The sequence below is a fragment of the Sutcliffiella horikoshii genome (assembly GCF_019931755.1).
GTDB lineage: Bacteria > Bacillota > Bacilli > Bacillales > Bacillaceae_I > Sutcliffiella_A > Sutcliffiella_A horikoshii_E.
The window spans coordinates 1-167,860 of the sequence record NZ_CP082921.1 but is presented as its reverse complement, the minus strand read 5'-3'; the positions used below and the strand labels follow the sequence as shown (position 1 = coordinate 167,860).

Sequence of the window (167,860 nt, the reverse complement as noted above, 5' to 3'; positions counted from 1 at the left end):
TCATATCACATAAGAGGATGAAGTTCTTATGAAGTCAACTGGAATTACTCGAAAAGTAGATGCCTTAGGTAGAGTTGTAATACCTATGGAACTTAGGAGGGTACAGGAAATTGCAATAGGTGATCCATTAGAAATATTTGTAGATAACGATAAAATCATACTTAAAAAGTACCAAGCATATAATGAATGTTTAGTGTCAGGAAAAGTTGAAAAAACAAATTTGTCATTAGCCGGCGGGAAGATTGTCTTAAGTGAAGAGAGTGCAAGACAAATTATAAAAGAACTACAAGCTATGTTAAAAGATCCCGTGAAGGTATAGGAAAGATTAGAATATTACTCTTATATATAAGTACTTTAGAATCGATAGATAAAATACTAGAGTATAACCCTATATTAGTACCTTTACAAAAAAGAGAAGTCCAAACCTACAGACTCTACAACATCTATAGGGATTTCAAAAGAAGCGTTCTGTAATGTCTGTGAAAGTACAACTAACTGAGAAAGACCTGAGGATCGATTTTTTTATTTTAGTGGGGGCTACACATCTGAAAATAGTGTTACCTTGTAATTAAGTTTGTTCAGTAATTTCCCTTGTTAGCTTAATTCTATTTAATGCAGCTAGTAGATTCGTTGCCATGTTTTTGGTCCACTGCTGACATCAAGGGCGGCAACCTTCCTTTCCACTTCTGGATTTAAAAAATGACAAAAGTGGGACAACCTATTGGCTTTATTTAAAAGTTGAAGAGGATGATACACCCAACAAATTTGATGTAATTCTTTGAAATTACGTTTAAATTGTTGACGAATTAATTTATGAGTGATACGATTTAATTGTAATTTCAGAGAATTACATAAAAGAGGGCGGGATATGAAACTTGAAGATGTGGTAACCGTTAAAATTGGTAGAAACTTATCTAGGGGAAACGAGAAAGGCGATTTAACTTTAGTGGCTTATTCGTACGAAGATTTAATCCATGATTTAGAAGGATTATTTCTAAACAATAAAACTCGTACTAGTAATGATGAAAATCAATATGATGGTTACATAAGTCGTGCTGGAGATGTTGTTTTTAGTTTTGTAAGTTCCAAAGCCGGAATAGTGAGTGACGTAAACCAAGGGAAGATTATCAACCAAAACTTCGCGAAACTCATTATTAAGCACGATGGGTTGGATAGCAGCTATTTATGTTATGCGTTGAACGAGTCACACTCAATGAAAAAGCAGATGGCTATTAGCATGCAAGGAAGTACTGTACCTAAATTGACCCCATCCATACTAAAAGAGTTGGAAATCAAGCTACCAACTCTTGAGAAACAACGGACAATTGGAAAAGCTTACTTTTATTTAAGAAAGCAGCAAGCCCTAGCTAAGAAACAAGCAGACCTTGAGGAACAGCTATATTTAGAGATTTTGAGAAAACTAGATTACTAGTCAAACAAAAAAGAAGTGGGGAACGAAACATGGCAGGATTAAACCAAAAATTATTTAGTGCCGCAGACAACTTGCGAAGCAAAATGGATGCATCCGAGTATAAAAACTACTTATTAGGATTGATTTTTTACAAGTACTTGTCTGATAAGTTATTAGAAAAAGTAGTGGTCATCGCTGACGAGTCACTAGAAGAATACAACACACAAACTAAACAAACTCAATTGTACAGAAATTTGTTAGCGGACGAAGAAGTCAAGGATGATTTGATTGAAACCTTAGTAGATACACTAGGCTATGATATTGCTCCAGAACACTTATTCACCGTGTTAACTGATCAAGCGAAGCAAAATACGTTTCAGTTGAATGACTTGAATAAAGCCTTTATAGATTTAGCAACGAAATATGATCAATTTAATGGGTTGTTTGATGACGTAGATCTGAAATCAAAAAAACTCGGTTCAGATGATCAACAACGAAACATTACCATTACAGAAGTTCTAAAAAAACTTAACGATGTCGATTTGATGGGACATGATGGAGACGTCATTGGAGATGCCTATGAATTCTTGATCGGTCAATTTGCCTCAGAAGCTGGGAAAAAAGCTGGAGAATTCTACACGCCTCATGAAGTTTCTGACATGATGGCTCGCATTGCCGCGATGGGTCAAGAAGAAAAAAGATTGTTTAGCGTATATGATCCAACCATGGGATCGGGTTCGTTAATGTTGAACATTCGAAACTATATCAATTACCCAGATAGCGTGAAGTATCATGGACAAGAGCTAAATACAACAACTTACAACTTAGCAAAAATGAACTTGATACTACATGGTGTAGATAAAGAAGATATGCGTGTACGTAATGGGGATACACTGAATAAAGACTGGCCAACAGATGAGCCCTATACCTTTGATTCCGTTCTTATGAACCCACCTTACTCTGCAAAATGGTCTGCAGATGATACGTTTTTAGATGATTCTCGTTTCAATCGTTACGGAAAGTTAGCACCAAAATCAAAAGCAGACTTTGCCTTCCTTTTACATGGGTTCTATCATTTAAAAGATTCAGGAACGATGGCCATCGTCTTACCACATGGGGTTCTGTTCCGAGGAGCTGCAGAAGGGGTGATTCGAAAGAAACTTTTGGAAGATGGCAGTGTTGATGCGGTTATTGGAGTGCCAGGAAATTTATTCTTTGGAACATCAATCCCCACTACAGTCATTATCCTGAAGAAGAATCGTGAAACGCGCGATGTCCTATTTATAGATGCTAGTAAAGATTTTATAAAAGGGAAGAATCAAAACAAACTTTCCAAAGAAAATCTAGATAAGATTGTTGAAACATATAGAAAACGAGAAAATGTTGAAAAATATAGTCACGTAGCTTCATTTGATGAAATCAAAGAGAATGATTTTAATTTAAATATTCCTCGTTACGTAGACACATTTGAGGAAGAAATAGCTGTGGATATGGCTACAATTGGATCAGCCATTAAAGATATTCGTAAAGAAAAAGCAGAACTAGAGTCTAGTCTTTTTGGTATGATTTCTTCGCTGCAATTTGATGAAGAAAACGCAGAATGGATTAAAGGTGCATTAGAGGTGTTTAGTCGTGAAAAGTAAGCTAAAACCAGAAATTCGATTTTCAGGATTCACTGGAGAGTGGGAACAACGTAAGTTTGGAGATAATGTAGAATTTTATTCCGGTTTAACGTATTCTCCAGATAATATTACCAAAAAAGGTACATTAGTATTAAGATCCTCAAATGTAAAAAACGGAGAAATAGTAGATGCAGATAATGTATATGTTGACCCAAAAGTTGTGAATTCTCGGAACGTTGTAATTGGAGATATTATTGTTGTAGTTCGGAACGGATCTCGAAACTTAATCGGTAAACATGCTTCAGTTAAGAAAAAAATGGATAATACAGTTATCGGTGCTTTTATGACTGGTATTCAATCTAAGATACCTTCATTTACTAATGCATTATTAGATTCAAATCAGTTTGCTATTGAAATTAATAAGAATCTGGGAGCTACTATTAACCAAATTACTACTGGGGAATTTAAGAAGATGCAGTTTTCTTTTCCGTCAAATAACGAACAAATCAAAATCGGTAACTTTTTTAAACAACAAGACGAGATGATCGCTCTTCATCAGCAAGAACTAACCACCCTCAAACAAACAAAACAAGGGTTCTTACAAAAAATGTTTCCAAAAGAAGGGGAGTCCGTGCCAGAAGTACGCTTTCCTGGATTTAATGAAAAGTGGGAAAAGTGTAAGTTGGGTGAGATTGTAAATATTACTATGGGACAATCGCCCAATGGAGAAAATTATACGGTAAATCCCAATGACCATATTTTAGTTCAGGGTAATGCAGATATAAAGAATGGTTGGGTTACACCACGTGTTTGGACTACTCAAGTTACTAAAACTGCAATTAAAGGAGATATCATCCTAAGTGTTCGTGCTCCAGTTGGAGACGTTGGGAAAACTCAATATGACGTTGTCCTGGGACGGGGAGTTGCAGGAATTAAGGGGAATGAATTTATTTTCCAAACACTAGTTAAAATGAAATCTAATGGATTTTGGACGAGATATAGTACAGGGTCTACATTTGAATCAATTAATTCAATTGATTTAAAAGAAGCAATTATCAGCGTGCCTGAAGGAGCAGAACAAACTAAAATCGGAAACTTCTTTAAACAACTAGACAACACTATTAGTCTTCATCAACGAGAATTGGATGCCTTAAAAGAAACGAAAAAAGCATTTCTGCAAAGGATGTTTGTTTAAAGAGATAGAAAAGAGGGAGTAATGTGACAAAAATTGCACATAATGATGAACTTGCAGTGGAACGTCGATTGATTGAAGTGCTGGGGGAAGGGCATAATCAGTGGAATTATCGTCCGGATTTAAAGTCTGAAGAAGATCTTTGGAGGAACTTGCGTCAAAAAATCACACAAAATAATTTATCAGAAATTGGGGAACAACCCATTTCTGATAAAGAGTTTGATTCGATTAAGACAGAATTGCTCTCAAAAACACTGACTCCCTTTGATGCTGCGAGGTGGCTGAAGGGTGAGAACGGAATTGCTCGGATTACGATAGAACGAGATGATGTATCTTTAGGCTCAATGTCGCTGATTTTGTATTCCAACCAAGATATTGGGGGTGGAATCTCTACATACGAAGTGGTGCACCAGATTGCCAAACAAAAGGTAGATGCTGACGGCCGGGATCGCCGATTTGACGTGACACTCTTGATCAATGGGCTGCCAATCGTTCAAATTGAATTAAAACAGGTAAACGCCAAAGACGGAGTATTCCAAGCCTACAATCAAATCAAGAAATACGCAGAGGAAGGGATGTTTCGAAACAATATCTTTTCTACGCTTCAGTTATTTGTCATTTCGAACGAACAAACGACACGGTATTTTGCTAATGCGATGCCAAAAGACATGCATAAGAAATTTGTCTTTAGCTGGAGGACCACCGATAACCGAAAAGTGGAAAACCTCTATGAATTTGTGAAACAAGTTCTTAACATTCCAGATGCACACCGTTTGATTGCTAATTATACAATCGTCAGTGAAGATCAGGACAATAAAGCCTTGATGGTTTTACATCCGTATCAAATTCATGCGATTGAGGCTTTGTTTACATCTGCCATGAAACGCGAATCTGGATTTGTTTGGCATGCGACCGGTTCAGGAAAAACGTTAACAAGTTTTGTTTCTACGAAGCTATTAGCTCGTAAACCCGGTGTTGATCGTACAATTATGATTATTGACCGAAAAGACTTAGACAATCAAACAACAACGGAATTCACTAAGTTTGCTTCAGAGTTTAATACGGGTATTTCTTCGGGCAAAGCTAAGTCTAATAGCTTAATAGTTGGGACAAAGAGTGCTAAGAAGCTAAGTGAGACTCTGTTATCTGATGCCAATTCCAATACAGTCATTATTACCACACGCCAAAAATTAGAATCTGCTTTGCGAATTGCTCAAAAACAAGAAGAAAAAAGTGGCACCCAGCGCTTTAAGAAATTGATTGGGCAGCATATTGTTTTTGTCGTGGATGAATGTCACCGAGCGTTAAGTGCAGAAGGAATGGAAGCCATTAAGGGATTCTTTCCAAACTCTACATGGTTCGGTTTTACAGGTACGCCAATTTTTAATGAAAATAAAAAACAAGCGAAAGGTCAATTGGCACGGACCACGCGTGATCAGTATGGGGAAATTCTTCATACCTATACCATTAAGAATGCGTTAGAGGATGGATCAGTTTTAGGGTTTCAAGTAGAACACGAAGATACGATTGAATCCACTTCATTATATAATTCTATTTTTAATCAACTGCGTCAGAATGAAAAATTTGCCGATTGTAGTGATGACGAATTGAACGAAATGATTGATAAGATGGATGGGATAGAGAAGGAAACATATATTCCGAACTCTTCATATGAAAGTGATGAACATATTCAAAAAGTTATTCATAAGATTTTTCGACCAGATAACACCTACACGAAATTCGACTTTAAAAATGGCCGTCCACAAAAGTCTGCCATTTTAACAACTAGTTCGATTGATATGGCGAAACGATACTATCATGCAATTAAGGAAATGACAAAAAATTCGGAATGGTTAACAACCGAATTTGCAGGTCAACCAATTCGGACAGGTCGTACGATAGATGATCCCGATTTCCCAAGAATTGCAATTACCTATTCGATACAAGAAAACGAAGAAAACTCTACGCAATTTCATGATGAAATGAAGGGAATTATAAAAGAGTATAACCATTATTATCAAACAGCTTGGTCGATCGAAGATATCGAACGATACAACGGTGATATTAACAACCGTTTAGCTCGTAAAAGAGCAGAATTTAAAGAATTCGGGAAACAAATTGATATAGTCATTGTTGTAGATCGCTTGCTAACTGGATTTGATGCACCAACTATTCAAACGTTATTTGTGGACCGTAATTTAAGTTATGCCAACTTAATCCAAGCCTTTTCTCGCACCAATCGAACGTATCCTGGAAAGACGAAGGGATTGATTGTAACATTCCGTAAACCTTCATCGATGGAGCAGAATGTAAAGGATGCAACGAAATTATACTCCAATGAAAACGATGATTCCCAACTTGTTTATCCGACGTATGACGAATCAAAAAAACGTTTCAAAAAAGCTCACAAGTCACTGCATACTTTAGTTCCCAATCCTACAGACATTAACGAACATTCTTCTCTTGAAGACCGAATCGAGTTCGTAAAAGCTTTCCAAGAGTTAAATAATGCCTTTGAAGCTCTAGTTACGTATGATGAATACAATGATGACATGGAGAAATCAAAAGTCCTTCAAGAACAGGTGAGGACTTTAGAGGAATATATCGGTGTGTACAATACCGTAAAGGGATCGTTGATAGATGAAGAAGAAGGTGAGGGTCCGAGCCCAGATTTCTCAGGCATTGAATTCTATGGAGAAAATGCGATTAAACTCTATGACATTGATTCAACCTATATTGACCAGTTATTGGGTACGTATTCTGCAAACAACCAGAATATCCGATCTGAGATTGAAAAGGCACTTCAAAAGTTAAAAAAATCAGAAGTTGTTAAAGAGGTCTACCGATCCATTTTAAACGCTATTGATGACAAAGAAATAGATGGAGAGGAAGATATTTTTGTCGTTAAACGTCGTTACTTTACCCAGTATTACAATAAAGGGATTGAGGATTTCGCGAATACTTGGTTTGTGGAAGAGCGAGAGCTGCATGCCTCTGCAGTTCAATATCAGATAGGAACAGAGCCAATACCGAATATCGGGGGAATCATCGACAGCAAAGACTTCAATAAATATAAAGCCGTACATCCAGAGGCAGTGCCGTTCAAATACGGGCCAGAAATGAAGCGTCAATGGAGAAAGACATTAGATGAAATTATTGTCCCTTTAGATGATGAGTTGAGATAAATATAGTGTGTGTTTAGTAAGTCCAACTGCGAAGGTATGTAGTTGGACTTTACTTATCAAAAAAGAATAAGCCGGATTGCTACTCCTAAGAATATATATCTTTCTATTACATCAATTCAACTAGTTTTTCTTACGGAGTTAGTCGTGTCCTTTCTAGCTCTTAAAGGTATCTATTTTTTATTGCCCTAGATTTAGCTCTATAAGCACTTCGTAAAAGCTTATGTAGATCATCATCTGACTTAGGTTTGGAGTCTACAACAAACACCACATAGTCTCGATCTATTTCCATTTCTCCATTTATTCTAAGTCCATTCTCATTAGCTCTTCTTGCTACTTCTACCAGACTATTAGTAATTGCATATTCTTTAATAATCCATTGTTCCAGTGTAGTGCTTGGATACTCATCGACCAGTGAAATATACCGGTTCAGTCTTTCAAGTTCTCTCTTTGCTCGATAATAAGTCATTAGTTTACTTGCCACTGTCCTTCACTCCATTTTTTTATTTGTGTTCAAAGATAAAAATACAGTTGTGTTTCTCTTTTAACAAACAAGCAAATCGAACATTTCCCTTCTATAAATCCTCTAAAACATTGAATTTCCCTTAGAGAAAATGATGAATTTGGACGAAGGGAACTAGATAAAAAACAAATTTTCCTATCTATTAACTTTTATTCTACTCGTAGTTAAATATAGGCGCCTTGCTTCAGATGCAGTAGTATGTTTCATATACAATAAAAATAACACACTATATAAAGTGTTTTATTTTTATTAAACATACTATATATTGATATTTTGTTGACCGAATAAAAAAGGTTAGGATATAATGATTAAAGGTAGAACAAACATTCGTTTTAGAGGGGGACATATATGTTTGATAACTTTAATAATCAGTTAGACGATTTATTGCAACGTGTCGGACAAAAGCTTCAAATAAGCAAATCGCAGCGAGAACTAGCAGAAAATAGATACCTATCAGTAGGTACTTGGTTATCAAAAGATGAAACATACTTCAAGGGGAAAGACGTACTTATTTATCCTCAAGGATCCCTAAGCATTAACACCACTGTCAAACCACGTAAACAACAAGAATACGATCTTGACCTTGTTTGTGAAATTAATGAAAGCTGGCAAGGAAAAGACCCCATCAAACTTCTAGATTCAATTGAAAGACGCCTCAGAGAACACGAAACATACAAGAAAATGGTGGAAAGAAAAAATCGTTGCATTCGACTAAATTACGCAAATGAGTTTCATATGGATATTCTGCCTGCTCATCCCACTGATAAAGGAAATAACACCAATGTAAAAGTGCCGGACAGAAAAGCAGAAGACTGGAAGGATAGCAATCCAAAAGGTTATGCCCAGTGGTTTAATGATCAATTAGAACAATATTGGCATGTACTTATGGAAAAGAAGGCAGCTTCTATTCAGCCACTACCTATTGACGAAGATCTAAACCGTAAGCCCCCGTTAAAACGTGCAGTCCAGCTAATTAAACGTTACAGGGACATCTATTTCGAAGATGACTTAGAATTTGCTCCAATAAGCATTGTTCTAACTACATTTGCCGGGATGTATTATAACGGAGAGGTTTCCGTTAACGAAGCCATTGATGGTATCTTGGAAAAAGTTATACTTAATATTCCTCAAGATGGGCGTTTGAAGGTGTTCAATCCAACCAACAAAGAGGAAGAATTAAGTGAGCGTTGGGAAGGTCGGCCTGATTTATATGAAAAATTTTTAGATTTTATTCGTGACTTTAAACAGCATTGGAATAAATTAAATAAATTGGAAGGGATAAAAGATGTTGCGACAGAGCTAAAGCTTATGTTTGGAGAGACCATCATTGAGGAAAGCCTCAAAGAGCAGGCGGAATTGGTCGAGAAAAATAGAACAGCCAATACGCTATTCATCGCATCTTCCGGGGTACTGGTAGCAGCTTCTAAAGAAAATACGGTTCAGGTAAGGACGAATACATTCTATGGCCAATAAGAGTAAGTATTTCAAGAAAGACTACCTAGCTTTAGGAAACCAAGTAATTGCGATGGAAAAATTGTTCCCTTCATTTGAAGTTAGTTGGAAGAAGAATACGGCAATATGGACTGGTAACCTTACACCTACTGAAATTAGTGCTACTTATACGGTTCAAGTTTCGTACTCGCTTGCCATGACGCAACCATGCGTCAAAGTTCAATCTCCTCAGCTAACGAAAAGAGGAGAGGAGAATATCCCTCATGTATATCCGGGACTAAAACTTTGTTTGTTCCGACCAAGAAAAAAAGAATGGTCAAAAAATATGTATATCGCTGAAACTATTATCCCCTGGACAAGCCTTTGGCTATACTACTATGAATTGTGGCACGCAACAGGAGAATGGTTAGGAGGCGGTGAACACTTTGAACCGATTAAAAAGAGGGGGAAAATAAATGAAGAAAGTGTTAACCATTGATGGTGGTGGAATAAAGGGAGTCTTTCCATCTTCCTTTTTAGCTTCTATTGAGGATGAAATAGAGGGCAACATAGGAGATTATTTTGATCTTATTGTTGGTACCTCTACTGGCGGTATTATTGCGCTAGGATTAGCATGTGGAATGAGTGCAAAGGAAATACTTACCTTCTATGAAAGTGAAGGCCCATCAATCTTTAAAGGGAATTCATTATTGAAAACACTAAGACAAATTGGATGGGCAAAATATAGTCAAAATCCGTTAGAAGCTGCCTTAATAAATTGTTTTGGCTCAAAAAAAATAGGTGAGTGTAAAACCCGGGTGATGATTCCATCGTTAAATTTAGAGACCGGGGAAGTATATTTGTATAAAACCGCACATCACGACCGTTTCAAGAGGGACTTTAAGAGATCTATTGTTGAAGCAGCTCTAGCAACATCTGCGGCACCAACCTTTTTTCCAACTAAGCGTACCGAGTCTGGCACCCCTCTAGTAGATGGGGGAATGTGGGCAAATAACCCTGTTGGAATCGCAGTTGTAGAGGCAATTGGAGTGCTAAATTGGAAACCAGGAACATTTCAGGTGCTAAGTATAGGATGCTTATCTGAACCATTTTCAATTGAGCGTGCCAGAAAATTAGCATTGGGAAGAGGTTATTGGGGAATTAAAGCTATAGAAGCATTTATGAGCGGTCAATCATCACAATCTCTTGGGACAGCAAAACTTCTCGCAGGCTCCGATCATGTTCATCGGTATGATATTTCAGTTGAAAAAAATCGCTATAAACTTGATGGAGTGAATGAAATAGAATCCTTAAAAGGATTGGGGGATTCAGAAGCACGAAAAGCGTTAAACGAACTTGAGGCTATTTTCTTTCAGAAAAAAGCTGAACAATTTATTCCATATTACCAAAACGAAAAGGCTATTTTTAGTTTAGAAGGATAGTTATTTATTAGCATTGTTTAAAAACTTAGTAAAATTTCTAATATTTATTGACACAAAAGTCCTTACTCAAAAGTAGTTGGTATTACTAAGTTTTATAGTAGCCACTAAGGACTTTTGTGTCATTTTTTTTGACACAAAACTACTAACAACATTGTAAGAGCTGTTATATACTCTATATTCCATTAAAGGGCCATTATCTTGAATAAGTAATTGAGGCGGAAGGAAAGAGCCACTTAATGCAGAACAGGGAGCCAGTACATACATAATTTAACATAGCCATCGAATCTTAGGTGATTCGATGGCTGTTTGAGTTATTTAAAACTCTTGCCTTCTAAACTTGCTTCCATAATTAAAACAGATTGCCTGACAAGGTCATCACGTTTAAATCCTCCTCTTCATCAGCTTTCAGACAGATGGGCAGAAGGAGTTCTACGATTTGCTACATTACCTCTTCAGGAAGAAAATGATGAAAGAAATACGCGGCAATAAGGTTCTCAACTTCTATAGAATTCCTGAAGATCCCACCAATCCATGGCGTTCCCGCATTGAAATATAAGAATTTGATAGTTTTATCTATATTCACATATTTTAGCAATATTTACTAAGTAACAACTGTTATGCAGCCTCATATACCTTTAGGTGGATTAGAGTTTGCCTGTTCAATGATGTCTGTTAGGAGGAATATATCAAAAAGTGGCAGGGGAGATACTATCCTCAGTTTATTCGTAAAGTAAATTGAAAATAGAACCAGGCAAAAGGAACATAAATAACACGAGCACCTTCTCTTATTTCTATCTGGATCTGAAACAGGTTTGTTACTAAATAACGATAACAAAAAGAACTATCCTCCCCGTTTAGGCTAGATGAATTTCCTTCTGAAAGTGATTATTCTATCAAATTCCTCCTTTAACGTAGTGTGGAATCGTAGTTCAGGTTTTCTAAAAATTATTAACGATAAAGAGCAACTCCCTTTTGTACAATCAAAGGAATTGCTCTTTATGTATTTATTTTCCAACTTAGAAATAGTTCCCAAAACGTAGAAAATGGAGACATGTTAAGGGTCCTGACTTCTGTTCTTTAATATTAATGTTATATTTTTCGTACCTTCATTATATATTACATGTTAAATAACTAAAGTTAATTTTAGGGCACTACTTACTTGATATTGACGATATTTTGGGCATACTTAAATGTTTAATACGTTCTATATATGGATTGATACCCTTACTTTATTTTTTCCAATTGAAAATTCTTTCATTGTATCTGTTTTACCAAAAATAAGGTCGTTCACAAGAACGTTTTCACGTATCACATTCTCATTTTGTTGAATTGCTTTCTTTACATCTTCGTCTCCATCAAGGGTAATGTCAACACGAAGATCGATTGGTAAACTTTGTTTTTTACGGTCATCTTGTATAACTCGAATCACTTCTCGAGCCAACCCTTCTAGTCGAAGCTCTTCAGTGATTGTCGTATCTAGGACAACGTGAAAGTTTTGATTAGATTCCATTGAAAGGCCGGAATCAGCTACACGTTCGATATTTAGTAAATCTAGCGATACCTCAATCTCTCCATCAGCATTGGGTATGATTACCTTATCACCTTTAACAACCTTTGCTACTTCTTCATCAGACATCGTTTCTAAATAAGCTTTTACAACACTTATTTTATTTCCGAGTACAGGTCCTGCTAATCGGTAGTTCAGCTTTATATCATACCTTAAAAGATGATCAGAAGATTCCTTAACTACAACTTCTTTTACGTTGATCTCATCTTGAATAATACTAATGTAGTCTTTTATTTTTTTTCCTTTATCTGGGTTAGAAGGGATTATTGTAAGTTGAGATAGTGGTTGTTTTGTCTTAATAGTTTCTGTATTTCGAATCCCACGTACTAATTCCACCACTTGTAATACTTCTTCCATATCCCTTTCTAATTGTATATCTACTTTTTTATTATCAATTTTTGGATAATTAGCAAGATGCACACTTTCGCCAGTCAAATTTATATGGATGTCATCTGCGAGAAACGGTATAAAGGGAGCAAAAAGCTTACTCGTCTGAACAAGCACTTGATGAAGTGTATGATAAGCAGCTTTTTTGGATTCTGTTAACCCTTCTTTCCAAAAACGATCTCTGGAACGACGAATGTACCAGTTACTTATATCATCTACGTATTTTTCTAGTGCTTTCGCGGCTTTTGTAAAGTCGTATTCATCCAATGCATCATTTACAACAGCGGAAACACTATTTAAACGAGATATAACCCAATGGTCAAGTAGTGTCTTCTCACCAACTTCACTCTCATTGAAATGGTACCCGTCGATATTAGCATAAAGCGTGTAAAAGCCATGAGTGTTTACAAGAGTATCAATTAATTTCGATTTAGCTTCCATCACGACCCTCTCGGAAAATCTCTTATTATTCCATGGTGCACTATCAGCTAAAAGTGCCCAACGCAAGGCGTCCGCACCAAACTTATTAACTAGTTCCATTGGGTTAAGTGCATTTCCTTTGCTTTTTGACATTTTACGCCCTTCTTCATCCAAAATATGCCCTGTTGAAAGAACTCGTTTGTAAGGGAGTTTACCCGTAAACAACGTAGAAACAGCTAACAAACTGTAAAACCACCCGCGGGTTTGATCAATTCCCTCGCAGATTACATCTGCAGGAAACTGTTTTTCAAATTGTTCTTTGTTTTCAAACGGATAATGATGCTGTGCAAATGGCATAGAACCACTGTCAAACCAGACGTCGATCACTTCTGAAACACGATTCATTGTACCTTTACATTTTTTACATTTTAGTTGAACTCGATCTACATAAGGCTTATGTAAATCCAAGTCCCTAATTTCACCTATAGCATTTTCTTGAAGATTTTCCATACTATCTGGGGCATATTGGTGATCACAATCATCACAAATCCATACAGGAAGTGGAGTCCCCCAGTAACGATTTCTACCTATATTCCAGTCAACCATGTTTTCTAGAAAGTTTCCAAAACGTCCATCTTTTATGTGTTTTGGATACCAGTCAACTTCCTGGTTGTTTTCTAAGAATTTATCTTTTAACTCTGTAGTTTTAATGAACCAACTTTCAATAGCATAATAAAGTAATGGAGAGTCACACCGCCAACAATGTGGATAACTATGATTATATTTTTCTTTATGGAAAAGAAGTCCTGAATTTGCTAAGTATTTTACGATATCAACGTCACAGTCTTTCACAAAACGACCAGCAAAAATAGGGATATCCTTTAAATATTTCCCTTGATCATCAACAATATTGAAAAAAGAGAGATTATTTTTTTTAACTAAATTATAATCATCTTCACCATAGGCGGGTGCGATGTGGACAATACCAGTACCACTTTTATTGTTAACAAAATCTGCCTCGACAATAAAGTGACCACGCTCAGGTTTCATAAATGGAAATGGTGCTGTATATCTGATATTTATCAATTCGCTTCCTTTATGTTTAGATATTACTTCAAAGTCTTTACCAAGGTTTTTCTCTGCTAAAGCTTCTGAAACAATGTATATCTCATCATCCTTCTTAGCTTTTATGTATATTAGCTCAGTGTTTACAGCTAGCGCTACATTTGCCGGCAAGGTCCAGGGAGTTGTTGTCCAACCTAAGAAGAATTCGTTTTCTTTACCTAAAACCTTAAATTTTGCTGTAGCAGAAAGGTCTTTGACATCTTTATAGCCTTGGGCTACTTCATGAGAGCTTAATGTAGTCTGACAACTAGGACAATATGGCGTCACTCGGTGACCCTTGTACAAAAGTCCACGATTATGAAGATTACTTAGGATATACCAAACACTTTCAATGTATTTGTTTTCAAGCGTAACATAGGGATTATCCATATCGAGCCAGTAACCAATAGACTCTGTAAATTCACGCCACTGTTTTTCATAGTTAAAAACACTCTTCTTACATTCTTCAATGAACTTCTCAACACCGTACTTTTCAATTTGTTGCTTTCCTGAGATTCCTAGTTGCTTCTCCACTTCAAGTTCAACTGGTAAACCATGTGTGTCCCAGCCGCCCTTGCGAAATACCTGATAGCCCTGCATGGTTTTATATCGTGCAACGAAATCCTTAATTACACGTCCTAGGACATGACCAGCGTGCGGTAGCCCATTGGCTGTTGGAGGACCTTCATAGAATACAAAAGATTTTTCACCGTTTCTATTTTCAATTGAACGGAAAAATACATTTTCTGCATTCCAGTAATTTTTAATCCGTTTCTCACGATCTAAAGCTAATTCTTTCGTATTTACATTAAGCATTTTATCCACCTCATAACCATATTATTTAAACAAACTTTTTTTATATAGCCCTGAAAATGTAAAAAACGTCCCTGAAAAAAACCAGGGACGGAGTGAATCCGCGGTACCACCCATATTCCGTGTATATTTAGACACGGCTCTTAATTAATAGTACGGATAACGGCCGTATGCCGGTTCTTCTTACTATAAGCTATGTTCGGAAGAACTTCTCAGAGATGATTTTCAGCCAAAATTTGTCGTCGCCTTTCAGCAATCAGCGACTCTCTGGGGACAGGGATAATGGCCTACTTTTTCTCGTCAATGAAATAAACTGATAATTCCTAATAATAATAATAATACATTAAAACCTAAATAATGTCAAAGTACAACATTTATTTTCTGAAAATTATAACAAAAAGTTGATAATGCTATTTATTTGTGCAATAATGGGAAAAAAGTTAAAAAAGAGGGGAAAATGAAACCTAAAATTAGAGATAATTTCAATTATATTGAAGTTGAGGATGGATTATTAATTTCAACAAGGGAGAAAAACTATAAGATAAAAGGTAAGGGAATTAGAGCTTGGTTAGAATTATTAAAACCAATTCTAAATGGAGAGTTTACCATTGAAGAAATTATTCGCAACGTAGAAAATCAGAAGCATAAAGAAATTGTAAAAAATATAATTCAAAAACTTTATGATATTGATTTAATAAGAGATATTTCGACTGATGAAACAATTGATAATGATATTTATACTAGATTCAAATCACAAATTTCATTTGTAGAAGAGTTACAAACTAACCCAATTAAAGTATTTAATAACTTTAGAAATCATAACTTTCTTATAATCGGTGAGGGTATTATGCCAATTTACGTTGGAGATTTTTTATTAGAAAATGGGGCAAACTCAGTGACCATTTACCAAAACTCACCGTTATATAATTTTACTAAAATGAAATTTATAACAGGGATTGATTTGGAGATACTTAACAATTTCCAAACAATAATCTATTTAAATATTAATGGAAGTGTACAGAATATTTTGAAATATATACATATGATTAAAAATAAAAATATAAAAGTAATATTAAATATAAACAACATTTTCACTTCTGGCTTAAAAGTTGATCAGCTACCTTGTTTAAATTGTATTAATAAGTATGTTAATGAAGTTAAACTAGGAAAAATTGAGGAGAAAATGATTTCTAGTATTATTGCATTTAAAGCGTTCTTATCTGTGGTATCCCCTAGCGGTGATGATGAATATCCTTTTTATAAATTAAATTTAAGTGATTTAACATATCGAAAGATTAACTTACCATCAGGAAATTATATAAAGCGTAGGAAGTCGAATTCCTCTACCAATTCTAATTCTTCGGAATGGGTAAAGAACGTAAAAGATTTTTTAAAATTAAATAACTTACTAGATGAAGAATATTTAGAAATAGTACAAATGCCTCTAAAAAGAAGTTTAATAAGTGATAGGGCAACTGGAAATAGGTATGAGGGATATGGTGTAAAGTATTTAGATGCTCTATATTCTGCCTTATGCGAGAGAATTGAGGACAAAGAAGGAGGTAATGTTTATGGAACAGGTATTACTTATGAAGAGGCTGCATATAAAGCATTATTAAATTCTCAATTATTAGAAGGTTTATATGAGAAAGTTGAAGTTGAATGTCAAAACTACTCTCAGGAAGCTTCTTTTTTATACCTAAGCCTTCAAGAAAAACACAAAAATACAAAAATAATACATTTTGAATTGGTTGAAAATGCCTTATATGAAACTAGTATATATCTTTATAATGGGACCAAAATTAGTTCTGTTGGAGTGGATCTAAATGATTCTAGTGTTAAAGCTATAATTAAGACATTAGAATCTGAAAAAGCGAAGTCTAATCTTTTCAATATCGAAAATAAGTATAAAGAAGCTTACAAAATTTTGAAGAGTAGTTTAAGAGAAAAAGGAATAACAGCAATCATTAAACCTGAGCATTGCTGTATAGGGCATTGTTTAGGAATTAATTTAGTTTCCATAAATTTGAAAGGAGGTGAATAATTCAATGAACTTGAAAATGAAATTAGAGAGCTTAGAATTACCTGAGATTGAGGATGTTGATTTATTAGATGGCGATTTACCAGAAGTAGGGTTCTGTAGTGCATGTAACGGTACATCATGCTCCCCTGATATGGGCCCTTTAGAAAAAAGCTTATAGAAAATTGACAGTGAAAAATATATTTAGCATTATACCAAGCGTTTGTGATATTGGTATTGTTTTGTTGGAATATTATAAGTTCCTAAAAAATGAAAGGAGGTGATATAAGATGAACTTGAAAATGAAATTAGAAAATTTAGAACTACCAGAGATTGAAGATATTGATTTACTAGATGGCGATTTGCCAGAAGTAGGGTTCTGTAGTGCATGTAACGGTACATCATGTTCCCCTGATATGGGTCCTTTAGAAAAGAGTGCATAATGAGAAATATTATATAAATTAATAAATTAGGGATACAATTATTTTTTAATTGTATCCCTTTTTAAGAAATGGAGAATGAAATGGTAGAATGGAAAAGTTTACATATTTATTACCAGGAATTCGAAAAACATGATTACTTAATTAAGAATTTACTAAATCCAATAATTTCAAACTTATTAGATACCGATAAATTGTGTAAGTTTTTTTTTATTCGATATTGGGAGAAAGGTAATCACTTAAGGGTTAGATTTAGCTTTAATAAAAAGAATTCTAATTCAAATGAACTTCAATATATTACTAGTGTGGTTGGGGATTTTTTAAACAAAAATCCATCAAGCAAAAGATTAATCGATGATAAAGATTATAATTACTGGGTCAATAAGGAAAACGTAGGTTCTAAAAAGATTCAATTGAATAATAGGGCAATCTGGGAACAATACAACCCAGAAATTGAAAGGTATGGAGGTTCTCAAGGAATTAGGATTTCTGAGGAGTTTTTTTATAAGTCAAGTTTGCTAATTATGAAAATATTATCTATAAGATCACTTTCATATTATGAAAAGTTAATAATAGCATATAATTTTATGAATTTATATATTACTAAGTTTTGCGAGTACTACAAAATTGATCCTGCCAAATATGCTTATTCTTATGCAAATAGTTGGTTGGAATTTTTCAATGATGGGAAATTTAAGAGCAAAATCCTCTCAACTTCAAAAGAAACACATCAGAAGTTTAGATTTGAAGCTGCCAATGGTTATACAAAAATATGGGAAGAATTAGTTTGTGAACATCTTGAAAGTTTAACAACTCTTGTTAACAAGAAATATATTACAAAGGAAAAAGCGGCAGAGATGAGTAGTAGTTATATACATATGAACAATAATCGAATTGGAATAAAGCCAAAGGATGAAGTTCTTGTTAGTTTAATATTATATAGGAACTTAAATACAAGGTGGTAATAAAATGGAAAATATCTTATTAGTAGGTCCGAGAAAATTTTTTGTAAAAATTAATAAGATGTTAGAAGGACAATTCACACTATTTCATCAGGAATGTTGGTCATCAAAAAAAATTGAATCTAGTAACATAGGACTAATAATTAGTTTATTAGATGAATCTAAAATTGATACTGAATACGATATTACAAATTATTGCATTAATAGAATGAAAAGCTATTACAGAATAAGATTCGAACTTCAAGAAATCTTAATTGGACCATATTTTAATGGTTTTAATAAAGGATGTGTAAAGTGTGCCGATTATAGAAGGTATAATAATTCACATGTTAAAGAAGTTATACCAACAAAACAAACTGTCCTGAATTCACATAGAACAGATTTTATTAATATTGACTATGTATGTGGCATAATTTCTAAGAAAATTATTCAATATAAAAGTGGAGAAGCTTTAGAAAATGACCTTGAAATTTATCATTTATATAGTAACACTTCAAAACTCACCAGACATAAATTTATTATAAATGAATATTGTTCAATCTGTAAAATGTGTTTCTTAAACCTTCCGAAAATAAACTACTCACTTAATACTAATTCTTTATTAAGGACATATAATATTAGTCCTAAACAACAGGATCTTGAGGAATTATTCGTTGATGACAATTACGGAATAATTGATGACGTTAATGACTATTATTGTGAAGGTAGCGCTGCGACTATAGCCAGGTTGCCTTTAGAATTTTCAAATGAGCAAGATATAGGCTGTGGAAGAGAATCGGCTTTTAAGTTAAGTAGATTAGTTTCAATACTTGAAGGTATAGAGAGATTTGCAGGAAGAAAAAATAGAGGAAAAGAAGTAGTGGTATCAAATAGAAATGATTTAAATGGTGAGTCGATTGATCCCTCTGAGTTCGTTCTATTTAATGACAATCAAGTAATAGAATCTTCTTATGTGAAATTTAGTAACGAATTAACAATAAGGTGGATTAAGGGTATGGATTTGACTTTACAAAAAGAGGTGTATATTCCTGAGCAGTTTGCTTATTATTCGAGTATTAATGAAGAAAAATTTATATACAACTCATCAAATGGTTGTGCAGTAGGAGGTAGTCTTGAAGAAGCCATTACTTATGCTATTTTTGAGTTAATTGAAAGAGATGCGTTTTTGTTAGCTTGGTATACAAAAAAAGTAAAAGGAATAATTGACATTAAATCTATTAGAGATTTAGAAGCAAGGAACAGAATAAATGATATTGCTTCTTACGGATATAATATAAATGTGTTAGATATTACATCAGAATTTGGCATAACTGCAATTTGGGTATTAGCTGATAGTAAAAGTAATAAATCCTTACCTAAATCGTTTTCAGCTGCTGCAGCACATTTTGACCCAATAAAAGCTCTAAATAGTGCATTAAAAGAATTGGCCGGATTCGTACATCATGGGGTGAATAATTGGGATGTTGATAGAAAAAGAGCAAAAGAGTTATATGAAAATCCTGAAAAAGTAAGTGATATTAAAGATCATGCACTTCTGTATACTAACATTGAAATGTTTTCTTCTTTTAATTTTATTTTCGAGAATAACCTCCCAGTGTATGATATAAGAAATGTGCCATCTAAAAATTATACTTCAATTAATGAAGCCCTTGAATCGATTCTTAATCTATTTGAGCATTTTAAACTTAATGTGTACTTTATTGATATTACTTGTAAAGAGCTGGAACTAGCAAACTTATTTTGTGTAAAAACATTGATACCGGAACTCTTACCAATGACATTTGGCTCGAAAAATTTCAGAATACCTGAAAAATTTAACAAAAGAACACATCTTAATAATTTTGTTTTCTATAATAATGTACACCCATTCTCATAAAAGAATATTATAAAAAGGTGATAGAGTGTCTAAAACTGACAGACAAGTAGAGTGCATACTTACATATGCAGATTTAGTTAATGATGTTAATAAAAGATTTGATAGTTCAATCACAGTTAATAACCCTCCAAAAAACAAAAAATATAATCCTGAATACATTATAAGTAGTGAAAATATTGAAGGTGATTTTCCAGGAATAGATACGGTTATTAAAAATAGTTACGGTATCTTAGGGAGTGTTAATTATTCAGAAGACTCTTATAACAAATTATTTAGAGCTGTTCCTTCGGGAGGGGGAATATATCCTAATGAAATATATATATTCTTAAAAAAGGAAGATAATGACTTTATTTTACACTATAATCCAATTACTGATAAGTACGTATTAGTTAAAAAGGGGAGGTTATTCTCCCAACTATTGGAATGTATAAAGTCGGATGGAAGAAACACAAATGAGTCATTTATTTTCATCACCACAAACTATATAAAGAACTGGAATAAATACAAGTATTTAAGCTATAAACTACAATTACTTGATACCGGTGCTCTAATAGGGCAATTAGCATTAGAATCATCCTTAAACAATTTAAAGATGGAATTATTCCCTTTGTTTAATACAGAAAAAACAACAGAATTGTTTGGAATAAATAGTTTTTGTGAGATTGGAAATATACTAATAGGTTTACATCCAATTTCTAAAGATACAGATAATAGAAATAATAGAATAGGAATTCAGGATTACTTCTCAGGAAAAGATGTTGAGAATATTTTTTCAAATTATGATGGTTTATTTGAAAGAAAAGTAAGTGATTTTATAAATAAAATACACAATTCTTCTTTTACTTCCACCGATTTACAAAGAAATATTTCTGTTTACTTACCAGAAATAAATCATGTGAATATTAGGAGGTCTTCTGAAATTACTGAGTTCAATACTAATCCTACATATGACCAGTTAAAGGGGTTTTTCCAGGAATTACTAAAATTTATAACAGTAATAAATAGTATTATAAATCTTAAACTAAAAATTGTACCATTTCAAATTGAAGATATGCCACATATTAATAGCAATTTATTTGAATTTATAGATGTTTTAAAATGTGATAAAAATAATTTTTTGAAACAATATCAACAAAATATTAAGTTGAATAATTCATTTATAGATTTATTTATTATTTGTGATTTAGAAGAGTTAATTATTCGACATGGATCCATTGCTTATAGACAAGTGCATTATTTTTCAGGAGTACTAATTCAAATTTTATATAGGCTGGTGTTAAAACACAATCTAATAGGTTGTGCATTTTTAAATTACAACCCAGATGAAATTCAAAGAGTGATAAAGACGAAGAAGGATAATATTATTGTTAATTATAAGATTGGTAAAAGCTCCAAGGAACAACCAATGTTTATTACAAGATTTTGATAAATGGGGAGTGAATTTTAAATGTCTAAAATGAAAAGTAAATTAAAGGACTACGCAATGCTCAGGTTAGCTCCAGTCTCTTTTAATAGTCTAAAGAGTGTCATGGACATTCAACATAGAAGAACCTTAGAGTTGTATTTTGAGTTAAATGAAAATATAGAGAGGATAAAGAGTGTAATTTGTGATGATTTGTACGCTTTAATTAGCGAAGTCCAAAACAATAGTGCAGTATTACTTTCTTTAAAAAGAGATATCTTCAATGAAAAAAATCTAGATAAATATGAATTAGATGTACTAGAAGTAGAACTGAAAAATAAAATTCAAAAATATTTAGAGTACATAAATAAAAAACACATTCTTCTAAAAGATATGGAGAGATACTTTGATGAAAAAAATAAGACGTATAATAATATTAAAGAAATATTAACAAATCCATTAATAGTAAATGGAATGGTATCATCTTCTACAAATTTAACAGAAAACCTTAGAAAATATATACTACATCCTAACCCTCACGATAATAAAAAACTTAGAAAATCCGAAATTTCATTTTATAAATTTATATCAAGAGCTATTACAAAAACAAGCCCATTTTCTACATTAACATTAGTTACACTTTTAGAGATTAATAATAAAAAAACCTCACTAATAATAAATAAACCTAAAGCTGTAAATAACATGAATATTAACTACTCTGTAATATTATTTTTTATTGAAAAGTTAAAGTCAACTAAGTTGAATAGGTATTTTTTATTAGAAGTCAATCCTTCATTTATCAGCAATGGACAAAAAGCAATATATATAAAAAACACTCTAGAGAAATTAATAGAGGGTGTAATATTACAATATAGGGATTCAATAATAACAATTAAAAACAACAATACATTGGATACTATAGTTAAGTTTATAAGAGAAAAACAAATAACAGTAAATGATTTAAGTGATTTTCTTACTAGTAATGGTTATCCACCAGAAATCGCCAATGAATTTATAATTAAATTGTATAAGCAAAATATTATTAACATTTATTTACCAATAGCAGAACAAGAAACAGATATTTTAGGAAAGTTAATAGCTTACTTTAGTAAGTTTAGCGAATCAGAGGTTGTAAATATAGTTAATACATTTAGAAGTATTAAAAACAAAATATCCCTTTTGAATAATTTGGAAATAGAAAGTTTTACTAAAAAATCAGAAATTCATAATTGCGTTAAAAACAGCTTGAAAAAGTTATTCTTACAATATGAAATAAATTTTGATTATAAGAATATTTTATATGAAGACGCTGCATTAATTACTGATGGTTCGAATCTTAACATTAATAATGGAGAAATTAAATCTTTACAGGAATCTCTAAATATTATACATAAAATATCATGGGCATTTGATCAAAGGTTACTAACCAGATTTTCTATGAGGGAATTTTATATATCTAAACTAGGAAAAAATACTGAAATTAATGTATTAGATTTCTTTCAAATGTATTTGAACGATATGACGAAGTTTAATGCCTTAAAGGTTAATGCTTCATATTTGGAAAATTTAAGTAATAATCCGTTTAACTTACCAGAAATCAAAAAAGCAGAAGAGATAAGAAACTATTTTGATAATTATATTAATAGTATATATGATGATTCTGCAACAGAAGTTGAATTAGATTTTGAAAAAATGTTTAATTTATCATTAGAATCTGAGAAATTGTTAAACGTAGAAAAAGATTCTAGAGGATTTTTCTTGCAAATTTTCAAGTCTAAGAAGCCTGAACAACAATTAATGGGGGTACTTAATGGTATTGTTGATGGATGTGGGCACTATTATTCAAGATTTTTAAACCTAGAAGAATCCTCGATTGAAATGTTATACCAAAAAGTTAAAAATGATTTAAAAAAGGATAATTATACCGAACTAGTATCTGTATTTGGATTTAATGCCAATCTACACCCAGATTTGTGCAAATATGAAATAGAATATGGAAATGTAAAAGGTAGAAAAGAAGATACTAATAAGTTAAAGATTAAAGATTTGTTTATAAAATATGACAGTATTCAGAAACGATTGGTTTTATTTGATAATGTTAAAAATGTCGAGGTGAAATTATTAAATTTTGGTTTTTTAGTAGATAATCTAAAACCGCTATTTTATAATTTTTTACTTACGTTCAATCAATCCTCGCCATTAGGTCTTCCTATTTTTTCAGAGAGCGAAGATTTTAATAAGATAAAAGATTTAAAGTATTACCCACGAGTGAAATTAGGCGAATTAATATTAAAAAGACGAACTTGGAAAATTAATAAGAATTATATTCCCCGTAAAAGAAATGGGCTCTCATTCTTTGAATATCAAATGGAATTAATGGATTTTTTTGAAGTAAATAATTTACCTCAAACCTTTTTTATTAGAATTATCTGTGAATACAAAGATGTGGATGATTACTTGAAAAGAAAAGATTTAAAGAAACCGCAATATGTTGATATTACTAATTCTATTTCAATTAAACTTTTTTCAAAAATATTAGAAAATTGTGAGTTAGGGTTAGAGATTACAGAAATGCTACCGTCTGAAGATGATTTAATTATATTTGATGGTAATGAAAATAGTTACGTATCGGAAATTTTAATAGAGCATGATATTACCTTCAGTCAATAATAAAACCTTTCTTTAAGGAGATATTGATGAAACAATTAATTTTTAGCCTTTCAAAAAATATTAAACAATTAAAATTAGTCTCAACTGCTGATTACTTACTAATTGAGAATAATAAAACTAGTTTGAAAAACAATGAAGGTTGGAAAATATACTTAACTAGTAAGAGAGAGGCTGCTGAGGAATTAATTAAAGAGGTGTGGAATGATTTAATTGATCTGGGTAATGATTTTTTAGTAAATACTAATCCAGAAAAAATATACAGTGAATCTATAACCAATAAAAACTTTGGAGTAATTATCACACTTAAAATTAATAGAGTTGATAATTTTATGGAATCTTGTGAATTACTCAAAGAAAAAACTAAAGATCTTAGTGGTGTCTTAATAAGAAATGCATATTCATTTAAGGAAAGCTCTAGTATATATTTTCGATATGGTTCTATTAATAATATCTATATTCAAGGATTGTTAGGATCACCCCAACCGGCAATAGTAAATTCAAATAATAATTTGATATTAGATGACTATAATATTAATGGTATTATTCCCGATTGGATTCCTAGTCCATATGAAGGAACCTACAAAAAAACAGATTTATTATTAACTGGTGCAACGATTGTATACCAGCAACCAGATAAAAAAGTGTTTATTAACAAGCACCCAAATGGTGAAAGGAGTTTTATACATGAGCAAATACTTTATAAAAAACTACATTTAACAAAACATTTATTGGAAAAATATAAATTAATAGAAAGTGAATTGTTTCCTTCGGTAGATAGAAAATGTACCAATCTAGCTTTTTATACCATTCGAAGTGGAGGAGATGAATTTCCATTAGTTAATTTAGAAAGAGTAAGAAAAAAAAATGGAAAGAACTTTTCAAGTATTGAAGTAATCTCTTTAATACAACAATTTATTGGTATATTAAAAGTAATTAATGAAAATGGGTTTTATATTGAAAAATTAAAAGACAATAGCATTTGGATAAATAAACATTATCAAATTACTTATTTTGATATTTCATTTTACGATTTGAAATATGATGCTCATAAGGCATTTTTATTGCAAAATAAAGCTGTAAAAAGTTTTGCATTTAAATTGATCACTTCGATAGATCTTGACTTAATTATTAGAGAAAATGTCGATAAAATTATTAGTTCTTACTTAAAAAACAATATCGAACTTCAGAAATTAAATGTTTTACTTGAATCTAATGGGTTAAATTTTAATAATGATAAACATTTACAGCTTATAGGTGGTTTAAATAATAGTGAATTGTTTTACGAAATAGATGAATTGATAGATGGATATGTCTTAAAACTACACGAGAAGTTGGATGTTAATAGAAGCTTATGGTGTTGGCCTGAATTGGCTAATGTTGAAATTCCACAACTAACTTTTGCTGAAGGCGTAGCGGGAGTAATATATTTATTGATAGATGCTTATAAATATAAAAAAAATGATATACATAAGGAGAATATATTAAAAGTATGTACTTGGTTATATCAAGAATATAGCCATTGGGGAGATCTTTTTCAACCAGGCTTATACTATGGTACCAGTGGTATAGCATCGGTATTCTTAAAAGTATCTGAAATTGAGGAAAATCCGACCTATATTGAGAATGCAAAAGAAATAATGAATAGTATTAACTTAGAGGGAATTTACAATTGTGATTATACAGACGGCTTGGCGGGAATTGGGAGTGTTAATAATTCTCTATATCGCAAGACGGGTGAAATTATTTATATGGAGAAAAGTATCTACATTGCACATTTAATAATAGAAAAAGCTAATCTAAGTGACCAAAGTATATCGTGGGAATGTATTGATAAAAATCAATATTTAGGTTTTGCTCATGGAATAGCAGGAATAGGAAGTTTTTTAATAGATATTTATTTAATATCGAAAGATAAATCTATAATAGAGACTATTGAAATAATCTATATGACTCTAATGAATACGAGAATTGAAAATGATACTCACATATATTGGCCAAAGACTATTGATGGTAAGGAGAAGGTTTATTATTGGTGTCATGGTACATGTGGTATCTCTTTATTTTTAATTAACTTTTATAAAATATGTCCTTCTCAAGAGCTGAAAAATATTTTATTGAAAATTTCATATACATTGTCACAAGAAATAAACTCGCCTTTAATACACTGTCATGGTGTTAGTTCTGCATTAGAAGTGATATTAAAAATTGAAGAGATTCTTGAAAAAAATTTAACAAAAGAAAAGCAACTTTTATTACAAAATATACTTCTTAGGAAAACCAAAAACCCAAATGGATATTTTTCATTTTTTAATGAGGCTAATGAATCTATCCTTAGCTATTCAACGGGGGAGGTTGGGGTCTATACTGCTTTGGTAGCATATTTACTTTCCAGGAGTGGAGGGAGTTGAAGATTTGTACAACTTAAACTTTTTTATGTTTGCAATAACTCGATTTATATCAATAATAGGTTCTTCGATTTCATATATAGGAATTTATTGGGTGATATCTTTGTCATATTCAGAGTTTGTTGTTTCTCTCTTAACTTTCACATTTTTTTTAACCAGATTTATTAGTTTTACTTTTTTAGGTCCGTTTGCTGATAGGTATCGTTCAGATAAAATAATTATTAATACAATGGTATTCAGGTTCATTTTATTACTTTTTGTAGGGTTGCTATTTAGCTTTTTTGAATTACCTACCATATTTGTTTTTTTAGTAATAGTACTACAAATTCTACCCGAAAGTTTATCTAATGTATCTTCAACAAAAATTATCCCTCAAATTGTAGAGGATAAAAACCTAACTCAAGCGAATTCGTTATTAAACTTTATGAATAACTTTAGTATGTTTTTGGGTATGGTTATAGGGGGATTTCTAATTAGTTTTATAAGTTTAAAAGGTTTATTCTTTCTGCAAGCGATTTGTTATTTAATTGGAGTGTTGTTATTTAAGGCCGTTAAGTTAAAGGGAAATCAACAGACCGAAAACAGGGTGGTTAAAAAATATATTGTAGAATGGAAAGAGGGTTTAGTATATATAAAAGAAAATAAATGGCTTTTGGGTCTAATTGCAATGGCAATATCAGCTAATATTTCTATTGCACCTATAACATTTATATTAGCTCCTTATGCTATTAATATACTTAATGGTGATTCATTAACATTTACAATGTTAGAAAATGCCCTGCTAATTGGAGGACTACTATCAAGTTTATTTTTAGCAAAATTTAATATTAATCGATTAAGCCTTATTTATATACTATCATGTCTTTTTCAAGGAATTGTAATGCTTGTCTTTGGATTAAGTAGTGGTCTAGTCGTCTCATTAATTTGCTTATTATTCATAGGTATAGCAGTAACAGTTTTTAATATACCTTTTACAACCTTAATTCAGCGTAATGTTGAAATTAATAATATGGGTAGAATCAGATCTGTAACCATGGCCATTACTTCAGTTATTTCTTTAATTAGTTTTGTTTTAGGTGGAATAATAACAACCTATATAGGGATCCAGAATACCCTAATATTATTTTCAATATTAGGAACGATTTCAACAATTGTTGTTTTATTACATAAACCTTTTTCAAGTTTAGAAATAACAAACAAAAAAGTTATAAATTCAAATTTTTAAAATGGGTGATACAGTAATGATAACGATAAACCATTTAAAAGATACATCGACATTATCATGCTTTTTAGGTCAGGAATACTTAAAGCACTATACTGGAAATAAAAAATTCTATATACAATTATTAGATAACAAATTAATAGGCTTTTTTTCCACTGTAGTTAGAGATAGAACGGAACTATGGATTGAAGATATAAATATAATTTCACGTGAACACAATGAACTAGCAATAGATAGCATCTACAAATATGCAGTAAATAATAGTACGGATTTTTCGGCAATATACTTATTGAGCGTAGAGAATGTGGAGTTGTTAAAAAAATACAAAAAAGTAAAGTATTTTTATAATAGTTTTTATTTATGTAAAGCGTTAAATTGTAAAAAGATAAGAAAAAGCGAAGAGTTTTTAAAACTAAATAATTCTTTAAAGGAAAAGCTGTCAATCCTGATGAAAGATTCCTATGACCTAGAAAAAAATAAAAGCTTTGATATGAAAAAAGTAACAAAGCAAATTGACAGTATTTTTTCTAATAAGCAAGGTCACTTATTACAAGATTCATCATTTGTTATACTTGATCAAAAAAAAGATAAAATTATTGCAGCTTCAATAATAACATTAAGAGATGGTAGGCCGTTTTTATTACACTTAATGGTACATCCAGAATATCAAAGGATAGGGTTAGGGAGAAAAGTACTAGAACACAGTTCTAATTCTTTACATGAAAATAGATACAAAACACTAGAATTGTATGTTTATGAAAAGAATACTAAAGCATTAGATTTATATTATAAAAATGAATTTAAAAATTATATAGCGGGAAGTATCGGAACTTTTAGGTTAACAAATTAAGTATTTAAATAAGTGGTATTATCTATATTACACAGAATAATAATACGTAAATTACAGTAGGGGTAGTATCAACACAAGATAGCCGAAATAAGCATAACTATTAAGTACGGTGGCATATTTAGCTATTGATCCTCGTAATGTTTTAGGAGCTGTATGTAATTTTGAACATTATGAATCTGCCCATGAAAGCTACCGAGCTTTTTACTTTGGTTTCGTAAAGAGAGTGCAAGTAGGTGAAATTCATTCTGGTGTAATTCTCCCATACTCTATAACTCTATTTCTTGAACTCTTTAATTTCCTAGCAAGCGCAACTTTAGAAAATCCATTGTTGCGAAGCCTTATCGTTAAGATTTTTATAGCTATCTAAAGTATTTAGAAAGTGTGTAATTTAAGGTGAACTGTTGATTTTTAAGATTACATCAGAGATTGCAATACATTAGTTTTCCTCAATATTTTCAGTTATCTTTTTGAACATTTTATTAGTATCTCTATAATCCAGATTATAGTTAAATCCTCTTTTATTACTGTCATAACCTTCTGAAAGTAAATGCTAAATGACACTAAATATTAACGGGGAATATAATTAGTAAAGACAGTCGTTCAAGGCTTTTTTCTTCGTTAATAAGTTCGATATTGCTGGTGCTGTTGAAGCAGCACCAAAAGCTTCTATAATGGAAAAACAATTGTCCAATTAATTCCCATAACCATTAGGCACTCCTTTCGACTATCCATTATACGGCTAATATAAGTTATTGTTTATTCAAGAAACGGGCGCTTTAATTGAATAAACTAGTGACACAAAACTCCTAAATAATAAGGACTTTTGTGTCGCTCGTCAGTCATACACTCGTCAAAGTGAGAGGGTTGTATCTATTCTTCGTTAAACTTCGTGTATAATATAAATTTTACGAATAGTAATAGACTATAAGGTTAATGGTCTGCTATAATTGTGGTTATTACAATATTTTCTAAATATACTCTTATTTTCTTATAGGCGGTGTTTAAGATTAGACATTTCAGTATAAAGGTTGTAGAACGGATTAATCGTAGTTATTTTGATTTACTTGATGGATATTTTTCTGGAATTTACAAAACCGGCATTGATAAATATTCACATACAGAATTGATATTAACCTTAACAAGGGCTTCGAAATTAATTTATGTTTCACTTTCTGATTTGACAACAGATATTGAGGAATTTTGGAATAAAAATGGAGCAGATTTAAACAATGCCATAAGAAATCTTAATAGCTTCAGTGCCAATTTTTGTGGTAATCTAAGCCCTCTAGAAGGTACAAATTTTATTAAAAGGAATGCATTGTACACTGATTCTATACTAATTGAAGACCCCTTATATTTCTTAATAAAAACTAAGGATATACAAAAAGAAGAACAGTTTTTACATAATACAATAAAACATATATTTAACATGTACGATATGAAGGCCCTTTTTTTTGGAGATGGAAACATTCCGATGTTGATAGTTATACCTCCTCTATTGAGTGAAGATGTCAATCTTAAAGTTCAACACCATATAGATACCGAAGGCCTTAACTATATAAATGAATTGTTTGCAACGAACCACCGAGATACTGAGGAAGCATTATTTTATCTTAGAAAGATCACCACCGTAGACGATCTATTAAGTAAGGTTGATAGAATGAACCTCCTCTTTCTTAGAGATCCCAAAAAATACTTTACTGATGTTCATAGTTCTCTAACAAATTCAAAATTAGGCGATGTGTCTATAGGAAATGCTTTCTTCTTTAATACATTAGGTCAGTTCTCACTCATAGCTAAAGAATTAGCCCAAGCCGGATTCTATGATTCGCAATTAGTTTTTGATAAGCAAGAACTATGGGATTTATACAACTGGACCCACCGCCCTAAAATAGATGGCACTATAATCAATACACTGCATTTTGAAGAGTTAAAATGGATTGGTGAAATTGATTTGAATTTATTGAAAGCTGCAAGAAATGAAACACAAATAAATCAAATCAGAAGTATATTAAGATCTTCCATTTATGAAACCGTTTCTGGTACTGATTCAGTAGAAACTTCTAGTCAGGTTATAAAAAATATTGAGACAGCAGTAAGAGAACATGAAAATAGAATTAGTGGCTTGGAATCAGCTTTAAAGAAAAAATATGCAATTGATACATCTTTTGTTTTGGGTGGCCTTGGTGTTAGTTTAGTAACATTTGGGGTAAATCCTGCGGGTATAATTGGACTAACTAGTTCAGTATTTGGGGCTGTTGATTACTTTAAAACCACTAGAAATATGAAAAAAGAGATTGTGAATGAAAAGGTAAGTATTATGGGTCTTTTAATTAATGCTAAAGGAGTGAGGTAATTTGAACGAAAATAACAAAAAAGTCTTAGCCTGGACAGAGTTTAAATATAGTTTACAAGCCTATCTTAATTATTCACTTAGGAAAATTAAAAGGAATTCTTCATACCAACCACACCCTTTAGTAAAAGCTCTTACAAACGCTATGCATGCCGGATTAGATCTTGGTAAAGGAAAGCCAGGAAATTACTCAGGTTTGTCAGGAGATGCAGATAAACATGAAGATAAAAAACCTAGAGAATTGTACGCTGTAATAATAAATATAGATAAGAAAGGCTTAATCACTATATTAGAGATTAATGATTTAATAATAGGAAAATCAATACCTATTGAAGTTATTATTTATTTATTAATATTGTCTATGGAATTTGAAAAGTCCCCTTCTGAAAATATTAATATGAGAGAAGGAATTCAAATAGTCAATGAAACTATTCCCGAGATTAATATGGTTCTCTTTAATAACTCAGAATGGAAAGAGGCTAGGGATCACCTTAAAAAGCTTATTGAAAGTGGTAACTTTTCAATACCTCAAGGCGAATTAGGTGATAAATTTGTAAGTGACATTATGAAAGTGAAGATGGATACTCACTGGAGTGATTTCCCTCCGAATATAAGGAGCATAATTGCAATGACTTGGCTTCAAACCAAAGAATTTGAGGAAGGTAAACAAAATGTATATGTTTCTTCACTAGAGGAATACTCACCTAAATCTCTATTCATAAAAAACGTAAAAGAGTTCTTATTCGGAAAACCTTCAGAGTATTTTGCAAAATACTTGCCTTTTAGCAATATCAATTTGAACAAAGATGACTTTATTATAGAAAAAAACATAAAAAGAAACGACAAATGTCCTTGTGGTTCAGGAAAAAAGTATAAATCATGTTGTATGAGTACAGCTTAAGCTAGTTTCTGAAACTACAAATCTACAATTCTACGTAAAAATTGAATTATACACGAAATTCGACAAAAATCTACAAAGGAGTGATAATTTGGCTTCTTCAAGACAACATTTATCTCATGAGAAAAAATACAACCTTTTATTAAAAGAGTTGCCGAATTATATCGTTGATTACGTTTATCATATGGAGAATTATGAGCGTTCTCCTTCCACCCTTCTCGTCTACCTAAATGATTATAAGCATTTTCTAGAATGGTTAGTTGATAATGGGTTTACCACCGCTCCAGTTAGTCAGTTTCCTGAATCAGTACTGGAAAGCCTCCCTGTTGAAGCTGTTAATAGGTATTTCAGAGAACTTTCTAATGAAAATTTAGAGATTGCTAAAGATGAAAAAAAGAAACGTGAAAAAACAAGTATCAACCGAAAAAAATCGGCCTTAAGATCGCTGTTCAAGTACCTAACGATAGAATATGAAAATGAAAAAGGTGAACCGTTATTTTACCGAAATGTTATGCAGAAAGTACCTGTAATAAAGCCAAAAGAGTCTTTAAGCGCTAGAAGTACAAAGCTTGCAGATGTAATTTTTCATGAGGATACCGATATTGATTTCTTGTATTTTATAAAAAAAGAATATCAATATACTCTCTCTTCTCGTCAACTTAGCTACTTTATGCGCGATATAGAGAGAGACTTTGCAATCCTTTCAATTTTTTTAGGAACTGGAATTAGAGTAAATGAACTAGCAGAGATAAGAATACGCGACTTGAATTTTGAGAAAAGTACTATCTCAGTTTTAAGGAAAGGCAATAAAAAAGATATTGTTAAGGCCTCCCTTTCTGTTATGGAAGACATAGTTAGTTACTTATCAGTTAGAAATGAAAGATACGGAGGAAGTGCTGCAGATCATGAATATCTTTTTCTCTCTCGGTATAATAGGGAGCCTTCCCCTCTCTCTGTTAGGGCTATACAAGACCTTGTAACAAAATACACCAAAGCCTTTAATAAGGGAAGTAAACGGATGTCTCCTCATAAGCTCCGGCACACATATGCAACAAAGTTAATGGATGAAACTAAGGATATATCCTATGTAATGGAACAGCTCGGACATACTTCAGAAAGCACCGCCCTTCTTTACGTTCATTCTAGTCAAGAAAAGGCAGAACTCGCATCTGAAGCTATGGATAGAAGACGAAAAAGGCTTAAGTATTAGAGAGTGCTAATTTCTAGTTTCAAAATTAAAAACATCGCTGAAGTTTTGGAAGATGGAAAAAAATATCTAGGAGGATTAAAATTTTGACAATTGAAACGCTAAAAATTCTTGTGCTAATCGTTGGAGGTATTTCATTAACCCTAAATGGATTGTTTTACATGATTATCCCAAAACTAAGTCCTGGAAGATTCTTATTTAATACAGTCTTCTTAGTATCAGTGACTTATATTTCATTTAACGCGGAGAAAACAGCTGCATGGATTGAGAAACATGTTACTCTACCTAATTTTGACCTATTATATTTTTACGTCTTCGTCTTAATTTCAGTTCTCACGGTGAACCTTCTTAGCTTTAAGTCTAGTGGAAAACGCATATAAAATACAATAAAGGTGGTATGGGAAATGAGTAATTTACCAGTAGATTACGTAAGAGATGCTACATTACACAATTTAAAGAACAACAATGTTTTCTCTATAGAATACAAGTTAGAAACAAACCAGGGGTCTTCACTTGTATCAGTCTTCATTAATCTTACTGAAATATCACCACAACAAGGATATAAATGGCTTATAAGCATCCCAATGTATAATACTTGCTTCTTCCTCCCTGTTACATTTAGCACGGTGAGTATAGAAGAACATCTTCATCATGCTAAAAATGATCAGAAAAATTGGAATAAAGAGCTGGCCAATAATATATCTCTAAAAATAAAACAGATCCTCAATGAAGCTTAATCTGATAAAAAAGAAATATTCTAAAAATAAAGTGGTCGTTACTAATGAAAATATATTATAATTGAGTCATAGCGGTTTTCCTTTTTCTTTATTTTTGCAATCATTTATGATTAGCAGCTGAACCCTAAACCATAAGCGTTCTTTGGAACGATCTCTAATCAAAGAGTTTTCTCTTTGTCTAAGAATCGTCTCTAAAGAGCGCTTTTTTGTGTTCAAAAACAAAAAACCTTTAGGAGAGTGTGTATTATGAAAAATCATTTTACTGTAGCAAAAGAAGAAATGGCCTTTTACGGAGAAGATTGTACAAGTTTGCAGAATATGTTAGCTATACTAATTGGACCAAAGGCTGATCCTTCTGTAACAGGACAATTAGCAAGCTTAGGAGTTAACGGATTGGGTTTATTATCAAAAGCCGATTTACTGGAGTATCAATCTATTGGAGAAATAGGAGCTAGTAGAATTTTAGCAGCATTTGGCCTTGCTAACTATATTAGAAAATACCAAAAAGAAGAACGATTCACAGTTCGTTCTCCAGAAGATGCAGCACAATATTTTTCAGATATGGAGTATCGTAATCAAGAATTTTTTGATATTATCTATCTAAATTCAAAGAATCAAGTTATTTCTAGAAAGAATATCTTTAAGGGTACATTAAACGCCAGTATAGTCCACCCAAGGGATGTCCTACGTGAAGGAGTAAGAGTTAATGCAGCTAGTTTTATCGCGGCTCATAACCATCCTAGCAACGACCCTAGCCCTTCAAGAGAAGACGTTGACGTAACAAAGAGGCTTGTTGAAGCGGGGAAGTTAGTTGGTATAGAAATCTTAGATCACCTGGTTATTGGTGGGTCCGGTAGATTTGTAAGCCTTAAAGAAAAAGGTTATATCTAAAGATTAGAGACTGATTAAAAAATTATCTAAAAAGGAGTGTTTCTCTTGAGAAACACTCCTTTTCTTACTATGTTTTTAAAAAGAAATTAGACTTCTACTATGTTACCTTATGAAATAAGTTTACAGTTATATGGATTGTGATATAATTTACATTAGAAGCATATAATAAAAAAGGAGCCAAAGTGCTACCAACACTTTGACTCGTGACAGAATAATTCTGCAGTGGCTCAGCTACTGTGGGCGAACGAAACGAATCCACCCGGCCTTCACTTGCCAGCGTTTGACGGGTGGATTATTTTTTTTGGTTCATTTTTATTAGTACGACCACAAAGTTTAAAAAAGCTAGAAGGAATACTCCAGACATTAGAAAGATTTGTAGTTCGCTCATGGCTTCACCCCCGTTCTCCACAGGGATTTAGCCGCTCCACCCGTATTAAACTGTCTACTTTATTATACCACTTTTGCCCTTAAAAGAACGCTTGTTTGTAAAATAGAAACTATTTACTCATAGCCGGATAAAAGTACTCCAATAGCCTTTTTTCCATCTTCATTTTAAGAGCATATTTCAAATAATTAAAATTCCCTTCATATCCTCGAATCAAATATTTATAATCCCAAAAATCTTCATTTCGTATAGTCTTATCAAATACTCTTATTCCTTTTTTCCGCATAAGCTGCTTAGTTGCAATCAGTTCCTTTCTCCCCTGACTTAAGATGTTCTCAGTTAACTCTAGATAAGGTTTTTGTAATCGGATAGTAGAAGCCTCAATTGACTTTAATTCTCTCTCTAACGTATCAATAAGAAGATTTAAAATAATGTACTGATCCGCTATATTAATGTCTTCACTAGGTAGAATATTACTCATAATATCCCTCTCAACTTCAATTTATACCCTTTATAATAGAACAAGTGTTCTTGTTTGTAAATAGCAGTTGGAAACGACCTCCTAATTAAATACAAGGTAATTATTGATACAATTATCACTAGGAGTGTGAGAAATAATGTTTATTCAGCCTATGCTACTCGATAAGAGCAATGAACCATTCACCGACGCTAATTTCATCACCGAGCTAAAGCTAGATGGATTTAGGCTATTATTATCCAAGTTTGAACATAAAGTTAAGTTATATACTAGGCACGGCAACGAGGTTACTTCTTTATTCAAGAACCTAACAAATATAGATATTCCAGATGGTACTATTCTTGATGGAGAATTTATTGTACCAGGAAAAAATGGAGCACCAGACTTTGAAGCAACTATGGAGGTTTTCAGGTCTTCAAAAAGCACTCATTTTTATCAGTTTTGCATTTTCGATATAATCTACCTAAATTATGAAAAGGTTGCTCAGAAGCCATTGTGGGAGCGTAAGGAGCTATTAAATTTACTTGCTATTGAGCACGAGTATATTGTAGTAAGTAAGTGGCTGTATGGCCACGGAATAGAGTATTTCAAGCTCACACAAGAACAAGGCTTAGAAGGGATTGTGCTTAAAGATAAAAACTCTCCTTACGAGCATAAAAGGTCAAAGCACTGGATTAAGGTAATTAATTATCAGTATGATCTTGTTGATATCGTTGGTTTGAGGAAAGATAAATTTGGCTGGTTACTAGCATTTAAAGATGGACGACCTGCAGGCATTATGGAGTTTGTTCCTCCTAAAGAGAAACAAGTGCTGCACTCTGTCAAAAGGGTTAGAAACGAAGATCATAAATATATTTATATAGAACCGGTACCATGTAGAGTTAAATATAGAAACCTCACAAAAAATAATATGTTAAGGATTCCTTCCTTTCATTCTTGGAACTAAAAACGACTCAACAGGGGTCAAGTTTTGACCCCTGTTGAGTCGTTTTAGCAAAGAATAATTTTCCGTACATCTTATACAGATACTCTATAATCCGCTTCAAGAAATTTCAGGAAATCTCCAATAACTAATGGTCTACTTACATAATAACCTTGGACAGCATCGCAACCACTATCTATAAGAAATTGGAGCTGTTCCTTAGTTTCTACCCCCTCTGCTACCACCTGGAGCCCTAAGCTTTTGCCAAGGAATAATATGGACTCTGCTAATTCTCGGTCTGACCGGTCCTCCTTTATCATTTGAACAAAAGATTTATCTATCTTTAAAGTATGGATAGGGAAATCTTTTAAGTAACCTAGCGATGAGTACCCGGTCCCGAAATCGTCCACAGATATTGTCACTCCTAAATTACATATCTTTTGCAGGATATCCACGCTGTTCCTTGTTAATAATACCCCTTCCGTAATCTCAATTTCTAATAACCCAGGGTTCAATTGCGTTTCCGTTAACACCTCTTCGATGAACATATCCATTCTCGGATACAAGTTAAAGAGGACAGGAGATAAGTTAACAGAAATCGGAATGAATTTACCTTTTTCATTCCAAGACTTTGCTTGAAAACATGCTTCTAACAGCAAATGTTTAGAGAGGGCAGTAATCATACCAGTCTCCTCAGCAATAGGAATAAACCGGTTGGGTGGGACTTTTCCGAGGAATGGATCATTCCATCTTGCTAATGCTTCCACTCCTATTACCTGTCCGCTAATTAATGACACTTTAGGTTGATACTCAAGGTAAATCTCTTGGTTATTAACTGCATGGAAAAGCCGTTTTTCTACTTTCATTTGTTCGGATTGTGCTTCTGTCATGGAATGGCGATAAAACTCCACTTGCCCTCTCCCCTTCTTTTTAGCTTCAATCATAGCAAGAGTAGCCTGAGTAAGACTCCCTTCAAAATCTTCTTCCAAGCATTTACTAACACCTACAGCCATATCTATTCTCATTTCTTCTCCTTTTACATAGATAGGTTTGGCAAGTGAATCCTTTATCTTACGGACAAGTGTGTGTATTTCCTGTTCTTTCTTTATGTTTTTAGTTACAACAGAAAATTCATCACTACTTACCCTAGCTACAAAATGAGGAGCAGAGATCTTCTCTATTTTTCTACCAACTATAGTTAGTATTTCGTCCCCTGCCTTCTCTCCGTATATATCGTTTAGAATTTTAAAGCCATGTATATCTAACATGATAATAAAATTTGCCTTATTTTCTGCTTTTAAATGCATTAACTTTTCATAAAGGTGCGACCTATTTGGCATTCCTGTAACGGGGTCATAAGAACGGTGAAAGTTTAATTCCTTTTCCTTTTCCTTTAATTCTAATAACGATATAGACAACTCATTGATACTCTTATGCAGGTCTCCTATTTCATCATTTTGTTTAATGGGAGTTGTTGTCCCGAAATCTCCTTTCTTAATATTATTAATATGGTTGACCAATTCCGCAATCCGCCATGATATTCCCTTTATAATAAAATTATTGATTAATATAATGGAACTTACACTTAAAATACTAATGCCTATTATGAGAGTTAGAGTTCCCTTATCATAACCTACATTAACTAGGATTAAATTTTGAAATACAAGTCCAATAGAGGCAGTCACAATTATAGAAAAAGAAAGTAACATAGAAAATTTGATGTGTAGCTTCTCCAGAAAAATTCCTCCTAACACAAAAAGTCCCTCAGAAAAATCAAAGCCATAGCGACTTTAATAAATTCTGGGGGACTCCCATAACTAGTATATTTTTAGATTGATAGTTCCCTATTATTATAATGAAACATTCCCTTAAAAACAATTGACCGTTAGAAAATATTAGAATATAATGGAGAAAAGTAATACATTATGAATTATTTAAAAGTCGAGGTGAATTGCATGTTAAGAGATTTATTATGGTTCTGGGATGCAAAGCTTAACTATGACCGCGGAAGAGCTGCAGGCTTAGCGGGTCTTATGGGTGTTGTAGCAGTAATATTATCAGTAATGTTTTGGGATAAAATATATGCTGTACTTGATATGTTGGGTATAGTTAAATTTTTAGATAGCTTAGGATTAGTTAATGCTGAATTAACTCCTCTACTGATTTTAGCAGGTTTTTTCTATTTAGTCGTTTGTCTATTCATAATCTTTGTCGTAGGTATGGTAATCTTGCTAGGTTTGATCTTAATTAGCAATTATATTACAGGTGAAAATGATGATAATTTGATTAAAAAAATTGTTTTAACTGTTCTAGGGTTGCCTCTTTATATACTGATAGTCTTATTCTTATTTATAAAGTCACCCAGAAAGTTCATAAGAGAAAGAGCAACTGAACGCAGAGCAGCTAAAGAAAAAAATTTATACAGCAGTGACCAAAAAAGAGCGTACCTTCAAAAAAACATCCAACGTATTTTATCTGTTGAAGAAGCGAAAGATTACTTAAACAGACTGTTTATTGTCGGTGATAAATCGTTTCTCATGGGGCATTCAGCAGAAGAAAATAAAATGTATATATTATTACCTTCACCTCTTTATTTTAAAGAATCCTCCTGCTGTAAGCTATACGGTTGGCAAACTAACGCCACTAGTGAGCAAACTTATTACAAGCCAGAATGGAGTGCAGAAGGTTATAAAGATGTATATGGTTTTACTGGATATGAAGTAGTTTTTCAATCTCCAGGAGAAGACAGTTTATTAATCCTGAAAGAATATCCCGATACGATATATAGCAATAAATTAACCCTAATTGTGGAAAAGGACTTAAGTAAAGAACCTGAACTTGAAAAGTTTTTTAGCGGGATTTCTAACAATATACATTTAAAACATCATTTAGTACACCACTCTTTAGTCTATTTAAAAGAATATAATGATTTAATTGATCATATATCTGGTAAGAAAGAAATGGCGATTTTTGAGAAAGAACCCTTAGAAGTAATTAGGCTATATAGAGCTCATAATCATGAAATGGCGAGCTTAATCTATAATGATTTGAATAAGGAGTTAAAAAGCATTGGACTTAAACTACCTTCATAAATTAAAACAACATCAAGATAAGCTAACCAGTAGAAGTGAATGGGATCAGTATGCAAAAATACATGGCCTGCCATCCTCTTACTATTTAATAAAAAGTGTAGGGAGCTGGCGTAAAGTAAAAGAACTACTGGGGGTAAGTACTAGAAGAAGAGTAACTCTAAATGAAGACGAAATGAAAAGGCTACTGCACGAGCATAGCAATTATCTAACAACTGCTCTAGAGTGGGATGAATATGCTTTGAAAGAAGATTTGCCTTCTAGTAGGACAATTATTAATCATTTTAGTAGTTGGAAACTAGCGCAAGAAACAATTGGGGTTAAAACTACTCCTAGACCTGCGCCTAAGTCATATCAGAAAGATGAAATAATAAGTCTATTAAAAGAGCACCCTAATAGTTATCTAAACCAACTTAATTGGAATGAATATGCTAAGAAGAATTCGCTGCCCTCATACAAAACTATAAGAAAACACCTTACGTTTGATGAGTTTATAAACTTAACAGGAAAGAGCCATAATTAATGTATGGCTCTTTCTTTTCTTTATACTTGATCTTTTATCTGTCTTATAATTTCGTTTGGAGATGTTGAAATAAAGACAATTCCCTTTGCATTCTGACCATGATTATACGTTTGAAATGCTAAAGAGATTTCTATGTTTACTTTATTTCCATCTTTATATTCTAATATTACTGTCGTATTATCAAAGTTCTTTACACTAAAAGAGTAGTCCTTTGTAAGTATCTCACCAGATACAAGAGTATTGCCCCTAGATAAATCATTCATAATTTCCAGCAAAGCTTCGTACTTATCATCGTTTGGGTGTTCAAATATTGCATTAGAAAAAATAGATGGTTCAAACGCTTGAGAAAATGCATCCGGATCTTCCATTTGAAGACTGCCCAATAAATATTTAATTGCTTCTTCTGGATTGGCATTAGCAGCTAAAATTTCTTCATCTACTTCTGTTAAGTATCCTATGTCGGAATTATCGTCGACACCACTTATCCAGGACATTGAAGCTACCTCTACCTTTTCTATTTGATTACGTAGATTGTTAATAGTATCGACTGCTTCGTCACTACTAATTTCTTTATATTTTACTTCTTCTGGATTAAAATATTTATAAGTATATCCCCCTACAACAGCTAGGAAAACTATACATAAAAAACATATTAGAAAAAGTTGTTTTAGATTCATATACACACTCCCTTCTACGACCCAGGGATACTAATGATTATCCCTTTATTATTTGATAAAGGATTAAATGCCCCTGTCTTATTTCCATTCCAAGCGGGTTGGTGAAGTTCAAAATGTAGATGCGGGCCCGTAGAAAACCCTGTATTTCCCATATATCCGAGGAATGCCCCTTTCTTAACTGTCTGTCCCTGAGTTACAGCTCTATTTTCTAGATGGGCATATAGCGATTCATATTGTACTCCATCAAAATTATGTCTAACTATTATACAGTTTCCATAAGAATTGGAATAGTAAGAGCTTATTACTGTCCCATCTCCAATTGATACTACAGGCACATTACTTCTATCTTTCCCATTTATTTTTCTACCAATATCTATCCCATTATGGTTTGTCCCCCATCTTTCGCCATAGCCAGAAGTTATCGGACCTGTAGTAGGAGCCATATAATGACCAGGCGTAATAGGAGGCATCCCTGAATCTGGCTCGTAAGTTGCTTGTACTCTTATTTCTTCTGCCTTAGTTAAGACCTTATCGACATACCAATCAGCTCGGTTATACTCAAAAATTGATTTGCGTGGGTCAGTTTTGTATCCAGAGTGCGCAAGGTATCTTGCTGCAGAAAACGCAGCATCTTCTAAATCCCAAGGATCTGCTTTCTTATCATCATTTGCATCAGTTCCAAATCCCCTGTGTCGAGTAATATGATCTAAACTAACTAGGATGGTGTCTGTTATATTCCCACTAAAGCTCCAACCAACCCACGTTCTTTTTAAGAACTGAAAATGTCCAACAGCCCCCATGTTACTAATCATAGTTGGGTGGGTAGAATAACCTGTTTCTACATAGTGTAAAGCTGCTATGACATACCAATCTACTCCAAAAGCCGCTTCTGCAGATAAATATATTGGCATGTACTGAGGAGGGACATTATCGCCAGGAATTATATTCCCATTGAAACCTCCGCCCCATGAGCCACCACTATATCCTTCTAGCCATTGTGTATAATTACTTAATCCACCTACAAGTTCATATAACCCGTCTATTAACTGCTTGTCTTTTTCCCCCATGTTATAACTATTTAATATATTATCAAAGGTGGTATAGTCTTCTGTTTCATTTTCTGTGGAGTTGAATAACTGTCTTCTGGTACGAATAATAGTCTTTATTTCTATTATCACCTCAACCTCTACTTCTTCTTCAACAGTTATTTCTTCTTCGTATTCAACTTCATAAGGAACTAGCTCTTCCTCGTAATATTCTACTGTTTTATATTTTGTTACTTTTTTGTAAATACAACAAGCCAGATTTCCGTAATCATCTATATAGGGAGAGGATTCCCATTCTTCATAGGCTTCTTGTCGAGTTTTCTTAACTAATTCTAGTCTATATTCAGTTTTTGTTTTGGTTATAGTTCTTGTCACTTCTTGCATTTCTGTATGTGTTTCTGTTCTATAACTAATTTCTTCTCTTGTTGTCCAGTTAGTTAAGTAAGGATCATGTTGTATTGATGTAAAGCCATTCCAATAATCAGCAAAAGTTAGTTTGCTTACCCAATGGTCTATCTTCTCTAGAGAAGGTGAACCACAAACCCCATCCTCACAAACAGTTGTTTCAATCTCTTCATATTCATTGAAACTTTCGTAGGTGAACTCCGGCTTTAAAGATGTAGTCATTCTCTTAATAAGGTCTTTGTAATTGTTTATATTACTTTCTTCGGATAACCCGTCAATTTGTATTACAGCTGCTACTAAGCCTTCTGGAACCTTGTAACGTGCCTGTTCGGGTTTAGACATATCGACCGTGTTGTTTGCTTGTTCGATAATATACTCATTCAGAATTCTATAATCACCATCTAGTTCTGAATCCGAACCTAAGCCACCTAGTAGAAACACGCTAACTAACATAACAATTAATATTAATGAAATGATAATAGTGATTTTAATAAGAAGTGGTATTCCAATTATTGCTGCTAAAGACAATAGTACTTTAACTAGAGCCGCAATACCTTTAGCAGCAGCTTTGGCCGCAAGTTTCGCACCTTTTTTAAGTGCTTTAGCTGCAAGCTTGCGACCTTTTTTCTTTATTTGGTTAGCGGCTGCCTCTTTTACAGGATTAGATTGATGTTGTTCTTCCAACTCTCTTTGTTCCATTCAATCACCCCAACAATCCTTGCTTTCTTCTGAACTGTTCATTATTCCTTCTATTTTCTAAACGTTTGTTTGGCTTGATGGGTAACATCATATTAGGGTCCAGAGAAGATGTATAATCAACCTCGACTGTTTGTTGTTGACCTAGGCTTGAAGAATTTTCAAGTACAGTCGTGCCTTTTACCAACTTGTTATTCACTACATCACAATTCACATTGTAGGTTTTCCCATCCGGAATTCTGGTATCACCAGAGTAAATAGGTGATATTCGATAAGTTTGATCCCCTTGTTTACCAGCAATATAACTTTTTCCTCTTTCTACAACTACATGTACATTCTTGAATCCTTTTTCCATGGCATCATCCAAGTGAAAATTGCCCATATCAACTTGTTGACTATACATTGGTGCTTGCTTAGTGGATACTGATTTTTGATTTAACCGATTGGCTAATAGTCTATTAGGGTCAACGTTTAAATCCACATTTAAAGGGATTTTTCCTCCACCACTATCAACTCTATAGACAGAGGATTGGCCATTAACTTTTGTTGGAACGAAAGAGTCATTTTGTACATCTAAATCTTGATATACTACCTCCCCTTTTTTCAATCCGCTATGACCAGAACCGTAATGGGAAACAATTCTTGATTCTCCTGTTTTAGTCCTTACTTCTAAATGCGAACTATTATTTGTTGTGACCATTCTTACAGCCCCGCTAGCTACTTTTTCATTACCAAAATCGTCTATAGTAGTCTGCGCCATTTGCATAACTTCTGATGGTTCATAGATGGCTTGTTTAACTTGATTGTTAAAAGGGCGAACCTTGTTTGCAATCTTTGCCCCTACTTGATATCCAGAAACACCACCCAAAACACTTGAAGCATAGGAGATTCCATCTTTCCAATTTTGTTGTTTCTCTACCGCATTTTCACCTCTTATAAATCCTGATGCAGCACCTGAGAAAGAACCTTTAACAGCTTGAACTATTCTATTTTCGCCTGTTTCTGCTGCGATAGTGTACCCACTAACAGCTCCTTGACCAATTCCACGCATTGTACGAAGAACAGTGTTCATACCGGACGCTTCTCCTACAAATCTAGCCACTGTCTTTCCTTCTGACATAAGTGGGATATCGGTAGAAGAAATTTTATTTGGTATATTCTGCTTAATCCTTTGATACTTTTGTTCAAATGCGCCAGGGTTCTGATTATCCCATTGAACAATAGCTTCATTCTTTGATAATCCTTTACTTTGAGCGTCATTTACAAAACTTTGTTTTTCTGTTGCTACTTCGGCACTTGCTAATTGACTCGCAAGAAAATTAGAATTTACTGCCCCAGACTTATTAAAGATCTGAACGCTTTCTACTCCGTTTATTGAACTTTGAGCTGCGTTAGCATAAACTTTTTTTCGTTCACTGGCTTGTTTTCCGTAATCTATTTCAAACCCTATTGAACCTGTACTAATATCGCTTACGCCTGCTTTTTCAATATTCATGGCTTTATCCACCATTGCATCAGCAAATTGATTTTTATCTACTACTGCACTAGGATTTCCGTTTGTCATTTGAGCTACCACTTCGTTAGCAGCTTGAGAAAACTGTTGTTTCTTTCTTTGAACTACTTGTTTCCAAGAATTTTGTTTGTCAGCCTCATAAATTTTTGCTTCTGAAGGAGACATATTAGGATTTGGAGGGTTAGCAGACTCGTAATTCTGCATGAACTGGTCTTTATTTTGACTAGACCAGGAATTCGTCATATCTTGAGACAATTGATTTGCTATAACTTTACCTGTTGCCCCCTCAGTAACATTACCTAAAGATATAGATTTGACGCTTCCAACTGAGTTGGTAGCGGACTTTATTAAGGCTTGCTGTCTTTCTCCCTTAGTAGCTTCAAAAGCGGCTTTTGCTTTATCTACCCCACCAAGTTTGTCAGCATTATCAGAAATATAAGCTGCTTTTTCTTGTGCCATTGCGTTATCCACCATTTTAGAAGAAAAGTCAGCCTTGCTTACTACAGAACCTGAATTCCCGCCAAATTCTGCGATAGTTTGTGTTGCAGCTTTTTCAAAGGTCGCTTTTTTGCCAGCTACTCTCTTTGACCAAGCCTGTTCTCGGTTATTGTTGTAAGCTTCCCTTTCTTCTTGTGTCATATTTTCTTTTGGAGGATTATTGCTCTCGTATTGGTTCAGGAATGCATCTTTATTTTTACCAGCCCAATCATTAGTCATCTCTGTTGCAATTGCACTACCAAGTTCCCCAGCGCTGCCGTTTTCAGTGTTTTTCACTGTAGGCACACTGTTTAAGGATTTTTGAGATATTTTTACTAATGCTTTCTGACGGGCATCTTTGGTTAAATCAAACTCTTTAGCGGCTTCATCATTATTTAAATTCATAGATTGCTTTAAATCTTCTTTTTCTAAACCAAGCGCTTTATCCACCATAGAGGAGGCGAAGTCTTGCTTGTTCACTAGGTTATGATCCTGGTTTTTTACCATAGCGTTTGCAGTATCTTCTCCTGCTTTTTGGAACTGAGCTTTTTTCTGCCCTACTCTGTTATTCCAAGCATCAATTTTCTTATTTTCATAATCTACCTTTTCCGCTTCGTTCATTTGGTCAAAAGGTTTTTCGGGAGGGTTATTATTTGTAAAATCTTCCATGAACTGATCTTGATTTTGCTCTGCCCAAGCGCTAGTCATATCCTTACTAAGTGATTCCTTAAGATTGTTGGCATCAGCATATTTCCCGTTAGATTCTTTTGCTTTGTTCCACTTTTGTTCTGCCTTTTCTCTGAAACCACCTCTTCGTTGTTGTAATTCATCATTCCACCTTTTATCTAAATCGGCTTGTGTTGCATCGGGAAACTTCTCCTTCAGATCCTTCATAAAATCTTCTTTATTATCGTTGGCCCATTTAGTGGATTCATCTTCAGTTAGGGAATCAATCATGGCTTTGTCTTTGTCTTTTTCTTTCTGTTTATCCAGGCTTTTTAACGCCCCTTCCTTCCCTTTACCTAACCTGCTCGCAATTCCTTGAGCACCTGCGGCTCCCATCCGACCTGCTAGACCACCAGCTTTTTCACCCAACTCTCCACCTATGGTTCCCATGGCTATAGCTCCCATCGGTCCCATAACTGAACCTGCAATGGAACCAGCCATACCAGCTGTCATTTTTCCTGTTTTCCCGAGTATTTGTCCTGCCTTTAACATTTTATCGGCTTTTGCAGTTGTTCCAGTGTCAGTACCAGTGTTGGCTCCGATGGTACTTTTTACATCCTTATCAGTACTACCTTCGCCTTTAACTCTATCTTTTGCACCCTTATACATTCCTTGCAAGGCGGAACCAACACTTTTTCCATCTAAGGCCCCTTTCACTGAACCATACATACCTGCAAGTCCAGCCATTCCAAACATTGCTCCTGCTTTAGCTAATCCTCCTTGCATACCTCCTCCTAAGCCAAATAGATTACGAATACTCTCTGAAATAGGGATGAAGATAATGTATAAGATTACTGCTGCTACAGAAAATCCTCCTGTAGCTACACTATAGCTATTTTGTGTAGAAGCGATAACAGCTATTATCCAAATGGTTGAAGCATGAATGCTTTGAACTAGCACACTACCAACAAGCTCTTTAAACCAACCTGCAGTAATGGCCTTAGTTTTTGGAAAAAGGTATAGAGCAACCATTACAGGACCTAGTATCATTAAAATTAAAAGGGTTAATTTACGCATCATATAGTAAAAGTTCGCCCATATCAGCAACCCTAACAACGCTAATTGAATTACAATCCAGCCAAGAATAGAACCAGCGGCACCAACTCCGTCACTTACTAAATCAAAATTAGTTTGCATTTCTTGGACAGGTCCTTCAAAAATGCCTACGATTGTACTATTGAATTGAAATATCAAAGTGTAAACTGTTCCTAGTTGTGAAAGAAGAATTCCTACAATTAGCGCATCTTTAAGAAATTCTATTAAAGCTGTCCTGCTGGCAGGATTTATCGTAGCCCCCGAAATCCGAATTCCGGCAATGATAACAGCAATTAATATGAGGAACCCTGCTATTATTGTCATAACAAAAGAGCCAGGGAAATACGCATATTGTAATTCAGATTCTACAAATGTTCTCCATATTAACTCTTCTCCCCAAAGAGTGTCTTTTCCGAATATCAAGTCGTCTAACTTTTTCAAACCAAGAAACGGTTCTATTAGAAGTTCCCATAAAAATTCGAAAAGACTTTCAACGACGTCAAAAATTTTATTCATTTATTCAGCTCCTAAAAGTCACGTTGTCTCCGCTTTCGTTCTAGTAATTCATCAAGTACAGCTTGGTTGGACTCTACAAAAGCAAGCTCTTCTTCACTAGGATCTGTTCTCAACCAAGTGGAGGATTTACCATATCGAATAATTCCTTCACCCTTATCGGGATTTCCAAAAAGAATACCTCGCTCTCCAGCGGATAAGTCAAAGTTTTCTTCAATGCTTTTCAAATCAATTTTATTTTGCTTAAGAAAGAAAAAAGCGTATGTGTTCTGGAGAATACCTCTCGCTTTTTTACTTTCAATGAATCGAACAAAATCCTGAGATGCTAACCTTAAGCCACAGTTTCTCTTACGAGCACGACGAGCGACTTTTTCTAAAAAGTCTACCGTTTGTTCTGAATCGACCAGAGTCCAAGCTTCGTCTGCAAGTACGATTTTCTTCTTTGAGGCGTTATCAACGTTCTTAACAAAATACTCCCAAACATAATTGAGAATGACGTGATAGGCGATAGGGCGAAGGAATCCTTCTTCCATTCCACTAATATTAAAGTTTACTAATCTAGCATTGTGTAATGCCTGCGTCATATTCTTACCTAGGTATGTTTGTCCATCAAAGATTGGTTTAGATCCATCACGCAAGAATGGGCGTATCGCCGCAATTAACCTTTCTGCCTTTGGCTCTTCTCCATAGACATTCAGTAAATATTTATAAATGTCCGTTATTGTAGGTTCTGGTTTTCTTGCTCTTGACTGAATTATTTGACCGTCTATTTCTTGGACAGAGTTTTCATATAAAGAGGATGGGTGTGTTGTAAATTCAAACTCATCAAAAATGTGATAGATGGCTGCTTCTAAATAGTTTCTTTCGAAAACATTTAGACCACCTTCTTCTCCATTCTTACCTCGACACACTATGTCAAAGAAGTCCAAAGCTTCGTTTAATTTCTCTCTCAGAGGGACAAAAGAAATGTATTTTTTCCCATCTTTTTCAAATACCTCTTTTTCATCTCCATCTTCGAGCATTTCTAACTCTTCATCGTCTTCCTCTAGAGGAATATTTGTTACATTCAATGCTAATGGATTAATTCTAATATTGGATTCTTCTGAGATATTTAAGTTCATACCGCCTAAGCGTTTAACAATTTTTACAAATTCCCCCTCTACATCAATAAGGCGGGTGTAAACTCCCATGCCAGTAGTCTCTCTAGCCAGAAGAAGCTTAATTGCGAGTGATTTACCGCTTCCTGAAGTACCACTAACAAACATGTTATAGTTATCCGGTCTAATCTCTTTTGTACCAAATGCGTTGTAAAATTCTTTTTGTCCGGTGATCTTGTTTATACCTAAAGGAACTCCTCCGTTGAAGCGGCCGCTTCCGCTAATAAATGGGGAGAATGTGCTAAGAGCTCTACGGTCAATATTTCTTAGAGCATCCTTTAATTCATTATTACCAAGTGGTAATACCGACCGGAATCCCTTTTTGACCCGACTCCAAGCTGAAGTCACTTTAAAGAACATACTGCTGAGTTCATCCTCAACATATTCGCTATAATTATTAAGCTCTTTTTCACTTTGAGCATAAAGCATCCCCATTACAGCAACATGATAAGAGTCATTCTCAGAAAACTGCGTTTCGGCCATTAGTTGTTCTGTATCAAAGATTTTAGTTTGAAGATCATTAACCTGGTCGATGTTGCCTCTTTTAGTTTGGAAATTAAGGTTGGATTTTAACATTGTTATCTGATTCTGGAGCATTTTGATGGAGTCTGACTTAGGAATCTTATGTACATCAATAAGTACGTCACATTCTCCACTTGAAGTTAAAGAATACAACCAATTTGTTTGAAGCTTTCTTGGATAACCGTCTTTTGGTATATAAAACGGACGGAAGTAAGTTTTTGAACCTAGAGACTGTTTGATAACACCAAAATCGTAGTCTTCCTGCCTAATGCTCATACCTTCTGGTGCAATTACATCCCAAAATGAAGGCTTCATATCTATTTGATCCTGTAGATTAGGTTCCTCAGCTTGCTTCTTTTTCTCTTGACTCTTCTTTTTCAGTAGTGCCATTTTCTATCATCTCCTTCACCGCTTCTATGCGACTATCATCTTGATCAGCTGTTACATACAATGAAAGTTGCTCTTGAAGGGCAACGTCTTTATATTTGTTTTTAAAGGCTTTTCTACGGTTAAATGCGTAATATAGGAGTTCTCCTAAGTCTTCATTGGTAAGTAGTTCTAATTCAACTCCTGCTTTTCTTAATGCACCTTTAGCAGTATTAAATCGTCGATACAATTCAGCGAATGCTTTTTCTAAAACTTTTGTTTCTAACTCTTCATCACTGTCTGCTTTTAAATCGTTTACTTCGATTCGATGCTGGAACACTGCAAATCTTTTAGTTTCATATCGAGGAGATATGGATTGCCACTTCATGAGATCATCAATCATCGCTTGCCCATATTCGGCAGCATTAACATCTAGGTCATCTTCAGTTCTCATACTCTTTCGCATTTCTTCAATTGGTTCACTTAGGTCAATGTAACGGTTCTGTAAATACCATTGAACTGGATAATTTATTTGGGCCAACCATGTTTCAAATGCAATATCTATAGCCTCTTGTTCGTCATTGCTTAATAAGAAGTAATTCACCGGTTCCACCTTGGCTACTAATACAAATTGGTTATTGGTTTTTCTAAACATATGGTCTTTAATTTCTAATAGGTCAGAAAATAACTCTTCAAAAGGAATGGACTTATCCATATCCGCTTGAACACTCTTTTTCTGTGAAACCTTTCTAGCTGTATTAGAGACATTTTTCTTCTTGCCCCAGGGTAGAATTGGTTCCTTAAGCATCACCCTTGCAAAAACGTATATAGCCATTCCTATCACTGCCATTATTAAAATATCTCTCATTTTACTTACCTTCCTTTTCTCCAGCATCCGAGCTGAGTTCGATACTGAGCCTTAATTAAAAAGTATTTATCTAAACTTAATTGGTATTTTTCAACTTTATAAAATGCCAAGAAAAATACTACTGCAGCTGTTGGAGTTGCTGCCATCAAACAAATAATCACCGAAATTAAGATATTGGGAACAAAGTTAAAAACCGTAGGAGTATAAGAATAGATGATGGATCCACCAATTATGAAATAGATTAATTGTCTTTTGGAAATAATACCTAGTATGGATTTTTGTTCAGATGCCATATCCACTGGTACAGTTACTTTTCTCATTTTTTCACCTTCCGTTAAAACAAATCCCCTCTAAATTAGAGGGGTTCGCTTATAGATTACAAAATAATAAGTTACATAATGAATGCTGTTCCTAGACCCGCAATCCAGCCGGCAATATCATAACTTTTTAAAATTACCCATCCACCAACTGCTACTAATGCCAGTTTAATAAAACCTTCCGTTCTTTTTTGAGGGTTTCCACCGCTACCAGCTAAGGTCATACCACCCCAGATAAGACAGAAAACAATCCAGAAAGCCCCTAGAGCCATAACGAAGTAAACCATGCTTGTTAAATCGTCATACACCCCGGAGTCATTGAAGTCTCCATTAGGGTTGATCCCTACCCTTGTCAACGCATCATTTACACTTGCTGATGCATAGTAAGGAGAAACTACAAGAAATGTTAAAAAGCTTGTTATTGACATCCCTGCCAACTTGATAATGGTACCTAATTTCAAATCGGTACACCTCCACCTTTACTTTTTTTACCTACGGGAACACAAAAAGCCCCACTTATCATACGAAAATAGAATGCAAGAATGGCATTCCTTCATATGCTAAGTGGGGCGTTCCCATAAATATTCAATTGTTTATATAACACATTATTAATATAGCGAAATATAATGGGAAAATCAACAAATATTTGTAAATTTTCCATGAAGTATTACTGATGTTTCTTTCTTCCCTCTAACCATTTATCAACTGCTCTTTTAAATGTATCTTCTGTACTCTTCATTAATTCGTCCATTAAATATGAAATAAGGTGCATAAATGAAACTTCCTCTGAATATGGATTGTTTTTATTAATATATTTTACTACTTCTTTTAGCTCCTTAACCCTTACCTCATCCAGATGGTCTTCCATCCTTCTTTCTACAATTTCATTTACAATGTCGGCATCCTTACATGCTGCTAATAATAAAAAACCAGTAGCACTGGATACACTAGTATCAAGAGCATAAGCTAAGTGGTATATCCTTTCATGGAACGTTTGAGAAAATCGTACACTAATGCGTTTCTTTTCTCCCTTAATAGCTTTGGCTCCTAAAAACTTTGTATTGTTTAGGTTCTCATTATAGAAAGTAGTTTTATGCCAGTATGCTCTTTGAAAGTAGCTTGCCAGGTGATCTATAACGTTTGCCTTATCAAGTCCTCTTTCACACAATTCTTCCGCTACATCTTTAATTGGCATTCTAGTAATATAGGAAATTCTGTCTATAGTTATATATAGCTTGGTTGAAATTGTTGGTCGAACGTCTCTTTTCTTATCTTTTCTTGGTAGCTTTCTTAATACCTCTTCCCTCACAAAACTCTCCCCTTTTATCGTTTAATAACTTTAGAACAGTGTCCAAGTGTCCTAGACTTATTCATATCTATATGAGAGGGATGGGGGAGTTATTACAATGTATAAAACCAATAATTAATGGAGAGATTAATAGGTAAATATATTGTTTCAGGAGTTGATTATAGTGGCAACCAATTCGAAGAAAAGTGCGCAAAATGATTTAGCGAAAAAGTGTTTAGATAACAGTAATAAATATGGACTGCCGAGTAAAAAGAAAGGCTAATGGATATGCGTCCATTAGCCTTTCTTCTTTTCTTGTTTCCAAGCGTATGTTGTATCTTTAAAAAGTGTTCCGAATGAATGTTTAATATCCCATTTGCAGCCTGGAAATTTATCATATTCCTCTAAATATTGTCTTTTTTTACATATTGAACAAATATAGTAACCATTTTGCCCCTCTAACACGTATTCTTCCTTACTGTTAGGTTTGTTTTTTAATACATTCGTAAGTCCCTTTAACATCCTATCTACTTTAAATAAAGAGAAACTAACCACAATAACAATTGATAACAAAGCCAAAGTAATGCTTGAAACAGCAAAAAAATTAAAAAATGGATTCTGGAAGCTTCCATCATTAGTAACTTCAATTTCAATAATTTCCTTTTCATTTAGATAAGTTATTCCCGCTAAGAAAATTATAAATATTAAAAGATAGTAAAACACAAACCAAGAAGTAGCTGTTACGAATTTTCTTGACCAAGTGTGGGAACGTTTTTCTTTTTCAACAAATTTATGATTAATTAGCTGAAGAGTTCGTTTTTCTTTTTCTAGCTGTAGTAACGCCTTTTTTAATAACTTCTCTCGTTTTTTTTCAGCAAAAGGATTATCTACATCATTTGTTATAAAATTTTCTACATCAGTGGAGACTTCAATTGGTAACTCATAACCATATAACTCGTATTTCCCTTTTACGTCATTTCTTCTATCGTTACATAAAGGATTAGACAACGCCTTCTTAAGGGAAAGTATTACGGTATTATAAGCATTTATTTTTCCATTAGAAAACAGATAAAATTCACCTTCTCTTTCTCTTTTGTTATTTTTCTTCATACGCAATCCATTTATTATAAAAATTAATAAGTATCCAAGAGAAAATAAAAGAGCAGCTAATAATACATTTTGATCAGACTCTGTAAAAAACACCTTAATAACTTCAAACATGTTAAACACCCCTATAATGTTATCGTCTTTACTCTTAAAAATATAAAGAAGCAATTCAACAGTATTGAATTGCTTCCTTGAATACCCTTATTTTTTCAGTTTTTTTAGAAAATCCTTTTTATCTGAGGAACAATGGTTCTTTTTAATAATAGATCATCAATTCCACTAGCGTTTTCTTTCTCTGACCAGAGGACTAGGTTGCCATGGAATCCCTTAGCTTTAAGCTCCTTAGCAGCTTCCATTAGATGCTTCTTTACATATGGGTTAGAAATAGCATCCATATCAAAGCAAATATTGACCTGTTCTACCCCCATTTTTTCCAGAAGCGGAATTGCTAGTCTCCATGAGCCAACACCCGGTAGAGAAAGGATGGTAGTACCAATATCTTGTAACTCCAGTTCATCATACAGGTCTACAATTAGGTCAACTGCAATATCACCTTTTAATGGACCTTCACCAAGCCAAACAGTATTGACTTTTAATGGAGATCCTACTTCCCATTTTTTTAATAAGTCACTTGGAACCGATACATGAACAGGAGCGGGATTACCAGGACCTGTACCACAATCCTTGTTCGCGCTACTAAACCAAAAATACCGTTTTCCTTTTGTTAATTTCACCCACCCAATCACCTTTTCATTGTAAGTGATTGTATTCTCTTGCTTTAGTTCCATTTCTACCTCTTGAATGATCTCCCCATCAAAAATAACCTGCACTAGATTAGGTTGCTTAATTACCCTAGCATGTAAACCTTCTTTGGCACGCTTTATTTCTACATCGTTGGGAGGGTTGTCTACTCTAATCTGAAACCCTTCAATTTCATTATTAATATTTCTAAAAGGGATTAGAATTCCGTCATTTCCATTGATTGTCCAATATTCTCCATATCTACCTTTTGCTTTATAAAAGCCTGGGACCCCTGTAAAATCACTTATTCCTGTTGCTTCTTCTATAAGTTTTACAACCTCCCAAGGCTTTGAAGGAAAGGAACGATATTCACGATTTCTAACTTGCTGATCCGATAGCCCTCGTTTAGATGAAGTGAGATGTTCATAGTGGTTATCTTCTAAGCTTGTGGAATCTAGAAGTGCACGATAAACCTTATTTAAGCTAGAACTGTTTAGCTTTTCGTTTTGTTCTACTTCAGTAGTTGCAGCTACATCAAGTTTTCTTTTATTCCCTTTAAGGAAATGTAGCCATGAAGGGCAAGCACTATTTTTAGAAAAAGCTGTTTTACTTTCTTTTCTAATACATGCTACTGCTTCTCCTTCTTTGTTAATCATACATCCTCCGCTGTGACCACAAATTGGACAAGGTTCTCTATAAAACTCAAACCACCCAGGGACTCTTGTCTTTCTTAATGTGTAAGACTTATAATTTACCGCCATACTTTTCACACACACTTTCTAAAGGTTTTTTTAATTAAGAAATTGTCTCTTTAAAACGTCTTTTGTCAGTTGGTGGCATTGTAGTAACTAATGAAAACGTATTATTGCCTTCATCAGAAATAACGACTGCAATAGGATTTTCAAAATAGTCTCTACCAGCAATAACATAAGTGGGACAAATTCTTTCTACATGATAATTCATGCCTTTTTGGACCTCTGTAATTCTTCCATTGAAAATACACCATAAAATGTCTCTTCTTGTATAACCTCGTTTCATAAGTTGATCCTTTGTATGGGGACCGATTCTAATTGTATTACCACTCATGAGCACTTTCTTAATTTCGCGTAATTTACCTTCTAAATTCATCTCCAATTCACCTCTCTCTCAAATAAAAAGCGGTCAATGGAAGATAGTTTATTAGTAACTATAAGTCACTTAAACTATGATCCAAAGACCGCTCGTATTTTTATATTGGTTTCCGCTGACTAAAAGTGTCGCATAAAAAAGCAATAAATAACTGATTAATCAAATAATACCATGCTTCTTTTTGGTCTGCAACGCTTTCTGAAATCTTGTCAGACTCCTACTAAGGAAGGATTCATTAGCTTTTATATATAGAAACTCACTACCTATTAGATGTTTGGTTATTTCCGTAAATGGATTAATCAGTTGCTCCAATACATATTTTTGTTCGATAATAGGTTTGTTTTCATAGGCGTTCCTCATAATTTCTTCCTGTAGCGGAGGAAGTGCAGCGAGCAAAGGAAGTTCTAATTCCTCAGCGAGTCTGTTCGCTTGGCTAAATTCAAATTCTTTATTAAAAATAAGATACACTTTAATGTTGTGTGTTTCGGCAAGATTATGAATATAATTTTTCCAGGCTTCTAATTGATGGTATGAATCATCGACAATCACCCATAATTCCTTTAGATGGTTTAGGGTTTGGAGTGTAAATTCCGCCATCTTTCCTGTAGGTAAATCTACAAGGAGAGTATCGAAGTAATTAGCATTGTTGTAGTAGTGATACAAATTGTCTTCATCCCAATTATAATGTATATCCTTTGAATCTAATGGTAGCCAAAATACATTTTTATAAGTCCAAGTAACTTTATCCATATCTTCATCAGGATTGTGTAGTGCTGTTGCATATGAAGTCCACAATTCAGGAGGTTCATTGTATCTTTTTAGCACTGTTTTTAAGAGGTGATTTTCATTCAATGCTTCAATTACTGCACATTGTATCTTTTGTGAGCCTAAAAAAATTGCGTAATTTATTAGAAATGTCGTTACACCCACTCTATGTAGTGGAGACCACACCCCAATTGTTTTATTATCATCCCAGCTTACACCGTGGAATATCTTCTTTCTAATCTCTTTTGCTCTAAAGGCTATTCTTTCCTTTTGGTCCTCTATATCTATTTGTTCAGCAATAGTCGAAACTTCCATATCATTTTCATCTAGGTAGTCATTATTATAGCTATGATCTGGTAGTATAGGTTCAGGTTCTTCCCCTTTTGATACCTCTGTTACAGTCTCTTTTTCTTTAAGTTTTGAGCTTTCTACAGAATCATTATCGACCTTAGAATCATTGAATAAATCCTTTGTATTTTTAGTGTTTTTTTTGGTTGCCTTTTTCTTACGTTGGACTGGACTTTTAACGGATAAGCTTCGTAAGTTCATTAACCACTTTGTTAATTCATACACATTAGCAAACCTGATTTTTCTCTCTTCTCTATTGAACTGCTTACCGCTCCCGAAACAAAGTAAAGCTACCCCATCTTTCTCACTAAGCAAAGGTAAATATTCCTCATTATCAATAACATAATAATGGTACGGATCCTTTTGGCAAAAAGTAAGGAATTCTTCTTTTGAGTTTGCTACGACAATGTCAATATCTCCATCATTCACTTGTGCTGCTTTGAAAGAATCTAGAACTTTCTGCAATTCTATTTGATTATTTAAATAAACAAGCACTTGAGTCATGCATAACTTTCTCCATTTCTAAGTTATTTAGATAACGATCTACTTTCCTCTTAAGCTTGTTTGAAAATGGTAACCGGTAGTTTTCTACTGCTACCAGGTAATTCGTGCTGATCCCAAGCTCTCTGGCAAACTCATATTGTTTTTTCTCAAGTTTTTTTCTTAATAGTATTAATCGTTCTACATCAGTTTCGATAGTTATTTGTTCTAATTTCATAGGATTCATGAAAAATAACCTCCTTAAAAACAAAAAAACTCACACTTCTCCCAACGAGAAATATGAGCAGTAATTGCTTAAGTATAATATTTTCTTCATAATACCACATTTTTTCAATTTCTTGAACATTCTAGGTAATATGTATTTTATTTTTTTGTACCTTTCGTTATAATAACCTTATATTCAATTATTTTCTATATTTTTTGCGACGGTTTACGTCAGCGGGTATTCTCTCACTATATATAAAGCCTTTGGGCTGTTTGGTCATACGCTATGTATGAATACTAAACAACCCAAGGGCTTTTTTTGTTGACGCAAAAAAAATGTAATTGAATAAAACCTTTAGAAGGAGTGTTTAGCATGACAAAAAACGGAATAAATTGTACGGAGGGGCCGCTTCTTTCAATCTATGAATTGCAAGATAAGTTGAAAGATCCGTTTCCTGAGAAGGACATCGAATGGAGAGTTCAAAGGTGCTTTAATACTAACAATGGCCCTAAAGCTATTGTTGTTCCTTATGTTCAAAACAGAGCTATTATGGAGCGTTTAGATGCAATCTTTGGTCCGTTTGGTTGGGAAAATAATTTCAAAGAGATTCATGGCGGTGTTCTATGTGGGATTACTGTTAATATTAACGGTAATAAAACTACAAAATGGGACGGTGCTGATCTTACAAACATTGAACCTACTAAGGGTGCAATTAGTAGTTCGATGAAACGTGCAGCTGTTCAATTTGGTATTGGTCGTTATTTGTATGATCTTACTGAAGTTTGGGTGGATGTTCATCAAAATCGAACTAACCAAAAAGGTGAAAATTATCTCAATGATAAGAAGCAAAATATTACTGGATACTGGATAAACCCAGAACTACCTAATTGGGCATTGCCAGTAGGTGCTAAAACAACTGCCCCTAAACAAAAAGCTCCTGTTCAAGGTGGAAACGGCCCTATACAAGGCAATGTATCAAACCAGAGAGACACAAATCAACAGACATCTAGTGTCGGGAATTCAAATGTAAAACCATTTAACAAGAAAGATGCACTTCGAGCTATTGCAGATCAAGAAAGAATTATTGATATGCCGCTCGAAGCAAAATTCCCTCTTTTCTTAAAGGCTAATCCGGGAACTAAATCCAGAGATTTAAACAGCGCATCAGAAAACGAGTTACAAAGTTATTACTGGGTACTCAAACCTGTAGCAGCTTTGATTGCATGCGCAAAACAAAACAAACTTACTGCAGACCAGCTATTGAATTATTGTCAGATTGTCCTTAAAGTACCTCTTCAAGGCATTCCAGACTTATTCTTTAAAGTCAAAAAAGAGGATGTTGAACAAATTATTAGTATGATTCGCCAAGAAGCTCAAGTGCGAACTGCTTAAAGAGTCGAAGCATGAACTAGCTAAAAAGCTACTTCATGCTTTTTTATATTAAAAATTAGGAGGAGAAATTATGCAATTTACTATTAACAAAGAAGTATTACTAGAAGGTTTAAACAAAGTAATGAAAGTGGTGTCACCCAAACATAGCATCCTTATTCTTCAAGGTATTCTGTTTGAGGTAACAATGGACAAACTTGTCTTAACCGGATCAGATGCTACAGAAACAATTCGCTACTCAATACCTGCAGATGATAAAAATTTGACTATATTGTCTGAAGGAAAAGCGGTATTACCAAAGAATGTAGTGGAAATTTCAAAGAAACTTAAGAAGGAAATACAGGTTTCTTCAGTAGGACCTAATTGTCAAATCGTCAGTGGGAAAAGTGACTTCAATATTATCACTTTGGACGCAGATGAATACCCTAAATTTAACGATTTTCACCTAAATAGCAGCCCTACGGTTACTTATAGTGGAAATGAATTTAGGGATTTGATTAGGAAGACAGCATTTTCTGCATCTACTAGCGAGGTAAGACCACTTTTGACAGGAATATGCTTAGAAATTGTCAATGGGTATTGTAGGTTGGTATGTACAGATTCACACCGACTTAGCCGAGTTTCAAAGCCTACCAAATCAGACAAAGAGCTTAAGCTGGTAATACCCGCTAAAAGCCTAGATAACGCTAGTAAGGTGTTCTCAGATGAAGAAGTAGACCTATACCACAACGGGCAACAAGTACTTTTTAGAAACGGTAATACTCTTTACCTCTCAAGATTACTTGAAGGGAATTATCCAGATACTTCTCGATTAATCCCAACAGAGCATAAAAGCAAACTAACAATAAAGCGATCAGAGCTATACGATGGATTAGATATACTAAAAGGACTTTCCCTATCTGCCGACGATAATAAAGGTGGGATTGTTAAGCTTCATATAAATGGAGCGGCACATCTATCCACCAATCAATCGCAAAAAGGGAAAGGAAAAATAGAGATACCATACGATGCTTACGAAGGAGAAGAGGATTTCACCATTTCTTTCAATGTAAAATACCTTCAAGACGCACTTAAAAGCATTGATAAAGAACAGGTGGAATTATGCTTTAACGGACAAATGAGACCGTTTGTAGTAGTACCAGATGAAGAAGAATTACAACTAATTCTTCCTGTTCGTACTGCATAAAACAAAAAAGAAGGGTACTCCCCTTCTTTTTTATATGGAGGATTCTATGAGAATAAACTTTGAAAAACTTCAAGATGGACTAAAGCCCTTTGAAGTAAAAAATGAAGAGATAGCAGAAGTGGAGGATTGTTCTGGCACAGCTAAAGCAATTCATTATATATGGACTCATACACCTACAAAAGAGATTGACTTCGATTCCTTCTCTGTCAAGGATGTTCGTGATGCTATAGATGTCATTAACATGCTGCCACTACACTGGGATGAAGGTGGAGAATGTTTCATTGCTGATCCTGAAAATTTGTTAGTAAGATATGACAACATTTTAAAAGTTTTCTACGCAATGACAGAGTCTCATAAGAAAAAATACAAAAAAGATGAAGAGGATATTTTCATCTGAGAGGAGCTAGTTTATCTATGCAAATGGATGTTTATGACCTAGATAGCTACATTATGTCTTGTAGCAACCTTTACACTTTAAAACTTTTTCATGACTATGGTGTAAACGTGAGTAATTTTGCTAGTCCTATGGTACATATCAATAGATATGATGAAGGGCATAGTTTAGAAATTTTTGTTGAAGGCATTAAAGGTGTATTTCAACAAATTGAGACATATGATTATTACCAAAATAACTCTGAGGAATTTAGAGAAATGTATGATGTTAGCGCTTGTGAATTAGTAATTATCATTACTGATCTTAACTTAGAGAGAGCAATAAAAATGAACAAAACTCTTATTTCAGAAATGATTGATAAAAGCACAGGAGAATTTTATGAAGAAGTTGCAAGCATAAACCTTCTCCCAAGTAATAAAGGTATTTCTATTTCAGTAGAGTTTGTTGGTAACTTCCACGAACTAACAGAGGTTATGTTAGAGCTTCATAAAGAATCTCTACTGCTTAACGAGAAATTGGAGGTAGAAATGAGTGAAAATCGAAATAACGATAGACTCGAAGAAGTTGCGTAATTTAAATGATTATGTTGAGGTTAGGCAAGTAGAAAATGGTCGTGTTACTAATTTTCAAATGGCATTAGACGATTTGTTAAGTGTTTTTTCATATGCTAGTGAAAATATGTCGGAGAGTCCTATGCTTCCTAGAAACTGTATAAAACACACAGTGACAACTTCTGGAATAAATGTGTATATAGAGGTGCCAAAGCAAATATGGACTATTGAATATTCTAATAACAAAATTAATGTAGGCTTTCCAAGACTTATCTTTAGGTATTGTTTACAGGAGGAAAAATTAAAAGAAAATTGTACCTATAGTGTTAGTTTAGATAGAATCGTAGCAGTGAAGGGCAAGAGAAAACTAACCCCTACTACACCTATCTTTAACTTCCCCTACTCTCATGTTGATGATAGTGGACGAGTTTGTATGGGAGGCACAACACTTCCTGATATAGGTTGTATAAGCGAGTTGGAAAGTATGCACTCATTATTTTTCAACTCCCCTTTCTCTAGTGACTATGGATCTAAGACGACAACGAAAGAACCACTATGGAAGTTGTTGATGGAAGATTTTAATAACAAAGAGTTTAACGAAGACATACTGTTACCACTAGATGATACCTTTTATTCATTTTTTAGTCTTGGTAAAAATGATAAATAAAAAATTTTGAGAGGAGAATTACAATGACAATTGAACAAACAGACATTTTTTCTATGTTTAATATTACTGATGAGGTAGCTGTAAAAAAACAGCAAGAGGAAGAAGTGAGAAAGAAGCAGCAAGAGGAATCACGCAACCTCTTAGAGGAAGCAAGAAAGAAAGCAGCAACAGTTTCTAAAGGTAATGAACCAGCTGCAAAGAAAGAGAATGACACATTCGATGTTAATTTTGACACTAATATTTATCATTTGGGAGAGCAATTACCTATCACTGAGTACTTCACTACAGAAGAACTAGAGAACGGTATCCCTACAAAATCTAAAGAAGAGATCAAATATGAAAAAATTACAGGAGATGATGTAAGAAAGAGATTAGAAAAAGATTATCCAGATTTAGTAGCAGCTTATACTGAAATGGTATATCTAAAAAAGAAGAATATGATTATTGCTGTTCCAAAGGCAAAGAAGAAAGGGCTCTCTGATTCAGAGAGTTCTTTTTCTAGCTTGAAGATTCCATTCTCTATACTTAGTGATTTTATATCATTAGCTAAAGAGTACTCAGAACGTTACGGGGTGGAATTGCATGCTGATATTTATATAAATGTTAAAACGAGAGAATTCTTCATGGACATTCCGTCGCAATTAGTAAGCAGATATTTAGTTCAGCCTGTTGAAGAGGCATATTCTATTGCAGAAAGGCTAATGGATATTCCTTTTAAAAAGGTAATGGAGATCCATTCACACCATACTATGGCTGCGATACCTTCTTCTATAGATAATGAAAGTGAGAGGTGCCCAGGGATTTTGTATGCTATTGTAGGGCGAGTAGACCAGTTTTTTCCGGAGTTGACATTACGCGTTTTTGACCCAATTGCAGACCAGCATAGGAAGATTCACCCTAATGTAGTCTTTGAAAATCCGTTTAATGAGTCCGTAAGTATTAACACAGATATGGTTGAGGTGTGTTCCCATGTCTAAGGTACTAAATTTGTTAAGCCCAGACTATAACTATTACCCGCCTCAGACAAAAAGATTATACCCTGTAATATGCTTGGTGGGAGTGGGAGGTACAGGCTCAAATGTTGCTCAACAGCTAGCTCAAATGCTAATGATGTTTGGCAAAAAGAGTTATTTTTGTTTAGCAGATTTTGATACCATAGAGAAAAAGAATATTAATAACCAACTATTTGTAGAAAGTAATATCGGAAAAAAGAAAGCAGAAATATTAGCTGGTAGATACAGTCAAGCATATGGAATACCTGTTCATTCCTTTACAGAGAGCTATGTTGAAGATGTGAATACACTGAGGAAGCTTTTTAGTATTGATTATGATACTTATTCTGGTAGTGTTGATGTTGTGCTCCCTATCCTTATAGGATGTGTAGATAATAACTATACTCGAAGGGTTTTTCATGAACTGTTTGAAACCGTGCCAAATCTTTTGTATTTAGACTCTGGAAATGAGAGTACCACAGTACCTAGTGACTACCCAAACAGACCTAAACATCAATGGACTGCTGATGAACTAAAAGATTATAATTTCAGTGGTTGGACCGGTCAAGTGTGTGCAGGTTTGAAATGGAATGGGAAAACCATCTTAGAACCTGTTGCTTCAAGATTCCCTGAAATCATGTTGGATGATGATGAAATTAAACCTTCCCAGCTAAGTTGTGAAGAATTAAGTGCGTCAGATCCTCAGAGATTACAAACTAATAAAATGGCCGCATTAGCATTATGTTCCTATCTTTCTGAACTATTTGAATGTGGGACAATATCAAAAAGTTTAACAGTATTTCATGCTCAAAAGGGATATATGAAAAGTGAACCTATTAACGAAAATACCCCCTCTATAGTTTAGAAGGGGTATTTTTCTTATGTTTGAGGAACTAATTGATAAAATTCCTCTACTACTGCTACATTCACTAGAATGTTTGATAACTCAATACTGTTTCTATTTGAAAAACGTGTGGCAATTTTTTGAGAAAAAGCAGTTATTTCGTGTTCAGCCATGACATTTAAAATTTGGATATTAAGAATGAAACCATTCACTTCTTCATTAGGGGTCTCAATGACTATGACTGTAATATCCCCTATTCTCTCCTGGCCATCTTTTATTGTTGACCACCAATGTATATCCCATGTTTCCACCTTGCTTGTTACCGTCTGTATTTTTATATATGCTTGCGGAGAAATAAAATTGTAATCATATCCATTTCCAAGAAGTGATTTGTTTTCTTCTATTTCTTTTACTCCTCTGCTGTTCCTTTCATCTAGTAAGGCTTTTCGCGATCCCAGACAAGTAATATCAAGAATAACTTGGTTCACTAAGTCAAATATATCTTCAAAGTTAGTGATCATCCACATCACGAACTTTTGAGTAGGAGCGGTTCTAATAATCTCTTTTATTGTCTCTTGATACGCCTTTCTCAGCATATTAGGAACTTCATCTGTCAAGAAACCGATTGGCTGCTCAATAAATTCATTAGTAAGGTGTGTATCCTCATCTTTAAGGATTTCAAGCATTAAGTAATAACCTTGAAAATATTGACTTTTACAGACCTCTTCAAATATTCTTTCAAATTCTTCATACTGTTCTTCTGATAATAGATGAGTGAACTTTTGCGCATAAAAGTGAATATAACCCGAAAACTCATTTCTAAACTCTTGGCTTGTTTCAAAATGCGATTGTAAAATTTCTGATGCGATTGTGGTGATGTTTTTACTCTTCTGAGTTATCATTGTTTACCTCTTCCTCCGTTTCTGTGGATGTTTCACTTGTATCTGTTGAATTTTCATCTTCTTCTCTAATATTGTCATCTATTTTTTCATAGGGAACGGATGGTTTTTCATCATCAAATTTCCAAGCACCTTCTTCATGAATAATAGATATGATGTAGTATGCATCGTCTCCTTTGGTTGTTGTATCCTTTCGATAGAAATAGCCGCTCCTTCCACTTTTGCTCAGTATCACTTCTGTTATCTCGTAATCAATAGGGATTAGCTCTTTTCGTTCTTTAAGGATACCCTGTACATTGTTAAACATCTGTACTGCTTGTTCCTTATTTCCTAATACATTTTGTTTGAAATTAGAAGTACTATGCTTATCAAGGAATTCATAATACTCTACCGCGGTCCAATTCATTGTGAAGAAATTGTAAGTTGCATAGGCCACCACTTTAGAAAATTCAGATTCACTTGTAAATTTATCTTTGTTCATAATCAGATTTTTTACTTCTTTGGATTCTACAACTCTCATATTTTCTTTATCCATATTGTCAATTATCTCTTCTACAGGGCGTTCCATTTCTTTATATGCTTCCATTCTTTCTTCTTTTACTTCTTCTAGCTCCTGAACTTCTTTTTCTAGCTCTTTTTTTAAGGATTCAACCCTATCAATCTCAGAAGTTAATCCTTTGTTGTTACAGCCTACCAAGGCAATGCTAATCAAGGAGCATATAAAAATATTAGGCCATCTCATAAGATCTCAACTGCCTTTCTATACCATTTATAGCCTTAGTTAATTGCTTTTTCTCATTTTCATTCAAAAAGTTTGCTATTTCCACACACTCTGTCAAGCCAATTTCTTTTTTTATCGCACTTAATACTAAATTGGGCACATCAAGTATTTTGAGGTTTTTAGTATTTGGAATGGCCAATACACCTAATAACATTTGAGTAAAATAGCCTATGGAGCGGTTAGCTACCATACTCTCTTGGCAATTAATTAATATTCCTTCTATTTGTCTTTTACCAAACAAGATGATAAAGAGATATAAAATATCTTGAGTGATGTTACTATTTACAAAGCTTTCATTGTTTTCTTTCCAGCTTAATATAATGTGTTTATTGTACTTATTTGTCGATATCAGACATTCTCTATTTTTTACATTTAGTTTTACATATGAGTATAGATTATTTATAGAAATTAATTGCCTTAAGTATTGTTCTTTAGATGAGTGATATGAAAACTTTATACTTTCTCTCTCTAGCTTGTATTTATAAAGCTCTCCTCCTCCTATTAGTGCTGCTACGGTTAACTTTTCGATTGAACGAGCTGGATTCAATCTTTACTCCCCTCCTAAACAAAAAGACCCACCAATAAAACAAAGATTCTCTGTATATGAACAGATCCTTTGCATTACTAGTGGGGCATCCCATATATATTAAATTCTACTAAATTATACTATCAAGAATTATATCTTTCAATTGCTAATTTACTTAATTCGGCAGCTCTAACTATTTCAATACCTAAATTTTCAGCTATTTGGTCAATTACATAGTGCCTTGAACTCCTTAGGTAATGTACATAAGCTATCCTTATATCATCTAGCTTAAATCTTTTAGGCAAAGAATAATCGTCTCTGATGTATTTTAAATACGTATATAAGCTGTCTATTTCAATGGGGACATATTCATTGGTATGTTGTCTTTTCGTTGTAAATACGTAGTCTCCAGGGTTGAACTGTGTATCTATATAAAAAGATTCAAATACACTTGCATCAGCATCCTTGAGTTTAACAACTCTTCTTTTGTTTTTTCTAGTGTTGATACTAATTAAAACGACACCTTGATTATCTATGGATACGTCACACTTACGAAAGTGAAATTCTGAAAATCTTAATCCTTTAAGAGCCAATATATATATAGACTTAGTAATTAAATTATACCGAGAGTCCCCTAATATTTTTGGTTTTAAATTGAGTAATTGCTTATATGAAATATCGTTTGGTCCAGCATCTAGGACTTTCATTCTTTGTATTTTAACAGCGGGATCAATTGAAACCTTATTAATTCTCCAAAGGTAGTCAAAAAATGTTTTAAGCACAGCGATGTGTTTGTTAATACTGTGTATGCTATTTCCATCATCCAATTTTGAAGCCATAAACCCCTTTATATCTGAGGGATTGATTTCATGGAGTTCCGGCTGTTTTTTATGTGTTGAGTTCAGGTATGCGAAAAACCACTCTACACAAGTAAGATACGTAGTTATGGTTTTTTCTTTATATCCTTCATCTACTAAATACTGTTTAAATCCATAGCTCATAAATCTCCCCCCCAATTTGTGGCGATGCCTTTTACTTATATTATTTGAAATTACTACTTCAAAAATAAAAACTATTAAAAGAAGACTATCTATAAGAGTTTATGAACCTTTGGTAGAGTAGTTATTAAGTTGCTATATTCGTAAAAATAACGAATTGAAAATATGTTATTTCCATTATTTTATAGTACAAATAGCCCAATGGCAATAAAGACACCATTTCTTTGTTACAAATGTAACCAGTAGACATTTTTTCTAAATTTACGCCTGGATATAGAAGTTGATACTGTCCTAATGAGCATTTCATTCACATTTTATAAACGGTACTAACAAAATCCACATACTTAACATAAAAATCTTTGTATTTTTACGAATAGAGGTAAAAAGGAAAGACATAACGAATCCCCTTTTTTTTTGAAATTACGCATTAATTAAGCTGGATGAAGTTAACCGGAAACGATTTTTATTATATTCTTCCAGTAACAAATTCTCCAATTTAAATCCGAAAGGTGTTTTAACAAACACATGCTTCTCCCGCTCTAGTGAATCTAATTTTTTCATCATAATAATAGGTAGTGTATGCAGTTCATCCTCTTTCGTATATGGCAATACTTTTCCGATTAGCTCGTATTCAAGTGCCTCATAAGCATTTGTACTAATCTTTAATTGTTCTGCTCTTTGTCGCACTAACTCTATACCAGGAATACGATCTAGATCCGGGTTAGTTCTATAACGAAGTTCTGATTTAGTAGTAGCATACATGGCAGTCATCTTCTTATAAGCAATACGACTTACAGCACGAAACTCTTTTAAACTCAAATGGCTCAAGGTATTAATGAAGGTGAAAATCCGGTCTTCTTGCTTTGACCCACGTTTGTAGCCATACACTAAATAGTCGTATATTTGTTCTTCTCTTAAAATACGCTTATATTCGATTTCCCTCTTATGGCGAATAGATTTCTCTACAAACTGTTCAATATTATACGGTAGCTGCTTTGACTCTTTCCATAATTCAGCTATTTCCTTTACAGCATGTTTAATTGCTTTTCTTGATTGATCCTTAAGAATATACACAAGGTTTTTGAATAAGGAGCCTTTGTATTTCCCTTTCAACGTCCCGCTAGTCAGTTCTCCTACACCTTCTCTAGCAAATTCATTTTCAATAAAGCTAGCTTGTCGAGGATACGTTTCTTCTGGGTGTAATGGAAAGCGATATTCTTCTTTAGGTGCTTTATGAAGAATGAACACTGGGTTTATCATAAGGTTTGCCTTTTCAAACCTTTTGCCTCTTCTTTCGAATAAGGGAGCGGATAAAGGTCTCACAAATAGTGCTTGGCCCTCTAATTTAGTATCAATTAGCTCCATAATGACATTTTTTGCATCACTGTTTTGTTGCTTTAATAAAAGTGTTTTGAGTGAATATTGGTAAATCGGTTTTTCTGCAACATCTTTTTCTTCTGCAAAGTTATATGTGCGATATGATTTATGACTTCTGCTTAATTGGACCAGATATAGCTTCCAGGCAGCTGCGGGTAGCTTAATAAACGTTGGATTAAATACAATTGGATGAACGACTACATACCTATGCAAAATCGGCTTCTTTCCTTCCAGAGACTTCTCTTTGTTTATGAAGTGGTTAATAGCAATAGATATACGTTTGGTGTATTCATTTCTATCTACATTGATCAGAGATAGATGTTTAAACTTCTCTAATGAAGTGTAAAACTCTTGAAATGACAAAGGAAATAAATGAGCTACTCTCTCTTTATATAGCCGGTGTGGAGTTACTTCTGATATAACACCTGAAGCATTACAAGAAACAAATAGACTTAAGGCAGTCATAATATCAGATTTAGTAACATGATGAAGGCGCCGCTCTCTTGATGAAAGCGTAGAGGTGAAGGTTTCTTTAAGTTTGTATTGTTTTTCTACTGACATTAGTTGATAAATGAACTCAACAGGCACAATAATGCCTTTCACGAAAGACTTTTCAAAAGAAAAATATTGACTTATGGAATCTACATTTTGTAAACTTGTCACCTTGGCTACCCCCTTCTTTTAAAACATCACTTTCCATAGGTACAATCGTACTTATGGAAAGTCGAGCGTTCTAAAGAAAGGCAGCTAAGAAGCATTCTACTGATCTAGCCTAAAATATCAATAAAAATATAAAAAAGTGGCATATTTTTTTGAAAATGACAGACCGATCCAAAATTAGGGTAGGTCGTCACCAAAAAACACACCACTCAACTATATATTTTTTATCTCTTTATCTTTTTTGTAAGAACTTACTTATTGAGTATTTTTGTCTTTGTTGTTATAATGTTCTTAGTTAAATAACGTTTTGGTTTGTTGAGTGTGAGGTGTGTTTTTGGTAACGGTGCTTCTAGCGCCTGTTCCTTAAAAAGCTCGCGCTCTCTTTTTTTGTCTTTTTTTATAAAATGGTTTCTATATTTGGGTATAACAAAAATAGCGTCTAAAATCATAAATATTTACTTTGTTGAACCGTAGTTTGGATAGATAGACTGCTCCCCTACTGGAGAGAAAGCTTCTCTAACAAAGTATATATTTATAAATTTAGCCACTTATCTAATCCCACCTATATGTTAGCATAATGAAAAATAGATTGTAAATAAGATTTTTTAAAATAGTCGAAATTTGACAAGTTTACGAACTTGATAAAAACAGCTAAAGATGATATATTAATTACACAATCTAATAGTTTTTTACGTAATAGCGTAAAACACTTATATAATCCCAAAAAGAAAAGCCCTCGGTTCTTAGTAACCGAGGGCTTTTTGCATTTCTGTAGGGATAATAGGTTGATAGCAATCAAAAAAAAAGACCGTGTTTGCCACGATCTGTCATAGGATGGATGTATAGTAAGCCTAACTAATTGATAAGAGTGACTGCGAGTCCGAAAACTACACCAGCAATTAAAACACCAACCATAACTTTGTCAGCTACGGCTTGATTAGCCTTTGATAGTAAATGGAACATACAATCACCTCATTAGTTTAATATCCATATTATAACTTAATAGATATAATATGTAAATAATTATTCTTCCTCTGTCCCAGAACTTACTTCCAACATAGCTTTGAAAGTTTGATCTTCAGTATCTAATCGGGAAAGGATATCATTACTCTTCTTTTCTAACTGATTAATCATAGGTAAATACTGTTCTTTTGCTTTTTGCACGGCAAGATATACTTCTTCCTTCTTCTTTTCCAATTCTGAGCGTTTATTTTTTAGTGCAGTATATTTTTCACTCAACTCTTCTGGAATACCAGGAGATGAGCTGGCTTCTTCCTCTATCATTTTGGATACCTCTTCAAACATTGTTTCAAGATCTACTTGAATGCTTTTTACTCCAAATAACTTACTCCACAAACTCTCTTTAGGACGCTCACTATCTATCTTTTTTAAGAGCTCTTTAGTTACTTTAGGGTTAGTAGCTGCTTGTTTTTGAAGGTTGTTAGTCCACTCAATGATTTCTATCTTTTCTATTACGTCAGATATTGCTCTTTCCCACTCTACTTTTTGTTTTTCAGCTGCATCGATCTTTTCATGCCACTCACGCTTCTGTTGATTTATCTGATTCAAGAGGAACATATTTTGTAGATTATCCAACTTGTCTTGCATATCTTCAAGTTCTTCTGTGTAAGAACTCTCAGTCGATGGTAGATTACTAGAATTGATTGTATTTTTACTAGAGTTTACAGCTCGTTGGGGACTGTATGATTCCACCCTAGTACCTACAATACTTGCTATATCTATTGGTGATTTACCTCCTTGTTCAACTAACACAAAAATCATTTTGAATTTAAACAAAGAAAGAATATCTAATCGTAATTGATGCCCCACTCTAGGTACATCCAGATATACATGCAAATCATTTCGCTTGATATAGTTTCTTATTTGATAATCCCTTCCATCCAAATCTAATAGAAAAGTAGCTTCACGGGTGGAGTAAGTACTTTCTAAGTGTACTTGTTGAAATAATGAACCCTGGTAAATGTGTTCTTTTAATCCCATACGGACTAAAGTTTTATACAGTGGATCATCTTGGAGTTTTTCTTCTAGAAAATCTTTAAGCTTTTCTCTATCCATTGGGAACACCACCCTTCGTTTGATTCTAATAAGTAAATATTACTCTTAAAAACTATGGAATACAACAATTTAAGCGTCAAAACGAATACAATCAAATAGATTATCGCAATTGATTTTGAACGATAAAACAAAATAATGACCTGTAATTAAAAATTACTTGTATGATTTAGATTAATTATTTATTATTATCGATTGTTCTATCATTATTTAGTAGATATAAATAATAAACGGTATCTTTCAATTAAAATCAATTGATTTACCTTGATTTATACTTTTATTTTGATTTATCTTCCTTGATTTTTGGCGATCATTCTGTATCACGGCATTTTTCGTTGAGTTTGTGGAATATATTTGATTGATTTTGATTTACTTTGTAAAAACAATTTATATAGAGGGAGAACAGTAGAGCAAAAAGAAAAAGAGGCTGGGACAAAAGTATTTTAGCCAAAGAAAAATCCGAACTACAATTCATGATTCTATGATTAGAATCATGAATTAGTTCGGATTTTTCCTATTAAAGTACTTTTCCAACAAAAATCATTCGTCTTTTGTGTATGACATTTTAGTTATGTCCCAGCCTCTTTACTGTTACATCTAGTCATCTAAATCAGAGAAGTCTAATGAATCGAGATCCAGTTCGTTTTCTTTTGTTTTCTTCTTATCTTTTTCATCTTCATTCTCAAGGTCAAAGCCGAATTCCGATAAATCTAAATCCATATCATTAAATTCATCTTCTTCTGAAGTAGCTGCAATAGAAGCAATAGCGGAATCTTTAAAAATATATTGCTGTTGTTTTACTTTAAATTCTTCAAATTCCTCAACTAAACCTTTTGCGAGGCGAGTAGGGAGGGCTTCGGTTTTATAGAACGTGTAAACACTTACTTGATAGTCATTATTGCCAACCAAGTAACCAGAAAACACGGTTCCGCTAATTGGAAGGGCATCTACGATGGATTTCTTAGATTTATCAATAAAAGAGCTGCTGAACTGCTTATCTTTAGCTAAAACGGCCAATAAGCCAACATGATGAACTTTAGAAGCTATAAGTGTACCATCTTCCTCTGCTTCAGTTATTTGAATTGGATCGTGAAGATAGCTAGACTCTATAGATTTCTTGAACATATCGTTAATATCATGTTCATTTGTTACATCTTTGATGTTTTTCTCAACTTTGTTAAGTACCAGGCAACCTCTATGTTCTAATACTAATCGTTTAAAGTCCGATTTATCAAAGATGACTGAAGTTCCACCACCGGTTGTTGCGGTATTAACTTCATGGATAATATCTCTGATTTTTAGATTTGCGTAATCTCTGTAGTTGTCAATCTTCATACCTGTTTTGATAGTATCAGAAAGGGCATCGTATTCATCATAGAATTGCTGATTGTCAGCAAAAATAACGAAAGCAATTCCTTTTGATTTATCTTTTGTAAGTTTCCAAATTCGTTGACTAAAATCATTTACTTGTCTTAGGACATCCGGGCCATCATCACGTACAGGTAATGTTACCACTATACCAATTTTAACGGTACGGCTATCAGCATTTTTTACAGCTTGTAGCATATATTTCTTAATATTTGCTTTAAAATCTTGTGAGGGAATAGATTGCTGTAATTTCACTAATTCTTCTTTGATAATCGGTTTGTTATGGAAGTCGTTAAACTCTTCAATAGCTTTAATGATAGTAGAAGTACCAGTCCCTCCACCAAGGCCAGCAAAGAATAATACTAAATCGTCAGAAGGGCGAACTCGAGCAGTAATAAATTGCTTAAGTTTCTCCTTTACATCTGCAGTATCTTCGATAACTTTCATGGCTCTCTCAGGGTTTTTACCTAATCCACCAAGATTTAAGGATACTTGATTGCTTTTAGGAACATGCTTCAATCCTTCAAGATCTCCGTCGTTACTGTTTAAAGCTAAGCAGTTGTAAACCGGGGTACCATCTTTTTTCTTTAATTCACCAAACATATCAACCATTCTGTTACCAGCTTGTCCAAAACCGACCATTGTCATATTAATGGCAGGGGAATTATTAGTAAATTTATTCATATTAGACACTCCTTGTATTTGTTTGTTTGGAACGTTTTAATAATTCTTCTAAGATTTGTACACCTCTACGTGTTAAAAAGATGAACTTATAGGGTTTAATAGATTGGTAGTATAGCAAGGACATGCTTAATAATTTATCTGCGATTCCTTCAGCTGTTTTTCTATGTATATTGGTAACTGATGTATTATATGTATAGTTGCTTCTCCCTTTATTTAAGCGAGTTTTTCTCTCTACCGTAACATTTTCCACTATTTCATTAATAGTGATTCCGCTAATCGAATCTTCTTCACTTCGTTGCTTCTTCAAAGCCTTACCAATAAAGAAAAATACTTTTCTGGTAGACTCTTCTTGTTCAATTATGTCAGCAAACATAGAAATTTGTTCAGGCTGCAACATTACTTCTGCGTACTTCATATGTAGTTCACCGTCCAACGTGCTACCTCCCTTTTTCATATTTTACTACATATTACCTTATATAAGACTCTTAAACAAGAGTCTAAAGTGAAATTTTCGCGAAAATTTATTCATTAAAAACTCTTTCACCCTATATATATCAAGGGTTAATTTATAGACTCTATATTAAGTGTCTTTCTATGTTTTATATTACGTTACTCTTTGTATTAGCAACCATTTAGAATGAATATTGATGATAATATAAGTAAAATGGCTAAAAGTAGTATAAACTCTGATAGATATATTGATAATTATTCTTATAGAGTACTTATAAAGAGTCTATAGATAGAAACATATATAATAACGTTTTTGTTTGGTTTGACTCCTTTTTTCATTTTATAGTTCTTTAATGTAGACTCTATTATTAGAGTGTTCTTTTTGAACTGGACTTACATTACCGTATAAGATTGTTCGTGGAGATCCAGAGAGCAAAAATCGATTCTATTTTTATTGATTATCTTGTCTCACCCAATTTCACACACCTGGAAACAGCGTGACTGCTACATCCTACTATTAGAGATATTAGCTTTCATTAGAAGAAGAAAATTGAGTCCAAACTCATAAGGTCAAACTCATAGGGCCAAGTTCATATGGTGAATATATGAGTTTGACTATATGAAAGGACTCATACACCTTGTAACTTAAAAAACCTATATATATCAACCTGAAGTAAGTAAATGAATTGTCAAAAAGAAGTCCAACTATTTACGGTTTCATTTCCCCAATCAACCCAAATTATTTGCAATAATCTCTAACAATTTATAATGTTCCATATGTACCTATAGAAACTGCTAAAATGATGTCTATAGATAGTAATCTATGACTCAAAAATATCTGTTAATCCATTAAAAGTGTGCTATAATGTTGTGGAAATTATTAACTACATAATATGGGAATCGCCCACAGGATTTAGATAGCAAGCTAGCTGTCTATCTTTCTGTGGGCTTTTTGTTGTTTTAGGGAGGTGGAAGAATAATCATGTATCACTTTGTAACTGGAGAAAATAGAAAGGGGGTGGTACTACAGGAGTATGAATTAGAACTGCTCACCATTTTGTATCATCATAAGTTATTAACAACTAAACAAATGTATGCTTTTATCATTCAGAAAACAGATATCACCTATATTGGTTTTGCTAACAGAGTAAAGAAGCTAGCTAAGTTGGATATCCTTGTAGACCATGAGTATTCGCTTGGGCAGAAAGGATTCCGCTTTAAATATTACAGAATTGGCGCCAAAGGGTTAGAGATAATAATAGATAATCAGAGATTAACAGGGAAAATCATTCGCGATATTTATAGATTTTCCTCGGTCAGAAACATTGATCACTTTTTATCTACTCAAGATTTAGTTGTCAGAACGCTCATTGATGCCCGTGGGGAACAGATTGAAGTGCAATCATTGTCACCTCATGAAGAAGTAATGGATGTAACTGAGCAATCATTTGCTATCATTCCTGATTGGCTGCTGAAAACTGAAACTCAGACAATCTATATTGAGCTTGATACAGGAAAAGAGACAAATAAAGTAATTAAAGAGAAAGTGGAAAGGTATGTAGAGCTGAGCCGGGATCAACCTGACACAACTCACGTTGTATTTTTTGCAATTTTGGATGATTCCTTTTCTACTAGACATTCATATGGCAAACGCTTTAAGCGGGTGGGAAATATAAAGCAAGCGTTGCTTTCTGTAAAGGGTATAAACCGTTCCAACTTAGAAATATATGTGTTGCCATTATTTAGAGCTAAAGAAAAACTGTTGGAAGTGGTTAAAGGTGAATCACCACATAAAGAAAAGAAGAGACAGCTGGATACCGAATTAGCGATCCATACGTTGGATAAGTTAAATTATGTTTTCCCGTATATGTTTGAAAGACAAGATATAGCGAGGTATTACCCCGATAATCTGGAGCGGTATTACCACGTAGATGCTATATATGAGGTAAGTACAAAAGGTAATACCAAATTAGAAACAGTAGGAGTGCTGCTTCTAGAAGAAGGGCATATAAAGAATTTAGACAGGTTAGATTACAATCATTATTTAGTCGGGGCCGGTAGGTTCAAAGAAAAAATAGACAGGTTACTTGTCGTCTATGCTAATTCATTGGAGATGGAGGAAGACGTTATAGGAAAGCAATATCATCTATGTATTATAGGGAGTATGGAGAAATGGGGTTATGAATTAGAAGAGCAACCAACTTTTTATAGGCTTTCCTCCCCGTACAAAAAGGAGATAACGCACTATGAATGATAAGGAGAATTGGTGGAAGAAGAATTGGCCCTTTGTATTGGGTTCAGTCTTATTTGCGCATTCAGCGTACCAGCTAATAAAAGCGCTAGTAAATCAGGTAGTGCTAATTAACACACATATTAACGGGGAGCGGTACTCCATCTTTTTAATGGGAGATCCTCTATATCCTAGTAAAGTCGCATCTATCATCATCATATTTGTCATCATATACAGCTGGTTATTTTCAACGAGATTATTGAAGTTCCAGCCACTTGCATGGCGCCTTACGCAATTCTTAATCATGCTAGGTGGAGTAGTTGGTCATTTTTTGTGGCATGTAACTGCTAATACCTATCAGCATGTTATTCCATACTTTGAAACACGACTAACAGAAGTGTTTATAGACCATACGGGCATGAGGAGTGTGCTTATAAATAACACAGAGCATTTCTTTTGGCTATTAGTATCTTTACCCTATATGTGTGTATTTCTGGTCTTATTGTATATAGGGGGGCTATTTACAAAGGATCAGAATGATATTGTGGAAGCATTCAGAGAATTTAAGTGGTCTGGACGCTGGCTACAGAAAATATCCGATGTAGAAAAAAGAGAGGTTTGGCCGGATGTAGAACTTGGTCCTGATATTGTGAGTAAGGAAATCGTGGTACAACCAGGTAGAGACAGAACATTAAACGGAATTATTATCGGTAGTATCGGTACTGGTAAGACTGCTGCTTTGGCTTTACCTAAAATTAATCAAGACTTACATCATATGACCAAATTTATCAATTCATATCCTCGTATTTCACAGCTTGAGAATTACCATTCGGAAGAAGTGAAAGGGATGTACTTAAACGGTATATCCATCATCGAGCCATCTAATGACTTATGCCAAAAAGCCTTTCAACTGGTCCAGGCTCATAATATTCCGGAGCAAAGTATTACTTACATCAACCCGTTAGATAAAAATACACCATCAATTAATCCAATGAAGGGACCGGTTGATAAAGTTGCGGAAGCATTTGCTATGGTTATTGAGGGGTTAAACGAAAGCGGAGATGGAGGAAACTTCTTTTTTGAACAATCACAAAGGAACCATCTTAAACATTACATTTACCTTTTAAAGCTGCATGATCCAGAAAAAGAAGTAACGTTTGATATGTTACTAGATATGTATAATAACTCTCAGCTGGTAAGAAGAATGCATGTATTACTCAAAGCTAGAATTCCAAAGGATATTGATTCCATGGAGGATAGGGATGATAGAAACCATTGGAAAATCGTTCAACAGATTGATGAATGGTTTGACCAGAACTTATTGCCCAAAACCATCCGAACTCCACAAGGGGAGATAACAGAAAAAATACAGGAAGGAGAATATAGAGGAGAAGACAAGTACTATGATGCAAAAGCAGAATATGTACAGGGTTTACGAAATATTTTGAATGATGTGGGTGCTAACCCGCTTATACGAAGAGTATTGTTTGGTAAAAGTGATTTTGATTTTGATCAGCATTTGGAGGCTGGTGGAGTCCTACTAGTGAACACAGCAAAAGGTGAATTATCTGGACTTGCGAATGTATTAGGTAAAATTGTCTTATTGAGTCTACAGAATGCTGTATTCCGTAGACCTCCTAATACTAGTACTTTCCACCATATACTAATTGATGAAGCTCCAGATTACCTTTACCAACCGTTTAGAGAGTTTCCGGCCCAATCACGAAAATACAAAGTTATCGTTACTGTGATTATGCAAACTATCGCTCAACTAGCTGATAGGTACGGGGAACACTACATGGAAACTTTAATAGGTACACTGAGAAATAGATTCGTATATGGGGATTTACCTGCTTTCGATTCTCAATATTTCTCCAAAATGTTTGGAGAAAAGTGGGAATATGAAGAAAGCACCAATGAAATGTCTGTATCTCCACTCCAGGATAACCCTATGACTAGAGCAGGGTCTACTTTCCAAAAAGTAAGGGATGTAGCTTTAACTGAAGCGGAAATTATGTTCCAGAGGGAATTTGAATGCGCGGTAAAGATTGTAGCAAATAATCGTCCGATGCCTGTGAGAAGAATAAAGGCTAATTTCGTACCAAAAGAACAATTTAAGAAAGCTGATATACTGGTAGATGATGATGCGGCCGCAATCTGGTTGGAAGAAAGAGCGGGAATTACTTCTGATCCTATAGATGATGTTATTAATCTTGAACCGATTGAGAATGATTTAGAAGGTATTCCCACTGAAAATAGTACTACAGAGCCAACCCATGAACCTGCGACGGAAAATCAACAAGTATTTGAAGAAGAAGTAGAAAAATCCATTTCACAACGTCATGATGAAATGCCAAAGGATTCTGTAGTTTACACCGCTCCACCTACTTCTAGACTGAGAAGTAAGACCAAGCAGTACGTGTATCATGAATCGCCAGAAGATGAACAATTAATTCAAGGAGAAGAGGAGGTTGCTGCCACTTTACAAATTATTAATGAGAAGGACACGCCTACTGTTCCGGAAACTATAGAAGAAACGGTCCTATCAGTAGCATCAACATTGCCTAATGAGCCTGAAGAGAAAAAACAAAGTTGGAATAAGGCAGTAGATGTCGAACCATTAGCAAACTGGTCACAAACACTTAAAAGTGAACCTACAAATAAAAATGCGATAGAACCAACAAAAGAAAAGAATGAATCTACTAAACTTCCACCTTCTCCTTTAAACGATAAAGAAAAAGATTTTTTAAATGAGATTGTTAAATTTATAGATGAGTAGATAGATAACGACGAAGATTAAGGAAAGTATTGCATGATTTTCCAATATCGTATAAAATCACACTATATACATTAGTCGTTGAAATATTACGACATAATTAAATAAAATGGGATGAACCCACGAGATTGATAGTGTACCTGTAATAGGTCCGCTGTCTCCTCGTGGGTTTTTCGTTTTATTACACACTAAACTAGCTTGAGAGTGAATAGGAGGAATATCAAATGTTAGAAACGCAAACGTGGTCCAAAGAGGAATTAGATGATTTAGCAAGAGCTCACCGTAATCAGGAAATCATTGAAGGGATTGTACAGTCCGTAGGGTTTTTAAATCTACCTGTACAGGAAGACGGCAAAACTGTCATAAAAGAAACAGAAGTAGCCATTTTCCGTCTACGCGGTGGAGTAAAAGCATATTGCCCAGAATCAGAGTTTAGTGAAAGAAAGTTTAAAACGCTTAATGGTTTTGTAGGGTCTATCCAAAACATGGTTATTGAACGAATTGACCTGGATCACCAGATTGCTATTGTTTCTGTAAAAAAAGCAGACAAACTCAAAAGCGAGACGTTCTGGAATAACCTTGAATACTTGCAAAAGAAAGAAGCATTGAACGAAGAGATATTTGAAGGTACTGTTTCAGGAGTTAATGGAAAGTCAGATACCATTCACGTGCGAGTCGATGGGGTAGATTGCTTTATGCTGCGAAACGATTGGGACTGGAACCGTACTTTCGATATCTCAACTGCGGTTGATCGAGGTAGCAAAATTAAAGTGAAAGTCATTAAATTCGACAAGGAACAAGGTTTAGTCCGTGTTTCCAGAAAACATACCATGGAAGATCCTTTCTCTAAGTTGGAAAACCTCAAGGAGATGGAAGTTGTAGCAGGAAGAGTAGTGGAAGTGAGTCAAATTCACGGGTTGTTTGTTCAAATTGAAGAAGGTGTGGTATTAAAAGCTATAAAACCTCGTAGCTTGGAAGAGCCTGTTGTTGGTGACATTGTATCTTGCAGAATTAGAGAAATTGATCCTAGACGTAGAAGAGGTAAAGTAGTAATTGTTGATTATCCACGTGGAAAGAAGAAAATTAAAGATTTAGGTTCGTTCTTATTTGAATAATGACTATTCAAACGGAAACGAATGAACTGCAGGTCCAGTATTATCTATCCAAAGAAGGGGACGTTCCATTTTGGGACCACCCCCTTATGTATGGCCATAGAAAACTACCTAAAAACTATCGTCCGTTTGTTAACGTGGAACAAACGATAAATGCTTACCAAAGAAAGCTTTTAGACGAGAAGGATTTTACGGTTTTAAAGGTTGTTGGAGATGCTATTGCTGCCAACGAAGATCAAATTAGAAGGTATCTAATTTCAAAAATGTCTAGATCTGAAGCGTCAAAAATACTTGAGCGGTTAAGAAGAAATGGTTTCGTGGACCGATGGCATTGTCGATTAGAAAATGATGAAGCGGAAGAAATACGGCCACCCGCTCCTTTTACACTAGGTATAGCTGGTTACAAATTATTGAAGCATTTTTACCCAGAGACTCCATTCATGAATCCAAACTCTTGGGATAACCATAACATTAAAACCTTACAACGGTATGTTGCTATGAACGAGTTGCGCTGTTTGTTAATTGAAACACGGACTACTAAAGGTTGGGTATGGAATGGCGTTTTAGACCACAACAGGGCTATTAAGAAGCCTCTAGGCACTGCCCTTGTAAGTACGCCCAAAGCAGATATTAATTTAATTATTGAGCGAGCTCAAATGTCACAAGATTTCGTGGGATTCCTTCGAGGAAAGCTGCACCAGTGGAAGAAGGTGTTTGAGGTAAAAAGGTCACTTCCTATACAAGGGGTGACAGAAACAGTCCCTATTGTAGTCATTTACACTAGCACTTTATCCGTTGCAGAACATATACATGCACAATTAATGTTAGACACCTACCCATTCACAGTATGGTTATGTGTGGAAGAATTTTTTGAAGAGCATGGTCTAGCAAAATCTTGCTTTGCACCACAGGGTCAAGAAGTAAAACGCATGTATCTAGATTTTTTTGATAAAGCTTAATGTTTAGCCTTGCGTGTAGCTGCAAGGCTAATTCCATTAAATAATAAAGGAGAAAGTAAAATGAAGAAGATGTACGTATTGGTGTCGGTACTTTGCTTGATATTAACTGTTGGCTGTTCAAGCTCCGGGGGGGGAGCAAAGGCTTCAATAGATCCGCAACTGGATGAGGCTCTGAATTCGTATCAAACATTTTTAACGAACACATTAAATGAATCGAATGGTCTACTAAATCGTTTTAATACATTGGTCGATAACTTATATGTGCAAGACATATCTTCTGAACAGTTCTCGAAGGTGGTAAAAGAGATCATTAAAGACTCCTCTGCACTTGTTAAGCAAGCGGACGGTCAAGATTATTATCACCAGAACCTTCAGGCATACCACACAAGCTATCTTAGTTACCTTAACCAACAGCATCAATTGTTCCTGGATTCCATTGAGATGGCAAATAAAGACCGTTTAGACAAAGCGAAATTGCGACAAAATTATCTAAAGATTAAAGATAGTCAATCAGCCATCATCAATTCTTGGGGAACTGCAGCAGGATCATAGGAAAGTAGGGGAATAATATGAAGCAATTCTTTGAATTTGCATACAAGCTACTTAAAGGAGAAAAAGACTTTACGGATATAAATTACCAGGCTCTGTTTAAGCCCGCTCTAATCTTTCTGGGAATACATATAGCGGTACTTAGTCTTATAAAAGGATATATCGACGCAAAAACCTACAATTTGTTCAGTAATTCTATTGATTTTGGAAAATTCATTAGTGGTTCCCTGTCTGGTGTATTGTTATATGCTATTGGTTGGGGTGTTTTCCTTGGCATCATCTTTGTATTTTATAAGCTAAACAAACAGGATGTGACGGTACAGAAAGTCGTTGTACATGGCGGATTTATTTCAATAGTGGTATTAGCCATTACCATAATGTTTCTTTTGCTGAAGGATGTAAGGGGAATTGGGACCGCTTTATCAAGAGGAGCTATCTTCTTTCCATATCTATATATCTTTTTGCTCTTTATTTCTGAGTCAAATGTAAATAAGATGAAGACCTTTTGGTATGTGAATATAGCTGTACTGATATCGTCCGTTATCTTTGCCTTAATTGGCGCCCACCCTTTTTCCGTGGCAATTATTAATTCGTTAACCGATCTGCTAAGAAGTCTATTCTAGCGTATTACTAAAAGAGAAGGAGTATTTGAAAATGAGTAGTATATGGATTACACCAGAAGAGATACAAAGAAAGAAGAAGAGAAATAGAATTTTAGGTTACAGTTCCATTATCATAGGGATGGCAGCATTTACAGTATTGTTAACAGTCTTTTTAAATGGAATTTAAAGGGTGATTTTATTGTTGACCACTAAATTTAGAAGTGGTATTATCTAGTAGAACACCTTTCTAAGGGTTTTTGTGTACCCCGTTCCGCTGACGGGGTGCATTCCAATATAAAATATTATAATTGATTAACTGAATAGTCTGGGAAGAACCCACAAAGTACATGAAGCTTTTTTAAAGCTATGATTTTCATGTGTTTTGTGGGTTTTTTCGCGTTTATCAGGAGGTGTTACCCGTGCAAAAAGTATTACTTGCTATTGGAGATAAGCCTTATAGCCAGATAGTTAGAAAGGCATTAAGCGCTTATAGCGAAAATTTCCGCGTTGTTGAAAATGAAATATTCCATCGAGATTACTTGGATGAAATTATCGAACATGAAAAGCCGAATATCTTAATTGTACATGACTTCTACCTGCAAAGCCGAAAGCTTGTTAAGGAAGAAAAAGAGCAAGAACTTGTTCAGATAATACAGAGCCTACGAATTAAATATGATGATGAAATACGGGTTGTGTACTTATGTGAAAGAGAAAGAGGAGATCCGTTACTGTTCACTTTGGCCAGTAACAATGTCTTGGATATCTTTAATACTCCAACTATTGATATTAAGGTGTTTACTGAACAGTTACTTGATAAACCGCGCTACTCAAAAGTAGCAAGGTTTATGACTGACGAAGTGCGGTCTGCGCCAGTAACTATGACCAAAGAAGAAGTCGATATGGAAGAACCTATTGAGGAAGTATCGCCAGTGGAAGACCCTTCTCCTTCAACCAAGAAGCCAAAACCCGAAAAAGAGAAAACGATTATTAATAAAGTGGTTGAGAAGAAAGTAATCAATAAAGTTGTAGAAAAGAAAGTTGTCCAAAAACAAGTAATTAAAAAGCAGTATCAGCTAAATGTTACTCAACAGGTTGAAAAGATAGTGGGGGTTACCATTCAGCCAAAGCTTATATTGGTTGGAAGCCCCTATAGAAGAACAGGAACAACATTCTTCACCCATACATTAGCTAAACATATTTCCGACATGGGAGTGGGAGTCACTTATGTAGAAAACCCCTATCAAGTCGGATATACATATGACCGGTTCTATGGACACAAGAATGCTAAGGATTATAAAAGTCTATTCGCAAAACTAGAAAAGGAAATTAGACAAGAAATAACTGAATATGAAGCCACAATCGAATCCCAAAATGATTGTTATGAATGGAAGCATGAAGGAGTAAATATCATAGCCACCAATCCCATGAAGGAAGATGTTTATCCCGAAGAAAAATTAGATCTAACACATTTTATGAAGTTGCTCTTATCACTCCATAAGACACCATATGTTGTGGTGGACGTTGGTACAGATTGGCATAGAGAAGTATATCGAGAGTTATATAGCATTGCAGATTATGTATTCCTGCTGTTTGAACCAGATATACCATTAATCGAAAGATTTGAAATGAGCGATGAACATAGCCTTAAAAAAATTCGTGAAATGATGAAGGAGGAAAAAACCAAAATCATTGGTAACAAAATGAGTGAAAACGTTGCAAAAGAGATACTTGATGGAGCTGCTTATCTAATCCCAAATGTGCCTTCAGAAGAAATATTTCAGATGCAATTCGTAGGAACCTTTTTACCAAGTACAAAAGAATACAATAAATTAGTAAGCCAGGCATTTAATCCCATTGTAGAAGATTTGTTACCAGCTGAATTTATCAAGAAAAAGAAAAAAGAGGGTTCTCTTTTTAGAAGCCTTTTTAAAAACAAAAATGTCGAGTTGAAAGAAGTATAAACCAAGAAAGGAAGACGTTTGTGAAACCATGGATGAAAATATCTGCAGGGCTAACATTAGCTCTAAGTGTAATTGGTTTTATCGTAATCTGGGACGTAAAAATTAAGGATGAAATTGATAGCGTAGAAGTAGTTGTGGTCCGGCCAGGTGTAGAGATATTACCAAATGAACCATTATCAAGAGATAAACTTCTAGTCGAGAAACGGAGAAGAACTTCAATTGTAGAGGGAACAGTTTTACCTAATGAATTGGAAAATGTACTTGGAACTTTTGCTAAGCATCATTTAGTGGGTAACAGCTTATTATCTAAAAGGTCATTAGACTTTGAAGGATTGCAACCTAATCCATATTTAGGAGAGGCTATACGCCCTATACCTAATGATTGGATTTATGCGAAGCCTTCTACTCTTAGAAGAAATGACAAAATCAGTTTATACCTTTTTGCTCCTCCAGAAAAAATATCTGGACAGAGCTCAGATATGACCGGATTATCTCCTCAACAAATTGAGAAATTGAAAGAACTTGAAGAAAAGCAGAAAGAAGAAAGTGCAGAGTTTCAAGAAGAGAGAGAGAATATTGCAGCTGAGAATAAGGTGGAGCTGCCTGAATCAGAAGATGCTGAACAAAGAAAGCGCAACGCTCTTTTAACAGAACAAGAAAAAGATGATCTCAGCGATGAGCAAGTGTTTAGTTACATCGAAGCGGGAGAGATACCTATTTTAGTTGATATTCCAATTATTTATGCAAAAGACGGTAGCGGTAATGAAGTACTTAATGGAGAGAATTCCTCTCAAGAACAACGATTAACCTCTACCGGTACTATCTCGGACCTTGAATTGATTTTAACGGAAGATGAATATCGCTTCCTGAAAGAATACATTGATCAGGGATATAAATTGTATATTACCTACGTGTAAAGGAGTGAGAGCGGATGGCTAAGGAAGAATGGGAAGGAACCACTTTTGTAATTCAGTTAATTTCTACAGACTCTTCAATGAAAGATGTATTAGCCGGCATAGAAAAAATAGACTTAGTATTGCAAAGAGATACATTAGATATTGACTTAAGATACAACGCTATCTTTCTGGATGGAGCTACAGTGTCATACAAAGACATTAAGTACATTCGGGAACAAAATCCAGTTAAGCCCATCTTGTATAAGTTGCCATTGGTTACAAGCCAAACAGTAACTAAGAATATTCAAGCGGTTTGTAACGCTTATAACATTCAGACCTTAGATGAATATCTTGTAGGTGAACAAATTGCTGATGTAGTAAAGAAAGTGCTTTTTGAAGAAGAGTACACAGAAGGAAAGCGAGTAATTACCTTCAGTGGAACACATTCAGGAGCGGGTGTTAGTACGACCACACTCAATGTAGCAAAAGCATTAGCAGAAAGAGTTACAAATAAAGTGGTTGTTCTATCACTCAATCCATGGGATCCAGCAGACTACTTCACCGAATATCGAGGTAAACATCTGGATGATATCAAGGTAGATCTTAAAACAAGGAATTTGACTGAACAAAAGTTGCTGGATTCCACATTTCTCATAGATGGATTTCACTTATTGGCAGGTAATCGTGATGTAAAGCTTCAACGTTACTATAAACCAGAAGAAATTCACCATTTGATTAAGGTAGCAAAACAAACTTTTGACGTTGTACTTATTGACACTGGAACGCACTTTGACAATGCCTGTTATGCACAAGCATTTATGGAAAGTGAAATGAAGTTTTTAGTTACTACACAGGAGCCAAAAGGTTATAGAGGCTATTGGCCGCACATTTTTCATCAACTGGTTCAGCCTATGGGAGCAAAAGCAGAAGATTTTATGCTAATTATTAATCAATATGAATCCGAACTTTCTCTAATCTCCGAAAAGGATCTCTCAGAAGAACTAGATATGTTCTTGCTTACATCCATTCCAGACGAAGGAACCTTAGGAGCACAAGCTATTTCAAGGAAAAGCTTACTTTATGACATTGCTACAAGAGATTACAGGAACTCTATTTCTACAATAGCAAGCAGTATCGTATCCAGGTCCAAATTGAATGTTCGGGAAGATTTTAATGCATCAGAGGGTAGAAAAGGATTTTTTGGATTCTTTTCAAATAAAAAGGTGGCGCAGCCATGAGTAATAAAAATTTGCTAGTAACAAAAAGAGTGGATAAACAAACAGGGATAGCTACACTCCCCTTTCACCTGGATGATTTAAACGAGTCTCCTTTTGATGTTGCTTCCTTTGTTTCTCAAAATACCAAAGGGGATGAAGAGGAGCAAGTTTCTGGGTTTAATTATCAAAAGAAAAAGAACTTCAAACAAATTTGCGACATTATCAAAAGCGAGTTGGACTCTAAGAATGTTGATGAAGAAGAATATTTAGAACGGCAACACAAAGCTATTATCGGTGATGAGTCTGCTATAGGATACTTCATAGCTGAAATTGAACGTGTCTTAAGGGATAAGAACATAACTTCAACCGACTACCCTCAGTACTTTGAAACACTAAGTCAAGCTGTCTTTCATGAAGTGTGGGGATTAAGTGTGTTAGCTAAATGGGAGACATACCCTGAAAGTGAAGCGTGTTGCGTTCGAGGCACACAACTTTGGATAGATATTAATGGCCAGTTCACGAGACAGGCTGAAGAATTCGAAAGTATTCACAGGGTAGAGAGGATAAAACGAGCATTTCTAATCCGCTCCGCCGAAACCGTATTAAACCGTGAAAATCCGGAGGTCGAATTAGAAAAAGAAGATGGTAGTCGAATCACCATGATACAACCTCCAAGAAGCAAAGATAACTACATCATGTTGCGACGCTTTACCGTAAATCAATTCACTCTCGAGGATCAAGCCAGCTTTGAAACCATTCCTTTTAAGGATGTTCCATTGTATCGTGCCCTAAGTAAAACTATGCCAAATATGATTGTAGCGGGTAGAGTTCGCTCTGCAAAGTCAACCTTCATGAAAACTCTTATAGGAGAGAGGAACCCTCAATATGTGGGAGCTTGTTTAGAGAAGCATTTTGAACTAGCACTCTCAAAACACTTTAAAGATCGCTTGTTTTTCGAGATACAAGCAAAAGAAGGCGACTTGCATAATGCAATTCCACGATTATTACGTATGGAGCATGACTACATTGTCATTGGGGAGATCCGTTCCCTTGAAATTGAAGCATTTAACATCTCTACTGAACGGGGGGAGAGGGGAGCATTATCCACTTATCACTTAACAGACGTGGAGGATGTAGTAGAACAACTGGCGCGTCATACATTAGACGAGTTCCCTACAAGAAGATTTGAGGTAGAAGTTCAGCGAATTGCTAAGAACCTGGACATTATCATTAGTATGGCAGCTGGTAGAGATAGAAAAAGAAAACGCGTCATAGGTGTTACAGAGGTGGTTTTTAACACTAAAACAGGCGAACACTCTACGGTTGATTTAATAAGATATTCCAAACTATCAGGTAAATATTATTATTCCTCCAATATATCACAACGCCTTTTACGCCTAATGGCGGAAGAAAATATAGAGGAAACAAAAGTACTTCTGAACCTGTTGAAGAAGCGGGAAGAAGATAATCCAATGGAAGATTATTATAAAGAATTATCGATTGACGACTTATTGGATGAAAGTGTTGGTATGAATGGATAGAATATACGACCTTTTATACCACATCAAAGCTACTATATTTTTGGATTATATTTTTTACCTGATCCTAATCATTATCACGATATGGACTGCGCACCAGATTATTAATTTACCGATTAAGGAAAGGTTATCGCAGATTAGATACCGCTCAAAGTTAAAAAGAAGCCGGGCGTTTACAAAAAGTCAAAAACCATTAGACGAACGAAGCCCCCTCTATCGTCACATTTATTTCTTACTGAAATCTAGTAATGATGATAACGGGGAACATGCAGTGTCTAACTTCTTTATATTAAGCGGATTGTTATTTGTAGTAATTTTATGCTTTTCCGTAGTTAAGTTTGGAGACCTTGTAATTTCACTGATTTTTGCCATTTTAGTGAGTATCATCCCATATTTCTTTTTACAGATAAAACTGAGAAGCGCTAGGAATAGCATAGGTAATCAAGTAAATAAAGTTACAGAAATGCTAGTAAGTTCATATAGTGCTTCTGGATATAACATTTATGAAGCTTTGAACTACACACATGCTCACATTGAAGAACCTTCTTTAAAGCGCGTCTTTTCAAAGCTAATAAATGACTTACAAACGGCTCGAAGCGATGAAGAATTAAGAACTACAATAGACGTATTTATATACACTTGTGGAAACACCTGGAGTAAGCGCTTGGGAAACGTCATATTAAAAGCCTATGTTTATCATGAGAATGTGTCCAACACGTTATTAACGCTACAAGCACAAATGCAGAATACAGAGAAGATGTTAGAGCAAGAGAAGTCTAATTCTATGGATGCTGTATATGATGGGTACCTACCAATTATTATTTTCCCAGCTTCTATAGTCCTTGCTTACTATGTAACCGGACCACAGGATTGGTTTAAATTACAATTTGGTCAAACTTGGTCCCTATTCATATTTATTGTATCTGCAATTTTCACTATCTTTTCAATTATGGTCTCTCTTTTATTAAGGAAACCAAAGAACGATTTGTAAGGGGGGAAATTATTATCGCAGAGTCAGTTCTCTTTTATAAGTTCCTTCCGATGATTATATACTTCTTTGGGATAGTAGGAGCAATAGGTTCTGGATTATTAGTTTACCTTGGACTCTCTTCTAGGAAGGAACGGCTACATTACCGCTTGAGATTTAAGCAAGCTCTTAAAGAGCAGCAAGAACAAATCATTTTTAAGTCTGAAGAAAGTAAGCTTGAAACTATATTTAAAGATGCAGGCTATCCTTTAGGAATTAATGCTATTAAATGGCATCTATTTAGTTACAGTTTACTAGTTTTGTTATCACTAAATTACATCATATATCCAGTTCTTTTTAAAGGAGATTTCTCAGCTTTTAGTATTTTAGGTATTATGGCCGTCATGTTTGGAATATCACCTAATTTCCCATTCTCACTTACCTCATTTATTTTGAAACGGTGGATTGAATACAAGAAGGCAAAGAAAAATGCTGAGTTATTCTCCCTTTACGATATGTTAATTAGTGAAATTCAAATGATGAATTCAACCAGGATTAACGCCTATAACCTTCTGAAAGGTTTAAAACCATATTTCTCTGAGATCAACGGAGAGCTCAATAGACTTCTTATTAACTGGAATTCAGATAAGGGACCTGCACACGCATTAGAGATTTTTGCTAAGGAATTAAACACACCTGAAGCTGAATCCCTAATAACGGTGTTAAAAACTTTTGATGAGAATAAGAGAGAAACTATTCTTCAGTCACTCAGAGGAATGGAGGACACCTTTATAAACTCTCAAATTGAAAATTATAGGAGGAAAAGAAAGTTATATGTGGATCTAGGAAATCTACCTATAAAGGCAACCCACTTTTTAGTCCTTTTAAATTTCGTCGTTGTAATAGTTTATATGGTTTCGTTCATCATGAGTGAATCAAGATTCAGTCTGTAGAAAGGGAGGGAGTATATGAATGAGTCAATTGCGACTTTTATGAAGTTAGCTCTGGTTTCAGTTGTAGTGGTTGCCCTGTTGTGGAATAAGTTAGCTCCTATGATGGGGGAAATAGCCGATGATGTAGCAGAGTATGTTGATAACAGTTAAGCTGTGCTCCCAGGTAGATAGACCAACCCATTATTTTTAAGGAGGTGACACGTTGAATACGTCTATATCGACATTTATGAAGGTAGCACTAACTGTAACAGTGATCGTGGCCTGCCTCTTCATGGTCGGTTATAAATTAGTAGATGATGAAACTGACGCTTATAAAGATATTGTTGAAGCTCAGAAGAGTCATGAAATTTTTGATTGAGGTGTTAAAGTATGGGATCCTCATTAGTTCAGTTTATGAAACTAGCATTTTTGGTGGTTGCAATTTTTAGCTTCATCATAGGCATTACATATATGACACTAACAAATGTGAATAAAGAACACCATGAAAAGCTAAATAAATATCAAATTCAATTAAATTAGGGGGGACATTTAGAAATGAATTCAAGTATTTCAACGTTTATGAAAGTGGCTTTGACAGTAACAATGATCGTAGGACTGTTATTTATGGTTGGTTACACACTAGTAGATGGAGAAGTTGCAAATTATAAGAGTGTAATTGAGAGTAATGACAATCATGGTTTAAGTACTGGAAGTTCAGAAAATCGTAACTAGCAGCATTATATTAAATATAAAACTCAGGAGGAAATAAGATGAATTCAAGTATTTCAACGTTTATGAAAGTGGCTTTGACAGTAACAATGATCGTAGGACTGTTATTTATGGTTGGTTATACACTGGTAGATGGAGAAGTTGCTAATTACAAAGGTGATATTGAAAGCACAGATAACCACGGTTTAAAGACGGGTACTTCCAATCCCCGAAACTGATGAAAGTTGATGTTGTACTATGAGTGAGGTACTTGCAAAATGGATGATGATTTTCATTGCTATAACCATAATATTCACTCCGCTCCTTGCTTATACAGATTCATTACACAGAGAAGCGGTAGATACAGTCTTACACCAATCAATGAAGCAGGCAAGCTTGAAAGGGCAGTTTACTAGCAATATTGTAGACGAGATTAAAGATACACTTGAAAAAGATTATAACTTTGACCGCTCGAAAATTGAGATTGAAGCCACGACTACTTTAACAAGTCGTGGCGGCTATCTTGAATGCACTATAACTGTTCCGAGAGGGCCAATATTTGTCTTAGACATTTTCAACCAAGGTCCTAAGAAAATTGAAAGAACTGCTAAGATAATGTCTGAGTATGCTGGATAGTATTAGGAGGAAGTAGTTGTATGTCTTCGCTATTAAGAGGTTTGGCGTTAGTTACCATGTGGGCAGGTATTATGGTCATGCAATTTAACTTTGACCTCGATATGTCTACTACACGAAAGCTCAAAAATGGTTTGGAGCTTGCTGTACATGATGCAGCTTTAGCACTTAATCAACAAGAATTGGGCCAAGGAAGAATTGTTTTTGATCAAGCTACCGCATTTGATAATATCAATAAATCTCTACAAGACAATCTACAACTTGATGGATTGCATAAACCACTTCCTAATACCTTTTTTCACAATCAAGTAAGGGTTCTACACGTAGAGTTTATTGATGATTATAGTGGTGTAGAGTTTCCGATGAATTATTCAAACAGTACTTTTAATGTGTTAGAAACGATCCATGGTCCAGGAATTATAATCATAGCAGAAACTGAGTCCCCAAGGTTTTTTAGAGGAGATAGTATGAAAATACGACAGGCTGTAGTGTATGAATACTATAGAAGATAGTGATAGAATACATTTCCTTTAAAGAGAATATTTGATAGATTCTAAAGATGAAAAATAGTATAATAAAAGTATCAAGTATTTTTATTAACTTTTCGTGGCAATCTCTTTGATTAGCCGGAGTCCATCAAATACAACGGTCTTTGGGGTCGTAGGTCAACTTTACAAATTAGTATTTTCTAATTTGTAAGTTTCTACTTCACCTAAAGGCCGTTTTTTGTGTCTTGGATTTCGATTAAATGTATTAATTACTTAAGAAGAGTTGGCTTACCACGATATAAAAACTAGGAGGAGATCTTTATGAAGAATCTATCAAAGAAATTACTGAGTTTACTATTACTTGGAGCAATATTTATTATTGCTTTACCAGAGGTAGGACATGCAGATGTCCCTAAATGTTCCATGACAATTGAGTCAAATAAGCATACTAGCAGTAATCCGGCCAGACCAAATGGTGTATGTGGAGAGAAAGAGTATGTGTGGGGATTTTATGATTCTAGTTTAAATGAATTCATTCTTCAGGGTTTTATTAATGGTTATGCTACAAACGGAAAGGTGTACGAACTTCCTTTAGGAGGCCAGTATTCTCATGCAGAGCTCACAGTTTATACAGTTAAAGTTACTGAACCTAAACCAGAGCCGAAGCCTGAACCAAAACCTGAACCAAAGCCAGAGCCAAAGCCAGAGCCAAAGCCAGAGCCGAAGCCTGAACCAAAGCCAGAGCCAAAGCCAGAGCCGAAGCCTGAACCAAAGCCAGAGCCAAAGCCTGAACCAAAGCCAGAGCCAAAAGAAGAGCCGAAAAGCACCTCCTCTTCTACCACAACTTCAACTAGTTCAAGTACTAGCAATAAAATTAGTACTAGCAGTAATTCAACTACAACTACATCGTCTAGTCAGTCTTCTAATGTGAAAAACCAGGTTGCATCGACCAGTTCAACTAAAACAGAAACAACTAATAGTAATACCGATAAAGATAACAAAGTAGAAAAAAATGAAAAAAGTATAGAGGAAGATAAAAAGGATCAGGAAGTTAAACAAGTTATAGCAAATGATAAATCTGATTCCGTCATGAAAGAAAATGAAGATAAGCCTGAAAGTGACAATAAGGTTAGTCGTATTTCTCAGGAAGAAGAGCTTGCTGCTAATTTGGAAGAAAGTAATAAAAAAGGTCCTTCGACACTTCTTATAATACTATTTTCAACATTATTTATCGTTTCATTAGTTTTAGGTGGGTGGTTGATAAAACGAAAGGTGGCATGACGTGAAGAAAATTGCAAGAATTTTCTTGGCGGGTTTAATTATCTTTGCCATCGGGTTAACGTCCAATGAGGAGGTAGCTTTCGCTGCTTCCTCTCCTTATGATGTACCGTCAAGTGTCAGAAATGGTTGGGACGATAGACCCGGTGGTAAAACTTTTAATATGACAACCGGTCGTAAATTAGTTTATGACGTTTATTCAAATAAATATATTAATGGTGGATTTCAAGTAGTCAATCGGAATTTCAGCCAAGGACATGGGAATCAACCGTATTTAAATTTTAGAGGTTGGGCAGTTCTATTCGGGCATAAAAGACACACCTCTTCAAACCACGATACGTATATAGTCGCTCAAAAAACAGGTAGTAGCGAAACAAAAATTTATTCCACTATACCTATCAATCTATCAGCAACTAAAGAGTTGGAATATAACAGCCAAGGTCCAACTGGCCTTTATAATGAATGTTCTTCCAATGCTACCAACAAGGATAATATTGAATGTAATATGCAATATAATAATGTAGGTTTTGATGCCTATATTCCTTTAAATGAGTTGTTCCAAAATAATAGAGACAACGTATCATGGCGCCTCTATATCGTTAAGAAAGTTGATAGTCAAATTGTTTACTCTCAGTTAATTTTACCGTTTGAATTTAGTGATCGCTCGTTTAATACAGGAAAAATTGATCTAACAAGTGGTATAAACGCAAGTAACCTTATTATGAATGATTATCCTGTTATTAGAAGGACTCAAGCTAAGCAAACGGGTGTTTCTGGTCATGATTTAGGTTACTTCCAAGAAAATCGGACGTATAAAAGAATAGATGCTAATGAAACAGGAACTTCTGTTTGGTATGGTGTACAAAGTCCTCATGATAATAACAATAAAAGATGGGCAAATACAGCGTACTGGACCTTTGGTGGAGACCAAGCGGTAATTAAGTTTACTCCAGAGGATACCAACCCAGAGCATAAAGAACACGCTATAACAAACCATCGTTATAAAAACGGAAATGATTATTGGGCTCAACCTAATGATAAAGTTAATATTCGCCTAAGAGGGTTTGATAACGATTCTTTACTTGAAAGAACCTCAATGACTTTAAGTGGTAGTGCAACAGCTAGAGTTAGACACAGTTATAATAATGGGAATAATAACTTTGATTACTACACCCAGACCTCAAGTATTGATGCTTTTTCTGGGCAAAGGACCTATGAATCTAGCACTCAGAAAACGCGAGAAGCAACATTCCAGGTTGCGGGAAAAACACATGCTCATTCCTATGACATTAGCGCCTGGCACCAAAATAATGTAGGCAACAACACCGGATGGGTTACAACAAATTTAAAGCTCCGAATAGATGGTGTTGCACCTACCCACACTTCAAACAGTGTTCTCAATGCCAGGTACGTAAATGGCTCAGATTATTGGGTACAGCCTAATGACACTTTAAGTGTAAGACTTAGACAAAATGACCCTCACTCGGGTAATAGATTACAATACTTGAGATTATATGGAAATGGTCAAGATGTTCGTAGCTTGCATACATTTCATGGATCCACAACATACAATGAAAAAACCTGGACTGGTGATCATGTATCTATTGATTCAGCATTAAGAGAAGAGAATACAGCCCATGGTAGAGTGTTGTGGGATGTAACTCCTAAAACACATGGTCATTCATATGATGTTCGATATTATTTCGAAGATAATGCTAGAAATACTTCTGGAGCCTATACTTCTACCGGAAAAAATATAAGAGTTGATGGCGTAGCGCCTCTCCTAGTAAGTGAAACGATTACTAACCACAGATATAAAAACGGAAACGATTACTGGATTCGTCCTAACGATACAGTACAGGTAAGTATTAGAGGTAGAGATCTCGACTCTGGCCTAAAGGATACCAGGTTAAGTACAGGAAACGGCTCTGATCGCAATATATCCGTTCATAGTTGGAATGGTACAGCTACAAATATATCGCACACTCATAATAGTGATAATTTTACTGTATCATCTCCAAATAGGACCTACTCAAGTGGAAACATAAGAGAAGTTACCTTTGACGTAAAAGGGAATACAAACAGAGCAAGTCACGAAATTAGGCATCGTTTTGCTGATAACGTTGATAATATCTCTGCAGGAGACACTCATGGTTGGAGTGTTGCTCAAAAGTATCTTAAAGTTGATGGTGACGCTCCAACAGCAACCTTTACAAATACACAAAACACAACTATTAGAATTAACACAAGTGATATTGGGTCAGGTGTCAAGAGTCTCCGCTACAGAACATCTAATAACAACGGTCAAAACTATACAAGTTGGACAAGTTGGGTTAATCAAACTAATACAGATATAGTTTTATCTAATCACGGTGAACATAGAATCCAGGTGGAAATCCAAGATAATGTAGGTAATATTGGTTCTTCTACCTCCAACATGTTTAAGTTTAATAACCCTCCAAAAGCTGATTTTGTATGGAGTCCTGCTAATGTTTATAACAATACAACTGTTCTATTTGATAACAGGTCAACAGATCCAGAAGGAGATATTTTAACTAACCAGTGGTCTTATCAGGAGCCCAATTCAACTACTTGGGTGAATTTTTCTACAGTAAAGGACCCTTCTAGAATTTTTAATATAAAGGGAACATGGAAGGTTCGCTTAACAGTAAATGATGGAGAATTCTCTGATAGTGTTACAAAGAATTTAATCGTACAAAATAGAGCACCAGTAGCTAACTTTACCTATAGTCCAACCACTATCTATAACAATACGAATATCACATTCACAAATTCTAGTACAGATGCAGATTCGGATACACTATCATATCAGTGGGCCTATCAAGAACCTCAATCTAATTCCTGGGTTGATTTTTCTACATCGACTAACCCTACTAGAATATTAAATAAACAGGGTGAATGGAAAGTTAGAGTGACCGCCTCTGATGGAACAGCTAGCCATGCAGCTACCAAGACAATCACTGTTAGAAACAGAAACCCAATAGGAGGATTTAATTTTGACAAACCTGATTACTTAACGACGGATGCAATTAAAATTACATCTACTGCAAGTGATCCAGACGGTGATAACTTAACACATCTTTATGAAGTAACTTCGCCCAATAACCAAAAGACTACTTATAATACGGCAAACCCTACTATTACCGACTTAATCAGAGGGACTTATACTGTTAAGCAAACTGTAACTGATCCTTTTGGTGGTGGTGTAACAGTTACAAAGAATGTAGTTGTAAATGAGATAAATCTTAAAGCAACATCTATAGAAATTGTTGATGAGGCTAATAAGCCTGTATCTCATTTGGTAGTTGGTAGAAATTATAAAGCTAAAGTTGTGTATAGTAATACAGGAAACTTAGATATATCAAAGCATAAGATTGGGTTATATGAAGGAAACACTCGATTAACCGATTTAACCGCTAATGCTATAACTAAAGCTTCTAGTTCTACCGTTTACTTGTCATTTACTGCAAGAAATCCTGGTCAGAAAGTCTTCAAAGCCTTTATTGACTATCCGAATGAAATTCTCGAATCTATTGAAACCGATAACGAAGCGCAAGTATCTATGTTTGTAAATACTGAGCCTGTAGGAGGAATTAATCCTGATAAAGAAGAATATTGGATAGAAGATAATATTTGCTTAAGAAGTACAGCTTTTGATCCGGATAATCATAGAATTACGATTCACTATAAAATAATACTTCCAAGCGGAAAAGTGATAGAAAGTAATAATCCGAATTATTGCTGGAAAGTAGAAGAACATGGCAATATTATTGTTGAACAAACGGTCACTGATGAATATGGTGAGGAAGATACAGTTCAAATAATAATCGTAGTAAAAAACCTTTTTATAAAAGGGAAAGTAGACCATACGGATGATTGGTTGAAAATTCACGAAGGTCATGGCCACCCGCCTCATTACTTCTATTCGGGGGAAACAATCATTCTTACAGGTAATACACCTGACGCACCTTCTAAGTATGTAAAAGCAACATTAATCACAGAAGACGTGAATGGCATAGAAATAGAAGAAACAGTAATGTTAAATTCACAATCATTAGAACTTCATATTAATGACTTCTTCAAAGAACATTACATGAATCCTGAATCTGCAATGAAAAAAGGGCCTCTAATGGTGAATTTTGAAGTAGAATTTTATAATGGAGCGGTAAGAAATGATGTAGTATGGATTGAAATAATAGGTTCAACCTATGACGCTTTTGATCTGCATCAATCATTCTAAATATTATCTAAAACTCTCTTTGCTTCGGCAAGAGAGTTTTTTTGTTTATAGGTATAAAGTACTTAATTTTTGTATGCTTAACATACTAAAAGTGTTATAATAATTTTAAGATTATTCCAAAAAAGGAAAATAAGTTATTTCTGTTTATTACCTACAAGATAGGTCAATTGATATTATAAAATTTTATAAATTTACACTATAATATTTGAATTCACCACTTTTCTAAATAAATTCATTTAATCTTAAAATAAGGATTAATTTAGATAAGTGAGGGTATATTAATGATTAGTAAAAATTTATGGATTAGAGAAGGTTGTATTATGATTATGAAAGCGGACCGCAAATTTCATCTAAGAAAACGAACCATTTTATTGGAGGAAGAAGACACTGTTGTGGAGTTACTAACCTTGTTGAAACGAGGCTTCTGGGAAACAGATAGCGACTCTAAGGAAACAGTCGAAACTATCCTTACAGCATCAAGGGAGCGTTTAATCTCAGAATTATCTTCAGTTGAAAAGAAACGGTTAACACTATCTACTATTGATGAAATCGAATTAAATACTATTCAATATAATTATATTATAAATACGTATGATGAAGATACGTTTAAAGAATTGTTAGATACTGAACTCCAATCAACTTTATTTAACTTGAATTAATTGACATTTGCTTCAGTGATGAAGCGATGTCTTTTTTATTTGATTCAACTTTTTATATGTAAAAAAATATACAAATAAGGTATAATTGAAATATTAAGATTTTCTTTATTTTTCAAAGCGTCAGCATTCAGCTCGGCAGCGGATATGAATTTGAGTTGATGGCCTCTGGGTCAAGGTTTAACGAATTTTTAAAAGTTCGTGATTATTAAACCTTGTATCTAGGGGCTTTTTTGCGTTCTGAAAAAATCTTAATAAAAAACTTTTAGAAAGGGTGTTAAGTATGAAAGATTGTAGTAGCTATGGTGAAAGGAAAGTACTCGGTATGTTTAAGTTAACTTGTTTTTCGCCTGTATCTGCAAAAGAGATCGGAAAGTTATTAAAGGGGTTTAGATTTAAGAATATTGCTAACGAATTTGTGTGGGAAGTAGATGGTCATGTTTTCCGGATTGTACCATTTGGACCTCAAGGAAATTCTCAAACGCAATATGGCTACCGTGTGTATTTCAATGGCTCAATTGACGGTGGTCTATACCTGTTCGAATTATCAATGGGGTGTTTAAAATCCACTATCAATGCAGTTGAATATGACATTTCCTTGGAAGAGTGGACTCAAGATGACTGGATTACAGACCTATTGAAAAGACCTTCCTATAAGCCTCAACAGATAAGAGGGATTTTCTCTAAAGGAAATGTAAATGTTATATGTTTGCCTAACAATATTGTAAATCTGCAGCTGCGAAAAAAGCATTCAAAAGCCTTTAAGTTAATTGAATTACTTAAGGAAGTAGAGAGTATTAAAGAAGAGTTAGAACCCGTTGAATTCGATTTATTTTCTACGTTTGAGGAGGTAGTAGCTATATGAAATATGAATTTCATACTTCTAAGTCCTGTTTCCTCGTAGATAATAATCGGTTATTTAAAGATGGTGATTTAATTGCAGAAGGAATTATATTTCCTTTTCAAGTCTTACTTGGGTTGCCAGCTATTCTTATCGTATCTCATTCGGAGTATTGTCCACCGCAGTTTCTAAAAACAGATACCATCACCTCTGTACTAGCAGCAAATGAATACCTAGACGGCGAAACTGCAAAAAAGTACTTATTTGAAATTTCATATAAGTTTAGAGCTGACCAACGTGATCAATTATTGCACTTTTTAATACCTGGAGTGGATACAGAACATGCCAAAAGCATATTCGCTCATTTTCTTCCTGAAGCTGTTATAGAAAAAATTACTCAGCAGACAGGTAAATCTGTAGCATGAATTTCACAAAAAGAGAAGGTGTGTGAGGTTGATGAAAGATATCTCGAAAATCTATAAAAAGCTTATCTCTACAGATGATGAATACAAGAAATTTATCATAGTAGATAAACTAGATCCTCACACCGCTAAGAGAGTACTAATGAGCTTCGTACTAAACAAGAAATAACAGGGAGAATACTTATGTTTCAAGAAAAAGATGAGTATCTTTTAAAAGGATACCTTATTAATCAAAGTGGTTATGTAAAAGAAACAGTTACTTTTCCTATGGAAGAGTATGAGACTTTTATCCAAAAGAATAACAGAGTTCCAAGGCTGATTGTTTGTGATATGCAAGGTAAATTAGTTACAGACACGGCTACTAGTGTATCTGGATAATAACTTCATATATCCCTTTCTAGTAGGGAGTAATTATTTCTTGCTCCCTCTAATACTAGATAGGGAGCTATGGAGGTAGAAAAATGGAGAAGAGTTGTGAAAACTGCAAGTTTAATATGCAGCAACCAAATTTTGATTTAAAGCTTTGTAAGAAATGCTCAAGAACAGATAGAGCTTTCTTTGAACCAATCAAAGAGTTAGAGGAGCCAATTCCGACAGCTGCCACTCTGATGGAAAGCTTACTAAGAGATGGAACGTATCTTTCTTTAAAGCAGCTTAAAAATCAATTGGATGCATTAAAAAAAGAAGTGCGGTACCGATTGAAGGACAGTGAAGTTAACAGGCATGAATATGAGAAATATAATGTCGTTGCAAAATTCGTCCGCAAACCTATTACCCAAGTCGATAATCAGGGTTTAATAGAGAACCTCTTTTGTTTTCTACAAGATAAAATTGTGTGTAGTGTGATCAGATTAGATACTACGTTAATAAAAAAAGAGATACCTGAAGAACTTGTAGCATTAAAGGAGTTTGAACACCCATCTACTTATTATGTCAAACCCAGTTTTAACAAAAAGGGAAAGGAACTTCTAAGAATAGAGGGTGACTATCCGCTAGGAGAATTGAATATAAACCAACTTGTAAAAAGGTTTATTCCGCTCCAAGAACGATTAAAGAATTTAGAAGAGCTTTATGAATCACAAAAAAAGACTATGAGCAATTGTGAGGCCTTGAAAGCAAATAATAAACTAAAGCATGAATTCGGATCCATTTCTTTAATTGCTAACCGTCCTGCTTACAATATGGATAAGATTTTAGAAGTTTATGGTGAAGATTTCTTGATACAGTATGCTGCACCAGATAGTGTCGCTTTGCAGTCACTAATAGATAGAAGGATACTACCAAAATCTGAAGTGGAGCGATTTCAAATAATTATGGATTACCGGTTAGATTTTATGATGATGAATCTGGAAGTGGAGAGAAAAATAACTTCTCAATTCCAGCAAATAGCTATTCAAAAATCACTAAGTTTATTTGGATAAAGAGAGATGAGACTTTTCCGTGAAAAGTCTCTTTTTTTATTAAAGGAGGAAAATCAATGTCCAGTTTTTATGAACCTTTTCAAAAAATTAAAGAAGAGATGAAAGATTTGTACTTAAGAGATAATAAAGAAATTGTATTGGCCACAAGTTTTGGAAAAGATTCCACCATGGTATTATTGTTATTTTGGGAAATGCTACTTTCTTTAGCACCAAGCGATAGACATAAAAAAGTTCACGTTATTACATCTAATACAGAAGTTGAAACACCAGACATGCACGGATATTTAGTGGAGTCTATTGAGAAACTAAACAAGGTGGCAACATCTTCCAATTTACCAGTGATAGGGAATATAGCAGTTCCAAATTTAAAAGATAACTATTGGGTCAACATACTCGGGAAAGGAAACCCTCCTGTTTCACCTAATAGTAGATACAGATGGTGCTCCAGCAAGCTAAAGATAAACGCTGTAGATCAAATTATGAAAGCTGTAATTGCAGGCGGTATGATCTCCTTAGGGGAAGAGTACGATATTATCCTGGCTATGGGAGTAAGAATGCAAGAATCTATCGCGAGAAATGCATCTATAAAGAAAAATCAACTAGATGGAGATGTAGGGAAATTTGCCAACCATAGTTCATATAAAAATGTATTGGTTTATCACCCAATAAAGCATTTGTCTGGAGATCAATTATGGGCGTATATTGATGACTATGAATACTTTCCTTGGGGAACGAGTGTGGCTCAATTGAGACACTTCTATCCAGAGGATATTTTTGAATGTTCTTTAAAGACAGACGGGCAAGGAAACAGCTGCGGAAATGGTAGGAACGGTTGTTGGACTTGTACCGCTGTCTCTGAGGATAAAATGCTTAAAAACTTGGTTCAAAAAAATTCATCGTTAACACCGCTTCTAGAATACAAAAATATTTTAGCACAAATACGAAATGATGCAAGATACCGTATGCCTGTTAAAAGAATAGAATTGAAAAGAACAAATAAACGTATGCAACAACTGGGTAATTCAGATAATCAATTAGATTTATTAGGAGATGGATTCCTTAAATCTAATGAAGAGTCAGTTCATGACCGTATTCGTACAACAGAATATGAGGGTTTCGATAGAGCGGAAGAAGTAGAATATAACCCTGGTTCCTTAACAATTGAAGCAAGGGTGTTCTTATTAAGAAAGCTACTATACATTCAAGAAAAGACAGGATTCAATCTTATTCCTAAAGAAATTGTAAAGTATATTCAAAGCATATGGAGAGAAGAGGGATATTCAATACTTAATATATCCCCGCTTAACTGGCAATATGATGGCCCGGTTGTTTATGATAAATTCGGGATAATGAAAAAGGAAGAGACCTTAAACCCTTATCCTCAGTTTTGGGTGCATCAAGATTTCGATTTAGGCAGAGACGAACTAATAAAATATATAGAAAACCGTGTAAAAGATACAGGTAAGTCGTACTTTTTTTACGTAGATCATCATGATATGGGAGAGGAAGAACAATTCGTCTGGAATGTAGGTTATTTTCTTGTTTGTGATAAAGATATACATACCTATGAGGAAGCTCTAAAAAGTGTCTCAGAATGGCTTTATGAGCCTCCTAAGATAGAAGAGATGGATTATTGGGAAGCTTTCGCTAAAAAGTATGAAGAGGCTGCAATAGAGCTTAGTAAAAGTCCCCATTATAATGTTAAGTTAATGGAGCAAATAAATAAGGTCCTTACTACATTAGGAAGAGACCCTTATCCTATAAACAGCAAAATAGAATCATATCAACTGGATTTATTTCAGGTTTCCTAATATTTAAAGCACCTGTCTTTTTAGACAAGTGCTTTCAGACCGTAGACAAACCCCTATTTCAGCTGAAGCTGAAATAGGGGTTTCGTTGTTTTAAGGTATTTTGCTTGGAAGCGCTAGGGCTTACCAGGCCCAACTAGCAAGTTTTTTAAGATTCATGGCAGCGAAAGTTAGCATCGCCTGCATGGCCACTTTTTTCAGTCCCCTGAGAGTGGTCCAACGCATACCATGCTTTTCTTTTGCATCCGCAAAGGCACGTTCTACCGTTTCTTTGCGTTTCGCGTACAATTGCTTATTTGTTTGGGTATGCCTTAGATGGTTTGCCTCATCTAGGTCATCTTCCCAAATATGTCGATGTATCATCTTGGTAGTATTTTGGCTTTGTGTGCAAGTTTGGAGTAAAGGGCAATTTTTACAGATTGACGGGTTAGATGCGTACTGTCTATAGCCATCTCTAGTGGTTGTGCGATAAGAGAGTATTTGGTCCTTCGGACAAATATAACAGTCATAATGTTCATCGTAGGTATACTCATACTTTTTCATGTATCCATCTTTGGTTCGGGGGCGAGTGTAAGGCATCACGGGCCGAATTTCTTCTTTAAGTAAATAATGGGCAATTGGCGGCGTTTTATATCCAGCATCCACCGCAACAGCAGTGGGTTTTCCGACTTTCTCTTTCACTTCATTTACGAGAGATTCTAGCATGCGACTATCATGAACATTGGCTCCTGTAACTTGAGTAGCAAGAATAAAACCTTTTGAGTCACAAGCAGTGTGAAAGGAGTAGGCGAACTGTTTTTCCCGTTCATCTTTTACATAATAGCCACTTTCCGGATCTGTAGTGCTTACTTTAATCTCTTTTGTTTCATTCTTTGTCTGAGGGGTGAAAGGCTTTTTTCCATGAGCTACTCTGTCTTCGTTTATTTCCTTATCCAATTGTTCTTGATAACACCTTGTTTCTACATTCACGACTTCTTTAGTAAATTTCTTTTTATTGGCGTTAGCTTTAACATGAGTCGAATCGATAAAGGCTACAGATGGATCTACAAACCCTTTTTTCATTGCTTCCTTTAAGATGTGGTAGAAGATACTTTCAAAGATTTCCGTATCTTTGAAACGGCGGGTATAGTTCTTACCGAAGGTAGAAAAATGAGGAATTGGTTGGTCAAAGTCAAAACCTAAGAACCAACGGTACGCCACATTGGTTTCTATCTCGCGGATTGTTTGTCGCATAGATCGAATACCAAATAAATACTGAATGAACACCATCTTAATTAAGACAACAGGGTCAATACTTGGCCGTCCATTGTCTATAGAATATTTATCTTCCACTAAATCATAAATAAAGTTAAAGTCCATAGCCTTTTCAATCTTACGTACAAGGTGGTTCTCAGGAACAATTTGATCAAGAGCTATCATGGAAACTTGATAGCGCCCTTCCATCGATTGTTTCGATAACATCTCTAACACCCCTCAAACAGACTGTACTTTATTTATTCGACAAAAAAAGCTTGTAGACCTGCCTAGTAACTAGACTTTGTCTACAAGCTGAAAGCACCTGTCTTTTTAGACAAGTGCTTTTTGTTTTGTGTGAAAATATACTAATCTTTCTATGTTAATGACATTGAATTCTAGAGAATCTTCATTACTTGGACGCAACTGACCTATCCATATTACGTGCTCTTCTTCATCGGTTACTAAATATCCTAAAGCAGTATCTATCGCTTCTTGTCTTGTTTGATATGTGTCAAAACACCAATCGTTTCCTGTTAAAGAATACGTCCAATTCTCCATCTACTATTCCCTCCAAGTTAAAGTATTTGCTATTATTTATGTTTGTTTTTAAAGAGTTATTACTAAATTGCGCCCAAAATACATATCTTCTATAAATTCAATTGTAATGGTAAGGTGAAAATAAAACTTACTACATACATTAGTAACTATATAGGAGTGGATTTTATGCAAGAAGATATAGATTTCAAAAAACATACTGTTAAAAGTTTAGAGGATTATTTAAAAGTGATAAAAAAAATAAAGGAAGATGAAGGAATGACTTGGTTTCGGGGTCAATCCAATGCTAATCATAGATTAACTCCATCTGCAATGAGACACCGTTACACTATCGCTGATCAGTTTGGAAGAAAAGTAAAAGATCCGTTTTTAGAACGCGGGAGAGGTGAAACGGTTGCCTTTCTCCCTTTCCAATCCATGCTAGAAAAATTTAAACAAATGGCTAAACAATATTTAGGAAGTTATTTAAGAGTAGAACCAAAAAATGATATAGAGTGGTTGTTCTTAGCACAACATTATGGTGTGCCTACACCGTTGTTAGATTGGACAACAGATCCATTAATTGCCCTATTTTTTGCAACACAAAATAATATAACTTCAGAAATGGTTATCCCTTCAGAAGAAGCCATTGATGATTATAAAGTCAATTCCTTTAGTCAATTTGGAGCAGCGGTTTTTGCAATGAATCCTTACAAAATTAATGCAAAAACTTCAGAACACATTTATGCGGAAAGTGAAGAAACTTTTACAGATGTAATCAATATTGCAGACGAAAAGTATTTTTCTCATTTTAAGGGTTATATTGATGGAGAAAATGGATCTGAATTTAATTTACCATTCTGCATCTTAGGTGGTGAAATTGATAGACGTATCTGTAGACAGTCTGGAAACTTTACTATTCATGGTAGACAAATCGCCCCTCTAGATGAATATAGTATTATTCAGCCAATTTTACATAAAATATTTATACCATATTCTTGTTTTACAACAATTAAAGATTGGCTAGATGTTTTAAACGTTACTGAAGAATCTGTGTATGGTGATCACTACTTACAAAAATCAGTTTCTACTATAGGAATAAGTGCTATAAAGCGCTTTGAACAATCTTTAGAAAGAATGTTAAAAGAAAATAAAGCTATTTAAAAGATGTGTTGTGATTACAACTATTAATTAGTATAATTAACATATATTACTTCTCTCTTTTTTTATTAAGCAACCTTTTAAGGTTAGCGGACCTTATATTTCATAAACGCATGCACTCTTTGGGGTGATTGATCAAACCATTTTGGTTAAACCAATCATTTCTAAAGGGTGCTTTTTTGCGTTTAAAAAACTCTTAGAAAGGGTGTTTATTAACATGGCACAAACATTAGTGGAACTTATCGGAGGAAAGAAAGACGCAGTTACAGAATACTTGGCAAATCGTCCAACTTTGCAAGTGATTACTAGACAAAAGCGTATTAAAGCGGAGATTATCTTCAAGGACGGAGAACGTCGTATTTTCCCTTGTAGAGCAGAAAACCGAGAAAAGGCTGTTGTTGAAGTACTTCACTTTGTGGATTGTATGGAGCGACAGACTGGTCAAACTATCGTGTGGAGCTTCTTAGGGGAGAAAGAATACTATATTGGTAGTAAAAGCCCTGTAAAGCAGAAGCAATCAATTAGAACTAGGCTCTTTGATTACTTTTTTGGTCTAGACGATTAATAATTACGGTTGCTAATAGGTGAAGAGAGAGTAATAAAACTAATATTCTTAGGGAGGAATTATTAATGTCTAGCATCAATACCGTCACTTTAGTTGGCAGATTAACAAAGGAACTAACGTTAAATGAAACTTCGGGAGGTAAACCTGTTACCAATATGATTTTAGCTTGCAAGCGTCATGGTGCTAAGCCTGATCAATCTGGTAAGGTTCCTTCTGATTTTCCATCAGTTGTAATATGGGGAGAATTAGCAAAACACAGTTGTAAGTATTTGGCTCAAGGTGATCTTGCTGGTGTAGTAGGAAGAGTGCAAACCCGTACTTATGAAGATGCAGAAGGTAAAACACAATATGTTACAGAAATTGTAGCGGAACAAGTACAGTTCTTGGCTAAAAGTAAGAAGAACCTTGAAGCTGCAAGCAATTCTAGCAATCATTATGAGCAACATGATAACAATCAATTTCAACGGGAGAACAATAATACTGATAGTGGTTGGGGTTGGTCTTCTTCATCGAATTATGATGATGCACCACCTTATTAATAAGAGAGTTACGATTAGAGTATTTGACCTTGGGGTTAAATGCTCTTTTTATTTTTCATAAAAGAGAGGAGCTATTATCTATGAGTAATATTGGAAATAAAATTAGGGCAGGGTTTTTCGCTACCCCTACAAGACAAGGAAACTATTTAAAGCAATTACTTCATTTTAGTGGTGAGTGTTCTATTTTCGACCCTACATGCGGAGAAGGTGAAATTCTAAAGCAACTTGGGGAGAACAGTGAATATACAGTTAAAACATATGGAGTGGAATTGGACAAGAGGAGAGCAGCGAAAGCAGAAGAACTAATAGATTATTGTACCCAAGCACCTATTGAAAGTATGGTAATCAGCAACGACGCTTTCAGTATGGTCTATTGTAATCCACCATACGATTTTGCTATGAAAGGTTATGATGACGATGAGGCAGATCGAAAGGAATATTTAGAGCTAGTAAGAAACACTAAGTATCTTGCCCCAGAAGGCATACTAGTTTATGTAATTCCTAGTTATCGTTTCGCTGATAAGAAAATTAGCCGCTTTCTTTCTACCCATTTTGATAAAGCTGGTATCTTAAGGTTTACAGATGAAGATTATGAAGACTTTAAGCAATGTTTATTTATCGGGATAAAGAAAAAAGAGAAGTTTAAAGAATACAATCAAAAAGTGAACTCGTTTCTTCAAAACATGGAGTCTGAAGAATTTGTTTTAAAATCTGTCACCCCATTAGATGTAGCGATAGGTAAACGTACCTGGACGATTCCGAGCGGTCCTACTGAAATTCGTACCTTTTATTCAAAAATAGAAAATAAGGTGAACTTCGTAGAAGCAATAAAAAATAATAAGGGTTTTCAAGCATTCAAAGAAAGAACAAAGCCTAAGAAACTTGAAATTGGAGGAAATCCGATCATTAACATTGCTCAGGGGCAAATGGCTCTTTTATTAGCTTCTGGAGCAGTTAATGGGCTTATTGGTACAGGCGATAAACTACACGCTGTACAAGGTCTTGAAATCGTTAAAAAGGTAAAGACTGAAGATACACAATATCATGAGAGTGGAAGTACAACTAAAATGACCAAAATCCGAACAGTCCGGGAAGTATCAGTAAAAGCGATAACACCTAGTGGGCTCATCAAAAAGTTCGTTTGATTTTGACAAAAAATGTTGGTAACCAGCGACATTAAAGTTGGATACCGAACAATAAAGTTAGATACCAACGACATAAATGTTGGTTACTGATAGAGAGATAAGCATATGCTTGTCTCTCTTTTAAATATTAAACTTAAGGAGAGATTATATATGAATCAACTTAGCTTTTTTGAAATTAACCAGGAGAAAGTATTAGAAAATCGTACTGATGCCCAGACGAAAAATAAAGTTTCTTATGACGTAGGAGAAACAATTCAAGGATCCAGAAAGCAACAAGCTGCATTAAGAAAATTGTTTTCAGAGAAGAAGAGTAAGGAACTATTAATGGAGATAGAGAACGAGTCCGCTGTACTTGCTGCAGAACTCATAACCAAGCAAGAACTTTTTTCACAGTTTTCTTTACTAGAGGAAAAAGAAAAAGGGACTGAGCCAGAGGTAGCACGCTTAAAGCAACTAATCATCAATAGAGTTGAGACAGCTCCTAAAGATAGTACAGATTGTAGAATGATGTACCTAAATGCATCAGAAGAGCTGTTGACACGTTTTAATTCCCTCATCCTGTGGGCTGATGTACAGAAGTTTATAAGCGAAATGGGCACTCTTCTGAACTATGAACATTATAGTCTGGATGAAGTTGAAGAGAAAATTAATAGTCTTACTAAAACCATATCTAGTATGGAGGAGACAGGAAATACAAAAGTGCGTACTTATTTTACTTTAAGTCGTCGTTTGAAAAGGTATAAGTCAGTAAAAGACCACCTCATAAATGTTGGTGAAATAAAGATTTCTATTCTCGGAGATAAATTTAAAAATCTCTTTACAAAGCAAACTAGTTTGAATAGCACCATTAAATCCGCTCAAAAGGTGAATAAATGGTCAGATTTGTTAGATAGAAAAGCAACTGGTTTACAGAAAACAGGAAAAAAAGCAAACAAGCCTGTTTGGGAGAGATCATTACCAGAGCGGCCTGATCGAACTAATGGAAGGATAAGTACTATAAAAATGCCTGAGGATCTTGCAGAATACTTTGGGTTTCCAGCCATACAATTTGGTCATTATGTTGAAGATAAAAGTGCATCTGAACACATCTTCCGATGCTCTGAAGCACTGATGGACTTAGCTGATGTTTTAGAGGTCAATGATACATCATTGTCTTTAAAAAATAGATTGAAGTTATCATTTGGAGCACGTGGGCGAGGTAAAGCACTTGGACATTACGAGAGAGGCCAGAAGGTTATTAACTTCACAAAAAATAAAGGTACACTAGGTGTGTTAGCTCATGAGTTTGGGCATAGCCTTGATAACTTCTTGTATGACTTTTCTCATAACTTTAAAAATGGGAAATCTCACTATTTATCAGAGCTAGAAGGTTATGGTGATAATTTACCAGAGTCTGTAATTGAGGCGATGACAGAGTTAATGACAGCTATTAAAGTTGGAAACTCTACTGCTTATTTCATTAATGAAAATAAACCAGGAGTCAAGCCTAGGGAAACCTTATCCGTAGGAAGATTCTACAGACAAGCGGAAAATTTAGCACATGCTATAGAACTTTTAAAGGCAGAGCAAGATAACGACCTCAAAGAGGAGATAGAAATGCTAGAATACTATCAAACTTCTTCTATACAAAAAGAAGTAGAAAAGTTAGAGAATAAGTACTTTAAAGAGTTTAAAAAGCTTGCTCAAGCCCTAGCTTGGTTAGACCAACAAGTACATGGTAAAAGGCCGGATAGAATCCCTTATCCATCAAACACTTCAAAATTCTATCAAAATGCTTTGGCATTAGATGGAGGGAAGGTAAAGTACTGGGCTGCGGATTGTGAACTTTTTGCTAGAGCGTTTGAATCGTATATCGAAGCCTTCCTAAAGAAACAGAACAGACAATCAGATTATTTAGTGGTAGGCACTACTGACTCTATTGCATACCCATCTGGTGAGGAAAAGATAAAAATCCACGAGAAGGTTGAGAATCTTGTAAAAGAAATTGCAAAATTACTTTAATTAATATTAAAGAGAGAAAACTTCTTATCTAGGGAGGTTTTCTCTTTTTTTGGGAGGAAGACTATGAAGATTCTATTAAATAAAATTTATTCTGTAAGAGAAAAAGCTAAAAAGCCGGGGATATGGTTACAATCACTTGTTTGCGAAACAGCCAATTTAAATTATTCCGATCAGCTATTTGTGAGTATAAATGAGCAAGACAAGGAAATTACATTACGTAATTATTCATGTGAAGATTATGACCATTCTATTAAAGTCAGTGGGAGAGAGAATAGGAAGACAGGTATTAAAAGGCCGATAGTAGATACCGCGGGAGAGAAATATGCAAATATTCTAGATGTAAAGCAAAAGGTAGAAGTCCGAGTTTACCGTGAAGGAGAAAGAAGTGAGATTATCATTCGTCCTCTACACTATAACCTAACCGAAACCGTCACATTAACGGCAAATCCAGACCAAAGGTTTAAAGTTCTTAGTGTGTGTGCTGGTGTGGGTATAGGCACAGAGGCATTAATTTCAACGGGCCTATATTCTTCTGTACAAGAAATTGAAATGGAGTTAGATGCTGCAGAAGTATTAAAATTCAATCATCCATACTCATACTTGGTAAATGCTGATATGAGAGATGTTAATGAAGTAGTAGAAGCAGATCTTGCGTTTTTGACGCTTCCATGCTCATCCCACAGTAAATTAGGTGACCTTTCTTCTGATGTAATGAACAATTTAGCAATAGCAGCTGCAAAGATAATAAAGAGTAGCAGAGCAAAAGTTCTCTTCTTTGAAAATGTACCACAATATTTTAAAAGTGACACCTGGAGACTACTCAAAGACTTGATAGTAAATGAATATCCTTACTTTAGTGAACGACAAATCGAAGCATACGACTTTGGTAGTATAGCGCTCCGCAATAGAGTATATTGTGTAGCATTTCGTGATGAAGAATTGTTTGAGGATTTCCAATTTCCACAAGCACCTAAAGTAAAAAGGAAAAAATTAAAGGATTTTTTGGATTCTAAACATGTTACCCATGACTGGAAATCTGTTGATGAATGGATGGATAAATTTAAAAGCAGAGCTTCTTCTTGGAAGGACAGAAGTCTAGAACGCACTTTTGTAACTCGAGAAGCTAAAAAGCTAAACTCAATTCCCAAAAGGTATCGCGCTCAATGCGCATCGTCTAGTTATGTCCTTAGTGAAGATAAAAAGAGCTGGAGATTCCTAACTAATAACGAAATTCGACGCATACTAGCTGTTCCAGAATCTCTGGTATTCCCTAGTTATACACCTATGACAAGAATTGCGGAATTCCTAGGACAATCTGTTGATTGTAGAGTGATCCAAGCTATTGGAAGCACTATAGGGAAAACTCTATATAAATATGCGACTAAGAGTCGGAACGTTATTAAAGAGCTTAAAAAAGAAGTTGTCCAACCTTTAAACGAATCGACAACTGGACAGCTTGAGTTAGTCATTTAGTAATTCTAAAGAGGTGGTAGAAAATGAAAATTAAATTTGATGTAGTTGCAATGGAAAAATTAGCTGACGAGGATAAGTTCATAAAATTTATGTTTACTGATTTAAAGAAGAGAAACCCTGAAATAGATAGGGAACAGATTTGGAAAATTATATTTGACACTAATGTAATAGAAGATCATTTATACATGGATGTATATTCTAAATTCCTTTAAGAAAATACTAAAAAAGAGCGAGAGTCTGAAAATAGACTTTCGTTTTTTTATTAAAAAAGAATTTAAAAATGTAAAAAAATCACACTAATTTACTACTAATGTTATTATTAATTTAGTAAAAAATGAAAGATTCTGTAAGCAAAGCGTCGGTATCAGGCGCACCTCATAAATTACAGTATAGTAGGTGTATTAATGAAGAAATGGATTATCCAAGCGTTAACGAAACTAACCACCGGCCTTACCAAGCTTCAAACTAAACTTGCTTCTGATGAAAACAAGCCCAAGAGCTTATTCGAGGACTTAACGCCAAGCACTGACATTGATAAAAATGGTAAATATGCTGAGGCAATAAGCTGGGGATTGGAGAATGACAAGGTGCATAACATTGCTTTGACTGGGCCGTACGGTTCAGGAAAGAGTAGCGTACTTAAGACATATGAAGAAAAGTATAGAGACAAGTACCACTTTTTAAATATATCTTTAGCAACCTTTCGACCAAAAGAAGGGCAAACCGGCGAGAAAGAACTGGAAAAAAGCATTCTTCAACAGATGATATATCGCGTCAGAAATCGTACCATTCCATTTTCGCGCTTCAAACGAATTAAACATGTGAAAAATAGCAGTATTATCCTTTATCTAACATTATTACTAGTATCCGTGATAGCAAGTATTTATTTATTTCAACCAACATACCTAATGGATATATATAATGGCACACTACTTCAACAAAACTTTAGTAGTAGAGAACCTTTAAAAATCTTATGGGCCTTCTTACTGATTGCAGTTACCTTGTTGTTTCCGTTTTTCTTTCTTAAAGAAATTTACAACATAATTCGCGGCAATCTAAATTTCAATAAAGTGTCAATAGCAAACGCGACAATTGAAAAGAGTAATGTAGAAGCCGAGTCCATTTTTGATAAGTACCTCGATGAAATTCTTTATTTCTTTGAAGCTACTAAGTATGATGTTGTTATTTTCGAGGATTTAGATCGCTTTAATAACTTAAATATATTTGAAAGTTTACGAGAGTTGAATGGGCTCATCAATAGCTCCGAGCAAATCAAACGTAGGATTGTGTTTATATATGCCGTAAAGGATGAAATCTTCGGTGTTGCTGATAAGAGTAGCAACACCGTTAAAGACACAATTGATTTCAGCAAAAATCGTACGAAATTTTTTGACTTTATTATCCCAGTTATCCCGATCATAAACTCTTCAAACTCTATAGATAAATTAACGGAGAAAATTGACAGGTTACCGTACACTGACAAAATAGACAGGAAATTCTTAAATGATGTGACGATTTACATAGATGATATGCGGATTCTAAAAAATATTTTTAACGAATTTATTATTTACAGAAACAAGCTAGGGGGGATAGACCTTGATTTGAATAGGCTCTTAGCTATGGTTATCTATAAAAATATTTATCCGTTTGACTTCTCTCAATTGCAATATAATAAAGGACTTGTCTACGACGTTTTGCAAAGTAAATCCGCGATTGTTCGCACTCGAACACAAACTCTAGAAAAGGAAATTGAAGAGCTAGAGGCAAAGATAAAAGGGACCGAGCAGGAAACACTGACTTCATTAAAAGAATTGCAAGTGATTTATATCGATGCACTAGGGATTTTTAAAAAGGTTAATTACAATCAATATCATATAACCATGGGGTCTGAAGCTTATTATGGTAATGAAAACATTAACACACAAAGTTTTTTCGATAATTTGAAACAAGCAGTTAGAATTAATTATAACTTGCCAAACGGTAGTAAATCACAAGCCAAATCAGACCAAATCGCGACAGTCTTTGGCACTAAGAAAAACTACTTTGAGAGAGAGGAATATATAACATTACGTGAAGAAAACAGAATAGAACTCCTCAAGGAACAAATAGCCAGGCTAAAACTGCAAAAAGCAGAAGCTAGCTCCAAATCCTTGAAAGAGTTAATTGAAGAAAGTGACCCACAAGACGTTTTCTCAGAGGATATTTATGATAAAAAGCTGTTAATTTACCTGCTGCGCCATGGATACATTGATGAGATGTATAACCACTATCTCACTTACTTCCATCCAGGTAGCTTAACCGAAGCAGATATGAAATTCATCCTAAGTGTTAAAAATCATGAACCGTTAGAAGCAAATCATTCTCTGTACAATATCGATAAAATAATCGAACGTTTGAATGGAAATGAATTTAAGCAAGTGGAAATCCTCAATTATTACTTACTTGACCATCTGATGCAAAATAGCCATTGTGAACCTTACCAAAATTATTACGAGGACATCATTACCCAACTAGCCAACGAAACGAAGGAATCTATCCATTTTATTGCCGGGTTCAGGCAAACTGCTACACATAAGCAAAGATTCATCCATTCCACTTGTAGAAGATGGAGCAATATATGGAATTTTATAGAAAAAGAATCGAATTTTCCAGCGGAAGAAAAAGATAGTTATGTGTCTGATATCCTCGCTTTTGCCGAAGTTAGCGATATTATAAAGATTAATAAAAGACAGAATTTATCAAACTTTATCGCGCATCATAATGATTTCCTAACGATAGCACCATCAGATAAAAACAAAGGAATGCAAATATTACTAGAACTAGATGTTAAATTTTCGGATCTAAATAAACTAACGAGCGATCAGGAACTTTTTGATTTTATTGTTGAAAATGAATTATATGAAATTAATCCAAGTACACTAGCAACCATCCTTGGGGTAACTACTGAACAATTATCTTATTCTGCCATTCAGCAATCCGAGCGGCAAGATATCTTCAATTTTATTGATGAAAATATCGAAACTTATGTGCAGCAAGTGCTATTAAAAGTGGCGATCAAGGAAGAAACGGAGCAGGGAATTATTGATTTAATAAATCATAAAGAAATTCCATTGTATTTAAAGGAATCTATAATTGCCGAGCAACCGGTAGTAGTTACAGATATCACAAAAGTAATACATACAATTTGGCCAGTGCTTATTAGTTCCAAAAAAATCAAGGTAACCTGGTCAAATGTGGTTGCATATTTCCAAGAGGGAAAAAGTATTGATGCGGATTTGGTTAACTACCTCAATAACCCAGAGGTTGCAGGAGAGCTATCTAAGCATTATATAGGGGATGCTATTGAGTTTGATGTAGATACTCTGGAAAAAGTGTCTGAAGCAATAATTGAAAATCAGCAACTCACTGAAACGTCCTTTGATGTATTATCAAGAAGTATCGTCAATTTCAGCTCTTTTCCAGTTGAATCCCTTTCCTTACCTAAGAAAAGAGTGAAAAAAATGATTGTTCAGGGTGTGCTGATGTTGAGCATTGAGAATTTTCATTCTTTGATTGCCAGTTACAAAGACCTTGTTGGCTTATACTTAGAGGAAAATATTAAACAGTTTATAGAAAATATGAATGACTATCCGTTGGAGCATGAGATTATGGTGCAACTATTTCATTCAATACGCGTCCCGAAAAAGTATAAAATCCATTTGATTGAGGCACTGGACGTGGCTGCCTTATCAGAAGAAGATACGGCATTTTCTGAGGAATTAGCTGACTTTATCCTAGAAAATCGTTTGGAAGTATCAGTGGAAGTAATAAATTGGTTAATGGCCGTTGATATGAGTGTAGGTTGGAAGCTTAAGTTAATCAGTAAACAGATTGAAGAATTTGATTTTGCAACTATTACAGAATTGTTAACAAAATTGGGTGAACCTTATGCAGAGATAGCTGAAAATGGTAAACGGCCGCAGATTAAGAATAATAAATTGCACCTAGATTTAGTACAGACACTTAAGGATAAACACTATATTTCTTCGTATAGTGTAAATGAGAATAAAATTAGAATTAATAATAGGAAAAATCTAGAGAATTCGTAAAGGATAAAGTATGAACTACTATAACAAATAAACCGGGCAACTTGTTGACCCGGTTTGTTTGTCGTTTTTGATATATTTTAATTTATATAATCCATTTTTTGATAGTAATCTTTCTCAAGATGATCTATGAATTCAATATGCCAACATTTATTTAAAACCTTGCAATAAAAACGGGCTTTTTCTATATAATCAATTATCTTCTCCTTGTTAAAATCCAGATTAATCATACTTCTAGCTGCTTGTAAGTATAAATTACCTAACATAGACATGTCTTCAAGATTAATAGATAAATCAATCCCATTCTGCGCAATTTCTACAGAGTTTGTATATTCCTCTTTATAAAAATGGAGTTTGGCCAAGTTGAAATATACTTTAAGTTTAAATCTTTGGTACGCTTCAAGGGGGATATTTTCCTTTAAGATATCTTCATAAATCTTTTGAGCTGCATCATCTTCTTTATTTTCCGACAATACATTTGCTATAACATTTTTTATCTTTAATGCTTGGAATTGAGTAGTATTTAACTCTCTACTTTTAACTAATGTACTTAGTTTCTCCACACATTCTTTCCATGTAATATCCCCATTAAGTTGAGAAGCTCTATAATGATGCCAGTCTATAAATTGATTAAAGTTCCCGCCTAAATTTCTACTTTCCCTTAACTTTCGTTCGAATGTTGTGATTTCTAGAATTTCTATATAATTCTGTGCTTTTAATAACCGCTCTATGTTTTTTATGGTTTCACTTGTATAAATTTGATTTTGACTCGTTGTATGTTGAAAGAAATAATCCATTGTCACGTTAAGACGGTTAGATAAATGGTATAGGATATCTACACTAGGAAAAGCTCTACCTATTTCAATACTACTAATAGTTGTCTGTGAACAAATTCCTTCTGCTAACTCACTTTGTGAGATTGAACGCATCTTCCTTAAACGTTTTATTTCTATTCCGATCTCTTTACTACTAATCCCCATTTGTGCACCTCCAAAATACGACAAATGTGTTATTTTAGGTATATATACTCAAAATTAAAAGCAATACAAGCATTTTACATAAAAAATAGCATGACATCAGCATTACATCAAATTATATTATGTATTATAATAATACTAGAGCTTGGCATTAATTGGGAGGGTAATTATGAAAAAATTGGTATCTATATTTTCACTTTGTGTAGTTTTACTACTAGTTAGCCAGGGTATTCATTCTGTGGCTGAAGCATCTAACAAATCACCTAATAGTGAAATGGGTTCTTACTCAAGGACTCAACCAGATATCCCTTCTGTGGACTAAAATCTTAATCTAGTTTTTCCCTTTCTATCTTTAATTCCATATCCCAAAAAAGAATGAGATAGAAAGTGAAATAATGCCTACCGGTCCATCCAGGTAGGCTATTTTTATGTTTCACGGTAATATAAGTCCTTGTCGAAGATAAGAACTATGGGTATAATATACTTATATTTAAGTAATATGCTTTTTTTCGCGACACAATAGTGTTAGCAGTTTATCAAGTAAACTTTTAAACAGTAGCCTTTGGGCAATTAGAAAAGACACATTCTTAATGTGCTTATACTAGTTGTCCAAGGGCTTTTTTGCGTTCAAAAGGATGTTTACAAAGAGAAGTTTTATTCTATTCTCTTTTTTATATAGATAATACTACTTATGAAAGTGGGTGAGATTAGGTAGAGTGTGAAGCGTTACAGCTTAAAACAAACTGAAAGAGAGGTGAAGTCTAGCGTTCTAGCTAGGCTATTTTTTATGAAAATAATTAATTACAACCAAATTGTGGAGACCACAGACCAACCGAAGCAGCTTGAGGTGTACTTGGACCAATCATGGCAAAATGCTTTCTGTTATGCGCTTGCTTGTGAAGCCCCCGAACACCAGTGGCAACAACCTAAAATCCTTATGACCATTGTTGCTGGAAACGATTCTACTTTACAGAGTATGAAAGGTGCAATGGATATAGGGAGTAACGGGTTGTATTTTGGCCATGGAAACAAAACTTTAACTTCCTATGAGTTTGAAAGGGAGTTCCGAATATCGGCTGAAAAAGGCGCCTATGAAAAATTTCCGATTACGATTAACCAGAACCGTAAAGCATTAGCAATTGTCCATGAAAAGGTATTGGCCAATGAAGAGTATGTGCTGTCCTTTGAAGGCGAGCCTGCAGAAGATATTGCTAACTTGCTAGGAGGAAGTAAATACGGCTTGCATATTTTGGAGGAATGGAAAAAGGATGTTTATAACGAGCTTTTAAGATGTAAGCATCTTGAACAGGTTCCACTTTATTATGATACGAACCTTTTCCCAGACGGTTTATCTCTACTAAAGATAAATCTTACAGAAGAAGCGGCTGATGATTTAATATCAAGAATGATTAAGAGTAAGGTATTATCATTTCCTGTTGAAGGATCTGGAGAAGCAGTAAGTAATATAGATGATTTAACCAATTATATGGTTGACTACTCAGATGATATGGTCGAAAAGTTGTCTCAAGAAGTTACGCCTACACATGATCCGCTCCAGGATAGTAGTTTAGAACATTTTAAAAGCTATCCAAGGGAATTGTTCCCGGTTCAGGCCCATGTTGCGACAGCAGTATCTAAACGACTGAATGAACAAAAAGCTGTTATTATCCAGGGTGAAATGTCCACGGGAAAAAGCGCGATGATGACAAGTATTGCTGATGGATATAATCGTATGAAAGGGAAGGTTGGTTATTTTGCCTGCTTGATGGTTCCGCCATCTTTGACTGTTAAATGGCCAGATGAAATTAGGGAGATTGTTCCTCATGCAGAGGTCCATGTAATAGAGAGAACAGAACAACTCATTCGCTTTCATAATCAATGGACTGCAAATGGTAGACCTAAACCTATTAAGCCTACTTTCTTTGTTATTAGTTTTACGACGATGAGAGGAGATAGTAGGTTAATGCCTGCTGTGACTTTTCAAGAAAAGAAGACACTAATACAAAAAACGAATGATAGGAATCCGTATCGTTATGGTTACTATTGTCCAAGCTGCGGTCAAGCACACCAAGTAATAGAGTCTACGAATGTTGTTGTTACGGAAGATGGCCAAGAAGTGGATGAACACACAAAACGCACTATGATGGAGGATGAGTTTAGTTCTTCTAGAAGATTGAAAAATAGCGCAAAGCCACAAAATGCTTTTTGTAGTGAGTGCGGTGAGAATCTTTGGAGCAAAAGAGTGCCAACACGTTATCGAAGCTTCAGCGAATGGAAAGAACATGAAAAAAAATTAGTTCAAGCTATTGAGCAAAACAATAACAAATTAGTAGAGCACATCCAACACACCCAAAAGGAGCCTGACAAAGTTGTGGGGATGCCTAGAAAACTCGCAACCATTGAATATATCAGAAGAAGAATGAAAAATTTCTTTGATATATCTTTGTGTGACGAAGTTCATGAATTAAAGGCCGGTATGACAGCCCAAGGTGTGAGCCTCGGTTCCCTTGCTGCTGTTTCCAAGAAGGTGATTGCTGGTACAGGAACTCTATTTGGAGGACGCGCTGAGGATATTTATTATTTGCTATGGAGATTGTTCCCTCAAGATATGGTGGCGAGCGGCTATCAATATAGCGAAGTAAGAAGATTTAATGAGGAATTTGGAAATATAGAAGAAACTATATATGAGAGAAAAGAATCTTCGGAATTTAGTAACACGAATTCTAGAGGTGGTGTAAGACGAACAGAAAAAATACTTCCTGGTATTTCACCTTTCATTTATGGAAAGTTTATGGTCCACAATGTTATTAATGTGAGGCTGAAAGATGTATGGCCTGATCCAGTAGAACTTGTAGACACTCCTACAATTTTTGTAGACATGGATGAGGAAACAAAAGAACACTACCAAGAGATGATAAATACTTTTGAGCACCAAATTGACCAAAGAGATGATGGATTTAAGCTTTACTTACCTATGACTGATTATGGTATTGCATATCCAGATAATCCATTCACTTTTCCAGATTGCACGATGAAGCAAGAGGAAGGGGACAGGGCGTTAATTTGGAAAGCTAAGCATTTATCAACGGATAAATTGCTTAATAAAGAGAAGAAGTTGCAAGAGATAATCGAATCCGAGATGTCTGAGGGTAGAAAGAGCATTGTTTATGTGCGAGATACAGGTTCATCTAATCCTGGGCGAGATTTGAGACCTCGACTAAAAGAGGTTTTAGAAAAGGTTGGAGCAAAGGTGTGTGTTCTAGATACTGGAACAGTTAAAGGTAACCAGCGTTCTACTTGGCTTAAAAAGAAAATGGAAGATGAAAACTTCGATGTTTGTATCGTCTCACAAGAGCTAGTAAAGGTAGGCTTAGATCTTCTGTGTACCCCTACGCTAATCTATTATCAGTTCAGCTGGTCACTCTTTACGATTAACCAGAGTGCTAGAAGAGCATGGAGAATAGGTCAAGATCAAGAATGCCGTCTATATTACATCCAATATAAAGAGACCTTCCAGGAGAGCATGGCCACTCTTATTGCTCAAAAAAATAGAGCAACAGCTGCTATAAACGGGGAAGTATCTAGTGACGGACTCTCAGCAATGTTAGGTGATGAGGGAGATCTACAATCCATGTTAATTGAATCTGTTAAGAAAGGTAACAAGGTTCTTAAGGGTTCAACGGAAGACTGGGTAAGTCAACACTCTGACCGAGCTAGAGAAATCTTATCTGGAATTGGCAAGAAAAAGAAGCAAAAGCCACTATCTATCCGAGACCAACTACTCAAATGGGTTAGCCATCAAGTTGATACTGAAGCAACTAGGAACGTCATTAATCGTAATGGCACTACTATTGCTGAAAATATAAAGAGAGGTCTTATCTTAGGATTTTCGGTAAAAAACCAAGTCCTAGAAGTGGATATGACTACTGCATTCGGTATGGACTTTGTAGATGATGTAGCACTGCTAGACCATCTAACAGCGCCACAACGTCAACATGACAAAAGTATAGTGTCAAAAATTGTCGAATCCGAATCAGTTAGTAAGCGAAAAAAAGGACCAGTGGATGGGCAATTAGCATTCGACCTATTTTAAAAGGAGAGAGGATAACAAGTGAGTATGTTAATTATTGCTACACAGATTCTAATAATATTATTTGCTGAGCTTTACTTAATGGAAAAATTTCTATATAGCCACTATAAACAAAAACATTTAGATTGTCCTTATTACTTTCCACAAGAAAACTTTGTTTTTGAGGAAGTATTTACTGAATTAGAACAACCAACTGCAGCTTTAGATTCTTCAATGGTATTGGCACACTCAGACATTGAAGGAACCGAAGCGGAAAGTCTATTCCAAGAGTTGGTTTCAGAAATGAGCGTTACAAGTGACGATGATGGATTGTCCCTTGCAGATTGGGTTTATGAGGAAAAAGAAGAGGTAATACCAACCGTACTTGGCTCAACTAAAATATCTGATAATAAAGAGGGGCTTCAGAACTGGATGGTTAGTGTCGTCGGTATAGAAAGAGAATACGTACATGTGTCAGATGGCACTCGCATATGGCTAGATCTTAATGACTTTGCAAGAAAAGTACAACATGGTGACATTCTATCTTTACAAGTGAACAGAATGAAAGACCGTGTTGAAGTTGTTGAAGTACTAGATATTCAAAGGCTTCAGCATCAGGAATATTGTATTCCCGACGAAGCAGAATATTACTGGTATGACGATGAGATTGAAATAGCAGAAGCAATTTAATCAAAATAAGACGCGACTATAAGGCTAGATGTTCACAGTCCTAGTCGCCTCTTTTCCAAAATGCATCTAGAATGGATGGTGCATTTTGGGAAGGAGTAATATTTTTACGCCCTCTGGTACTTTTGTACTAAAGTTTTAGTTATGTAGGAATATTTGTCGAAAATTGGTGGACATAAATGCCTAAAGAAAATAAAATTTAGAATAGGGATATGGAAAGGGGTAAAACCATGTTTTTACAAGTGAATAGTATAATAGACTATATTGATAACCTGAAAGAAGAGTCATTGGCGGTAGAAGTAATAGAACTAAAGTATAATGAACGCGAGAAACAGGTAACTATTGAAAGTTATGGCAGCCCGGATATAGTACCTACAGAAGATTATTATGAAAATGTACTAGATTATTTAGAATATACTTACCTTAGTTGGTTAAGTCCATTCATTCAAAAAGTTCGAAAAGGTGTTACTGTAACAATTCAAGTCAAACAAGATGGCACTTTTAAAGACAATGATATTCAAGTAAAACTCAACCTGGAGTTTGGCGAAAGGGTACATGATGTTCTAGCAGCTGTTTATCGTTCGTACCAAAGCCTGTCTCAATTTCATAAGTATATTGAATTTGTGGAGTTCAAAGGTTCTAGAAAGAAGTTAAGAAATATTATCTTTGGTATAAACATTAACGCTAAAGAGTTTGGAATAACTCTACAAAAAGGCAAACCGAATGCTAAGGTTGCAGAAAATTGGTCTGCCATTACAGATATAGCAGATGAAAAGAGTATGAAACAACACTCACTTTATGCTAAAGTACCTGTTGTTAATGGAAAGATGGTCTGGGAAGTAAGAAAAGAAAAAGTAAAGAATGTCTATAAGGCAGCTGCCAAATGAGGAAGATAGTCTTTAGTTTCATGGCTTTATGTGGCTTTCAGACATTATTTATGCAACATAATATATATGCTGTAAGTAATATATTGCCTAATCCAAGGGATCCAAACGCTCCCATAACACCAACTGATTCATCTGGTTTCTTTCATAATATGATGACTTCACTTGATAGTTCGCTCCCTACGGTGTATGAAGTAGGAATGAATATAATTACAATAATATTTATTGTTGCAGTAATTGGCTATGCTATGTCATTATTATTTAAGAATGGTCAGTGGATGAAATGGTCGGCTGGAATAATGCTTTCATCATTAGTAGTAATTCTCTTATTAAGAGGAGGGCCTATATTATTCTATTCCACTACAGTAATGGGCGTACCCACTCTTATAAAAGATATTATGAGTTTTTTGACCGCTACAGGGGTATTTATAGCAGTCGGTATGCTCTTAACAAGCCTATTGTTCAGATTCAACCATAAACTAATAAGACATCCAGATTATCATAGGTGGAGTAGGCGTCTTCTGGTAGGTTCGATTTTAGTTGCAACTCTCTCCACGATTATACCAGTCGTATTTATGTCCACATAAATTGGATTTTAGGAGGTGCCGTGTGTTAAAACTAGTAGTTAATAATCCAAAGAAAAAAATACAGACATGCCAAACAGACTGCATGATGTACGATGGTTTAACCGATCAGTGCGGATATTGGAAAAACATTGAGGTAGCAAAACCTTCGGTTTTCTTATCCTGTGAAAAGAAGGTTTTGTCTAAAAGTACTAATGAATCATTGGACTACTCCTGGTCTAAACATATGCAACACGCCTCCTATTCTAATGTAATAAATGATGAAGGATATCCATTTCAACCGGTAAGAAAAGTAGATAGGTCAGATGCTTTTTGGTATGTTTCTCCTGATCAAACTTTTGGATGTTGGGTAATTGATAAATCTACAAAAAAAATCATAGCTTTAAATAAAACTATAGAATCAACAAGACAATATTCTTCTCCTGTACCATTACATGATCACGGTGCAGCGGGACCTATTGCTTCTGTTATGTGTTGGTATGTAAATCAAGATGGAATTGGTAAATATGCGATGCTTAAAGATTCAAAATTGATAAATTTAGGTTAATTTATATTGTTTTATGCCAAGTAGAAGCTCTATAATATATATAGAGCTTTTTAAATTGACCATAATTATATAACAAGGGAGATCCCTCTATATTAGACGCCTTTTTAGGTATGTCTGTATAGAGGGATTTTTCTGTTAGGAAGGAGTAGGTTTTGAAAATAAGTCTAGTGATGGAAAGGTATCAAGGAGAGGGTTTAAAAACTCTTTTGCAAATACATTTCCCTGAATGTAATGAGATAAATGTATTCAGTATTTCAACTTGGAAAAACAATATAGAGTGGATATCTAATTCAAGTATATTAATTGTTGAACCACCTAGTATAGATGTGGCAAAGGAAATGAAAGTAATAGAAAGCTTAGCAAAGATTTCACATAACCTATTACTGTTGTCGGATAAGAATGAAGAAGTATATATCCTAGATTGCTTCTTTCTTGGAGTGAAAGGGATTCTACTAAAAAATAATCAATTAACAACATTGTTAGATGCTATATCATTTGTTATGAAAGGAGAAGTATATGTAGACCAGAGGGTTAATCGTCACATATTATCCAAATTGTTTGAACGAGAGAAACATCAAGTAAAAAACACACAATCTTTAAGACCAACGGATTTACTTACTCATAAAGAGTGGGAGATATTAGAAGCTATGGCTTTAGATTTAACAAATAAAGAAATTGCAAAAGCATTATTTGTTTCAGAGCCTACTGTTCATAATTATTCCACAAGCATCCAGAAGAAATTAAATGTAAACAGTCGTGTTGGTGCTGTCGTAAAGAGTATAAGTGAAGGTTGGATAAGTACCGAGGTAACATAATTAATATCAGAAAAATACAAAAACAATTTACAAAGTTGATGCTCCTGTTGTATTATTTAAAGTAATACAAAATGTATTATTTAAAAAGGAGAGATTAACGATGAAAAAGAAAATTGCTATTTTTGGTGGGAGTCAAGAAAGTACTTATAAACAAGTGGGGAAGAAAATGGGTTGCGAGGTGTTATTTCACTCTGGTAAAACCCGTAATGGAGGAAATAAGAAAGAATTTCGTAGCATTATCAAGAAAGCAGACGTTGTAGTCGTATTGTTAGGAGCTTGTGGTCATGTATCCATGGATATCGTGAAGGAGCTTTGCAAGAAGAGTGGGAAACCAATAGAATATGTAAATGGTTTCGGAGCAAGTGGCGCAATTCAGAAAGGTCTTGGAATCATAAGCGCTGCATAAGAAAGGAATGTATTATTATAAGCAATCAACAGAAATGCCCACTAATTATCTTTGAAAAGCCTGCCCAGGCCCGTAAAGTGTGTTCCGCCTTCCCTATGAAGGATTGTAAAACGCATATAGAGGTATCTCCCAACAAGTATTTGCCTTCTGGTGCTATAGCGGTATGGTGTTTAGGTCATGTATTACAACTTGTAGACGCCGATAAATATTCAGCTAGTTATCGCAACTGGCAACTTGATCATTTGCCGATTATTCCGGATCAATTCAAGTTTCAGGTTGATAAACAAAAGAGCAGCATATTCAGCAATATAAAAAAGTGGATCAACAATCCCAAAATTAATTTCATCATTCATGGTGGAGATATCGAGCGAGAAGGCCAGCTGATAGTCACTGAAATACTCATGTATGTTAACAATAAAAAACCCGTTAAACGTCTTTGGTGTTCTTCTCTGACAAAACCTGCAGTTTTAAAGGCTTTTCAAGAATTAAAGGATGACAAGTATCATCATAATCTTTTTATAGAAGCACAAACCAGACAAAAAAGTGATTGGATTATCGGCATAAATTTAAGTAGATGTGTAAGTATTCTAATGAAAGAAAAACTTGTTGGGGACTCTCTATACAGTATAGGAAGAGTACAAACAAGTTTATTATCAATCATTTATAAACGTGAAAATGAAAATTCGAACTTTAAAAGCACTCCATTCTGGAACATTAAAGGCTCTTTTTCTGCCGGTGAAAAAGCATACCAGGGTAAGTGGTGTATTGATAGTATGGAAAATATTATGGATAAAGAAAAAGCGGAGTCATTGAAAATTTATTGTACTTCTAAGGAAGCACGTGTACACAAGGTAGAAATTAATCAACAAGAAGTACCTCCTCCTCAGTTCTACAATCTTACTGCACTTCAAGAAGAGGCAAATACATTATATAAATATGCTCCTGATAAGGTTCTTGATCTTGCTCAAGACTTATATATAAAAGGTGCGATTAGTTATCCAAGAGCTCAACCAAGGGTAGTATCAGAAAATGAAGCCTTAGAATTCCCCGATATTCTTGCCGCTCTCGGTCAGATAACTTCGTTTTCAACATATTTTCCAACACCAATACCTGACATTAGTAGTAATAAACGTTTCGTGGATGGGAAGAATGTCGACGATCACTATGCAATTATTCCTACAATAGAGACACCAGATATAATGTCATTAACTTCAGATGAACAGCGTATTTATCAAATGATAGCCTTACGTTTTATTGCTGCTCACCATCCCCCTGCTATATACAATCGTACATCTATTGTTACTTTAATTGATGAACAATTCACTTTCGTTACAAAAGGTAAACAATTAGTGGAGCCTGGTTGGAGATCAGTATTAAAGCTAAGTAATCCGGCTGTAAATAACAAAGAAACAGATGAATTCATTCCTACTTTAGCAGTAGGGGACGTAGTTAAGATTGATAGTTTAGAAACAATTGAGGGAAAAACGATGGCACCCCCAAGATATACTCAGGGGCAAATAGTAAAAGTTATGGAACAAGCAGGAAGAACTGTAGAAAAAGATGCCCGAGGAGATTACTCTACAAAAGAACTAAGTCTAGGGACCGTTGCTACCAGAGCATCCATAATAAAGCAAATTATTGCAAAATCCTATATCGATATAAACGATAACCAAATCTATTTAACCCCTAAAGGTAGACAGTTAATAGAAGTACTAGGAGAAGGTTGTTGGATATCATCACCTATCACTACAGGGAATATGGAAAGATACCTTGAAGAAATCGGTACAGGAAAAAGGAAACACGAACCTTTTATTAACCGTGTGAATGAGCTGGTAACTCAGCTAATTCAGGAATTGCAAGATAAGGCACCATCATGGGAAATTGAAAAAAGCCTTTTATCAACCTCCGAGTCCAAAATTAATAATAATGAACAAGTTGGAAACTGCAAATCATGTGGAGAGCCTGTAGTTGACAAAGGCAATTTTTATGGTTGCTCTAGCTTTCGTGTAACTGGGTGTGATTTTAGTATTCCAAAGACTTTTCTTACTAAAGAGCTGACCTCTAAGATAGTTTCTAAGATTCTAGAGACAGGAAATAGTGGATTATTAACTGGGTTTAAGAAGAAAAATAAAACGGATGAATATTACGATGCTTTTATTGTATGGGATGAAAATAAAAAGAGACTTTCATTAACCTTCCCACCAAACAAAGTAAGTTTATAGAATGGAGGTATAAAGATAATGCAATCAGCCGTACTATCTAACGGTAAAATAGTCACCGCGGATGAATTTAATTCTGAGATTCATGGAAATAGTCTATACTGTTACGATAAATCCTGCAAAGCACCAGTCATATTTGTGAAGGGCAGCGATCATATGGCTCCACATTTTAAAACCACAGGTAAATCAGAAGAGAATAAGCACCATATTAATTGTGGATTTTATAGGCCACTTTCATTCCTTGAGTCAATCAATAAGGTAAAAGAATATCAGGAAGGAATGCTAAAAGGTGGAATAAAGCAGAATATCGTAAAAATAAATTTCAATAAACTAGATCCAGATTATGAACCTAAGACAGTCGAGCGGGAAGAAAAGGAGAAAAAACCTATTGACCCTACAGAGATAAAGATTAAACAGGAGAACGAATCCACTAAAAGTATTGGCTCTTTAAAAGCAATCGTTAATCTCTTAACATCCTACGATCCAGGTATTTTATCTAGTATAGTTGTACAGGTAAAAGGAACAAAGATTCCGATTTCCAAACTTATTTTACATTCCGACAAGGCATATCCGCTCCATTGGAGTAACGAATTATTAGAAACACCTTATTTTGTTTATGGAAAAGTCGAGAGAGTAATACGTCGGGAAAAAGTCTATTTTATAGCTTTTGAGTCTTACAATAATTCTAAGTTTTCCTTAGTGGTTTTTGATAAATACTTCAAACATTTTTCATTACGGGATGAGCAGCTTGTAGGCAAAGAGGTTATCTCCTATGGTTACTTAAAAAAGAATGCCTATAACCAGGATATAAAAAGAAGTGAATTGAGTATCAAATCTGATAAGTTCATACAAATATTAAATAGTAAAGGGTGATAAAATGGGACAGATAGAATGGCAAAAGAAGATAATTAAAGAGGAGTATATTGAACCTTTTTCCTCAGTAAAAGAGAGAAAGGAGCAAGATTTCTATAAAAGCTTACGAAACCGTAAGCAAAAAAGTTTTCCCAATTCTTTAACTAACCCTCTATATCGGAAAAAATTATAGATGGCAGTAAATTTAATCAATTAGACGAATACTTACTCCAGTATGCTAGTCAACCAGTCATATACAAAGACTAATAGCAGTATGATAAAAGAAGCTACCAAAGTGAAGGGGCTTCTTTTTTACTGAATTTGCAGTGAGAGGAATTGTTTCCTACTCTTTCATTTTATCTGTAACCAATTTGATTTTGTCTTCTAAGATATTGTCATAGTTAGTATTTCGATTGAGACGAAAGATTGTTCTTGCCTCATTATAGTACTGTGAAGCTGCAGGCCACTCCTCCATTAATTCGTAATTATAGCCTATTTGATAATGGAATTCCCCAAAAACCATTAGCGATTGCTCCGAAATGCAATAATCTATCCCTTCTTTACAGAGCTTGATGGATTCGTGGTACTGGGTTACCCGGGTATAAGCCCTTGCAAGGGTATAGCAATACCGTAAATAGATACGTGGGCTTTTAACTAATGGTTTTTTCCTTATTTCCTCTCTTATTAGGTTGTACAAACGTATGGCTTTATCAATTTCATTCACTTGATTATGTGTAGATCCTAGACTAAGAGCAATTTCAATTTGTTGGTCACTCCATATCTTATCTACAGGAGTTAGATGAAAAGCCTGCTCATAGGTATCTACAGCATCCTCATAATCTCTGAAATATTCAAATTCTACTATACCTTTATGCCATAAAAGAAACTGTAAGTTAATCTTATTTTCTTTAAATAAAGGATTTGTTATTTCTCTATTAATTATTTTCAATATCTCTTGATACTTAAATGATAGCTTAAGAGAATTAATTTGTTTTTTTATTTTTTTTACATAATCTAGGTTAGGGGTAGTTCCAATATCAAAGAAATAGTTAGGATCAACTCCTAGCTTTTTGGATATATAGAAAAGGGTATTGGCGAAAGGATATCCAACTCCTCTTTCAATCTTGCTTATTTGAGCTTGAGTACAAATACCATCTGCTAACTCTTCTTGAGAGTATCCGACTTTAATTCGAAGTTCTTTAATTTTATTTCCTATTAATATAGGATCCATAATATCATCCCCTTGTAAACAATATTATAAAGGAAAATGTCGAAATTTGTAATATTAGAATTCCTAACGTTATTTTAAGACAAATGAATTAAAAACAATAATATTTGATGATAATCATAGATAATGGGCTAATAACATGCTTAAAGCTAAACATACATTATTATATACAGGGGATGAATTAGAAAAATCAACACCGAGTTCTAGTAGTAGTAGTGGTAATAAATCTGTATCATAAGGAATTCCCTATTCTTTGAGTTATAGCTACGATATTAGTTCTAACCTGTTTATAGTTTAGCTGGGACATAACTATAATGTTCAATAAGCCTTAATAGAAAAAATCCGAACTAATTGTGGAATTGAAATAAAGTCGTACCGTTTATAAAAAAGATGTACCGTTTTGAATAAAGTTATATCGTTTATAAAAAAGTTGTACCGTTTTACCCCTTTAGATTATCTAAAGGGGTGTTTTTATAGTGAAAAGGAAAAGAACATATGAATTGAAAGATTGATTAAGGAACTGTTGAGTGATAATTAGTTGTTCCGTTAAAGGGCCAGATTGTGGTATAAAGTAGAAAAGCAACTTGAATATCAATCTAAAGAATGAAATACGAGCTAATTGTAAATTGGAAAAAATATAGATGTAGAGGATTTTTAGATAATGGTCAGTGTAAATCTTAACCGCATCCCATTAACTAACGTATAAAATACAAAGTCAGAGCCTAATAAAAATATTTAATCAACTACAATAATTGATTCTGAACTGGTGGTATAAGTCAATTTCAATAAACACTTTTTTATAATTAATCTAAAAAATAAAAGCTGGGTTTCTAGTTTAATGGAAAAATCAGCTATATACTTTTAATTTGATTTACACAGAAAATCATTAGCAATTTATCGATCATTTCAGTAAAGAGTTATTTATTCTTCTCCCCGTTTATGCTCATTCCTTTATAAAGGTGGGCAATATCCTCTACTAGGAAGATTCACTTTCATAAAACCTTCACACTTTTATCTCAGATTGGCATACAGTGAATGCTATAATTGCCTCAATACTAAAATATCAACCATAGGAGAGAGATGTAATTGAATAAAAAGCAAAGACTGATTATGCGTTCGGTTATCTTAGCCGTAATGGTGATTGCAGTAGGATATACGATGTACATAAATTTTGTTCAATCTGGTGAAATAGTAGAGGTTGGAGATAAAGCACCGAATTTTGTTCTAACAGACTTAGAGGGCAACCAAGTAATGCTTTCTGACTATGAAGGGCAAGGGGTGTTTTTAAACTTCTGGGGAACTTGGTGTAAGCCTTGTGAGCGTGAGATGCCTTACATGGAGAAACAGTATCAAGTATACAAAGAGCAAGGTGTAGAAATCCTTGCAGTAAATATACAGGAAACAGATCTGGCAGTTGAAAAATTTCGAGATCGCCATGGAATGACATTTCCTATTCCCATGGATAGAAATGATCAAGTAAGACAGGCTTATGGAGTTCTTCCATTACCTACCACAATATTACTTGACCAAAATGGCATTGTAGTAAAAAAGCATTCAGGAGAATTAACAGAGGCAAGAGTGAAAGAATTCATGGAAATGATTAAGCCAAACCCTTAAGAAGTTCAATAACTGTTTGAGACTAAATTTGTTTATCGCCATTATTAAGATATCCCACGGTTGAAATAGTTTCGGAATAAGAACGGGATATCGCTACTATTTTTATAAAAATTTGTATGTTAAGCGATTTATAAACAAAAGTCGATTTCCTTTTAAGTTTAGGAACGACTTTTTTATTTGTAAAATTAAAAAAGTTAGCTTAATTAATCTAAAGCCTAAACAAGTTCTAAAAATACGTTATCCTTACTTTCTTCTAAATACTGTTAGATTGTCTTAGAAATTATGATAGTAGATACTTGAACTTTATAAACAACTTCAGGAGGTCTTTTTTAATGGAGCATCTAAACTTATTTCTAGCATTTGGTGCAGGTTTCTTATCATTTATTTCACCATGTGCGCTTCCTTTATATCCTGCTTTTCTTTCCTATATTACTGGAGTGTCTGTAAATGATTTAAAAAATGAAAAAGGTATTCTACGTGGGAAAGCTTTTGTTCATACCATTTTATTTTTAGTAGGATTTTCAATTATCTTTTTAGCTTTAGGGCTCTCCACGTCATTTATTGGTACTTTTTTTATAGGTAATCAAAATTTATTACGGCAACTTGGCGCTATCGTCATGGTGTTCTTTGGTTTAGTCCTTACAGGGCTTCTAAATTTCAACTTCCTACTTTCTGATAAAAAAGTTAAATTTCAAAAGAGACCTACAGGTTATTTAGGTACAGTTTTGATTGGCATTGGTTTTGCTGCTGGTTGGACGCCTTGTTCAGGTCCAATCCTTGCTGGTGTCATCGCCTTAGGTGTAACAGATCCAGGGAAAGGATTTATTTACATGTTTTTTTATGTATTAGGATTTTCCATTCCTTTTCTTTTAATGACCTTATTTATTAATAAAATGACTTTTATTAAAAAGCATAGTGCATTATTTATGAAAGTGGGAGGTTCAATAATGATTTTGATGGGAGTCTTATTGTACTTTAATTTAATGACCAAAATTATTGCTGTATTAGTTAGTTGGTTTGGAGGGTTCACTGGATTTTAAATGTTGATCAATAAGTTTACCAAGTAATATGTCATAAATTTATCAAGTATATACAATGTTTTATGAATTATTTTAACTATGATTAGAGAAGTAGGAGGATAATTCATATGTATGAGATATTTAATAAATTCAGTAATTTTTTTCTGCAGCATTTCTTTAATATGGCGATGCCTTTTGAAGGATTCCAATACTATTTGCATTGATATTAGGTGTGGTAGGTTCTCTGGTACCTTGTCAAATCACAGGGAATTTAGGCGCGCTTATGTTGTATGGTAATAAATCTTTACAAAAAAATAGCATGGGGGGATGTTTAGCTTTTTACTATGGGGAAAGTTTTAGCTTTTTCCATAGTGGGGATAATAATATGGGTTTTCGGTAAAGAAATCGAAGCTACCTTAACCAATTTCTTTCCTTGGATTCGAATTTTTATCGGTCCGGCAATCATACTCATTGGATTATTTCCTTTAGGCGTTATTAAATGGAAATGGTCCATCCCTGTACTATTAAAAAAGGGGAAAATCGGGAACTTTCCTTAAGGGGTAGTACCAGCGAAGCTGTCACTACCCCTTAAAGAGTGAATTATATATTTTCTCCTTTGCCCGTCGCCTTGTATCCCATACTAATCAATACTAATCTTTCAATCATTGTCATAGCAGGCAGAATGATTTTTCGCTTTCGCATTTCTTCTAAAGTCATCCTTATTAGGAACAGGGCATTTGAATTTTCAATTGCATGGGGGAGTAATGCCTGTGAAATAATCCGATATGACTTGCTGAAAAATTAGAAAAACCATAATACTTTCGTATTTCCTCCATATGTTCATGTTTTGTTTGCTCTCGTTCAGAATATCGCTTAAATTCACTTGCATCTACTTGTAACTGATTAGCAACATAGTATATCACCTTATCAGGAACATTCTTGATATCTGAGAGAGACCAACCAGGGTAACGAAAAAGACAAATTTGAATATCGAATCCCAATCGATTATGATCTCTTCTTCTACGTCTTATTACCTCAATATCATCTTGAGTAAGGGTATAGTAATACGCTAATTCCCATAAAGTAGACGGGATTATCAAAAAATCCTTCTTTGATCAAGTGTAAGTAGTTCTCTCGCTCTTAGATACACAGGAAAAGCCCCCTAATCCAACCAGAAGGTTTAATTTTTTTCCAAAGCTCGCGATACAACACTGATTTACTAACACCCGTAATATCCGTAATTCCTTTGATGCTAAATTGTTTAGATGAATGTAGTTTTAAAGCACGTTCCACCAACTTGGAGTCTTTGGAAGGTCTCCCCCCATTTCGGCCTCTCATTCTTGCAGATTGTAATCCTGATTTTGTACGCTCACTGATAATATCTCGTTCAAGTTCAGCATTACTCGCCATTGTTCGGAAGAAAAAACGTCCCATAGCTGTTGAAGTATCAATATTATCCTGTATGGAAAATGACCTTTTTTTCTTCAAAGGTTTCAACCAATTCAATTAGATGTTTTGTAGACCTTGAGATACAATCCAACTTATAAACGACCACAGAATCAACTTTACTTATAGCCTTTAGAAGTCGTTATAATTCTGTTTCTTGTTCCAGTTATTTTCTCTTTGTAAATAACAGCTGCTCCTGCTTTTTCTAAAGCATCAATTTGAAGATCTAAAATTTGATTTTGAGTAGAAACACGAGCATATCCAAAGATTTTCCCCATTTTAATTCACTCCTTCAAAATAATTATTCCCTAATTCGGATTCGGAGTCAATTTAGGGAAAGATGTTAAAGGGAAGCTTTTAGGGAATGAAAAACATAAAAACTACTGAATTATGGAGGAGTAAAAATTAATCCCTAAAACGTTCGTTAATGGGAATTACTACTATAAAAAATCATTTTATGTTTTTCATTCAAATATTCACTTGAATATTAACCAAGGAAAGGTATATACTATATTCAAGTGAACACTTGAATATTAATGGGGTGATAATGTGAATAAGAAAGATACTTGTGAAATTTTTTGTTATGACGAGGAAAAGGTCAATCGAATACAAGGTGATTTAAAAACAATCGATATTGTTAGTGTTGCCCAAATGTTAAAAGCAATTGCGGATGAAAATAGGGCAAAGATTACCTATGCTTTGTGTCAAGACGAAGAGTTATGTGTGTGTGATATAGCAAATATTATTGGTATTACGGTGGCAAATGCTTCTCATCATTTAAGGACCCTACATAAGCAGGGGATTGTAAGATATAGAAAAGAAGGAAAACTAGCGTTTTATTCGTTAGACGATGAACATATTAGACAAATAATGACGATTGTACTAGAACATAAGAAAGAAGTGAATGTCAATGTCTGATCAAAAGGCAATAACATCTGAACAAGAAAAGAAGGACTATCGTGTACAAGGTTTTACTTGCGCAAACTGCGCGGGTAAATTCGAAAAAAATGTAAAACAGCTATCTGGAGTTGAGGATGCAAAAGTAAATTTTGGTGCATCTAAAATTGCTGTTTATGGTAATGCAACGATAGAAGAACTAGAAAAAGCAGGTGCATTTGAGAATCTCAAAGTGACACCTGAAAAATCTGCTCGCCAAGCATCACAAGAGGTAAAAGAAGATACGAAAGAAGATAAAGTGCCGTTTTATAAGAAGCATAGTGCTCTACTTTATGCTTCCTTATTGATTGCCTTTGGTTATCTTTCCTCGTATGTGAATGGAGAAGAGAACATTGTTACTACCTTATTGTTTTTAGCATCCATGTTTATCGGAGGATTATCACTTTTTAAAGTTGGTTTGCAAAACTTACTACGTTTTGAATTTGATATGAAAACCCTTATGACAGTGGCTGTTATAGGTGGTGCTATTATTGGAGAATGGGCAGAAGTTGCCATTGTTGTTATTCTCTTTGCAATCAGTGAAGCACTTGAGCGATTCTCTATGGATAGAGCAAGACAATCGATTCGTTCATTAATGGATATCGCTCCTAAAGAGGCACTTGTTAGACGTAATGGACAAGAAATAATGATTCATGTTGATGATATTGCTGTTGGGGATATCATGATTGTAAAACCTGGTCAAAAGATTGCGATGGATGGTGTAGTTGTAAGTGGGTACTCTGCCGTTAACCAAGCAGCTATTACAGGTGAATCAGTCCCTGTTGAGAAAACGGTTGATAATGAAGTATTTGCAGGTACCTTAAATGAAGAAGGATTACTTGAAGTAAAAATAACGAAACTTGTAGAAGATACAACAATTTCTAAAATTATTCATCTTGTAGAGGAAGCACAAGGGGAACGTGCTCCTTCGCAAGCATTTGTTGATAAATTCGCAAAATATTACACACCGATCATTATGATCATTGCAGCATTAGTTGCTATAGTCCCTCCATTATTCTTTGATGGCAGTTGGGAAACATGGGTTTATCAAGGATTAGCTGTTCTTGTTGTTGGTTGTCCTTGTGCTTTGGTCATATCGACTCCTATTTCTATTGTTTCAGCGATTGGAAATGCTGCGAAAAAAGGGGTCCTTGTAAAAGGCGGAGTGTATTTAGAAGAAATGGGCGCTTTAAAGGCTATTGCATTCGATAAAACAGGAACATTAACAAAAGGGGTCCCAGCTGTAACTGATTATAATGTGTTAAACAAACAGATAAATGAAAAAGAATTACTATCCATTATTACTGCATTGGAGTATCGTTCTCAGCATCCTCTTGCTTCAGCCATCATGAAAAAAGCAGAAGAAGAAAACATTACTAATTCTGACGTACAGGTAGAGGATTTCTCTTCTATCACAGGAAAGGGTATAAAGGGTATCGTAAACGGGACGACTTATTATATCGGTAGCCCGAAACTCTTTAAGGAATTATTGACTAATGATTTCGATAAAGACTTAGAGCAAAATGTTACTACTCTTCAAAATCAAGGTAAGACAGCCATGATTATTGGAACCGAAAAAGAAATACTTGCAGTTATTGCAGTTGCTGATGAAGTTCGTGAGTCAAGTAAGGAAATTATTCAAAAGTTACATCAACTTGGAATCAAAAAAACAATTATGCTTACTGGTGATAACAAAGGTACTGCGAATGCTATCGGAGGGCAGGTTGGAGTATCTGATATAGAGGCAGAATTAATGCCACAGGACAAATTAGACTTTATTAAACAGTTGAGATCCGAGTATGGCAACGTAGCAATGGTAGGAGATGGGGTCAATGATGCACCTGCATTGGCGGCCTCAACAGTTGGTATTGCAATGGGTGGAGCTGGTACAGACACAGCCTTAGAAACTGCAGACGTCGCTCTAATGGGAGACGATTTAAGAAAACTTCCATTCACTGTAAAACTTAGCCGGAAAACTCTTAATATAATCAAAGCTAACATTACTTTTGCAATTGCTATTAAATTTATTGCCTTACTATTGGTTATCCCAGGTTGGTTAACGCTCTGGATTGCCATTCTTTCCGATATGGGCGCAACCCTTCTAGTAGCACTAAATGGTTTGCGACTAATGAGAGTGAAAGAATAAAGGGAAAAGTGCTAAAAAGGGCTCTTCCAGACAGATGGAAATTCCTTTTCTAAAATGGTCTCATTAATAGTATAACTTCTAAATATAATAAAAAATTAGTTAGAGAGTTGATGTAATTGACTTTAATTTTGACCGTTATTTCTGCAATAGGGGCATTTATAGTTACCAATATTGATGATATTTTTGTTTTGATGCTGCTATTTTCACAGGCAAAAGCACAGGTGAAAACGAGTGAAGGTTTAAAAGGTAACCAGATAGAGAATAAGCATATATCCCCTAAGGATATAATTATTGGACAATATCTAGGTTTTACCTTGTTAGTAGTAGTTAGTCTCTTAGGAACTTTTGGAGTTATGTTAATTCCAGAGAAATGGGTAGGATTACTTGGACTAATTCCAATCTATTTAGGGATTATGTTGTTTATAAAGGGAGAAGATGAGGATGAAAATGCAATTCTTTCAAGTTTAAATTCTGGAAAGTATAATAGTGTCTTTTTAAGTGTAGCATTTATAACATTTGCTAATGGCGGAGATAACATTGGAATATATGTTCCTTTCTTCTCTACTTTAACCATGAACCAACTAGCAGTAACGGTTATTACTTTCTTTATTATGGTTGCAATTTGGTGTTTTATTGGATATCGTTTGACAGCTTTTAAACATGTCTCTGAAACCTTAGAGAATTACGGTAGGTGGATTATACCCATTGTCTTTATTGGTTTAGGAATCTATATCATGGTGGAGAACGAAACTTTCAGTGCCCTTTTGAGTTTAATAAATTATTAAAAAATAATCTTCAAAAGTCGCTCTAGTTAACAGTTGGGACTTTTGGTTTTCTTATTTACAAATAATGGAACCCGCCTTAACCAACTAACTATTGGATAAAAGTAATTGCTTGTCTACCCAGTTGCACCAGCTTCAAAGTCTGCTATTTTTGGCCTTTTTATTCTTTGTGTTTGCTAGTGGGACATTAAAGTAAATATAGCATTGGTCATATCCTGTCACTAATACAGAGTGCAGCTTATGAAGCCCTATTATATTAACTTGCAACACAGGGGCTAACTACCATTTCAATAAAAAAAACTGAGGAGTTACCACAAAGGAACCCTAAAATTGGCAAGTACCAGCATGTTTGGATTGATTATCATGAATAACCAAATGGAAATATGTCTGGATTTATACAGATAATAAAACGACTAGAATAGTTTAATAAGCCGATGATTCCTTAGCGTAGGGAATCATCGGCTTATTTTATGTCGAAATTTGCTTAGCGTGGGTTTTATGTCAAACTGTTGGTGGTACCCCTATATGGAGTCGGTTATTGAGAAGAAGAACGTACTTTTACTTATGACGGTAAGAACGTGCATAGAAAGTATATCTAAATAAAATTTACCAAGGTACAAAAACTAGAGGAGCCACCTTGATTAAGACAGGTGGCTCCTTTGTTTTCTATGAGTGTCAGTACTTTTATGAGTCGGTATCGCGTTGAGGTTTTTTTCATCCTCATCCATGAGGCCTTGTGTTGACTTCTTAAATTCTCTAAGCGTTGTTCCAACAGCTTTACCTAATTCGGGAAGTTTTTTCGGTCCGAAGATAATAAGAGCAGCTGCTCCCACTAATACCCAGCTTCCAGGTCCTAACATAGCTATCCCTCCTTAAAATTTTACGAAAAATGCGGTAAAGTACATGATAAGCATACCAGCAGAGAATGCAGAAAGATTTAACCAAGAGACAGAAGGTTCTTTGAACTTTTTATGGTCTTCGATAAGCATCTTTGTGATAACAAAGATGACTTGCAGGATAGCACCTGCTCCAATTCCTAAGAATAACGCTCCCCAGATTGGTGAGAAGACAAAGCCCCCAAACCAAGTACCCAATATAGCTGGTGCACCTGCGATTAATCCTAAGAGAACGAAGTCCCTAAATCGTGGTTTCGATTTTAGTAACGGTGCTGCGATTCCGATTCCTTCTGTGATGTTATGCAATGTGAATCCGATAATTAAAAAGGTTCCGAGTGCTGCTTCCCCTAGGGCAAAAGAAGATCCGATGGCCAGACCTTCACCGAAGTTATGGAGTCCTATCCCTGTTGCCATGAGTAAGGCAATGGCATAAGGAGAATATCCTTTGGACTCCAGCTTCTTTTGTTGATACTGATCGAAACCAATCAGTAGGAGGAATGTAAGAACTGCTCCGATGATGACCACCATGTTTCCTTGAAATACAGAAGGTGCTTCAGCTCCTATCTCAAACCCATCAGCTAAAGTTCCTACGAATAAAAAGAGCAATAAGCCAACTGTTAATGCTAAAATTGCATTGATCCATTTACGCTTAAAGCGTTTCATGAACGGATACCATAACAATCCTAGTGTGATAGGTACAATTCCTACATAAAATCCTATAAAACCGTAATTCAAAAAGTTTTCCCAAGTGGGCATTGGTGTTAAATTTGCAACAGGAACCTCACCTTCTGTGATGATGCCATTTTCCGTAATCAGTTTTATCAGATGGGGATCTCCTTTTACCCATGGGTAGTTGATCACAATATTACCATCATCAAATCGTTCAAGTGTTTGACTAGGAGAGACAGTGAAATCCCAAACCGAATCATCCACCATAACCTGTGAAATCTTTAATGTTTCAGGTCCCGTGTTGCTCACGTTAAGCTCGAACCCAGAGACTGTTACTTTTATTCTCTCAATGTTTAATACTTCAATTGGAGCAGCAGGATCTTGTTCAACTCCTGCTCCATTTTTTAACACCCAACCAAGTACGCCGACTAACAAAATCAATGGGATAAGTCCAGCAATCAACCATTTAATCTTCATCTTCATCCCTCCTTTTACTCGACCTCAAAGAATCCCATCCAACCCAGTTCAGCGAATTCACTGACATGAGCATGGAACATATATTTCCCTTTGTATGGGAAACGGACTTCAACGATTCCACGTTCACCTTGACATTGCATAATCGTATCGGTGAACTGGGAGGGGTTGTCGTCTCTTCCAGTTGGATAATACGTAAAATAGTTAGCATGAAGATGGAACGAGTTCAATAAATCAAATTCCGTTAGATTGCTCAAATAAATTCGGACGAGTTCATCTTTTTTTATCTTTATTGGATGATTCATAAATGCAAACGCATAGCCGTTCACAGTGTAGAATTCGTTCGCTCCGTCTAAGTCCAAGTCATAAGCGTTCATGACCATGTTAAGCTCTTTCGCTGGTTTTCTAGGTGTCTTAGGATCAATGATAAAATTCCCATAAAGTCCTTTATGAATATGACGAGCCAAAGGGAGTACATGGCAATGATAGACTTGTAGTCCGTAAGGTTTCGCTTCAAATTCATACGTGAAAGATTGACCTGGATAGATTGGTTCTATTCCATCCATTTCAGGTGGGTGGATGCCATGAAAGTGAATGGAGTGTGGATGGCTGCCTTGGTTAATAAAGTTGAATCGCAGCATATCACCTTCTGTACACCGGAAGGTTGGTCCTGGAATGGTTCCATTGTACGTCCATCCAGGAAACTTGATCCCCTTAGCGATTTCGATTTCTTTATCAATTGCAACGACTTCGTATGTTCTGAGAGTTTGACCATTAGGCAGGGTACTCACTTTTCCATAATCAAATTCAGTGAGCAATCGCTCAGCCATCTTATAACCGCTCGTTTTGGAATTATCCGTCATGTTCGCATGATTGGCATGACCATTGTTCTTCTTGTGATTATTGTGAGAAGAAGCGTTGGCTGTTCCTGTATATGGAGCAACCTTGTTTAAAAAATAACTCCCTGCAAGTCCTACGGCTCCAACTGATCCAATCTTCAAAATATCACGACGAGATATTTTTTGCTGTTCTTCCTTTTCCTTATCCATACTTTACCTCCTCTTAAAAAATTGCCTATATGCAACTTTTATGATAAATAACTACATTGAATGCCTATAGGGACTATCCTTTTAATAGAAAATTTAAAGATAATTTCTAATTTATTACTATTTAGGTTTCACCTCACGCTAATAAATTGGTATAAGCTCATAAAGTTTCCTTAGGCCAACTTTAATTTCATAATATGTGCATATGTTCATATTGTCAACCATATAAAATAATAAAGAAATAAATATTTTTGAAACCGAATAGGACAATTTGAAGGTGAATAAACTACTAATTTAGTAAAGGATGGCACTCATGGAGCAATGGACAATTGGAATGTTCTTATTGGTTTGTTTAGGAGTCGGGGGAGGTAGTGCGATAGGAATTTTTTATCTGTTCCAACGATCTGTTTACGGTATCTTTCTACTATGTGGTGCATTATTAATTGGAGTAGTCTGTATAGAGATAATTCCACTAGCTATGAATGAGAGAGATATAGAAAGTTTAGCAGTTGGCAGTATGATTGGGCTGTCTTTATTTATAACACTCCATTTTTTCCTGCACTCTTTCGAGAAAGCAAATCATTCTGTATTGCTTATTTTTCTGGCAATGATTTTACATACCATTCCTTTCAGCCTTACTCTTTGGGCTATCATTCATAAAACTGAAATTTTCACATCGCTTACGATACTGTCCGGAATTCACCATATTCCAGAAGGGTTTGCAATTACCCTAGCACTTTTATCAAAAGGAGAAGCATCTTGGAAATCCCTCCTGTACTATGTACCTTTTGCTCTTCTTTTTATTAGCTTTATGTCATTAGGAATTTTTTTTTCCATAACAGACCGAGTTCAAAGTGTATTAATTGCTATGACTGGCAGTCTTATCTTTTTTACTTCCTTACACGAATTCATTCTTTCTTACTGGAACCGGTTGTCCAGAAAACAGGCATACTTCTTTTTATTGACGGGAATTATTTTAAGTATTACTTTTCATATTATTGTGGAAAAATAATAAAAAATGTATTGATGTTAACAAATAAGATTGTAATAATGTATATATGAACATATATACATATAAAGAAGGGATGATTCTTGATGGGAGCTCATCATAGTCACAGCCATGACCATGGACATCATCATCATGGCAGTAAGAATAAAAAAGCTCTGAAACTTTCGTTCATCATTATTGCCACCTATATGATCGTGGAAGTGATTGGGGGAATACTGACCAACAGTTTGGCCTTATTATCCGATGCAGGACACATGCTAAGTGATGCTGTTGCCTTAGGATTAAGTTATTTGGCGTTAACATTTGGAGAAAAGCAGGCAACACTTTCGAAAACATTTGGATATAAACGGTTCGAAATCCTTGCTGCTTTCATAAATGGTGTCACATTAATAGGCATTTCCGTTTATATATTCTGGGAGGCCTACAAAAGAATTCAAAGCCCTCCTGAAGTGATCAGTGGCGGGATGCTAATTATCTCTGTGTTAGGATTACTTGTGAATATTATAGCTGCATATATTCTAATGAGCGGAGATAAGGACGAAAACTTGAATGTCAGGAGTGCCTTCCTACATGTACTGGGGGATCTCCTTGGATCAGTGGGGGCTATAACGGCGGCTTTACTCATCATGGTTTTTGGATGGAATTTGGCTGATCCGATTGCAAGCGTAATAGTAGCAGTTCTAATAATAATTAGTGGGTATCGCGTAACAAAAGATTCCTTTCACATTCTGATGGAGGGGGCACCAAGCAATATAAATGTGAAGGAGATTAAAGAGTCGTTGCTCCAGATTACGGGAGTAAGAGATGTGCACGACCTGCACGTTTGGTCCATCACATCCGAATTCCCTGCATTAAGTTGTCACATCGTTATCGATGTAGACGTGAATCAGCAGGATATTTTAAAAACAGCACAAACACTTTTACACCATAATTACCATCTTGAGCACACTACCATTCAAATTGATTTGATTGGAGAGAATTGTGAAGGGGATCTTTGCAACTGATTCATAAAAAATAAACGCTCGAATTGGGAGCGTTTATTTTTTATGGAGTTACACACTCCAAATTAACTATGTTTGGTATGTTGTATGGTCTGCTGCAATATGTCAATGACATGTTGATCATCATGCGAGTAATAAATAGTTGTTCCTTCTCTGCGGAATTTCACCAATCGCAGACTCTTCAGTAAGCGGAGTTGGTGTGATACTGTGGACTGCAAGAGGCCTAAGTTCTCTGCGATATCGTTAACCGAAAACTCTCCATCAAAAAGCAGGTGAAGGATTCTCAGTCTTGTAGGGTCCGATAGTGCCTTGAATGTCTGAGAAACCATGTTCAATGTTTCTGAATCTAATTCAATGTTGCTCTTATTCATAACATAAACTCCTTCAAGTTAATACCTTTATTATATATGATTGTACTGGGAAATACATAGAATCGGAAATTATTGTTATGTAATAAGAGATGAGAAAAAATTGAAGGATTAGTTATTTTCTAATATTTTTTGATGAATAAAACCGGCATCACTTCCAACACCAAGTAACAAAGCGGAACCGCGTTGGGACTGCCAAGGCATTCCTAGGAAGAAAAGCCCCTTAATACTTGTAACTCCCCTTTCATGTAACGGCCACTCTTTTTCTTGGATAATGTTAGGCATATCTATCCAGGAATAATCCGGGGTATATCCTGTAGCCCATATAATATTATCTGGATTAAGGGTAGTTTGATCAGCAAAGAGAATGGTTTGATCAGTTGCCCCAACGCTTCTTTTCTTAATAGTGATTTTCCCTTCTGCAACTGCATCATTTAACTCTGTACCAAAAATGACATCGCCTCTTTTTCGAAAGGCTTTTCCAACTAGCGTATTTTTATCTGCTCGAAGAATTTTGGTGCGATCTAGCCACCAAAAGATGCTTTTATTCGCAATGGTTAAGGGTAAGTGAGTTAGACTTTTACTTACAGAAAGGTATGTGTCATAGCCTTGGTTTGCAATTTCTATTGCAATTTGTGCACCTGAATTTCCTCCACCTACTACCAACACAGAACCTGATGCCAATTGGGAGGGGTTACGATATTCAGAGGAATGCATCTGGTTTATGGTAGTGGATAGTGTTTTAGCAATGGTAGGAATACTGGGAGTATGGAAAGGCCCAGTGCATACTATAACGTTTCTTGCCCTAAGTGTAGAACCATTGGTCTCCACAACAAAAAGCTCCATTTCTTTCGTTAGTTTTTTCACTTGAGTGTTTAGCTGGATTGGAAGCTGGTAGTGGGCAGCATAACTCTCTAGATACATGGAAATTTCCTCTTTTGTAGGAAATTGGCTGGGACATCCTTCTACTCCCATGCCGGGTAAAGAGCTGTACGACTTTGGGGTAAATAGCACAAGGGAATCGTATCTTTTTCTCCAGGATTCCCCGATTCGAGAATGTTCATCTAGGAGTAAAAAGGATAGCGAAGTCTTCTTTAAATAATAACCCATGGATAAGCCTGCTTGGCCAGCTCCAATTACTAAAGCATCATAAATCATAATAAAGACCACCTTTATATATGCACATATACTCATATTTTAATATTTATAAAGACTGAGAGCAATGAATTTTTGAATATATTTCGCTATTCAAGAAATTTCTATGAACAAAGTTTAGGTAATCTTTCTTTCTTCTTCGGAGCATGATACGATTCCGTTGTTGTTACTTATTTTACAGTAAAGGATGAAACAGATTGCGAAACAAATCTACTTTTTTAGGAATGCTTAGCGTCCTTTTATTAATTCTTTCTTCATGTGGTTTTGGTAGTGGAAAGATTCCGGACCAGACAAATTGGAAACTAGAGGAGTTCTCCGCTGTCAATCAGGACGAAAAAGAGTACAGTTTAGAAGACATAAAAGGGAATGTTACTATTGCATCTTTTATCTTTACAAGCTGCACGACAGTTTGTTCCCCGATGACAGCAAATATGTCTAAACTGCAAAAGAAAACAGAAGAAGAAGGCTTGGATGTCCAATATCTCTCGTTTTCAGTAGATCCTGAGGTAGATACTCCAGAAGTGCTGAAAGAGTTTGGCAGCCGTTTTGATATCAATTATTCGAATTGGAATTTTGTTACGGGCTACACACAACAAGAAATAGAAGCGTTTGGACAGAAGAATTTTAAAACAATAGTAGCCAAGCCTAAAGGGGGAGGAGAAGTTGTACATGGTACGAGCTTCTATCTCATTAACCAGGAGGGAGTTATTATCAAGAGTTATGACGGTTTAGATGTGCCTTTTGAGGAAGTCATCGAGCATGTAAAGATTGTGAATGAGAACTAGTTACATTGAAAAAGACACTTGCCAAAATGCTGCAAGTGTCTTTCTTAGTCTTCCTTTATTTTTGTTTCCTTTGTTTCATACTCAATAGAGCGAGTAAAAGAATAATTAATGAAAAGGCAGTTAATGCAAGGAATGGTATCGTAACGAATCCAAACCAATTAATATATTGTGCATTACAGGGAACGCCATTGACACACGGTTTAATCTCCGCAAATCCAGGAACCTTTTGAATTAAATAGTGATACAGCGAAATGCACCAACCTATTACGGCCATCGGCAGAGCAAATTTCTTGCCGGAGCTATCATTCTGGAAGGTTGAAATCCCAAGGATAAGGGCCATTGGATACATCAGAATCCGCTGGTACCAGCATAATTCACATGGTATAAAGCCTCGTATTTCACTGAAATACAGGCTTCCTAGCGTAGCGACTGTGGCAACTACCCAAGCCAAATATAGATAGATCTGGCCAGATGCCTCTTCGACCTTTTTCATTATTCATCACCTTCAAGCTCAGACTCAATTAACGATTGGATTTTATCATAGTCAAATGGGTCAGCCAACACTTTATCATTCACCATGATGGTTGGAGTCTGACTGATTTTAAACTCTTCGGTAAGATCATTATCATGTGTTACAGCATCTATAATTTCCTGGCTTTTCAGATCAGTTTTAAATTGTTCCATATCTATATCAGGTAGTTCACTAGCCACTTCCATCACCTTATCTGTTGTAATCCATAATCCATCGTGATTTGCTGAAGGCTGTGCATCGAAAAGCTTTTTATGAAACTCCCAATATTCATCTGGGTTCTGTTTTCTGATTGCTTCAGCAGCAGCTGCTCCTAATGCGGACTCTTCGCCATGAAAAAGAACATTAATATAAGCGAATTTAACTTTTCCGGAATCTACATAATCATTGATAAGTTGAGGGTAAATATTTTCCCCCCATGCTTTGCAAGCAGGACATTTAAAGTCCCCGAACTCTACAATTGTAACTGGTGCATCCTCTTCGCCAAGAACGGGTTGCCCTTCGATGGATGGGGTGTTATCCAAAGATTTTCCGTCATTGTCATTATCTTGGTTTGTAATGATTACAAGAGCCGCAATAATTCCAATGATAAGTAGCGTTACGATAACTATTAACTTGAATGGTGATTTATTGTTTTTGGACATGTTAATTTCTCCTTTTCCTACTGAATACTAACTAAAATGGTAAGATAACTGGATATAGTTAAAAACACTCCCAGTATAAACGTCAGTAATGGACCAGCCTTTTTCATGAATGAGTATATCATCAAGGCGAAAAAAGTCGTCGCACAAATTAACAACAAGACACTTGTTAAGGACATTTCTAAACCTAGTACCATGTTCTCCGTGTACTTACCTTGATAAAAATAGGTAAACAATGTTGAAACTGTATCCTTTGTAATATCTGTTTCGTGGGGTGGAGATTGTTGTCCTAATGCGGCAGTTGCAGCAAAAATAAAGCCGATGATGATTCCTTCAGCTTTTGTCCATGGTCTTGGATCAAAAGCTGATTGTTTTCTTAAGGTATTTTTTATAAATATGCCATTAATAAAAGCGTATGCTAACAATGGTAAGACCAAGATGTGCTTTAAAAGTAGGGTTTGTCCATATGTCAGCATCCAGGAGTTCGTATAGAACTCGTAATCTATTACAAAGTTCATTAGATAAAGCCCAGAGAGAATCGTCACACTTAAACAAAGGATAGATAATGGTGTGTACCATTTTAAGAATGAAAGCCAGTTAGCATAATTAGTGGACTTCCAGCCTACAACAAACAATATACCTACCCAAACCGTTACGGCTGTAAAATGGGTGGAGTGGGTGAGAAAACCAGTTATGGGGTCATAGGAACTGGCATGACTTGCATAACCCAGAGCAAGTATCAATACAAGGGTAAAAGCAATTCCTATAAAAGAAAAAAGTGCACGCTTTCGAATATCGAACCACACAATAAAGATAAAGAGAAAGGTAGCTATAAAATAAGTGATGACCCAGGCTTTCCCTACTTCAAACGTAAATAGAACACTCTGTAAGGTGTTCCATATTCCAATATCTTTATAGAGATAGAGAACCAGAATTGCCACTGGGGTAAAAGATAGAATCGCAATCCCGCCAGTAGCAAGTAGCATGACGTTCCTTGGAACGTAAATAGATGGACGGTATCGTTCAGGCACCGCATAAAGAATGAAACTTCCCATTAGGATCGAGAAGCACAAATAAAGAATGGTTTCACTTATTACTCCTAAGAAAAACATTGATTATATTTTCCTCCTCAAGAACCACCAGAGGCTAACAAGTATCGTAATGGAGAATATACCCACGATAGATGGGAGGATATAGGAAGGCAAAGTATTATGCTCAATCCCTTCAATACTGCGATCCACTTCTTCAGAATGATTATCTTCCTGTTGCTCAGTTACTGTTTCGTCACTACTTACAGAAAAAGTAACCTCTCCTTCAATCGGATGTCCGTCAGCTCCAATTATTTTCCACAGTACTTGATAGTCGCCAGCTTCCAATGGCTGACTCAGTATCCCCTTCATTTGCTGCCCGCTAATTTCCACTTCTACAGGAACTTCTGTTTCTTTTGGATCGAGGACTGTCAATGTGCTATTAGCTTCTACTTTTGTTTCAAAATTAAGGATGACCTCTTGCAACTCATCACTTACTGTGTCTCCTTGAACAGGATCGGAACTTTCCAGACCTGTATGAGCTGAAACTTGATTAAAGGAAAAAATCGATAAGATGATCGTCAGGATAATTGCTTTGTTCATAAGGATGCCTCCAATATTATTCTTTATCGGATTCATTCTAACAAAGTAAGAACATTTATTCAAAAGGGTATTTGAATAAAGTTTTGACAATATTAAAAACATGGCATAACATAATCTTAGAACTAATAATCAAATGAACGTTTGAATAGGAGTGGGGAAACACATGTCAGAAAAATTGATTCAAACTGCTGAAAAGGACACTTGTGAAACTTTTTGCTTTGATGAACCAAAGGTTAATACCCTAAAAAATAGAGTAGAAGAAGTAAACGGAGTGGAGTTGATTTTTAAAGCACTCTCCGATTCCACCAGAATAAAGATTGCTTATGCTTTAACTTTGGAGAAAGAATTGTGCGTTTGTGATGTGGCGAATATCATTGGATCTTCCACTGCCACTGCGTCCCATCATCTGAGATTGTTAAGGAGTATGAACCTGGCGAAGTATCGTAAAGAAGGAAAATTAGTGTTTTATTCATTGGCTGATGATCATATTCACCAATTAGTATCTATTGCATTAATACATTACAAAGAAGAAGTGGTCAAGGAATAGAGAGTATTCCATACTTAGATATGGATGACAACAGGAATACCGGACGAAGGGTGAGAATTATGTCAACAGATCAACCAAAATCAAATAGTTGTTGTTCCAAGAATGATAGTATGCAAGATTCCTCCTCTTCCATTCCTCTTTTGCAGGGGAATTTGGAAAAGGACTCATGCTGCAGTAATACAACACATCACAATGAAAATGTCCATCCTGCCTCATGCTGTAAGGAGGAAGAAAGAATGGATGATGATAAAAAGGTTTCAGCTTGTTGTAGCGGAAAATCAGACAATTCCCTGGTCGAACATCTTTCAGCTACACCAAATGTAGTCGAGAAACTGCAGTATGAAGTCAAAGGGATGGACTGTCCCTCTTGTGCAGCCACAATCGAGAAAAGTATTTCCAAAATAGAAGGCGTGAACAAGGTAAATGTCAACTACAGTGCAGGTAAGATGCAGGTGGAAACCGGGGTATCTTCTCTAAACGGGAAAATTGAAAAACAAGTAAAAAACCTGGGATTTCATGTTGTATCGTATCAAGCTTCCAAACAAGTTCATACCTTTCAAGTAGAAGGGATGGATTGCGGTGCATGTGCAGCAACCATCGAAAAACACCTTAGCTTGAATCCAGCGATTAAGGACGTTCGAGTGAATTTTTCAACTGGGAAAATGCATGTTGTACACGAGACAAATAATCAAGAGATTATGAAAGAGGTAAAAAGGGCTGGATTCGTTGCTTCCCCTATTTCCAAAGATGGTTCCACTCCAAATAAAAAAAGAAAAGAAGTGCCTTTAACAGCTATTTCAGGAGGATTTTTAGCAGTTGGTTTTTTTGGTACCTATGCAGGATTCTATCCCATTCTTGTCACTCTTTTATATGCAGCGGCAATTGTTGTAGGTGGATTCAAACCGATCAGAAGTGCTTACTATGCAATCAAAAGTCGTTCCCTGGATATGAATGTTCTCATGTCTGCCGCAGCAATCGGAGCTGCTCTAATTGGAGAATGGTTCGAAGGGGCTACAGTAGTGTGGCTATTCGCATTAGGGAATACACTTCAAAATAAGTCCATTGAGCGTACTAGAGAATCTATTCGTAGTTTAATGGATTTGGCACCATCAGAAGCAGTGGTAAAAAAAGGGAATCAATTATTAAAAGTCCCTGTTGATGACGTTTCAGTAGGAGACATTATTATCGTTAAGCCTGGCGAGAAAATCCCCTTGGATGGGGATGTTGTTTCCGGCATTTCCACTGTAAATCAGGCTCCGATTACTGGCGAGTCCATTCCGGTTGATAAAGAAGTTGGAGACCCCGTTTTTGCTGGAACGGTAAACGAAAGTGGATCATTGGAAGTCAGAATAACTAAGCTTGTGGAAGATACAGCAATCGCTAAAATCATTCATCTTGTGGAAGAAGCACAGGAAAAGAAAGCCCCTACCCAAGCATTTGTAGACCGGTTTGCAAGCATCTATACCCCGATAGTTTTTATAATAGCATTACTAATCATAATAGGACCACCTTTACTTGGAATCGGAACATGGTCTGAATGGACCTATAAAGGATTAGCATTGCTTGTTGTTGCATGTCCTTGTGCTCTCGTGATTTCTACACCGGTTGCGATTGTTTCTGCTATTGGAAATGCTGCTAAAAATGGTGTTTTAATTAAAGGAGGTACCTTCCTTGAAAAAGCTGGAGCCATTAATGCCATAGCCTTTGACAAAACAGGTACGTTAACGGAAGGAAAACCAAAAGTTTCTCAGGTCTTACCTTTAAACAGTACAGAGGAAAATCTGCTTGCAATAGCACGTACAATTGAAGAGCATTCCAACCACCCTATTGCGAAAGCTATCACCACTTACGCTGCAGAGAAAGGAATTCAAGTACTAAATGGGGAAACTTTCAAAACACTCGTAGGCAAAGGTGCTCAAGCTACCATTAATGGTCAAGAGTATTTTGTGGGGAATCCAAAATTGTATGAAGAATTTAATTTATCCCTTTCCGAACTAGAAAAACAAATCAAGCAATTACAGCATGAAGGAAACACGCTGATTCTTATTGGTACACGTACCGAAGTGCTCGGTATTATCGCGGTTTCAGATGCAATCAGAACCATCACTGTTCAAGCTATCGATAAGCTAAAACAAGTTGGGATTGATGAAATGGTGATGCTAACAGGGGATAATGAAGGAACCGCAAAGAAAATCGCATCCCAAACAGGGGTGAATCGCTATTTTGCAGAATTGATGCCTGAAGATAAAGTGGAAGCTGTGAAGAAACTTCAGCTTGAAGGGAAACGAGTAGCCATGGTGGGAGATGGAATCAATGATGCTCCCGCCCTAGCCACAGCTGATTTAGGTATTGCCATGGGTGGAGCCGGTACGGATACTGCCATGGAAACAGCGGATATTGTGTTGATGGCTGATAATCTTGAGAAACTTCCTCATACTATACGATTGAGTAGAAAAGCGTTGACCATTATCAAACAAAATGTGTGGTTTTCTCTACTTACAAAGCTAGTGGCATTGTTACTGATTTTTACTGGTGATTTAACTTTATGGATGGCAGTCCTAAGTGATACAGGGGCAGCATTAATTGTAATAATTAATAGTATGAGGTTGCTAAGATAAAATATATTGAAGGAAGGGAGCTCTCCCTTCCTTCAATATATTTTTTTCTATAGAAATGTAACTATCTCAAGATTAACTAATTCTAAAGTTAATTTTACATGTTATTAGTTTCAGTATTGCCAAGTCGCATTAAACCTTACAGTTAGCCGAGCGGGTGCTTTTTTAAAATATAGCGCGCGAACCTAGAACAAGGAATGGGGCTCAAATAATAATACTTATTGTAGGGATTTTTGGGTTATGAAATAATTATCATTAAGAAATCGTACATACAATGGGTAGGATATATTAGGTATATAGTATGGTGGTAATAGCATCCCATTCTTGCAAATAAAAGAACTGGAGCTGATCGCCCCTCCGGAAGATCCGTTTGTGTATGAAGATGAGGATCATGGCCATTGATTTTATTCGACTTGGAGGTGGGGACTAACCCCGACTTATCAGTCGAGTAGCCAATGGGATTTTCACCCATAGCCTTTCACAGAACTATATGTGAACCTCTCGATCCATACAGCTCTTTATGAAATAATTGGAATTAAACAACCAAGCAGCTTTAATTTAAGGTCATAGTACAAGTTATCTCAAATTCAAGTCTTCCGCAAAACCAGCTAATAGTAGGTAACTGCTTATTCAAGAATCGGGCGCTTTAATGGAATAAGGATCACAGAAAAAGCGTGTTTTGATCAATCTTTTTTCAAAACACGCTTTTTCTATTTGCTATTTTATCAAGGTTTATAGAGTTAATTTAATTAAACTTTATTTCAATGCTACACTAATTCAACATTCTAATCGTAGAATCATGAATTTTAGTTCGGATTTTCTTTGGTTAAATTCTTTTGTCCCAGCCTCTTATATGAAGTCCTTTAATTCGCCATTCTTCCATTGATGTACTGAATTTCTTTCCTGGGCAAAAACCTTTGCTAAATAAATCTCGGTGGTAGTTGAAATGTTCTCATGCCCCAAACTTCTACTGATATCTAAAATATTTGCCCCGCTATAATGAGAGATAATAGCAAAAGCATGTCTAAATGTGTGAGGACCAATCGGACTTTCCCTATTTTTTAAAATTTCTAATGGTATCCTGGCAATTGCATTTTTTAAATAGGTAGAGAAATAGGAATTAGTATATGGTCTTCCTGTGTTGGTAGTGAACAGGTAGCTTTCATCTGATATGCTTAACTTCGTATCAAGGTCTCTCATCTTTCTAAATTCTAATATGCTTTGATAAACTTTTGGCTTAATTACGCAAGTTCTATTTTTATTTCCTTTACCATTTACATCAATATAATAGTCTCCCGTAGAAAAATTACGTTTAAGATCTCTCACTTTCAGCTGACAAAACTCACTATTTCTAATACCAGTAGTAACTAAAACATGAATTATACCGAAGAGAATTGAGTGATTTTCAGCCTTGAGAAATTCTAGCAGTTTTAAAACTTCAGTGGGGCTAAGGTCTTTATTAGGAAGATCCTCTTTTTTTACTGTTGCTGCCTTTAACCCTCCTATTATATTTTTCTGGATATACCCTACATCATATAAAAAGCGTAGAAATCCCTTTATTATAGTAGTTTTCTTGGCCAATGTAGTAGCAGTGAATTTTTCCTTTTTATATAAAACCATGGGGGCTTCGTACACCAGCCAATTTTGATACTTTTCTAATTGATCTTCTTCTAATCCTTTAAATAAAGAGCCATCTCTCATTTCAATATCTAAGGAAATTTCAAGATTATAATCAACCAGGTGTTTTGAGAAGTGTAAAAGCTCTCTCAGATATTCCACTTTGGTTCTTTCGCTTTTATTTTTTAAATCATCAATGTTTTTTTGATTATGAACGTAGTAATAGATCATTTCTATGTCATTAAAATCATGAAACCTCTCGTATCCAAACTTTTTATTATACTGTCGCCTAAGCACAAGTTTTTTATAGTGACGATTATCCATTAGGTTGGATATTAATATAGGTATGGCGGGAAGAGTGGTTGAATTCGTTAAATTTGGTAAGTGACGAGTAATCATTTAGAGTTCACTCCTTGTTTGCTTCAATCTTACTAGATGGTGAAATGTAGCAACATTAATCTTCACGGATGAGAATAGTACAAGGTGAGACTGAGGTGAATTCACCTCAGTTTTTTTTGAGATAACGTGAAGTAACCAATGTTATTAATAACTTATTATTCAATATAGATGTTTTTATAATTATTAATATACATATATTAATAATAATTTAAATCCTATTTATATGCCATATATATAAAATAATAGAATATTAGTTTAGATAATCCTACTACAATTTATATTACTACTTATAACTTAATATACATATATTACTTTTAATATTGTAATCCTATGTTAAATAACTTATAATGAAATTATTAGATAAGTTGGTAAATTTATCTATGATACTTCAATCCTTAGAAAAAACTTTTAGAAAGGGTGTTTATGGAAATGAGTAAAAAAGTAACAAAAACGGTACGCCTAGATTTTAAGCCAGTTCAGGTGACCTTGGAGGTTAATAACAATACTCCTACAGAACAACTGCTTCGATTAGCGGAAGAAGCAGTTATTCAGCAGATCAAGCAGAAAAGGACTGGATATTCTTACAGCGTGGAAGAAGGAGCTGCTTTATCACTGAATGAGGCAAAACCTGGTTTATTGGTTAGAAGGAAGGACACCGGGGAACTTGCTGTTATCTATGATGTTAAACCAAGGAATAAGTATCCTATAGGAATCGTTATGAAAGGCATTAGAAGGTTAAAAGTAATGCCAATAGCATTAGAGAAAGTGAATGAAGAGGAATTAATAGAGAAAGCGGTGTTTGGAAGGGAGCATATTGTAGCTGAAGATGCTGTCAACTGGTATGAAGGGCATACGGGGTACCTTAAGAACCAAAAAGAATTTATTCCAGTTGTTATAAACAAAAGGACAAACTCTAAAATGGATGTCTATCCACTAACCATTCATACTGATAAGAATGTTACATTTTATCCTTTAAAACCAGACAATTATTCTTTACTAAAGAATCAAAGAGAGGAGTAGTATTTATGGCAACTTATGATGAGAACAATATTTTAGCCACAGTAAAATACAATGGAAAAAATGTACCTATCTATCAAGCTACTGTAAGCAAACACTGGTCGCTACAGGGAGCGTTAATCGAATGGAAGGCTAAAGGCGCTTCAAAACCCGAACGTCGTGAACTAATAGGTATCGGTTTTGCATTCCATGAGAAACTAAGTAAATTTGTAGTTACAAAAAGGGCTGATAAAGAAATTAAGAGCGCAATGAGATTAGTTCGGCACCTTAAAGACAGATACCAAGAAGAGCTGAACATATCCAATTTGGAGCAACCATTCTGCTTAAATTTAGATTCACATGATTTTGATTATGTTAGGTTTATTAGACCAAACGGTAGAGAGGTAACAGTAGCAATATAAGTATATATAATAGAAGAAACTCGGATTTTATTTGAAAATAGAGAGAAATAAACGATATAAACATTGGATGATGTATAATAACTAATTGGAAGAGTGAAATCAAAGAAACAGTTTCATTCTATGAAACTAGTTTTAAAATAATAGGAGAATAGATTAATTTCTGTTCTCCCTTTTTACTAGAATTCTGGCTATCTACAGCTAATATATATGTTTTAACCCAGAAAAAGGTAGGAGGTTCTTAATAATGTTGTTTCAACAAGAATATGAAGTAATTCAACGTAACCTTTAGAACTTAATAAAGAAGAAAAAATCTCTTTAAGTACCTATAGGTATTATTCGCGTTTATTATTGTTGGAGAAAAATGCTAGAATGCAAGGTATAGATAATATGGATCTCCGACAAATAGGATTTTCACTTGGTGGAGAAAAAGGAGAGTTTCTATGAATTATTTTCTTAGACCTATTTTAAATATCAAAAAAATAGATTGGGGATTAATTATATGGATGGGATTTTGGGTGGGACTATTACTAATGTGGGTTATCCCTACAGGAGCTTATCTAGGAATAGCAGAATCTTTTAAATTTTTGTTTTCGCCAAATTTCTATGAAGTAAATAATTTATCTGTAACAAATGATTCAATTGCTCTGACCTCACCGTTAGATGATACTAAAAACAATGCATACAAAATACTAAACATTAGCAAAGTAATCCTATGGATTGCTACATTTATAATGATTTTTATGTACTTATTTAAAAATCCAAATACAGAACGTGAGGATTGTTAATGGTAGACAAAAAAGAAGAGAAAAATTTCCTAACAACTGCAGAGGTTGCAGAACGCCTGAACGTAACTCCTAATACAATTTATAAGTATGTTCGTGAAAAGAAGCTTGTTCCACTTTACGATCATAAATGGAGAATGAGAAGAACGAAGGTGTTTGCTGTAGAAGAGGTTGAGAAATTAGAAAAGAAATTTATGAAGCCGGGACTAACTACTGGAGAAGTAGCAGATAAATTAGGAATACACATTACTACGATAAATGCTTATATTCATGACAATGTTTTAAAAGCTGAAAAGCAATTGTACAGAGGTAGAGAAATCTATTTTATTGCACCAGAGGAGGTAGAACGGTGGCAACGCGAGCATCATGTAGTTGCGGACCAAAAAGTTGATAGAAAAGACTTTTACATAAAGGATAAAGGTTTGTTGCTTTTTCAATTGTTTGTTAACAAATATACTCATGAACATGCCAGACTTATGACTATCAAAGGTAGTACCGGAAAAATAATAACCGAAAACGGTGAAGAGTATTCGTTGGAGGTTGGTACTAGTCGAGGGTTTGAGCCATATCAGATTATAGACAACAAAGAATATAACACAAAAAGAGGATATGTTAAGTTTAAATTCCCCAGGCCACACAGTATAAAGAGTGATGTTTATGCAGCCATAGAATTAGTATATATTGCTACGGGCCCACAGAATATTAGATATAACATAGATGCTCAGTATATTGAAATGGAAGTTAAGCCGGTCCTAATTAAATCAAAAGATAAACAGTTATTAGACTTGTTCCAAAAACACCTACTAGAGGGAAAAATACTAATCCAGCAGGATGGTTTTTATATTGATAGTGATCTTGAGACCTTGATTATTACTGTTCCAAGTCAATTAAAAGAGTATATTCGAAAAAGAGCAAAAAAAGAGAATAAGTCTATGGAACAATTATCCATAGAAGCTTTTAACACAGCTTGGAATTTGAATGAAGACACCGAAGAAAAAGGCGATATTTAGTTGTGAATCAGTTAACAATCTTTGAATTTGTAGAATTGGAAGAGGAAAAAGTACAGATTACAGAGAATTATAAGGTAAATGCACTAGTAAAAGTAAAATTGCCTTCTGCTGCCCTAGAAAATACCCAATTAGAAGATTATTATTATCTAAGAGATTTTGCTAATAAGACTGGGAGAATAATTTCAATTCATCTTGGGTTAAAAATTTGTTATACGGTTGATTTTGGCGGATACCAGGGGATATTTTATCATAATGACTTAATTCATAAAATTGATAGTTAAAGGGGATTGACTATGACTTATTTCAATAAGAGTTCCATGAAAATTACGCTCGAAGAAGAAACAAAAGAATTTAATATCTTGCAAGGAGGAATACAAAAGCTACTTTATAAATTAGGAGATGATGCAGAGAATATAGAATCTGATTCTAATGATTTAGACTCAGAGTTTCTCCAATCTGAATATCGTAGCATGTTTGATAAGTTAGAGGATGTATATTATCGTTTAGAGTATCTTAAGAAGCCTGTTATAGATGAAGGGCTCTTAACAAAAAATATACGAGATCGCTACGAATTACCTTCTGGACTCGAATTCTCCAGTGGATATCCATGTGAAATATTATATTTTAATCCTTCTTATAATGAAGAATATTGGGTTTATACATCAATTGAACATAATGGAGAAGATTATTATGCTACGGCCTTAGGTAGAGAACTATCAATAAATGGGCTAAGAGTAAGAGTGAGAAAGTAAGTAATAAATTTTGTTGCTAGGAGTCCCAAGTATGAGAAAGATTGACATTCAAAGCGCTTTTCTGAATGAAATTCGTAAAAGAAAGATACCCATTTCCCTTACATTAAAGAGTGGAAAAATAATAAAAGGTCAACTAACCAATTTTGATGAGTACACTATCATTCTAAAAGTAAATAACTATCAACAAATGTATTATAAGGCTCAAATCATGACCATTATACCGCTAACACATATGAATTTTTAAAATTAAATAATCTTTAAAAAAAATTGGAAAGTCCCATGCTATCACTTGGATACAATGGGGCTTTTTCTTGTTGTTTCCAAGTGATAGCAAGGTATGCTGAAAAACACGAAATTATGAAGCCGAAAGTCCTATATGTATTTTGTCTAATTGAGTAATAGAATCATAGATACCAAATCGAAACCTTGTAATCTAGCTGAAAATTAAGTGTCGAAATGTCGCCATTCATTAAAGATTTCTTTAAATATTTAAAGAGCTTAAAGAAACGTTTAAATAAACATAAAATAGACCATACTTCTTATTAATTCGACTTTTGGGAGGGTGAATTATGACAGGAGTAAGGACGAAAAAGAGAAAAAGAAAGACTCCTTTTGGCAGATACCTAGAAGAGCATGGTATAAAACAAGTGTGGTTAGCAGAATGTGCAAAAGTTAGTGAAGGCTTAATAAGCCAGCTTGCAAACGATAAAGAGAGAGTACCTACCATACAAACTGCAAAAATGATTATCAAGGTTCTAAAAAAACATGATAGATATATTGATCCTAATGACTTTTGGTGAAATAACCCTGAATAAAACAATATTGTGCTGCATAACCTGTATTAATACTAAGACAGGGGAGCGGTGATTATGTTTATTAATGCAGAGTTAGTAACTGAAGAAAAAACTTCTATTGATGTTCTAGTTATAAGAGGTATCTTGATTGCAGATGAAGGAAGAGAAGAATACCTTTCAAAAGTAACACTAAAGAAAGTAAGCTCTACTTGGAGCTTAGTGGATCTATGTATAAAGCATGGGAAGAATAGTGTATTCCAGTCAATTAAAGGTATGTATCATCCTATAATTGAGGCAACAATATTAGACGCTGCGTTAGCAAAAATACATGAAAAAAATCCATTATTAGTTTAATAATGGTATAATATATTCATAAATAAATATTTCTATGGGAATCGCCCAGTACATTCGAACTTGTTTCGTTTTTGTGCTGGGCGTTTTTTACGTTAAGGAGGGAACCGGTATTGATAACATTGGAAAAACGGATGGAAAATGATAAAAAAAATGAAAAAATAGAGCGAATTATAAATCATACCTATGTAGGGGAGGGATATATTAATGGTTCTCAAAAAGTTTGGAAAAAAGTAGTATTATATCATTTCAATCAGGTGGCAAGAAAGCAAATATCGATAACCGCCCTTATAGAAAGGCTGAAAGAAGTGGGTATTACATTTAATCAGGATGAAAAACTAGTTAGATATCCTGTTATAGACTGCTTGGAATACATCGCAAAAATATCTAAGATTAACTTAGATTTGGGAGTTGAGTAAAAATGAAAAGGTTATTATTCATTATTTTAATAGCTACTTTATTAACAGCAGGCTGCGGGCCGAAAGAGAACAATATTATTAAAACAGGCGATGGTATATTCAGCTATCCTGGTGCTAAAATGATTGCACCTGGACCTGACTTTGGTATGGAAGGAAAAACGAATGAGTAATTATATATATCATAAGCTAAACGCAGAAGAAAGAACTAGAATAATTAGGCTGCAGGAAGCGATGATGAATGCAGAAAACAGAACAGATAGGGGATTTTTCAATAGTGAAATTAAAAAAATAATAAATAAGAAAGAAATATAAAACGTCCAGAATTAGGACGTTTTTTTAGATTTCCTTTTACTTTTGGCCTCTTTTTATAGAGCTTTTATTTTCTCACTAAGCTTTGCACCTAACTTTATATAAAAATGTATTTCCTTGTTCACTTGGTATTTGTTACCATAGAAGTATAGTAATTCCTTAATATTGACTGATTAAATAAAACTTAAAGGAGCAATCTATATGACTGCTACACTTGAAGGAACATTATTAGAACAATTTAAAAGTAAAAACGTAATCTTGACACTCTATCCAGAAGATATCAAAAAAGATTTTAAAGGAGACTTTCAATATTTTTATCAATTTATAAGCGAACAGGTGGATTTTTGGAGTGAATTGAAAACGGGAGCCAATTGTCAAAAGATCCACTCCCATTTCACAGGAGTGAAAAAGCATCTTGATACTGCTATTAATTCACAGAATAATAATCATCATAATGCGACAATCTCCCTTAATTCAGCAATTAATTTATCACTCCAGAGGAATTGGTACAATATTTACAAAGAAACAGATTTAGCTAATTTTATAATAGAGCGATATCATATTAGTCCTGATCAAGCAGAAGCGGTTATTGATTATTTCTTAATAAGAAATGGCCACAAAAATTTAAACAGCAAAGAATATTTTAATGGGGTGCTTCAAAGTTTTATCTACGAGGAACAAAATAATGCATTAAAAAGAAAACTTCATGCCCCTAAACAAGCGCTATTGCAACTAAAAGAAACCTTTTCTAATGACCGTGATGAACTTTATGGAGCTTATAAAGATAAACAGAACGAAGTCGAAGAATTATTCTCAACTTTAAAGATGGAGCTGAATTCTTGGAAAGATGAGTTGGTAGTCACTTCAGAAGATTTTTTTCAAAAAAAACAAGAAGAATTAAACAAACTAGTTGCAGATAAAAATAAAGAGTTAGAACAAATGGAGCAACTTTATCGAGAGAAATTAAGATTAGAAGGTCCTGCAACATATTGGAATGACTTACATAACTTTTATAACAACCGAGGAGACCGTTGGAGGAAGTGGGCGCTTGGTATATCTTTTATTTTTTCTATTGTGGTCATATTTATGTTATATTTTACTCCGTCAATTCTGTTTCCTAACGGTACATATACATTAAATTCGATTAAAGCAATGGTTATTTTTGCGGTGGTATCTTCCATAGCCATCTACTTAATTCGATTATTTGTGTTGCTTTCTACAAGCGCATATCATCTATCAAGGGATGCAAAAGAAAGGTTCCAACTAACTTATGTATATCTTTCTCTTATCCAAGAGAAAGGGGTATCGGAAGCTGATCGTACTATTATTTTACAGTCTTTATTTAGTAGAGCAGACACAGGGCTGTTAAAAGGTGATTCTGGGCCAACAGTGCCAGACGGTACATTGTCACAGTTGATTAAGAATATGCAGAGTAAATAGGTGATTCTTACCGTATTCCTTGTACTTCAAGTAAAATATCTAACAAAACTGTAATAGCAACCTGATAAAATACTTGATATAATAGTTACATAACATTTTTTCTTTTTTCTTTTTTTGCAACCTTTATGGTTCGCGGTATATCTATTAGGCTTAGTGACCTTTGGGTCGTCGTTTTAAAGATACACGCTTTGCGTGTATTTTTCATTCGTCGTCCCAGAGGTCTTTTTTATTTTACTGAAAGGGAGTGAGAGTATGTTACAAACAGTACTAATTGCTATTTTAGCAGGTGGGGTTACGGGTTTAGTTGCACATTTAATTAGACACGATAAAAGTTTGATCTTCCCAAGAAAAATTAAGCGCCCAAAAAGTATTCAATTAGGATTTTTTGCAGATATTCTAATTAGTGCATTGGCGGCAGTTTTTGCTACCCATTATTTGTTTAACCCAAGTGATATTCGCGAGTTACTTGGAATAGCTGTGATGGCTGGTATGGCTGCAGAGAATGTATTATTGTACAGAGAATTAAGTACTGAGAGAACGAAAACAGATGAGCTGAACAAATTAAATGATCGCTTAGGTCAATAATTATCAGCTCATTCCCCTTTATGGGAAGTACTACATACTAGGAGGAATAATGTATGTTTGGTTTAACGAAACAGGAGAAGCAGCTTATTAATGAACTAAAAATAGAACTAATTAATTCTAATTCTCAGAGAGAAGTTAAAGCAATTGCTAATGAAATACACAGCATTTTAAATAGAGCCGAACGTAGGGTAGCAACTATTAAAACTGCACCTATAAAGTTTACCGGGAGACAAATCATAAAGAAGCAGCAAAGGGCTTAGCCTTTTGTTGTTTTTTTTATAGTTAAAATATGTAATAATAAATATACCTATTGAATACTCATTGATAGGAATAATACTATTTCTAAGAGGTGAGATAATGAGTAAATTATGGTCCTATATGACCGAGGAAGACAAGAAAAAGTATCATGAATTAAGAGAAGAATTAATTAACGCTCTAACTAAAAACGAAGTGCGTTATTACGCCAATCAGATGCATGAGCTTTTAGATAAGGCGGAATTAAAAATGCCTAAAATTGAGGATAAAGGAGCAGAAAAACTTTCGTAAAAGTAGTGCTGCTTCTTTTTTACTTACCTGAAACTATTGATATTACATGTCTTAATTGCTATTATTAAATTAATAAATTTTACCTTTTTCTAATAAAAGCGGCTTTTTAGCCAGCAGCTATCCCATATCATAAACAAGGTCTTTGGATCTGATTAAGCAGATTGTTTCTGCCCTATCAGTCCAAAGGCCTTTTTTGTGTTCAAAAAATGGCGTATCTACTGTTTTTTCTGCTTTAGGAACAAATAGGTAAGATTATAATAAATCCCTATGTTAACCGTATTCATCAGACGATGGAGCGGTTTTATTTATGGGAAGAAGGAGAATAATAATGGAATTTTTCAAGGGGAGAGAAGTAAATACAGGAGACGTTGTCCATGTTTATCGCAATCTTAATACTGGCAACTTTTCTATCAGGTGCTCAAAGACACAAAAAGTACTTGCTCATGCTAGGACTGTACAGCTGAAAGATTGTACATGTACTGTTAGTAAATCTGGGAGAGATAAAACTCTTTTAGAGCGGAGAAAACGAGTTCATGCCTGGATTAAAGGTACATTCATTAGTGCTGACCAGGATAAAAAAGAAGAATTCAATCGAGTTATTTACTATGATCCTTACAAGACAGAACAGTTTGTGGACCTTATGGTTAACAAACCTGTTTACCATCTTGTTGAAGCTCATTTTGAGGGGTCTGTAGTCTATTCAAGAGGTGAACATGCATTAAGGAAATGATTGACTTTAGAATATTAAACTATTGTAAGGGAGGACAGCCCTTTAGTGAATGAAGGAGGAAACTTTCATAGCTAGTTGGGCATCAAATATGACAACAAATCTAATTAAGTACGCAGAGGAATTGGCTATACCTTTACCAAGAGAAATGCCGGATTTTGAACAATACAACCATATTCATTGCTGCATGAGTGGTGGTAAAGATTCTATTGCATTGGTGCTTCTCTTAATCTATGGATACAAAGTTCCTGCAAACAGATTAAAGCTCATCCATTTTCGCGTCGATGGTCATCCAAATCAACCTGCATATTTTGACTATGAGGAAACTGACCATTATTTAGAGTATTGTAGTAAAAAACTAGGAGTTAAACTAACAATTATAGCAAGTGATACGGGGTTGAAACAAAGGATTGAAGAGAGAGGAAAATGGCCGTCTCCATCAACTTTATACTGCAGTAGCTATCAAAAAAGAGACACTTATGCTAAGTGGGTACGCTCTCTTGGACCAGGAAATTACCTTTGCTTATCAGGGGAGAGGTCAAATGAGTCTAGTAGGCGAGCAAAGATATTAGCAACACAGAATTTTAAGGTTTATAAAGCTGCTAACGCTCCAACCAAAAAGAGATTTGTAGATTGGTACCGTCCGATTCACCATCTCAGCACTGATGAGGTTTGGAAGCTAATGAAGCTTGCTGATATAGAACCACACCCATGTTATACCAAATACAATGTAAGCCGTTGTTCCTGCAAGTTCTGCATCTTCCTTTCTCCAACAGAAATGAACAATATCGCAAAGGCTTTTCCTAGTGAATTTGAGGAATTAGTGGAGATGGAGAAAAGGTTAGGTCACACTATGAAATTTGTTAAAGGGAAGTCTGTACCACTTAAGGAGTTTATCAACCGAGATAAAAGCCAGAATCAACTTGCATTAGATTTTGACTTACCTTGTAAATGGTGATGGGAGGAGAGGAAAGAATGGGAGCAAAAGAAAGAACAGGATTTACTAAACTTGGGTTTGCGAAGGGGTTTTCATGTTGCGGTCATTTCACTGAATGCAACATGGGAAAAAGCGATTGTTATTGGGAAGAGCAAGATCCAGAAGCAAAAGAGTATTGTACTTGCTACCAACGTAACCAACAGAAAAAAAGCAGTGATAAGATTGTTGAAACACTTAATATACCCGAATCTATCACTAGTAAACCGGTTGAGGATGAATCACCTGTTTTAGACAAAACTAAGGTGAATGAAGAGAGTCAGCTGGTTCAGCTTAGTTTGTTTTAGATAATAGAGTCAATTGAACGGGAGCAATCCTATTAATGAAGAGTATAAAATAGTTAAAAGAGTAATTCGCCGGGAAAACCCCATAGAATTACTCTTTTTTTAAAATCATGCCAAAGAATCCATTTTATTTTTTATGGAAAAGGTCAGAACACTTTTGCTATAATAAACTTATACAATATCTTCATTTTTTATTTAGCGACTAAAACAGTCAGCTGCATACTTAACTATACTATTGGGGCCTATGGGTCAAGACGGAAAACCGTTCTTGTTACTCATGGGCTTTTTTTGCGTTTCGAGAATTGTATATTAATAAACGCTAGGCGTTATCAAAGGCGACTTAAATTACTATAATTTACTTCGTCTTTTTTATATATATAAAACCTTTTAGGAGAGTGGTCAAATGTTATTAAAAGTGAAAAACCAAGCGGAGGAACTAGCGAATGTATTAGTCAGCAATACTCAGATTCCCCACCAGTATTTTGAACATGGATCCCTTTTTATTTTGAATGTATCCACCTCAGAAAATGCCATTCAAGAATATGCTTTCTACAAGAAAGATGAAGGCACTAAATGCTACTACAAATTTGAAAGTTTAACTGTTTCCTGGTGTAAAAAGGAGAAAGTCCTTTCATATTTGGAAGAGTGGGAAAAGCAATCCATAGATGAAATGAAAGCTATTATGAGTGATCTACCTCTTAAGAGTACTAACAGGTCGCATATTGATCACATCATATCTTTCAAACATTTGAGAAATTCGAAAAAGCTTACTAAACATAAAGAGGAGTGTTGTAAAGATGGAAAAGAGATTATATGAGTTAGATTGTAGAGCGGCAGATTTTTTCCTAGTAGGATCACTAGTAAAAGTTCGTGAAGCATTAGAAGAAGTTTTTAGTGATAAGACGGGCAATTGGGTTCAGCTTCAAGAGGAAGATGAGGAAGGTGAAATTAGCTTTTCATTTCATAGCGATAATTATGGTGATTTACCATTAAAAACATTAGAACTATTCGAGAAAAAAGGATGGTTAATAGATGATTGGACAGAAATTATCCTTGAACAAACAAAATCGACCATTACTTTGTTTCCGAATAGGGCTGCAACTGGAAAGAAGGATTAAGTTGCGAACATTAGAACTTACTAATTTAAGCGGAGTTCATAAGTAACCTGCTTTTTTAAGAGAGAATTAAAGAAAGGGTGATTTTATTGAAACTATCAAAACTAGCTATAGTGTTACTAGGTTTTTCCTATGATTTAAGTAAGAGTACATTTAAGCTAGCTCGTTCTAATAAATATCTAGCAATCCGTCCTCAGCTCAAGTATTTAAATCGAGCAATTAACAGAGCAACCTATGAGGTAGATGTTGCTTTAGTGGAAGAGTTAATGGAAGAAAAACGTAGACTTATAGAGAGTGTTAATTAAAGCATTAAAGCAGCGGCTATTTTTTAGCCCTGCTTTTTCAATTTTAAAGAGAGGTGAAAACAGTGTTTGAACAAAAAGCACGACAGATTGAAAGAATCTTTTTAAGACGAGTAAACAAACAAAACATAATTTTTACAGCTAAAGGAAAAACGAATTATATAATAGCTGTGAGAGACGACAAATACTCTGTATGTACAGAAATAGGAAATACGCCTTTTACTATATCTAGAAAGGCGATAAGAAAGGCAATTAACTATTTCATAGACTGTAAAACAATTACAAGAAGAAGCTTAGAGAAATACAGCAATTTTACATCATCTCTTTTAGGCATTTTGATAGAAATTTTTAAAGGTAAAGTGATGTTAAGAGAGTTAGAGTCCAAAGAAATCCGTTTAAGCCTATTAGGTACGAGGCTCTTTGCTTCCGGCTTGGAAAAAGACCCTAATATAAGGGAATTATACAAAAAATTGGGCGGTAAGCATTTACTACTCAATTATTTTCATATTAGGGGCAATAAACATTGGAAAAAGATTTTAGACGAAAATTTTCATGTAATTATTGATAGTGGAGCTTTCTCGGTTTATAGAGCTAAACAAAAAATGATTACAAGAATGGAAAAAGATAATCAGCTTTCACTATTTCAACATGATGATGTAGAAATGATATCATTGGAAGAATACGCTTCTTTTATTAATAAAGAGTACCAAGATAATCGAATAAAAGCATTTATTAACTTAGATGTTATAGGAGATCCAGTCCAAACACAGAGGAATTTCAAAAGGCTAAATGAGTTATGTCCAAGCGCTACAATCTGGCCAGTTTGGCAAATAAATGACTCCTTAGAAAATATTGAAACACTAGTTGATGAGGAGCATGAAGTAATTTGTATTGGGGGATTAATCCCACTAATGCTTAAAGATAAAAAAGTTGCTGAAAGGGTATTAAGCCAGGTGCTAGGTTCTTTTCCAACAGTTAATTTTCACTGCCTGGGCCTAGCAAATAGATGGTTATGGAACATGATGCCTTTCTCAGTGGATACGACTGCCTACCTTAATGCTAGGAAATCTGAGAAACAAAGGAAAATTTATAATGTTGAGACCGGCGAAAGAGTAAATGCTCCTTCAGAAATGAGCACGATTTCAATAATTGCTCAAAACCTTTCAAGTTTATTGAAACTAGAAAAATTTCAAGAAAAGCAATTAAGGCTTTTACAAATCTAACATATATTGTATAATAAAGGTAACAATAATGCGTATGGGAGAAACCCACTGATATTGGCTTTTACAGCCTTTATTTTTGGGTTTTTTTTCGTGAAAATATAATAATAGAGGTGATGTATAATGTTTTCTAAACTAGAAGATAAAAGGCTAGAATTACTGAATACAGCCAAGAAATATGGTATGCAAAATGCTAATACACTAAAGGTATCTAAAGAATTGGATGAATTAATTCTCCTAATACAGAAAGAAAAAAGTATTCAAAGGGGAGAGGAAATTTATGCGTAAAGCAAAACTTGGAGAGCTCGTTACATTTTCTAGAGGGGACCAAGAATTCAATGGAAGAGTATCTATTATAAATCCCAATTCTGTTATTGTAGAAATTTCCAAAGAGGATGCTAGGACCCTTGATTATGAGACGAATTATACAGTAGTAAACCATAGACGTTATAGAGTAAAACAACAAGCCTAATAACATGTTCTTTAACCTTCTTGCATACAATGTTTCTAAGTATGTAAGGAGGTTTTTCTCATGGCCAATTCAAAGGTGAAAACTATTAAATTCAACTTAGATATTCCAGAAGAAAAGAGCAGCTACCGATTCGCTCAACAACAAGATAATTTTTCAGGGTGGGTAAAATGTTTAATCCAGAGAGAAGCGAGAAAGAAGAATATACCCAAGTATAAGAGTGGAGAAGACGGGGTAATTAGAATAACTTTATAAAAAAAGAAAGTAAGGGGATCCCTCACTTTCTTTTGAACTTACTCTCTTTTTTCTTACTACGAAGTTGATTCATGACATTATTTACTTCAGTTGTCATCTTATTCTGTTTACTTTTATTTAATGTTATCTCGCTAACCTCGCCGTATTGATTCAGTTTAAAATCAATCCATTTCCCTTCAGTTACACCTGTAGGAAGCGTGTCAGCATCAACTACAAACTGCTTGCTCTCTGTCTCTACAATTATTACTGCATGTTTATTATCCTCTATTCTGTCTATGTAACCTAACAATTCTATCACTCTCCTACGCAAGCTAATCCTTGTTCCTGCATGTCTTTAATCCTTGCTGGACCAATACCCTTAATCTTTGTTAAATCTTCTATAGAGCTGTAAGGTCGAAGCTCTATGAGGTCCTCTGCGCGTGCTGGACCGATATGAATAATTTCTTGTACTTCTTCAATACTAGCGTGGTTTATATCTACACACCCTGCTGATGATAGTGGAGGGGATTCTTCCTTGGGCTCTTCAACAGAAGTCTCTTTAGGTTCTTCCGTTTCAGTTGTATTTCCGCTCCCAGTAGAAGGAGGGAAGATTGTACCGTCTTTATTTGTTTTGATCTGATAAGCTGAACCGTCTGTTTCTACCACTATAGTTCCATGCACATCAGTCCCATATACTTCAGTACCATAGTCCAATACTCTTGAAATCACACTCTCAGAAGGGTGGTTGTACTGATTTCCGCTTCCGCTACTATAAATTCCAACCTCTGGATTCACCGCTTTCAAAAACTCCTGAACCGTTGATGTTTCAGAACCATGATGACCAAGTTGGAGTATATTAGCTGACAAATCAAATCCGCGATTTAACATTTCTCTTTCTCTCTTTGCTTCTGAATCTCCTGTGAATATAAACTTTATGTCACCATAAGTTACTTTCATAGAAACAGAACCATTATTCAAATCACCGTTAATGTTAGTAGGATTAATTACTAATAATTCTAGCGGTCCAATATCATACTCTTCACCTGAACGTGGCTCATGATAGTCTGCACCTGAATTATCAATTGCTGTTATCGCGCGTTGGAACACTTGAGAAGTAGCTGTATCTCCTGACATCCAAACTTCTGACACTTCATATTTTTCTAGTATTTTATCGAGTTGCCCTATGTGGTCAGCATGGGGGTGTGAAACGATTACGATATCTAAGTGAGATACATTTTGTGTATTTAGGTAATTAACTACATTATTAGAGTTAAAATCCCCCGTATCGTACAAGATATAGTATTGTTCTCCTTCATTAGAGTACTCAAATAAAACAGAGTTTGCTTGACCTACATCTATATAATGCACAATTAATGGCTCTAATGGTCCGTCTCTTGGGTTAGCTTCCGTGGTTGTTTCTTCTTCGGTTTCATCCTCCTCCATTGAAGAATTTTCTTCCCCTGACTCACTTTCTCCATCCGCATCAGTACTTACTTCGGTTTTTTCTTCTTCTTGATCACCATTAACCTCTTCTACTGAGCCAGAGGCGTTACTTGTAGAAGAATTAATGTTTGCTGAAGAACATCCGGTTATTAAAAATAAAGCAAAAATTGCTACAAACCATTTGGATAAATGAACTTTCATGTTTTTCTCCTTATAAAGGATTTTCTAAAATATACTCCCACTTGAATGAATACCTCATAGGTTATCTTTTTTCATGAATCCACAACCTTAACCTCCTTTTTATTACAATTTTTATTATATATGTAAACAAAGTTGTTAGGGGTAAAATGGAAGAAATATTTTAAAAGCCCAACACTTTTTAATGTGTGGGCTTTATTGGTATTTTTAAGATTAATCTTGCAGCAAGCTTTCATAAATCTCTTTTATATAGTCATCTTTAAACTCATGAGTTTCCCTGATTCCTCTATCACTTTTCGACAGCATTTCTATATCGCTTTTCATCATCTCTACCAGGCTATCATATGCAACGTCTCGATTTTCTTTAGACATTTGTGATAGTCTATCTTTTATCTTCTTTACCTCTAAGCAATGTGCCTCAAAGGCGCTGGTATCGGCATAACGCTTCATATAAGATTGTAACTTATCAAGCTTTTCATCTTGCAGTAATTCAAGTTGTTCCTCCTGGTTATAATCACTTGTGAAACGAGAGGAGCGGGTAGGGGCCTGCTTAACATTAGATGAAGCAAAGTCCTTTTTTATTGCATTAAATAAGTATCCTCCCACATTATCGATTGGAGTTTTCCTGCTTCGAACATACTCTATGTTTCTTTGGATTTGCTCTTTTTTGTATGTATTTATTAGATATTTAACTTTTTCTTCATCTATTCCTAGTTCCAGTAACCCTTTATAGTGTTCGCTCTCTCTATATTCAATAGGCACTTTTTTAGGATCTATCTTTTTTACTAGAGTGTTTTTATGATTAATAATATAGAAGGTGAGGGATGTTACCTTTCTACCGGTTTTATGTTCCTCAAAAGTAAATGATAGGTCAGTTTTGAGCTTTAACTCTTCGAGAGCAACATTAATTACCTTACTTTTAAAGTGGCCATATTGTTTATATTTTGATGTTTCAATACCCAAATATTCTCTCAGCTCTTCAATGGTAAAGTGCCGTTTACCAATATTCGTATATTGTTTTAACAACTCATAAATACGAATCGAATATAGGGAGTGTAGCTTTATAACGTTCTCAAGTTGATAGGACGTGAACTTCTCTTTTAAATTTAAGAAGAGATGTTTAAGATCAGGATTGAATTTTAGTATTACGCTGCCTTCATTATCTTCATACATGGAAGTGATAAGCCAGTTAGCAACCATTGTTTTAGAACCCTGCTTAATAGTAAGTGTTTTCGTTTGTAGGGCTGTCACCACTTCTTTAATATGCGAGTAATAACCAGTACCAGGCTTCATACCGATTATGTCCATAAAATCTTGCACCCTGAACTTGTATGCCTTAAGTTCTTCATCATTAGGCTGGACCTTACTAGATAGGATAAGTAAAATTCTTTGTTCCTGTAATGTTAGCTTATATGTAGCTTCAATTAACTGATTGGATTTTGTTACCCAATTCTTAATGTCTATTTCATATGGAGTAGATTGTACCTCATTTTTTTGCAACTGCATCATGCCTCCTCCAATTACTATCACTAGTATAGCTAAAAGTGATAGTAAGAGAAAGAGATTTTAGCAATAATTCCCGTATATGTGGTAACTATCACTTATTTTGCGCTAACTCTAATTTGCTGGAGACCTTAAGTAATAACTATCACTTATTTTGCGTCATATTAAGGAATTTCTAAAAATATTATAACGCTCTTGAGAAAATTCTAGGTTACAGTAAAGGAATATAGGTAGAATCTGCTAAAGTCACGCATAATTAGTGATAGTTTGAGATGAGGAATGGTATTTTTACATTCAAACGCTAAATTAGTGATAGTTTTATTAAGATTAACGCAATAAGAGTGATGGTAACGCTAAATTAGTGATATTTTGCGCAGTAAAAGTGATAGTTAAAAGTTAAATTTGTGATACTTAACGCAATTTCAGTGTTGTTTAAAGCTAAATTAGTGATAATACACGCAATAAAAGTGATAGTTTACGCAAAATAAGTGTTATTTTGCACTTATAATTCCTTATATATCAAGGGATTTCGACACTCTAAAACAACAAAACAATAAATCATTCAAAACATATAAATATATTGTAGAAAACAACAAATGTGGTTGCTTGCTATCATTTTCAAATTTGGATTTCCGATCAAATATAAATACATTGGAATTTTGTGTATTTTTTGGAATAAACGAGGACTCAGTTATGGTAAAATTAACTCAT

General features: G+C 34.7%; 158 protein-coding genes, 2 pseudogenes and 1 other annotated feature. Of the genes and pseudogenes, 116 read left to right on the top strand and 44 right to left on the bottom strand.

Annotated features, from left to right (window positions below; all coding sequences use genetic code 11):
- Positions 1 to 28 precede the first annotated feature (28 nt).
- The 5 genes from K7887_RS22910 to K7887_RS22890 all read left to right on the top strand — a co-directional run bounded on the left by K7887_RS22910 (position 29) and on the right by K7887_RS22890 (position 7,410).
- Complete coding sequence (locus K7887_RS22910) at positions 29 to 319, top strand: AbrB/MazE/SpoVT family DNA-binding domain-containing protein (protein WP_223493959.1); 291 nt, start codon at positions 29 to 31, stop codon at positions 317 to 319.
- Positions 320 to 868: 549 nt separating this feature from the next.
- Positions 869 to 1,432: a restriction endonuclease subunit S gene (locus tag K7887_RS22905; protein WP_223493958.1), complete on the top strand. Its 564-nt coding sequence runs from the start codon at positions 869 to 871 to the stop codon at positions 1,430 to 1,432.
- Positions 1,433 to 1,461: 29 nt separating this feature from the next.
- The gene (locus K7887_RS22900) at positions 1,462 to 3,054 is read left to right on the top strand and encodes a type I restriction-modification system subunit M (RefSeq protein ID WP_223493957.1); all 1,593 of its coding nucleotides are present in this window, start codon (positions 1,462 to 1,464) and stop codon (positions 3,052 to 3,054) included.
- A complete protein-coding gene (locus K7887_RS22895; protein ID WP_223493956.1) occupies positions 3,044 to 4,228 on the top strand; it encodes a restriction endonuclease subunit S in 1,185 nt (394 codons plus the stop codon). Before K7887_RS22900 ends, K7887_RS22895 begins: the two co-directional genes overlap by 11 nt.
- Positions 4,229 to 4,251: 23 nt before the next feature.
- Positions 4,252 to 7,410 carry a type I restriction endonuclease subunit R gene (locus K7887_RS22890; RefSeq protein ID WP_223493955.1) on the top strand — a complete coding sequence of 1,053 codons (3,159 nt, stop codon included), beginning with the start codon at positions 4,252 to 4,254 and terminating at the stop codon, positions 7,408 to 7,410.
- 160 nt (positions 7,411 to 7,570) lie between these two features.
- Here K7887_RS22890 and K7887_RS22885 read toward each other — a convergent pair whose 3' ends face one another.
- Positions 7,571 to 7,891, bottom strand: a complete 321-nt coding sequence (locus K7887_RS22885; RefSeq protein WP_223493954.1) for a hypothetical protein — start codon at positions 7,889 to 7,891, stop codon at positions 7,571 to 7,573.
- A gap of 387 nt (positions 7,892 to 8,278) precedes the next feature.
- Between K7887_RS22885 and K7887_RS22880 the strand changes: the two genes are divergently transcribed.
- From K7887_RS22880 to K7887_RS22870, 3 genes are read left to right on the top strand one after another with little or no spacing between them, the layout of a single operon-like run.
- The gene (locus K7887_RS22880; RefSeq protein ID WP_223493953.1) at positions 8,279 to 9,403 is read left to right on the top strand and encodes a nucleotidyltransferase domain-containing protein; all 1,125 of its coding nucleotides are present in this window, start codon (positions 8,279 to 8,281) and stop codon (positions 9,401 to 9,403) included.
- The gene (locus tag K7887_RS22875; RefSeq protein ID WP_223493952.1) at positions 9,393 to 9,860 is read left to right on the top strand and encodes a type II CBASS E2 protein; all 468 of its coding nucleotides are present in this window, start codon (positions 9,393 to 9,395) and stop codon (positions 9,858 to 9,860) included. Before K7887_RS22880 ends, K7887_RS22875 begins: the two co-directional genes overlap by 11 nt.
- Complete coding sequence (locus K7887_RS22870; RefSeq protein WP_223493951.1) at positions 9,838 to 10,803, top strand: CBASS cGAMP-activated phospholipase; 966 nt, start codon at positions 9,838 to 9,840, stop codon at positions 10,801 to 10,803. Before K7887_RS22875 ends, K7887_RS22870 begins: the two co-directional genes overlap by 23 nt.
- Positions 10,804 to 12,007: 1,204 nt before the next feature.
- Here the strand turns inward: K7887_RS22870 and ileS are convergent.
- Positions 12,008 to 15,097: an isoleucine--tRNA ligase gene (gene ileS / locus K7887_RS22865; RefSeq protein WP_223493950.1), complete on the bottom strand. Its 3,090-nt coding sequence runs from the start codon at positions 15,095 to 15,097 to the stop codon at positions 12,008 to 12,010.
- Between the two features lie 80 nt (positions 15,098 to 15,177).
- Positions 15,178 to 15,407, bottom strand: a binding site (T-box leader).
- Positions 15,408 to 15,551: 144 nt separating this feature from the next.
- Between ileS and K7887_RS22860 the strand changes: the two genes are divergently transcribed.
- The 15 genes from K7887_RS22860 (at position 15,552) to radC (ending at position 35,027) form a co-directional block, all read left to right on the top strand.
- On the top strand, positions 15,552 to 17,138 hold the full coding sequence (locus tag K7887_RS22860; RefSeq protein WP_223493949.1) for a hypothetical protein: 1,587 nt from the start codon (positions 15,552 to 15,554) through the stop codon (positions 17,136 to 17,138).
- Between the two features lie 4 nt (positions 17,139 to 17,142).
- On the top strand, positions 17,143 to 17,295 hold the full coding sequence (locus K7887_RS22855; protein WP_223493948.1) for a hypothetical protein: 153 nt from the start codon (positions 17,143 to 17,145) through the stop codon (positions 17,293 to 17,295).
- Between the two features lie 109 nt (positions 17,296 to 17,404).
- Positions 17,405 to 17,557, top strand: coding sequence for a hypothetical protein (locus K7887_RS22850; protein WP_223493947.1), 153 nt, complete (start codon positions 17,405 to 17,407; stop codon positions 17,555 to 17,557).
- 80 nt (positions 17,558 to 17,637) lie between these two features.
- Complete coding sequence (locus tag K7887_RS22845) at positions 17,638 to 18,519, top strand: thiopeptide-type bacteriocin biosynthesis protein (RefSeq protein WP_223493946.1); 882 nt, start codon at positions 17,638 to 17,640, stop codon at positions 18,517 to 18,519.
- Positions 18,520 to 18,523: 4 nt separating this feature from the next.
- Positions 18,524 to 20,392 (top strand): YcaO-like family protein, encoded by a 1,869-nt coding sequence (locus K7887_RS22840; protein WP_223493945.1) that lies wholly within the window; start codon positions 18,524 to 18,526, stop codon positions 20,390 to 20,392.
- A 25-nt stretch (positions 20,393 to 20,417) separates the two neighbouring features.
- Positions 20,418 to 21,818: a nitroreductase family protein gene (locus K7887_RS22835; protein ID WP_223493944.1), complete on the top strand. Its 1,401-nt coding sequence runs from the start codon at positions 20,418 to 20,420 to the stop codon at positions 21,816 to 21,818.
- Positions 21,819 to 21,839: 21 nt separating this feature from the next.
- A complete protein-coding gene (locus tag K7887_RS22830; protein ID WP_223493943.1) occupies positions 21,840 to 24,464 on the top strand; it encodes a lantibiotic dehydratase in 2,625 nt (874 codons plus the stop codon).
- A 26-nt stretch (positions 24,465 to 24,490) separates the two neighbouring features.
- Entirely contained in the window at positions 24,491 to 26,872 is a 2,382-nt protein-coding gene (locus tag K7887_RS22825) for a lanthionine synthetase LanC family protein (RefSeq protein ID WP_223493942.1), read from the top strand.
- Positions 26,873 to 26,876: 4 nt separating this feature from the next.
- Positions 26,877 to 28,094, top strand: a complete 1,218-nt coding sequence (locus tag K7887_RS22820; RefSeq protein WP_223493941.1) for an MFS transporter — start codon at positions 26,877 to 26,879, stop codon at positions 28,092 to 28,094.
- A gap of 16 nt (positions 28,095 to 28,110) precedes the next feature.
- Positions 28,111 to 28,941, top strand: coding sequence for a GNAT family N-acetyltransferase (locus K7887_RS22815; RefSeq protein ID WP_223493940.1), 831 nt, complete (start codon positions 28,111 to 28,113; stop codon positions 28,939 to 28,941).
- 997 nt (positions 28,942 to 29,938) lie between these two features.
- A complete protein-coding gene (locus K7887_RS22810; protein WP_223493939.1) occupies positions 29,939 to 31,297 on the top strand; it encodes a hypothetical protein in 1,359 nt (452 codons plus the stop codon).
- Position 31,298: 1 nt separating this feature from the next.
- Entirely contained in the window at positions 31,299 to 32,195 is an 897-nt protein-coding gene (locus tag K7887_RS22805; protein ID WP_223493938.1) for an SEC-C domain-containing protein, read from the top strand.
- Between the two features lie 88 nt (positions 32,196 to 32,283).
- Positions 32,284 to 33,402 (top strand): tyrosine recombinase XerS, encoded by a 1,119-nt coding sequence (gene xerS / locus K7887_RS22800; protein ID WP_223493937.1) that lies wholly within the window; start codon positions 32,284 to 32,286, stop codon positions 33,400 to 33,402.
- A gap of 401 nt (positions 33,403 to 33,803) precedes the next feature.
- Positions 33,804 to 34,136, top strand: coding sequence for a hypothetical protein (locus K7887_RS22795; protein ID WP_223493936.1), 333 nt, complete (start codon positions 33,804 to 33,806; stop codon positions 34,134 to 34,136).
- Positions 34,137 to 34,382: 246 nt separating this feature from the next.
- Entirely contained in the window at positions 34,383 to 35,027 is a 645-nt protein-coding gene (gene radC / locus K7887_RS22790) for a RadC family protein (RefSeq protein ID WP_223493935.1), read from the top strand.
- A 497-nt stretch (positions 35,028 to 35,524) separates the two neighbouring features.
- Here the strand turns inward: radC and K7887_RS22785 are convergent, their stop codons facing one another.
- Positions 35,525 to 35,893 (bottom strand): YhjD family protein, encoded by a 369-nt coding sequence (locus tag K7887_RS22785; protein ID WP_223493934.1) that lies wholly within the window; start codon positions 35,891 to 35,893, stop codon positions 35,525 to 35,527.
- 136 nt (positions 35,894 to 36,029) lie between these two features.
- Here K7887_RS22785 and K7887_RS22780 point away from each other — a divergent pair, with 136 nt between their 5' ends.
- On the top strand, positions 36,030 to 36,836 hold the full coding sequence (locus K7887_RS22780; protein ID WP_223493933.1) for an ATP-dependent DNA ligase: 807 nt from the start codon (positions 36,030 to 36,032) through the stop codon (positions 36,834 to 36,836).
- A 71-nt stretch (positions 36,837 to 36,907) separates the two neighbouring features.
- Here the strand turns inward: K7887_RS22780 and K7887_RS22775 are convergent, their stop codons facing one another.
- Positions 36,908 to 38,332, bottom strand: a complete 1,425-nt coding sequence (locus tag K7887_RS22775; RefSeq protein ID WP_223493932.1) for a bifunctional diguanylate cyclase/phosphodiesterase — start codon at positions 38,330 to 38,332, stop codon at positions 36,908 to 36,910.
- A gap of 435 nt (positions 38,333 to 38,767) precedes the next feature.
- Here K7887_RS22775 and K7887_RS22770 point away from each other — a divergent pair, with 435 nt between their 5' ends.
- Both K7887_RS22770 and K7887_RS22765 read left to right on the top strand, forming a co-directional pair.
- Positions 38,768 to 39,904, top strand: coding sequence for a hypothetical protein (locus tag K7887_RS22770; protein ID WP_223493931.1), 1,137 nt, complete (start codon positions 38,768 to 38,770; stop codon positions 39,902 to 39,904).
- Positions 39,882 to 40,424, top strand: coding sequence for a hypothetical protein (locus K7887_RS22765; protein ID WP_223493930.1), 543 nt, complete (start codon positions 39,882 to 39,884; stop codon positions 40,422 to 40,424). The genes K7887_RS22770 and K7887_RS22765 overlap by 23 nt, the downstream gene beginning before the upstream one ends.
- A gap of 20 nt (positions 40,425 to 40,444) precedes the next feature.
- Here the strand turns inward: K7887_RS22765 and K7887_RS22760 are convergent, their stop codons facing one another.
- From K7887_RS22760 to K7887_RS22700, 13 genes are all read right to left on the bottom strand, one after another.
- Complete coding sequence (locus tag K7887_RS22760) at positions 40,445 to 41,101, bottom strand: hypothetical protein (RefSeq protein WP_223493929.1); 657 nt, start codon at positions 41,099 to 41,101, stop codon at positions 40,445 to 40,447.
- A gap of 14 nt (positions 41,102 to 41,115) precedes the next feature.
- Entirely contained in the window at positions 41,116 to 43,251 is a 2,136-nt protein-coding gene (locus tag K7887_RS22755; RefSeq protein WP_223493928.1) for a peptidoglycan DD-metalloendopeptidase family protein, read from the bottom strand.
- Positions 43,252 to 43,255: 4 nt separating this feature from the next.
- Positions 43,256 to 47,515, bottom strand: a complete 4,260-nt coding sequence (locus K7887_RS22750; protein WP_223493927.1) for a TrbL/VirB6 family protein — start codon at positions 47,513 to 47,515, stop codon at positions 43,256 to 43,258.
- An 11-nt stretch (positions 47,516 to 47,526) separates the two neighbouring features.
- On the bottom strand, positions 47,527 to 49,581 hold the full coding sequence (locus K7887_RS22745) for a VirB4 family type IV secretion system protein (protein WP_223493926.1): 2,055 nt from the start codon (positions 49,579 to 49,581) through the stop codon (positions 47,527 to 47,529).
- Positions 49,535 to 50,407: a TraC-like domain-containing protein gene (locus K7887_RS22740; RefSeq protein ID WP_223493911.1), complete on the bottom strand. Its 873-nt coding sequence runs from the start codon at positions 50,405 to 50,407 to the stop codon at positions 49,535 to 49,537. Before K7887_RS22740 ends, K7887_RS22745 begins: the two co-directional genes overlap by 47 nt.
- Before the next feature lie 23 nt (positions 50,408 to 50,430).
- Positions 50,431 to 50,745, bottom strand: a complete 315-nt coding sequence (locus K7887_RS22735; RefSeq protein WP_223493909.1) for a PrgI family protein — start codon at positions 50,743 to 50,745, stop codon at positions 50,431 to 50,433.
- 71 nt (positions 50,746 to 50,816) lie between these two features.
- The gene (locus K7887_RS22730; protein WP_223493902.1) at positions 50,817 to 51,203 is read right to left on the bottom strand and encodes a hypothetical protein; all 387 of its coding nucleotides are present in this window, start codon (positions 51,201 to 51,203) and stop codon (positions 50,817 to 50,819) included.
- 206 nt (positions 51,204 to 51,409) lie between these two features.
- Entirely contained in the window at positions 51,410 to 52,051 is a 642-nt protein-coding gene (locus K7887_RS22725; RefSeq protein ID WP_223493901.1) for a hypothetical protein, read from the bottom strand.
- A gap of 276 nt (positions 52,052 to 52,327) precedes the next feature.
- Positions 52,328 to 53,251: a hypothetical protein gene (locus K7887_RS22720; RefSeq protein WP_223493900.1), complete on the bottom strand. Its 924-nt coding sequence runs from the start codon at positions 53,249 to 53,251 to the stop codon at positions 52,328 to 52,330.
- Positions 53,252 to 53,355: 104 nt separating this feature from the next.
- Positions 53,356 to 54,534, bottom strand: coding sequence for a DUF3854 domain-containing protein (locus tag K7887_RS22715; RefSeq protein ID WP_223493899.1), 1,179 nt, complete (start codon positions 54,532 to 54,534; stop codon positions 53,356 to 53,358).
- A gap of 139 nt (positions 54,535 to 54,673) precedes the next feature.
- Positions 54,674 to 55,006, bottom strand: a complete 333-nt coding sequence (locus tag K7887_RS22710) for a DUF4258 domain-containing protein (RefSeq protein WP_223493898.1) — start codon at positions 55,004 to 55,006, stop codon at positions 54,674 to 54,676.
- Positions 55,007 to 55,165: 159 nt separating this feature from the next.
- A complete protein-coding gene (locus K7887_RS22705; protein ID WP_223493897.1) occupies positions 55,166 to 56,623 on the bottom strand; it encodes a hypothetical protein in 1,458 nt (485 codons plus the stop codon).
- Positions 56,595 to 56,846, bottom strand: coding sequence for a helix-turn-helix domain-containing protein (locus K7887_RS22700; protein WP_223493896.1), 252 nt, complete (start codon positions 56,844 to 56,846; stop codon positions 56,595 to 56,597). Before K7887_RS22700 ends, K7887_RS22705 begins: the two co-directional genes overlap by 29 nt.
- 351 nt (positions 56,847 to 57,197) lie before the next feature.
- On the opposite strand from K7887_RS22700, the gene K7887_RS22695 reads away from it, so the two are divergent.
- The 7 genes from K7887_RS22695 to K7887_RS22665 all read left to right on the top strand — a co-directional run bounded on the left by K7887_RS22695 (position 57,198) and on the right by K7887_RS22665 (position 62,869).
- Positions 57,198 to 58,217, top strand: coding sequence for a Rad52/Rad22 family DNA repair protein (locus K7887_RS22695; protein ID WP_223493895.1), 1,020 nt, complete (start codon positions 57,198 to 57,200; stop codon positions 58,215 to 58,217).
- Between the two features lie 70 nt (positions 58,218 to 58,287).
- Positions 58,288 to 59,400, top strand: coding sequence for a DNA polymerase III subunit beta (dnaN, locus tag K7887_RS22690; protein WP_223493884.1), 1,113 nt, complete (start codon positions 58,288 to 58,290; stop codon positions 59,398 to 59,400).
- Positions 59,401 to 59,446: 46 nt separating this feature from the next.
- Positions 59,447 to 59,797, top strand: a complete 351-nt coding sequence (locus K7887_RS22685) for a hypothetical protein (RefSeq protein WP_223493882.1) — start codon at positions 59,447 to 59,449, stop codon at positions 59,795 to 59,797.
- A 17-nt stretch (positions 59,798 to 59,814) separates the two neighbouring features.
- Positions 59,815 to 60,366, top strand: coding sequence for a hypothetical protein (locus K7887_RS22680; protein ID WP_223493880.1), 552 nt, complete (start codon positions 59,815 to 59,817; stop codon positions 60,364 to 60,366).
- Positions 60,326 to 61,012 carry a prokaryotic E2 ligase family D protein gene (locus K7887_RS22675; RefSeq protein WP_223493878.1) on the top strand — a complete coding sequence of 229 codons (687 nt, stop codon included), beginning with the start codon at positions 60,326 to 60,328 and terminating at the stop codon, positions 61,010 to 61,012. The genes K7887_RS22680 and K7887_RS22675 overlap by 41 nt, the downstream gene beginning before the upstream one ends.
- Positions 61,013 to 61,035: 23 nt before the next feature.
- The gene (locus tag K7887_RS22670) at positions 61,036 to 61,989 is read left to right on the top strand and encodes a Mov34/MPN/PAD-1 family protein (protein ID WP_223493876.1); all 954 of its coding nucleotides are present in this window, start codon (positions 61,036 to 61,038) and stop codon (positions 61,987 to 61,989) included.
- Positions 61,982 to 62,869: a ThiF family adenylyltransferase gene (locus K7887_RS22665; protein WP_223493874.1), complete on the top strand. Its 888-nt coding sequence runs from the start codon at positions 61,982 to 61,984 to the stop codon at positions 62,867 to 62,869. The genes K7887_RS22670 and K7887_RS22665 overlap by 8 nt, the downstream gene beginning before the upstream one ends.
- 14 nt (positions 62,870 to 62,883) lie before the next feature.
- On the opposite strand, the gene K7887_RS22660 is transcribed toward K7887_RS22665, so the two are convergent.
- The 8 genes from K7887_RS22660 to K7887_RS22625 all read right to left on the bottom strand — a co-directional run bounded on the left by K7887_RS22660 (position 62,884) and on the right by K7887_RS22625 (position 72,647).
- On the bottom strand, positions 62,884 to 63,750 hold the full coding sequence (locus tag K7887_RS22660) for a hypothetical protein (RefSeq protein ID WP_223493859.1): 867 nt from the start codon (positions 63,748 to 63,750) through the stop codon (positions 62,884 to 62,886).
- Positions 63,731 to 64,489 carry a hypothetical protein gene (locus tag K7887_RS22655; protein ID WP_223493857.1) on the bottom strand — a complete coding sequence of 253 codons (759 nt, stop codon included), beginning with the start codon at positions 64,487 to 64,489 and terminating at the stop codon, positions 63,731 to 63,733. The genes K7887_RS22660 and K7887_RS22655 overlap by 20 nt, the downstream gene beginning before the upstream one ends.
- The gene (locus tag K7887_RS22650; protein ID WP_223493855.1) at positions 64,476 to 65,075 is read right to left on the bottom strand and encodes a hypothetical protein; all 600 of its coding nucleotides are present in this window, start codon (positions 65,073 to 65,075) and stop codon (positions 64,476 to 64,478) included. Before K7887_RS22650 ends, K7887_RS22655 begins: the two co-directional genes overlap by 14 nt.
- A 122-nt stretch (positions 65,076 to 65,197) precedes the next feature.
- On the bottom strand, positions 65,198 to 66,055 hold the full coding sequence (locus K7887_RS22645; protein WP_223493853.1) for a tyrosine-type recombinase/integrase: 858 nt from the start codon (positions 66,053 to 66,055) through the stop codon (positions 65,198 to 65,200).
- Positions 66,056 to 66,472: 417 nt separating this feature from the next.
- On the bottom strand, positions 66,473 to 68,092 hold the full coding sequence (locus K7887_RS22640; RefSeq protein WP_223493851.1) for a hypothetical protein: 1,620 nt from the start codon (positions 68,090 to 68,092) through the stop codon (positions 66,473 to 66,475).
- A 1,020-nt stretch (positions 68,093 to 69,112) separates the two neighbouring features.
- Entirely contained in the window at positions 69,113 to 70,165 is a 1,053-nt protein-coding gene (locus K7887_RS22635; protein ID WP_223493850.1) for a coiled-coil domain-containing protein, read from the bottom strand.
- Positions 70,166 to 70,759: 594 nt separating this feature from the next.
- The gene (locus K7887_RS22630; protein WP_223493848.1) at positions 70,760 to 72,214 is read right to left on the bottom strand and encodes an FtsZ/tubulin family protein; all 1,455 of its coding nucleotides are present in this window, start codon (positions 72,212 to 72,214) and stop codon (positions 70,760 to 70,762) included.
- 1 nt (position 72,215) lies between these two features.
- Positions 72,216 to 72,647, bottom strand: coding sequence for a hypothetical protein (locus tag K7887_RS22625; protein ID WP_223493846.1), 432 nt, complete (start codon positions 72,645 to 72,647; stop codon positions 72,216 to 72,218).
- Positions 72,648 to 73,646: 999 nt separating this feature from the next.
- Here K7887_RS22625 and K7887_RS22620 point away from each other — a divergent pair.
- From K7887_RS22620 to K7887_RS22495, 29 genes are all read left to right on the top strand, one after another.
- Complete coding sequence (locus tag K7887_RS22620; protein WP_223493844.1) at positions 73,647 to 74,918, top strand: replication-relaxation family protein; 1,272 nt, start codon at positions 73,647 to 73,649, stop codon at positions 74,916 to 74,918.
- Complete coding sequence (locus K7887_RS22615; RefSeq protein WP_223493842.1) at positions 74,911 to 77,673, top strand: TraM recognition domain-containing protein; 2,763 nt, start codon at positions 74,911 to 74,913, stop codon at positions 77,671 to 77,673. Before K7887_RS22620 ends, K7887_RS22615 begins: the two co-directional genes overlap by 8 nt.
- A gap of 221 nt (positions 77,674 to 77,894) precedes the next feature.
- Entirely contained in the window at positions 77,895 to 78,785 is an 891-nt protein-coding gene (locus K7887_RS22610; protein ID WP_223493833.1) for a S1 RNA-binding domain-containing protein, read from the top strand.
- Complete coding sequence (locus K7887_RS22605; RefSeq protein ID WP_223493831.1) at positions 78,785 to 79,741, top strand: hypothetical protein; 957 nt, start codon at positions 78,785 to 78,787, stop codon at positions 79,739 to 79,741. Before K7887_RS22610 ends, K7887_RS22605 begins: the two co-directional genes overlap by 1 nt.
- Before the next feature lie 60 nt (positions 79,742 to 79,801).
- Positions 79,802 to 80,293: a hypothetical protein gene (locus K7887_RS22600; protein WP_223493829.1), complete on the top strand. Its 492-nt coding sequence runs from the start codon at positions 79,802 to 79,804 to the stop codon at positions 80,291 to 80,293.
- 17 nt (positions 80,294 to 80,310) lie between these two features.
- The gene (locus K7887_RS22595) at positions 80,311 to 80,913 is read left to right on the top strand and encodes a hypothetical protein (RefSeq protein ID WP_223493821.1); all 603 of its coding nucleotides are present in this window, start codon (positions 80,311 to 80,313) and stop codon (positions 80,911 to 80,913) included.
- 31 nt (positions 80,914 to 80,944) lie between these two features.
- Positions 80,945 to 81,079 carry a hypothetical protein gene (locus K7887_RS23015; protein WP_263290364.1) on the top strand — a complete coding sequence of 45 codons (135 nt, stop codon included), beginning with the start codon at positions 80,945 to 80,947 and terminating at the stop codon, positions 81,077 to 81,079.
- Positions 81,080 to 81,311: 232 nt separating this feature from the next.
- Positions 81,312 to 82,853: a hypothetical protein gene (locus K7887_RS22590; protein WP_223493819.1), complete on the top strand. Its 1,542-nt coding sequence runs from the start codon at positions 81,312 to 81,314 to the stop codon at positions 82,851 to 82,853.
- Between the two features lie 20 nt (positions 82,854 to 82,873).
- Entirely contained in the window at positions 82,874 to 83,770 is an 897-nt protein-coding gene (locus K7887_RS22585; protein WP_223493817.1) for a hypothetical protein, read from the top strand.
- A 14-nt stretch (positions 83,771 to 83,784) separates the two neighbouring features.
- Positions 83,785 to 84,987 carry a CpaE/TadZ family protein gene (locus K7887_RS22580; protein WP_223494045.1) on the top strand — a complete coding sequence of 401 codons (1,203 nt, stop codon included), beginning with the start codon at positions 83,785 to 83,787 and terminating at the stop codon, positions 84,985 to 84,987.
- Positions 84,984 to 86,507 carry an ATPase, T2SS/T4P/T4SS family gene (locus tag K7887_RS22575; RefSeq protein ID WP_223494044.1) on the top strand — a complete coding sequence of 508 codons (1,524 nt, stop codon included), beginning with the start codon at positions 84,984 to 84,986 and terminating at the stop codon, positions 86,505 to 86,507. Before K7887_RS22580 ends, K7887_RS22575 begins: the two co-directional genes overlap by 4 nt.
- Positions 86,500 to 87,495: a hypothetical protein gene (locus tag K7887_RS22570; protein ID WP_223494043.1), complete on the top strand. Its 996-nt coding sequence runs from the start codon at positions 86,500 to 86,502 to the stop codon at positions 87,493 to 87,495. Before K7887_RS22575 ends, K7887_RS22570 begins: the two co-directional genes overlap by 8 nt.
- A gap of 50 nt (positions 87,496 to 87,545) precedes the next feature.
- The gene (locus tag K7887_RS22565; protein WP_223494042.1) at positions 87,546 to 88,424 is read left to right on the top strand and encodes a hypothetical protein; all 879 of its coding nucleotides are present in this window, start codon (positions 87,546 to 87,548) and stop codon (positions 88,422 to 88,424) included.
- 15 nt (positions 88,425 to 88,439) lie between these two features.
- Positions 88,440 to 88,574, top strand: coding sequence for a hypothetical protein (locus K7887_RS23010; protein WP_263290369.1), 135 nt, complete (start codon positions 88,440 to 88,442; stop codon positions 88,572 to 88,574).
- Between the two features lie 52 nt (positions 88,575 to 88,626).
- Positions 88,627 to 88,782, top strand: a complete 156-nt coding sequence (locus K7887_RS22560) for a hypothetical protein (RefSeq protein WP_223494041.1) — start codon at positions 88,627 to 88,629, stop codon at positions 88,780 to 88,782.
- An 11-nt stretch (positions 88,783 to 88,793) separates the two neighbouring features.
- Positions 88,794 to 88,943 carry a hypothetical protein gene (locus tag K7887_RS22555; protein ID WP_223494040.1) on the top strand — a complete coding sequence of 50 codons (150 nt, stop codon included), beginning with the start codon at positions 88,794 to 88,796 and terminating at the stop codon, positions 88,941 to 88,943.
- A gap of 15 nt (positions 88,944 to 88,958) precedes the next feature.
- Positions 88,959 to 89,135: a hypothetical protein gene (locus K7887_RS22550; protein WP_223494039.1), complete on the top strand. Its 177-nt coding sequence runs from the start codon at positions 88,959 to 88,961 to the stop codon at positions 89,133 to 89,135.
- Between the two features lie 38 nt (positions 89,136 to 89,173).
- Positions 89,174 to 89,350, top strand: coding sequence for a hypothetical protein (locus tag K7887_RS22545; RefSeq protein WP_223494038.1), 177 nt, complete (start codon positions 89,174 to 89,176; stop codon positions 89,348 to 89,350).
- A gap of 19 nt (positions 89,351 to 89,369) precedes the next feature.
- Entirely contained in the window at positions 89,370 to 89,747 is a 378-nt protein-coding gene (locus K7887_RS22540) for a hypothetical protein (RefSeq protein ID WP_223494037.1), read from the top strand.
- A gap of 20 nt (positions 89,748 to 89,767) precedes the next feature.
- Positions 89,768 to 90,256 carry a peptidase M23 gene (locus tag K7887_RS22535; RefSeq protein ID WP_223494036.1) on the top strand — a complete coding sequence of 163 codons (489 nt, stop codon included), beginning with the start codon at positions 89,768 to 89,770 and terminating at the stop codon, positions 90,254 to 90,256.
- A gap of 297 nt (positions 90,257 to 90,553) precedes the next feature.
- Positions 90,554 to 91,513, top strand: coding sequence for a hypothetical protein (locus K7887_RS22530; RefSeq protein WP_223494035.1), 960 nt, complete (start codon positions 90,554 to 90,556; stop codon positions 91,511 to 91,513).
- Between the two features lies 1 nt (position 91,514).
- Complete coding sequence (locus K7887_RS22525; protein WP_223494034.1) at positions 91,515 to 95,771, top strand: PKD domain-containing protein; 4,257 nt, start codon at positions 91,515 to 91,517, stop codon at positions 95,769 to 95,771.
- Positions 95,772 to 96,091: 320 nt separating this feature from the next.
- Positions 96,092 to 96,430 (top strand): hypothetical protein, encoded by a 339-nt coding sequence (locus tag K7887_RS22520; RefSeq protein ID WP_223494033.1) that lies wholly within the window; start codon positions 96,092 to 96,094, stop codon positions 96,428 to 96,430.
- A gap of 322 nt (positions 96,431 to 96,752) precedes the next feature.
- Positions 96,753 to 97,292, top strand: coding sequence for a hypothetical protein (locus tag K7887_RS22515; RefSeq protein ID WP_223494032.1), 540 nt, complete (start codon positions 96,753 to 96,755; stop codon positions 97,290 to 97,292).
- On the top strand, positions 97,289 to 97,693 hold the full coding sequence (locus K7887_RS22510; RefSeq protein WP_223494031.1) for a hypothetical protein: 405 nt from the start codon (positions 97,289 to 97,291) through the stop codon (positions 97,691 to 97,693). The genes K7887_RS22515 and K7887_RS22510 overlap by 4 nt, the downstream gene beginning before the upstream one ends.
- 31 nt (positions 97,694 to 97,724) lie before the next feature.
- Positions 97,725 to 97,859, top strand: a complete 135-nt coding sequence (locus K7887_RS23005; protein WP_263290368.1) for a hypothetical protein — start codon at positions 97,725 to 97,727, stop codon at positions 97,857 to 97,859.
- A gap of 14 nt (positions 97,860 to 97,873) precedes the next feature.
- Positions 97,874 to 98,068 (top strand): hypothetical protein, encoded by a 195-nt coding sequence (locus K7887_RS22505; RefSeq protein WP_223494030.1) that lies wholly within the window; start codon positions 97,874 to 97,876, stop codon positions 98,066 to 98,068.
- Positions 98,069 to 98,151: 83 nt separating this feature from the next.
- Entirely contained in the window at positions 98,152 to 99,111 is a 960-nt protein-coding gene (locus K7887_RS22500; protein ID WP_223494029.1) for a hypothetical protein, read from the top strand.
- A 56-nt stretch (positions 99,112 to 99,167) separates the two neighbouring features.
- The gene (locus tag K7887_RS22495) at positions 99,168 to 100,922 is read left to right on the top strand and encodes a phosphoadenosine phosphosulfate reductase domain-containing protein (protein ID WP_223494028.1); all 1,755 of its coding nucleotides are present in this window, start codon (positions 99,168 to 99,170) and stop codon (positions 100,920 to 100,922) included.
- Between the two features lie 120 nt (positions 100,923 to 101,042).
- Here K7887_RS22495 and K7887_RS22490 read toward each other — a convergent pair whose 3' ends face one another.
- Complete coding sequence (locus K7887_RS22490) at positions 101,043 to 102,380, bottom strand: IS1182 family transposase (protein ID WP_223494027.1); 1,338 nt, start codon at positions 102,378 to 102,380, stop codon at positions 101,043 to 101,045.
- A gap of 105 nt (positions 102,381 to 102,485) precedes the next feature.
- On the bottom strand, positions 102,486 to 102,713 hold the full coding sequence (locus K7887_RS22485) for a hypothetical protein (RefSeq protein WP_223494026.1): 228 nt from the start codon (positions 102,711 to 102,713) through the stop codon (positions 102,486 to 102,488).
- Between the two features lie 165 nt (positions 102,714 to 102,878).
- On the opposite strand from K7887_RS22485, the gene K7887_RS22480 reads away from it, so the two are divergent.
- The 8 genes from K7887_RS22480 (at position 102,879) to K7887_RS22445 (ending at position 113,661) form a co-directional block, all read left to right on the top strand.
- Complete coding sequence (locus tag K7887_RS22480; RefSeq protein WP_223494025.1) at positions 102,879 to 103,853, top strand: FRG domain-containing protein; 975 nt, start codon at positions 102,879 to 102,881, stop codon at positions 103,851 to 103,853.
- A 214-nt stretch (positions 103,854 to 104,067) separates the two neighbouring features.
- Positions 104,068 to 104,415 carry a DUF6018 family natural product bioysynthesis protein gene (locus tag K7887_RS22475; protein WP_223494024.1) on the top strand — a complete coding sequence of 116 codons (348 nt, stop codon included), beginning with the start codon at positions 104,068 to 104,070 and terminating at the stop codon, positions 104,413 to 104,415.
- A gap of 65 nt (positions 104,416 to 104,480) precedes the next feature.
- Positions 104,481 to 104,954, top strand: a complete 474-nt coding sequence (locus tag K7887_RS22470; protein WP_223494023.1) for a single-stranded DNA-binding protein — start codon at positions 104,481 to 104,483, stop codon at positions 104,952 to 104,954.
- Positions 104,955 to 105,034: 80 nt separating this feature from the next.
- The gene (locus K7887_RS22465) at positions 105,035 to 106,099 is read left to right on the top strand and encodes a DUF6094 domain-containing protein (RefSeq protein ID WP_223494022.1); all 1,065 of its coding nucleotides are present in this window, start codon (positions 105,035 to 105,037) and stop codon (positions 106,097 to 106,099) included.
- 150 nt (positions 106,100 to 106,249) lie between these two features.
- Complete coding sequence (locus K7887_RS22460; protein WP_223494021.1) at positions 106,250 to 108,100, top strand: LPD1 domain-containing protein; 1,851 nt, start codon at positions 106,250 to 106,252, stop codon at positions 108,098 to 108,100.
- A gap of 63 nt (positions 108,101 to 108,163) precedes the next feature.
- Positions 108,164 to 109,573: a DNA cytosine methyltransferase gene (locus K7887_RS22455; protein ID WP_223494020.1), complete on the top strand. Its 1,410-nt coding sequence runs from the start codon at positions 108,164 to 108,166 to the stop codon at positions 109,571 to 109,573.
- A 23-nt stretch (positions 109,574 to 109,596) separates the two neighbouring features.
- A complete protein-coding gene (locus K7887_RS22450) occupies positions 109,597 to 109,785 on the top strand; it encodes a hypothetical protein (RefSeq protein WP_223494019.1) in 189 nt (62 codons plus the stop codon).
- Positions 109,786 to 109,977: 192 nt separating this feature from the next.
- Complete coding sequence (locus K7887_RS22445; protein WP_223494018.1) at positions 109,978 to 113,661, top strand: YobI family P-loop NTPase; 3,684 nt, start codon at positions 109,978 to 109,980, stop codon at positions 113,659 to 113,661.
- 77 nt (positions 113,662 to 113,738) lie between these two features.
- On the opposite strand, the gene K7887_RS22440 is transcribed toward K7887_RS22445, so the two are convergent.
- A complete protein-coding gene (locus K7887_RS22440; protein WP_223494017.1) occupies positions 113,739 to 114,638 on the bottom strand; it encodes a helix-turn-helix domain-containing protein in 900 nt (299 codons plus the stop codon).
- Positions 114,639 to 115,422: 784 nt separating this feature from the next.
- On the opposite strand from K7887_RS22440, the gene K7887_RS22435 reads away from it, so the two are divergent.
- From K7887_RS22435 to K7887_RS22395, 9 genes are all read left to right on the top strand, one after another.
- Entirely contained in the window at positions 115,423 to 118,728 is a 3,306-nt protein-coding gene (locus tag K7887_RS22435) for a helicase-related protein (RefSeq protein WP_223494016.1), read from the top strand.
- Between the two features lie 18 nt (positions 118,729 to 118,746).
- Positions 118,747 to 119,394 (top strand): hypothetical protein, encoded by a 648-nt coding sequence (locus tag K7887_RS22430; protein ID WP_223494015.1) that lies wholly within the window; start codon positions 118,747 to 118,749, stop codon positions 119,392 to 119,394.
- Between the two features lie 227 nt (positions 119,395 to 119,621).
- On the top strand, positions 119,622 to 120,278 hold the full coding sequence (locus K7887_RS22425) for a hypothetical protein (protein ID WP_223494014.1): 657 nt from the start codon (positions 119,622 to 119,624) through the stop codon (positions 120,276 to 120,278).
- The gene (locus tag K7887_RS22420; protein WP_223494013.1) at positions 120,275 to 120,862 is read left to right on the top strand and encodes a hypothetical protein; all 588 of its coding nucleotides are present in this window, start codon (positions 120,275 to 120,277) and stop codon (positions 120,860 to 120,862) included. Before K7887_RS22425 ends, K7887_RS22420 begins: the two co-directional genes overlap by 4 nt.
- A 22-nt stretch (positions 120,863 to 120,884) precedes the next feature.
- Entirely contained in the window at positions 120,885 to 121,406 is a 522-nt protein-coding gene (locus tag K7887_RS22415) for a hypothetical protein (RefSeq protein WP_223494012.1), read from the top strand.
- Positions 121,407 to 121,558: 152 nt separating this feature from the next.
- Complete coding sequence (locus K7887_RS22410) at positions 121,559 to 122,221, top strand: response regulator transcription factor (RefSeq protein ID WP_223494011.1); 663 nt, start codon at positions 121,559 to 121,561, stop codon at positions 122,219 to 122,221.
- A 100-nt stretch (positions 122,222 to 122,321) separates the two neighbouring features.
- A complete protein-coding gene (locus K7887_RS22405) occupies positions 122,322 to 122,627 on the top strand; it encodes a DUF2325 domain-containing protein (RefSeq protein WP_223494010.1) in 306 nt (101 codons plus the stop codon).
- Entirely contained in the window at positions 122,534 to 124,849 is a 2,316-nt protein-coding gene (locus K7887_RS22400; protein ID WP_223494009.1) for a type IA DNA topoisomerase, read from the top strand. Before K7887_RS22405 ends, K7887_RS22400 begins: the two co-directional genes overlap by 94 nt.
- A gap of 18 nt (positions 124,850 to 124,867) precedes the next feature.
- Positions 124,868 to 125,719 (top strand): hypothetical protein, encoded by an 852-nt coding sequence (locus tag K7887_RS22395; RefSeq protein ID WP_223494008.1) that lies wholly within the window; start codon positions 124,868 to 124,870, stop codon positions 125,717 to 125,719.
- Positions 125,720 to 126,041: 322 nt separating this feature from the next.
- On the opposite strand, the gene K7887_RS22390 is transcribed toward K7887_RS22395, so the two are convergent.
- The gene (locus K7887_RS22390) at positions 126,042 to 126,929 is read right to left on the bottom strand and encodes a helix-turn-helix domain-containing protein (RefSeq protein WP_223494007.1); all 888 of its coding nucleotides are present in this window, start codon (positions 126,927 to 126,929) and stop codon (positions 126,042 to 126,044) included.
- 1,083 nt (positions 126,930 to 128,012) lie between these two features.
- On the opposite strand from K7887_RS22390, the gene resA reads away from it, so the two are divergent.
- The 3 genes from resA to K7887_RS23100 all read left to right on the top strand — a co-directional run bounded on the left by resA (position 128,013) and on the right by K7887_RS23100 (position 130,119).
- Complete coding sequence (gene resA / locus K7887_RS22385) at positions 128,013 to 128,543, top strand: thiol-disulfide oxidoreductase ResA (protein ID WP_168865160.1); 531 nt, start codon at positions 128,013 to 128,015, stop codon at positions 128,541 to 128,543.
- 332 nt (positions 128,544 to 128,875) lie between these two features.
- A complete protein-coding gene (locus tag K7887_RS22380; RefSeq protein ID WP_223494006.1) occupies positions 128,876 to 129,583 on the top strand; it encodes a cytochrome c biogenesis CcdA family protein in 708 nt (235 codons plus the stop codon).
- Between the two features lie 323 nt (positions 129,584 to 129,906).
- Entirely contained in the window at positions 129,907 to 130,119 is a 213-nt protein-coding gene (locus K7887_RS23100) for a cytochrome C biogenesis protein (protein WP_223494005.1), read from the top strand.
- Positions 130,120 to 130,149: 30 nt separating this feature from the next.
- On the opposite strand, the pseudogene K7887_RS22370 reads toward K7887_RS23100, so the two are convergent.
- Positions 130,150 to 130,712: pseudogene (locus K7887_RS22370) on the bottom strand (DUF4158 domain-containing protein); the annotation flags it as partial.
- Positions 130,703 to 131,286, bottom strand: a pseudogene (locus K7887_RS22365) (recombinase family protein). The pseudogenes K7887_RS22365 and K7887_RS22370, both read right to left, overlap by 10 nt.
- A 271-nt stretch (positions 131,287 to 131,557) precedes the next feature.
- Between K7887_RS22365 and cadC the strand changes: the two are divergent.
- From cadC to K7887_RS22350, 3 genes are all read left to right on the top strand, one after another.
- Positions 131,558 to 131,926: a Cd(II)-sensing metalloregulatory transcriptional repressor CadC gene (gene cadC / locus K7887_RS22360; protein WP_223494004.1), complete on the top strand. Its 369-nt coding sequence runs from the start codon at positions 131,558 to 131,560 to the stop codon at positions 131,924 to 131,926.
- Entirely contained in the window at positions 131,919 to 134,090 is a 2,172-nt protein-coding gene (locus tag K7887_RS22355) for a heavy metal translocating P-type ATPase (RefSeq protein WP_223494003.1), read from the top strand. The genes cadC and K7887_RS22355 overlap by 8 nt, the downstream gene beginning before the upstream one ends.
- Before the next feature lie 116 nt (positions 134,091 to 134,206).
- A complete protein-coding gene (locus K7887_RS22350) occupies positions 134,207 to 134,875 on the top strand; it encodes a CadD family cadmium resistance transporter (protein WP_223494002.1) in 669 nt (222 codons plus the stop codon).
- Between the two features lie 638 nt (positions 134,876 to 135,513).
- Here the strand turns inward: K7887_RS22350 and K7887_RS22345 are convergent.
- From K7887_RS22345 to K7887_RS22335, 3 genes are read right to left on the bottom strand one after another with little or no spacing between them, the layout of a single operon-like run.
- The gene (locus tag K7887_RS22345) at positions 135,514 to 135,732 is read right to left on the bottom strand and encodes a twin-arginine translocase TatA/TatE family subunit (protein ID WP_223494001.1); all 219 of its coding nucleotides are present in this window, start codon (positions 135,730 to 135,732) and stop codon (positions 135,514 to 135,516) included.
- Between the two features lie 12 nt (positions 135,733 to 135,744).
- Positions 135,745 to 136,914 carry a ZIP family metal transporter gene (locus tag K7887_RS22340; protein WP_223494000.1) on the bottom strand — a complete coding sequence of 390 codons (1,170 nt, stop codon included), beginning with the start codon at positions 136,912 to 136,914 and terminating at the stop codon, positions 135,745 to 135,747.
- 14 nt (positions 136,915 to 136,928) lie between these two features.
- Positions 136,929 to 137,960, bottom strand: a complete 1,032-nt coding sequence (locus K7887_RS22335) for a multicopper oxidase domain-containing protein (RefSeq protein ID WP_223493999.1) — start codon at positions 137,958 to 137,960, stop codon at positions 136,929 to 136,931.
- Between the two features lie 310 nt (positions 137,961 to 138,270).
- Between K7887_RS22335 and K7887_RS22330 the strand changes: the two genes are divergently transcribed.
- Positions 138,271 to 138,969: a ZIP family metal transporter gene (locus K7887_RS22330; protein ID WP_223493998.1), complete on the top strand. Its 699-nt coding sequence runs from the start codon at positions 138,271 to 138,273 to the stop codon at positions 138,967 to 138,969.
- 83 nt (positions 138,970 to 139,052) lie between these two features.
- On the top strand, positions 139,053 to 139,970 hold the full coding sequence (locus K7887_RS22325) for a cation diffusion facilitator family transporter (protein ID WP_223493997.1): 918 nt from the start codon (positions 139,053 to 139,055) through the stop codon (positions 139,968 to 139,970).
- A 62-nt stretch (positions 139,971 to 140,032) separates the two neighbouring features.
- On the opposite strand, the gene K7887_RS22320 is transcribed toward K7887_RS22325, so the two are convergent.
- Together K7887_RS22320 and K7887_RS22315 are read right to left on the bottom strand one after the other, a co-directional pair.
- Positions 140,033 to 140,338 (bottom strand): ArsR/SmtB family transcription factor, encoded by a 306-nt coding sequence (locus K7887_RS22320; RefSeq protein WP_223493996.1) that lies wholly within the window; start codon positions 140,336 to 140,338, stop codon positions 140,033 to 140,035.
- Positions 140,339 to 140,446: 108 nt separating this feature from the next.
- Positions 140,447 to 141,493, bottom strand: a complete 1,047-nt coding sequence (locus tag K7887_RS22315; RefSeq protein ID WP_223493995.1) for a flavin-containing monooxygenase — start codon at positions 141,491 to 141,493, stop codon at positions 140,447 to 140,449.
- A 221-nt stretch (positions 141,494 to 141,714) separates the two neighbouring features.
- On the opposite strand from K7887_RS22315, the gene K7887_RS22310 reads away from it, so the two are divergent.
- Positions 141,715 to 142,275, top strand: coding sequence for an SCO family protein (locus tag K7887_RS22310; RefSeq protein ID WP_223494046.1), 561 nt, complete (start codon positions 141,715 to 141,717; stop codon positions 142,273 to 142,275).
- A 55-nt stretch (positions 142,276 to 142,330) separates the two neighbouring features.
- On the opposite strand, the gene K7887_RS22305 is transcribed toward K7887_RS22310, so the two are convergent.
- From K7887_RS22305 to K7887_RS22290, 4 genes are read right to left on the bottom strand one after another with little or no spacing between them, the layout of a single operon-like run.
- On the bottom strand, positions 142,331 to 142,768 hold the full coding sequence (locus K7887_RS22305) for a disulfide oxidoreductase (protein ID WP_223493994.1): 438 nt from the start codon (positions 142,766 to 142,768) through the stop codon (positions 142,331 to 142,333).
- On the bottom strand, positions 142,768 to 143,448 hold the full coding sequence (locus tag K7887_RS22300) for a DsbA family protein (protein ID WP_223493993.1): 681 nt from the start codon (positions 143,446 to 143,448) through the stop codon (positions 142,768 to 142,770). The genes K7887_RS22305 and K7887_RS22300 overlap by 1 nt, the downstream gene beginning before the upstream one ends.
- Before the next feature lie 17 nt (positions 143,449 to 143,465).
- Entirely contained in the window at positions 143,466 to 144,557 is a 1,092-nt protein-coding gene (locus K7887_RS22295; RefSeq protein WP_223493992.1) for a copper resistance D family protein, read from the bottom strand.
- A gap of 3 nt (positions 144,558 to 144,560) precedes the next feature.
- Complete coding sequence (locus tag K7887_RS22290; protein ID WP_223493991.1) at positions 144,561 to 145,076, bottom strand: copper resistance CopC family protein; 516 nt, start codon at positions 145,074 to 145,076, stop codon at positions 144,561 to 144,563.
- 163 nt (positions 145,077 to 145,239) lie between these two features.
- On the opposite strand from K7887_RS22290, the gene K7887_RS22285 reads away from it, so the two are divergent.
- Both K7887_RS22285 and K7887_RS22280 read left to right on the top strand, forming a co-directional pair.
- Positions 145,240 to 145,623: an ArsR/SmtB family transcription factor gene (locus K7887_RS22285; protein ID WP_223493990.1), complete on the top strand. Its 384-nt coding sequence runs from the start codon at positions 145,240 to 145,242 to the stop codon at positions 145,621 to 145,623.
- Positions 145,624 to 145,859: 236 nt separating this feature from the next.
- Positions 145,860 to 148,241 carry a heavy metal translocating P-type ATPase gene (locus K7887_RS22280; RefSeq protein ID WP_223493989.1) on the top strand — a complete coding sequence of 794 codons (2,382 nt, stop codon included), beginning with the start codon at positions 145,860 to 145,862 and terminating at the stop codon, positions 148,239 to 148,241.
- Positions 148,242 to 149,087: 846 nt separating this feature from the next.
- On the opposite strand, the gene K7887_RS22275 is transcribed toward K7887_RS22280, so the two are convergent.
- Positions 149,088 to 150,254, bottom strand: coding sequence for a tyrosine-type recombinase/integrase (locus K7887_RS22275; RefSeq protein WP_223493988.1), 1,167 nt, complete (start codon positions 150,252 to 150,254; stop codon positions 149,088 to 149,090).
- A gap of 429 nt (positions 150,255 to 150,683) precedes the next feature.
- On the opposite strand from K7887_RS22275, the gene K7887_RS22270 reads away from it, so the two are divergent.
- From K7887_RS22270 to K7887_RS22145, 26 genes are all read left to right on the top strand, one after another.
- Positions 150,684 to 151,274 carry a hypothetical protein gene (locus K7887_RS22270; protein WP_223493987.1) on the top strand — a complete coding sequence of 197 codons (591 nt, stop codon included), beginning with the start codon at positions 150,684 to 150,686 and terminating at the stop codon, positions 151,272 to 151,274.
- 5 nt (positions 151,275 to 151,279) lie between these two features.
- The gene (locus tag K7887_RS22265) at positions 151,280 to 151,672 is read left to right on the top strand and encodes a hypothetical protein (RefSeq protein ID WP_223493986.1); all 393 of its coding nucleotides are present in this window, start codon (positions 151,280 to 151,282) and stop codon (positions 151,670 to 151,672) included.
- A 440-nt stretch (positions 151,673 to 152,112) separates the two neighbouring features.
- On the top strand, positions 152,113 to 152,457 hold the full coding sequence (locus K7887_RS22260) for a hypothetical protein (RefSeq protein WP_223493985.1): 345 nt from the start codon (positions 152,113 to 152,115) through the stop codon (positions 152,455 to 152,457).
- Positions 152,457 to 153,464, top strand: a complete 1,008-nt coding sequence (locus K7887_RS22255; RefSeq protein WP_223493984.1) for a helix-turn-helix domain-containing protein — start codon at positions 152,457 to 152,459, stop codon at positions 153,462 to 153,464. Before K7887_RS22260 ends, K7887_RS22255 begins: the two co-directional genes overlap by 1 nt.
- Before the next feature lie 2 nt (positions 153,465 to 153,466).
- The gene (locus K7887_RS22250) at positions 153,467 to 153,745 is read left to right on the top strand and encodes a hypothetical protein (RefSeq protein WP_223493983.1); all 279 of its coding nucleotides are present in this window, start codon (positions 153,467 to 153,469) and stop codon (positions 153,743 to 153,745) included.
- A gap of 12 nt (positions 153,746 to 153,757) precedes the next feature.
- On the top strand, positions 153,758 to 154,216 hold the full coding sequence (locus tag K7887_RS22245) for a DUF5348 domain-containing protein (protein ID WP_223493982.1): 459 nt from the start codon (positions 153,758 to 153,760) through the stop codon (positions 154,214 to 154,216).
- A 31-nt stretch (positions 154,217 to 154,247) separates the two neighbouring features.
- Positions 154,248 to 154,460: an RNA chaperone Hfq gene (locus K7887_RS22240; RefSeq protein WP_223493981.1), complete on the top strand. Its 213-nt coding sequence runs from the start codon at positions 154,248 to 154,250 to the stop codon at positions 154,458 to 154,460.
- Positions 154,461 to 154,785: 325 nt separating this feature from the next.
- Positions 154,786 to 155,016, top strand: a complete 231-nt coding sequence (locus K7887_RS22235) for a helix-turn-helix domain-containing protein (RefSeq protein WP_223493980.1) — start codon at positions 154,786 to 154,788, stop codon at positions 155,014 to 155,016.
- A gap of 69 nt (positions 155,017 to 155,085) precedes the next feature.
- Positions 155,086 to 155,364: a hypothetical protein gene (locus tag K7887_RS22230; RefSeq protein WP_223493979.1), complete on the top strand. Its 279-nt coding sequence runs from the start codon at positions 155,086 to 155,088 to the stop codon at positions 155,362 to 155,364.
- Positions 155,365 to 155,474: 110 nt separating this feature from the next.
- Positions 155,475 to 155,780 carry a hypothetical protein gene (locus tag K7887_RS22225; protein ID WP_223493978.1) on the top strand — a complete coding sequence of 102 codons (306 nt, stop codon included), beginning with the start codon at positions 155,475 to 155,477 and terminating at the stop codon, positions 155,778 to 155,780.
- Between the two features lie 2 nt (positions 155,781 to 155,782).
- Complete coding sequence (locus tag K7887_RS22220; protein WP_223493977.1) at positions 155,783 to 155,950, top strand: hypothetical protein; 168 nt, start codon at positions 155,783 to 155,785, stop codon at positions 155,948 to 155,950.
- A complete protein-coding gene (locus tag K7887_RS22215; protein WP_223493976.1) occupies positions 155,943 to 156,092 on the top strand; it encodes a hypothetical protein in 150 nt (49 codons plus the stop codon). The genes K7887_RS22220 and K7887_RS22215 overlap by 8 nt, the downstream gene beginning before the upstream one ends.
- A 198-nt stretch (positions 156,093 to 156,290) precedes the next feature.
- The gene (locus tag K7887_RS22210; RefSeq protein WP_223493975.1) at positions 156,291 to 157,529 is read left to right on the top strand and encodes a DUF6161 domain-containing protein; all 1,239 of its coding nucleotides are present in this window, start codon (positions 156,291 to 156,293) and stop codon (positions 157,527 to 157,529) included.
- A 252-nt stretch (positions 157,530 to 157,781) separates the two neighbouring features.
- A complete protein-coding gene (locus tag K7887_RS22205) occupies positions 157,782 to 158,114 on the top strand; it encodes a DUF4257 domain-containing protein (RefSeq protein WP_223493974.1) in 333 nt (110 codons plus the stop codon).
- A 53-nt stretch (positions 158,115 to 158,167) separates the two neighbouring features.
- The gene (locus K7887_RS22200; protein ID WP_168865087.1) at positions 158,168 to 158,374 is read left to right on the top strand and encodes a hypothetical protein; all 207 of its coding nucleotides are present in this window, start codon (positions 158,168 to 158,170) and stop codon (positions 158,372 to 158,374) included.
- Positions 158,375 to 158,471: 97 nt separating this feature from the next.
- A complete protein-coding gene (locus K7887_RS22195; RefSeq protein ID WP_223493973.1) occupies positions 158,472 to 158,660 on the top strand; it encodes a hypothetical protein in 189 nt (62 codons plus the stop codon).
- Between the two features lie 328 nt (positions 158,661 to 158,988).
- A complete protein-coding gene (locus tag K7887_RS22190) occupies positions 158,989 to 159,390 on the top strand; it encodes a hypothetical protein (protein ID WP_223493972.1) in 402 nt (133 codons plus the stop codon).
- Between the two features lie 88 nt (positions 159,391 to 159,478).
- Positions 159,479 to 160,345, top strand: coding sequence for a phosphoadenosine phosphosulfate reductase domain-containing protein (locus tag K7887_RS22185; protein WP_223493971.1), 867 nt, complete (start codon positions 159,479 to 159,481; stop codon positions 160,343 to 160,345).
- Positions 160,346 to 160,362: 17 nt separating this feature from the next.
- Positions 160,363 to 160,668 (top strand): hypothetical protein, encoded by a 306-nt coding sequence (locus tag K7887_RS22180; protein ID WP_223493970.1) that lies wholly within the window; start codon positions 160,363 to 160,365, stop codon positions 160,666 to 160,668.
- Positions 160,669 to 161,068: 400 nt separating this feature from the next.
- A complete protein-coding gene (locus K7887_RS22175; protein ID WP_223493969.1) occupies positions 161,069 to 161,482 on the top strand; it encodes a hypothetical protein in 414 nt (137 codons plus the stop codon).
- Positions 161,463 to 161,783, top strand: coding sequence for a hypothetical protein (locus tag K7887_RS22170; protein ID WP_223493968.1), 321 nt, complete (start codon positions 161,463 to 161,465; stop codon positions 161,781 to 161,783). The genes K7887_RS22175 and K7887_RS22170 overlap by 20 nt, the downstream gene beginning before the upstream one ends.
- Positions 161,784 to 161,869: 86 nt before the next feature.
- Positions 161,870 to 162,085 carry a hypothetical protein gene (locus K7887_RS22165; protein WP_223493967.1) on the top strand — a complete coding sequence of 72 codons (216 nt, stop codon included), beginning with the start codon at positions 161,870 to 161,872 and terminating at the stop codon, positions 162,083 to 162,085.
- Between the two features lie 62 nt (positions 162,086 to 162,147).
- Positions 162,148 to 163,305 (top strand): hypothetical protein, encoded by a 1,158-nt coding sequence (locus K7887_RS22160; protein WP_223493966.1) that lies wholly within the window; start codon positions 162,148 to 162,150, stop codon positions 163,303 to 163,305.
- A 120-nt stretch (positions 163,306 to 163,425) separates the two neighbouring features.
- Positions 163,426 to 163,590 carry an aspartyl-phosphate phosphatase Spo0E family protein gene (locus K7887_RS22155; RefSeq protein WP_223493965.1) on the top strand — a complete coding sequence of 55 codons (165 nt, stop codon included), beginning with the start codon at positions 163,426 to 163,428 and terminating at the stop codon, positions 163,588 to 163,590.
- Positions 163,583 to 163,774, top strand: coding sequence for a DUF2187 family protein (locus K7887_RS22150; RefSeq protein ID WP_223493964.1), 192 nt, complete (start codon positions 163,583 to 163,585; stop codon positions 163,772 to 163,774). Before K7887_RS22155 ends, K7887_RS22150 begins: the two co-directional genes overlap by 8 nt.
- A gap of 60 nt (positions 163,775 to 163,834) precedes the next feature.
- Entirely contained in the window at positions 163,835 to 164,026 is a 192-nt protein-coding gene (locus tag K7887_RS22145; protein WP_223493963.1) for a hypothetical protein, read from the top strand.
- 22 nt (positions 164,027 to 164,048) lie between these two features.
- Here K7887_RS22145 and K7887_RS22140 read toward each other — a convergent pair whose 3' ends face one another.
- The 3 genes from K7887_RS22140 to K7887_RS22130 form a co-directional block, all read right to left on the bottom strand.
- Positions 164,049 to 164,315: a DUF3006 domain-containing protein gene (locus tag K7887_RS22140; protein WP_223493962.1), complete on the bottom strand. Its 267-nt coding sequence runs from the start codon at positions 164,313 to 164,315 to the stop codon at positions 164,049 to 164,051.
- Between the two features lie 5 nt (positions 164,316 to 164,320).
- Positions 164,321 to 165,649, bottom strand: coding sequence for an MBL fold metallo-hydrolase (locus K7887_RS22135; protein ID WP_223493961.1), 1,329 nt, complete (start codon positions 165,647 to 165,649; stop codon positions 164,321 to 164,323).
- A 210-nt stretch (positions 165,650 to 165,859) separates the two neighbouring features.
- Positions 165,860 to 167,155, bottom strand: a complete 1,296-nt coding sequence (locus K7887_RS22130) for a replication initiation protein (protein WP_223493960.1) — start codon at positions 167,153 to 167,155, stop codon at positions 165,860 to 165,862.
- Positions 167,156 to 167,860: the final 705 nt, after the last annotated feature.

What these genes read in the sequence shown, in the direction of transcription:
- K7887_RS23010 (WP_263290369.1), top strand. Translation starts at nt 88,440, where the DNA reads ATGAATGAGTCAATTGCGACTTTTATGAAGTTAGCTCTGGTTTCAGTT.
- K7887_RS22390 (WP_223494007.1), bottom strand. Translation starts at nt 126,929, where the DNA reads ATGGATCCTATATTAATAGGAAATAAAATTAAAGAACTTCGAATTAAA.
- K7887_RS22215 (WP_223493976.1), top strand. Translation starts at nt 155,943, where the DNA reads ATGAGTAATTATATATATCATAAGCTAAACGCAGAAGAAAGAACTAGA.
- K7887_RS22545 (WP_223494038.1), top strand. Translation starts at nt 89,174, where the DNA reads ATGAATTCAAGTATTTCAACGTTTATGAAAGTGGCTTTGACAGTAACA.
- K7887_RS22465 (WP_223494022.1), top strand. Translation starts at nt 105,035, where the DNA reads ATGAGTAATATTGGAAATAAAATTAGGGCAGGGTTTTTCGCTACCCCT.
- K7887_RS22450 (WP_223494019.1), top strand. Translation starts at nt 109,597, where the DNA reads ATGAAAATTAAATTTGATGTAGTTGCAATGGAAAAATTAGCTGACGAG.
- K7887_RS22540 (WP_223494037.1), top strand. Translation starts at nt 89,370, where the DNA reads ATGAGTGAGGTACTTGCAAAATGGATGATGATTTTCATTGCTATAACC.
- K7887_RS22565 (WP_223494042.1), top strand. Translation starts at nt 87,546, where the DNA reads ATGATTATATACTTCTTTGGGATAGTAGGAGCAATAGGTTCTGGATTA.
- K7887_RS22570 (WP_223494043.1), top strand. Translation starts at nt 86,500, where the DNA reads ATGGATAGAATATACGACCTTTTATACCACATCAAAGCTACTATATTT.
- K7887_RS22270 (WP_223493987.1), top strand. Translation starts at nt 150,684, where the DNA reads ATGAGTAAAAAAGTAACAAAAACGGTACGCCTAGATTTTAAGCCAGTT.
- K7887_RS22630 (WP_223493848.1), bottom strand. Translation starts at nt 72,214, where the DNA reads ATGAATAAATTTACTAATAATTCCCCTGCCATTAATATGACAATGGTC.
- K7887_RS22760 (WP_223493929.1), bottom strand. Translation starts at nt 41,101, where the DNA reads ATGAATCTAAAACAACTTTTTCTAATATGTTTTTTATGTATAGTTTTC.
- K7887_RS22185 (WP_223493971.1), top strand. Translation starts at nt 159,479, where the DNA reads ATGACAACAAATCTAATTAAGTACGCAGAGGAATTGGCTATACCTTTA.
- K7887_RS22485 (WP_223494026.1), bottom strand. Translation starts at nt 102,713, where the DNA reads ATGGAGAATTGGACGTATTCTTTAACAGGAAACGATTGGTGTTTTGAC.
- K7887_RS22855 (WP_223493948.1), top strand. Translation starts at nt 17,143, where the DNA reads ATGAACTTGAAAATGAAATTAGAGAGCTTAGAATTACCTGAGATTGAG.
- K7887_RS22870 (WP_223493951.1), top strand. Translation starts at nt 9,838, where the DNA reads ATGAAGAAAGTGTTAACCATTGATGGTGGTGGAATAAAGGGAGTCTTT.
- K7887_RS22495 (WP_223494028.1), top strand. Translation starts at nt 99,168, where the DNA reads ATGTCCAGTTTTTATGAACCTTTTCAAAAAATTAAAGAAGAGATGAAA.
- K7887_RS22505 (WP_223494030.1), top strand. Translation starts at nt 97,874, where the DNA reads ATGTTTCAAGAAAAAGATGAGTATCTTTTAAAAGGATACCTTATTAAT.
- K7887_RS22510 (WP_223494031.1), top strand. Translation starts at nt 97,289, where the DNA reads ATGAAATATGAATTTCATACTTCTAAGTCCTGTTTCCTCGTAGATAAT.
- K7887_RS22435 (WP_223494016.1), top strand. Translation starts at nt 115,423, where the DNA reads ATGAAAATAATTAATTACAACCAAATTGTGGAGACCACAGACCAACCG.
- K7887_RS22655 (WP_223493857.1), bottom strand. Translation starts at nt 64,489, where the DNA reads ATGAGATGGCCTAATATTTTTATATGCTCCTTGATTAGCATTGCCTTG.
- K7887_RS22685 (WP_223493882.1), top strand. Translation starts at nt 59,447, where the DNA reads ATGAGAATAAACTTTGAAAAACTTCAAGATGGACTAAAGCCCTTTGAA.
- K7887_RS22850 (WP_223493947.1), top strand. Translation starts at nt 17,405, where the DNA reads ATGAACTTGAAAATGAAATTAGAAAATTTAGAACTACCAGAGATTGAA.
- K7887_RS22535 (WP_223494036.1), top strand. Translation starts at nt 89,768, where the DNA reads ATGTCTTCGCTATTAAGAGGTTTGGCGTTAGTTACCATGTGGGCAGGT.
- K7887_RS22710 (WP_223493898.1), bottom strand. Translation starts at nt 55,006, where the DNA reads ATGAATTTAGAAGGTAAATTACGCGAAATTAAGAAAGTGCTCATGAGT.
- K7887_RS22910 (WP_223493959.1), top strand. Translation starts at nt 29, where the DNA reads ATGAAGTCAACTGGAATTACTCGAAAAGTAGATGCCTTAGGTAGAGTT.
- K7887_RS22845 (WP_223493946.1), top strand. Translation starts at nt 17,638, where the DNA reads ATGGTAGAATGGAAAAGTTTACATATTTATTACCAGGAATTCGAAAAA.
- K7887_RS22780 (WP_223493933.1), top strand. Translation starts at nt 36,030, where the DNA reads ATGTTTATTCAGCCTATGCTACTCGATAAGAGCAATGAACCATTCACC.
- K7887_RS22290 (WP_223493991.1), bottom strand. Translation starts at nt 145,076, where the DNA reads ATGAACAAAGCAATTATCCTGACGATCATCTTATCGATTTTTTCCTTT.
- K7887_RS22145 (WP_223493963.1), top strand. Translation starts at nt 163,835, where the DNA reads ATGGCCAATTCAAAGGTGAAAACTATTAAATTCAACTTAGATATTCCA.
- K7887_RS22220 (WP_223493977.1), top strand. Translation starts at nt 155,783, where the DNA reads ATGAAAAGGTTATTATTCATTATTTTAATAGCTACTTTATTAACAGCA.
- K7887_RS22315 (WP_223493995.1), bottom strand. Translation starts at nt 141,493, where the DNA reads ATGATTTATGATGCTTTAGTAATTGGAGCTGGCCAAGCAGGCTTATCC.
- K7887_RS22785 (WP_223493934.1), bottom strand. Translation starts at nt 35,893, where the DNA reads ATGAGTAATATTCTACCTAGTGAAGACATTAATATAGCGGATCAGTAC.
- K7887_RS22520 (WP_223494033.1), top strand. Translation starts at nt 96,092, where the DNA reads ATGATTATGAAAGCGGACCGCAAATTTCATCTAAGAAAACGAACCATT.
- K7887_RS22200 (WP_168865087.1), top strand. Translation starts at nt 158,168, where the DNA reads ATGTTTGGTTTAACGAAACAGGAGAAGCAGCTTATTAATGAACTAAAA.
- K7887_RS22480 (WP_223494025.1), top strand. Translation starts at nt 102,879, where the DNA reads ATGCAAGAAGATATAGATTTCAAAAAACATACTGTTAAAAGTTTAGAG.
- K7887_RS22830 (WP_223493943.1), top strand. Translation starts at nt 21,840, where the DNA reads ATGTCTAAAATGAAAAGTAAATTAAAGGACTACGCAATGCTCAGGTTA.
- K7887_RS22475 (WP_223494024.1), top strand. Translation starts at nt 104,068, where the DNA reads ATGGCACAAACATTAGTGGAACTTATCGGAGGAAAGAAAGACGCAGTT.
- K7887_RS22255 (WP_223493984.1), top strand. Translation starts at nt 152,457, where the DNA reads ATGGTAGACAAAAAAGAAGAGAAAAATTTCCTAACAACTGCAGAGGTT.
- K7887_RS22330 (WP_223493998.1), top strand. Translation starts at nt 138,271, where the DNA reads ATGGAGCAATGGACAATTGGAATGTTCTTATTGGTTTGTTTAGGAGTC.
- K7887_RS22620 (WP_223493844.1), top strand. Translation starts at nt 73,647, where the DNA reads ATGTATCACTTTGTAACTGGAGAAAATAGAAAGGGGGTGGTACTACAG.
- K7887_RS22175 (WP_223493969.1), top strand. Translation starts at nt 161,069, where the DNA reads ATGTTATTAAAAGTGAAAAACCAAGCGGAGGAACTAGCGAATGTATTA.
- K7887_RS23005 (WP_263290368.1), top strand. Translation starts at nt 97,725, where the DNA reads ATGAAAGATATCTCGAAAATCTATAAAAAGCTTATCTCTACAGATGAT.
- K7887_RS22530 (WP_223494035.1), top strand. Translation starts at nt 90,554, where the DNA reads ATGAAGAATCTATCAAAGAAATTACTGAGTTTACTATTACTTGGAGCA.
- K7887_RS22460 (WP_223494021.1), top strand. Translation starts at nt 106,250, where the DNA reads ATGAATCAACTTAGCTTTTTTGAAATTAACCAGGAGAAAGTATTAGAA.
- K7887_RS22795 (WP_223493936.1), top strand. Translation starts at nt 33,804, where the DNA reads ATGAGTAATTTACCAGTAGATTACGTAAGAGATGCTACATTACACAAT.
- K7887_RS22515 (WP_223494032.1), top strand. Translation starts at nt 96,753, where the DNA reads ATGTTTAAGTTAACTTGTTTTTCGCCTGTATCTGCAAAAGAGATCGGA.
- K7887_RS22345 (WP_223494001.1), bottom strand. Translation starts at nt 135,732, where the DNA reads ATGTTAGGACCTGGAAGCTGGGTATTAGTGGGAGCAGCTGCTCTTATT.
- K7887_RS22615 (WP_223493842.1), top strand. Translation starts at nt 74,911, where the DNA reads ATGAATGATAAGGAGAATTGGTGGAAGAAGAATTGGCCCTTTGTATTG.
- K7887_RS22660 (WP_223493859.1), bottom strand. Translation starts at nt 63,750, where the DNA reads ATGATAACTCAGAAGAGTAAAAACATCACCACAATCGCATCAGAAATT.
- K7887_RS22310 (WP_223494046.1), top strand. Translation starts at nt 141,715, where the DNA reads ATGCTTAGCGTCCTTTTATTAATTCTTTCTTCATGTGGTTTTGGTAGT.
- K7887_RS22230 (WP_223493979.1), top strand. Translation starts at nt 155,086, where the DNA reads ATGTTTATTAATGCAGAGTTAGTAACTGAAGAAAAAACTTCTATTGAT.
- K7887_RS22155 (WP_223493965.1), top strand. Translation starts at nt 163,426, where the DNA reads ATGTTTTCTAAACTAGAAGATAAAAGGCTAGAATTACTGAATACAGCC.
- K7887_RS22380 (WP_223494006.1), top strand. Translation starts at nt 128,876, where the DNA reads ATGGAGCATCTAAACTTATTTCTAGCATTTGGTGCAGGTTTCTTATCA.
- K7887_RS22275 (WP_223493988.1), bottom strand. Translation starts at nt 150,254, where the DNA reads ATGATTACTCGTCACTTACCAAATTTAACGAATTCAACCACTCTTCCC.
- K7887_RS22645 (WP_223493853.1), bottom strand. Translation starts at nt 66,055, where the DNA reads ATGAGCTATGGATTTAAACAGTATTTAGTAGATGAAGGATATAAAGAA.
- K7887_RS22580 (WP_223494045.1), top strand. Translation starts at nt 83,785, where the DNA reads ATGGCTAAGGAAGAATGGGAAGGAACCACTTTTGTAATTCAGTTAATT.
- dnaN (WP_223493884.1), top strand. Translation starts at nt 58,288, where the DNA reads ATGCAATTTACTATTAACAAAGAAGTATTACTAGAAGGTTTAAACAAA.
- K7887_RS22340 (WP_223494000.1), bottom strand. Translation starts at nt 136,914, where the DNA reads ATGAAGATTAAATGGTTGATTGCTGGACTTATCCCATTGATTTTGTTA.
- K7887_RS22205 (WP_223493974.1), top strand. Translation starts at nt 157,782, where the DNA reads ATGTTACAAACAGTACTAATTGCTATTTTAGCAGGTGGGGTTACGGGT.
- K7887_RS22180 (WP_223493970.1), top strand. Translation starts at nt 160,363, where the DNA reads ATGGGAGCAAAAGAAAGAACAGGATTTACTAAACTTGGGTTTGCGAAG.
- K7887_RS22150 (WP_223493964.1), top strand. Translation starts at nt 163,583, where the DNA reads ATGCGTAAAGCAAAACTTGGAGAGCTCGTTACATTTTCTAGAGGGGAC.
- K7887_RS22500 (WP_223494029.1), top strand. Translation starts at nt 98,152, where the DNA reads ATGGAGAAGAGTTGTGAAAACTGCAAGTTTAATATGCAGCAACCAAAT.
- K7887_RS23015 (WP_263290364.1), top strand. Translation starts at nt 80,945, where the DNA reads ATGAGTAGTATATGGATTACACCAGAAGAGATACAAAGAAAGAAGAAG.
- K7887_RS22395 (WP_223494008.1), top strand. Translation starts at nt 124,868, where the DNA reads ATGCAATCAGCCGTACTATCTAACGGTAAAATAGTCACCGCGGATGAA.
- K7887_RS22600 (WP_223493829.1), top strand. Translation starts at nt 79,802, where the DNA reads ATGAAGAAGATGTACGTATTGGTGTCGGTACTTTGCTTGATATTAACT.
- K7887_RS22490 (WP_223494027.1), bottom strand. Translation starts at nt 102,380, where the DNA reads ATGTTATCGAAACAATCGATGGAAGGGCGCTATCAAGTTTCCATGATA.
- K7887_RS22670 (WP_223493876.1), top strand. Translation starts at nt 61,036, where the DNA reads ATGACAATTGAACAAACAGACATTTTTTCTATGTTTAATATTACTGAT.
- K7887_RS22860 (WP_223493949.1), top strand. Translation starts at nt 15,552, where the DNA reads ATGAAACCTAAAATTAGAGATAATTTCAATTATATTGAAGTTGAGGAT.
- K7887_RS22595 (WP_223493821.1), top strand. Translation starts at nt 80,311, where the DNA reads ATGAAGCAATTCTTTGAATTTGCATACAAGCTACTTAAAGGAGAAAAA.
- K7887_RS22195 (WP_223493973.1), top strand. Translation starts at nt 158,472, where the DNA reads ATGAGTAAATTATGGTCCTATATGACCGAGGAAGACAAGAAAAAGTAT.
- K7887_RS22905 (WP_223493958.1), top strand. Translation starts at nt 869, where the DNA reads ATGAAACTTGAAGATGTGGTAACCGTTAAAATTGGTAGAAACTTATCT.
- K7887_RS22265 (WP_223493986.1), top strand. Translation starts at nt 151,280, where the DNA reads ATGGCAACTTATGATGAGAACAATATTTTAGCCACAGTAAAATACAAT.
- K7887_RS22440 (WP_223494017.1), bottom strand. Translation starts at nt 114,638, where the DNA reads ATGGGGATTAGTAGTAAAGAGATCGGAATAGAAATAAAACGTTTAAGG.
- K7887_RS22840 (WP_223493945.1), top strand. Translation starts at nt 18,524, where the DNA reads ATGGAAAATATCTTATTAGTAGGTCCGAGAAAATTTTTTGTAAAAATT.
- K7887_RS22770 (WP_223493931.1), top strand. Translation starts at nt 38,768, where the DNA reads ATGTTAAGAGATTTATTATGGTTCTGGGATGCAAAGCTTAACTATGAC.
- K7887_RS22405 (WP_223494010.1), top strand. Translation starts at nt 122,322, where the DNA reads ATGAAAAAGAAAATTGCTATTTTTGGTGGGAGTCAAGAAAGTACTTAT.
- K7887_RS22130 (WP_223493960.1), bottom strand. Translation starts at nt 167,155, where the DNA reads ATGATGCAGTTGCAAAAAAATGAGGTACAATCTACTCCATATGAAATA.
- K7887_RS22355 (WP_223494003.1), top strand. Translation starts at nt 131,919, where the DNA reads ATGTCTGATCAAAAGGCAATAACATCTGAACAAGAAAAGAAGGACTAT.
- K7887_RS22300 (WP_223493993.1), bottom strand. Translation starts at nt 143,448, where the DNA reads ATGTCCAAAAACAATAAATCACCATTCAAGTTAATAGTTATCGTAACG.
- K7887_RS22605 (WP_223493831.1), top strand. Translation starts at nt 78,785, where the DNA reads ATGACTATTCAAACGGAAACGAATGAACTGCAGGTCCAGTATTATCTA.
- K7887_RS22210 (WP_223493975.1), top strand. Translation starts at nt 156,291, where the DNA reads ATGACTGCTACACTTGAAGGAACATTATTAGAACAATTTAAAAGTAAA.
- K7887_RS22170 (WP_223493968.1), top strand. Translation starts at nt 161,463, where the DNA reads ATGGAAAAGAGATTATATGAGTTAGATTGTAGAGCGGCAGATTTTTTC.
- K7887_RS22260 (WP_223493985.1), top strand. Translation starts at nt 152,113, where the DNA reads ATGAATTATTTTCTTAGACCTATTTTAAATATCAAAAAAATAGATTGG.
- K7887_RS22420 (WP_223494013.1), top strand. Translation starts at nt 120,275, where the DNA reads ATGAGGAAGATAGTCTTTAGTTTCATGGCTTTATGTGGCTTTCAGACA.
- radC (WP_223493935.1), top strand. Translation starts at nt 34,383, where the DNA reads ATGAAAAATCATTTTACTGTAGCAAAAGAAGAAATGGCCTTTTACGGA.
- K7887_RS22680 (WP_223493880.1), top strand. Translation starts at nt 59,815, where the DNA reads ATGCAAATGGATGTTTATGACCTAGATAGCTACATTATGTCTTGTAGC.
- K7887_RS22900 (WP_223493957.1), top strand. Translation starts at nt 1,462, where the DNA reads ATGGCAGGATTAAACCAAAAATTATTTAGTGCCGCAGACAACTTGCGA.
- K7887_RS22305 (WP_223493994.1), bottom strand. Translation starts at nt 142,768, where the DNA reads ATGAAAAAGGTCGAAGAGGCATCTGGCCAGATCTATCTATATTTGGCT.
- K7887_RS22280 (WP_223493989.1), top strand. Translation starts at nt 145,860, where the DNA reads ATGGATGATGATAAAAAGGTTTCAGCTTGTTGTAGCGGAAAATCAGAC.
- K7887_RS22750 (WP_223493927.1), bottom strand. Translation starts at nt 47,515, where the DNA reads ATGAATAAAATTTTTGACGTCGTTGAAAGTCTTTTCGAATTTTTATGG.
- K7887_RS22815 (WP_223493940.1), top strand. Translation starts at nt 28,111, where the DNA reads ATGATAACGATAAACCATTTAAAAGATACATCGACATTATCATGCTTT.
- K7887_RS22325 (WP_223493997.1), top strand. Translation starts at nt 139,053, where the DNA reads ATGGGAGCTCATCATAGTCACAGCCATGACCATGGACATCATCATCAT.
- K7887_RS22610 (WP_223493833.1), top strand. Translation starts at nt 77,895, where the DNA reads ATGTTAGAAACGCAAACGTGGTCCAAAGAGGAATTAGATGATTTAGCA.
- ileS (WP_223493950.1), bottom strand. Translation starts at nt 15,097, where the DNA reads ATGCTTAATGTAAATACGAAAGAATTAGCTTTAGATCGTGAGAAACGG.
- K7887_RS22445 (WP_223494018.1), top strand. Translation starts at nt 109,978, where the DNA reads ATGAAGAAATGGATTATCCAAGCGTTAACGAAACTAACCACCGGCCTT.
- K7887_RS22735 (WP_223493909.1), bottom strand. Translation starts at nt 50,745, where the DNA reads ATGAGAAAAGTAACTGTACCAGTGGATATGGCATCTGAACAAAAATCC.
- K7887_RS22665 (WP_223493874.1), top strand. Translation starts at nt 61,982, where the DNA reads ATGTCTAAGGTACTAAATTTGTTAAGCCCAGACTATAACTATTACCCG.
- K7887_RS22470 (WP_223494023.1), top strand. Translation starts at nt 104,481, where the DNA reads ATGTCTAGCATCAATACCGTCACTTTAGTTGGCAGATTAACAAAGGAA.
- K7887_RS22245 (WP_223493982.1), top strand. Translation starts at nt 153,758, where the DNA reads ATGACTTATTTCAATAAGAGTTCCATGAAAATTACGCTCGAAGAAGAA.
- K7887_RS22575 (WP_223494044.1), top strand. Translation starts at nt 84,984, where the DNA reads ATGAGTAATAAAAATTTGCTAGTAACAAAAAGAGTGGATAAACAAACA.
- K7887_RS22550 (WP_223494039.1), top strand. Translation starts at nt 88,959, where the DNA reads ATGAATTCAAGTATTTCAACGTTTATGAAAGTGGCTTTGACAGTAACA.
- K7887_RS22320 (WP_223493996.1), bottom strand. Translation starts at nt 140,338, where the DNA reads ATGAATAAGAGCAACATTGAATTAGATTCAGAAACATTGAACATGGTT.
- K7887_RS22635 (WP_223493850.1), bottom strand. Translation starts at nt 70,165, where the DNA reads ATGGATAGAGAAAAGCTTAAAGATTTTCTAGAAGAAAAACTCCAAGAT.
- K7887_RS22695 (WP_223493895.1), top strand. Translation starts at nt 57,198, where the DNA reads ATGACAAAAAACGGAATAAATTGTACGGAGGGGCCGCTTCTTTCAATC.
- K7887_RS22285 (WP_223493990.1), top strand. Translation starts at nt 145,240, where the DNA reads ATGTCAGAAAAATTGATTCAAACTGCTGAAAAGGACACTTGTGAAACT.
- K7887_RS22755 (WP_223493928.1), bottom strand. Translation starts at nt 43,251, where the DNA reads ATGGAACAAAGAGAGTTGGAAGAACAACATCAATCTAATCCTGTAAAA.
- K7887_RS22240 (WP_223493981.1), top strand. Translation starts at nt 154,248, where the DNA reads ATGAGAAAGATTGACATTCAAAGCGCTTTTCTGAATGAAATTCGTAAA.
- K7887_RS23100 (WP_223494005.1), top strand. Translation starts at nt 129,907, where the DNA reads ATGGGGAAAGTTTTAGCTTTTTCCATAGTGGGGATAATAATATGGGTT.
- K7887_RS22700 (WP_223493896.1), bottom strand. Translation starts at nt 56,846, where the DNA reads ATGAATCCTATGAAATTAGAACAAATAACTATCGAAACTGATGTAGAA.
- K7887_RS22880 (WP_223493953.1), top strand. Translation starts at nt 8,279, where the DNA reads ATGTTTGATAACTTTAATAATCAGTTAGACGATTTATTGCAACGTGTC.
- K7887_RS22555 (WP_223494040.1), top strand. Translation starts at nt 88,794, where the DNA reads ATGGGATCCTCATTAGTTCAGTTTATGAAACTAGCATTTTTGGTGGTT.
- K7887_RS22335 (WP_223493999.1), bottom strand. Translation starts at nt 137,960, where the DNA reads ATGGATAAGGAAAAGGAAGAACAGCAAAAAATATCTCGTCGTGATATT.
- K7887_RS22745 (WP_223493926.1), bottom strand. Translation starts at nt 49,581, where the DNA reads ATGGCACTACTGAAAAAGAAGAGTCAAGAGAAAAAGAAGCAAGCTGAG.
- K7887_RS22720 (WP_223493900.1), bottom strand. Translation starts at nt 53,251, where the DNA reads ATGTTTGAAGTTATTAAGGTGTTTTTTACAGAGTCTGATCAAAATGTA.
- K7887_RS22875 (WP_223493952.1), top strand. Translation starts at nt 9,393, where the DNA reads ATGGCCAATAAGAGTAAGTATTTCAAGAAAGACTACCTAGCTTTAGGA.
- K7887_RS22715 (WP_223493899.1), bottom strand. Translation starts at nt 54,534, where the DNA reads ATGATTAACAAAGAAGGAGAAGCAGTAGCATGTATTAGAAAAGAAAGT.
- K7887_RS22705 (WP_223493897.1), bottom strand. Translation starts at nt 56,623, where the DNA reads ATGACTCAAGTGCTTGTTTATTTAAATAATCAAATAGAATTGCAGAAA.
- K7887_RS22455 (WP_223494020.1), top strand. Translation starts at nt 108,164, where the DNA reads ATGAAGATTCTATTAAATAAAATTTATTCTGTAAGAGAAAAAGCTAAA.
- K7887_RS22190 (WP_223493972.1), top strand. Translation starts at nt 158,989, where the DNA reads ATGGAATTTTTCAAGGGGAGAGAAGTAAATACAGGAGACGTTGTCCAT.
- K7887_RS22740 (WP_223493911.1), bottom strand. Translation starts at nt 50,407, where the DNA reads ATGGCAGTGATAGGAATGGCTATATACGTTTTTGCAAGGGTGATGCTT.
- K7887_RS22825 (WP_223493942.1), top strand. Translation starts at nt 24,491, where the DNA reads ATGAAACAATTAATTTTTAGCCTTTCAAAAAATATTAAACAATTAAAA.
- K7887_RS22135 (WP_223493961.1), bottom strand. Translation starts at nt 165,649, where the DNA reads ATGAAAGTTCATTTATCCAAATGGTTTGTAGCAATTTTTGCTTTATTT.
- K7887_RS22295 (WP_223493992.1), bottom strand. Translation starts at nt 144,557, where the DNA reads ATGTTTTTCTTAGGAGTAATAAGTGAAACCATTCTTTATTTGTGCTTC.
- K7887_RS22425 (WP_223494014.1), top strand. Translation starts at nt 119,622, where the DNA reads ATGTTTTTACAAGTGAATAGTATAATAGACTATATTGATAACCTGAAA.
- K7887_RS22235 (WP_223493980.1), top strand. Translation starts at nt 154,786, where the DNA reads ATGACAGGAGTAAGGACGAAAAAGAGAAAAAGAAAGACTCCTTTTGGC.